This is a genomic window from Lentzea terrae, from assembly GCF_003265345.1.
Lineage (GTDB): Bacteria > Actinomycetota > Actinomycetes > Mycobacteriales > Pseudonocardiaceae > Lentzea > Lentzea terrae.
Genome location: NZ_QFWW01000030.1, coordinates 54,936 through 285,621 on the forward strand (window position 1 = coordinate 54,936; position 230,686 = coordinate 285,621).

The 230,686-nt window shown below is 67.7% G+C and carries 220 protein-coding genes, 1 tRNA gene, 2 pseudogenes and 2 riboswitches (2 of these 225 only partly in view); of the genes and pseudogenes, 105 read left to right on the top strand and 118 right to left on the bottom strand.

All coding sequences use genetic code 11. The annotated features are described in order from the left end of the window. Together DI276_RS37320 and DI276_RS37325 are read left to right on the top strand one after the other, a co-directional pair. Positions 1–22 carry the end of a hypothetical protein gene (locus DI276_RS37320; RefSeq protein ID WP_112273399.1) on the top strand. It extends 164 nt beyond the left edge of the window, so the window shows 22 of its 186 coding nt (coding positions 165–186); its start codon lies off the left edge, out of view; its stop codon occupies positions 20–22. Continuing rightward, positions 9–935: a YihY/virulence factor BrkB family protein gene (locus DI276_RS37325; RefSeq protein ID WP_112272588.1), complete on the top strand. Its 927-nt coding sequence runs from the start codon at positions 9–11 to the stop codon at positions 933–935. The genes DI276_RS37320 and DI276_RS37325 overlap by 14 nt, the downstream gene beginning before the upstream one ends. Here the strand turns inward: DI276_RS37325 and DI276_RS37330 are convergent. Beyond that, the gene (locus tag DI276_RS37330; protein WP_112272590.1) at positions 906–1,274 is read right to left on the bottom strand and encodes a hypothetical protein; all 369 of its coding nucleotides are present in this window, start codon (positions 1,272–1,274) and stop codon (positions 906–908) included. The two genes, DI276_RS37325 and DI276_RS37330, sit on opposite strands and share 30 nt — an antisense overlap. Before the next feature lie 61 nt (positions 1,275–1,335). On the opposite strand from DI276_RS37330, the gene DI276_RS37335 reads away from it, so the two are divergent. Then, positions 1,336–2,088: a GNAT family N-acetyltransferase gene (locus tag DI276_RS37335; RefSeq protein ID WP_198681157.1), complete on the top strand. Its 753-nt coding sequence runs from the start codon at positions 1,336–1,338 to the stop codon at positions 2,086–2,088. On the opposite strand, the gene DI276_RS37340 is transcribed toward DI276_RS37335, so the two are convergent. The 3 genes from DI276_RS37340 to DI276_RS37345 all read right to left on the bottom strand — a co-directional run bounded on the left by DI276_RS37340 (position 2,071) and on the right by DI276_RS37345 (position 3,902). Then, a complete protein-coding gene (locus tag DI276_RS37340) occupies positions 2,071–2,334 on the bottom strand; it encodes a hypothetical protein (protein ID WP_232837194.1) in 264 nt (87 codons plus the stop codon). The two genes, DI276_RS37335 and DI276_RS37340, sit on opposite strands and share 18 nt — an antisense overlap. Further along, positions 2,331–2,492 (bottom strand): hypothetical protein, encoded by a 162-nt coding sequence (locus DI276_RS50430; RefSeq protein WP_157985179.1) that lies wholly within the window; start codon positions 2,490–2,492, stop codon positions 2,331–2,333. Before DI276_RS50430 ends, DI276_RS37340 begins: the two co-directional genes overlap by 4 nt. Before the next feature lie 78 nt (positions 2,493–2,570). Then, positions 2,571–3,902 (bottom strand): helix-turn-helix domain-containing protein, encoded by a 1,332-nt coding sequence (locus DI276_RS37345; protein WP_157985180.1) that lies wholly within the window; start codon positions 3,900–3,902, stop codon positions 2,571–2,573. A 97-nt stretch (positions 3,903–3,999) separates the two neighbouring features. Here DI276_RS37345 and DI276_RS37350 point away from each other — a divergent pair, with 97 nt between their 5' ends. Further along, positions 4,000–4,755 (top strand): EI24 domain-containing protein, encoded by a 756-nt coding sequence (locus DI276_RS37350; RefSeq protein WP_112273403.1) that lies wholly within the window; start codon positions 4,000–4,002, stop codon positions 4,753–4,755. A 17-nt stretch (positions 4,756–4,772) separates the two neighbouring features. Here DI276_RS37350 and DI276_RS37355 read toward each other — a convergent pair whose 3' ends face one another. Further along, the gene (locus tag DI276_RS37355) at positions 4,773–6,734 is read right to left on the bottom strand and encodes a beta-propeller domain-containing protein (protein WP_112272596.1); all 1,962 of its coding nucleotides are present in this window, start codon (positions 6,732–6,734) and stop codon (positions 4,773–4,775) included. 67 nt (positions 6,735–6,801) lie between these two features. Further along, positions 6,802–7,614, bottom strand: coding sequence for a S1 family peptidase (locus DI276_RS37360; RefSeq protein ID WP_112273405.1), 813 nt, complete (start codon positions 7,612–7,614; stop codon positions 6,802–6,804). A 168-nt stretch (positions 7,615–7,782) separates the two neighbouring features. On the opposite strand from DI276_RS37360, the gene DI276_RS37365 reads away from it, so the two are divergent. From DI276_RS37365 to DI276_RS37375, 3 genes are all read left to right on the top strand, one after another. Then, positions 7,783–8,157 (top strand): FKBP-type peptidyl-prolyl cis-trans isomerase, encoded by a 375-nt coding sequence (locus DI276_RS37365; RefSeq protein ID WP_089950373.1) that lies wholly within the window; start codon positions 7,783–7,785, stop codon positions 8,155–8,157. A 141-nt stretch (positions 8,158–8,298) separates the two neighbouring features. Next, positions 8,299–8,829 (top strand): YbaB/EbfC family nucleoid-associated protein, encoded by a 531-nt coding sequence (locus DI276_RS37370; protein WP_112272598.1) that lies wholly within the window; start codon positions 8,299–8,301, stop codon positions 8,827–8,829. Between the two features lie 37 nt (positions 8,830–8,866). Further along, positions 8,867–9,172 (top strand): type VII secretion target, encoded by a 306-nt coding sequence (locus DI276_RS37375; RefSeq protein ID WP_112272600.1) that lies wholly within the window; start codon positions 8,867–8,869, stop codon positions 9,170–9,172. 121 nt (positions 9,173–9,293) lie between these two features. Here DI276_RS37375 and DI276_RS49585 read toward each other — a convergent pair whose 3' ends face one another. Both DI276_RS49585 and DI276_RS50435 read right to left on the bottom strand, forming a co-directional pair. After that, positions 9,294–9,518, bottom strand: coding sequence for a hypothetical protein (locus DI276_RS49585; RefSeq protein ID WP_119724496.1), 225 nt, complete (start codon positions 9,516–9,518; stop codon positions 9,294–9,296). 78 nt (positions 9,519–9,596) lie between these two features. Beyond that, a complete protein-coding gene (locus tag DI276_RS50435; RefSeq protein ID WP_157985181.1) occupies positions 9,597–10,886 on the bottom strand; it encodes a collagen-like domain-containing protein in 1,290 nt (429 codons plus the stop codon). A gap of 1,453 nt (positions 10,887–12,339) precedes the next feature. Here DI276_RS50435 and DI276_RS49590 point away from each other — a divergent pair. The 4 genes from DI276_RS49590 (at position 12,340) to DI276_RS37395 (ending at position 15,600) form a co-directional block, all read left to right on the top strand. Then, entirely contained in the window at positions 12,340–13,752 is a 1,413-nt protein-coding gene (locus DI276_RS49590) for a YwqJ-related putative deaminase (RefSeq protein ID WP_119724497.1), read from the top strand. Between the two features lie 2 nt (positions 13,753–13,754). Continuing rightward, complete coding sequence (locus DI276_RS37385) at positions 13,755–14,105, top strand: toxin-antitoxin system YwqK family antitoxin (RefSeq protein WP_157985183.1); 351 nt, start codon at positions 13,755–13,757, stop codon at positions 14,103–14,105. 83 nt (positions 14,106–14,188) lie between these two features. Next, a complete protein-coding gene (locus DI276_RS37390; protein WP_157985184.1) occupies positions 14,189–14,524 on the top strand; it encodes a toxin-antitoxin system YwqK family antitoxin in 336 nt (111 codons plus the stop codon). A 173-nt stretch (positions 14,525–14,697) separates the two neighbouring features. Further along, positions 14,698–15,600, top strand: a complete 903-nt coding sequence (locus DI276_RS37395) for a hypothetical protein (protein WP_112272608.1) — start codon at positions 14,698–14,700, stop codon at positions 15,598–15,600. Here DI276_RS37395 and DI276_RS37400 read toward each other — a convergent pair. Continuing rightward, the gene (locus DI276_RS37400) at positions 15,591–16,121 is read right to left on the bottom strand and encodes a hypothetical protein (RefSeq protein ID WP_112272610.1); all 531 of its coding nucleotides are present in this window, start codon (positions 16,119–16,121) and stop codon (positions 15,591–15,593) included. The genes DI276_RS37395 and DI276_RS37400 overlap by 10 nt on opposite strands. Before the next feature lie 53 nt (positions 16,122–16,174). On the opposite strand from DI276_RS37400, the gene DI276_RS37405 reads away from it, so the two are divergent. The 3 genes from DI276_RS37405 to DI276_RS37415 all read left to right on the top strand — a co-directional run bounded on the left by DI276_RS37405 (position 16,175) and on the right by DI276_RS37415 (position 18,108). Further along, positions 16,175–16,744 (top strand): HdeD family acid-resistance protein, encoded by a 570-nt coding sequence (locus DI276_RS37405; RefSeq protein WP_112272612.1) that lies wholly within the window; start codon positions 16,175–16,177, stop codon positions 16,742–16,744. A gap of 94 nt (positions 16,745–16,838) precedes the next feature. Then, a complete protein-coding gene (locus tag DI276_RS37410; RefSeq protein ID WP_112272614.1) occupies positions 16,839–17,423 on the top strand; it encodes a DNA-binding protein in 585 nt (194 codons plus the stop codon). A gap of 28 nt (positions 17,424–17,451) precedes the next feature. After that, complete coding sequence (locus DI276_RS37415) at positions 17,452–18,108, top strand: RES family NAD+ phosphorylase (RefSeq protein WP_093596775.1); 657 nt, start codon at positions 17,452–17,454, stop codon at positions 18,106–18,108. Here the strand turns inward: DI276_RS37415 and DI276_RS37420 are convergent, their stop codons facing one another. Continuing rightward, positions 18,109–20,154, bottom strand: a complete 2,046-nt coding sequence (locus DI276_RS37420; protein WP_112272616.1) for an ATP-binding protein — start codon at positions 20,152–20,154, stop codon at positions 18,109–18,111. A 117-nt stretch (positions 20,155–20,271) separates the two neighbouring features. On the opposite strand from DI276_RS37420, the gene DI276_RS37425 reads away from it, so the two are divergent. Next, the gene (locus tag DI276_RS37425; protein WP_112272618.1) at positions 20,272–21,630 is read left to right on the top strand and encodes an FAD-binding protein; all 1,359 of its coding nucleotides are present in this window, start codon (positions 20,272–20,274) and stop codon (positions 21,628–21,630) included. On the opposite strand, the gene DI276_RS37430 is transcribed toward DI276_RS37425, so the two are convergent. Then, the gene (locus tag DI276_RS37430; protein WP_112272620.1) at positions 21,620–23,482 is read right to left on the bottom strand and encodes a S9 family peptidase; all 1,863 of its coding nucleotides are present in this window, start codon (positions 23,480–23,482) and stop codon (positions 21,620–21,622) included. The two genes, DI276_RS37425 and DI276_RS37430, sit on opposite strands and share 11 nt — an antisense overlap. 89 nt (positions 23,483–23,571) lie before the next feature. Here DI276_RS37430 and DI276_RS37435 point away from each other — a divergent pair, with 89 nt between their 5' ends. Further along, a complete protein-coding gene (locus DI276_RS37435; RefSeq protein WP_112272622.1) occupies positions 23,572–24,774 on the top strand; it encodes a metal-dependent hydrolase family protein in 1,203 nt (400 codons plus the stop codon). On the opposite strand, the gene DI276_RS37440 is transcribed toward DI276_RS37435, so the two are convergent. Continuing rightward, the gene (locus DI276_RS37440) at positions 24,775–25,773 is read right to left on the bottom strand and encodes a TerC family protein (protein ID WP_112272624.1); all 999 of its coding nucleotides are present in this window, start codon (positions 25,771–25,773) and stop codon (positions 24,775–24,777) included. 357 nt (positions 25,774–26,130) lie between these two features. Here DI276_RS37440 and DI276_RS37445 point away from each other — a divergent pair, with 357 nt between their 5' ends. The 3 genes from DI276_RS37445 to DI276_RS37455 all read left to right on the top strand — a co-directional run bounded on the left by DI276_RS37445 (position 26,131) and on the right by DI276_RS37455 (position 30,341). Then, positions 26,131–28,956, top strand: coding sequence for an alpha/beta fold hydrolase (locus tag DI276_RS37445; RefSeq protein ID WP_112272626.1), 2,826 nt, complete (start codon positions 26,131–26,133; stop codon positions 28,954–28,956). After that, positions 28,949–29,158, top strand: a complete 210-nt coding sequence (locus DI276_RS37450) for a hypothetical protein (protein ID WP_157985185.1) — start codon at positions 28,949–28,951, stop codon at positions 29,156–29,158. Before DI276_RS37445 ends, DI276_RS37450 begins: the two co-directional genes overlap by 8 nt. 256 nt (positions 29,159–29,414) lie before the next feature. Continuing rightward, on the top strand, positions 29,415–30,341 hold the full coding sequence (locus DI276_RS37455) for an ABC transporter permease (protein WP_112272630.1): 927 nt from the start codon (positions 29,415–29,417) through the stop codon (positions 30,339–30,341). On the opposite strand, the gene DI276_RS37460 is transcribed toward DI276_RS37455, so the two are convergent. After that, positions 30,338–30,736 carry a VOC family protein gene (locus DI276_RS37460; protein WP_112273407.1) on the bottom strand — a complete coding sequence of 133 codons (399 nt, stop codon included), beginning with the start codon at positions 30,734–30,736 and terminating at the stop codon, positions 30,338–30,340. The two genes, DI276_RS37455 and DI276_RS37460, sit on opposite strands and share 4 nt — an antisense overlap. Positions 30,737–30,792: 56 nt before the next feature. Between DI276_RS37460 and DI276_RS37465 the strand changes: the two genes are divergently transcribed. Continuing rightward, on the top strand, positions 30,793–31,173 hold the full coding sequence (locus DI276_RS37465; RefSeq protein ID WP_112272632.1) for a VOC family protein: 381 nt from the start codon (positions 30,793–30,795) through the stop codon (positions 31,171–31,173). Here DI276_RS37465 and DI276_RS37470 read toward each other — a convergent pair. The 6 genes and pseudogenes from DI276_RS37470 to DI276_RS37490 all read right to left on the bottom strand — a co-directional run bounded on the left by DI276_RS37470 (position 31,170) and on the right by DI276_RS37490 (position 38,725). Next, the gene (locus DI276_RS37470; protein ID WP_112272634.1) at positions 31,170–31,514 is read right to left on the bottom strand and encodes an MmcQ/YjbR family DNA-binding protein; all 345 of its coding nucleotides are present in this window, start codon (positions 31,512–31,514) and stop codon (positions 31,170–31,172) included. The two genes, DI276_RS37465 and DI276_RS37470, sit on opposite strands and share 4 nt — an antisense overlap. Before the next feature lie 7 nt (positions 31,515–31,521). Beyond that, on the bottom strand, positions 31,522–31,953 hold the full coding sequence (locus DI276_RS37475) for a MarR family winged helix-turn-helix transcriptional regulator (protein ID WP_332874736.1): 432 nt from the start codon (positions 31,951–31,953) through the stop codon (positions 31,522–31,524). A 50-nt stretch (positions 31,954–32,003) separates the two neighbouring features. After that, on the bottom strand, positions 32,004–33,752 hold the full coding sequence (locus DI276_RS52685; protein WP_232837195.1) for a molybdopterin-binding protein: 1,749 nt from the start codon (positions 33,750–33,752) through the stop codon (positions 32,004–32,006). Positions 33,753–33,878: 126 nt separating this feature from the next. Beyond that, a pseudogene (locus tag DI276_RS53505) lies at positions 33,879–35,045 on the bottom strand (S8 family serine peptidase); the annotation flags it as partial. A gap of 373 nt (positions 35,046–35,418) precedes the next feature. Next, complete coding sequence (gene uvrB / locus DI276_RS37485) at positions 35,419–37,581, bottom strand: excinuclease ABC subunit UvrB (protein ID WP_198681160.1); 2,163 nt, start codon at positions 37,579–37,581, stop codon at positions 35,419–35,421. 58 nt (positions 37,582–37,639) lie between these two features. Continuing rightward, positions 37,640–38,725: a DUF5685 family protein gene (locus DI276_RS37490; protein WP_112273411.1), complete on the bottom strand. Its 1,086-nt coding sequence runs from the start codon at positions 38,723–38,725 to the stop codon at positions 37,640–37,642. A 50-nt stretch (positions 38,726–38,775) separates the two neighbouring features. On the opposite strand from DI276_RS37490, the gene DI276_RS37495 reads away from it, so the two are divergent. Together DI276_RS37495 and DI276_RS37500 are read left to right on the top strand one after the other, a co-directional pair. After that, positions 38,776–39,285 (top strand): DUF402 domain-containing protein, encoded by a 510-nt coding sequence (locus tag DI276_RS37495; RefSeq protein WP_112273413.1) that lies wholly within the window; start codon positions 38,776–38,778, stop codon positions 39,283–39,285. A gap of 154 nt (positions 39,286–39,439) precedes the next feature. Next, positions 39,440–39,904: a DUF402 domain-containing protein gene (locus tag DI276_RS37500; RefSeq protein WP_232837196.1), complete on the top strand. Its 465-nt coding sequence runs from the start codon at positions 39,440–39,442 to the stop codon at positions 39,902–39,904. Here DI276_RS37500 and coaE read toward each other — a convergent pair. Together coaE and DI276_RS37510 are read right to left on the bottom strand one after the other, a co-directional pair. Continuing rightward, positions 39,880–41,028, bottom strand: coding sequence for a dephospho-CoA kinase (gene coaE / locus DI276_RS37505; RefSeq protein WP_112272643.1), 1,149 nt, complete (start codon positions 41,026–41,028; stop codon positions 39,880–39,882). The genes DI276_RS37500 and coaE overlap by 25 nt on opposite strands. A 5-nt stretch (positions 41,029–41,033) precedes the next feature. Next, complete coding sequence (locus tag DI276_RS37510; RefSeq protein WP_112272645.1) at positions 41,034–42,299, bottom strand: MFS transporter; 1,266 nt, start codon at positions 42,297–42,299, stop codon at positions 41,034–41,036. Between the two features lie 53 nt (positions 42,300–42,352). Between DI276_RS37510 and DI276_RS37515 the strand changes: the two genes are divergently transcribed. Beyond that, positions 42,353–42,748 carry a MerR family transcriptional regulator gene (locus DI276_RS37515; protein ID WP_112272647.1) on the top strand — a complete coding sequence of 132 codons (396 nt, stop codon included), beginning with the start codon at positions 42,353–42,355 and terminating at the stop codon, positions 42,746–42,748. Here DI276_RS37515 and DI276_RS37520 read toward each other — a convergent pair. Beyond that, complete coding sequence (locus DI276_RS37520; RefSeq protein WP_112272649.1) at positions 42,696–43,313, bottom strand: hypothetical protein; 618 nt, start codon at positions 43,311–43,313, stop codon at positions 42,696–42,698. The genes DI276_RS37515 and DI276_RS37520 overlap by 53 nt on opposite strands. Before the next feature lie 263 nt (positions 43,314–43,576). Next, positions 43,577–45,067, bottom strand: a complete 1,491-nt coding sequence (gene rpsA / locus DI276_RS37525; protein ID WP_030466565.1) for a 30S ribosomal protein S1 — start codon at positions 45,065–45,067, stop codon at positions 43,577–43,579. 181 nt (positions 45,068–45,248) lie between these two features. On the opposite strand from rpsA, the gene DI276_RS37530 reads away from it, so the two are divergent. The 5 genes from DI276_RS37530 (at position 45,249) to DI276_RS37550 (ending at position 50,216) form a co-directional block, all read left to right on the top strand. Further along, a complete protein-coding gene (locus DI276_RS37530; protein WP_112272651.1) occupies positions 45,249–46,082 on the top strand; it encodes a class I SAM-dependent methyltransferase in 834 nt (277 codons plus the stop codon). 11 nt (positions 46,083–46,093) lie between these two features. Continuing rightward, on the top strand, positions 46,094–47,014 hold the full coding sequence (locus DI276_RS37535) for a GNAT family N-acetyltransferase (RefSeq protein ID WP_112272653.1): 921 nt from the start codon (positions 46,094–46,096) through the stop codon (positions 47,012–47,014). Between the two features lie 78 nt (positions 47,015–47,092). Beyond that, the gene (locus tag DI276_RS37540) at positions 47,093–47,722 is read left to right on the top strand and encodes an ATP-binding cassette domain-containing protein (protein WP_112272656.1); all 630 of its coding nucleotides are present in this window, start codon (positions 47,093–47,095) and stop codon (positions 47,720–47,722) included. Beyond that, entirely contained in the window at positions 47,719–49,644 is a 1,926-nt protein-coding gene (locus tag DI276_RS37545; protein ID WP_112272658.1) for a YhgE/Pip family protein, read from the top strand. Before DI276_RS37540 ends, DI276_RS37545 begins: the two co-directional genes overlap by 4 nt. After that, positions 49,641–50,216, top strand: coding sequence for a TetR/AcrR family transcriptional regulator (locus tag DI276_RS37550; protein ID WP_198681161.1), 576 nt, complete (start codon positions 49,641–49,643; stop codon positions 50,214–50,216). The genes DI276_RS37545 and DI276_RS37550 overlap by 4 nt, the downstream gene beginning before the upstream one ends. Here DI276_RS37550 and DI276_RS37555 read toward each other — a convergent pair. Further along, entirely contained in the window at positions 50,179–50,766 is a 588-nt protein-coding gene (locus DI276_RS37555; protein WP_112272662.1) for a DUF4328 domain-containing protein, read from the bottom strand. The genes DI276_RS37550 and DI276_RS37555 overlap by 38 nt on opposite strands. A 114-nt stretch (positions 50,767–50,880) precedes the next feature. Here DI276_RS37555 and DI276_RS37560 point away from each other — a divergent pair, with 114 nt between their 5' ends. Further along, entirely contained in the window at positions 50,881–51,327 is a 447-nt protein-coding gene (locus tag DI276_RS37560) for a hypothetical protein (protein ID WP_112272663.1), read from the top strand. A 3-nt stretch (positions 51,328–51,330) separates the two neighbouring features. Here the strand turns inward: DI276_RS37560 and DI276_RS37565 are convergent, their stop codons facing one another. The 10 genes from DI276_RS37565 to DI276_RS37610 all read right to left on the bottom strand — a co-directional run bounded on the left by DI276_RS37565 (position 51,331) and on the right by DI276_RS37610 (position 59,216). Continuing rightward, positions 51,331–51,843, bottom strand: a complete 513-nt coding sequence (locus DI276_RS37565) for a Rossmann-fold NAD(P)-binding domain-containing protein (protein ID WP_232837197.1) — start codon at positions 51,841–51,843, stop codon at positions 51,331–51,333. Continuing rightward, positions 51,840–52,412: a P-loop NTPase family protein gene (locus tag DI276_RS37570; RefSeq protein WP_112272665.1), complete on the bottom strand. Its 573-nt coding sequence runs from the start codon at positions 52,410–52,412 to the stop codon at positions 51,840–51,842. The genes DI276_RS37565 and DI276_RS37570 overlap by 4 nt, the downstream gene beginning before the upstream one ends. A gap of 77 nt (positions 52,413–52,489) precedes the next feature. After that, positions 52,490–52,693, bottom strand: a complete 204-nt coding sequence (locus tag DI276_RS37575; RefSeq protein WP_086665400.1) for a cold-shock protein — start codon at positions 52,691–52,693, stop codon at positions 52,490–52,492. A gap of 180 nt (positions 52,694–52,873) precedes the next feature. Then, positions 52,874–53,407, bottom strand: a complete 534-nt coding sequence (locus DI276_RS37580) for a hypothetical protein (protein ID WP_112272667.1) — start codon at positions 53,405–53,407, stop codon at positions 52,874–52,876. 19 nt (positions 53,408–53,426) lie between these two features. Beyond that, entirely contained in the window at positions 53,427–54,473 is a 1,047-nt protein-coding gene (locus DI276_RS37585; RefSeq protein ID WP_112272669.1) for a Gfo/Idh/MocA family protein, read from the bottom strand. A 5-nt stretch (positions 54,474–54,478) separates the two neighbouring features. Beyond that, positions 54,479–54,949, bottom strand: coding sequence for a hypothetical protein (locus DI276_RS37590; protein WP_112272671.1), 471 nt, complete (start codon positions 54,947–54,949; stop codon positions 54,479–54,481). Next, positions 54,946–55,773 (bottom strand): carbohydrate ABC transporter permease, encoded by an 828-nt coding sequence (locus tag DI276_RS37595; protein WP_198681162.1) that lies wholly within the window; start codon positions 55,771–55,773, stop codon positions 54,946–54,948. The genes DI276_RS37590 and DI276_RS37595 overlap by 4 nt, the downstream gene beginning before the upstream one ends. Further along, positions 55,770–56,669: a carbohydrate ABC transporter permease gene (locus DI276_RS37600; RefSeq protein ID WP_408610619.1), complete on the bottom strand. Its 900-nt coding sequence runs from the start codon at positions 56,667–56,669 to the stop codon at positions 55,770–55,772. Before DI276_RS37600 ends, DI276_RS37595 begins: the two co-directional genes overlap by 4 nt. Positions 56,670–56,671: 2 nt before the next feature. Beyond that, positions 56,672–57,940, bottom strand: coding sequence for an ABC transporter substrate-binding protein (locus DI276_RS37605; RefSeq protein ID WP_157985187.1), 1,269 nt, complete (start codon positions 57,938–57,940; stop codon positions 56,672–56,674). 10 nt (positions 57,941–57,950) lie between these two features. Next, complete coding sequence (locus tag DI276_RS37610; RefSeq protein WP_112272675.1) at positions 57,951–59,216, bottom strand: Gfo/Idh/MocA family oxidoreductase; 1,266 nt, start codon at positions 59,214–59,216, stop codon at positions 57,951–57,953. A 125-nt stretch (positions 59,217–59,341) separates the two neighbouring features. Between DI276_RS37610 and DI276_RS37615 the strand changes: the two genes are divergently transcribed. From DI276_RS37615 to DI276_RS37625, 3 genes are read left to right on the top strand one after another with little or no spacing between them, the layout of a single operon-like run. After that, entirely contained in the window at positions 59,342–60,247 is a 906-nt protein-coding gene (locus tag DI276_RS37615) for a nucleoside hydrolase (RefSeq protein ID WP_112273422.1), read from the top strand. Positions 60,248–60,304: 57 nt separating this feature from the next. After that, positions 60,305–60,748, top strand: coding sequence for a hypothetical protein (locus DI276_RS37620; protein ID WP_112272677.1), 444 nt, complete (start codon positions 60,305–60,307; stop codon positions 60,746–60,748). Between the two features lie 25 nt (positions 60,749–60,773). Then, entirely contained in the window at positions 60,774–61,202 is a 429-nt protein-coding gene (locus DI276_RS37625; protein WP_157985188.1) for a hypothetical protein, read from the top strand. A gap of 63 nt (positions 61,203–61,265) precedes the next feature. On the opposite strand, the gene DI276_RS37630 is transcribed toward DI276_RS37625, so the two are convergent. From DI276_RS37630 to DI276_RS37640, 3 genes are all read right to left on the bottom strand, one after another. Further along, positions 61,266–62,735 (bottom strand): hypothetical protein, encoded by a 1,470-nt coding sequence (locus DI276_RS37630; protein ID WP_157985189.1) that lies wholly within the window; start codon positions 62,733–62,735, stop codon positions 61,266–61,268. Between the two features lie 201 nt (positions 62,736–62,936). Continuing rightward, a complete protein-coding gene (locus tag DI276_RS37635; RefSeq protein ID WP_112272683.1) occupies positions 62,937–63,401 on the bottom strand; it encodes an NlpC/P60 family protein in 465 nt (154 codons plus the stop codon). 24 nt (positions 63,402–63,425) lie between these two features. Then, complete coding sequence (locus DI276_RS37640; RefSeq protein ID WP_157985190.1) at positions 63,426–63,938, bottom strand: GNAT family N-acetyltransferase; 513 nt, start codon at positions 63,936–63,938, stop codon at positions 63,426–63,428. 76 nt (positions 63,939–64,014) lie between these two features. Here DI276_RS37640 and DI276_RS37645 point away from each other — a divergent pair, with 76 nt between their 5' ends. Continuing rightward, a complete protein-coding gene (locus DI276_RS37645; RefSeq protein WP_112272688.1) occupies positions 64,015–64,461 on the top strand; it encodes a winged helix-turn-helix transcriptional regulator in 447 nt (148 codons plus the stop codon). An 86-nt stretch (positions 64,462–64,547) separates the two neighbouring features. Then, entirely contained in the window at positions 64,548–66,008 is a 1,461-nt protein-coding gene (locus DI276_RS37650; RefSeq protein WP_112272690.1) for an alkaline phosphatase family protein, read from the top strand. A 1-nt stretch (position 66,009) separates the two neighbouring features. Here the strand turns inward: DI276_RS37650 and DI276_RS37655 are convergent, their stop codons facing one another. Continuing rightward, on the bottom strand, positions 66,010–68,742 hold the full coding sequence (locus DI276_RS37655) for an ATP-binding protein (RefSeq protein ID WP_198681163.1): 2,733 nt from the start codon (positions 68,740–68,742) through the stop codon (positions 66,010–66,012). Beyond that, a complete protein-coding gene (locus DI276_RS51550; RefSeq protein WP_198681164.1) occupies positions 68,706–68,960 on the bottom strand; it encodes an AfsR/SARP family transcriptional regulator in 255 nt (84 codons plus the stop codon). The genes DI276_RS37655 and DI276_RS51550 overlap by 37 nt, the downstream gene beginning before the upstream one ends. 156 nt (positions 68,961–69,116) lie before the next feature. Here DI276_RS51550 and DI276_RS37660 point away from each other — a divergent pair, with 156 nt between their 5' ends. After that, positions 69,117–70,328, top strand: a complete 1,212-nt coding sequence (locus tag DI276_RS37660) for an aminotransferase class V-fold PLP-dependent enzyme (RefSeq protein WP_157985191.1) — start codon at positions 69,117–69,119, stop codon at positions 70,326–70,328. A gap of 13 nt (positions 70,329–70,341) precedes the next feature. On the opposite strand, the gene DI276_RS37665 is transcribed toward DI276_RS37660, so the two are convergent. From DI276_RS37665 to DI276_RS37685, 5 genes are all read right to left on the bottom strand, one after another. Then, the gene (locus tag DI276_RS37665; protein ID WP_112272696.1) at positions 70,342–71,391 is read right to left on the bottom strand and encodes an Hsp70 family protein; all 1,050 of its coding nucleotides are present in this window, start codon (positions 71,389–71,391) and stop codon (positions 70,342–70,344) included. Between the two features lie 42 nt (positions 71,392–71,433). Next, positions 71,434–72,594: a glycosyltransferase gene (locus DI276_RS37670; protein WP_112272698.1), complete on the bottom strand. Its 1,161-nt coding sequence runs from the start codon at positions 72,592–72,594 to the stop codon at positions 71,434–71,436. Between the two features lie 101 nt (positions 72,595–72,695). Then, on the bottom strand, positions 72,696–74,087 hold the full coding sequence (locus DI276_RS37675; protein ID WP_112272700.1) for a helix-turn-helix domain-containing protein: 1,392 nt from the start codon (positions 74,085–74,087) through the stop codon (positions 72,696–72,698). Further along, complete coding sequence (locus tag DI276_RS37680) at positions 74,084–74,506, bottom strand: hypothetical protein (protein WP_157985192.1); 423 nt, start codon at positions 74,504–74,506, stop codon at positions 74,084–74,086. Before DI276_RS37680 ends, DI276_RS37675 begins: the two co-directional genes overlap by 4 nt. A gap of 83 nt (positions 74,507–74,589) precedes the next feature. Beyond that, the gene (locus DI276_RS37685) at positions 74,590–76,053 is read right to left on the bottom strand and encodes an Hsp70 family protein (protein WP_157985193.1); all 1,464 of its coding nucleotides are present in this window, start codon (positions 76,051–76,053) and stop codon (positions 74,590–74,592) included. Between the two features lie 246 nt (positions 76,054–76,299). On the opposite strand from DI276_RS37685, the gene DI276_RS53155 reads away from it, so the two are divergent. The 6 genes from DI276_RS53155 to DI276_RS37715 all read left to right on the top strand — a co-directional run bounded on the left by DI276_RS53155 (position 76,300) and on the right by DI276_RS37715 (position 82,196). Beyond that, positions 76,300–76,872 (top strand): hypothetical protein, encoded by a 573-nt coding sequence (locus tag DI276_RS53155; RefSeq protein WP_112272706.1) that lies wholly within the window; start codon positions 76,300–76,302, stop codon positions 76,870–76,872. A gap of 66 nt (positions 76,873–76,938) precedes the next feature. Continuing rightward, complete coding sequence (locus DI276_RS50450; protein WP_157985194.1) at positions 76,939–77,505, top strand: IniB N-terminal domain-containing protein; 567 nt, start codon at positions 76,939–76,941, stop codon at positions 77,503–77,505. A gap of 7 nt (positions 77,506–77,512) precedes the next feature. After that, positions 77,513–79,276 carry a dynamin family protein gene (locus DI276_RS52695; RefSeq protein WP_112273424.1) on the top strand — a complete coding sequence of 588 codons (1,764 nt, stop codon included), beginning with the start codon at positions 77,513–77,515 and terminating at the stop codon, positions 79,274–79,276. Further along, on the top strand, positions 79,273–80,694 hold the full coding sequence (locus DI276_RS37705; protein ID WP_112272710.1) for a dynamin family protein: 1,422 nt from the start codon (positions 79,273–79,275) through the stop codon (positions 80,692–80,694). Before DI276_RS52695 ends, DI276_RS37705 begins: the two co-directional genes overlap by 4 nt. 76 nt (positions 80,695–80,770) lie before the next feature. Then, positions 80,771–81,277, top strand: a complete 507-nt coding sequence (locus DI276_RS37710) for an RNA polymerase sigma factor (RefSeq protein ID WP_232837198.1) — start codon at positions 80,771–80,773, stop codon at positions 81,275–81,277. After that, entirely contained in the window at positions 81,264–82,196 is a 933-nt protein-coding gene (locus tag DI276_RS37715) for a toll/interleukin-1 receptor domain-containing protein (protein WP_157985195.1), read from the top strand. Before DI276_RS37710 ends, DI276_RS37715 begins: the two co-directional genes overlap by 14 nt. Before the next feature lie 53 nt (positions 82,197–82,249). Here the strand turns inward: DI276_RS37715 and polA are convergent, their stop codons facing one another. Beyond that, positions 82,250–84,877, bottom strand: a complete 2,628-nt coding sequence (gene polA, locus DI276_RS37720; protein WP_232837232.1) for a DNA polymerase I — start codon at positions 84,875–84,877, stop codon at positions 82,250–82,252. Positions 84,878–85,031: 154 nt separating this feature from the next. Between polA and DI276_RS37725 the strand changes: the two genes are divergently transcribed. After that, positions 85,032–85,391: a PaaI family thioesterase gene (locus DI276_RS37725; RefSeq protein ID WP_112272716.1), complete on the top strand. Its 360-nt coding sequence runs from the start codon at positions 85,032–85,034 to the stop codon at positions 85,389–85,391. Between the two features lie 76 nt (positions 85,392–85,467). Next, positions 85,468–86,628 (top strand): alpha/beta hydrolase, encoded by a 1,161-nt coding sequence (locus tag DI276_RS37730; RefSeq protein WP_112272718.1) that lies wholly within the window; start codon positions 85,468–85,470, stop codon positions 86,626–86,628. 51 nt (positions 86,629–86,679) lie between these two features. Here the strand turns inward: DI276_RS37730 and DI276_RS37735 are convergent, their stop codons facing one another. From DI276_RS37735 to DI276_RS37755, 5 genes are all read right to left on the bottom strand, one after another. Then, positions 86,680–87,396 carry an ABC transporter ATP-binding protein gene (locus DI276_RS37735; protein ID WP_112272720.1) on the bottom strand — a complete coding sequence of 239 codons (717 nt, stop codon included), beginning with the start codon at positions 87,394–87,396 and terminating at the stop codon, positions 86,680–86,682. After that, positions 87,393–88,202, bottom strand: a complete 810-nt coding sequence (locus tag DI276_RS37740; RefSeq protein WP_232837199.1) for an ABC transporter ATP-binding protein — start codon at positions 88,200–88,202, stop codon at positions 87,393–87,395. Before DI276_RS37740 ends, DI276_RS37735 begins: the two co-directional genes overlap by 4 nt. After that, entirely contained in the window at positions 88,199–89,926 is a 1,728-nt protein-coding gene (locus DI276_RS37745; RefSeq protein WP_112272722.1) for a branched-chain amino acid ABC transporter permease, read from the bottom strand. The genes DI276_RS37740 and DI276_RS37745 overlap by 4 nt, the downstream gene beginning before the upstream one ends. Beyond that, on the bottom strand, positions 89,923–90,837 hold the full coding sequence (locus DI276_RS37750; protein WP_112272724.1) for a branched-chain amino acid ABC transporter permease: 915 nt from the start codon (positions 90,835–90,837) through the stop codon (positions 89,923–89,925). Before DI276_RS37750 ends, DI276_RS37745 begins: the two co-directional genes overlap by 4 nt. A gap of 78 nt (positions 90,838–90,915) precedes the next feature. Beyond that, positions 90,916–92,139 (bottom strand): branched-chain amino acid ABC transporter substrate-binding protein, encoded by a 1,224-nt coding sequence (locus DI276_RS37755; protein WP_112272726.1) that lies wholly within the window; start codon positions 92,137–92,139, stop codon positions 90,916–90,918. Positions 92,140–92,514: 375 nt separating this feature from the next. Between DI276_RS37755 and DI276_RS37760 the strand changes: the two genes are divergently transcribed. Further along, a complete protein-coding gene (locus DI276_RS37760) occupies positions 92,515–94,005 on the top strand; it encodes a hypothetical protein (RefSeq protein WP_157985196.1) in 1,491 nt (496 codons plus the stop codon). Here DI276_RS37760 and DI276_RS37765 read toward each other — a convergent pair. The 4 genes from DI276_RS37765 to DI276_RS37780 form a co-directional block, all read right to left on the bottom strand. After that, a complete protein-coding gene (locus DI276_RS37765; RefSeq protein ID WP_112272730.1) occupies positions 93,986–94,597 on the bottom strand; it encodes an ANTAR domain-containing response regulator in 612 nt (203 codons plus the stop codon). The two genes, DI276_RS37760 and DI276_RS37765, sit on opposite strands and share 20 nt — an antisense overlap. Before the next feature lie 42 nt (positions 94,598–94,639). Then, on the bottom strand, positions 94,640–95,458 hold the full coding sequence (locus tag DI276_RS37770) for a hypothetical protein (protein ID WP_112272732.1): 819 nt from the start codon (positions 95,456–95,458) through the stop codon (positions 94,640–94,642). Positions 95,459–95,658: 200 nt separating this feature from the next. After that, a complete protein-coding gene (locus DI276_RS37775; RefSeq protein WP_157985197.1) occupies positions 95,659–96,201 on the bottom strand; it encodes a signal protein in 543 nt (180 codons plus the stop codon). Between the two features lie 59 nt (positions 96,202–96,260). After that, entirely contained in the window at positions 96,261–96,617 is a 357-nt protein-coding gene (locus DI276_RS37780) for a PLDc N-terminal domain-containing protein (RefSeq protein ID WP_112272736.1), read from the bottom strand. 555 nt (positions 96,618–97,172) lie between these two features. Between DI276_RS37780 and DI276_RS37785 the strand changes: the two genes are divergently transcribed. Genes DI276_RS37785 through DI276_RS37795 form a run of 3 tightly spaced genes read left to right on the top strand, consistent with a single transcriptional unit; the run spans position 97,173 to position 100,678 of the window. Next, positions 97,173–98,759 carry a thiamine pyrophosphate-binding protein gene (locus tag DI276_RS37785; protein WP_112272738.1) on the top strand — a complete coding sequence of 529 codons (1,587 nt, stop codon included), beginning with the start codon at positions 97,173–97,175 and terminating at the stop codon, positions 98,757–98,759. Positions 98,760–98,788: 29 nt separating this feature from the next. Then, complete coding sequence (locus DI276_RS37790) at positions 98,789–100,168, top strand: glycosyltransferase family 39 protein (RefSeq protein ID WP_112272740.1); 1,380 nt, start codon at positions 98,789–98,791, stop codon at positions 100,166–100,168. A 24-nt stretch (positions 100,169–100,192) separates the two neighbouring features. Continuing rightward, the gene (locus DI276_RS37795) at positions 100,193–100,678 is read left to right on the top strand and encodes a DinB family protein (protein WP_232837200.1); all 486 of its coding nucleotides are present in this window, start codon (positions 100,193–100,195) and stop codon (positions 100,676–100,678) included. An 8-nt stretch (positions 100,679–100,686) separates the two neighbouring features. On the opposite strand, the gene DI276_RS37800 is transcribed toward DI276_RS37795, so the two are convergent. Continuing rightward, positions 100,687–101,415, bottom strand: coding sequence for a HEAT repeat domain-containing protein (locus tag DI276_RS37800; RefSeq protein WP_157985198.1), 729 nt, complete (start codon positions 101,413–101,415; stop codon positions 100,687–100,689). Positions 101,416–101,422: 7 nt separating this feature from the next. After that, on the bottom strand, positions 101,423–102,340 hold the full coding sequence (locus tag DI276_RS37805; RefSeq protein WP_112272742.1) for a LysR family transcriptional regulator: 918 nt from the start codon (positions 102,338–102,340) through the stop codon (positions 101,423–101,425). Between the two features lie 82 nt (positions 102,341–102,422). On the opposite strand from DI276_RS37805, the gene DI276_RS37810 reads away from it, so the two are divergent. The 6 genes from DI276_RS37810 to DI276_RS37835 are packed head-to-tail and all read left to right on the top strand — an operon-like array spanning position 102,423 to position 109,157. Next, a complete protein-coding gene (locus tag DI276_RS37810; protein ID WP_112272743.1) occupies positions 102,423–103,907 on the top strand; it encodes an aldehyde dehydrogenase family protein in 1,485 nt (494 codons plus the stop codon). Further along, a complete protein-coding gene (locus DI276_RS37815) occupies positions 103,888–105,048 on the top strand; it encodes an NAD(P)/FAD-dependent oxidoreductase (protein ID WP_112272744.1) in 1,161 nt (386 codons plus the stop codon). Before DI276_RS37810 ends, DI276_RS37815 begins: the two co-directional genes overlap by 20 nt. Before the next feature lie 4 nt (positions 105,049–105,052). Beyond that, positions 105,053–106,174, top strand: a complete 1,122-nt coding sequence (locus DI276_RS37820) for a Glu/Leu/Phe/Val family dehydrogenase (RefSeq protein WP_112272745.1) — start codon at positions 105,053–105,055, stop codon at positions 106,172–106,174. Continuing rightward, a complete protein-coding gene (locus tag DI276_RS37825) occupies positions 106,171–107,316 on the top strand; it encodes a CaiB/BaiF CoA transferase family protein (protein ID WP_112272746.1) in 1,146 nt (381 codons plus the stop codon). The genes DI276_RS37820 and DI276_RS37825 overlap by 4 nt, the downstream gene beginning before the upstream one ends. Before the next feature lies 1 nt (position 107,317). Next, a complete protein-coding gene (locus DI276_RS37830) occupies positions 107,318–108,478 on the top strand; it encodes an acyl-CoA dehydrogenase family protein (RefSeq protein WP_112272747.1) in 1,161 nt (386 codons plus the stop codon). A gap of 37 nt (positions 108,479–108,515) precedes the next feature. After that, on the top strand, positions 108,516–109,157 hold the full coding sequence (locus tag DI276_RS37835) for a TetR/AcrR family transcriptional regulator (RefSeq protein ID WP_112272749.1): 642 nt from the start codon (positions 108,516–108,518) through the stop codon (positions 109,155–109,157). Here DI276_RS37835 and DI276_RS37840 read toward each other — a convergent pair. From DI276_RS37840 to DI276_RS37855, 4 genes are read right to left on the bottom strand one after another with little or no spacing between them, the layout of a single operon-like run. After that, positions 109,122–109,814, bottom strand: coding sequence for a peptidylprolyl isomerase (locus DI276_RS37840; protein WP_112272751.1), 693 nt, complete (start codon positions 109,812–109,814; stop codon positions 109,122–109,124). The genes DI276_RS37835 and DI276_RS37840 overlap by 36 nt on opposite strands. 51 nt (positions 109,815–109,865) lie before the next feature. Next, a complete protein-coding gene (locus tag DI276_RS37845; protein WP_112272753.1) occupies positions 109,866–110,195 on the bottom strand; it encodes a hypothetical protein in 330 nt (109 codons plus the stop codon). Between the two features lie 60 nt (positions 110,196–110,255). Beyond that, on the bottom strand, positions 110,256–110,882 hold the full coding sequence (locus tag DI276_RS37850; protein WP_112272755.1) for a response regulator: 627 nt from the start codon (positions 110,880–110,882) through the stop codon (positions 110,256–110,258). After that, positions 110,879–111,952 (bottom strand): sensor histidine kinase, encoded by a 1,074-nt coding sequence (locus DI276_RS37855; protein ID WP_157985199.1) that lies wholly within the window; start codon positions 111,950–111,952, stop codon positions 110,879–110,881. Before DI276_RS37855 ends, DI276_RS37850 begins: the two co-directional genes overlap by 4 nt. Positions 111,953–112,061: 109 nt before the next feature. Between DI276_RS37855 and DI276_RS37860 the strand changes: the two genes are divergently transcribed. From DI276_RS37860 to DI276_RS37880, 5 genes are all read left to right on the top strand, one after another. Continuing rightward, positions 112,062–112,745: an ABC transporter ATP-binding protein gene (locus DI276_RS37860; RefSeq protein WP_232837201.1), complete on the top strand. Its 684-nt coding sequence runs from the start codon at positions 112,062–112,064 to the stop codon at positions 112,743–112,745. Next, positions 112,742–114,517, top strand: coding sequence for an FtsX-like permease family protein (locus DI276_RS37865; protein WP_112272760.1), 1,776 nt, complete (start codon positions 112,742–112,744; stop codon positions 114,515–114,517). Before DI276_RS37860 ends, DI276_RS37865 begins: the two co-directional genes overlap by 4 nt. A 54-nt stretch (positions 114,518–114,571) precedes the next feature. Then, positions 114,572–114,760, top strand: coding sequence for an antitoxin (locus tag DI276_RS37870; protein ID WP_112272762.1), 189 nt, complete (start codon positions 114,572–114,574; stop codon positions 114,758–114,760). 161 nt (positions 114,761–114,921) lie between these two features. Further along, positions 114,922–116,415 carry a galactose-binding domain-containing protein gene (locus DI276_RS37875; protein ID WP_157985200.1) on the top strand — a complete coding sequence of 498 codons (1,494 nt, stop codon included), beginning with the start codon at positions 114,922–114,924 and terminating at the stop codon, positions 116,413–116,415. Positions 116,416–116,490: 75 nt separating this feature from the next. Next, positions 116,491–118,506, top strand: coding sequence for an NACHT domain-containing protein (locus tag DI276_RS37880; protein ID WP_157985201.1), 2,016 nt, complete (start codon positions 116,491–116,493; stop codon positions 118,504–118,506). 879 nt (positions 118,507–119,385) lie between these two features. Here DI276_RS37880 and recQ read toward each other — a convergent pair. Further along, positions 119,386–121,377: a DNA helicase RecQ gene (recQ, locus tag DI276_RS37890; RefSeq protein WP_112273432.1), complete on the bottom strand. Its 1,992-nt coding sequence runs from the start codon at positions 121,375–121,377 to the stop codon at positions 119,386–119,388. A 39-nt stretch (positions 121,378–121,416) separates the two neighbouring features. Then, positions 121,417–123,267, bottom strand: coding sequence for a Xaa-Pro dipeptidyl-peptidase (locus tag DI276_RS37895; RefSeq protein ID WP_112272770.1), 1,851 nt, complete (start codon positions 123,265–123,267; stop codon positions 121,417–121,419). A 101-nt stretch (positions 123,268–123,368) separates the two neighbouring features. Between DI276_RS37895 and DI276_RS37900 the strand changes: the two genes are divergently transcribed. The 4 genes from DI276_RS37900 to DI276_RS37915 all read left to right on the top strand — a co-directional run bounded on the left by DI276_RS37900 (position 123,369) and on the right by DI276_RS37915 (position 130,741). Further along, positions 123,369–124,307, top strand: a complete 939-nt coding sequence (locus tag DI276_RS37900; protein ID WP_112272772.1) for an iron-containing alcohol dehydrogenase — start codon at positions 123,369–123,371, stop codon at positions 124,305–124,307. 102 nt (positions 124,308–124,409) lie between these two features. After that, entirely contained in the window at positions 124,410–125,699 is a 1,290-nt protein-coding gene (locus DI276_RS37905; protein WP_157985202.1) for an alpha/beta hydrolase, read from the top strand. Beyond that, the gene (locus tag DI276_RS37910; protein WP_112272777.1) at positions 125,696–128,140 is read left to right on the top strand and encodes a rhomboid family intramembrane serine protease; all 2,445 of its coding nucleotides are present in this window, start codon (positions 125,696–125,698) and stop codon (positions 128,138–128,140) included. Before DI276_RS37905 ends, DI276_RS37910 begins: the two co-directional genes overlap by 4 nt. 363 nt (positions 128,141–128,503) lie before the next feature. Beyond that, positions 128,504–130,741: an ATP-binding protein gene (locus DI276_RS37915; protein ID WP_112272779.1), complete on the top strand. Its 2,238-nt coding sequence runs from the start codon at positions 128,504–128,506 to the stop codon at positions 130,739–130,741. Positions 130,742–130,935: 194 nt separating this feature from the next. Here the strand turns inward: DI276_RS37915 and DI276_RS37920 are convergent, their stop codons facing one another. The 4 genes from DI276_RS37920 to DI276_RS37935 all read right to left on the bottom strand — a co-directional run bounded on the left by DI276_RS37920 (position 130,936) and on the right by DI276_RS37935 (position 133,095). Next, positions 130,936–131,538, bottom strand: coding sequence for a LysE family translocator (locus tag DI276_RS37920; RefSeq protein WP_112272781.1), 603 nt, complete (start codon positions 131,536–131,538; stop codon positions 130,936–130,938). 41 nt (positions 131,539–131,579) lie between these two features. Further along, positions 131,580–132,071, bottom strand: a complete 492-nt coding sequence (locus DI276_RS37925; protein ID WP_112272783.1) for a GNAT family N-acetyltransferase — start codon at positions 132,069–132,071, stop codon at positions 131,580–131,582. Continuing rightward, a complete protein-coding gene (locus DI276_RS37930; RefSeq protein ID WP_157985203.1) occupies positions 132,071–132,652 on the bottom strand; it encodes a DUF4232 domain-containing protein in 582 nt (193 codons plus the stop codon). Before DI276_RS37930 ends, DI276_RS37925 begins: the two co-directional genes overlap by 1 nt. 62 nt (positions 132,653–132,714) lie before the next feature. Beyond that, the gene (locus DI276_RS37935; RefSeq protein ID WP_332874742.1) at positions 132,715–133,095 is read right to left on the bottom strand and encodes a trypsin-like serine protease; all 381 of its coding nucleotides are present in this window, start codon (positions 133,093–133,095) and stop codon (positions 132,715–132,717) included. Between the two features lie 94 nt (positions 133,096–133,189). Here DI276_RS37935 and DI276_RS37940 point away from each other — a divergent pair, with 94 nt between their 5' ends. Beyond that, a complete protein-coding gene (locus DI276_RS37940; protein WP_112272790.1) occupies positions 133,190–134,062 on the top strand; it encodes a hypothetical protein in 873 nt (290 codons plus the stop codon). Here the strand turns inward: DI276_RS37940 and DI276_RS37945 are convergent. Beyond that, complete coding sequence (locus DI276_RS37945; protein ID WP_112272792.1) at positions 134,046–135,146, bottom strand: acyl-CoA dehydrogenase family protein; 1,101 nt, start codon at positions 135,144–135,146, stop codon at positions 134,046–134,048. The two genes, DI276_RS37940 and DI276_RS37945, sit on opposite strands and share 17 nt — an antisense overlap. Positions 135,147–135,280: 134 nt before the next feature. On the opposite strand from DI276_RS37945, the gene DI276_RS37950 reads away from it, so the two are divergent. Together DI276_RS37950 and DI276_RS37955 are read left to right on the top strand one after the other, a co-directional pair. Beyond that, on the top strand, positions 135,281–135,871 hold the full coding sequence (locus tag DI276_RS37950; protein WP_232837202.1) for a PadR family transcriptional regulator: 591 nt from the start codon (positions 135,281–135,283) through the stop codon (positions 135,869–135,871). Next, entirely contained in the window at positions 135,868–136,992 is a 1,125-nt protein-coding gene (locus DI276_RS37955) for an FAD-dependent oxidoreductase (RefSeq protein ID WP_112272794.1), read from the top strand. The genes DI276_RS37950 and DI276_RS37955 overlap by 4 nt, the downstream gene beginning before the upstream one ends. Here the strand turns inward: DI276_RS37955 and DI276_RS37960 are convergent. Then, positions 136,977–137,645: a response regulator gene (locus DI276_RS37960; protein WP_112273436.1), complete on the bottom strand. Its 669-nt coding sequence runs from the start codon at positions 137,643–137,645 to the stop codon at positions 136,977–136,979. The two genes, DI276_RS37955 and DI276_RS37960, sit on opposite strands and share 16 nt — an antisense overlap. Beyond that, on the bottom strand, positions 137,642–139,201 hold the full coding sequence (locus DI276_RS37965; RefSeq protein ID WP_232837203.1) for an ATP-binding protein: 1,560 nt from the start codon (positions 139,199–139,201) through the stop codon (positions 137,642–137,644). The genes DI276_RS37960 and DI276_RS37965 overlap by 4 nt, the downstream gene beginning before the upstream one ends. A 142-nt stretch (positions 139,202–139,343) precedes the next feature. Here DI276_RS37965 and DI276_RS37970 point away from each other — a divergent pair, with 142 nt between their 5' ends. The 5 genes from DI276_RS37970 to DI276_RS52705 are packed head-to-tail and all read left to right on the top strand — an operon-like array spanning position 139,344 to position 145,298. Further along, on the top strand, positions 139,344–140,321 hold the full coding sequence (locus DI276_RS37970; protein WP_112272798.1) for a Bug family tripartite tricarboxylate transporter substrate binding protein: 978 nt from the start codon (positions 139,344–139,346) through the stop codon (positions 140,319–140,321). After that, positions 140,318–140,809 carry a tripartite tricarboxylate transporter TctB family protein gene (locus tag DI276_RS37975; protein ID WP_112272800.1) on the top strand — a complete coding sequence of 164 codons (492 nt, stop codon included), beginning with the start codon at positions 140,318–140,320 and terminating at the stop codon, positions 140,807–140,809. Before DI276_RS37970 ends, DI276_RS37975 begins: the two co-directional genes overlap by 4 nt. Then, positions 140,802–142,298 (top strand): tripartite tricarboxylate transporter permease, encoded by a 1,497-nt coding sequence (locus DI276_RS37980; protein ID WP_112272802.1) that lies wholly within the window; start codon positions 140,802–140,804, stop codon positions 142,296–142,298. Before DI276_RS37975 ends, DI276_RS37980 begins: the two co-directional genes overlap by 8 nt. 43 nt (positions 142,299–142,341) lie before the next feature. After that, entirely contained in the window at positions 142,342–145,041 is a 2,700-nt protein-coding gene (locus tag DI276_RS52700) for a hypothetical protein (protein WP_112272804.1), read from the top strand. Then, positions 145,038–145,298 (top strand): bacterial transcriptional activator domain-containing protein, encoded by a 261-nt coding sequence (locus tag DI276_RS52705; RefSeq protein WP_232837204.1) that lies wholly within the window; start codon positions 145,038–145,040, stop codon positions 145,296–145,298. Before DI276_RS52700 ends, DI276_RS52705 begins: the two co-directional genes overlap by 4 nt. On the opposite strand, the gene DI276_RS37995 is transcribed toward DI276_RS52705, so the two are convergent. Continuing rightward, positions 145,270–146,016 carry a hypothetical protein gene (locus DI276_RS37995; RefSeq protein ID WP_112272808.1) on the bottom strand — a complete coding sequence of 249 codons (747 nt, stop codon included), beginning with the start codon at positions 146,014–146,016 and terminating at the stop codon, positions 145,270–145,272. The two genes, DI276_RS52705 and DI276_RS37995, sit on opposite strands and share 29 nt — an antisense overlap. A gap of 40 nt (positions 146,017–146,056) precedes the next feature. After that, the gene (locus DI276_RS38000) at positions 146,057–146,860 is read right to left on the bottom strand and encodes a calcium-binding protein (protein ID WP_157985204.1); all 804 of its coding nucleotides are present in this window, start codon (positions 146,858–146,860) and stop codon (positions 146,057–146,059) included. Between the two features lie 147 nt (positions 146,861–147,007). On the opposite strand from DI276_RS38000, the gene DI276_RS38005 reads away from it, so the two are divergent. Then, complete coding sequence (locus DI276_RS38005; protein WP_112272812.1) at positions 147,008–147,358, top strand: helix-turn-helix domain-containing protein; 351 nt, start codon at positions 147,008–147,010, stop codon at positions 147,356–147,358. Here the strand turns inward: DI276_RS38005 and DI276_RS38010 are convergent. From DI276_RS38010 to DI276_RS38040, 7 genes are all read right to left on the bottom strand, one after another. Next, on the bottom strand, positions 147,355–147,942 hold the full coding sequence (locus DI276_RS38010) for a ClpP family protease (RefSeq protein ID WP_112272814.1): 588 nt from the start codon (positions 147,940–147,942) through the stop codon (positions 147,355–147,357). The two genes, DI276_RS38005 and DI276_RS38010, sit on opposite strands and share 4 nt — an antisense overlap. Next, complete coding sequence (locus DI276_RS38015) at positions 147,939–148,553, bottom strand: ClpP family protease (protein WP_112272816.1); 615 nt, start codon at positions 148,551–148,553, stop codon at positions 147,939–147,941. The genes DI276_RS38010 and DI276_RS38015 overlap by 4 nt, the downstream gene beginning before the upstream one ends. A 57-nt stretch (positions 148,554–148,610) precedes the next feature. After that, the gene (locus tag DI276_RS38020; protein WP_112272818.1) at positions 148,611–149,435 is read right to left on the bottom strand and encodes an SMP-30/gluconolactonase/LRE family protein; all 825 of its coding nucleotides are present in this window, start codon (positions 149,433–149,435) and stop codon (positions 148,611–148,613) included. Then, positions 149,432–150,268, bottom strand: a complete 837-nt coding sequence (locus DI276_RS38025; RefSeq protein WP_112272820.1) for a sugar kinase — start codon at positions 150,266–150,268, stop codon at positions 149,432–149,434. The genes DI276_RS38020 and DI276_RS38025 overlap by 4 nt, the downstream gene beginning before the upstream one ends. Next, on the bottom strand, positions 150,265–151,026 hold the full coding sequence (locus DI276_RS38030) for an aldose epimerase family protein (protein WP_198681166.1): 762 nt from the start codon (positions 151,024–151,026) through the stop codon (positions 150,265–150,267). The genes DI276_RS38025 and DI276_RS38030 overlap by 4 nt, the downstream gene beginning before the upstream one ends. Before the next feature lie 76 nt (positions 151,027–151,102). Beyond that, positions 151,103–151,948 (bottom strand): cellulose-binding domain-containing protein, encoded by an 846-nt coding sequence (locus DI276_RS38035; protein WP_112272822.1) that lies wholly within the window; start codon positions 151,946–151,948, stop codon positions 151,103–151,105. A gap of 239 nt (positions 151,949–152,187) precedes the next feature. Further along, positions 152,188–153,450 carry a tetratricopeptide repeat protein gene (locus DI276_RS38040; protein WP_112272825.1) on the bottom strand — a complete coding sequence of 421 codons (1,263 nt, stop codon included), beginning with the start codon at positions 153,448–153,450 and terminating at the stop codon, positions 152,188–152,190. 613 nt (positions 153,451–154,063) lie between these two features. Between DI276_RS38040 and DI276_RS38050 the strand changes: the two genes are divergently transcribed. Beyond that, positions 154,064–154,822 carry a DUF2637 domain-containing protein gene (locus tag DI276_RS38050; protein WP_112272829.1) on the top strand — a complete coding sequence of 253 codons (759 nt, stop codon included), beginning with the start codon at positions 154,064–154,066 and terminating at the stop codon, positions 154,820–154,822. Positions 154,823–154,937: 115 nt separating this feature from the next. Here the strand turns inward: DI276_RS38050 and DI276_RS38055 are convergent, their stop codons facing one another. From DI276_RS38055 to drmD, 6 genes are all read right to left on the bottom strand, one after another. Further along, positions 154,938–155,660: a pentapeptide repeat-containing protein gene (locus DI276_RS38055; protein ID WP_157985205.1), complete on the bottom strand. Its 723-nt coding sequence runs from the start codon at positions 155,658–155,660 to the stop codon at positions 154,938–154,940. A gap of 132 nt (positions 155,661–155,792) precedes the next feature. Next, positions 155,793–156,524 carry a DISARM system phospholipase D-like protein DrmC gene (gene drmC, locus DI276_RS38060; protein WP_232837205.1) on the bottom strand — a complete coding sequence of 244 codons (732 nt, stop codon included), beginning with the start codon at positions 156,522–156,524 and terminating at the stop codon, positions 155,793–155,795. Further along, positions 156,499–158,523: a DrmB family protein gene (drmB, locus tag DI276_RS38065; RefSeq protein WP_232837206.1), complete on the bottom strand. Its 2,025-nt coding sequence runs from the start codon at positions 158,521–158,523 to the stop codon at positions 156,499–156,501. Before drmB ends, drmC begins: the two co-directional genes overlap by 26 nt. Next, positions 158,520–162,200 carry a DISARM system helicase DrmA gene (gene drmA / locus DI276_RS38070; protein ID WP_112272838.1) on the bottom strand — a complete coding sequence of 1,227 codons (3,681 nt, stop codon included), beginning with the start codon at positions 162,198–162,200 and terminating at the stop codon, positions 158,520–158,522. Before drmA ends, drmB begins: the two co-directional genes overlap by 4 nt. Then, the gene (locus tag DI276_RS38075; RefSeq protein WP_112272840.1) at positions 162,197–166,174 is read right to left on the bottom strand and encodes an Eco57I restriction-modification methylase domain-containing protein; all 3,978 of its coding nucleotides are present in this window, start codon (positions 166,172–166,174) and stop codon (positions 162,197–162,199) included. The genes drmA and DI276_RS38075 overlap by 4 nt, the downstream gene beginning before the upstream one ends. Continuing rightward, positions 166,171–169,368: a DISARM system SNF2-like helicase DrmD gene (gene drmD, locus DI276_RS38080; RefSeq protein WP_112273440.1), complete on the bottom strand. Its 3,198-nt coding sequence runs from the start codon at positions 169,366–169,368 to the stop codon at positions 166,171–166,173. Before drmD ends, DI276_RS38075 begins: the two co-directional genes overlap by 4 nt. Before the next feature lie 78 nt (positions 169,369–169,446). Here drmD and DI276_RS38085 point away from each other — a divergent pair, with 78 nt between their 5' ends. Together DI276_RS38085 and DI276_RS38090 are read left to right on the top strand one after the other, a co-directional pair. After that, a complete protein-coding gene (locus DI276_RS38085; protein WP_112272842.1) occupies positions 169,447–170,559 on the top strand; it encodes a helix-turn-helix domain-containing protein in 1,113 nt (370 codons plus the stop codon). Between the two features lie 107 nt (positions 170,560–170,666). Continuing rightward, positions 170,667–171,095, top strand: a complete 429-nt coding sequence (locus DI276_RS38090) for a hypothetical protein (protein ID WP_232837207.1) — start codon at positions 170,667–170,669, stop codon at positions 171,093–171,095. A 50-nt stretch (positions 171,096–171,145) separates the two neighbouring features. Here the strand turns inward: DI276_RS38090 and DI276_RS38095 are convergent, their stop codons facing one another. Together DI276_RS38095 and DI276_RS38100 are read right to left on the bottom strand one after the other, a co-directional pair. After that, positions 171,146–172,159 carry a DUF4268 domain-containing protein gene (locus tag DI276_RS38095; protein WP_157985206.1) on the bottom strand — a complete coding sequence of 338 codons (1,014 nt, stop codon included), beginning with the start codon at positions 172,157–172,159 and terminating at the stop codon, positions 171,146–171,148. A gap of 25 nt (positions 172,160–172,184) precedes the next feature. Continuing rightward, positions 172,185–173,135, bottom strand: a complete 951-nt coding sequence (locus DI276_RS38100) for a PE-PGRS family protein (protein ID WP_112272848.1) — start codon at positions 173,133–173,135, stop codon at positions 172,185–172,187. 381 nt (positions 173,136–173,516) lie between these two features. Between DI276_RS38100 and DI276_RS53510 the strand changes: the two genes are divergently transcribed. Next, positions 173,517–173,690 carry a transposase family protein gene (locus DI276_RS53510; protein WP_408610620.1) on the top strand — a complete coding sequence of 58 codons (174 nt, stop codon included), beginning with the start codon at positions 173,517–173,519 and terminating at the stop codon, positions 173,688–173,690. A 26-nt stretch (positions 173,691–173,716) separates the two neighbouring features. Here the strand turns inward: DI276_RS53510 and DI276_RS38110 are convergent, their stop codons facing one another. Both DI276_RS38110 and DI276_RS38115 read right to left on the bottom strand, forming a co-directional pair. Continuing rightward, positions 173,717–173,899, bottom strand: a complete 183-nt coding sequence (locus DI276_RS38110; protein ID WP_198681167.1) for a DUF397 domain-containing protein — start codon at positions 173,897–173,899, stop codon at positions 173,717–173,719. An 11-nt stretch (positions 173,900–173,910) separates the two neighbouring features. Further along, positions 173,911–174,768 carry a helix-turn-helix domain-containing protein gene (locus tag DI276_RS38115; protein ID WP_112272852.1) on the bottom strand — a complete coding sequence of 286 codons (858 nt, stop codon included), beginning with the start codon at positions 174,766–174,768 and terminating at the stop codon, positions 173,911–173,913. A 214-nt stretch (positions 174,769–174,982) separates the two neighbouring features. Between DI276_RS38115 and DI276_RS38120 the strand changes: the two genes are divergently transcribed. The 18 genes and pseudogenes from DI276_RS38120 to DI276_RS53515 form a co-directional block, all read left to right on the top strand. Further along, positions 174,983–175,297, top strand: a complete 315-nt coding sequence (locus DI276_RS38120; RefSeq protein WP_112272854.1) for a hypothetical protein — start codon at positions 174,983–174,985, stop codon at positions 175,295–175,297. Then, entirely contained in the window at positions 175,294–175,644 is a 351-nt protein-coding gene (locus DI276_RS38125) for a hypothetical protein (RefSeq protein ID WP_112272856.1), read from the top strand. The genes DI276_RS38120 and DI276_RS38125 overlap by 4 nt, the downstream gene beginning before the upstream one ends. A gap of 1,174 nt (positions 175,645–176,818) precedes the next feature. Beyond that, a complete protein-coding gene (locus DI276_RS38135) occupies positions 176,819–177,664 on the top strand; it encodes a helix-turn-helix domain-containing protein (RefSeq protein WP_112272861.1) in 846 nt (281 codons plus the stop codon). 167 nt (positions 177,665–177,831) lie between these two features. Continuing rightward, positions 177,832–178,611: an ESX secretion-associated protein EspG gene (locus DI276_RS38140; RefSeq protein ID WP_269814344.1), complete on the top strand. Its 780-nt coding sequence runs from the start codon at positions 177,832–177,834 to the stop codon at positions 178,609–178,611. Between the two features lie 101 nt (positions 178,612–178,712). Continuing rightward, positions 178,713–179,117: a hypothetical protein gene (locus DI276_RS38145; RefSeq protein ID WP_112272865.1), complete on the top strand. Its 405-nt coding sequence runs from the start codon at positions 178,713–178,715 to the stop codon at positions 179,115–179,117. Further along, on the top strand, positions 179,062–179,673 hold the full coding sequence (locus DI276_RS38150) for a DUF3558 domain-containing protein (protein ID WP_112272867.1): 612 nt from the start codon (positions 179,062–179,064) through the stop codon (positions 179,671–179,673). Before DI276_RS38145 ends, DI276_RS38150 begins: the two co-directional genes overlap by 56 nt. A gap of 27 nt (positions 179,674–179,700) precedes the next feature. Then, entirely contained in the window at positions 179,701–181,152 is a 1,452-nt protein-coding gene (locus DI276_RS38155) for a chorismate mutase family protein (RefSeq protein WP_157985209.1), read from the top strand. Positions 181,153–181,205: 53 nt separating this feature from the next. Beyond that, positions 181,206–181,553, top strand: coding sequence for a hypothetical protein (locus DI276_RS38160; protein ID WP_112272871.1), 348 nt, complete (start codon positions 181,206–181,208; stop codon positions 181,551–181,553). Between the two features lie 53 nt (positions 181,554–181,606). Next, a complete protein-coding gene (locus DI276_RS38165) occupies positions 181,607–182,335 on the top strand; it encodes a hypothetical protein (protein WP_157985210.1) in 729 nt (242 codons plus the stop codon). 4 nt (positions 182,336–182,339) lie between these two features. Next, positions 182,340–183,047, top strand: coding sequence for a hypothetical protein (locus tag DI276_RS38170; protein ID WP_112272875.1), 708 nt, complete (start codon positions 182,340–182,342; stop codon positions 183,045–183,047). A 23-nt stretch (positions 183,048–183,070) separates the two neighbouring features. Then, positions 183,071–183,676, top strand: coding sequence for a hypothetical protein (locus tag DI276_RS38175; RefSeq protein ID WP_157985211.1), 606 nt, complete (start codon positions 183,071–183,073; stop codon positions 183,674–183,676). Next, on the top strand, positions 183,633–183,953 hold the full coding sequence (locus tag DI276_RS50455) for a hypothetical protein (protein WP_157985212.1): 321 nt from the start codon (positions 183,633–183,635) through the stop codon (positions 183,951–183,953). Before DI276_RS38175 ends, DI276_RS50455 begins: the two co-directional genes overlap by 44 nt. A 52-nt stretch (positions 183,954–184,005) precedes the next feature. Next, positions 184,006–184,914, top strand: coding sequence for a DUF6346 domain-containing protein (locus tag DI276_RS38185; RefSeq protein ID WP_112272881.1), 909 nt, complete (start codon positions 184,006–184,008; stop codon positions 184,912–184,914). Between the two features lie 602 nt (positions 184,915–185,516). After that, the gene (locus tag DI276_RS38190; protein WP_112272883.1) at positions 185,517–186,737 is read left to right on the top strand and encodes a hypothetical protein; all 1,221 of its coding nucleotides are present in this window, start codon (positions 185,517–185,519) and stop codon (positions 186,735–186,737) included. Positions 186,738–186,822: 85 nt separating this feature from the next. Beyond that, positions 186,823–188,247: a type IV secretory system conjugative DNA transfer family protein gene (locus tag DI276_RS38195; protein WP_198681170.1), complete on the top strand. Its 1,425-nt coding sequence runs from the start codon at positions 186,823–186,825 to the stop codon at positions 188,245–188,247. Between the two features lie 97 nt (positions 188,248–188,344). Continuing rightward, positions 188,345–189,226 carry a replication-relaxation family protein gene (locus DI276_RS38200; protein WP_157985213.1) on the top strand — a complete coding sequence of 294 codons (882 nt, stop codon included), beginning with the start codon at positions 188,345–188,347 and terminating at the stop codon, positions 189,224–189,226. Positions 189,227–189,581: 355 nt separating this feature from the next. Continuing rightward, positions 189,582–189,869, top strand: a complete 288-nt coding sequence (locus tag DI276_RS50460; protein ID WP_157985214.1) for a hypothetical protein — start codon at positions 189,582–189,584, stop codon at positions 189,867–189,869. Between the two features lie 299 nt (positions 189,870–190,168). Next, a pseudogene (locus tag DI276_RS53515) lies at positions 190,169–190,912 on the top strand (recombinase family protein); the annotation flags it as partial. Here the strand turns inward: DI276_RS53515 and DI276_RS51565 are convergent. From DI276_RS51565 to DI276_RS38220, 3 genes are all read right to left on the bottom strand, one after another. After that, on the bottom strand, positions 190,862–191,329 hold the full coding sequence (locus DI276_RS51565) for a hypothetical protein (RefSeq protein WP_198681171.1): 468 nt from the start codon (positions 191,327–191,329) through the stop codon (positions 190,862–190,864). The pseudogene DI276_RS53515 and the gene DI276_RS51565 overlap by 51 nt on opposite strands. Positions 191,330–191,787: 458 nt before the next feature. Beyond that, positions 191,788–191,861, bottom strand: a tRNA-Leu gene (locus DI276_RS38215). 51 nt (positions 191,862–191,912) lie between these two features. Continuing rightward, positions 191,913–192,194, bottom strand: coding sequence for a metal-sensitive transcriptional regulator (locus DI276_RS38220; RefSeq protein ID WP_030466675.1), 282 nt, complete (start codon positions 192,192–192,194; stop codon positions 191,913–191,915). A gap of 323 nt (positions 192,195–192,517) precedes the next feature. Here DI276_RS38220 and DI276_RS38225 point away from each other — a divergent pair, with 323 nt between their 5' ends. Beyond that, the gene (locus DI276_RS38225) at positions 192,518–192,859 is read left to right on the top strand and encodes a histone-like nucleoid-structuring protein Lsr2 (RefSeq protein WP_053737894.1); all 342 of its coding nucleotides are present in this window, start codon (positions 192,518–192,520) and stop codon (positions 192,857–192,859) included. A 131-nt stretch (positions 192,860–192,990) separates the two neighbouring features. Here the strand turns inward: DI276_RS38225 and pabB are convergent, their stop codons facing one another. The 4 genes from pabB to DI276_RS38245 form a co-directional block, all read right to left on the bottom strand. Further along, positions 192,991–194,976: an aminodeoxychorismate synthase component I gene (gene pabB / locus DI276_RS38230; RefSeq protein ID WP_112272891.1), complete on the bottom strand. Its 1,986-nt coding sequence runs from the start codon at positions 194,974–194,976 to the stop codon at positions 192,991–192,993. Between the two features lie 93 nt (positions 194,977–195,069). Beyond that, positions 195,070–195,897 (bottom strand): hypothetical protein, encoded by an 828-nt coding sequence (locus tag DI276_RS38235; protein WP_112272893.1) that lies wholly within the window; start codon positions 195,895–195,897, stop codon positions 195,070–195,072. Continuing rightward, positions 195,894–196,391: a SigE family RNA polymerase sigma factor gene (locus DI276_RS38240; RefSeq protein WP_112272895.1), complete on the bottom strand. Its 498-nt coding sequence runs from the start codon at positions 196,389–196,391 to the stop codon at positions 195,894–195,896. Before DI276_RS38240 ends, DI276_RS38235 begins: the two co-directional genes overlap by 4 nt. 31 nt (positions 196,392–196,422) lie before the next feature. Beyond that, the gene (locus DI276_RS38245) at positions 196,423–198,126 is read right to left on the bottom strand and encodes a glycoside hydrolase family 97 protein (RefSeq protein ID WP_232837209.1); all 1,704 of its coding nucleotides are present in this window, start codon (positions 198,124–198,126) and stop codon (positions 196,423–196,425) included. 156 nt (positions 198,127–198,282) lie between these two features. Between DI276_RS38245 and DI276_RS38250 the strand changes: the two genes are divergently transcribed. The 4 genes from DI276_RS38250 to DI276_RS38265 all read left to right on the top strand — a co-directional run bounded on the left by DI276_RS38250 (position 198,283) and on the right by DI276_RS38265 (position 202,017). Continuing rightward, positions 198,283–199,467: a metallophosphoesterase gene (locus tag DI276_RS38250; protein ID WP_332874738.1), complete on the top strand. Its 1,185-nt coding sequence runs from the start codon at positions 198,283–198,285 to the stop codon at positions 199,465–199,467. Positions 199,468–199,575: 108 nt separating this feature from the next. Then, positions 199,576–200,742, top strand: coding sequence for a type III PLP-dependent enzyme (locus DI276_RS38255; protein ID WP_112272899.1), 1,167 nt, complete (start codon positions 199,576–199,578; stop codon positions 200,740–200,742). A gap of 34 nt (positions 200,743–200,776) precedes the next feature. Then, entirely contained in the window at positions 200,777–201,172 is a 396-nt protein-coding gene (gene speD, locus DI276_RS38260; protein ID WP_112272901.1) for an adenosylmethionine decarboxylase, read from the top strand. A 29-nt stretch (positions 201,173–201,201) separates the two neighbouring features. Next, on the top strand, positions 201,202–202,017 hold the full coding sequence (locus DI276_RS38265) for a spermidine synthase (RefSeq protein ID WP_112273446.1): 816 nt from the start codon (positions 201,202–201,204) through the stop codon (positions 202,015–202,017). A gap of 52 nt (positions 202,018–202,069) precedes the next feature. Here DI276_RS38265 and DI276_RS38270 read toward each other — a convergent pair whose 3' ends face one another. The 5 genes from DI276_RS38270 to DI276_RS38285 form a co-directional block, all read right to left on the bottom strand. After that, entirely contained in the window at positions 202,070–202,450 is a 381-nt protein-coding gene (locus DI276_RS38270; RefSeq protein WP_198681172.1) for a hypothetical protein, read from the bottom strand. Positions 202,451–202,509: 59 nt separating this feature from the next. Beyond that, a complete protein-coding gene (locus DI276_RS38275) occupies positions 202,510–204,558 on the bottom strand; it encodes a S9 family peptidase (RefSeq protein ID WP_112272902.1) in 2,049 nt (682 codons plus the stop codon). Positions 204,559–204,622: 64 nt separating this feature from the next. Beyond that, positions 204,623–205,003: a hypothetical protein gene (locus DI276_RS50465; RefSeq protein ID WP_157985215.1), complete on the bottom strand. Its 381-nt coding sequence runs from the start codon at positions 205,001–205,003 to the stop codon at positions 204,623–204,625. A gap of 363 nt (positions 205,004–205,366) precedes the next feature. Further along, entirely contained in the window at positions 205,367–206,137 is a 771-nt protein-coding gene (locus DI276_RS38280; RefSeq protein WP_112272903.1) for a DUF1295 domain-containing protein, read from the bottom strand. Beyond that, positions 206,134–207,360 carry an SAM-dependent methyltransferase gene (locus DI276_RS38285; protein ID WP_232837233.1) on the bottom strand — a complete coding sequence of 409 codons (1,227 nt, stop codon included), beginning with the start codon at positions 207,358–207,360 and terminating at the stop codon, positions 206,134–206,136. Before DI276_RS38285 ends, DI276_RS38280 begins: the two co-directional genes overlap by 4 nt. Before the next feature lie 154 nt (positions 207,361–207,514). On the opposite strand from DI276_RS38285, the gene DI276_RS38290 reads away from it, so the two are divergent. After that, on the top strand, positions 207,515–208,198 hold the full coding sequence (locus DI276_RS38290; protein WP_232837210.1) for a COG4315 family predicted lipoprotein: 684 nt from the start codon (positions 207,515–207,517) through the stop codon (positions 208,196–208,198). A gap of 163 nt (positions 208,199–208,361) precedes the next feature. Here DI276_RS38290 and glyA read toward each other — a convergent pair whose 3' ends face one another. From glyA to DI276_RS38330, 8 genes are all read right to left on the bottom strand, one after another. Then, on the bottom strand, positions 208,362–209,627 hold the full coding sequence (gene glyA, locus DI276_RS38295; protein WP_112272906.1) for a serine hydroxymethyltransferase: 1,266 nt from the start codon (positions 209,625–209,627) through the stop codon (positions 208,362–208,364). A 13-nt stretch (positions 209,628–209,640) separates the two neighbouring features. Further along, positions 209,641–210,735: a glycine cleavage system aminomethyltransferase GcvT gene (gene gcvT / locus DI276_RS38300; protein ID WP_112272908.1), complete on the bottom strand. Its 1,095-nt coding sequence runs from the start codon at positions 210,733–210,735 to the stop codon at positions 209,641–209,643. Positions 210,736–210,834: 99 nt separating this feature from the next. After that, positions 210,835–210,919: riboswitch (glycine riboswitch) on the bottom strand. 1 nt (position 210,920) lies between these two features. Continuing rightward, positions 210,921–211,011: riboswitch (glycine riboswitch) on the bottom strand. Positions 211,012–211,056: 45 nt separating this feature from the next. Further along, positions 211,057–211,359, bottom strand: a complete 303-nt coding sequence (locus DI276_RS38305) for a DUF3817 domain-containing protein (RefSeq protein ID WP_112272910.1) — start codon at positions 211,357–211,359, stop codon at positions 211,057–211,059. A gap of 14 nt (positions 211,360–211,373) precedes the next feature. After that, on the bottom strand, positions 211,374–211,757 hold the full coding sequence (locus DI276_RS38310) for a hypothetical protein (protein ID WP_112272912.1): 384 nt from the start codon (positions 211,755–211,757) through the stop codon (positions 211,374–211,376). 55 nt (positions 211,758–211,812) lie between these two features. Then, complete coding sequence (locus tag DI276_RS38315) at positions 211,813–212,304, bottom strand: helix-turn-helix transcriptional regulator (protein WP_112272914.1); 492 nt, start codon at positions 212,302–212,304, stop codon at positions 211,813–211,815. Positions 212,305–212,468: 164 nt separating this feature from the next. Further along, entirely contained in the window at positions 212,469–212,666 is a 198-nt protein-coding gene (locus tag DI276_RS38320; RefSeq protein ID WP_112273452.1) for a hypothetical protein, read from the bottom strand. A 319-nt stretch (positions 212,667–212,985) separates the two neighbouring features. Next, the gene (locus tag DI276_RS38325) at positions 212,986–214,110 is read right to left on the bottom strand and encodes a CaiB/BaiF CoA transferase family protein (RefSeq protein WP_112272916.1); all 1,125 of its coding nucleotides are present in this window, start codon (positions 214,108–214,110) and stop codon (positions 212,986–212,988) included. Then, on the bottom strand, positions 214,107–215,243 hold the full coding sequence (locus DI276_RS38330) for an acyl-CoA dehydrogenase family protein (protein WP_112272918.1): 1,137 nt from the start codon (positions 215,241–215,243) through the stop codon (positions 214,107–214,109). Before DI276_RS38330 ends, DI276_RS38325 begins: the two co-directional genes overlap by 4 nt. Positions 215,244–215,350: 107 nt before the next feature. Here DI276_RS38330 and DI276_RS38335 point away from each other — a divergent pair, with 107 nt between their 5' ends. From DI276_RS38335 to DI276_RS38345, 3 genes are read left to right on the top strand one after another with little or no spacing between them, the layout of a single operon-like run. Beyond that, positions 215,351–215,785: a GNAT family N-acetyltransferase gene (locus tag DI276_RS38335; protein WP_112272920.1), complete on the top strand. Its 435-nt coding sequence runs from the start codon at positions 215,351–215,353 to the stop codon at positions 215,783–215,785. 56 nt (positions 215,786–215,841) lie between these two features. Further along, entirely contained in the window at positions 215,842–217,044 is a 1,203-nt protein-coding gene (locus DI276_RS38340; protein WP_112272922.1) for an acetyl-CoA C-acetyltransferase, read from the top strand. Between the two features lies 1 nt (position 217,045). Further along, positions 217,046–219,073: a 3-hydroxyacyl-CoA dehydrogenase NAD-binding domain-containing protein gene (locus tag DI276_RS38345; protein ID WP_112272925.1), complete on the top strand. Its 2,028-nt coding sequence runs from the start codon at positions 217,046–217,048 to the stop codon at positions 219,071–219,073. Here DI276_RS38345 and DI276_RS38350 read toward each other — a convergent pair. Then, a complete protein-coding gene (locus tag DI276_RS38350) occupies positions 219,070–220,020 on the bottom strand; it encodes an AraC family transcriptional regulator (RefSeq protein WP_112272927.1) in 951 nt (316 codons plus the stop codon). The genes DI276_RS38345 and DI276_RS38350 overlap by 4 nt on opposite strands. Before the next feature lie 214 nt (positions 220,021–220,234). After that, positions 220,235–220,771 carry a DM13 domain-containing protein gene (locus DI276_RS38355; protein WP_112272929.1) on the bottom strand — a complete coding sequence of 179 codons (537 nt, stop codon included), beginning with the start codon at positions 220,769–220,771 and terminating at the stop codon, positions 220,235–220,237. A gap of 60 nt (positions 220,772–220,831) precedes the next feature. Here DI276_RS38355 and DI276_RS38360 point away from each other — a divergent pair, with 60 nt between their 5' ends. Continuing rightward, positions 220,832–221,182, top strand: a complete 351-nt coding sequence (locus tag DI276_RS38360; protein ID WP_112272931.1) for a hypothetical protein — start codon at positions 220,832–220,834, stop codon at positions 221,180–221,182. 122 nt (positions 221,183–221,304) lie between these two features. On the opposite strand, the gene DI276_RS38365 is transcribed toward DI276_RS38360, so the two are convergent. From DI276_RS38365 to DI276_RS38375, 3 genes are all read right to left on the bottom strand, one after another. Then, positions 221,305–221,685, bottom strand: a complete 381-nt coding sequence (locus tag DI276_RS38365) for a hypothetical protein (protein ID WP_112272933.1) — start codon at positions 221,683–221,685, stop codon at positions 221,305–221,307. A gap of 31 nt (positions 221,686–221,716) precedes the next feature. Then, positions 221,717–222,745 (bottom strand): LacI family DNA-binding transcriptional regulator, encoded by a 1,029-nt coding sequence (locus tag DI276_RS38370; protein WP_408610616.1) that lies wholly within the window; start codon positions 222,743–222,745, stop codon positions 221,717–221,719. A gap of 75 nt (positions 222,746–222,820) precedes the next feature. Continuing rightward, entirely contained in the window at positions 222,821–223,843 is a 1,023-nt protein-coding gene (locus DI276_RS38375) for a GNAT family N-acetyltransferase (RefSeq protein WP_112272935.1), read from the bottom strand. 79 nt (positions 223,844–223,922) lie between these two features. Between DI276_RS38375 and DI276_RS38380 the strand changes: the two genes are divergently transcribed. Further along, positions 223,923–225,122: an esterase-like activity of phytase family protein gene (locus DI276_RS38380; RefSeq protein WP_112272937.1), complete on the top strand. Its 1,200-nt coding sequence runs from the start codon at positions 223,923–223,925 to the stop codon at positions 225,120–225,122. A 78-nt stretch (positions 225,123–225,200) separates the two neighbouring features. Here the strand turns inward: DI276_RS38380 and DI276_RS38385 are convergent, their stop codons facing one another. The 4 genes from DI276_RS38385 to DI276_RS38400 are packed head-to-tail and all read right to left on the bottom strand — an operon-like array spanning position 225,201 to position 229,712. Next, a complete protein-coding gene (locus DI276_RS38385) occupies positions 225,201–226,607 on the bottom strand; it encodes a GH1 family beta-glucosidase (RefSeq protein WP_112272939.1) in 1,407 nt (468 codons plus the stop codon). Positions 226,608–226,643: 36 nt separating this feature from the next. Continuing rightward, the gene (locus tag DI276_RS38390; RefSeq protein WP_112272941.1) at positions 226,644–227,468 is read right to left on the bottom strand and encodes a carbohydrate ABC transporter permease; all 825 of its coding nucleotides are present in this window, start codon (positions 227,466–227,468) and stop codon (positions 226,644–226,646) included. 7 nt (positions 227,469–227,475) lie between these two features. Continuing rightward, complete coding sequence (locus tag DI276_RS38395) at positions 227,476–228,453, bottom strand: carbohydrate ABC transporter permease (RefSeq protein WP_408610617.1); 978 nt, start codon at positions 228,451–228,453, stop codon at positions 227,476–227,478. Beyond that, positions 228,450–229,712 (bottom strand): ABC transporter substrate-binding protein, encoded by a 1,263-nt coding sequence (locus DI276_RS38400; RefSeq protein WP_112272943.1) that lies wholly within the window; start codon positions 229,710–229,712, stop codon positions 228,450–228,452. The genes DI276_RS38395 and DI276_RS38400 overlap by 4 nt, the downstream gene beginning before the upstream one ends. A gap of 453 nt (positions 229,713–230,165) precedes the next feature. Here DI276_RS38400 and DI276_RS38405 point away from each other — a divergent pair, with 453 nt between their 5' ends. After that, a complete protein-coding gene (locus tag DI276_RS38405) occupies positions 230,166–230,354 on the top strand; it encodes a hypothetical protein (protein ID WP_112272946.1) in 189 nt (62 codons plus the stop codon). Between the two features lie 131 nt (positions 230,355–230,485). On the opposite strand, the gene DI276_RS38410 is transcribed toward DI276_RS38405, so the two are convergent. Next, a protein-coding gene (locus DI276_RS38410) for an ABC transporter permease (protein WP_112272948.1) crosses the window boundary here: on the bottom strand, positions 230,486–230,686 show its 3' portion. 2,322 nt of this gene lie beyond the right edge of the window; 201 of the gene's 2,523 nt are visible here — the last part of the coding sequence; its start codon lies off the right edge, out of view — the gene reads right to left on this strand; the stop codon is at positions 230,486–230,488.

Below are 230,686 nucleotides of genomic sequence, written 5' to 3' on the forward strand. Positions count from 1 at the left end.
CTGGCGCCGTGCCCGCAGGTAAGACCGTCGACCGTCCCACCAAGCTGCCGAAAGGCGCCTGGTGGGGCGTTCTCAAACGAACAGTCAAAGAGTTCAACGACGACAACCTGACCGACTGGGCGGGAGCACTCACCTACTACGCGGTGCTGTCGCTGTTCCCCGGACTCATCGTGCTGACGTCCGTGCTCGCGCTGATGGGCGAGACGACGACGCAGGAGCTGATGAAGTACGTCGACCAAGTCGCGCCCGGTCAGGCCGGTGACCTGATCAAGTCGTCCGTCGAGGAGCTGCGCAAGGGCCAGGGTGCCGCCGGACTGCTGGGCATCATCGGTCTGCTGACGGCCTTCTGGACCGCGTCGGGCTACCTCGGCGCGTTCATGCGCGCGTGCAACGCCGTGTACGACGTCGAGGAAGGCCGGCCGTTCTGGAAGACGGTGCCGTTGCGGCTCGGGCTGACGCTCGGTTCGGTGGTCCTCGTGTCGCTCACGCTGGGCGCGCTCGTGCTGACCGGCGGCGTCGCGGACACGGTCGGCGACTTCATCGGACTCGGCGACACGGTCGTCACCGTGTGGGACTTCGTGAAGTGGCCGGTCATCCTGCTGCTCGTGTCGCTCGCGTTCGCGGTGCTCTACTGGGCGGCGCCGAACGTGCGGCAGCCGGGTTTCCGCTGGGTCACGCCCGGCAGCCTGCTCGCGATCGTGCTGTGGGCGCTCGCGACCGTCGGCTTCGCGATCTACGTGGCGAACTTCGCCTCCTACAACAAGACCTACGGCTCGCTCGGTGGCGTCATCGTCTTCCTGGTGTGGCTGTGGATCTCGAACATCGCCGTGCTGCTGGGCGCCGAGTTCGACGCGGAGCTGGAACGCGGCAGGCGGATGGCGCAGGGCGAACCGCACGACGAGGCGTCAGCCGAGCCGCGTGATCTCCCCGGGTAGCTCGGCCTCGACCGCGGTCCACACCCCGTCCTGCCCGGCCTCGACGCGTTCGCTCATCCGGCCGCCGGGGACGAGCACCCACAGCTGGTCCTTCGTGGACAGCCACACCACACCGATGGCGTCGCTGCGGTAGCTGGTCGCGTACTCGTAGGACTTGCGGAACAGCTCCCCGCCGTTGCGGTCGGTGATCCGCAGTTCGCTCGCGCTCTCGGCGTGTGCGACGAACTTCCCGCTGGGTGACGTCTTGGGCGTGCCTGGCCGGGCGAAGCGGTCCTCGCTGTCGTCGCCGCAGCCCGTGAGCACGAGGAGGAGGGCGACCAACGCCGCCAAGACCCTCATGGCTGCTCGTTGCGGGAAATGCGGTGCGTCATGCCGCTCAAGGTAGCTAGCGTGATCGTTCGTGTGGGACGTTCTCGAAACCTTTTACGACTCTGTGCCCCGACCGGGATCTCGCGTTGAGGAACACGGCGAGCTGGTGCTGTTCGTCCAGGCGGGCGACGGCTATCCGTACTACGCGCGGCCGCGGTTCCCCGGTGGGCGGCCGACCGTCGCAGACGTGGTGCAGATGCGGGCGCGGCAACGTGAGCTGGGCGTGCCCGAGGCGCTGGAGTGGGTGCACGAAACCACGCCTGACCTCCACGACGCGGCAGTCGCTGCCGGCATGGAGGTGCTCATGGCCCCGCTGATGGTGCTCGACCCCGACCAGCTGCCAGAGCCGCACCCGCACGTGCGCGTGCTCGGCACCAGCCCGGCCGAGGTGTCCGTGGTGGCCCAGCTGGCGTTCTCGACACCGGGCACGGCACCGGGCTCGGTGGGCGTGGCCGAACGGGACGCGGCGCTGCGGGACGCGACACCGACGAGCACCCGGCACCGGCACGCGGTGGCCGACCTGCCAGGCGAGGGCGTGCTGGCGGTAGGCACCGCGCAACGGGCGGGTGACGTCGTCGAGATCGCGGGAATCGGCACGCTGCCGGCGGCACGGCGACGTGGCCTCGGTGGTGCGGTCACTGCGGAGCTCGCGCGGGACGCCCTGTCCCGTGGCGCCGAGCTGGTGTTCCTGTCGGCGGGCAGCCTCGACGTCGCACGGGTCTACGAGCGGGTCGGGTTCAGGCGGGTCGGAACGGCCTGCATCGCCTCACCAGTCGTGGGCTAGTTGGCCGTTTCTCGGCATCGGCACCCGGAAGAGGCAGCCGACGCACGGCATGCCGGAGGGCTGGGCGAGCAGCTCCGCCTCGCCGCGGTGGATGAGCTCGCCGCAGTACGCGGTCAACGCGAGCGGCGTGCGATCGTCGTCGGGCATCGGTACGAGGTGGCACGTGCGTTGTGTCTCGCCTACGACACCCGCACGCTTGCGGACCAGCAACACCGGCATGCGCGCCTCTGTTTCTTGGATGCTCATGCCTTCACCTCGGCGTCGTCCACCACACACACGACGGCGTGTGTGGTCGCGTAGAACTTGAGCCGGTACGGGCCCGAGTTCTGCTCTGCCACTGCCGCGCAGAACTTGTCGGCGCTGACCTCTTCCGATCGCGGCGTTCGTTCGGCTAGGTCGATCACACCTAGATCGTGCGCGGTGTAACAAGAAATCGGGAGGGTTACATACGATTTGCGGGCCGCGTATGCGGAACTCGCATATCAGCGGAGCTGCGTGACCTCTGCCGCGAGTTCGGCGATGGCCGGCGTCTCGTGCCACGGATCGAGCTTGTCCAGCTCGTTCACGATCAGCTGCGAGCCGGTCACCCTGGCCAGGTCCAGCGCCGCGAACCCGAGCTCGACGGCCCGGTCGACGTCACCGTTGGCGGCGTGCGCGTAGGCGAGCTTGGCCGTGTGCACGCCCTGCTCCCACTGGCAGATGGCGCCCCATCTGGGCATGAGGTCCGTGTACGCGTCGATGGCCCGCCGGTGGTCGGCGAGGTCGACCATGCTCGCGGCGCGCTGCATCTGCACGTGCAGATCGGTGAAGCAGTAGCCGATGGAGTACTCGTCGCTCTGCGGCCGTTCCGCGCTCAGCACGAGCGACTGCGCGAGGTCGAACCGCGGCATGCACGCGTCCTGGCCAGCACGAGCAAGACCGCGCGCCTCCTGCCGCACCGCCATCGCGCGCACGATCGGACTCAGCCCTGTCTCGCGCTGAGCGGCCCGCGCCAGGCCGATGACGCGGTCGTCGTCGCCGTCGACCTCGGCGAGCTGGCTCATCCGCACGTAGCAGTACGCGACGACGTCCCGGTCGTCGGCGGCCTGGCCCTGCTCCAGCGCACGGGACGTCCACGCGCCCGCGCCGCGCAGGTCGCCGATCTCCTCGTGCAGCCAGCCGTAGAACTCCGCGTACATCGCGCCCGTGCCGAGCAACCGCCGACGCACGTCACCACGCGCGTTGCGACGCAACACGTCGATGAAGTCGTACATGTTGCGGACGGCGGGCATCAGCGCACCGGTGCCGCGCCAGTTGTGCGCGTCGTTGACGATCCGCCGCAGCACGAGCAGCTGGCTCACGGCGTCGGCGGCCATCGCGCCGTTGCCGCTGGGCGTGCCGAAGACAGCGGAGGCGCACAACGCCATCAACGCCTTGCCCTCCATGCCCACGACCAGGTCCTTCGGCAGCGCCTCCAACCCCGGCAGGCCGGCCAGGCGAACGGCCTCACCCGAGCGCATGGGCACCGTGCGGTCCAGCAAGCCCAACAGGTGGGCGGGAATGCCGAGCAGCCGCTGCAGCGTTCGCAGCACCCGCATGTCGTAGGCGATGTTGCTCCCGGCTTCCAGGCGCGAGATCGCCGACTGGGAGAACCCCGCCAGCGTGCCGAGCTCGTCCTGCCGCAGGCCGTGCGCCTTGCGCGCGATCGCGACCACGGCGCCGGGCGAGTCCGCGGCGACCGCGTCCCGCACTTCCTTCGACTCCCAGATCGCGGGCGGCAGCATCGGCAGCGGCCCGTCCGGGACGACGACGGCGTTCTTAGCTGGGTTGCTCAACCTCAACGCCTCCCGCACTCAGTCCGCCATCATGCCGGTCCCGGCGAAATCACTCCACCTCGTCTCAACTGGGTCCCGCACCGACTATCCTGCGCGCGTGATCAAGGACTTCGGGGCCGGCCTCGCTCTGCTGCTGCGCGGGTTCCAGCTGGTGTTCAGCTCACCCAAGCGCGTGCTCGTCGGGGCGGTGCCCGCGGTCATCACCGCCGCGCTGATGATCACCGGCTGGGTGCTGCTGTTCACGAACATCGAGTCGATCGCCGACTGGCTCACCGGGTTCGCCGACTCGTGGAGCGAGACCCTGCGCGACGTCGTCGAGGTCGCCGTCGGCATCTCGGTGATCGCGGTGGTCCTCGGCCTGAGCGTGCTGCTGTTCACCGCGATCACGATCATGATCGGTGGCCCGTTCTACGAGTACATCGCCGAGGAGGTCGAGGACGAGCTCGGCGGAGTGCCCGGCGCGGAACAGGTCGGCTGGTGGCGCGGGTTCGCGGTGGGGCTGCGCAGCACGCTCCTGCTGGTCGGCACGTCGATCCTGTTCGCGATCCCTCTGTTCGTGTGCGGCTTCATCCCCTTCATCGGGCAGACCGTGGTGCCGGTGCTGGCCGTGTGCATCAACGGGTACCTGCTCGGCATCGAGCTCACCGGCATCCCGTTCACGCGGCGCGGCAAGTCGTTCAAGGAGCGCCGCCGGGTGCTCGCGACGCGCCGGTCGATGGTGCTCGGGTTCGCCGTGCCCGCGTACCTGCTGTGCCTGATCCCGCTGGCCGCGATCATCGTGATCCCGGCGGCGATGGCAGGCGGCACGGTGTTGTCGCACCGCCTGCTCTCCGGAGACCGCACTACTACGTGAGACTTACTGGGTGAGACTCACTGGGTGAACGGCAACCAGGCCTGCTGCGCCAGGCCGTTGCGCGCGTTGATCTGCACGCCGGCCCCGGACACCGACCAGAGCTGGTCGCCGATCACGATCGTCCGCCGGGCCTGGACGTAGTGGTTGTGCTGGCCGAGCGGGGCGACGATCTTGCCGACCTCCTTGAGCTGGTCGCCCTCGACGCGCAGCACCAGCGAGGAGAAGTCGTTCTGGTAGTGCTGCGCCACCGGGATGACCAGCGTGCCGTCCTGCGGCCAGTACAGGAACGCGTGCGGGTCGTACTGGGCCTCGGAGTTCGAGCCCGGCAGGTGGTACTGCGCGAGCCGTTGCGGTGACGCGGGGTTCCGCACGTCGAACAACGACACCTGCGTGCCGGTGGTACGGCCCTGCTCGGTGGCCTCCTGACCGACGCCGATCAGCCTGCCGTCGCCCGCGGGGTGCAGGTAGGCGGAGTAGCCGGTGATCTTCAGCTCGCCCATCACCTTGGGCTGCTTGGGATCGCTCAGGTCCAGCGTGTAGAGCGGGTCGGTCTGCCGGAACGTGACGACGTAGCCCAGCTTGCCGATGAACCGGACGCTGTAGATGCGCTCGCCCTTGCCGAGGCCGCCGATCTGGCCTTCCTTGGTCAGCTGGTTTCCGTTGCGGCGCAACGTCGTGACGAAGCTTTCGGACGGTGGCGGCGCTGGTTGTTCTTGCTGTGGCGCGATGTCGATGGGCATGCGCCAGCAGCAACGGACTTCCGTGCCCGACGTGGTGGCGACGCGGAGGACGCCGTCGTGCTCGGACAGCGAGTACTGGTTCAGCAGCGTGCCGTTGACGTCACCGGACGCGACGTGCTTCGGCGGGCCGGCCTGGCTGATGTCGAACTGGTGGATCGCCGTGGTGATCGGGCGCTGCACCGGTGGCCTGCCGGGAAGTTCGGGCAGCAGGCGGTGGTCGTCGGCGATGTAGAGGTTGCGGTCGGTGCCGTACACGGTGTCGCCGTCGGCCACGATCGAGACCGGCTGGCCGGTGCCGAGCTGCCCGGACAGGTCGAACGTGAGCACGGTCAGCATCGACGTCGCCGAGTGCGAGGAAGGACGGCTGATGTTCGCGCAGTCGACGAGCGTTCCGTTGCTCTTGGCGCCGTTCTGGTCGAGCTCGTAGCGCGGCAGCCACGAGGTGATCGGCTCGCTGTGCAGGATCTCCTTGTTGCGGCGCAAGGATCCTGCTTCGTTGGTCGACTCGTTCGGGTAGACCCACGGCAGGCGCGGCTGCGACCGGACGACGACGCGGGCGGTGCCGCCGATCTGGCGGGCGTCGAGGTAGAGGCCGTCGGTCCGCAGGCTGCCGATCTGCTTGAGCGCCTTGAGGTCCACGAGAATCAGCTCGCTGCCGAACTCGGGGACGAACGACGGCTGGTCGGGCGGCAGCGCGGGTTTCGCCATCGAGCCGGAGTTCTCGACGACCACCAGCGCGCGGTCCCCGGAGACCAGCAGCTGGCTCACGTGCCGCTGACCGAGGTCGACCGTGCCGGTGAAGGACTTGCTCGCGACGTCGATCACGCGCAGCTTGCCGTCGGCGACGGAGACGACACGTTTTCCGTCCGTCTTGACGACATCCGGCTCGTCGACGCCCTGCTCGTGGACGTTCGTCGTCGAGTGTTCCTGATTTTGTGCGGGCGGCGTGGCAGGCATGCTCTTCTGCTGCGCGACGCCACCCGTGTTCGAGTCCGTGGTCATGCCCTCGGCGGCGAAGATCCGCGCGTTGCCCCCAAGGCCGTACGCGCCGACGTACGGAGCCATGGCGTTGCGCAGTTCGGACAGTGCGTTGTCGCACGAGTCGAACGCGACGAGACGCACCGGCCCGTAGTCCACGATCGGTGGTGGCGCGGGGGTTTCGTCCCGCACCGCGGAGCTCACACTCGCTCCGGCGACGGCCAGCACGGCGGCACCGGCCAACAGCTTTCTGCCGTTCATGTCATCAGGACGTAAGCAGGGCCGGGAAGGGTTGCCCGCAGTTGCGACAACCCTTCCCGGGTCGTGCCTAGGAGTTGATCTGCGCCTGGATCTGCGTCGCGTAGGTGGAGACGCGGGCGTAGACGCCGGGGTAACCGGCAGCCGCACAGCCCTCACCCCACGACGTGATGCCGATCAGCTTGCCACCGGCCACGAGCGGGCCACCGGAGTCGCCCTGGCAGGTGTCGGTGCCGCCCTGGGTGTAGCCGGCGCACACCATGTGCGTGGCGTTGAAGTCGCCCGCGTACGCCGACGAGCAGGTCGAGCTGCTGGTCAGCGGCACAGTGGCCTTGAGCAGGTAGCGCGAGGCCGAACCACCGGAGCTCGTCGTGCCCCAGCCGAGGATCGTCGAGCTGGTGCCCGCCGCGTACAGCGCGCTGTCCGCACTGGTCGCGAACTTGAGCGGGGTCTGCGACAGGTTGCGGTCGAGCGTGAGCACCGAGACGTCGTAGCCGCGGGTCACGTCGGTGTAGCTCGGGTGGATCCAGATCTTCGTGACGCGGGCGACGGTGCCGGCGGTGGAGCTCTTGTCGTCGCGGCCGGCCACGACGCGGACGGCGGACGGCGAGTCGCCGACGGTGCAGTGCGCGGCCGTGACGACCTTGTTGGGAGCCACGAGCGTGCCACCGCAGTACTGGGACCCGCTGCTCGTCGCCAGGTAGACGACCCACGGGTAGGTGGACGTGCTCGCGCGCGTTCCACCGACGATCTGAGTGCCGAACTCACCGTCGGGGGTGGGCGTCGGAGCGGCTTCGGCCACGCTGACGCACGCCATTGACAGCGTCGCTGCTGCCAATGCCGCGCCGAGCAGTGACCGGAGGCGGTGCAGGGTTGCCGCCATGATCATCTCCTTCTTCTGTTGTGGATCCCGGTGCAGGGCCGAGATCGTTTACAGATCAACAGAGATTTTCGAGACGGGCCAGGGCTGATCTGCGTAGGCCATTCGGCCGCGTCCACCCGCGCGTGATTGGATCGACGGCGAACAACCCCGTTCCGAGAGGAAGTTGTGATGGCCCCCACGAAGCCTGAGGTCGACCCGCACGACGGCCCGGCGCCCGCCGACCTGCTGATCGAGGACATCACCGTCGGCGACGGCCCGGAGGCCACGGCCGGTCAGTTCGTGTCCGTGCACTACGTCGGTGTCTCGCACTCGACGGGTGAGCAGTTCGACGCGTCCTGGGACCGCGGCGAGGCGTTCCAGTTCCCGCTCGGCGGCGGCCGCGTCATCGCCGGCTGGGACCAAGGCGTCCAGGGCATGAAGGTCGGTGGCCGTCGCAAGCTGGTCATCCCGCCCCACCTGGGCTACGGCGCGCGCGGCGCCGGCGGCGTGATCAAGCCCAACGAGACGCTGATCTTCGTCGTCGACCTGCTGGGTGTGAACTAGATCATCGGCTTCGCGGTGTTCCACTGGTCCGGTCAGTGGAACACCGCTGGTCCGAGCGGTCGATTTGGCAAGTCGGCGGAACGGGATCACGCCCGCCTGCGTCATCCTTGAGTCCGCCGCCGCAGTGGGAGGGAATTTCGGGTGCCCGAGGACATCGCCGGGTCGGAGCAGATGCTCGCGAACTGGAACCAGAACATCCAGGAACGCGCCGCGCGCTACCAGGAGATGGCGACCCGCGTTCAGGGCATGACGATCTCCGAGCGGTCGTCGGACGGTGCCGTCGAGCTGACCATCGGCTCCAACGGCATCCTGCAGAACCTGGTGATCAACGAGTCCGCCGCGGGCCGGCGGATGGCCGAGATCAGCGGCGAGATCATGAAGCTGTTGCAGCGCGCGCAGTCGAAGATTCCCGCGCTGCTGCAGGAGGCGATGGCGGAGACCATCGGCACGCAGGACGAGACGGCCAACGTGTTGTTCAACGAGGCCAAGAAGAACTTCCCGGCGCCGCCGCCGGAGGACGAGCCCCGGTCCCCGTACAGCGGGGTGAACGAGATGAACTTCCGGGTGGAGGACGACGCACCGCCGCCTCCCCCGCGTTCGACGCCGCCTCCCGCGCGTCGCAGGCCTCCGTCGGACGACGACGACTTCGGCGGCGAGTCCGTGCTCTCCTGATCTTTTCCTGTCCGCTGCTCGAACTTGAGGGGGTTCGATGACCGCCGGTGGTTTCAACGTCACCTCGGACGTGCTGGAAGCGCACGCCAAGGCTTTGCAGGCCCTGCACGGGCGGCTGCAGGGAGCAGTGGACGCGGCCAACACCGTGTCGATGCCGACCGACGCGTACGGGATCATCTGCCAGCCGTTCCGCATGCTGCTCGACCCGGTCGAGAACTGGGGCATGGACGCGCTGAAGGGCGTCGCGGAGGCGATGGACGCCACGGCGAAGAAGGTCACCGAGACCGCCAAGCAGTACCAGGCCGTTGAGGACCAGATCGCCCAGACCATGAAGGGCTTCTGATGTCCACGCCGAACCCCCTGGTGGCACAGGCGCCCGCGGAGCCGTCCGGCTTCTTCAACGCCGGCACCGGTGACAACGGGTGGGCCACCGGCTTCCACATCGCCGACTCCGCGGTGGACGCCTATAAGGGCATCTCCGAGGGCAACTGGATCGAGGGCGGGCTCGGCGTCCTAGGCCTGGCCGCCGACGCCGCCTCGATGGCCATCGACCCGTTCGGCACGTTGTTGTCGTCCGCGGCTTCGTTCCTGATGGAACACTGCCAGCCGCTGAAGGAAGCTCTCGACTGGCTGGCGGGCGACCCGCCGGTGATCGAGTCGTACTCGACCACGTGGAAGAACGTCTCCACCGAGCTCGGCAAGATCGCGGGCGACTACCAGGCCGCCGTCGCCCAGACCGCGTCGTGGACCGGTGCCGCCGGCGATGCTTACCGCACTTCGGCGGCCGAGCAGCTGGACGCGTTGTCCGGCGCGGCTTCCACCGCGGGTTCCGTCGGCACCGTCGTCGGTGTCATGGGCATGGTCGTCGGATTCGTGCGCGAGATGGTGCGCGACCTGATCGCCGACCTCGTCGCCAAGCTGATCACGTGGGTGCTCGAAGCCGTCTTCACCCTGGGCTTCGGCACGCCGGTGATCGTCGCGCAGGCCGTGACCGCGATCTCGAAGTGGGCGACGCGGATCGGCGAGCTGATCCAGAAGCTCATCAAGACCATCAAGAAGGTCTCGCCGCTGCTGGGCCGTCTGGTCGAGATCTTCACCAAGATCATGAAGGTCGTCGGCAAGCTGGTCGGCAAGGTGACCGGTCTCGACGTGATCTCCACGAAGTCCATCAAGCCCGGTGGCTTCTTCCAGCGCGGCGGTTCCCCGGACGTCTCGCCTTCTGGCAGCCCCGGCTCGCCTTCTTCGTCCACTCCGGACTCTTCGCCGTCCTCGCCGAACTCTTCGCCGTCTTCGTCCACTCCGGACTCTTCGCCGTCCTCGCCGAACTCTTCGCCGTCTTCGTCCACTCCGGACAGTTCGCCGTCGTCACCGTCGTCACCGTCTTCGCCTTCTTCTCCGTCGTCGCCTTCTTCTCCGTCGTCGACGCCTGACGGCCCTTCGCGGACCCCGGACAGCTCGTCCCCGTCGTCTGCGCCCTCCTCCTCGCGCACCCCGGACAGCTCGTCGACGCCGGACACCCCGTCCCGAGCCCCCGACAGCTCGTCCCCCAACGCCCCGTCCCCGTCACGCACTCCGGACAGTTCCCCGTCGTCCCCCGCAGGCCCCAGCGCCCCGCACACGCCGTCCACTCCGGACGCCCCGTCCCCGGCGCGCAACACGGGCCAGACCGTCTCCTCCTCGGTGGCGCCCCCGATCGACGCCCCGATGCGCGCGGACGCCCCGCACGCACCGTCGCGCACCCCGGACAACTCCCCGTCGTCCACCCCGCCGCAGTCCGCCCCGATGGGCGGCGGCGCCCCGAACGCCGCCGGCAACGCCCCGTCGGCCCCAGCCGCAGGCCGCCCGTCGACCGGCGGCCAGGGCTGGACCGGCACCCCAGGCAGCCCCGGCGCCAGCACCCCACCACCCCCACGCACGCCGGACATGTCGACGTCGGCCTCCCGAGCAGACGCCCCCGCGCGCCCCTCAACGCCGACGGCACCGTCCGCCCCCTCAATGCCTTCGACGCCGTCCACGCCGTCGATGCCTTCGGCACCTTCCGCCCCGTCCGGCGGCATGCCCCACGCCCCGTCCGCACCTTCCAGCGGAATGCCTCACGCCCCGTCCACAGCCACCCCGAACGCCGGCCGCCCAGACGCAGGCGCAACCCCGCCAAGCCGAGCAACAACCCCCTCCACTCCGAACATGCCGCCGGCCGGCGCCCCACACGCCCCGTCAACGGGCGCCCCGCACTCCCCATCCGCAGCCGCCCCAGCCGGCGGCGCCCCGCGCGCCGACACCCCGATGCGCCCGCAGTCGTCCGCCCCAACGGCCCCGCACAACCCGAACTCCCCTTCGGCCCCCTCCGCGCGAGCAGACGCCCCCCAAGCCCCGTCGCGCCCCAACGCACCCCAGCCCAGCCCACACGGCAGCCCCTCCGCACCTCACACCGCCGCTTCAGCCCCAACACGTCCCGACGCACCCCACGGCGGCCCATCGGCGCCATCGCGTCCCGACGCACCGCACAGCGGCCCAGGTGCCCCAACACGTCCCGACGCGCCTCACGGCGGCCCATCGGCGCCATCGCGTCCCGACGCGCCTCACGGCCCAAGCACGCCATCGCGCACCGACGCACCCCACGGCGGCCCTTCAGCCCCATCGCGTCCCGACGCACCGCACAGCGGCCCATCGGCGCCATCGCGTCCCGACGCGCCTCACGGCCCAAGCACGCCATCGCGCACCGATGCGCCGCACAGTGGCCCAAGTGCGCCGTCACGTCCTGACGCACCCCACAGCCCAAACGCACCGTCCCGACCGGACACACCGCACGGCGGCCCCAACGCACCGTCACGTCCCGACGCGCCGCACGCCCCATCCCGCCCGGATGCTCCGCACAGCGGCACCACGGCGCCGTCGTCGCGAACGGACGCACCGCACGCAGGCCCGAACGCCCCGTCGCGCCCAGACGCGCCAAACGCGACCCACAACCCGAACGCCCCGCACGGCGGCCCCAACGCGCCCCACACACCAAACACGCCACACGGCGGCCCGAACGCGCCACACCGCCCCGACACCCCGGCTGGCGGCCCAAGCCGTCCCGACGCGCCCCACCGCCCTGACTCCCCGTCCCGTCCGGACGGCAGCGGCCCCGGCAACCGTCCCGACGGCACCCGCCCAGACGGCTCGCGCCCCGACGGCTCACGCCCGCACAGCCCGGACGCTCCCCGTTCCCGCGGCACCGACACGGCCCAGGCCCCGCACCGCACCCCGGAGGCCACTCGTCCGGACGCCGCGACCCCGCACCGCCCGGACGCTGACGCGCCCCACAAGCCCGACGCGCCGCCCCACAGCCCGGACAAGCCCCACAGCCCGGACAAGCCGCACGACAGCACCCCGGACAAGCCCCACGACGGCGACGCCCCCAACAACCACGACGCTCCGCCCGCGGACCGCCCGAGCCCGGAAGAGGCACACGCCCGCCACGCCGAGAACACCCCGGCCGGCGTCAGCCACCACGGCGGCGACAAGGACATGGGCGACCTCCCCCACAAGGTCCCCAACGACCCGCGCTACTTCACCGCGGACGTCCACGTCACCCCCGACGGCAAGGCCCGCATCGGCGGCCACGACTACACCCCGGCCGAGTACGCCGACATGCTCCGCCGCGCCGGCTACGACGGCAGCAAGCCCGTCCGCCTGATCGGCTGCGACGCCGGCAGCAACGACTTCGCCCAGCAGCTTTCCAAGCACCTCGACGCCCCGGTCCTGGCCCCGACCAAGCCGGCCTGGACGGACGCCAACGGCCGCGTCTTCACCAGCGACCCCGAGATCCGCCCGGACGGCACCCGCCAGCCCAAGATCCCGCCGAACGGCGAGTGGGAGACCCACCACCCGGACGGCTCCAAGTCCAAGGCGAGCGACGACGGCTACGCACCCGACACCCAGCACCACGACGGCACCGACACAGACGGCGCCAAGGACCGCGGCCAGGACGACGCCGACACCACCGATTCGGACAACACCAAGGACCTCGAGGACGGGCATGCCGATGAGTCGCCCAAGGCGCCGTCGGCCAGTGACCAACCGGTCGCGAATCCAAAGCACTTCCCGGATCCGCCGGTGGACCCCGGGCCGGCGCCCGACGCTCGCCACCCGGACTTCGAGCAGGACAAGGCCCGCGGCTCGCTCGTCGACGAGGTGGATCCGCACGACACGTCGCGAGTCACGTTGAAGGACGGGCTCATCCACACCGTCGACGGGAAGCCGGTCAAGGACTACATCCAGGACCTCTCCCGGCAGCGCGCTGAGTACCACGCCGCCAACAAGCTGCCCGGCGACGGACCGTGTTCCGCGGTTGCCATGGACCTCAAGACCGGCAAGATCACCGAGGGCGTCAACGGCGGAACCACCGATCTCATCGACCCGGAGAATTTGCACCCGCTGCTGCGCGAAAACTACAAGGGCATGGGTGACTGGCAGCACCCGATCATGAAGAACGACACCGACATGCAGCAGAAGCCGGTGCTCGGTGAGAACGGCAAGGCGATCAAGGACGCAGACGGCAAGGTCATCACCGAACCGTGGGTCATGCAGGGTCAGGCTCACCACGACGAACCGCTCCGGCACGCCGAGGTCAAGGCGGTCAACGAGTTGCTGTGGGCCCGGCAGCGGGAGTTCGAGGCCGAGTGGAAGGCGCAGCACGGTCCGGATTCCACGCCGCCCCCGCTGAGCCGCGACGCCCTCAAGGAAATGCGCTTCGACCCGCGGTGGACACAGGACATGATGCAGAAGAAGGTGGTCACTGCTCCCATCGGGAGTGACGCCCCGGCCTGCGCCAACTGCAACACAATTCTGCGGGACGTGCCCAGTTACACTGGCCGCATCCAATACTCGCCCTTCGACCACCGGTCCAAGGGAAGTTTCATACCTCCAGCGACGGAATGACAATGCGCATCAACAGCACCGAGTCGTACTTGGACGAGACCGCTCGCGTCCACCACGACGGCGAGCTCTTCGACGGGGAGGTCGAGACCAAGGACGCGGACGGCAACGTCATCGGTCTCATCACTTACTGGCAGGGCATTCCGCACGGCCCTCAGACCCTCTGGTACCCGAATGGCCAGAAGCGCCAGGAAGGTGTGAACAACGCCGGTCTGGCTGTCGGTGAGTGGCAGAAGTGGCACCCCAACGGCCAGCTCGCCGAGTGGCGGACGTTCGACGACCAAGGCCAGCCGCTCGCCCGCAAGCGGTGGGACAAGGACGGCAACCCGACCGAGGACAAGACGTTCACCAGGTGATCGAAACTTGACGGCGCTGAAATGCGGACCCACCCACCTGGTGATCCGCTACTCCAGGAACTGCCGGAGTGATGACCATGCGCGTGAACATCGAGGACACCGAGGACGACTACAACGGTGTCCTCTACGAGGGAGTTCCGTACACCAGAGAAGTAGTGGAGATTGGTCGCGAGGGCAATCTCATCTCCCTCTGCAACTACTATGCCGATGTTCAGGACGGCCCCTATTCCGAGTGGTACGGACCGGATCGCCCCTTCAAGCAAGGCACGATGAGATTCGGCCTCCTCATCGGGGTGAACCGGAAATGGCACCCCAACGGGCAGCTCGCACTCGAAATCGAGTTCGACGACCAGGGCCGTGAGCTCTACCGCAGGGAGTGGGACGACAAACGGGCGCTGACCTACGAGCACGTCATCTGAACACAAGAGCTGAGCGCGCGATCACCCAGGCCGAGCACGCCGACCTGGAACCGCAGCACTCCCCGAGCGATCAAACCTGTGGGAAGGGCCACGAGTGACCGACCGGCCCACACGGGCAACCGCCGCCCGATAAGATCAGCGGGCGGTTTCCGGGGAGAGGGGCGAGGAGCACAATGAGCCAGCCAGCGACACCGCTGAGCGAGCAGGACCAGCAGCAGCTCGTGCGGCAGATCGGCCGCGCCATGCTGCCGGCCGTACCGCAGGGCTGGCAGCGCATCCGTGCCGAGTACCGCGCTGCGGGGCGGCACATCGAGGTCGACCTGGCGTTCGCGGGACCGGACGGCCAGCTCAGGCCGGTGCGTCCGCCGATGGACGTGGTGCAGATGTTCGGCCACCTGCGCGGTGGCATGTACCACCCGGACCGCGGCACGTGGCTGAGCGCGACGTACGAGATCGAGGCGCCGGCGGCGTTCACCGTCGACTTCAACGCCGAGGACGAGCCGCGCTGGCGCAACGCCCCGCCGCCCATCGGCTTCCGCGACGAGCTGCAGACGTTCCCGCGCCCCGACCGGCTCATCCCGGACTGGTGGCGTCAGCGCGTCGGCCTGCCGCCGCTGCCCGCGCCGGAGCCGGAACCCCAGTCGCAGCAGGAGTTCCAGGTTCCGCCGCCGAGCCAGGTGGACCCGCAGCAGCAGCCGCAGTCCGGCGAGTTGCGGACGGCGCGCGTGTACGACGGCAAGAACGACGACGGCCGGATCATCGTCAACCGCCAGCCGATCGACCCGCAGCTGGTCGACAGCCTGCTCACCTACCTCGAGTCGGCGCCGGTCGTGCTGGCGGCGCGCAGCTACGACCTCGACGAGTTCTCGCAGAGCGGCGAACAGGACGTGCCGCTCAACTTCCGCACCGACGGCACCTGGATCTGGGCCGGCGCCGTGCCGCACTACCTGCGCAAGTACGGCCTGCCGCCGGAGCCGGAGCTGGTCGCGCACGCGGTGGCGCGCGGGTTCCAGGTCGCCGAGGTCAGCGACCAGACGCAGGACCGCGCGGTCTCGATCATCACGGGTCAGGGCTGAGCATCGAGTGAACGCAGGTACGCCTCTCCCCGCGGGGAGAGGCGATACCCCACTTCCAGCGACTCCGTGAGCCCTTTCGCCTTGAGCTTGCGGACGTCCGCCTTGAACGGCAGCTTCTCCCGTCCGACGGCCGCAGCCAGATCCGCCGCCCGCACGCCGGGGTTCGCCGCGATCAACCGCAGCAGCGCCACGCCGGCGTCCGAGAGCTCCAGTCCGTCCACATCGGACGACGAGCGCAGCGCAATCCGTGGATCTTCACCCACGAACCGCAAGCGAATGCGGTAAAGCGAGCCGTCACGTCCGTCCACAGAGGACATCAGCTCGCGCACCGACGTGAACCCCGCCGCGAGCGCCTCCGCCCGCGAAGCCCGCGTCACGACGTCCACCGCGTCGATCGCCAGCACGCCCAACGACGTCCGCAGGGTCCCGCCGGCGCGCACGGTGGGCCGTTTCCACCGCCGGAACTGCAGCGTGACCTCACCGGACCGGATCCGTTCCCAGTCAGCCACTCGGATCAGCACCGAACGAGGGTCTCAGGTTGCCGACCCCTCCGACAGCCGAGACGATCCTGACCATGCAACGGTGGTGGCTCTTCACGGTGCGCGGAGTGTTCGCTGTCCTGTTCGGCCTGGCGGCCCTGATCTGGCCCGGCCTCACCCTGGTAGCCCTGATCATCCTGTGGGGCGCCTACACGTTCTTCGACGGCGCGTCGATGCTGTATCTGACCCTCACCCACAAGGAGTGGCCCGCCCGCTGGGCACTGGGCCTGATCGGCGCGCTGGGCCTGGTCACGGGCTTGGTCGCGTTGTTCTGGCCGGGCATCACCGCTACCGCGCTGCTGCTCATCATCGCGGCCTGGGCGCTGGTCACCGGTGTGCTGCAGATCGTCGACGCCATCCGCCTGCGCAAGGTGATGACGAACGAGTGGTTCTACGTCATCACGGGCGCGCTCACGGTGCTGCTCGGCATCATCCTCGTCGTGAACCCGACCGCGGGCGCGCTGGCGTTCGTGATCACCATCGGCGTGTTCGCGATCCTGTGGGGCGTGGTGCTGGTGCTGTTCAGCCTGCGGTTGAAGCAGCTGGAGGGCGGTCTCGCAGTGCCGAATGAGGCCCACGTCACCGCTCCGGACAGGAAATTCTGACGTAGCGTCATTGCGTGAGCGCACAACGTCGAACGTTTAGGGTCAATGCCCGCGCAAGGCGCACAAATGCGCACGCGCGAGATATTCTGTGCGCATGAGTCCCGCGCTGGAGACAGTGCTGGCCAAGGCCGGCCTGCAGGTGAGCCCCGACGAGTTCCTGGCCCTCGTGACCGACGCGGCACGCAGGCTCGCTCCACCGCACCCCGAACCGGCCACCTACTTCACGCCGGACCAGCAGGCGGCCCTGTCCGACGTGGGCCTGGACCTCTCTCCAGCGGGCCCTGGTGACGCCAAGCCCCGCACCCGCACCGTCGTGGCTCACGCCGTGCTGCGCGACTCGGCAGTGACCGTCAACGAGGCCGCGCGCCAACTGCAGGTCGACTCCAGCCGCATCCGCCACCGCCTCGGCGTGGGCAGGCTCGTGGGCTGGAAGGACCGGGGCAGCTGGCGACTACCCGCGTGGCAGTTCGCGGGCACCGGCGTCCTGCCAGGCCTGGAAACGGTGCTGGCGGCGATCCCGTCAGACCAACCAGCGCTGGTGGTGGCCGCGTTCATGACCACCCTCCAGGAGGACCTGCTCGTCGACGGCAAGCCGGCCACCCCGCGCGACTGGCTCCTCGCCGGAGGAGACCCGCGCCGAGTCGCCGACCTGGCCTCAGTGCTCGGCACCCCCGCCTGAGCGCTCCCGCACACCCGACAGGACCCGAATGTCACGGCTTCCGCAGCCGCCTGCCCCTGCCGTGCTGCAAGCGCACCTGCGCCGCACCGAGGACGTGGTGGCGGTGCACCGGGCAACCCGCCTGGTCCGCGTGTTCACGGCCAAGGGCTCCCACCCGCAACGCTGGAACACGTTCCGCTACACGGGCCCGCTCCCCCACGCCCGCTTCGACGCACAACAACCGGCCGACGACGGCTCCCCGGTGCAGGACCACGAGAACGGCGTCCTCTACTTCGGACTGTCCGTGCGCACCTCGATCGCCGAGGTCTTCCAAGCCACCTCGATCGTGGACCGCCGCACCCGCTCACCGTTCCTCGTGGTGCTGCGCCCACGCCGCACGTTGAGGCTGCTCGACCTGGGCGGCCTGTGGCCCACGCGCGTCGGTGCGTCGCAGGAGATCTCGACCGGCCCGAAGATCGTGACGCAGGCTTGGTCGCGGGCGATTCGGGCGGCTTATCCGGAGCTGGACGGCCTTTGGTACCGGTCGTCGATGGATTCCGGTGACCCGGCCATCTGCTTGTGGGACCCGCCTGGCGCGTCGGGGCTGCCCGCGGCGCCCGACGTGTTGCTGCCGCTGGACCATCCTGGGTTGGACCTGCCGTTGGCGCGGGTGTGCGAGGAGCTCAACTACACGCTGCTGGGGTGATCACCAGTGTCCGTAGAACCGCAGCTGCGGATCATTGACGACTGCGCCCTGCAGGTTCGCCAGGATCGCGGCAGCTTGTTCTCTCGCGCGGCAGGCGTCTTCGTGCCGACCCAACTCCTGGCACGCGTCGCTGATGTGGGACAGAGACTCGATCGTCCCCGGTCTGTTGCCGAGCCGCTGGTGCAGCACGAGTGCCTGCTGCGCGCTCTCCAAGGAGCGAGCGAACTCACCGAGGTGGGCGAAGATGTGACTGGCGCTGTTGTGCGCCTCCGCCTCTCCTGACTCGTCGGGAGGTGTCACGCCGCGATACAGCTCCAATGCCTTCGTCGTGGCGGCCAACGCTTCGGCGAAGAAGTGCAGCGCGGCGAGACAGCGCCCCCTCATCACGTACGACGACGCCAGCCACGGATCCTTCTCGTCCGCGGGATGCAGCTCGATGCAGAGCTCCGCGTGCTCCCAGGCGAGCTCGTGCTTCCCCTGCCTCGCGAACAACGTCGACAGCGCTTCCACGCAATGCGCCTGCTGCACGGGGTCGCCCGACTGCTTCGCGAACACCCACGCCTTCAGGAGCACGGACTCGGCCTCGTCCAGCAACGACAACCGGTAGAGCGCTCGTCCGAGTCCTCTGTGGACACGTGCTTGCGCGAGCCGGTCGCCGAGCCTGTCGACCGGGCCCAGCGCAGCCCGGTTCACCGACACGCGATCAAGCCAATGTCCTTGCTTGTCGAGGTAACTGCGCAACGCCAGCGCCAACTGCCAGGCATGCACGTCGAACCCCGCTGACGCCGCGTGGTCGACCAGACTCATCAGCACAACGTGCTCAGCAGCGAACCACTCATACGCTTCAACCGGAGTGAGGAAGCTCAGCGGTACAACCGCAGGATCCAGCGGTGGCAGGTCGATACTGATTCGATGCGTCACCAACGCTCGGTCAGCTGCCGACGCCGTGTGCAGGTAGAAGCCGAGCATCCGGCGCTGCGCGTCATCGTCGGTACCCGCCAGTTCGTGTGCGAACAGCCTCAGCAGGTCGTGAAACCGGAATCGCCCGGGCAGGTACTCCTCCAGCAACGAGGCGCTGATCAGTTCCCGCAGCAGCTTCTTGCACGCCGTCACCTGAAGACCTGCCAGAGCGGCGGCCGCGTGGATGCCGACGTCCGGCCCAGGATGCAGTCCGAGCAACCGGAACAACCTGGCCGCAGGTTCGCTCAACGCCCGCAGTGACCACGAGAAGACCGCGCGAACGCTGAGCTCGTCGTCGCCCAGGTCGAGGGCCTCGAGCCGGTCCGCACGCAGCTCGGCGATCAACTCGGAAATGGGGATGTGAGGCTGCAACGCCACGCGCGCCGCAACGATGGCCAGCGCGAGCGGCAGCCCGGCGCACAATTCGGCCACCTCGGCGAGCGCGGCAGGATCCACGGCACCGAGCCTTGACCGCAGCAACGCCGTTGCATCCGCTACCGAGAGGCGATCCAACCGCACCGGCCTGGCGTTGTGCTCCGCCACCAGGCCAGGCAGCTGGTTCCGGCTCGTGACCAGCACGAAGCTGGACATGGTGCCCGGCAGCAGAGGGCGCACCTGGTCCGCGTTGTTCACGTTGTCCAGCACGACCAGCAGACGGCGCTTCGCGATCTTGCTGCGGAACAACGCGGCCTGCGCGTCCAGACTCACTGGGATGGCATCCCTCGGAACACCGAGACCACCGAGGAATTCGTACACGGCTTCGGCGGCCGATCTCGGTTCGTGTTCCGGCTCGAACCCACGCATGTTCGCGTACAACTGGCCGTGCGGGAACTGGTCGGCCACGCGATGCGCCCAGTGCAGCGCCAACGCGGTCTTGCCAACCCCTGCGGTGCCGTTGAGCGCGGAGATCACGACGGTGCCCGAGCCGGCGAGGGACTCCAGTTCGGCCAACTCGTCGTGCCGGCCGCAGAAGTTGCCGACAGCGGCAGGCAGCTGACGTGGCACGATCGTGTCCGGCGGCAGCGGCGGGGGCCAGGTGCCGCAGGTTTGGGCGTGCACGCCCGCGCGGAACTCGGTGTTCTCCACCGGAACACCTTCACGTCCTGTGCGGCGGCACAACAGCGGCCGAACGGGTCAGGCCTCCGGTCCACCCGGGACTGACGACCCTGGTACGCCGATCGGCCGCCCGCCTAGCCTGAACGGGTGCGCTTCGCGATCGCCGGGGGCGGTGCAGCCGGGCTGGCTGTCGGCCTGGCAGTGGCACGCGCCGGCCACCAAGCAGTCGTGGTCGAACGCGACCCGGTGACAGCCCAGGACAGCCCAGAAGGCGCCTTCGACGTGGCCCGGAGAGGCATCCCGCACTTCCAGCAGCCCCACACCTTCCTGCCGCGCGGCCGCCAGGTCCTGCGCAGCCTCGCGCCGGACGTCGTCGACACGTTGCTCGACGTCGGCGCCGAGGAGCAGGACATAGCCGCGAAGCTGTCGGGCGAACGGCAACCTGGCGACGAGGATCTGGTCTACCTCTGGGTGCGGCGGCCGGTGATCGAATGGGCACTACGCCGCGCCGCAGCGGCCGAGCCCGGCGTCGAGCTGCTCGCAGGCAGGCACGTCACCGGTCTGATGCCCGGCCACGGCGGGCTGCTCCTCGACAACGAGGAGGCGATAGCCGCCGACGTCGTCGTGGACGCGCTGGGAAGGTACCGCTGCCCACCGAACTGGCCGCGCGCCAAAGCCGAACCGAGCGAGTGCGGCGCGATCTACTACTGCCGCTACTTCGCGCTCGCCGACGGCGCCGAGCACCTCACCGGGCCGTGGTTGCTCAACCCGCGCGGCGACCTCGGGTACATGGGGTTCAACACCTTCCGCGGAGACAACCGCACCTTCGCGGTGATCCTGCTGGTGCCCAGCGCGGACCACGAGCTGCGGGCGCTGAAGGACAACCAGGCGTGGATGGCGGCGGCCAGAGCCATCACGCCGCTGAACCAGATGACCTCACCGGACCACGCCCGGCCCATCACCGACGTGATGCCCATGGGCGGCCTGGCCAACATCGACCGCACCAAAGGCGTGCCGGGGCTTGTGCCCGTCGGCGATGCGTTGTGCCACACCGATCCTGCGTTCGCCTACGGGCTGTCGTTCGCGCTGGTGCACGCGCAGGCGCTCGCGAACGCCAGCGCTAGGCACACCACGCCGGAGGACCTCACCGAGGCCTACCTCGCCGATGTTGGTCCGGAGGCCCGCGAGCGCCACGCCGCAGCCGTGAAGACCGACGCGGCACGCACGGAAGCTTGGAGCGGCACGCCGGTCGACGTCAGCCGCCGCGACGGCTGCTATCCCCTGTTCGCCTTCGGGACGGCGCTGGCCGCGGCGCCGCACGACGACCTCGTGCTGCGCCGGACCGTTCGGCGCATCGGGCTGCTCGACCGGACCGAGGTCTTCGACGACGACAGCGACCTGCACGACCGCATCGAACGGATCTGGGCAGGGCTCAGCCGCACACGCTCGGGACCTCCGCGCGGGGATCTCCTCGAAGCAATTGCTCCGGAGCTGGTCAGGCCTTGAGGTAGCGGCCCCACCACTCCAGCACCGCGTCGAAGCGCTGCTTGCGGTGCCGCGGCTGGCCGGTGCGGGTCAGCTCGTGGCCCTCGCCCGGGAAGATCAGCATCTCCGCTTCGACGCCACGCCGTTTCAACGCAACGAACATGCGCTGGGCCTGCTCAAGCGGGCAACGCCAGTCCTGCTCGGAGTGCACGACGGCGAACGGCAGGTTGATCTTCTCCACGTAGGTCAGCGGTGACATCGCGCGCTGGGCTTCGGGATCGGTGCCGCAGTAGGCGTCAGCGAAGAAGTAGCCGATGTCCGAGGAGCCCGAGAACGAGTCCCACGCGTTGACGGCGCGCTCGCTCCAGGCGGCGCGGAAACGCTCGCCGTGGTGCGCGGACAGCCACGACGTCATGAAGCCGCCGTAGGAGCCACCCATCACGCCGACGCGCTCGGAGTCGCACTCAGGACGAGCAAGCGCAACGTCCAAAACGGACAGCACGTCGTCGACGTCGACCGTGCCGAACTTGCCGATGACCGCCTGACCATGGGCCTGGCCATAACCCGCAGAGCCGCGCGGGTTCGGCAGCACGACGGCGTAACCAGCCGACGCGTAAACCTGGGCCTCGTCGAAGAAACCCCAGCTGTGGTACATGAACGGCCCGCCGTGCACGGCCAGGACCACGGGATGCGGACCGTCACCCTCGGGCAACACCAACCAGCCGTGCACCGGGTAGCCGTCGGACGCGGAGCCGTTGAGCTCAACCACCTGGCGCGTCGGCACCGACGAAAAGTCCGTGCGCACACCGGTCTCGACGAAGAGAACCTGACCAGGACTGTCCGGAGTGGACACGACAGCCACGATCGAGGACCCGTCCGCGGCGAACGACTTGACCGCGACAGAACCACCGAGGAGCACCTCGCCAGGCCCACCGTCGAACGGAATCCGCTGCAGCTCCAACGCGCCACGGTTGCGCACGACGAGCAGCACACCGTCCGCATCCGCCACCGGCTGACCGGAAAGCCGTTCCACGTCAACGGTTTCCACATCGGTGAGCCGAACGGCGGCAGAACCGTCGAGCGGCGACCGCCACAGACCGTGGTTGCGCGCCACCGCGTCGATCCCGGTGAAGTCGGTGCCCAGCCAGTACAGGAAGGACCCGGCCACGAACGGCATCGAAACCTCGCCGGCACCGCGCACGAGCAGCGAAACTTCGCCACCGGCAGCAGGAACCGTGTAGAGCGAGGAGTGCAGGGTCTCGACCGCGCCGAGGTCGCGCGGCGCCACGAACACCAGCGTCGAGTCGTTGAGCCACGCCGGGTCGGAGACGTCGAACGACCCGTCGGTCACCTCGGAGACCGAGCCGGACAGGTCCACGACGTGCAGCCGCGGCCGGCGGTCGGCGAGGAAGCCGACGTCGTCGACGCGGTAGTCCAGGCGCGTGATGCGGCGCGGCGCCTCGGCCTCGGGACCGTCGTCGGTCGTGCCGTAGCGGCCGGCCTCCGGCACGCGGGCCACGAACGCGATCCGCGACGAGTCCGGCGACCACACCGGGGCACCGGCGCCGAGCGGCAGGTCGGTCAGCCGGCGCGGCTCGCCGCCGTCCACCGGGGCGACGTAGAGCTGCGGCTTGGACTTCTTGCCGGAAACCCGCAAGAACGCGACCGAACGACCATCCGGGGAAATGCGCTGCGCATTGTCACGATCACCGTGTGTCCACGGTGTTGTGGTGCCGTCCGGGAAGACCCGGTGCAGACCACCCCGGTAGGTGTTCGAGTCGAGATCGGGCGTGGCGATGCTGACCAGCACCAGGTCCCCGGACACGGCGACGGTTCCGGGCGTGGTGAGCAGCGGCAGGTCTTCGGGGCGCACGAGCAGGACGTTAACAGAGCTTGTTAGCAACGCTCAGAGTTGTTTGTTGACGGATCACAGAAATTGACTCACCGCTTAGATTTCCGCTTATGACGCGCATCGTGTTCTCTGGGGGCAGGGTCTTCACCGGCTCGACGACCGAGCCCGGCGACGTGGTGGTCGAGGGCGACCGCATCGTCGACGTGGGCATCGGACTCGACGGCGACGTCGTGGTCGACGCGACCGGCCACACGGTCCTGCCAGGGCTGTTCGACTGCCACGTGCACTTCATGTTCAGCGGCGCCGACCTGGTGCGGTCGCTGAACACGCCGTTCTCGCTGCCGTTCTACGAGGCGATCGGCAACATGAAAGCCACGCTCGAGTGCGGCATCACGACGGTCCGTGACGCGCTCGGCGCCGACCTCGGCGTCGCGGAGGCCGTGCGACGCGGCCTGGTGCAGGGGCCGCGCATGCAGATCGCGGTCAACATGGTCTCGCAGACCGGCGGCCACAACGACGACTGGATGCAGTGCGGCGCGCACATCTCGCCGCCGCTGCACCCCGGCCTGCCGAACACCGTCGCCGACGGTCCCGAGGAGCTGCGCAAGGTCATCCGCACGCTCGTCCGCCACGGCGCCGACATCATCAAGATCGCGTCCAGCGGCGGCGTGATGTCACCGCGCAGCAATCCTCGGCACGCGCACTTCCGCGACGAGGAGATCGCGATGATCGTGCAGGAGGCGAACGCGGCGGGCATCGCGGTCATGTCGCACGCGATGAGCGGCGACGGCATCCTCACCGCGGTGCGCAACGGTGTCCGGTCCATCGAGCACGGCGTGTTCCTCACCGACGAGGGCGTCGAGGAGATGCTCAAGAACGGCACTTGGCTCGTCCCGACGCTGATGGCACCGCGGATGGTGCTCGACCAGGCCGCGGCGGGCGTGGCGATCTCGGACGTGATCCTCGAGAAGGCGAAATCCGTTGTCTCGCAGCACTTCCAGGCGTTCCAGAGGGCGTACCAGGCGGGCGTGAAGATCGCGATGGGCACCGACTCCGGCGTCGGGCCGCACGGCGACAACCTCAACGAGCTCACGCTGATGGTCGAGTACGGCATGACGCCAGCCGAGGCGATCTACGCGACCACCACGTCGGCCGCCGAGCTGATGCGGCTCGGAAACGAGCTCGGCGAGCTCGCCACTGGCAAGCTCGCCGATCTCGTGCTCGTGGAGGGTGACGCCGAGCAGCACGTGAAGGCCGGAACGCTGAAGCAGGCCATCCGCGCCGTCTACCAGAACGGCGTCTCCGTGATGTAGCTAGTGGTTGGCGCCCACGTGCTTCGCGGAGTCCGGGTCGCGCCGCACCTTGAGGAGGCTGGCGATCGTCGTGATCGCCAGCACGCCGACGATCACCGACAGCGAGACCTCGATGCCGATGGTCGGCACGTGGAACGGCTCGCCGCCGTTGAGGAACCACAGGCTGTTCGTGTGCAGCGCTTCCAGGATCAGCTTCACGCCGATGAAGCCGAGGATCACCGAGAGGCCGATCGAGAGGTAGACCAGCTTCGCCAGCAGGCCACCGAGCAGGAAGTACAGCTGGCGCAGACCCATCAGCGCGAACGCGTTGGCCGTGAACACCAGGAACGGCTCCTTGGTGAGGCCGAAGATCGCGGGGATCGAGTCGAGCGCGAAGAGCAGGTCGGTGGAGCCGATCGCGACCATCACGATGAACATCGGGGTCACGAAGCGCCTGCCGTCGATCTTGATGAACGACTTGGAGCCGTGGAAGTCGGGCGTCACCGGGAAAACCTTGCGCACCATGCGCAGCATCAGGTTCTCCTTGTACTCCTCTTCCTCGTCGTGGTTCTCCCGCGCCAGCTGCCAGCCGGTGTAGATGAGGAACGCGCCGAAGATGAAGAACACCCAGCTGAACTGCGCGATGAGGGCCGCGCCGAGCGCGATGAAGATGCCGCGCATGACGAGGGCGAGCAGGATGCCGATCAGCAGCACCTTGTGCTGGTGGATCGCGGGCACCTTGAACGTCGTCATGATGATCAAGAAGATGAAGAGGTTGTCGACGCTCAGCGAGTACTCGGTGATGTACCCGGCGAAGAACTCCGTGGCGTACTGACCACCGGAGAAGTACCAGATGCCGAGCCCGAAGAGGGCGGCCATCGCCACGTAGAAGGTCACCCAGCGGGCGGCTTCACCGATCGTCACCTCATGGGGTTTTCGATCGACGATGACGAGGTCGACGGCGAGCAGAACGAGCAGACCTACGATCGTCGCGATCCACATCCATGCGGGGACGTTCACAACCCAACCTCCGGGATAATCAGCGCACGCCAAATGACCCGGAGGTCTCCTCCGCCGTTGAGATGATCTCTCGAACGACCGACGGCACCGGAAGCTCCACGCCGAGCTCCGTATTGACGACACCGCCGCTTAGGGAGTACTCCCCTCCATCCTGCGTGAATATTGTGCTCTACGAAGGGCGGTTAGCGCCACACAGGGTGAGCAGACCCACGCAACCTGGTGCAACGGGAATACGGAGCGTGTCGTTCGGGTTGTAACAGTCGCTACCTGAAGCTCGGCTGAAGATCGACTCTTGCTGAGACCAGGACCGCGATCCTGACAGGTCACTCTCAGCAAAACTCGCATATCGTTTTCACTGTGTCCCGCCTCTCCCGCCTTCGCGGCAGGTGGACGATCCCGGCATTGATCGTTGTCCTCGCCCTTGTCGCAGGTGGCGTGTACTTCACTCGATCCGGGGACGACCCCGTGGCCGTTCCCTTCAAAGAAGCGAACATCGACGCACCTGAGCGCCCCGACAGCACTCAGACGGTGACGATCGAGACGCGTCTTTACCTCCCCCAGCAGACGCCCGCGCCCGCGATCATGCTCGCGCACGGTTTCGGCGGCAGCCTCCGCAGCGTGCACACCCAGGCCGAGGAGTTCGCCCGGCGCGGCTTCGTGGTCCTGACGTGGTCCGCCCGCGGTTTCGGCCGCAGCACCGGCCAGATCGCGCTGAACTCGCTCGACCGCGAGGTCCGCGACGCCCAGAAGCTGCTCGACTTCCTCGGCACCCGCAACGAGGTGCAGAAGGACACCGGCGGCGACCCCCGCGTCGGCGTGACGGGCGCGTCGTACGGCGGCGCTCTCTCGTTGCTGCTCGCCGGCGTCGACAAGCGCGTCGACACCGTCGTCCCCGTCATCACCTACAACGACCTCGCGCAGTCGCTGCTGCCGAACTCCGCGCTGGCGACCCCGCGCGCGGACGCCACGCCGGCCGCCACCGCGTTCGGCGAGGACGGCGTCTTCAAGCGTTCGTGGGCGGGCATCTTCTTCTCGGCGGGCATGACGTCGATCGACCTGTCGTCGCCCACGGGCGAGGCGCCGGAGATGGGCCAGACCGAGTCTCAGCAACCCGCTCAGCAGCCGGGTGGCAACTCCGGGGCTGCGGGCCAGCCGCCGACGCCTTCGTTGGGCGCGTGCGGCCGCTTCACCCCCGAGGTGTGCGCCGCCTACACGGAGGTCGCCACGACGGGCCGCGCGTCGCAGCAAACGCTTGAGCTGCTGCGCAAGTCGTCCCCGGTCGCGGTGACCAACCAGATCAAGCAGCCGACGATGCTGGTGCAGGGCGAGCAGGACACGCTGTTCGGTCTCGACCAGTCGGACGCGACCGCGCGGCAGATCACCGAGGCCGGCGGCAAGGTGAAGATGGTCTGGTACGCGGGCGGCCACGACGGCGGCAACCCCGGCACGTCGTTGCGCGGCGAGATCGCCGACTGGATGGCGTTCCACCTGCAGGGCAAGGGAACCGACCCCGGCACCGGCTTCGAGTACACCGTGCAGGGCGCGTTCCGCTCGTCCGGCACCCCTTCGCTGCGCACGGTCGTCGCGCCCTCGTACCCCGGACTTTCCGGGTCGTCCGTTGAGCGCAAGACGGTGAAGCTGAGCGGACGCGAGCAGGTCGCGGTGAACCCGGCGGGCGGCAACCCGGCGGCGATCAGCAATCTGCCGGGCCTCGGTTCCGCTTTGTCGCGCTCGTCGGCGATCTCGTCGCGGCTGTCGATCGACCTGCCGGGCCAGGCCGCTGTCTTCACGTCGGACGCGCTGGACTCGCAGCTGCTGCTGACCGGTTCTTCCACCGTCCGCCTGCGGGTTGCCCGTGGTGACCAGTCGTCCGGCGAGGCGATCCTGTTCGCGAAGCTCTACGACGTTTCCGGGGACGGCACGCGGGTGCTGCCGGGCTCGGCGGTCGCACCGTTCCGCGTGGCGCTGCCGCCGGACGGTTCCGCTGCCGAGGTGACCGTGACGCTGCCTCCGGCCGTTCGTCCCGTCGAGAGCGAGCACAAGCTGGCTCTGGTCGTCTCGACGACGGACCAGGCGTTCGCGAACGCCGAACAGCCCGCCGCGTACCGGATCTCGCTGGCGTCCGACTCTCTGTCGGTGCCCGTCGTGCCCGGCCGCAACGTGACGACCGGCTTCCCGGTGTCCGCGCTGTGGGGCATCGTGATCGCGCTGCTGGTGCTCATCGGCGCCGGTGTCATCGCGATGTTCCGCCGCCGCCTGGCGCACGACTCGGATCCTTCTTTGGCGGACGTGCCGCTGGTGATCTCCGGTCTGACCAAGTCGTACCCCGGCGGCCTGACCGCGGTGAAGGACCTGTCGTTCCGCGTGGAGCACGGCCAGGTGCTCGGTTTGCTGGGCCCCAACGGCGCCGGCAAGACCACGACGCTGCGCATGGTGATGGGCCTGATCCACCCGTCCGACGGCCACATCAGGGTCTTCGGCCACAAGGTGACGCCCGGCGCGCCCGTGCTGTCGCGCATCGGCTCGTTCGTCGAGGGTTCCGGCTTCCTGCCGCACCTCTCCGGCGCGGCGAACCTGCGCCTGTACTGGGCGGCCACCGGTCGTCCGCTGGAGGAAGCCCACGTCGAGGAGGCCCTGGAGATCGCAGGCCTGGGCGACGCGGTGCACCGCCGCGTCCGCACGTACAGCCAGGGCATGCGGCAGCGCCTCGCGATCGCCCAGGCGATGCTCGGCCTCCCGGACCTGCTGATCCTGGACGAACCGACCAACGGCCTCGACCCGCCCCAGATCCACCAGATGCGCGAGGTCCTGCGCCGCTACGCAGCGGCCGGCCGCACGGTGCTGGTGTCGTCGCACCTGCTGGCCGAGGTGGAGCAGACCTGTTCGCACGTGGTCGTGATGCACAAGGGCCAGCTCGTCGCCGCGGGCGAGGTGGCCGACATCGCGGCGGGAGGCGGCGAGGCGACGTTCCGCGTCGACTCCCCCTCGAAGGCAGCCGATGTCCTGCGGAACCTCGAAGGCGTGCACGACGTGCACGAGGACGAGGACGCCGTGCACGCGTCGATGAACGGCGTCCCGCGCGCCGCAGCGCTGTCCGCTCTCGTGGCGGCCGGTGTGGCGGTGGACCAGGCGGGCCCGCGACGCAGGTTGGAAGACGCGTTCTTGGAGCTGGTCGGTGAATGACTTCCTGATGGCAGCGGCGTCCGCAACGGCGGACGCCCAGGCCGAGGCAGAGGTCCCCTCGTCGAGCGAGCGCACATCGCTCGTCGGCGAAGGGGGTCCCCTTGACTCAATTATCCCAGCCAGCACCGACATTTTCGGCGGGAAGCTCACCGCCAACCCGAACCGCACGAAGGCACCCACCCGGCAGGAGGTGAACCGGTGAACGCAGGAAACGCGCGGTGCACCGGTGACGCCGTGAACGCAGAGCAGGCTCTCGCAGGCGTCCCCTCTCCGAGTGAGCACACGCCACCCACCGGGCAAGGGGGACCCCAGGATTCATTCTCCCAGCCGGCACCGACAGTTTCGGCCGGGCAGCGTCGCGAACGGACCGTTCACGCCAGCGCTTCGCTCACGGCGAAAACCGTCCTCACCGCCAACCCGAACCGCACCAAGGCACCCACCCGGCAGGAGGTGAACCGGTGAACGAGCACGACGTCCACACCGACCCCGGCGCGATCACCGAGCTCACCGACGCCGCCGCCCACCAGCACACCGAGGTGGCCCCGGACGGGTCGGCCGTCGGCTACAAGGCGCGCAGAACGCTGCGAATCAGCGTCGAGCTGCAACGCCAGATCCGCCGCAGGAGGACCCAGCTCGTGCTGGGCTTCCTGGTGCTGCTGCCGTTCATCCTCGCCCTGAGCTTCGAGATCGGTCAGTCCGACCCGAACCGGCGCAGCGGCGGCTTCGTCGACCTGGCCACGGCGTCCGGCATCAACTTCGTGGTGCTCACGCTGTTCGTGAGCGGCAGCTTCCTGCTGCCGATGATCGTGGCGCTGTTCTTCGGCGACACGATCGCGTCCGAAGCGTCGTGGTCGAGCCTGAAGTACCTGCTGGCCGCGCCGATCCCGCGACACCGCCTGCTGCGCCAGAAAGCCATCAGCAGCGGCATCCTCAGCTTCTTCGCCCTGGCGCTGCTGCCGGCGGTGGCGCTGGCGGTGGGCGTCGTCTGGTACGGCGCGGGCGAGGTCGTGAGCCCGACCGGCGAGGCGGCGCCGTTCGCCGACGGCGTGCTCGGCGTCGCGCTCGCGGTCTGCTACATCGCGATCAACCTGTTCTGGGTCGCGGGGCTGGCGCTGTTCCTGTCCGTGTCCACCGACGCGCCGCTCGGTGCGGTCGGCGGCACGGTGCTCGTCTCGATCCTGTCGCAGATCCTCGACCAGATCGAGCCGCTCGGGGACCTGCGCAACTACCTGCCGACGCACTACGCGATGTCGTGGGCCGATCTGCTCTCGACCGATGTGGACTGGTCGGAGATGACCCGCGGCACGTTCTCCGCGCTCGTCTACGGCGGCATCTTCACGTTGCTCGCGGCGCGCCGGTTCAAGACGAAGGACGTCACCAGCTAGGCCTGGATGCAGAACTCGTTGCCTTCAGGGTCGAGCATGACGACCCAGTGGCCCATCGGCCCCTGGTCGAACTCCTGGACCTTGGTCGCACCACGGGCAACGAGCCGATCAACGGCCTCGAGACCCGCGTTCACGTCGAGGTGGACGCGGTTCTTGGCCGTCTTGCCCTCCGGCACGCGCTGGAAGAAGAACCGCGGGCCCTTGCCGTCTGGATCGATGATCGCCGAGTAGTCGTTCCACCTGTCCGGCGGAATGTTGTTCGCCTTGGCGAACGCCTCCCACGAGTCGAAGCCGGGAGGCGGCGGCTGCACCACGTAACCGAGCGCCTCCGCCCAGAACTCAGCCAGCTTGCCGGGGTCCGCCGCGTCGAACGAAACCTGGATTTCGGTAGCCATGTGGCCACCGTAGAAGCCAATGCGGACAACCACTGTCCGGAGTAGCGTGCCGTCTCATGTCACGTCCTGTGCACTTCGAGATCCACGCCGCAGATCCCGATCGCGCGCGGCGCTTCTACTCCTCCGTCTTCGGCTGGAAGATCGAGCAGTGGGGCGACGCGCCCTACTGGGTCATCACCACCGGCGACGACGACCAGCCCGGCGTCAACGGCGGACTGCTGCCCCGCCAGGGTCCCGACCCCGCGCCCGACGCACCCGTCCACGGCTTCGTCATGACGATCAGCGTCGTCGACATCGACGCCACCATCGCGGCCATCGACGTCAACGGCGGCACGGTGGCGCTGCCCAAGGACAAGATGCCCGGCGTCGGCCTGCTCGCCTACTACAAGGACACCGAAGGCAACATCTTCGGCATCCTGCAGCCAGAAGAAGGCTAAGGGCGCTTCTTCTTCGGCAACCGCGCGACGACGGCCTCGTAGGAACTGTCCACCAGCTCCAGCAGGTCGTCGTCGGGCACCGATCCCTTGAGCGCGATGGTGTTCCAGCCGTAGCGCCCCACGTAGCCGCTCACCGTGATGTCGTAGGGGAAGCGCTCCCGCCACGGCGCGGCGGCCTCGGCGTCCGCCCCGCACTTGAGCCCCACGGTGTGCTCGTCGAGGCCGATGAACGCGAACGCCTTGCCTCCCACCTTGCACACCAGCTCGGCGTCGCCCCACGGATACGTCTCCTCCGCGCCCGGCTTCCCCGCGCAGTAGGCGATCAGATCGTCCAGTGTCACAACAGGATTATCGCGCGCCGAAGACCGCGACGAAACGTGTGAGCAACTCCGCGAACACCACGCGCTCCTCATCACTCCAGTCGGCCATGGCCGTCGCGCACGCCGCCTGCCGCGCCCGGTGCAGCTCGGCCGACGTCGCACGTCCCCGCGGCGTGCGGACGAGCAGCACGCGCCGCCCGTCCGCCTTGTCCGCAACCCGCGACACCAGCCCGGCATCGACCGCGCTCGTGACGAGTTTGCTGGCCCGCGGCTGATCCACGTGCAACGCCGACGCCACACTGGACACCGTCGCCTGCGTGCCGGTCCGCTCGGCTGTCTCCACGACGTCGAGCACGTCGAACGCCGGTACGGCCAGTTCGGCAAGTGCTCGGCGTGACTGACTGCGCCGCATCGCGATCAGCGCCTGCTCCACCGCGGCGAGGTGGGAGTCCACATCCACCGGGCGATCATGTCCGTTCTGCGCCCTGACGAAAGGTGTCAGCCGACATCTCACCCCAGAGGGCGATTTACGCCGTAGGCGCGCATGGTCATCTGCTCCACGGAGTTACCCGCCGCATCCACCGCCTTCACTTTGAGCGACACGAACTCGACCCCGTCCGGATGCCTGACGAGCGCCTTCCACCGCGCCTTCGCCCCCACCACCGGCACGCTCCGCCAGGTCGCCCCGTCGTCCACCGACGCCTGCACCGCCACGCTCCGCACCGCCGCCGCACCGGCCGACCCGGCTTGCGGCGTGACGCTGATGTCCAACGGGAACACCGCACACCCCGCCGGCGCGCGGTTGAGGTCGTCGAACGGCCCGCTGATCCGCAACGTCGGCACCGGCAGGTAGACCTGCGCGTCCGTCTTGGCGGAACCGAACGTGAAGCGGGTAGCCACCTTGGGCGCGAACGGCGTCCACTTGGGGCTGCGCTGCGCCTCCACGTCCAGCACGTACCGCGTCGGCGCCTCCGGCAGGTCCCGGAAGTTCGCCCACACCCCCTGGTTGTCCGCGAGCACCTTACCGTCCACAGTGGACAACTTCGTCCGCGCCGTGACGTACGGCCCACCGAACACGAGCTCGTCCGACGCGTTCGGCTCACCTGGTGCGAACGGCCAATGCTGCACGTACCCGCCGTTGTTCGGATACCGCACCAGCCCGTGGAAGCCGCGCAGGTTCAGATCGGTGGTCACCACAACGCTGTTCCACGACCGCTCAGCACGCTCCCCAGCCACGAACACCGGCCGCCCAGCACTGATGTGCCCGTCGAACCCGAGACCGGGCTGCGACTGCGGCCGCTGAAAGAAGTCCATGACCCACTTGACGTCCGGCCGCCCGGTGAAATGCTCGACCCGCCGCTGCGGAATCGGCAGGTCGAACACGACCCCGAACGTGACGCTCTGCCCCTTCACGTAAAACGGCGTGGACGACCGCGACCCGATCGCCGGCGCCCCCTGCGCCCGATACCGCACCTTCTCCTCGTAAAGCTCCCGATCCCGAACCCTCGGCGTCAGCACAACCGGAATCCCACCCGCGTGCGGCGACGCCACGAAGTACTCGTGCCCGCCCTCACCCCAGATCTGGAACGTCCCGAAGTTGAAGTACCCGGCATCAGCCTCGACCGGCACCGCGAACACCCGATCCTGCGACCGCGTGGACACCCCGGTCTGCACCCGGCCGCCGCCGGCCTGATAAACCGCGTCCACCCCGAGATACTTGCGCGCGACCTGCCGATCAAGCCGCACCCCGACCTCTTTCCCTTGCCGCGCATCAACAGTCACGGCAGTGGCCCGATCCAAACTGATCTTCCCGGTACTCGCCCACGTGTACTCGCGATCCCCGCGCACCAACACGTCGACGGAGTAGCTGCCCTTGACCAACCGCAGCTTCGTCACCCCGTCAACCGGCCGCTCAAAGTCCACGCTGTCCCCGCTGCCGAGCTCCAACGCACTGACCTCGGCATCGGCCGGCCTCCCGTCCCGCCCGACGACAGTCACCGCCAACTCGTACATCTCCGGCTCAGCCGTGAACCCGACCGCAACGACGCTGTCCCCCACCACAACCCGCGCCCCGCCGGACCCGACCGCAACCTTCGCCGGATCCAACGCAACCGCAACCTCAGCACTCCCATTACCAGGAACCGTGATCCGCGAGTCCCCCACCGCGACCGCCGCATGATCCACACTCACCGGCACCGTGACGTCTTCCGCCGAAACGTTCCGGTAGATCACCTTCTTGGTGATCGGCGGCAACTGCACGTGCGGAAATCTCAACACCCCAAAACTCAAGCTGGACACAGCAGGCACAACAACGTTCGCCACCGCCTTGGCCACATCCAGCCGCCCGCTCCCCTCCTCGTACACACCCCGCCCAACCGACCGAGCCGCCCCAGTGAGCGCAGCCTTCAACTCCTTGCCAGACCACTCGGGATGCGCCTGCTTGACCAACGCCGCCGCCCCAGCAACGTGCGGCGCAGGAGCCACCAGATCAGGCTTGACGGCAAAATCCCCAACCCGAGGCCCCCGACTGGAAACCCGGCTCAGCCGATCAGCCTTGCTGACACTCCCCGCAGCCAACGCCGCCCCAGCCGCAGCCGGACTGCCAACCGACCCAATCTCCCCCTCATTGCCCGCCGCAACAACGAACAACGTCCCGTGCTGCTCGGAAAGACGATCAACGGCAAGAGACAGGGGATCCGTGCCGTCACTCGCCAAACCGCCAAGACTGAGGTTGACCACCCCAGCCCGCGGCGCAGCCCACTCCATAGCCGCCAAGACCGCCGACTCGTCACAGGTGTCCTCCTCACACACCTTCCCGACGAGCAACCGCGCATCCTTGGCAACACCCCCAAACTCCCCATCACCAACAACAGTCGCCGCAACATGCGTCCCGTGCCCGAACGTGTCCTTCACCCCACTACCGGTGAAGTCCTTGGCCTCCAACACCTTCCCGCGCAAATCCGGATGCTCGGGGTCGTACCCGCCATCCAGCACGGCCACCACGACCCCACGCCCGCCAAGCCCTAACTCCCACGCCTTCGGCGCCCCAACCTGCGCAAAACTCTCCGCATCCAACAACCGGAGCCGCCCGTCGAGCCACACCTTCCCGATCCCGGGATCGCTCTTGATGCCCTCCCACTCACCCCCGAGCGCACTCTTGGCGGGCGCTTGAGCGGTGCGATCAACGATCAACGGCAACGTGTCCCGGCTGCCGTCGTCCCTCCCTTGCTCAATGAGCCCGGTGACGTCGAACAACCGCTTGTCGACCTTGCCGTTGCGAACCAACGGCACCGCATCCTCCGGCACCACGAGAACATGCCCCTTGGCCGTACGCCGCTGATGAAACAGCACACCGTCACGCCCAGGTCCAGGCATGATCGTGACCTGATCCCCTTGCACAGCAACACGATCCCCGGACACGAGCGTGACGACCTTGGGAGCTGCCAGACGCGGGCCGCGGGACGGCAGTCGCTCAGCACCCGCCTCCAAGGGAACCAGCACAGTCCCGGCGAACGCGACAACCACAGCACCTATCGCCACCCCGCGCAGCATGAAGCCTCCCGCCCGCAACCGATCCGGCAGCGCAGCGGCGAGTGCGCGAGATCGACAGTGGCCGGGAAACCGTTTGCCGTCAAGCGCCACCCGGCCTACAGCCGAGGATGGAGCGAAGGCGGGGGTGGAAGCGAAGGCGAAGACGAGCTGCTTGAACGCTTGAAACGCGGTGCGGGCGGACCGCACCACCCACGCAACAGGAACATGCCCAAGCAACTGGGGAACGCTACGAAACCGGAACCCCAAGCACGCAAGGCGACCCCGCACGGACAACAACCCGCCAGCCGCCAACGAAACAGGGGGACGACCTACGCAACCGGCGCGCAGGACGCCGAAGGCGACCCAACAAGGAGCCACAACAGCGACTCAAACCTCACTTAACCCCAGCCGCATCCATCCCCCGCAACTCCTTCTTCAAATCCTGAATCTCATCCCGCAACCGAGCCGCCAACTCGAACTGCAGATCCCGAGCCGCGTTCATCATCTGATCAGTCAACGACTGCACCAGATCAGCAAGCTCCGACCGAGCCATCCCGGCCCGCTCATGCGAAGCCACCACCCCAGAAGACCGACCACCCTCGCCGGTAGCCCGCTTCCCCCGAGACTGGTTCCGCCCAGACCCACCAACCGGAACCTCGTCCTCGACCTCGGAGTACACCGCCTCCAGAATGTCGGTGATCTTCTTCCGCAACGGCTGCGGATCAATCCCGCGCGAGGTGTTGTAGGCGACCTGCTTCTCGCGCCGCCGGTTGGTCTCCTCGATCGCGTGCCGCATCGAGTCGGTGATCTTGTCCGCGTACATGTGGACCTCACCGGACACGTTACGAGCCGCACGACCGATCGTCTGCACCAGCGAAGTGCCGGACCGCAGGAACCCTTCCTTGTCCGCGTCGAGGATCGCCACCAGCGACACCTCGGGCAGGTCGAGGCCCTCCCGCAGCAGGTTGATGCCGATCAGCACGTCGAACTCACCGAGCCGCAACTGCCGCAGCAGCTCGACTCGCCGCAACGTGTCGACCTCGGAGTGCAGGTACCGGACGCGGATCCCCAGCTCCAGCAGGTAGTCCGTGAGGTCCTCGGCCATCTTCTTGGTCAGCGTGGTGACCAGGACGCGCTCGTCCCGCTCCGCCCGCTCCCGGATCGAGTGCACCAGATCGTCGATCTGCCCCTCGGTCGGCTTCACGACGACCTCGGGGTCGACCAGGCCGGTAGGCCGAATCACCTGCTCGACGAACTCACCGCCGGACTGCCCGAGCTCGTACGGGCCTGGCGTCGCCGACAGGTACACGACCTGGCCGATCCGGTCGGCGAACTCCTCCCAGGTCAGCGGGCGGTTGTCGAGCGCGGAGGGGAGGCGGAAGCCGTGTTCGACGAGGTTGCGCTTGCGGGAGGCGTCGCCCTCGTACATGCCGCCGATCTGCGGCACCGTCACGTGCGACTCGTCGATGACCATCAGGAAGTCGTCGGGGAAGTAGTCGAGCAGCGTGGCCGGCGCGGTGCCGGCGCCGCGGCCGTCGATGTGGCGGGAGTAGTTCTCGATGCCGTTGCAGAAGCCGACCTGGCGCATCATCTCGATGTCGTAGGACGTGCGCATGCGCAGGCGCTGGGCTTCGAGCAGCTTGCCCTGCCGTTCCATCTGGGCGAGCGTCGTCTCCAGCTCGGCCTCGATGTCGCGGATGGCGCGCTCCATGCGCTCCGGGCCCGCCACGTAGTGGGTGGCGGGGAAGATCCGGAGGTCGGAGACCTCGCGGACGACGTCGCCCGTCAGCGGGTGCAGGTAGTAGAGCTTGTCGATCTCGTCGCCGAAGAACTCGACGCGGACCGCGAGCTCCTCGTAGGACGGGATGATCTCCACCGTGTCGCCGCGCACCCGGAACGAGCCGCGGGTGAACGACATGTCGTTGCGGTTGTACTGGACGTCGACCAGCAGGCGCAGGAACGCGTCGCGGTCGACCTCCACGCCCGTCTCCAGCCGGATCGAGCGGTCGAGGTACGACTGGGGCGTGCCCAGGCCGTAGATGCACGACACCGAGGCGACCACGATCACGTCGCGGCGGGTCAGCAGCGACATGGTGGCCGAGTGGCGGAGGCGCTCCACGTCCTCGTTGATCGAGGAGTCCTTCTCGATGTACGTGTCCGTCTGCGGGATGTACGCCTCTGGCTGGTAGTAGTCGTAGTAGCTGACGAAGTACTCCACCGCGTTGTGCGGGAAGAGCTCCTTCAGCTCGTTCGCCAGCTGGGCGGCCAGGGTCTTGTTCGGCGCCATGACCAGCGTGGGGCGCTGCAGCCGTTCGACCAGCCAGGCCGTGGTCGCCGACTTGCCGGTACCCGTGGCGCCGAGCAGCACCACGTCGCGCTCGCCGGTGCGGACGCGGCGTTCCAGCTCGTCGATGGCCGCGGGCTGGTCGCCGGCCGGCTGGTACTCGCTGACCACGCGGAACTGCCCGTCGGTGCGGACGATGTCGCCGACGGGACGGTGCTCGGAGTGCGCCTTGACGGTGCTCTCCTCTGGCGGGAGCTCGGTTGCGAAAGCCACGGGAAGCACGTTACGCCGGGGGTCTGACAATTTCAGATCGGCGCTGGTCAGAGGCCCCTCAGTCGCACGGGCAGCAGTTGCAGTCGCAGCACTCGCAGCCGTCGCAGTCGAGCGGGTTCTCCCTGCGCTTGTCGCTCCACGGACCGGGGAACGGGTCGCGGCAGCAGAACTGGCAGGTCCCGCACATGTAGAGGAACGCCCCGCTGCCGGCGAAGCACCCGCGCGGCCGGGGCACCGGGTTCAACCGCGGGAACGCCCACAACCCGCTACCCGGATTCGACCGCGAGGGCTTCTCCGGAGCGCGCCGCTTGCCGAACACGCGAGTGATCGACTCCTCCAGCTCGTGCACCAGCAGCTTGTGCACCAGCCGCGCGTCGGTGAACTCGACCTCGTCCAGCGCCAGCCGGATGCCCGTCACCGCGTCCAGACACAGCCGATGCGCCTCAGCGACCGAAGTCCCGGTGGCCAGCAACGGGTTCCACGCGCCGGCCGCGCGGTCGGACTCCAGGTCCTCCGCGGCGTCGATCAGGTGGGCAACCCGCCCGAACAGCCGCCCAACCTCGCGCAACGGCTCGACGTTGCCGGGCTTCCCGGCCAGCACCGCCGTCTGCGCCACCGCGAACCCGGTCGCGGTCTCCGTCGGCTCGGTCACCACCAGCACCGAGCTGCCCACACCGGCAGCCGCCTCGACGAGTGGCTGCCGCCGCACCGAGTCGACCATCACGGACGCGTCGAACCCCAGGTCGGACGCCGTGTCGAACCCCTTGGCAGCCCAGCGCTGCGCCACCGCGCGCCCAGCCCAGCCGACCTTGCCGGCCAGTCCGTCGCCGTCGTCCACGTGGTCGTGGATCTTCAACGACGCCAGCACCAGCGACACCGACGCCGCCAGCCGCGCGCCCGCCCCGATCGCCACGTCCGCGGACTTCAGCCCGCGCAACGCGCACGGCCCAGCGGACCTCCGCGACAGGCCGCTCTGCGCCTCGACCATCGCCGAGATCATCAGCCCGTCGTAGTTGGTGACGAGCCGCGAGACATGACCGTGCTCGTCGCGCAACGACAGACACATCCCGCACAGGTGCGCAAGCCACGCGGACCGCAGCTCAGCGCCCATTCGATTGCGGCAGGGGCGGATGATCCCGAACATGCGGCGCATCCTAAGTGGCCGTCTCAGGTTTCGATGGCAGTATCGGCCACGTGGCACACATCCATCCGCCGAAGATCGAGTACTTCGACCTGGACGCCAAGAGCAACACCGATCCCAAGGGGCAGTTGAGGAGCGTCGACGAGTACCGGCTCACCCCGACCGGCCTCTACATGTTCCGGCCGCTGGCGGGGCATCCGAAGATCAGCCACTTCGAGAGCTGGTTCCTGCCCAAGCTCAACATCCGGGTCACGCGGCAGTCCTGGCACCCCGGCCACGTGATCGACTTCGACTTCTACGTGGACGTCGTGGAGATCAACGCGATCGGCAGCGTCTGGAAAACAACGGACCTGTACCTCGACCTGATCGTCCGAACGGGTCACAGCGTCACCGTGCTGGACACGGACGAGTTGATCACCGCAGTTCAGCACAAGTTGATCACGCCTGAACGGGCGCAATGGGCGTTGGAAACCACCTACTCAGCGGTGTCCGGAATTTCAGCGCACGGTCACGATGTGGTCAGGTGGCTCACCTCTTCGGGTTGTCCCACCACCTGGCGTTGACACACCGGTTGATACACAGAGTGTGGTCGTCATCTGACCGTGACGTAACAAATCGACCCGGCGGGTAACTGGGCGCACTTATTTGACTACCCTCGGCGGCGTGGGAGCGGTCACTACACCTCAGCTGGTAGACGTCGTCGACACCATTTCGGGAGTGCGAACCTATTCGTCCGGTGGCTCGCGAACCCTCAGTTCGTGCGACGTCGAACGGTGGGGCCTCCGGATCGAACATCCCACCCCCGAAGACCCCTTCTCCGACGCCGAGGTCACCTGGCTGCTGCCCGAACTGGGCCTGCGCCTCACGACCTACCGCGCCCGCTCCCGGCACGCCCGCAGCGGCCCGAGCGTGCTCTCCGCCGTCCGGGTCGAGCGCGACCACCGCCACTGGCAGACCACGGACCTGTTGCTGGGCCTGGCAGTTCCCGGCGGCACCACGGCCCGCATCGTCCGCAGCGAGGAGTTCGCCGCCGCCGTCGCGGGCCGCGTCCTGCGCCCCGGCGACGCCGACCAGGCCCTGCGCACGGTCCACCGCACCCTCGAAGAGCTCAGCAACGTCAACCACAACCTCACGAGCTGGCTGACGTGGCACGGCATCTACGACGCCTGGCCGCCCTTGTAGGCCTGGACGCGCTTCACAGCCGTCTCCATCCAGGGATCCTTTGCCGCACCGTAGGCAAAGGCCGTGGAATCAGCAGCAAATCGTTGTGACAGCTGCAACTTGAGGTCCGCGTACTCCTCCAGCGCCTGCGCGTCGTGCCGCAGCCAGTCGCGGAAGTCGATCGCCCACCGCCAACCGGCCCCACCCTCGACCCGCACGTGCAGGTTGACCCGCCGCCCCGGATCCGCCCCGGCGTGCAACCGCTTGCTCCAGTCGCCCTCGCCGCGCGCCGTGTCCTCGTACTGCCCCAAATACGGAAAACCAGCCTGCCCCAACGCATCCCGCAGCGCGTCAGCCGTCTCCACGTCCTCGACCCCGAGCTGGAAGTCCAGCACGTCCTTGGCCGCAAGCCCAGGAACCGCAGTCGACCCGATGTGCTCGACATGCCGCCCACCAGCCGCCACGCTGATCCGCCGCGCCACCCGCCGAGCCTGAGCAGGCCACCGCTCGTCATACGGCACCACGATCGGCGCCCCCGACGCGTACGACTGCGTCCGAACGTTCTTCTCGAACCCCACCAGCCGATCCCACAACCCGGTGACGTCCGGAACCTCCCCCGAATTGTCCAGCCACACATCAGCAACAGCACGCCGCTGCTCATCCGTGGCCTGCGCGGCAATCCGCTGCCTCGCGTCGTTCTCGTCCATCCCCCGACTGCCGACCAGCCTGCGCAGCCGCGTCTCAGCATCCGCGTACACCACGATCACCAGGTGATACGCCGCCGCCAAATCCCGCTCCACCAGCAACGGAATGTCGTGCACCACGATCGCGTCCTCGGGAGCCTCAGCCATCCGCTGCCCGGTCAACGCCCCGATGCGCGGATGCGTGATCCCGTTGAGCGTCTGCCGAGCCTCCTCGGAAGCAAACGCCTTGGCCGCCAACGCCGCCCGGTTCAAGGTCCCGTCATCGTTCAGAACGTCCGCCCCGAACGCCTTGACGACCTCCTTGAGCCCATCACTGCCAGGCTCCAACACCTCACGAGCAAGCTTGTCCGCGTCGACGACAACAGCGCCGCGCTCCTCGAGCAGCCGCGCGATCGTCGACTTGCCGGACCCGATTCCGCCGGTCAACCCCACCCTGAGCATGTCGGTCAGGTTAGCCGGGCCAACGGCACCAACAGCACCGACACCACCGCCGCCACCACCGCGACCGTGCCAAAACTCGTGGCCGCCCCCATCGTCCCGATCACCGCGACCCCAAGCGCCAGCCCGAACTCCATACCCGTCTCCGACACCGCCGCCGCCGAACCCGCCTTCTCCACCGGCGCCGCACCAACGATGAGGTCCGTGCTCAACGCCATCACCGGCCCCTGCCCGAGATAAACCACCGCAAGACCGAGCACAGTCGCGTACGGCATGATCACGAACCCCACACCAGCCACCACCAACGCCGCCGCCACCGTCCGCCCAGCACCGAACCGGGCAGCCAGCCGCGGAGCCAGCACCGAAGTGACGATCATCGCCACAGCCGCGGGCAACAACAGCAACCCGGCCCGCAACGGCGAAAAGTGCTGCTGCAACTGCTGCGTGACCAACAGGTACATCCCCGCCGTGACCGCAGCGTCCCCCACCAGCACCACAACCGCACGCACGAACCGCCCCCGGAACAGCGCTGTCTCGATCAACGGCTGCGCAATCCTCCGTTGCCGCCACACGAACAACGCCCCGAACCCAAGCCCCACCACGGCCGGCACGACGTCGAAGTGCTTGATGCCGTACACCGTCAGCACCGTCGCCACCAACACCAGCGCGACGCTCAGCAGGTCCACCCGCTGCACCGGCCCTCGGTGTTCCGGCAGCACGAACGGCCCCGTGACCAGCACCAACATCATGACGGGCACCGCGACGAGAAACGCCGACCCCCACCACCACGTCTCCAACAGGGCGCCCCCGACCACCGGACCGAGCGCAACACCACCGGAAATGGCCGCCGCCCAGATCCCGATCGCCGTACCGCGCCGAGCCTGGAACATCGTGCTGATCAACGCCAACGTGGACGGCATCAACGTCGCCCCGGCGACACCGAGCAACGCCCGTGCCGCAATCAACGCCTCAGCGGTAGGCGCATAAGCGGCCAACACAGACCCGCCCGCGAACGCCGCCGCCCCGATGAACAACAGCCTGCGCCGCCCGATCCGATCGCCGAGCACCCCCATCGGTATGAGCAGCGCGGCGATCACGAACCCGTAGCTGTCGAGAATCCAGAGCAGCTCCGGCCCGCTCGGCTGCAAGCTCTTCGCGAGGTGCGGGGACGCGAGGAAGAGGATCGTGACGTCCATGGCGAGCAGCGCCGTGGGCAGCGTGAGAACCGCCAGCCCCAACCAGGACCGAATGCTTTCCCTTGATCGAGTTTCCATGATCCCGACGCTAAAGTCTCACATGGGTGTGAGAGTCAAGGGGGGAAACTCGCGTGCGAATCGGAGAGCTGGCGCGGCGCACCGGAGTGAGCCAACGGCTGCTGCGCTACTACGAAGAACAGGGCCTGCTGACACCACAACGCCAGCCCAGCGGCTACCGCGTCTACGCCGACTCCGACGTGCTGCGCGTGGCCCACGTCCGCACTCTGCTGGCGGCCGGTCTGTCCACGAACACCATCGCCGACGTGCTGCCGTGCATGGGCGTGGAAGGCGAACGCCTGATCGCCTCGATCTGCCCGGAACTGGTGGACGAACTGCTCGTGGAACGCGCCCGCATCGCCGAGTCCATCCGCGTACTGCAAGAGGCCCAGTCCGCCCTGGACGCGATCATCACCGCTACACCGGCGGCGTCATCGACTGCTGCGCCAGCACCGGCAGGATCGCGGTGAGCCGCTCCTTCGGGATGAAGTTGTGCCGGTTGCGCACCACGAACGTCGACTTCCCGAGCGACCCGATCAACAGCTGCTCGTCCTTGCCCTCGATCAACGTCCCCTTCTGCTTCCCGACGTCAACCTCGGTGATCTTCGCCCCGTCCTGCCGCTCAGCCTCGACGCTCTCGGTGACGCGCGTCCGAGCCGTGAGGTCGTCCGTGTAGGTCGACAGCCCGATGACGATCTTCGCGTCCGGCAGGTTCTTCTTCTCGGGAATCCCGTAGTAACAATCGATCTTGCCGGTCCGCCCGATCCCAGGCTCCTTGATGCCGATGATGATCCGCGGCTCGCCGGGCAACGCCTGCCCGAGCGTCGCGTTCATGACATCCACCGACACCACGAGCTCGCAGTCGTCCGGCAACGGCCGATCAACCATGGCCGGCACCTTGGACGCCGTGGTAGGCGGAGTGATCTTCGGAATCTGCGGCGGCGGCGCCTGGGTTTGCGGTGCCGCAGACTGGCAGGCCGCGCAGACCATCAGCGCCACAGCGCCAAGCACCACGAAGAACTTGTTCCCACGCATAGGTTTGCCAACCTACACAACGCCCAAAGCCCTCCACCACGGAGTGAACGGTGACGACGCGAAGGCGAAGCCAAGCCGATGCGAAGGCGAAGCCGAGGCGCTTGAAAGCTTGAGACGCGGTTCGGATGGGTCCTCGTCACGAGCCGCACCACCTACCCTCGAACCGGAAACCCCTACAACTCAACCTACTCAGAGGGTCCGACAAAAAAGTCGAAGGCCCCCGCGCCAAAGCACGGGGGCCTTCGAAGATCTAGCTGGCTAACTCACATACCGCCAGACAGCTTCTCCCGCAGAGCAGCAAGCTGCTCGTCGGAAGCCAGCGTGCCACCGGACTGAGCCGGCGCGCCAACGGAAGCCGACGGAGCGTCCCCACCCGAGGTGTAGTTGCCCGCACCCTCGGCCGAAGCCTCTTCCTCAGCCTCAGCGGCCTTGCGGATCTGCTTCATGTGGGCCTCGTAACGAGTGTGCGCCTCGGCGTACTGGCGCTCCCACTCCTCACGCTGCTTGTCGAAGCCGTCCTGCCACTCCTGGGTCTCCGGGTCGAAGCCCTCGGGGTAGATGTAGTTGCCCTGGTCGTCGTACTCGGCGGCCATGCCGTACTGGGTCGGGTCGAACTCGGTGTCGACCGTGAAGCCCTCGTTGGCCTGCTTGAGCGACAGCGAGATCCGACGACGGTCGAGGTCGATGTCGATGACCTTGACCATGACGTCGTCGCCGACCTGGACGACCTGCTCCGGGATCTCCACGTGGCGCTCGGCCAGCTCGGAGATGTGGACCAGGCCCTCGATGCCCTCGTCCACGCGGACGAACGCACCGAACGGAACCAGCTTCGTGACCTTGCCCGGCACGATCTGGCCGATCGCGTGGGTGCGGGCGAACTGGCGCCACGGGTCTTCCTGCGTGGCCTTCAGCGAGAGCGACACGCGCTCGCGCTCCATGTCGACGTCGAGGACCTCGACGGTGACTTCCTGGCCGACCTCGACAACCTCGGACGGGTGGTCGATGTGCTTCCAGGACAGCTCCGAGACGTGGACGAGACCGTCGACGCCACCCAGGTCCACGAAGGCACCGAAGTTGACGATCGAGGACACGACGCCCTTGCGGACCTGGCCCTTCTGCAGCTGGTTGAGGAACTCGCTGCGGACCTCGGACTGGGTCTGCTCGAGCCACGCGCGGCGGGACAGGACCACGTTGTTGCGGTTCTTGTCCAGCTCGATGATCTTCGCCTCGAGCTCACGGCCGACGTACGGCTGGAGGTCGCGGACGCGACGCATCTCGACGAGCGAGGCGGGGAGGAAGCCGCGGAGGCCGATGTCGAGGATGAGACCACCCTTGACGACCTCGATGACGGTGCCCTTGACGGGCTCGTCCTTCTCCTTGAGGGCCTCGATGGTGCCCCAGGCGCGCTCGTACTGGGCGCGCTTCTTGGAGAGGATCAGGCGGCCTTCCTTGTCCTCCTTCTGGAGAACAAGTGCCTCGACCTCGTCACCGACGGAGACAACCTCGGCGGGATCGACGTCGTGCTTGATCGACAGTTCGCGCGAGGGGATGACGCCCTCGGTCTTGTAGCCGATGTCGAGCAGGACCTCGTCCCGGTCGACCTTGACGATCGTGCCCTCAACGATGTCGCCATCGTTGAAGTACTTGATCGTCTTGTCGATAGCAGCGAGGAAGTCCTCCTCCGTCCCGATGTCGTTGATCGCGACCTGCTTGGGCGCAGCGGCAACGGGGGCGGTGGTGGTGTCGGTGGACATTAGGTAGGTGGCTCCGGTACGGATTGGCATTGAATGAGTGGTAGTGGTGCGCGCGCAGCATCGCAGCGACCTGGAATCCCCGACCGTTCTGGATCATGGGCAGCACTAACCCACTACGCGGGCGTTATCGTACGCGGCCGCGAGAGGTGTGAGCAAACCAGCCCCCATGTGAAGGAGCAGTGTGTCCAACCAGCACGCGAGCGCGGAGCAAGCGCTCGGCACGGCCGGCATCGTCAAGCGCGGAGCGGACGCCGCCGAGTCACGTGCGGCGAACCGCATCTGGTGGGACGCGGACGCGGACGACTACCACGACACGCACGGCGACTTCCTGGGCGCGGCCGACTTCGTCTGGTGCCCCGAGGGCCTGCGTGAGGAAGAGGTCCGCTTCCTCGGCAACACAGCAGGTCAGAGCGTCCTGGAGGTCGGCTCCGGCAGCGCCCCGTGCGCCCGCTGGCTCAAGGCCAACGGCGCCAACGTCACCGCGTTCGACATCTCCGCGGGCATGCTCCGCCACGCGCGTGAGAACAACGCCAAGACCGGCATCGACGTGCCCCTCGTGCAGGCCAGCGCTGATCAGCTGCCCTTCAGGGACGCGAGCTTCGACGCCGCCTGCTCGGCGTTCGGCGCCGTGCCGTTCGTGGCGGACGTTCAGGAGGTCTTCAGCGAGGTCGCCCGCGTGCTCAAGCCCGGATCACCGTGGGTCTTCGCGGTCAACCACCCGATGCGCTGGATCTTCCCGGACGACCCGGGCCCGCTCGGCCTCACCGTGACGCAGTCGTACTTCGACCGCACCCCCTATGTAGAGGTCGACGGCGAGGGCCACGCCACCTACGTCGAGCACCACCGCACGCTCGGCGACTACATCCGCGCACTCACCACCACGGGTTTCGTCCTCGAAGACCTGGTCGAGCCGGAGTGGCCGCAGGGGCACACGCGCGTCTGGGGGCAGTGGAGCCCGCTGCGGGGCAAGCTCTTCCCCGGCACCGCGATCTTCCGGACGCGCCTGACGTCGTAATCTCAACGCTCATGACCTCGGCACGCGGACTCGTGGCGGCCCAGTCAGCACGGTTCGCGTCACTGGACCCGTTGCTCCCGTCCGCCGTCGAACCGCCGACGGACGGCCACGTCATCACGGCAGCGCTCGCGGACGGCACGCGCGTCGCCGGGGTCATCAGCCACCAGTCCTTCGAACCCCACTCGATCACGCGGCTCTGGTCCGCGGCCGAGGTGTGGGAGCTGTTGCCGCTGGTCGGCACCACGCAGGGCATGGACGCGCTGCTCACGCGGTGGCGCCGGCACCTCGACGCGCAGGAGATCGGCGAGGACACCGCGTGCGTCGTGCACTGGCCGAGCCGCGACACGAAGGCCGCGCGCGCGTTCCTCGACCACGGCCTGGTGCCGCTGTCCGTGCTCGGGGTCAGGCTGCGCACGCCCGCGCCACGCGTCCCGCGCACGCTCACCATCCGCCGCGCCACCCCGCACGACCTGGAGACCGTGCTGGAGCTGTCGCTCGCGGAGCTTGAGTACTCGTCGTTCGTCGGCTCCACGATCGTGCGGCCGGAGGCACGCGCCCTGAAGAGCCGGGCCCTCGCCGAACGCCTCACCAACGCGAGCCCGATCTGGCTGGCCGAGCGCGACGGCATCGCGGTGGCGCTGGCCGAGTGCGCGATCGTGTCGTCCGAACCGGGTACCAGCGCGGCCATGCGCCTGCCCCGCGGCCGCTGGGGTTATGTGAACTGCCTCTCGGTGCTGCCCGGCGCCCGCGGCACCGGCATCGGCCAGCAGCTCGTCGCCCACGCCCACCAGGAGCTGCACCGCATGGGGGCGGTCGGCACGTATCTCTACTACAACCCGCCGAACCCGCTGAGCAGCGTCTTCTGGCCACGTCAGGGCTACCGGCCGCTGTGGACCGTCTGGGAAGTACGCCCCGCCTCCGCCCTTAGGTGACCTATGTCCGAGTTGCCACGGGGCCACGTCTGCGGGAGAATTTGTACTGACCGGTCAGTTTAAACGGAAGGTAAAGACGTGGAAATCCACGCAAGTCGCGCAGGCGTCAACGGGGGACATGGTCCCCTGCTCCGCCCGACTTCGCTGACCGTGAAACCCGGCGAGCTGACCCTGGTCGCGGGCGACCCCGGCACCGGCCACACCGCGCTCGGCCTGCTGCTCTCCGGCCGCATCAAGCCCTCGACGGGCACGGTGTCGCCGGACGCGAAGACGCTGCGCAAGCAGGTCGTGCTGATCGACGCCCCCGACGTGAACGAGCCGGAGGACGCGCTGACCCTGGCCGCCGTCGTCGGCGAAGAGCTCGCGATGAACGGCATGCGCTCGAGCAAGAAGGCGGTGCACGACTGGTTGGTCGAGCACGCCGCCGACGAGCACGCGGCCAAGCGCTTCGAACACGTGCCGGCGCAGACGCGGTGCGCGGTGCTGCTCGAGCTCGCCTCGGAGCGTCCCGGCGTCACGGCGCTCGTCCTCGACTGCCCCGACCGCTACCACCCCAACCCGCGCGAGTGGTTCGCCTTGGCGCACAACTACGTGACCCCCGAACGGTCCGTGGTCGCCCTGTGCTCGAACTCCTCCGCTCACATCCTCGACATCCCGCACGCGCGCCTTGGTGAGGACAACAACACCAAGATGGAGATCACCGCATGAGCGCCCTTCGCATGGCCTTCAACGAAATTCGCCGGGTCACGTCCGGCACCCTGCCCCGGCTCGCGGTGGTCGCGCTGGCCCTGGTGCCGCTGCTCTACGCGTCGCTGTACCTGTACGCCAACAAGGACCCGTACGCGAACCTCAACCAGGTCCCGGCCGCGCTGGTCGTCAAGGACAAGGGCGCCAAGGACCTCAACGCCGGCAAGCAGGTCGCGGACGAGCTGCTCAACGGCAAGAAGTTCAACTGGCACGTGGTGGACAACCCCGCCGACGCCGACGACGGCGTGCGCAAGGGCACGTACATCTTCGCGTTGACGCTGCCGGAGGACTTCTCCGAGGCGCTCACGTCCGCGGAGCAGAACAAGCCGCGGCAGGGCGTGCTCACGCTGACCACCAACGACGCCAACAACTACCTGGGCAGCACGATCGCGAACCAGGTCGTCGCCGAGGTGCGCCGCGCCGTCACGGCGAAGGTCTCCAGCCAGGCCGCGGACAAGCTGCTGCTCGGCTTCTCCACGATCCGCCAGGAGACGACCAAGGCCGTCGACGGCGCCACGCAGCTCGCGACCGGCAACGCAGAGCTGCGTGACAAGCTCAAGGAGCTCGACACCGGCGCCCAGCAGCTCTACCCCGGCTCGGTGACGGCCGCGAACGGCGCCGCGCAGTTGCGGGACGGCACGCACCAGATGCGTTCGCAGGCCTCCGTACTGCCCGACAGCACGCGTCAGCTCGCGAACGGCGCACGCCAGGTCGCGGACGGCAACGAGACCGCCGCGCGGCAGGCCGAGGAGTACGCGAAGAAGGCGCAGGCGTTGGTCGGCGTGCTCGACCAGGCCAACGGTGACATTGCGAACCGCTTGCGCGCCTTGGGCTTCTCCGATGCCCAGGTGCAGAACGTGATGTCCACGATCGGCCAGGTCCGCAAGCCGGTCGACGACGCCAACGGCAAGGTCCAGAGCGCGTCGGGCGATCTGCGCAAGCTCGCGAACGGCGCGGACCAGGTGGCCGACGGCGCCGAGCAGCTCGCGTCGAAGATGCCCGGCCTCTACGACGGCATCGTGAAGGTCGACGACGGCCTCACCTCTCTCGCGGACGGCAACGCGAAGATCCGCGACGGCCTGCAGAAGGTCTCCGCGGGCACGCCGCAGTTCGTCGACGGCTCCACCAAGCTCGCGGACGGCGCGGCTCAGCTGCGCGACGGCCTGTCCGGCGGCGTCAACAAGATCCCGAACGCGGACGACCCGACCCGTGCGGCCATCGCTGCCGCGATCGGTGACCCGGTGGCGGTGAAGGGCCTGTCCCAGACGAAGGCCGCCACTTACGGCGCCGGTCTGGCTCCGTTCTTCTTGGGCCTGGCGACGTGGATCGGCGCGTTCGTGCTCTTCCTGCTGCTGCGCCCGCTGTCACGCCGTGCGTTGGCCGCTGGGCAGTCCGCGTTGCGTGTCGCGTTGGGCGGTTGGCTGCCGGGTGCGTTGCTCGGCATCGTGCAGGTGCTCGTGATGTTCTCGGTGGTGCGGTTCGTGGTCGACATCGAGCCGTCGAACCCCTTCGGCACGTTCGCGTTCCTCGCGCTGATGTCACTGACGTTCGTGGCGATCCTGCACGCGCTGAACGCCACGTTCGGCGCCGTCGGCAAGTTCCTTGGCCTGATCCTGCTGATCCTGCAGCTGGTCAGCGCTGGCGGCACGTTCCCGTGGCAGACGATCCCGGCGCCGCTGTACCCGCTGCACTACGGCCTGCCGATGGGCTACGCGGTCGACGGCCTGCGTCATCTGATGTACGGCGGCGACCTCGGCGCCGTCGGCCATGACGCTTTGATCCTTCTCGCCTGGCTGGTCGGGGCCCTAGCCTTGTCATCCGTGGCGGCTTACAGGCAGCGGGTGTGGACAGCGTCGAGGCTGAAGCCGGAGCTGGTGCTGTGAGCGCGCGCACCACCGCGACCAAGCAGAAGCTCTTCGACGCGGCGTTGAAGCTGGTCGGCGAACGGGGCGCCGCCTCGGTGACGGTCGACGAGATCGCCGCGGAGGCAGGCGTCGCCAAGGGCACGATCTACTACAACTTCGCCTCGAAGGACGCCCTGGTAGAAGCCCTGCTCAGGCACGGAGTGGAGATCCTCGCGGGCCGGCTGCGGTCCGCCGAGAGCGCCGACGACTCGCTGGAGGCGCTGGTCGACGAGATGCTCGGCTTCTGGGCCGAGTACCCGGCGTTCGGCCAGCTCCTGGTCTCCGAGCTGTGGCGCACGCCGGGCCAGTGGCACGGCACTCTCTCGCTGCTGCGCGACGACATCGTGTCGATCGTGCGCGGTCAGATGAAGCGCCTGTCCGACGCGGGCCGCCTGCCGGAGGGTGTCGAGGTCGGCACCGCGTCGGCGGCGTTGTTCGGCACGCTGCTCGTGATCGCTCTGGACTGGCAGGTCTTTCAGCCGGAGCGAACGCGGGCGCAGGTGCGCGACTCGGTCATGCTGCTGGTGCGGGGAATGCGTTCTGGTCGGTGACCTGCATCGCGTTCAGCCGACGGATCACCTGGGCGCCGAGCACCGCGGCCGCGACGGACAGCAGTGCCGAGATCGTGGCGAACACCGCGAGCGCGACTCCGTACTGCGCAGACAGCGTCAGGGAGAAGTTCGAGGCGAGGAAGCAGATCCACCACAGCAGGACCAGGCCGCTCGGCTCGCGATGTTGCAGGCCGAGCGTGGGCTGCGAACGGTCGGACGCGCGCCAGATGTCCTGCATCACCGCGTAGGGGATGTAGAGGTTCACGACCGGGATCAGCCAGCCGATGACCACCCACACGTTCCTGAAGCGGTGCTGCTGGGGCGTGATGGCCTCGGCGTTGCGCCGCGCCCGGTTCATCCACAGCATGAAGAGGATTGCCGCGACGACGTACGCGACCAGCCAGATCCCCGACAGCACGTCGGCCACCACGGCGCCGAGCGGCGTGTACTGGTCGGCCTCGGCCGTGAGCCACAGGAACACCGCGACGAGGACCTTGGTCGCCGCCACGACGCCGATTGCGATCGTCGCTGCCAGCCCGGCTCGGTGCATCGTTCCCCCAGGTAGTCGCGCTCCCGACAGCGGCGTGGAGCGTAACCGATTACTGCCCGATCGAGCGATGCGTTTGGTCGTGCGGGGCTAAATGGCCGCCGGTACGAACAAGAGATGCCGAAACTGCTGAGTCTCGCCGCCGCACTGCTCGTGTCCGCCGCCCTCACGACGACGCCGGCGGTGGCCGCCGAGCCCGTGACGGCCACCGCCGACTTCCAGGAAGCCCTGTTCTCCCCAGTCGACGGTGTCCTCGACTTCGAGGAGACAGCCGACGGCATCAAGGTCACCGGCAAGTTCCAGAAGGGGTTCGCCGCCACCGACCCGGACGACTACCAGGTGCAGGTGCTCGACAACGCGACGGTGATCGTGGACTTCAGCAAGGACTTCCAGAAGGTCGCCGAGATCGCACCACCGGCGGTCGAGGAGTTCGAGTTCACCACGAAGACCAAGCAGAAGATCGCCGACATCCGCAACGAGGACGTTGTGGTGAAGCAGCTCGTGGACGTGGCAGCGGGCATCAAGGTGCAGGCCGAGATCGGCCGCGCGAAGGTCGTCAAGTAGCGGTCAGCGGGCGTCTTCGTAGTGCAGCGAGGGCGCCCGCCCTTCCAACGCCCGTTCGACGGCGTCCAGTACGGCACGGCTCGTGCGTTTCGCGGCGTCGTGGGCGAAGTGACCGAGCAGCACCTGCTGCGTCGGATGAGACAGCACCGGGTCCGGCACCGGCGCGTGCGTGTGCACCTCCACCACGGGCGCGTTCTCGGCCAGCAGACGTTCCACAGCCCGCAGAACACCCTCGCGATAGCTGTCGTGCACCCACGCGACCAGCAGGTTCACCGGCCGTCCGGCGAGCTCGTACTCGACCTCCGACGCGAGCTCAGCCGGCTTGGCCCAGTCGGCGCGCACCCACGTCGGCCGATGACCTCGCGAGATCGAGGCCCGCGCCGCCCGGCCAGGACCCGAGTCGGCCATCAGGGGCTGGGTCCGCGACGGCAGCAGCACCTGCCACCCGCGTTCCACCAGCCGTTGCGCGCAACCGGCCAGCATGCCGGTCCCGCCGAGCACCAGAGCCGTTCTCACCGAGCACGCTCCTCCCCGACCGAGGCCAGCGGCCCGGCCAGCCACCGCTCCACCTGCCCCTGCCCGCACAACCGCACGACCACGATCTCGTCGACCAGGGCGAGCACCCTGTCCCGGTTGCGCCGGTAGGTCTTCCAGCCCCACCTCAGTATGTGCTCGGAGTCCGTGAACACCGACCACAGCGACGATTCCTGGTTACCGTTCCACAACTCCACCCTGCCCGCGCGACGTCTGACCGTGCGCCTGACCAGCCGGCCCATCACGGTCGCGAACGGATGATCGAGCCACACCACGGTGTCCGCGCGCTTGAGCAGCACCGGCCGGGCGTCGTGGTACTGGAACTCGGTGACCCAGGCCGGCTCGTCGGCGAACGCGAGGACGTCGGCCAGGAACTCGGGTCTCGGCGTCCACTGTGGACCCCAGTAGAGGCTGTCCAGCTCCACTCGCCGCAGGTCGAGCGACGAGGAGATGCGCCGGCAGAGCGTCGACTTGCCGGATCCGGTGTTGCCTGCGACGAGGATGCGCCGGGGCACGTGCGGCAGCGGATCAGCTGGTCCGAGCAACGGCATCGAGCCAGGCTAGCGAAAGCACAAGACGAAAACAGGGCCCCCGGAACACCGGAGGCCCTGCCTTCAATCAAGCCGCGTCAGAGAGCGGTGACGTTCGTCGCCTGCGGGCCCTTCTGGCCCTGCGTGACGTCGAACGAGACCTTCTGGTTCTCCTCGAGGCTGCGGTAGCCGCCACCGTTGAGGGCCGAGTAGTGGACGAAGACGTCAGCGCCGCCGTCCTCGGGGGCGATGAAGCCGAAGCCCTTTTCGGCGTTGAACCACTTGACGGTGCCGTTAGCCATGTACTGCTCCTTCAATACTGAAGAGCAAGCCGCACTTTACGGCTGCTCCGTGGTTGGTCGTGAGCCGACCGCCCCAACCGTGAAGAAGGAGAAGCGCTCGCAACTGAAGTTCGGCGAGCGTGAAATGACACGAACACAAAACCGCAACCGTCAGACAGTCTACCCCATGTCGGCTGACAGCTACCGGCGCTTCCGCTGAGGCACCGCGAACCGCTCCTGCATGTGCGTGATCCGCCAGATCAGGAAGCACGCGAGCCCGGCCGCACCGAGCGCGCACAACGTGGAAAGCGTGGAAAACACCACGTAGACAGGTGTGTCGAGCATCAACGACTCGAACACGTCACACAGCACCATCGCGAGGAACGCGTACTGCCACGGCTTGATCAACGGGCTGGCCACGCGCTGGTCGAACGGCACCTCGCGTTGTCCCGGATCGCTCGCCCGCCACACCTGCGACACCGTCCGCACGCCGTGCAGGGCGATCGCCTCGGCGTTGTGGGTGGCGCTGCGGAACCACAGGAACGACGCGACCGCCGCGGGCACCATCAGCACGATGGCGAGGAAGCTCCACGAGGACGAGCCGCCCTGCCAGTCGGTGATCGTGCCCCAGACGGACGCGACGGCGACCAGCGCGATGAGGCCCTGGCTGACGTAGCCGGTCAGCCGGACGTCCCTCAGGTCGATGTAGGTGTCCAACGCAAACTCCCGGTGCACGAGCGGACCCGGCGGGAGACTACCGCCCGAAACCGCAGCCCAGCTCGGTGAAGGTCGCGATCTTCTCCGCAGCGCGCACGACCACCTCGTCGATGCCGTCCAGCACGACCCGCTCGCCGTCGCGGCGGGCGGGCACCAGCGACACGTCCGCCTTGCTGCAGGCCTCGACCACGGACGTGAACGCGCGCGCAGCTGCCAGTGGCGCCACGAGCGGCTCGCCGGTCTGCCGGTGCCGGATGAGGTTCTCCAGCAGGTCCACCGGCGGGGAGACGGCCATCCGGTGGTCGTTCACCGTCAGCCGGTCGTCGTCGTACCACCACACGGCCTGCCCCAACGACCCGTGCACCAGCACCACGGGTGGCAACGATGTCGACGCACAGAGCGTCGTCGCGACCACCACCGGAGGCGCGCCATCGGCCGTGACGCGCACACAGGCCGTGTCGTCGGCGGTGATCGTGTCGCGGCACCGGAACAGCTCCAGCTCGACGCCGAGATCCGTGCGCTCCTCGACGTCGGCGAGCAACAACACGTTCTGCAGGGCGTGCGCGAACGGGTTCACCAAGGTCCCGTCCTCGCCCTGCCGCCCCGCCCACGCAGCACGCGAGTAGTAGGAGTCCGAGCGCACCCAACGCCCGGCAGCCCCTATGCCCGAGATGTCGCCCAGCGCACCGGACCCGATCAACGAGCAGAGCCGCCGGTACGAGCCGGTCCCCTGCGACTGGAACCCGACCTGGCACACCAGCCCGCGGGCGGCACCAGCCGCCGAGATCTCGTCGAAGTCCGCCACGGACAACACCGCCGGCTTCTCCACCAGCACGTCGCAGCCCAGGGCGAACGCGCTCAACACGAGATCGCGGTGCGTCGACGGCGGTGACGAGATCACCACGATCTCCGGGTGCAGCTCGGCGGCCAGCGACGGCAGATCCGGGTAGGACGGCACCGGCACGTCGACGTCGGCGACGTCCACGACTCCCACGAAGGTCGCTGTCCCGTCGTGGCCGAGCCGGAGCAGGTTCTCCACGTGCCGCGCTCCGTGCCCACGCGCCCCGACCAGCGCAACACGCATCGTCCTCACCCTTCTCGGGTGGACTCCGCAGCCAGCGCCAGGGGTCCGGCGATCACCAGCGCCAGCGGAGGCAGGGCCCACACCAGCACACCGGCGACCACCAACGCGGCCATCAGCATCGGACTAGGTGCCGCGAATTTCAATGCGCCGCGCCAGCCAAGACGCGCTTGATCAAGAAGAAGTGCCCCGAATGCCGCCGAAGCGAGCAGAACGCCGCCACGAACGAACCACGGCGCAGGCAACACGGTGAGCACCAGCAGCACGTCCACCACCAGCACCACCCACAGCACCGCGAACACCACCCCCGGCGCCCACTGCACCCGCAACCGCGACCAGAACCGCCCGGCCGGAAGACCGCCCCGCAGGACGGCACAGCCCGTCCCGAACGCCGAGTAGGCCGTCACCAGTGGGAGCGAGGCCACGAACACGAACAACCCCACCAGGAGGGCATCCGCCAGCGACTCCAGCCGGTTCATCCCTTCAGCCCCGTCGTGGCCACGCCGGCGACCAGGAACCGCTGGAACGCCAGGAAGAACAGCCCGATCGGCACCAGCGACAGCACCGACATCGCGAACATCGGCCCGTACGACGAGGACGACGTCTGGTCGATGAACAGCCGCAACCCCATCGGGATCGTGTAGTTCTCGGTCGACGACAGGTAGATCAGCTGCGAGAAGAAGTCGTTCCAGGTCCAGATGAACGTGAAGATCGCGGTCGTCACCATCGCGGGCTGCGACAGCGGCAGCACGACATACCGGAAGTTGCGGATCGGCCCGCACCCGTCGATCTTCGCCGCCTCGTCCAGCTCGTAGGGGATCCCGCGCATGAACTGGACCATCAGGAACACGAAGAACGCGTCGGTCGCCAGCAGCTTCGGCAGGATCAGCGGCACGAACGTGTCGATCATCTCCAGCTGCTGGAACACCACGTATTGCGGGATCAACGTGACGTGCGCGGGCAGCATGATCGTGACCAGCGCGAACGCGAACAGCGGGCCGGAGAGCCGGAACCGCAGCCGGGCGAACGCGTAGGCCGCCAGCGAGCACGACACGACGTTGCCGACCACCGCACCCGAAGCCACGATCGTGGAGTTGCCGAGGAACGTCCAGAACGACTCGCCGCCCGCACCTTCCAGTGCGCCGGCGTACCCATCGGTGGTCACACGCCCCGGAAACAGCGAGCGCAGGTTCGACACCAGGTCCTCGACCGGGGTCAAGGACGCCGAGATCAACCACACGATCGGGTACAGCACCAACGCCAGTCCGGCCAGGCACAGCACGAAAACCGCGACGCGCTTCACCGTTCGTCTCCGTAGAACACCCAGTACCGCGAGGTCCGGAAGAGCACCGCTGTGATCAACGCGATCGCCACCAGCAGCACCCACGCCATCGCCGACGCGTAGCCCATGCGGAACTCCGTGAACCCGCGCTCGTACAGGTAGAGCGTGTAGAACAGGGTCGAGTCGGCCGGTCCGCCGCGGCCACCGCTCACCACGAACGCCTGGGTGAACGCCTGGAACGCGTGGATCGTCTCCAGCACGAGGTTGAAGAACAGCACCGGCGACAGCATCGGCAGCGTGATCGACCACAGTCGCCGCCACCAGCCCGCGCCGTCCACCGCGGCCGCGTCGAACAGGTCGCGCGGGATCTGCTGCAGGCCGGCCAGGAAGATCACCATCGGCGCACCGAACTGCCACGCCGACAACAGCACGATGGTGATCAGCGCGTAGTCCGGCGTGTCGACCCAGGTGTCGAAGATCGCCCGCCAGGCCAGCGCCAGCCCGACCGACGCGCCGAGCAACGACGGCGCGTAGAAGGCCGAGCGGAAGAATGCCTGTCCCTTGCCGCGCAACGAGTTCAGCAGCAACGCGACGGCCAGCGCCAGCACCAGCTTCAACGGCACCGACCACACGACGTACTTCAGCGTGACGACGACCGAGTCCAGGTAGCGCGGATCGTCGCCGAAGAGCTTCGCGTAGTTGTCGAGGCCGACCCACTGCGGCGAGTTGAAGAGGTCGTAGTCGGTGAACGACAGGTACAGCGACACGACCATCGGCGCGACGGTGAGCCCGATCGCGCCGAGCAGCCACGGCCCGAGGAACAGGTACGCGACGCCCTGCGAGTTCTTCGGCCGCCGAGGGGGCGCGCCCTCGGCGACCGACCGCACCGGTGCGGGAGACACCCGCTCGGCGAGCACCACTACTTCAGCGCTTCTTCCGCGTCGCGCCAGAACTCGTCCAACGCCTGGTCGATCGTCTTCTTGCCGAACACGACCTCTTCGTGCTTGCGCTGCATCAACTTGTAGATCGTGCCGTCACCCTTCGGCGGCGCCGCCGGTGCGTCGCCGAGCTTGGCGTCGACCGACTTCTGGTACTCGAAGATCACTTTGTTGGCGCCGCTGAGGTTCTGCGCCACGGCCTCGCGGATCTTGAGGTTCGCCGGCAGGCCGCGGTTCGCGCCGAGGATCTTGCCCGCATCCGGGTCGTTCAGCAGGAAGTCGATCAACTTGACCGCCGCGTCCTTGTTCTTGGTGCGGGCGGACGCGCTGATCAGCTGCGACGGCTTGCGGTACGAGCCGAGGGTTTCCTTGCTGTCGCTGGGGTACGGGCCCAGCTTGAGCTCGTTCGGCCGCACGGTGTTGTAGCCGCCGTAGAGGCTGTCGTAGGTGTGCTCGGACGCGGACAGCTTCTTGCCCATCGGCGTCTGCTCGGCACCGGCGTTCAGCGTCGTCACCAGCTCCGGCGGCGTGGTGGCGTTGCCGTCGCGGAAGTCCTTGGAGAGCTGCCAGAACGCCTTCAGGTCGTCCTTCGCGTAACCGAGCTCGCCGTCGTCGGCGTAGAGCTTCTTGCCGCGCTGCCGCAGCCACGTCTCGAAGACGTCCTCGGTACCGCCGAAGTCGGTCGCGCCGGCGATCTTGCCGCCGGTGCTCGCCTGGATCTTCGCCGAGCGTTCTTTGTAGTCGGCCCAGCTCCAGCCGATCGCAGGTGCCTCGGCTCCGGCCGCCTCGAACAGCTTCGGGTCGTAGACGATCGCGGTGGCGTTCTGCGCCAACGGCATCGCGACCTGTTTGCCGTTCAGCTTGCCGCTGCCGATGAAGCCGGCGTTCCAGTCGGTCGTGCGGATCTCCTTGCCCACGTACGGGGTGAGGTCCAGCAGCACGTTGCGGCCCGCGTACTCGTTGAGGTAGCGGTAGTCCATCTGGATCACGTCCGGCGCGTTGCCGCCCGCGATCTCGGTGGAGAGCTTCTCGAAGTAGTTCTGGAAGTTCTGGAACGACGTCGCGACCTTGATGTTCGAGTTGCGGCTCTCGAACAGCTTCACCGCCTCGTTGGTCACCTTGGCGCGGTCGTCGTTGCCCCACCAGATGAAGCGGATCTCGGCCTGGCCGTTGCTCGCTGATCCGCCGCCACAACCAGCCGCCGCCAGCACTGTGCACAACAGCAAGCCCACAACCTTGTGCGCTTTCACAGGTCTCCTCTCATCGGAGATCGATGATGTCGACGACGCGGACCGGTTCTCCGGTCTCGAAGCTGCGGTTGGCGGCGAAACCAGTCAGCAGCGAGAGGGTGCCGTCGTAGTGCGTTGCCTTGCGTCCCAACGGGTCTTCCTGTCCGGGCGGTCCGTACAGCGCGTCGACCATGCGCTGGTCGGCGCCGCCGTGACCATCCCGGTCGTACTCCAGCGGGATCTCTTCCCGTTCCTCGAACAGCCGTTGCACGGAGAGCTTCGCCCACCCGTCCTCAGGGTTGGCGTTCACACCGTGCACGGTCGGCTGCTGGCTCGACACCCAGGAGTTCTCGACGACCTCCAGTTCGAGTCGCCCCTTGCTGCCGTTGACCATCAGCCGATAGCCCTCCCACGGCGAGTAGGCCGTGAGGTGGTACGTCAGGTTCGCGCCGCTGGCGTAACGCACGAGCACCGACATGTCGTCCTCAATGGACACACCGGGCTCGAACGGGTTCTGGTCGCGGCGGTAGCCGTCCTCGTGCTGCGCGTCGAGGTAGAGCTTCTTGAGCCAGGCGTTCTGCTCCAGCTTCAAGGCGAACCGGTCGTCGTCGGTGTAACCGTGACGCTTGCCGTTTTCCGCGCCGTAGAAGAACAACCGGCCGTGCGCGTACACGGTTTCCGGAGTCGACCCGACCCACCAGTTGAGCAGGTCGAAGTGGTGCGTCGCCTTGTGCACCATGAGGCCGCCGGAGTTGGCCTTGTCGCGGTGCCAGCGGCGGAAGTAGTCGGCGCCGTGCCGGGTGTCGAGCAGCCATTCGAAGTGCACGGACCCGATCTCGCCGACCGCACCGTCCGCGAGCAGTTCGCGGACCTTCTCGTGGATCGGGTTGTAGCGGTAGTTGAACGTGACGGTGACGTTGCCGTCGTTGCGGTGCACCGCGTCGAGGATCTTGCCAGCCGACGGCACGTCCGTCGTCATCGGCTTCTCGGTCACGACATCGCGGCCGGCGTCCAGCGCCTCGACGACGTACAGGTCGTGGAACCGGTCGACGGTGGTCACGACGACGACGTCGACCTGCTGCTCCTCGAGCATCTTCAGGTAGTCGCCCGCGTCGTACGTGGGGACCGGCTCGACCCCCAGCTCAACGAGCCGGTCGTTGTGGACGTCCATCCGGGTGCGGTTCACGTCGGCGAACGCGACGAGCTGACAGGTGGCCGCGTGCTCGACCGCGATGGCGTGGATGTGCCGCTCCGCCCGTGAGCCCGTGCCGACCACGGCGTAGCGCCTGCGAGCCATCGCAAACCTCCCCGGTAAACGGTTTCCACACGCTAGCCGCACCGGCCCTGACCTCGTCAAGGTTCTACGAAAACCTTTTCGCTTGTTTCATGGACATGAACCGTCCCGGTCCGTATGAAGACGTCATGCCAACCCCTGTGGTGCTCGACTGCGACCCCGGCCACGACGACGCGATCGCGATCCTGCTCGCCGCCGGCTCACCCGAGATCGACCTGCGCGCGATCACCACCGTCGCCGCCAACCAGACCCTCGACAAGGTCACGCTGAACGCGCAGCGGATCTGTTCGGCCGCCGGAATTTCGGTGCCGATCGCGCGCGGCTGCGCCCGGCCGTTGGTGCGGCCGCTGTACGTCGCGGAGGACATCCACGGTGAGTCCGGAATGGACGGACCGGCGTTCGGCTCGGTTTCCGTTGGCGTGGTTGAGGAGCACGCGATCGACGTGATGCACGCGAACATGCCGGCCACAGTGGTCGCGACCGGGGCGTTGACGAACGTGGCCGCGTACCTGACCCGCTACGGAACCGGAGCGGTGCGCGAGATCGTGTTGATGGGCGGCTCGACCGAGCGCGGCAACACCACGCCGTACGCGGAGTTCAACATGTACGTCGATCCGGAGGCCGCGCAGATCGTCTTCGACAGCGGCGTGCCGGTCACCATGATCGGGCTGAACGTGACGCACCAGGCGCTGGTGACGCCGGAAGTCGTGGCGCGGTTGAACGACACCGGACCGCTGGGGCGGATCTGCGGCGACCTGATGACGTTCTTCGCGGCGACCTACCGCGAGGTGTTCGGGTTCGCGGCACCGCCGTTGCACGACCCGGTGGCGGTGGCGCGGGTGATCGACCCGACGCTGGTGACGTGCGTCGAGGCGTTCGTGGGCGTCGAAACCACCGGCACGTTCACCCGCGGTGCGACCGTGGTCGACCTGCACGGCAGGCTGGGCCGGAAACCGAACGCGCAGGTGGCCGTGGGACTCGACGTGGACCGGTTCTTCGACCTGGTGATCGACGCTGTGGCCCGACTCACGTAACGGCGTTGACCCCTGCGCGATGATAGGTCCGAGTGCATCACACCTGGGGGAAAGACCATGACTGATCCTGTTCAGCCTGCGCAGACGCAGTTCGAGGCGTACACGCCTGCCTTCGAGCAGCAGCCCGCCACGCCCACGCCCACGCCGGCTCCGGCTCCGGCTCCGAAGAAGACCGGCGTCGTGGTGCTCGCGGTCATCGCCGTGCTGCTGCTCGGCGCGGCGGGCACGTTCGGCGCGCTCTACTTCGGCGCGAAGGGCGACGCGTCCAACCTGTCCAAGCAGGTCGAGGAGAAGAACCGCGAGATCGCGACCCTGACCAAGGACGTCAAGGCCGGCAAGGACGAGGCGGCCAAGGCCGTCGACGCGCAGAAGAAGGCCGAGACGGACGCCGCGTCCGCGCAGAAGTGCCGTACCGCGGCGAAGTCGCTGATGGAGGCCGCCCTCGCGCAGGACGACACCAAGGGCGAGAAGGCCATGACGGAGATCTTCACCACCTGCTGACCCGAGAATCTCCGGGAGAAGAACCATGAGTGAGCCCGAACGGGCGTCACTGGCAGAGGTGTTCGCGCCGCCGGCCCAGCAGCAACCAGCGGCGGCTCCGGCCGCCCCGGTGCGGTCCAAGAAGACCGCTGTCGTGGTGCTGGCCGTCATCGCCGCGCTGCTGTTCTGCGCGACCGGCGTGTCCGTCACGTTCTTCTTGATCGTTCGGAAGAACGCCGTCGAGATGGTGAAGGTGATCGAGCAGCAGGACCGCGAGATCACCGACCTGTGGGAGAAGGCAGAGGCCAGCGAGGAAGCGGCGGCCAAGGCCCGCAACGAGCGCGAGACCACCAGGTTCGAGATCGCCAGGGCGGACAAGTGCCGACTCGCCGCGAAGGCGTACAAAGAGGCCTCGTTCACCGACGACCAGGCGAAGCTCCAGGCGACGTGGAACGAGATCTACCTCAACTGCTGAGCCAGGACATGCGAGAAGGGCCGCGACTGAAGATCAGTCGCGGCCCTTCTCGCGTTCGTCAGGTCAGCTGATCGCGCGGTCGCTCAGCAGCGCCCACTGGCTCCAGCCCGCCTTCTCCTTGTAGAAGCGGCGAAGCAGCTTGCCGTCGTCGGTCCGCGCGAAGACCTCGACCGTCTTGGTCTGCGCGTGGTACATCGCGGTCGGCGCCTCGGCGACCTTCGTGGTGCCGAGCTTGGCCCAGGTGGTGAAGCCGTTGGCGGTGGCGCGGGCGTGCTCCACGATGCCGCCCTCGCCGAGCTGCACGACGTCGATCGAGCCGGTCGTCGTGTTGAACACCGCCGACGGCGCGCCGGTGCCCTTGCCGCCCAGCGACTTCCAGACGCCCGCCGCGTACTGCTCGACGCTGCCGGACGCGGTGCGCACGAAGACCTGGTCGACGGCGACGCTCGGGTCGCTCACGATCTTCGTCTCGCCCTGGTCCTGCCACTTCTCGCCGTCCCACTTGACGAGCTTGTCGTCGGCGGAACGCGCGTAGAGGTGCTGGTCGGCGACAGCCGGGTTGCCCTGGATCCTGGCATCGCCCACCGGCGCCCACTTGTCCGTGAAGCGCAGCAGCGCGCCGTCCGCGCCACGAGCGAGGACCTCGACGGCCTTGGTCTTGTCGTTCCAGAACAGGACCGGCTCGCCCGCGACGGCCGTGTCGCCCAGCGCGACCCACTTGCCGTCGACGCGGCGGTAGATCTTGTCGTCGGAACCGCGCGCGAACACCTCGACGATCTTCGTCTGCGGGTTCATCAGCGCGACCGGGTCACCGGCGAAGAGCTCGGGCCCGAGCTGCTGCCAGCCGTTCCAACGGCTCGTCTTGTGGAAGTTCGTGATGATCGTGCCGTCCGCGGCGCGCGCGTAGATCTCCAGCTGCTGCTGCCCGGTGTTGGAGATCTGCGGGCCGGCGTTGACGACGGGCTTGTCCGTCACCGGGGTGTCGCTGGTGGTGCCGTCGCCGCCGGCCTCGACGAGGCCGTTGTAGCGCAGCGGCACGTACCGCTTGGCCGTGCTGGCGCTCCAGACGCGCTGGACCGGGCGGGAGCCGTCCGGACCGGCCTGCTCGCGCACGATCGGCCGGGTCTTGGCCGCGTCTGCCCAGCCGATGAACAGCGCGACGTGGTTCTCGCGGTCGTTGAGCGCGTCGCCGGGACGGAGGTCGTCCCAGTCGATGCGGTGCGCGACCTGCTCGAGGATGTGGGTCGTGTAGGAGATGCGCAGGCCCCAGGCCATCGAGATGAAGCCGGAGCAGTCGGTGCGGTAGGCGCCGTACTTGTTGCCGAAGCAGTCGCTCTGGCTGTACGGCACGCGGGCGCTGATCCACGTGCGCGACCGCGCCAGGACCTCCGACCGCGTGATCTTTGAGTTGGCCTCGTACGTCCCGCAGACCACCCCGCCCTCGGCAGCAGCGACCGCGACGTCTGGCATCGCCAGCGTCGAGCCGAACGTGATGGCCGCTGCGGCGACCGCCAACATCCCCCACGACTTCATGCGGGCCACCGTAGCAAGACGATGTGAGATTTTGGTCCAGTCGAACGTCCCTAGTTCCGACTCACTGCCCACTTGGGTGACGATCTTGAACTACCTGCTGCGGAGCGGTTACCGGAGGCAGAAGACTCGCCGGACGGTCAACGGTGAACGGCCGGCCGAACCCGCGGGCAGCGAACTCCGCCCGTGCGGGCGACTGCTCGTTCACGGTTCCCGAACGTTGACGTAGCGGCGCGGCGCGTACAGCTGGGCGCCGGCCTCGTACGGATAGGTGACGGAGCGCAGGCGGGTGCGGTGGCCGCCCGCCTGTTCGTACGCCCAGTACCGGTCGGCTTCCTCCGCCCACGCCGCGAAGATCACGACGTGCCTGGTCAGGTTGGTGCCCTCCGCGCGGATGATCACATCGCCGGCCTTGAGCTCCTCCGGCGAGATCAGGCTGCTCACGAGGACCAGGCCCCGCGTGTCCAGCCCGCCGTGCCGGCCCTCGGGTCTACCCGGCAGGCCCCACGCCATCGACACGAAGCCCGAGCAGTCGGCGCGGTAGATGCCGTGCTCGTTCTGGTGGAACTTCGTCTGGCTGTACGGAACCGAGTCGCGCAGCCAGGAACAGGCGCGCTCCACGATCTCGGAGCGGCTGATCAGGCGGCCGGCGGCACGTGCGATGGTCACGCGCCCATGGTCGGCGCACGACCTCTAAATCCCCTGCAAGCTGTCTATAAGGTCGGCGTCCGTGATCTCCGCGGTCACCCAGGCGAGCGGGTAGCTCAGCTGGATCGTGTCGATTTCCCTGGTCAGCCGCACGCCGGGGAGCACCTTGCGGACCAGCGCGAGCATGGCCTCGTTGTCCGGCAGCACGTCGCCGTGCAGTTCGGCGACGCCCATCCTGGCCGCGACCGAGGTCAGCTCCTCCAGCAACCGCCGGCCGACTCCGCGTCGTTGCCACAGGTCGACGACGGCGACCGCGATCTCCGCGGCGCACTCGTTGGTCTTGATCATCCGGGCGATGCCGACCGGGTCGCCGCCGATCCGGGCGCACACGGCCGCGTGCCGCTCGCCGTCCACGTCGACCAGCACCCGCCGGGCGGACGCGGTCAGACGCGGCGTCGGGGAGTGAAAGCGCAGGTAGCGGCTTCGTGCGGACAGTCCTTCGAACACGGCGTCGACAGCTTCCGGCGCGGTGTCGCGGTCGAGCTCGGTGACGCGCATGAGGATCAGCCCCCTGGGTTCGGAATCCGAACTGTAGCTGAGTTCGAAAAACGAACGCAAGGGATATCCTTGGTTCATGTCGTACGCGAGTTTCGCCAGCATGCCCTGCACCCTGAGCCGTCCCGCAGCGCTGCTGGGCGAGCGCTGGACGCTGCTGCTGCTCCGCCAGATCTTCCTGGGGACCCGCCGCTTCGAGGACTTCCAGACGACGATGGAGATCTCCCGCAGCGTGCTGACCGACCGCCTCAACGTGCTGCTACAGGAGGGCGTGCTCAAGCGCGTGCCTTATCAGGACGATGGCCGCACACGGTACGAGTACCGCCTCACCCAGAAGGGCAAGGACCTCTACCCGGTGCTGATGGCGCTGCGCACGTGGGGCGAGAAGTGGATGGCTCCCGAAGAAGAGGAGTCGTTCCACCTGCACCACCGCGACTGCGGCGGCGGCGTGCGGGCGAAGGTCGAGTGCACCGACTGCGGAGCCGAGCTGACCGCGCGGGACGTGCAGGTGACGGCGCGTTCGTAAACTTGTACTGACAACTGCCGAAGCCTGGGTGAACTCGAGATCCAGGCAGTTGCTGAAGCCGATTGCAGAACGCAAGTGTGCTTGTCATGACAAGAGCTGCTCTTGCGTTCCTGCTGCCCCTGCTGCTGATCACCCCGGCCGCCGTCGCGGAACCCGCGAAGACGCCGAAGGTGCTCGTCATCGGACTCGACGGCGCCCGCTACGACAAGCTGCTGTCGGCTGACACGCCCAACATCCACGCGCTGCTCGACCGCGGCTACGGCGCCCGCAGCGCGTTGTACGGGTCGGGCATGGCCCAGACCTCCAGCGGCCCCGGTTGGTCGACCGTGCTGACCGGCGTGTGGCCGGACAAGCACAAGGTGAAGGACAACTCCTTCGCCGGCAACGCGCTGGCGTCCCACCCGAGCTGGCTGGAGCGGGCCAACACCGCGAACCCGGCCCTGTCGACGTACGCGGCGGTGGACTGGAAGCCGATCGGCGACCAGATCCTCCGCAATGGCCAGGACCGCAAGTACGTGCTGGACGGCGACACGGCCGGCTACACCGGCAGCGACGAGAAGATCACCGTCGACGCCGAGCAGCACCTGCGCACCAACGCGGCGGACGCGTCGTTCGTGTACCTCGGCCAGATCGACATCGCGGGCCACGACCACGGCGCGGACTCCTCTCAGTACGCCGCGGCCATGCGCACCAACGACGCGCAGATCGGCCGACTGATCAGCGCCATCGAGTCGCGGCCGTCGTACGCGGCGGAGGACTGGCTGATCATGCTCACCACCGACCACGGCCACACGGCGGCGGGCGGCCACGGCGGTGACTCGCCGGAGGAGCGGATGACGTTCGCGATCTCCACGGGCTCGGCACGTCCCGCGGTGGCACCGAAGCTGGTCGACGTGGCGGCAACCGCGTTGAAACACCTCAACGTTTCGGCTTCGTCGGACGGCTACGCGCTCGGCACCGCGCCGCTCGACGCGTTCGACTCGGTGACGTTGCAGCCGCGCCAGGACGAAACCGGTGTGCCTGCTTCGGTTCTCGGCTGGACGCACCGAGGTCCGGCGGGCTGGACGGTGACCACGGCGTCGTCGATGCCGCAGGGTGTGGCGGAGTGGCAGGGCTGGTCGTTCACGACCGACGACTTCTGGACCCGCACCGCGCCTTCACAACAGCGTGAGGTGAACGTGCGTGCGCGTGGTGTCTTCGCGGTCGCCGACCCCGACGAGTGGGACGACAAGGGTTCGCCGTCGTCGCGCGGCAAGTTCGACTCGACGATGACCTCGCCCGCCTACGACGTCACGGGCAAGTCGAGCGTCCGCCTCGAGTACGGCTCGCACTACCGGCAGGAGGACGCGCAGACCGGCACGGTCAGCGTGTCGTTCGACGGCGGCCCGGCGCAGATCGTCAAGACCCACAACGTGGACGGCCTCGCTCAGCAGATCTCGCTGACCGTGACCGTCCCGTCGGGTGCCCGAACCGTCACAGCGTCGTGGCGGCTCTTCGACGCCGGCAACAACTGGTACTGGGCCGTGGACGCCCCGCGCCTGTCGTGAGCTAAAGGGTTGAGCGCCACGCGGTGGCGCTCAACCCTTCCAGTTCGCCGGCCTCACGTGCGCCGAGCTGGGTGAACAACTCCTTGGCCCGCAACCACATCTCGTCGTCGCCAGTCGCGGCGGCGAGATCGCGCATCGTCCGTGCCCGCCAGATCGGCAGCCCCAGCTCGGTCCACTGACCGAGTGCGTCCTCGAGCAGTGCCGACGCTTCGTCGTCCCGGCCCTGAGCCAGCGCGGCCTCACCGAGCGTCCGGGTCATCAACGCGACGCCGAACCGGTCGCGCTGGCGCGTGCAGACCTCCAGGCACTCGGCCAAAAGGTCGTCCACGCTGTCGAGTTCGCCCGCCCGCAGCAACGCCTTCGCCAACGACTGGGCCGCGTACGTGGCACCGAGCTCGTCGCCGGCCTCGCGCAGGACCTGCTCGGCTTCCCGACTCAGCGCAACGGCTTCGGGGAACGCACCCGCGGCGCGGTGGCACAAGCTCAAGCCGCGCAACGCCAGCGCCGCACCGCGCTGGTCGTCCTGCGCCTGGTAGAGCTCGACGCACCGCTCGAACGCCCGCGTCGCCTCCGCCAGGCCGCCGTGGTCGCGGTGGATCGCGCCGACGCCGTAGCTGGCCGCCGCGACCACTCCCTTGTCCCCCAACGCGATCGCCTGGTCGAGCAGCTCGCGGGCGCGTTCGAACTCGGCCAGGTCGCGGTACACCGTGCCCATGCCGACGCACGCGACGGCGAGCGTCTCCGGTTCGTCGATCTCGGCCGCGATCTCCGCCGCCTGCTGGAAGCTCGTCAGCGCGGCCGCGAAGTCGTCCTGCTCGTAGCGCAACTGCCCGATCCCGGCCAGCAGCACGGCCTCGGCCCGGCGGTTGCCGCGTTCGCGGGCCGACCGCAGCGCCACCTCGTGCGTGCGCTGCCAGTTGCCGAACTCGTTGCGTGCTGCGAAAGGCGACGACAGCAGTGACGTGATCACGGTGGTGGTGAGTTCGTCGACGCCGAGGGCATGCGCCCGTTCGACCGCACGCACGACCGCGTCTGTCTCCGCGTGCAGCCAGCCGGTCGGATCTTCCTCGACGTCCTCTTCCAGCCGCGGGTCCAGCTCGATCTCGGTGTGCAACTGCGGCCGCAGCCCCAAAGTCACGCGCGGCAGCTTCTGCACGCCGGTCTCGACGAGGGCGAGCCAGGTCTTCAGCAGGCGCGTCACGGCCTCCGTCGCGGGTTCCTGCGCGGCCTGCTCGACGCCGAAGAGCTGCACCAGGTCGTGGAACCGGTAGCGCACGCGGCCGATCTGGTCGACCCCGGCGACGTCCACCAGCCGCAGGTCGACGAGGTGCTCGACGACGTCTTCCGCGTCGTACGGCGAGATGTCCAGCAACGGTGCCGCGACCCAGGCGCCGAAGTTCGGCAGGTCGAGCAACGACAGCAGGTGGAAAGCCTTGCGGTGCTGTGCGTCCAGCTCCGAGTAGTTGAGCTTCAGCGACGACCGGATGGCGAGGTCGCCCGTCTCCAGCTCGTCCAGCCGTCTTCGCTCGTCCGACAACCGCTTGGCGAGCGTCTTCAACGGCCAGTGCGGCCGTGCCAGCAGCTTCGCGCCCGCCGCCCGCAACGCCAGCGGCACACCGCCGCACAGCTCCGCGATCCGGCGCGCCGACTCGGGTTCCGCGCCGATCCGCTCGGCACCGACGATCCGGCCGAGCATCTCCTCGCTGACCGAGGAGTCGAAGAACCCCAGCTCGATCGGCTCGGCGCCCTCCAGCCCGGTGAGCCTGCTGCGACTGGTGATGATCACGAAGCAGTTCGCGTTGCCCGGCAGCAGCTGCCGGACCTGGGCCTCGCTGCGGGCGTTGTCGAGCACGATCACCAGCCGCCGGTCGGACACCGTGCGCCGGTACAGCTCGACCCGTTCGTCCGGTGCGGTGGGCTGGTCCTGGCCGGGGATGCCGAGCAGGCCGAGGAACCGCCCGAGCACCTCCTGCGGTTCCAGATCCCGGCCCGCGCCGCGCAGATCCGCGAACAGCTGCCCGTCCGGATACGACTTGCGCAGCAGATGCGCGGCGTGCACCGCCAGCGCGGACTTGCCCGCCCCGCCGAACCCGGACACGACCACGGTGGGCGTCGCGGTGCTGTCCTGGCCTGCAGTGTCTTCAGTGAGGCCGAGAACCTGCTTCAACGCCTCCTCGCGGCCGGTGAAGTCGCTGATGTCGGGCGGCAGGTGGTGCGGGACGACCTGCTGCGCCGGCACGGCCGGTGCCGACACCACCACCGTCTTCGGCACGTCGATCTCGAGCGTGCCGTTGAGGATCGCCGTCTGCAGGTCCCGCAGCTTCTCGCCCGGCTCGATGCCGAGCTCGTCGAGCAGGTACTCGCGCGCCTCGCGGTAGACGTTGAGCGCGTCCGCCTGCCGTCCGGCGCGGTGGAACGCCCGCATCAGCAGTTCACGCGTCTCCTCACGCGCCGGGTGCTCGTTGGCCAGCGCCGACAACCGCGCGATCGCGTCCTCGACCCGGCTCTGCGCCAGCTCGCACCGGCCGAGCCCCTCCTCGGCGCTGAGCCTCGACTCCGCCAGCGTCAGCGCGTGCCCGCGGGCGAACGCCGACTCCACCCCGTGCAACGCCGGACCGCGCCACAACGCGAGCCCGTGCTGGTAGTGCGTGATCGCGGTGGCCGGGTCGTCCGCCCGTTCCGCCTGCCGCGCCGTGGTCAGGTGCCGGTTGAACTGCTCGACGTCGCTGTCCACGTCCAGCAGGTACCCAGGTACCCAGGTGCCCTCGTGACCAGCGACTTCCCGACGGCACGGCGTAACGACGACACGTAGGTGTGCACCAGCGCGCCCGCTGTCTGCGGCGGCGCCTCGTCCCAGATCAGGTCGATCAACCGCTCCACCGGCACGACCTGACGCGGTTGCAGCAACAGGGCCGCCAGCAACGTTCTCGGCTTCGGTCCGCCGAGGCTCACCTGTCTGTCCCCGACCCAAACCTCGATCGGTCCAAGCACGAGCGCTCGCACGCTCACCCCCATCCCCCAGTGCACCTTTCGGTGCGCTGAAGAGCATGCCTCATTCTCGCTCGTTACGACACGTTTCAGCGGGAGTTCCGTGGTTCCATGAAGGGCATGGATCGTCGAGACTTCCTCGTGGGGACCGGACTTCTCGCCGTCACGCCGACGGCCGCGTCGGCCGCGCAGGGCACGGACTGGGGCGCCGTGCGCCGCGAGTTCCGGCTGGACCCGACGTTGATCAACCTGGGGCTGTTCTACCTGGCGTCGAACCCGCGCGAGGTGCGGTCCGCGGTCGAGACGTTCAAGCGCAAACTCGACGCCAACTCGCACGACCTGATGCCGGACCAGGCGCAGGAGGTGGCCGTCGCGCTGGGGCAGTACGTCGGCGGCGCACCCGACGACATCGCGTTCGTGCCCAACACCACCATCGGACTGTCGATCGTCTACGGCGGCCTTCGGTTGCGCCGAGACCAGGAGCTGCTGCTCACCGACCAGGACCACGCGTGGCACCGGCAGGCAGCGCAACTGGCCGCTGACCGGGTCGGCGCGAAGGTCAGGATCGGCACGCTGTACGCGAACTCGGCGTCGGTGACCGAGGACGAGGTCGCGTCGCGGTTGCGCAACTCGATCACGCCGCAGACCCGTGCCGTTGGCATCACGTGGGTGCAGTCGAGCACGGGCGTTCGAATGCCGGTGCGGGCGTGCGCGCAGGTTGTCGCCGAGGCCAACAAGGGCCGTTCTCCGGAAGACCGCTGTCTCCTCGTCGTCGACGGTGTCCACGGACTGGCCGCGGTCGACGACGACGCGGCGCGGCTGGGCGCGGACGTTTTCGTTGCAGGAACGCACAAGTGGCTGTTCGGGCCGCGCGGCACCGGCATGGTGTGGGTCAACCCCCAGGTGAGCAACCAGATCGTGCCGCTGCTGCCGAGCCTGAGCGACCGCAGCGAGACGGCGTTGCTCGGCCCCGGCGGCTTCCACGCGTTCGAGCAGTACTACGCCGTCCGCGCGGCCGTCGAGTTCCACCAACGCCTGGGCCGCAGCCGGGTGGCGGCCCGCATCACCGAGCTGGCAACGAGGTTCAAGGACGGGCTGGCCGAGATCCCCGGCGTCGTCATCCACACGCCGCGCGACCCGCGGATGTCCGCGGGCATGGTGTGCTTCGACGTGCCGGGACAGCCTGGCCCCGAAGTCGTCGGGCGGCTCAAGGAGAAGCGCATCCAGATCACCACGGCGGCCTACCGCATCCCGTACGCGCGAATCGGCACGGCCATCCTCAACACCCCGGCGGAGATCGACCGGACGCTGAAGGAGATCCGTTCACTCTAGATTTCGGGCAGCTCTAGAACCTCGGCAGCACAGCGGTTCCCGGTGGCGCCAGCTCCACGCTGGTCGTCTCCATCATGACCTCCGGCCGGTCCATGGCCTCGTGCGCGGCCCACCCGCCGCCGAGCACGAGCGCCAGCAGCCCGGCCGCGATGAACGGCGTGGTCGGAACGTGCCGCCTGGTCCTGGTTTCCTCGCGCGGCTGCGGCAACCAGACCACCGGTTCCGCGGCGGGTTCGGGTTCCAGCTGCCTGGCTTCGAGATACGCGCCAGTCGCAGTCACACCGTCCGGCGCCCGCAGCACCGGGATCTGCAGCCGTGCCGAGATCTCCTTGGCCACCAGTGGAATCCGGGCCGATCCGCCGACGAGCAGGATGACGTCGGGCGCGCACAGCCCGGCTGTGCTCACCACGCGTTCCAGGGCGGCGACCGCCAGCTCGACGGACGGCCGGATGATCGCCTCGAACTCCAGCCTGCTGAGCCTGACCTCGCGCACCTCGTCGTCGGTGAGCACCGGAATCCGGACCTCGGGGTAGCTGCCGAGCAGCTCCTTCGCCTCGATGCAGCTCTGCACGAGCTCAGGGCTGTGCGTCCCGATCTTCGCGACGACGTGCTCCACGACCAGGTCGTCGAGGTCGAACCCGCCGATCTCGACCCGCTCCGGTCGCCCAACGAGCAGGAACACCCCTTGTTTGCACAGCAGCGTGATGTCGGCGGCGGTGGCGCCGAAGTCGAACACCGCGACCGCGCTGTGCTCCGGCATCTGCGCGTTGTCGTCGAACGCGATCGCGGCGGCGTGCGGCGCCGGCACGAACAACACGTCCGCGCGCCCTTCGTCGATGAGGTCCTGTCGCACCTGTTCGAGGTGTTCGTGCGGCCAGGTCAACGGGTGCGTCATGGCGACCCGGCTGGGCGGCTCACCGCGCCTGGCCGCCAGGTCGTCGAGGACCCGCGTGATCTCCCTGGCCTCGGTGCACGTTCTTCGCTGGTTGCAGGTGGTGACACCGCGGTCGGTGGCGACCGTGGTGCCTGCGGCTCCGAGATCGAGCCCAACCTGATACGGCATAGCGGGTCTCCCTCATGCGCGGACACCCACAACACGTACGTCTCAGTTGGCCCGGTTCAACCGTTCCGCAGCCACCCGCGCACCGTCCGTGCGGACCTGGGCACCGACCTCCGCGGCCTGCTCGGCCAGTTCGAGCGCTTCGCCGAGCACTTCGGTGGTCACGGCGGGAGCCGAACGGCCGATGTCGAGCCGTTCGACCTGGCTGCCCCAGTAGTACTGGTCGTACATGTGGGGCAGCACGATCTGCGGTTTGCCGGCCGCCGCTGCCGTGGTCGTGGTGCCTGCGCCGCCGTGGTGCACGATCGCGGCGACCCGGCGGAACAACGCCTGCTGGTTCACCTCGCCGATCGCGATGCAGTCCGGTGCGTCGTCGGCGAGCTGCAGGTCGGCCCAGCCTTGTTGCAGCACAACGCGTTTGCCGAGCTTGCGGGCCGACTCGATCGCCTCGTGCGCGGCGTCCTGCGTGCCGTACATGCTGCCCAGCCCGAAGTAGACAGGTGGTTCGCCGTCGTTCAGAAACGCTTCGAGGTCCGCACCTAGAGGGCGTTGGTCGTCGGTCAGCCAGGCGCCGGTCGTGACGAGTTCGCCGGGGCCTGGCCACGGGCCGAGCAACGGGTCCGCGGCGAGCCACGGAGCGTCGCCGAAGATGTGGTCGCGGACGTCGTCGATCGGACCGAGCCCCAGCTTGGCGCGTTCGGCGTTGATGACGTCCGCGGCCAGCCCGAAGAGAGGGCGTTGCCGGTCCCACAGCGCGAGGTTTTCCTCGGGTGTTCCGTTCACCGGAACCTGACCGAACATCGCGGGCGGTGCGTGAAACGGCGACGGTAGTGTGTTCGCGCAAAAACTCGCGTACACGTAATGCGCGCCGATGCTTTCCGCCACCGAACGAGTGGCGTGTTGCAATGCACCGCCGGCTACCAGGACATCCGCTTCCTGTGCTGCCGCGCCGATCACCCGGAACTGCTCCCGCACCGACTCCTCGGCGAGACGTCGCAGCTCAGCGGGGTCAGCGGCGATGGCCGTGCGGTTGCGCAGGCGCGGACCGACCGGCGTGAAGTCGATTCCGCTGCCGGTCACGAGCTCTTCGAAATCCGGCGGAGCAACGACTTTCACGTCGTTGCCCAACTCCTGCAGCTGCACGGCCAGCGCGGTGATCGGCTGCGCCTCTCCCCGGGAACCGATCGTGGACACCAGAAACCGCATTGTGGATCCCCCTTTGCTTCGAGGCCACGAATTGTGCGGGAACCCCGGGGTCTTGCGGCAAGTCCCCCGGTCGGTTATACGTTCCAATGGGGCCAAGAACGTCAGCCCGCGAGCCGCGACCTCAGAGACGCGATCAGCTCGGCCCGGCTGGACACCGCGAGCTTCTGCCGGATCCGCGCCACGTGCTGCTCCACCGTCTTCGGCGAGATGTAGAGCCGTGCGCCGATCTCCTTCTGGGTCAAGCCGTCCAACAGCAGCTCGCCAACGGAGCGCTCGCGCTTGGACAGCCCGTCCGCCGGTTCCTCGGTGGCAAACCTCGCCCGCAACGCCCGCCCGGTGCTCAGCAGTTCGCGTGCCTCGGCGGGATCACTGAGGCGAGCTGCGGCCGCACCGCACAACGCCATGGCCTCCCACGCGTCGTCCAGCCCGGCTGCCACAGCCGCCACCTCGCGGCCGTCCACGGTGCCGCGCACCACGGAGGCCCACGCGTGCGCGGCCGCACCACGTTCCGTGCCCTGCAACGCAGCCGCAGCCTGCGTGGCCGCCTCGGCATCCCCGGCACCAACGGCGCGGTGCAGCTTCCACCAGTGGTTGGCCTGCAACGCCCACTCCGGCACGCCGGCCTTGGCGATGGCACAGGTCATCGCTTCCACGACGGTCTCGCCGTCGAACCGCGACACCGCCGCCGCGCCAACGGAAAGCTCGCCCCAGGCGTCGAGCAGCAGGACCTCGGCGTCCGCGCCGGCGACGACCGGTGCGACGCGACGCCACGTGGCGCGCAACGCGTCCGCGTCACCGGCACGGCGCGCGAGGCCGATCGTCACGGCCGCCGCGAGCACGGCGTCCCGGCGCAGCACCGGCGCGTCACCGGCGGACGCGATCGCGGCCCGTGCGTCGGCCAGCCGTCCCGCCCGCAGATGCAGCCAGGCGGTGAGCAGGCGGCGGCGCGCCGTCGGTGGACGATCTTCGTGCGCGGCCAGGACTTCCTGCGCAGTCCGGTCGTCGCCACCGGCGATCAGCACGGTCACGGCGAGGTCGTCCCACTGCTCGGCGGCCAGGCCGTCGACCGGCACCGTCGCGACCGCCAGTCCCGCGAGCCTGCGGGCGGCGCGGTCGAACCCGCCGCGCACCGCCTCGATCGCGGCGCCGACACCGTCGAGGAACACGGTGAGCCCGCGCGGTGCCGCTCCAGACAGCTGCTCGCGCGCCCCGGCCAGGTCCCGGTCGGCGGCTTCGACGTCGCCACCCAGACAAGCAGCCAGCGCCGCTCGTCCCTGCGCGGCAACGGCAGGCGCGCCCGTCAGCACGGTGGCGATCACCCGCCACCTCGCCGCTGCGTCGAGCAGCGAACCATCGGCTGCCGCGGCTGCGGCAGCTACTCCCGCGGCGAGGCAGTCCTCGTCCGCCCCCGCAGAGAGGATCCGGTCCGCGGCCTCGATCGCGGCGGCCGTGTCCCCGGCTCTCCACGCCTGTTCGACATCAGGTGCCTTCATCTCTTCTCTCCCCCTCCGAACCACACCCGTGCCGCGGGCAGGAACGACGCGATCACCGCGAGCACGGCGACTCCGCTCGCCACCACCAGGCCCACGAGGAACGTCGACCGCAGTCCCCCAACCGCGATCACCGCGTGCACCAGCACGACAACGGCCAACAACACCAACACGATTCGCGCCCACCGCTTCCCCCGGTTCAGCGCGATCACAAAACCCAGTTCCAGCAACGCCAGCAGCCCTGCGGTACCGAGCAGCAGCGCCAGCACGCCGACGGCAACCCGTTCTCGCGTACCCGCGTCCTCGGCCGGAAACCCTTGCGCCACCTCGGCGGTGAGGTCGGCGAGGAGTTCCTGCGCCTCGGTCAACGCCAGCGCGGAACTGACCAGCTGCACCACCGCGGCGATGAGCCACAACCACACAGCCGTCTTGACGACCTGCGGCTTGATCCGTTCGACGGGCTGAAAGCGTTGGAGGCGCGGTCTGTGAGGTGAGGCAGGTCTGGTCACGGGGCACCGGCTTTCGTCGTGCCGCTCGTGGTGGTGGTCGTCGAGCTCGGCGGCGGAGTGGACTTTGGAGTGGTGGTGGTCGTCGAAGGACGCGTGGTCGTGGTGGTGGGCTTGGGTTTCGGCGGCTGCGTGGTCGTCCGCGGCGGCGGTGCCGGAGCCGTCTGCTGGTTGGGCACGTACTCGACCGTGGTCTCTTCGGACTGCTCCGTCGTGGTCGTCACTGTCGTCGTAATGGTGGTCGTCGTCTTCGCGCCGGCCTTGTTGGTCAACACGTTGTTGGCGAGCAACCCACCTGCGACAGCCACCGCGAGTGCACCGGCCGCCACCAGCGGGGTCAGCTTCATCCGCTTGGGCTTCACCGACTTCGGCGCTTCCGGGAGTGGCGGACGGGTCCACGTCGCGGTGGCGACGGCGGCGGGCTCCGGTTCGCGACCACGTGCCTCCAGTGCGGCACCGATGGCGGCCATGCCGTTCGGCGCGGGCGACACTGCCCGGCCGAGCTGCGCGGAAACCTCTTGTGTCACCAATGGAATCCGCGACGAACCACCGATCAGCAGCACAGCGGCGAGTTCGTGCGGCGGCGTTCCGGCGGCTCGCAACGCGCGGTCCAACGTGGCCACGGTCTCCTCGACGGCCGGCCGGATCATCGACTCGAGCTCGGTCCGCCCCAGTCGCACCTCCCGCGTCGAAATCCCGGGCAGTGCAACGGGAATCAGCACCTCGGTGTCGGCGGACAGCTTCTCCTTGGCGGCGGTACAAGCACGCCGCAGCTCGGCAACCGCCGTCAGCACCGCGGGATCCATCGGGTCCAACGCGTCCCAACCCGGTTGCAGCGCCGCGACGACGTGCTGGAACACGACCTCGTCGAAGTCGAGTCCGCCGACCTCCAGCTCCTCCGGCGGCCCGGCCAGCACGAACCGGTCGGCCGCGAGCTTGCGGACCACGGCGGCGTCGAAAGTCTTGCCACCAAGGTCATAAACGGCGACGGCCGCACCATCGTCCAGGCGCGCAAGGGCGTCGTGGGCCCGGACCGCGGCCACCGGTTCCGGCACGAACGACACGTCCGCCAGCCCGGCTGCGGACAGCGCGGCCCGCAACGACTCCAGCCGGTAGTGGCCCCACCCCGCCGGGTAGGTCATGGCCACCCGCGCGGGCTTTCCGTCAGGCAAAGAACTGAGCAATCGCAACAAAAACCGAGCGGTGACCACTTCCGCCGTCAACGCGGTGTCACCGATCCGCAACGGAGTGGGGTCGCCGATGCGGTTCTTGAACTGCCGCGCGACCCGGCCGGGGTCGGTCAGCGCGCGGCGTTCCGCGTCCTCGCCGACGAGGAACGTCCCGTCCGGACTCTGGAAAACCACAGACGGCGCAAGCACTTCAAGCCTCGCGGCCTGTTCCTGTCTCCAGGTCGACACGGTGGTGAAGGTCGATCCCAGATCCAGCCCAACCTGGTACGACATCGGACACTCCCCTTGGGCCATTCAGCAGCGGACGTACCTACACGTGCGTCTCAGTTGGCTGGTTCACCGCAGTTGACGAAACAGGGGGCAATCCCTTATCGGTGCCATCAGTCCTCCCTCGATCCCTGTGTTCGTGCCGGCGACGAACAGGGTTCGATCCCGATGGCAGGGGCCGCTGCGAAACCTAGCTTTGTTGGTGTCAGCCGGTCGGAACCGCCGCCGGCGACCAACACCAAGGAGCAGGACATGAGCAACCCCATCGACCTCAACGCGTTCCTCGCCGACCTGACCGCCGACCTCGACCTGGACAGCACGAACGCCGCCGAGCAGCAGCTGCAGACGGCTCAGGTCAACCCGCAGGCCGCGGAGCAGGCCGCCGAGCAGGCCCAGGACACCACCACGGTCACGAACACCGAGGGTGGCGGCGGAGGCGACGGCGGTACGGCCGTCGGGGGCGACAGCGGCAGCGCCGACGGGGGCAACGGCCTCGGTGTCGGCGGCGCCGGCGGCGACATCGACCAGGACGGTCTGGTCAACGTCAACTTCGGCTCCACCTCCGGCGGCAACGGCATCGGCTTCGGCGGCAACGGCGGCGTGACCGGTGACGGTGGCGACGCCGACGCGTCCGGCGGCAACGGCGGCGCGGCGCAGTCCAACGTCGACGTGGACGCCGACCAGGACCTGGACCAGGACGTCGCGCAGGTCTCGGACCAGGACGCCGACCTCACCGCCGTGTCGGACCAGGCCAACGACTTCGACATCGACCTCGACACCGAGATCGACAACATCGTCGAGGACCTGGACCTGCCCGCCCTCTGATCCCGGATCGGCCCCACTCGCGCGAGGGGTGGGTGGGGCTGATCCGTTCCACGTTAGGAGCCGGACATGCTGTCCTCTCTGATCGACTTCCTGATGAACCTGCTGAAGGACGACGACGCGAAGAAGGCGTTCGACGAGAACCCCGACTCCGAGCTCAAGAAGGCAGGTCTGAACGGCGTCACCGGACAGGACGTCCGGGACGCGCGGCTGATCATGGCCGATTCCGGCGGGGTGCGCGCCCGCGGCGAGGAGAGATCGTCCTCGCACGACGACGACCCGGTCCGGGAGATCCACCACACCACGCGCGAGTACGTGGTGGAGAAGCCGGTGACCAACATCGAGCAGAACATCAGCATCGACGACCGGGACGTCACGATCATCGACGACTCGTTCAACTCCGACGACGACATCGAGGTCAACTCCGTCGCCATCCAGGACAACGACACCAACGTCGTGCAGGTGAAGGACTCCTTCAACTCCCCTGTCGTGGAGGACGTCGCACTGGAGCCGGAGCCCTTGGAGGAGGACCCGGAGATCGTGCTGGACGACCCGGTCGAGCTGCCGGAGCCCGAGCCGCTGCCGGTGGACATCGAGCCGGAGCCCGTTCCCGAACCCGACCCAGTGATTGCGTGACCTCACCATGACGACCACACCGATCGAGGCCGTCGACCGCGCGCTCGCCGCCATCGCGCGCTACAGCCGGCCGGACCTGGAGGCGCGACTGCGCCAGGCAAGGGCACGACTTCAGGACGACCGCGTGCGGCTGCTGGTCGTCGGTGAGTTCAAGCAGGGCAAGAGCATGCTGGTCAACGGCCTGCTCGGGGCGCCGGTGTGCCCGGTGTTCGACGACATCGCGACGGCGGTCCCGACCGTCGTCCGGTACGCCGAACAGCCCGTCGTCACCCTCGTGCGCGGTGACTCGCGCATCGAGGTGCCGGTGGACCAGCTGCCCGTGTACGCGTCGGAGTCGGGCAACCCCGGCAACGCGGAACGGCTGGACCACATCGAGGTGGGCATCCCGCGCCCGATCCTCGGCGAGGGGCTGGAGCTCGTCGACACCCCCGGTGTCGGTGGGCTCGGCTCCGTCCACGGCGCGGCGACGATGTCCGCGCTGCCGACGGCCGACGCGGTGCTCCTGGTGTCCGACGCGTCGCAGGAGTACACGGCGCCGGAGCTGGAGTTCCTCCGCAACGCCGTGGCCGTGTGCCCGAACGTGGCGTGCGTCGTGACGAAGACCGACCTGTACCCGGACTGGCGGTTCATCGCCGCGCAGAACCAGGCCCACCTCGAATCGGTCGGTCTGACGCCGTCGTTCTTCACCGTGTCGTCGACGCTGCGCTGGCACGCGCTGCAGACGGGCGACCAGGACGTGAACCGCGAGTCCGGCTATCCGCCGCTGGTCACGTACATCCGCAAGAAGGTGCTGGGCGAGGCCGACGCACTGGCCCGCCGCTCCACCGCACACGACGTGCACGCCGTGATCGACCAGATCACCTCGTCCTTGCGGGCGGAGTCGTCGGTCCAGTCGGACCCGGCGTCCGCGCAGGCGTTGATCGACAAGCTGTCCGCGGCCGAGCAACGTGCCGCCGGCCTGAAGGAACGTTCCGCACGCTGGCAGCAGACGCTGTCCGACGGCGTCGCGGACCTCAACGCCGACGTCGACTACGACCTGCGCGACCGCATGCGCGAGATCGTCCGCGAGGCCGAGGAGTCCATCATGGACGGTGACCCGACGAAGATCTGGGACCAGTTCACGAAATGGGTCCAGGACACCGCCGCGTCGGCCGTTTCGGCGAACTCTGTCTGGGCGACCCAGCGCGCCCGCTGGCTGGCCCGCCGCGTGGCCGAGCACTTCGACTCCGAACGCGAGCAGACTTTGCCGTCACTGCAGACTTCCTCCGGCGACCCGCTGCGTTCGGTGCGGGCGCTGGAGGTCCGTTCCGACGAGAAGTTCGGTGTGGGCGGCCGGTTCCTGAGCGGTCTGCGCGGCGGCTACTCGGGTCTGCTGATGTTCGGGCTGCTCGGTTCCGCGATCGGGCTGTCGTTGATCAACCCGATCTCGATCGGTGCCGCGGTGCTGCTGGGCGGCAAAACCATTGGCGACGAACGCAAACGCATCGTCCAACGCCGCCAGAACGACGCGAAGGCCGCGCTGCGCCGCTACATCGACGACGTGACGTTCCACGCGGGCAAGGAGTCCCGCGACATGCTCCGCGCGATGCAACGCGACCTGCGCGACCACTTCACCGCGCTGGCCGAACAGCTCAAGCGCTCGTTGCAGGAGTCGATCCAGTCGGCCCAGAAGTCCGTGAAGGCCTCGTCGGAGGACCGTTCGGCCCGGCTGAAGGAGATCGCTGCGGAACTGGCAGCACTGGAGAAGGTCCGCGCGGAGGTGACGCCGTGATCATCGACGAGGTTCGCCGCGTGCTGTTGCTCGCCGTCGACGCCTACCGGGACCAGCCGCGCACTGCGGCGTTCCTCCGCGGCCAGCTCGACCGCCTGCAGTCACCGCTGCGCGTCGCGATCGCCGGCCGCGTGAAGGCGGGGAAGTCCACCCTGCTGAACGCACTGGTCGGCGACTCGCTGGCCCCCACCGACGCCGGCGAGTGCACGCGGGTCGTCACCTGGTACCAGGACGGGCCCGCACCGCGCGTCGTGCTGCATCCCGTCGCCGGCAGCCCGGTCTCGCTGCCGGTGGTGCGCCGCGACGGTGCCCTGTCGATGGACCTGGGCAGCGCCGCCGTCTCCCGGCTGGTCGTGTCCTGGCCGTCGCAGAGCCTGCGGCACACCACGTTGATCGACACGCCGGGCATCGCCTCCCTGACGGCCGAGAACTCGGCGCAGGCCCTGCGGTTCCTGACCCCGGACGACGAGACCCCGACCGAGGCCGACGCCGTCGTCTACCTGATGAAGCACCTGCACTCGGCCGACGCGTCGTTCCTGGAGTCGTTCCGCGACCAGGGCGTCGCCCGCGCGGCCGCCATCAACACCGTCGCCGTGATCTCCCGCGCCGACGAGATCGCCGGCGGCCGGGTGGACGCGATGATCTCCGCCCGCGCCATCGCGGCCCGCTACCGCTCCGCGCCGGAACTGCACGGTCTGGCGCAGAACGTGGTCCCGGTGGCCGGCCTGGTCGCCATGGCTGGCCGGACGCTGACCCAGGCCGAGTTCACCGCCCTGTCGGCACTGGCCGCTCTGGAGCGGGAGTCGCTGGAGTCCTCGTTGCTCTCGGCGGACCGCTTCACCGCCGGTTCCGAGGAACGCGCTGCGCTGCTGCGCCGGTTCGGCGTCTTCGGGATCCGGTTGTCGGTGACGCTGATCCGCCAGGGCGTCCGCTCGCAGGCGGCGCTGGCCGACGAACTGGTGGCGCGCAGCGGCCTGCGAGACCTGCAGCGCGTGCTGCACACGCAGTTCAGCGAGCGCCGCGACCTGCTGAAGGCCCGATCCGCGCTGCTGGCCCTCGACCGCGTAGTGCGCGCGTCCGGCGGCGGCCGCCTGGCCGGTGAGGTGGAGCGGATCTTCGCGGGCACCCACGAGTTCGCCGAACTGCGCCTGCTGTCGGCGTTGCGGTCCGGCGTCGTGTCCCTGCCGGGGGCGATGGTGCCAGAGGCCGAACGGCTGCTGGGCGACTCCGGGATCGCCCCGGCAGTGCGGCTGGGCCTGGCGCCGGACGCACTGGCCGGTGAGGTGCGGCAGAGCGCGTTCGCGGCTCTGCGGCGCTGGCAGGCGCACGCGGAGAACCCGATGCTGGGCCGGAAGTCGGCCGATGCCTGCCGCGTGCTGGTGCGGACGTGCGAAGGGCTGCTGGCCCGTTCGCGCTGAGCCTTTGCACGCTATAACGGTGCCGACGCCCTGTTGAGCATGACGACGACAGGACGCGAGGCCGAGGGGAACCGTGGTGCCGACGGACTTCGACGAGTTCTTCCGGCTGGACTTCGCCCGGCTGGTCGCCTTCCTGCGCAAGGCGGGGTTCGGGCGGCTGGAAGCGGAGGACGCGGCGGCCGAAGCCATGGCGTGCGCGTACCAGAGCTGGGCGACGCTCACCCGCCCACGCGGCTGGGTCCGCAAAGCCGCTTACCGCTCGGCCGTCAACACGGCCATGCGCAACCGCGAGCGCATCGAACGGGCCATCGCCGGTGGCTGGAGTGACGCCGGAAGCCGCGACGACTCCGGGCAATGCGCCATCATCGAGGAGAAGCACGAGGTCCTCCGCCGGCTCGCGCGACTGCCCGAACGGCAACGCCTCGTGATGGCCTACCACCTCGACGGCTTCGACCACGCCGAGATCGCGGAGCTGCTGGACATGTCGGCACCGAACGTGCGCTCGACCTTGCGACATGCCAGAGAACGGCTCAAACGCGAATACTTCGAGGAGAGAGGAGGTGGCACCGATGAACCGCAGTGAGGACGAGGAGTTCGACACCTGGCTGGAGCAGGCCGACGCCGACCTCACCGCCTCGGTCGAAGCGGATCTCGACGCCGAGGCCGCGCTGACGCGCATCAAGCAGCGCACCGCCGCCCGCCCGCGGATCTTCGTCTCCTCCGCTTCAGTTGACCGAAGGGCTGCCGAACTGCTCCGTCAGCACCTGAGTGAGACCGGATCCGACGCATTCCTGGACGAAGTGCCGGCCACACCTGAGGAAGCCGTCGCCCAAACGCTAACTGAGTCCGACTACTACGTGCTCTTGTGGTCTGAAGCGTTCGCCAGCAGCCCGTGGATGAAAGCCGAGTTCACGGCCGCGTTGGCGCGCACATTCTCGAAGCGCGGATCGTTTCTGTTCATCGTGAGGCTGGATGACTCGCCCTTGCCACCGTTGCTGGCAGAGCGGCGATGCCTCGACGTGGTGAGGCTCGGCTGGCAGGAGGTCGCGGCACAGCTCGCCAGGGCTTGGCATCGCGACCGGGCCGTCGGTCTTCCAGTGCGCCCCGCGCCACATCCAAACCCGCAGGATGTGAGCTCGTCGAGCCTCTACGTGCGCAGCCGAGATCTCGGCGTTGCCTTCGTGGTCTCGGTGCCGGCCCAGGCGACCGGCAGTGAGCTCATGGAAGTCGTGCGCACCGGCCTCGCACTCCCTGACGTGCTCAGCGCACTCGATGACGCGATCTCGATGCGTTTCGAGTACCGGCTCACCTACCAGGGCGAACCGATACCGGCGCTCGCCCCGCTGCACCTCCCTGACGGTGCGACGATCGACCTGGAAATGGCGGTGGAGTCGACCGGACCACGCGGGCCGTATTCCCAGCGCGAGTTCCGGGACGAGTCCCCGTCGGACGAGCGTCTCTCGCTGGCTGCGCTCTTCAGCCACCTGACGCCCAAGCGCTGAAAGGCAACACCGACCCCGGCGGCGGCACACTGCCGCCGGGGCACCTGTTGCGGTTAGTGGGCGGCGTCGTCCCAGGAGCGGCCCACGCCCACCGAGACCTCCAGCGGCACCTGCAGCGGGTAGGCGTTGCCCATCTGGTCGCGGACCAGGGCCTCCACCGCCTCGCGCTCGCCCTCGGCGATCTCCAGGACCAGTTCGTCGTGGACCTGCAGGAGCATCCGCGAGCGCAGGCCGGACGACTCCAGCGCCCGGTAGACGCCGAGCATCGCGACCTTGATGATGTCGGCGGCGCTGCCCTGGATCGGCGCGTTGAGGGCCATGCGTTCGGCCATCTCGCGGCGCTGGCGGTTGTCGGAGGTGAGGTCCGGCAGGTAGCGGCGGCGGCCGAGCACGGTCTCGGTGTAGCCGTCCTTGCCTGCCTTCTTCACTACCTCATTGAGGTAGTCGCGGACGCCGCCGAAGCGGGCGAAGTAGGCCTCCATCTGCTCGCGGGCCTCTTCGGTCGGGATGCGCAGCTGCTGCGAGAGACCGAAGACGGACAGGCCGTACGCGAGGCCGTAGGACATGGCCTTGATGCGGCGGCGCATCTCGCCCGTCACCTCGGAGGTGGGGATCGAGAACGCCTGCGACGCCACGTAGGTGTGCAGGTCCTCGCCGCTGTTGAACGCCGCGATCAGGCCCTCGTCGCCGGACAGCGTGGCCATGATGCGCATCTCGATCTGGCTGTAGTCCGCGGTCATCAGCTCCGCGTAGCCGTCGCCGACGACGAAGGCCTGGCGGATGCGGCGGCCCTCGTCGGTGCGGATCGGGATGTTCTGCAGGTTCGGGTCGGTCGACGAGAGCCGGCCGGTGGCGGCGATGGTCTGGTGGAACGTCGTGTGGATGCGGCCGTCGTCCGCGACCGACTTGAGCAGGCCGTCCACAGTGGACTTCAGCCGCGTGACGTCGCGGTGCGCGAGCAGGTGCTGCAGGAACGGGTGCTCGGTCTGCTCGAACAGGTTCTGCAACGCGTCGGCGTCGGTGGTGTAGCCGGTCTTGGTCTTCTTCGTCTTCGGCATCTTCAGCTCGTCGAAGAGCACCGTCTGCAGCTGCTTCGGGCTGCCGAGGTTGATCTCCTTGCCGATGACCGCGTACGCCTCCTGTGCCGCGTCCTTCACCCCGGCCGCGAAGTGCGCCTCCAGCGACGACAGGTGCTCGACGTCGATCGCGATGCCGACCGCCTCGACGTCGTCCAGGACGTTCATCAGCGGCAGCTCGAGGTTCGCCAGCAGGTCGGCGCCGCCGATCGTGACGAGCTCGGTGTCCAGGCGGTCGGCGAGCTCTGCGACGGCCCGCGCGCGCAGGATCGTGCTGGTGGCGACCTTCTGCGCCTCCTCGGACTCGTCCGACAGCAACGACAGCTGGCCGTCGCCCGACTCCTCCGCACGCAGCTCGCGCTTCAGGTAGCGCAGCGCCAGGTCGTCGAGCGCGAACGAACGCTGGCCAGGACGCACCAGGTACGCGGCCAGCGCCGTGTCCGACGTGAGGCCGCGCAGCTTCCACCCGCGAGCGCGCACCTGGCGCAACGGCAGCTTCAGGTCGTGGCCCGCCTTGGCCACGCTCTCGTCGGCCAGCCACGCGGCGAGCGCGTTCTCGTCGGCCTCGTTCAGCTCGGCGACGGCGACGTAGCCGCCCTCACCGGTGGCCGTGCACAGCGCGACGCCCTCGATGTCGTTGCCGGTGATGCGCAGCGCGACACCGACGCGGGACTTGCGGGCGTGCTGGTCGAGCCACTTGGCGACCGTGCCCGCCGGAATCGCGCCACCGGAGACCTCGAAGCCCTCCTCGGCCTCGGGTTCGGCGGTCGTCAGCGTCTGGAAGAGCCGGTCGCGCAGCACGCGGAACTCGAGCTCGTCGAACAGCCGGTGGACGGCGTCGCGGTCCCACTGCGTCACCTCGAGGCCCTCGATCTGGTACGGCAGCTCGAGGTCCTTCACCAGCTCGGTGAGCTGGCGGTTCATGATGATGTTCGCCAGGTTGCCGCGCAGCGCCTCGCCGACCTTGCCCGGCACCTCGTCGATGTGGTCGACCAGCTCGTTCAGCCCGCCGAACTGGTTGAGCAGCTTGATGATCGTCTTCGGGCCCACGCCGGGCGTGTTCGGCAGGTTGTCCGACGAATCGCCGCGCACCGCCGCGTAGTCCGCGTACTGGTCCGGCCGCACACCGTGCTTCTCCTCGACGTACGCCGGGGTGAACCGGCCCATCTCGGACACGCCCTTGACCGGGTACAGCACCGTCACCTTGTCGTTGACCAGCTGGAACGCGTCGCGGTCGCCGGTGACGATCTCGACCTCGTAGCCCTGCTCGACCGCCTGGGTGGTCAGCGTGGCGATGATGTCGTCGGCCTCGTAGCCCTCCTTCTCCATCTTGCAGATCTGGAGTGCGTCGAGGACTTCGCCGATCAGCGACACCTGGCTGCGGAACTCGTCCGGCGTCTTGGAGCGACCGGCCTTGTACTCCGGGTACTGCTCGGACCGGAAGGTCTTGCGCGACACGTCGAACGCCACCGCGACGTGCGTGGGCTGCTCGTCCCGCAGGATGTTGATCAACATGGACGTGAACCCGTACACGGCGTTCGTGACCTGGCCCGTCTTCGTCACGAAGTTCTCGGCGGGCAGGGCGTAGAACGCTCGGTAGGCCATCGAGTGACCGTCGATGAGCAGGAGCCGCTTCACGTCTGAGTTAGTCACGAGTCCGAGTCTAGGGTGGGGGTCTGACAGTTTCGCTTGAGCCCTGGGAGCCTGTGTGACCGCCGACCTGCCCGTGGAGTACGCCGACGAACAACTGCACGTCCGCATGGGCATCGAAATCACCCAATGGGATGTCCAGGAGATGGTCGGCACCATGCCGGTCAAGGGCAACCGCCAGCCGTACGGCCTGCTGCACGGCGGCGCGAACGCCGTGCTCGCCGAAATGCTGGGGTCGCTCGGGTCCTCGATGCACGCGTCCCAGTTCGGCTCCATCGCGGTGGGTCTCGAGCTGTCCTGCACCCATCACCGAGCGGCGCGCGACGGCCTGGTCACCGGCGTGGCCCGCCCCATCCACCTCGGCCGCAGCACCACGACGTACGAGATCGTCGTGACGGACGAGGAGGGCAAGCGCACCTGCACCGCCCGCCTCACGTGCCTGCTGCGCCCGAAGCCGCCGGGCGCCTGAGCACTGGGGTGAACCACACCTCAGCTGTGTGGTTCACCCCAGTGTCAAACCAAGATCACCTCGACATCGTCGAGGCATGACCTTCTCGACTCGACTGACGGCAGCCGTCCTGTGCGCCGTCGTGGCCACGGCTTCGGTCCCGGCCGCGGCGCACTCGAACCGCGGCGAACTCCTCGACGTCGTCCCGGTGTCCACCATGGACGCCAACCAGGTCGCCAAGTATCTGGGGGACTACAGCCTGGACGCCTCGCGCGTCCGGTTCGGCGTGGACGCTCGACGAATCGTCTACCGCACCATCGACCCGCAAGGCAGGACGACCACGGCCAGCGCCCTGGTCGTCTTACCGCGCAACAACACCAGGTCGCCACGCCAGGTCGCCTGGCTGCACGGCACCACCGGCTACCGGGGCTCGGTCGCCTCGGTGGCGGACGGCAACGACCGCGCCGCGGCCCTGTTGTTCGCCTCCGCCGGCTACCTCACCACCGCACCGGACTACCTGGGCCTGGGCACCGGCCCGGGCCACCACCCGTACGTGGACGCCCCGTCCACCGTTACGGCCTCAGTGGACGCCTTACGCGCGACCAGGCAGTTGGCCGGCCGCTCAGGCCTGCGCCCCGATCCGCGCGTCATGATCACCGGCCACTCGCAGGGCGGCCACGCGACCATGGCCATGGGCAAGGCCCTGCAGCACGACCGCCGGTTCGAGGTCGGCGCGCTCGCCCCGATCGGCGGCCCCTTCAAGCCGAGTCTGCTCGTCAGCAAGGCGCTGAACGACGAAATCTCCAACGGCGTGGCGTACATGGCGTACTGGACGGTGGCCTGGAACCGCCTCTTCCACCTCTACGACGACCCGGCCGAGGTCTTCAAGGACCCGTCGGTGGCAGCCCTGTTCGACGGCGACCACCGCAACGAGGACATCTTCCGGCACCTGCCCGCCACGATGCGCGAGCTGCTGACCGACACCTACTTCGAACGCCTGCGCAACCCCACCGGAGTCCTCCGCGCCAAGCTGCGTGAGGCGGACGGCTACTGCGACTGGCGGCCGCGGGTTCCGGTGCAGATCTACTCGTCGGCAGGCGACAAGGACACACTCCTGGAAACGTCCGCCTACTGCGACCAACGCCTGAAGCAGCACCGCGCCACGTCCACGCTCATCGACCTCGGCCCCGACGTCAACCACGGCAAGGCGGCCAAGCTCGCCCTGCCGCGGATCCTGGCCGACTTCGACCGCAGGTAAACGAAAGCGGGGCGGAGGACAATCCCTCCGCCCCGCTCCCACAACCGAAACCTAGTGCGACTCACCCAGGTACGCGTCCCGCACCCGCTGGTCGGCCAGCAATGCATGACCGGTGTCGGACAGCGTGGTACGACCGAGGTCGATCACGTACCCGTAGTCCGACAGGGCGAGAGCGGCCAGAGCGTTCTGCTCCACCAGCAAGATGGTGGTGCCCAACGACTGCAGCTCCTTGATGGTGTCGAAGATGCGCTGCGTCATGATCGGCGAGAGACCCATCGAGGGCTCGTCGAGCATCAGCAACCGCGGCTTGGACATCATCGCGCGCCCGATGGCCAGCATCTGCTGCTCACCACCGGAGAAGAGCCCGGCCTTGTTGTGCCGCCGCTCCCCCAGCACGGGGAAGAGGTCGTACACGCGCTGCATGTCGGCCGCGACGCCGTCGTCCTTGCGGACGTACGCGCCGAGGTGCAGGTTCTCCTCCACGGTCATCCGCGGGAAGAGCCGCCGGCCCTCGGGGCAGTGGGCGATGCCCTCGCCGAGGATCGCGTGCGCCGGGTCGCTGTGGATCGGCTTGCCCTGGAACAGGATCTCGCCGGCCGTCGGCCGCAGCAGACCCGAGATCGTGCGCAGGGTCGTGGTCTTGCCCGCACCGTTCGCGCCGATCAACGACACGATGTGGCCGGCCTCGACGGTGAACGAGATGTCGCGGACGGCCTCGATCGCCCCGTAGGAGACCGAGAGGTTGCGGACTTCGAGCAGCGCGGTCATGCCTGCTCCCCCTTCGCTGCCTCGATGTCGTGCTGAACTTCCTCCGGCGGCTTGCCGAGGTAGGCCTCGACCACCCGCGGGTCCGCCCGCACGGTTTCGGGGCTGCCTTCGACGAGCAGCTCGCCCTGCACGAGCACGGAAACCGAGTCGCACAGCCCGAAGATGAACTTGATGTCGTGCTCGATGACGACGACGGACACGCCCGTGTCGCGGATGCGGAAGATCAGCTGCTGCGTCGCTTCCGTCTCCTGCGGGTTCATACCCGCCGTGGGCTCGTCCAGCAGCAGCACCGCCGGGTCCGTCGCCAACGCGCGCGCGATCTCGAGACGGCGCTGGTCGCCGTACGGGAGGTTGCGCGAGAGCTCGTCGTCGACGTTGCGCAGGCCGACGAACGAGAGCAGCTCCCGCGACCGATCGCGCGCCGCCTTCTCACCGCGGTGATAGGCGGGGCCGTGGAACAGCGAGGCCAGCGGGCCCTGCTTCATCCGGACGTGGCGGCCCACCATGACGTTCTCCAGCACGGTCATGCTGGGGAACAGGCGGATGTTCTGGAACGTGCGGGCAACGCCCGCGTCCGTCACCTGGGCCGGGTCGCCGGGCAGGACGTTGCCCTTGAGCAGCACCTGACCCGTCGTCGGCGTGTACAGACCCGTCAGGCAGTTGAAGAACGTGGTCTTCCCCGCGCCGTTCGGGCCGATCAGGCCGACGATCTTGCCTTCATCGAGCGTCAGCGTGACGCTCTTCAACGCCTTGAGGCCACCGAAGACCATCGAGACGTCGCGCGCTTCCAAAACCGGCGTGCTCACGCCTTCGCCTCCTTCGGCACCCCGTGCACCTCGTCAACAGGCGCACCACCAATGTCCTCATCGGCGAGCTCTGCTCGTCGGTGCCGGTCCGGGATCAGGCCCTGCGGGCGGAACCGCATGATCAGGATCAGCGCGAGGCCGAAGATCATGAGGCGGTAGTCCTCGAAGTCGCGCAGCTTCTCAGGCAGCACGAACAGCAGTGCCGCACCGAGCACGGCACCGGGGATCGAGCCCATGCCGCCGAGGATGACCGCCGCGAGCAGCGTGACCGACTCGAGGAACTTGAACGACTCGTAGGACACCGTGCCGTTCTTGTGCGCGAACACCGCGCCCGCGACGCCCGCGAGCATGGCACCGATGAGGAACGCGAGGATCTTCATCTTGCCGGTGCGGATGCCCATCGCGCGGGCGGCGTCCTCGTCCTCGCGGATCGCGATCCAAGCGCGGCCGATGCGGCTGAACTTGAGGTTCGCGAACACCGCCATCGTCGCCGCGACGAGCAGCACGATGAGGATGTAGTAGAGGACACCGGCCGGCAGCTTCACCGCGCCGAACGAGACCGACCTGTTGAACTCGGCGCCGAACAGCGACAGCGGCGGGATGCCGGGAATCGCGTTGGAGCCGTTGGTGATACCGCCGATGTTGTTCTGCGCGGAGCGGGTGAAGATCTCACCGAACGCCAGCGTCACGATGGCCAGGTAGTCACCGCGGACCCGCAGCGTCGGCGAACCGACGATCGCGCCGAAGATGCCGGCCACGACCGCCGCGATCACCGCGGCCACCGGGAACGGCAGGGTGACGCCGAAGTGCGCCGTGGCGGCACCGGAGAAGTTCGCCGCCACCAGGGCGCCGATGCCCATGAACGCCACGTACCCGAGGTCGAGCAGACCCGCGAGGCCGACGACGATGTTCAGGCCGATCGCGGTGGCGGCGTAGATGCCGATGTTCGCCGCGACCGTCATCCAGTACTCGTTGCCCGCGTCGGTGAACGGCAGCAGCAGCGCGCACGCCGCCAGCACGATCACGCTGAACACGCGGTGCTGCTCGGACAGGGCCGAGAGCCAGCGGATGAACCCGACACCGCTCAGCGCGCCGAGCACACCGGCGGCGAACCCGAGGAACGACAGGAAGATCGCTCCCGCGTAGGGGTTCGAGGCGCCGACGCCACCGGTGGTCAGCATCGCGGCGACGGCGTAGAGCACCGCCGCGAACGACAACAGCAGCACCAGGTACGCGACCGGCGTGGAGACCTTGACCTTCCACTCGCCCACCGGCTCGATGCCGATGCCGTAGCCCGCCAGGATCGCCAGCACACCGGCCACGAGACCGACGATGCTGCCGAACGCCACAGCGCCGTCGAGGGCCGTGATGGCGCCGAGGCCACCGCCCTTGACCGTGATGTACGCGGCGTTGACGAACGAAACGAGGGTGAGGCCCCAGCCGAGCGCACGGACGACCCGGCCCTTGGACGGGATCGGCGCGAACGCCGCGACCAGGATGAGGACGCCGAGCAGCAACACGTGCCAGCGGAAGCCGGTGAGCGCGAACGGCGCGTCGAAGAACTGCAGCGTCGACTTGTCCGGCCAGTTGCCGTCGTTGAGGCTGAACGTGACCCACGGCAGCAGGGCCGCGACGATCGCGAGCACGCCACCGACGGCCGCCAACGGCTTGCTGAAGGGTGCGAGTGCGGATCGCTTGCCAGAAGAAGTGTCCACCGTGCTCATGCGCGCACCCTTTCCGGCTCACCGAACAGACCCTGCGGGCGGAAGACGAGCACGAGGATCAGCACGACGAAGATCCACACGTAGTCGTACTGGGTGCCGCCCGGCATGTACTGACCGGCCAGGGTCTTGATCAGACCGATGATGAACGCGCCGATGACCGCACCGCGGATGCTGCCGACGCCGCCCAGGACGGCCGCCGTGAAGGCGAAGATGCCGTTCTGGAAGCCCATGTCGATGTTGATGTTGCTCAGGTACCCGCCGAACATGACGCCCGCGACACCGGCGAGCACGGCGCCGAAGATGAACGTCAGCACGATCACGCGGTCGGGGTTGACACCCATCAGCTTCGCGGTGTCGGGGTCCTGCGCGGTGGCGCGCATCGCCCGGCCCATCCTCGACTTGTTGATGTAGGCCTGCAGGATGATCGAGAGGCCCACCGACAGCGCGACGAGCAGCACACCGGTCCACGCGATGTTGACCGAGCCGAACGACAGGCCGCCCTCCGGGAAGACCTTCGGGTAGGGCAGGTTCGACGTGGCGTCGGGGTACCACACGCGCACGGCTTCCTGCAGGAAGACGGACACGCCGAGCGCTGTGATCAGCGGGGCCAGCCGGGGCGCGTTGCGCAGCGGCCGGTAGGCGAACCGTTCCATGATCACGGCGACGACGACCGCCACCACGATGCCGCCGACGAACATGAGCGGCAGAGCCACGGCAGGCGACTTCTTGAGGTCGTCAGGAAGAAGCGTGAACGTGGCGAGGCCTCCGTACGAGGCCACCATGAAGACCTCGCCGTGGGCGAAGTTGATCAGCTGGATGATGCCGTACACCATGGTGTACCCGAGTGCGATCAGGGCGATCAACGCACCCTGGATCACCCCGTTGGCCAGCTGTTGAAGCAGGACTGACACGACTACCTCCGTAGACGGCGGGGGCGAGCAAACAACGCCCGCCCCCGCCGTGACTTCATTCAGTGACTAGGTAGTCGATCAGCCGGTGAACTCGCCGGTCTGAACGTCCTTCCACTTGCCAGAGGTGACCGAGTAGACGGTCAGCACCTTGTTCGTGCTGTCGCCGTACTGGTCGAACTTGATCTCACCGGTGGCGCCGGAGCCGCTGTAGGAGCCGACGTTGGTCAGCATGGCGTCACGCTTCGACTCGTCCCAGGCACCGCCGTCGACGGTCTTGGCCAGGGCACCGATGATCGCGTTCGTGGAGTCGTAGGAGAACGCACCGTAGGCGGCGTAGTCCTCCTTGCCGAACTTCTTCTTGTACGCGTCGACGAACGCCTTGGCCGTGGCCAGGGACTCGGTCGGCGCACCGACGGAGGTGGCGAGGTCGCCTTCCTTACCGCCGAGCTCGATGAACTTCGGGTCGAAGATGCCGTCGCCGCCCATCAGCGGAACGTTCAGACCCGCGCTCGCCATCTGCTTCGACAGCGGGCCGGCGGCCGGGTACTCACCGCCGTAGTAGACGGCTTCCGGGGCGAGACCCTTGACCTTGGCGATGACGCCGGAGAAGTCGGTGTCCTTCTCGCCGACCGTCTCCTGGCCGACGATCTGGCCGCCCTTCTTGGTGACCTGCTTCGTCAGCTCGGCCGCGAGGCCCGCGCCGTAGGTCTTGCCGTCGGTGATGATGGCGATCTTCTTCTTGCCGGCCTTCTCGACGAGGTAGTTGGCCGCGTACGGGCCCTGCAGGTCGTCGGTGGCACAGACGCGGAAGTAGTTGTCGAACTGGCGCTTCGGGGCGGTCAGGAAGTCGTTGCCCCTGGTCAGCGTCGGGTTCGTGTTGGCTGGCGACACCTGGGGGATCTTCTTGTCCCGCAGGATCGGCTGCACCGTCTGGGCGACCGACGAGTTCAGCGTGCCGACGACGCCGACGACGTTCGGGTCGGTCGACAGCTTGGTGGCCGCCTGGGCGCCCTTGGCGGGGTTGGCCTCGTCGTCCTGAGCCGAAACGGTCAGCTTGTAGCCCTTGACCGTGCACTTCTGGTTCGCCTCGTCCACGGCAAGCTCGGCGGACTGCTTGATGCCGATGCCGAGAGCGGACAGGTTGCCGGACAGCGGGGCGACTACACCGACGGTCAAGGTGCCCTTCGACGTGTCGCAGCTGCCCCCCGCAGTGCCGCCTTCTTCCTTGTTCGAGCCACAGGCTGCGACGACAAGCAGCGTGGCGCCGACAATCGCAGCGGACTTCACAGAGTGCTTACGCACGTGATGTCCCTCCTCTATCCCTGCTCCCGGCGACGCGAGTTCTCCGCGCACCGCTCCACGACCCTCTCCTGAGGGATGGCCGGAACCTAGGCGATGACTGTGACCGCAGTCATCAAAGCCAATGGGCTCGTGACCATAACGCAACGCGGCGTTATGTTTGGCTTAAGCAACGTCACATACCGTAACTTGCGTTCACTCTTTGGACGGCTGCCATAACGTGGTCGTATGACTCCGCGTCGCCGGTTGATCGCCGCAGTCAGCGCCGCCGCTGTCCTCGTCGCGGCGGTCCTGATCTTGCGCCAGACCGATGATCCCGGCGATAACCCCAGCTCAGAGCCCATTCGACTGACGCGCTACGCGGCGGATTTTGTCAAGTTGCCGTCTCAACACGCCGCACCCGATCCGCCGTCCTCCGTTTGGAGCAGCGACGGCAGGATCCAGTGGACGCCCGTGCCCGGCGCGGCCGGGTACGAGGTTTTCGGCAGGCTCGTCGCGTCGCCGGAGATCGCTGGAAAAGGCCGGGCCGACGTGCGGGCCGTGGACGCGTTCGGCCAGCGCTCGATTCCCGTCCGGGCGGAAGAACGCCCTGGTGACGACACGTGGCGGAGGGCCTTCCTCGGCTCGGTGGACGACTTCGAGGACACGTTCCTGGAGCGCCGCTACCACTTCAGCGGCCGCCGCGGCTGCGTGAACCCGAGTTCTGGGTCCGGGGGCCGGTTGGTGATCGACATGCCGTGCGGGAACGACACGGCGGTGTTGCGCGCACGGTCGCTGTTGCAGCTGACCGAGGCCGATGAGCTGGGTCGGGTGGCCGTGGTGACGGACGCAGCCGGGCCGCGCGGGAAGCTGGTGCTCGACCTCGTTCCCGGGACTCCGGACAGCGTCGGACCCATACCTCCCGCTGATGCGATTCGCGTCGTCGTGGACGACTCGGTTGCGCCAGGCACACGCGGTGCGGGCGTTCTGCATCGATTCGAAGTAGTGCTGACACGGTCCGGTGTGCGCGTTCTGCAAGACGGCACGCAGATCGCCGCGTCGTCCGTCGTGCCGCAGTGGCGTGAGGCGAGTGTGCTGATCGGCATGACGCCACAGCCGGCCTATCCGGGCCGCGTGGTGATCGACACGGTGGGCCTGACCGGCTCCGTTCGCCAGTCCGTGCCCGAGGTGACCGAGACACCGGTCATCGCGGGAACTTTGCGCGTGCTGGAGCCCGACGAGGAGGCGCCGGGCATTGGCGTGGCGCGCGCACCGTTGCGTGGGGCCCCTTCGGCGCGACTACGGGCAACGATCCGACTCGGCGACGGCGGTGACGTGAACGGACTGGTCGCGCAGCTCGGGTCCGAGCGCGTGCCGCTGCGGCCGGTGGTGAGCAACTGGTCCGGGGCAGAGGACAGCGAGCTGACGGTCCAGGGCGACGTGCCCGCGTCGTTGCTCGGACAGGCAGGACCGGACGCCCTGACGCCGTTCGTGCTGCGCATGCCGGGCGCGTCGCAGGCCCAGGTGCTGGAGAGCTACCTGGAGGTGCCGGGCGAGTCGCCGGAGAAGCTGGAGATCGCCCCGGACGAGCCCGCGCCCGTTTTGCCCGTCCTGACGGCTGAGTTCACCGCTGTGACCCCGAACGAGGCGACGCTGGTGGTCACACTCGATGCCGCTGCGGCGCGATCAGTGGCGCCGATAGCGGGCTTTGAGGTGTACGTGGACAGCGGACGGGTGGCAACGCTGCCGATGCCCGGCGGGATCGGTGGCCGGCACGAGCTGCAGCTCTCGCTGAAGGGCAGCCACAACGTCGAAGTCCGCCTGCGCCCCGAGAACCCCGAGGCGCAGACGGACTCCGCGTGGGTCGAGCTCAGCCGAAGTTCTCGATGACGGCCTCGGCGACGGCCTTCATCGTGGTGCGGCGATCCATGGCGGTGCGCTGCACCCACCGGAACGCCTCGGGCTCGCTCAGACCCTGCTTGGTCATGAGGATGCCCTTGGCCCGCTCCACGATCTTGCGCGTCTCCAGGCGCTCGGTGAGCCCGGCGACCTCCTGTTCGAGGGCCGCGAGCTCGTTGAACCGGCTGATGGCCAGCTCGATCGCGGGCACCAGGTCCCGCTTCGCGAACGGCTTGACCAGGTACGCCATCGCACCGGCGTCGCGGGCGCGTTCGACCAGGTCGCGCTGGCTGAACGCGGTGAGGATCACGACCGGCGCGATCCGGTTGCCCGCGATGTGCTGCGCCGCCTCGATCCCGTCGACCTTGGGCATCTTGACGTCCAGGATCACCAGGTCGGGGTTGAGCTCGGTCGCGAGCTTGATGGCCTCTTCACCATCAGCGGCCTCACCCGCCACGTCGTAGCCCTCTTCGCGCAGCATCTCGACGAGGTCGAGACGGATCAGCGCCTCGTCCTCGGCGACGAGGACGCGCGGGGCCTTGCGCGTGGCTTCGGCTTGGGCCTCGGCAGCCTGCTGGGTCACCGGGGTCCTCCTGACGATTGTTCCTGCGGGCGAAAGCGCAGTCTACCGGCGGGCAGACCCCTGATCAGGCTCGGCGGCCGTGACGGCAGACACGAACTCCTCAGGCCACGGATACGTGCGCATGGCCTCGTCGACGTCCTCGGTGGGCGCTTCGGTGCGGCGGAGCGTGATCTCCCGGCTCGTCCCGCACTCCGGGTGGGCGAGCCTCTCCCCGATCTCGTCCTCGGCAGGACCACCGGCCCACTCGACGAACCACGCGGTTCCCATCGGAAGTGCTCGCAGCCAGCTCGCGTCATGCCACAGGTGTACCCGGCGCAGTAGAGCGCTCCCAGTGGCCGCTTCTGCCGTTTCCTCGTCGCTGCCGCCGCCGTCGGCGTACTCGACGCCGCGGAACTCGTGCATCCAGCGCACGTACCGCATGCCGAGGTCCCAGGCGTGCTCGTCGACGCCGACGAGCACCACTCCCGCGTCCCCCGTGGTCAGTTCGGCCGAACGCCGGTACTGCTGGTGCCGCAGGCCTGCGACGCCCATGCCGTAGCCGGCTTCGGTGCGTGGCAGCAGCTCGAACAGCAACGGGCCGAGCGCGCGGTCGTTCAGGTGGAGCTTGAGGGCCTCCCCCGGCTCCACCGTCTTGAACGCGTGCGCAGGCCTGATGATGCTCGCCGGCGGCATCAGCTGGAGCATGCTGGCCGCGGTGCAACCCGCGAGCAGCACCTTGGCTTCCAGTTGCCGCTGGGCCGCGGTGGTGGCGTCGGGCAACAGCTCCCCGGCGCGCACGGCCGGCACCGCCTGGGAGAGGTTCTCGCCGGTGTAGGTGCGCCGCAGATCGGCCAGCTGGTCCGTGTTGGACAGACGTGCCATGACAGCAGTCCTCGTTTCCGCCGCCCGGCTCGGCACGACAAGGACGCATGTGTCACGCGTCTACGTGGTCGGTTCGCTTCGGCGAGCAGGAGTTCCTGAACACTGCGGCGGAGTGTGCCGCTCGTTGCCGGGGAGCGGCTCCAGCCTCACGTCTGCTCGGACGCCACCAACCACGTTACCGGACCGCTGCACCCGGTTTTTCAGTCGGCGCCCACGATGAGCTTGTACTTGACGTCGACCTCCTTGCCGCCGGCCGAGCCGCGGATCTGCAGCTCGTGCTCGCCGGACGCGGGCGCGTTGATCCACGCGTACAGGCCGCAGCCGACCGAGTTGACCCGGCCGACCTGGGCGCCGAACGGGTTGCCCGCCCGCGCCTCGTAGGTGAACGGCGTGGCGGAGACCCTCGTCAACGCCTGCGTGGAGCCGTCCATCAGCACCTCGCCCTGGGCGTTCTTCATGAACCGCTCGCACTCGGCGACGTCGCTCGCGAGGTTCACGACGGGCGCGAGCAACGGCTTGTCGGCCGGCACCCGGCACTGCCGTTCCACGGGACCGTTGCCGAGCGAGCCGGCGAGGAGCCAGACCTCGACGGGCTGGTCGCGCATGCAGAACCGGCCGGAGGTGTCCGACACCGGGTTGCTGCCGGCGGGCTGGGAGGCCCACGTCCACCAGCGCGCCTGGAACTCGCTCGGTGTCAGCTTGTCCGATGTGGACGTTTGGGGAGCCGGGGGTTGCGTCGCCATCTGCGCGTTGCCTCCGCATCCGGCTAGCAGCAGAACACCTAAGAACAGCAGGACTTTCCTCACTGATTCTCGCGTCCCTTGCGTCGTTGTTCCTCCGCGCGCTCACGGCAGCGCCGCAGGAACTCCTCGTCGTCGTCAGCACTGGTGGCCGCGAACCGCCCCGGCCGGTTGTACTCGGGAAAAGCAGAAGCATCGCGCTCGTACGCACCGAGGCGCGCGCGTCCGGTCCCCACCACCGGACGGCCCGCCACGAGCCACGCGATCGAGCCCACCAACGGGAACAGCAAGACCAGAAGAAGCCACAACATCTTCGGCAGATGACGAACTGAGCCTTCGTCGGTCGTGATCACATCCACGACGGCGAAGATCGTCAGACACAACATCACCACTCCGAACAGGCCACCGAAGTACAGCATCTCCTACCCCCAGGTCGTGCGGTCGCGCACATCGTGACACAAGGGGCCACGCCCTGAACATGGTTGGCCCTTCAATCACCAGCCCAATTCGCACAGTCATGAAGTTCACGGAAACAAGAGCGGCAACCTCGTCTTAACAGGCGCATTTCCTTCCGCCATTTCCGCACCGGCACGACCTGCGACGACGTCACGGCTGGTAGCAGTCATACCTGAGGTGGAATTCGACTGGCCACGCGGGTCGGGCAAGCATCGGTGACCGGTTCGCGCGCTCAGCTGAACAGATCTGCCGCCATGGGCCGACCCGAGCAACCAATTCACCCCAGAGGGTGAAAAGACGCGGTGGCTCGGGTCGAATTCCGGGTGCGCCGCGACACCGGCCCGGGATTCGGCTTGCTCGATTCCGTACGCGGCCTGATCGAACCGCGGACACTTTCCGCGAGTCGATCCCGCCGCGAGTACCGGAACGTTCACACGAGCCGTGCCGCTGGTGAGGCTGAGCACCAGACCTGCTGCACGACCGTTGCCGCCGTCGTAAGCGAGCCTTAGCGTCGAACCATGCCCAGGGGAGCCGAGAGTCTGCTGGAAGTGCTGGCCGCGCACGACGTCGAGGTCGTGTTCGGCCTGCCCGGCGTGCACAACCTCACGATCTGGGAGGCACTCGAGAAGCACAAGAGCATCCGCATGATCGGCGTGCGGCACGAGCAGACGGCGGTCTACGCGGCCGATGGCTACGCACGCGCGACGGGCAAACTCGGTGTGGCGGTCGTGACCACCGGGCCTGGCGCGGCGAACACGCTCGGCGCCACGGGCGAGGCGGGGGCATCGGGCAGTCCGGTGCTCGTGATCGCGACGGACATCCCGTCGACGCTCCGGCAGCCTGGCGTGTACCGGGGCGTGCTGCACGAGACGCGCGATCAGAAGGCGATGTTCGGGCCGGTCACCAAGGCGTCGTTCGACGTACCGGCCGCGCACGAGCTGGCTGCGTACACCGACAAGGCGGTCCAGGCGGCGACCCAAAGCCCGCACGGCCCGGTTTACCTCGGTGTACCAACGGATTTCCTCTCCGCCGACGCACCGAACCACGCGCCGACGAAGGTTGCCCAGGCCCACGCCGTCCCGGACCTCACTGAGGCCGAGAAGCTCATCGCCCAGGCTGCGCGGCCGTTGATCTGGGCGGGCGGCGGCGCGGCGCGGTCGGGCGCGGGTGCCGCGGTGGGGGCGTTGGCGCGCAAGCTCAAAGCGCCGATCGTCACCACGTACGGGGCGCGGGGGCTGACGGACAGCCAGTACGTCGTACGGGGACCGGTGCACGCACCGCCGGTCGGGAAGTTGTGGGACGAGGCCGATCTGGTGATCGCCATCGGCACGGACTTCGACGGCATGATGACGCAGAACTGGTTGCAGCCCAAGCCACCTCGACTGCTCGCGATCAACATCGACAAGGCCGAGGCCAACAAGAACTACGCCGCGGACGTCACGATCGAAGGCGACGCCGCGGTGGTCACCGAGGCGCTCGCGGCTCGAGTGGCCGACAAGGAAGCTGCCGTCGACGTCGAAGCGGTCAACGCGGAAGTCCAGGCGTTGGTCGAGGCAGACTCCCCCGAAGCCGCGAAGTTGTTGCAGGCGCTGGCAGGTGAGCAGGCCACGATCGTCGCGGACATGTGCATCCCCGGCTACTGGATCGGCGGCTTCCACCACGTCACCAAGCCGCGCGGACTGGCGTACCCGGTGGGGTGGGGCACGCTCGGGTTCGGCTTCCCGGCGGCGATCGGGGCGGCGGTCGACGGCCGGACCATCGCGGTGGTGGGCGACGGCGGGTTCCTGTTCGCGTGCGGCGACCTCGCGACGTTGCGGCAGGAGAACCTGCCGCTGACGATCGTGCTCGTCGACGACGGCGGGTACGGCATGCTGCGGTACGACCAGCAGATCGCCGGCCACGCCATCAGCGGCGTGGACCTGACGAGGCCCGACTTCGCGAAGCTCGCGGAGAGCTTCGGGATTCCCTCGGTCACGCTCGACGGGTTCGACGGGCTGCCGGAGGCGTTGGCCAACTCCAACGGGCCCAACATGATCGTCGTCAACGCGGGTCTGAAGCCGCCGGTCAACACTTCACCCCGCTGGTATCGCAAAACGACCACTTGATCAAAGGTCTGCTCGGTACCGTCCGGCCCATGAGACGTGGGCTGGGGATCGTGCTCGCTGTGCAGGCAGTGGTGCTGACCGCGTTGTCAGGACAGTACGGGTTTCACCGCGACGAGCTCTACTTCATCGCGGCGGGCAAGCGGCCCGACTGGGGCTACGTGGACCAGCCGCCGATCACGCCGCTCCTCGCCCGCCTCGGCACCGAGCTGTTCGGTGCGACGCCGGTCGGCCTCCGGGTGATCGCCACGCTCCTCGCGCTCGCCATCACGGTCGTGGTCGCGTTGATCGCGAAGGAGCTCGGCGGCGGCGCGGTCTTCGCGGCCGCCGCGTCGGCCACGTCGACGTTCGTGCTCGCGGTGAGCCACATGCTGTCGACGGCCACCGTCGACCTGCTGATCTGGGTGCTCATCGGGTACTTCGCGGTCAAGCTGCTGAAGACGCGAGACGGCCGCTGGTGGCTCGCACTCGGCGCGACCGCGGGGGTCGGGCTCGCCAACAAGTGGCTGGTGCTCCTGCTCCTCGCCGCGCTGGCGGTCGCGTTGCTCATCACCGGGCCGCGCGACGTCTTCCGCACCTGGTGGCTGCCGGCCGGAGTGGCGGTGTGCGCGGTGATCGCCGCGCCGATCGTGATCTGGCAGGCGCTGCACGGCTTCCCGTTGCTCACGGTCGCGCGCGGCATCAGCGAGGACGACGGCGCCGAGAACCGCATCATGTTCATCCCCATGCAGATCCTGATGCTGTCGCCGTTCCTGGTACCGGTGTGGGTGGTCGGCTTCCGGAACCTCTGGCGCGACAGGACGTTCCGCTCGCTCGCGCTCGCCTACCCGGTGCTGTGCGTGCTTTGTCTCGCAGCAGGCGGCAAGCCGTACTACGCGGTACCGCTGCTCCTCGTGCTGGTGGCCGCGGGCGCCCGCCAGAGCCAGGAATGGTTGTTGCGCCGCAAGGCCCTCGGCGGCGTGCTCGTGGCGTTGAGCGTCGCGCCCACCCTCGTCGGCTCACTGCCGATCCTGCCGGCGAGCGCCCTGGCGCCGGTCATCGCCATCAACCCCGAACAGGGTGAGCAGGTCGGCTGGCCCGAGTTCGCGGGCACCGTCCAGAAGGCGTGGCAGGCGAACGGCCGCCCCATCGTCATCACCCGCAACTACGGCCAGGCCGGCGCGATCGAGGCCTACACGAACATTCCCGTGTACTCCGGTCACATGTCCTTCTACGACTGGGGACCGCCCCAGACGTTGGACAAGAAGGTGTTGCTCGTCGGATTCAGCAGGTTGCCGTTCGACGGGTGCAGGCGCGTGGCCGAGCACCGCAACGTCATCGAGAACGAAGAAGACGGCACGGAGCTGTGGACGTGCACGGCCCCAGCGGGAACATGGGAACAAATCTGGCCGACACTCCGCCACTACTACTGACCACTTAGGACACTGGAGCACTCGGTGACCCGAACCTGGCCCACCAACCTCGCCACGGACGAAGGCGTGCTCGCCTGGGAGTTCCTGGACTTCCTGCGCAAGACCGCCGTAATGAAGGTCGACGGGCTGACCCGCGACCAGGCCGCAGCCGCCCCCATCCCGACGTCGCCGAAGCTCACCGCACTCGGCGTGCTCAAGCACCTGATCGCAGTGGAGCGCTACTGGCTGGGCATCGCGGGCGCGGGCCTGGACCTGCCGTCGCTGTGGGAGGGCAACCCCGACCCGTCGTGGAATCTCACCGACGACGACACACCTGAGTCGCTCATCCAGACGTACCGCGAGGAATGGTCAAACGCCGAGGAGCTCAAGAAGCTCGACCCCGACGCGACGGCGGCCGACGGCGAACGCACCGTGCGGTGGATCCTGGCCCACGTCGCGCAGGAAACCGCGCGCCACGTCGGCCACCTCGATCTGCTCCGCGAACTGGCAGACGGGCAGACCGGCGAGTAGCCGAACGCTCAGTCCTCGCCCGGCCAGAGCGGGACCAGCGGTGCGACCACGCCGTCGAGGGCGTTGTCGACGATCGCACCCGCCAACGGCATGAGGGTTGCCCGCGACCAGAGGAGGCGCTCGCGCAGTGCCGGCAGTGCCAACGAGGCGGCCGCCTGCTCGATGACCTCCTGCCGGTCGTGGTGCAGGCACCTGACCAACGCCTCGGCCGCCGAGCCGACCTGGACGCCGGACTTCGCAAGGCGCCTGATCGCTGCGGCCGCTTCGGTCCGGACCCACCACTTCGCGTCACGCAGGCGGCCGATGATCGGCGGAAGAGCGGCCGAGTCGGCGGTGTCGCCCAGAGCCATGACCGCTATCTGGCGGCGAGTGGCGAGCCAGTGGGTGGCGTCCGGCGTGATGCGCTCGACCGGGTTGGCGTTGCGCAGCCTGGTGATGCCGTAGAGCCAGACCCACGGGCTGCGGTAGACCTCGTGGCCGAGCCAGCGGCGGATCGGGCCGTCGGTCGCCTCGTAGAAATGGCGGAGCGCGTACCGCGGGTCGCGGTACGGATCGCGTTCGGCCAGCACCCGGCAGAGCAGCGGACGTGCCGGGCCCGCGTCATCGAGGCTGTCCAGGATGATTTCCTCGACCAGCGGTTCGTTGCTGTCGATCAGAATTCTGATGTGCGCACGCAGATCCGGCGAACCCCAGTCCCGGATCCCAGCCAGCGCCCCATCGCTGCTGAGTTCCCCCATTTCTCCATCATGGCTGATATATGTAGCCGCCCACAGCGTTTTGGCAAACTTCATGGAGAGCGTTTACCGCGTCACGCAGCAGCGGGTTGGTATTCGCGGTGCGGTGGACGACGTGCACGTGCCTGCGCAAAGGCTTGTGACGCAACGGCATTGCGTGCGTGCCCGGTAGCGCTTTGTACCCGAGCGCGGGCACCAGCGCGACGCCGACACCGGCCGCGACCAGGGACTGCACGACCTCGTAGTCGTTGCTTCTGAAAGCAATTTTCGGCGCGAACCCAGACGCCGCGCACAGTCGCGTCAGGCAGGTGGCACCGGATGTGCCGTCGCGTGACGCGATCCAGCGTTCGTCTTTGAGATCTTCGAGTTTGACGTTGCTTTTCGCGGCCGGGTGCTCAGCCGGCACCATGATCAGGAGCGACTCGTCCAGCAACGGCAGCACCGTCAATTCTTCCGGCCAGCTCTGCGGCACGAGGTCGTACGCGTAGACCAGCGCCAGGTCGAGCTCGCCGGTCAGCACCAGCGGCAGCACGTCCTCCGGTTCGGCCTCGTCCAGGCGGATCTCGGCGTCGGGCAGGTCCGCCGACAGCTTCGCCAGCGCCCTGGGCACGACCCGCGAGCTCGCCGTCGGGAACGTGCCGATGCGCAGGCGGCCGCGCAGGCCCTGCACCATCGCCTTCACCTCGTGCTCGAAGCCGTCGAACGCGGCGAGCAGCTCGCCACCGCGATCGGCGATCAGCAGCGCCGCGCTGGCCGGCCTGATCGAGTGCGCCTCACGTTCGAACAGCGACACGCCGACCGCCCGTTCGAAGGCCGAGATCTGCTGCGACACGGCCGACGACGTGTAGCCGAGCCGACGAGCCGCCTCGGCGAAGGAACCCGTCTTCACGACCTCGACGAGCGTGCGGAGATGCACCGGGTTGAGCACCAGGACAGCTTATGCTCGACGTCGCGAGGTTTCATTCTGCAACCCCTGGCGGAACCACCGGGTAACTACCAGGGTGGGATGCATGGCCTATGTCTCCACGAACCCGTCGAACACCTCCGACGTGGTCACCGAGATCGAGCTCGGGACCAGCCGCACCTTCGTCGACGCAGCACGGCGGGCGAAGGCGGCACAGCGCGCGTGGGCCCGCGTGCCAGCGCCCGTCCGAGGACAGGTCATCGGCAACATCGGCAGGCTCGTCGAGGCCAACTTCGAGCCGCTCGCCCAGCTGGTGACCCGCGAGATCGGCAAGCCGATCGCGGAGGCACGCGGCGAGGTGCAGGAGATCGTGGACACCTGCAACTTCTTCGTCGGCGAGGGCAGGCGCCTCTACGGGCACACCGTGCCGTCGGAGATGGCGGACAAGCAGCTCTTCACCTTCCGCAACCCGGTCGGCGTCGCGGCCATCATCACCGCCGGCAACTTCCCGGTCGCCGTGCCGTCCTGGTACATCATCCCGGCGCTGCTGTGCGGCAACTCCGTCGTGTGGAAGCCCGCCGAGTACTCCGCCGCGTCCGCCCAGGCCTTCTACGACGTGTTCCAGGCCGCCGGCATTCCGGGCGGCGTGTTCGAGATCGTCTTCGCCGAGGGGTCGGAGACGTTCAACGGACTGGAACAGGCGCTGCAGGAGGGCCTGGTCGACAAGGTCGGCTTCACCGGGTCCAGCGAGGTCGGCGTGCGGATCGGCGAACTGTGCGGGCGCCACCTCCAGACGCCGTGCCTGGAGCTGGGCGGCAAGAACCCGATGGTCGTCACCGAGGACGCGGACCTCGACCTGGCCGTGCAGGGTGCCTTGTTCGCCGGCTTCGGTTCGGCCGGCCAGCGGTGCACCTCGCTCGGCACGGCGATCGTGCACGAGTCGGTGTACGACGAGTTCCTGTCCCGGTTCGTCGCCGCCGTCGCCGCCGCCACCGTGGGCGACCCGACCGGCGATGTCCTGTACGGACCGTTGCTCGACGAGAAGTTCGCGCTGGCGTACGAGAAGTACCTCGGCTGGGTCGGCGAGCACCACACGGTGCACGGCCCGACCGGCCGCATCACGGATTCCAGCCCGCGCAACGGTTTCACTGGTGCGAACGGCTTCTTCTACCACCCCGCAATCGTTTCCGGTGTGCGTGCCGACGACGAGCTGTTCCTCCAGGAGACGTTCGGCCCGATCGTCGGCGTCATGAAGTACTCGGACCTGGACGAGGCGATCGAGCTGGGCAACAAGCCGGGCTACGGCCTGTCGTGCTCGATCTACACCACGGACCCGAACAAGGCCTTCCGGTTCCGCGCCGGCATCTCCGCCGGCATGGTGAGCGTCAACAACTCGACGTCCGGGGCCGAAGCGCACCTGCCGTTCGGCGGAAACGGCAAGAGCGGCAACGGCTCCCGGCAGTCGGGCGTGTGGGTGCTCGATCAGTTCACCCGCTGGCAGTCCATGAACTGGGACTACTCGGGGAAGCTGCAGAAGGCGCAGATGGACACGCTCGAGATCGGGGCGAACCTTGACTTCCGCCTCGCCTGAGCTACCAAATCAGGCCGAGGTCGTCATCATCGGCGGCGGGGTCATCGGCACGTCCATCGCCTTTCACCTCGCCGAGGTAGGCGTCCGGGATGTTGTGGTCGTCGAGAAGGACGAGCTGGGTTCCGGCTCCACCTGCAAAGCGGCGGGTGGAGTGCGCGCCCAGTTCTCCGACGAGCTGAACATCAGGCTCGGTGCCCGATCACTCGAAGCGTTCCAGCGCTTTCCGCAGCGTCCCGGGCAGGAGATCGATCTCCACCAGGTCGGCTACCTGTTCCTCCTCTCTTCTCGGGAACACGTCACGGCGTTCGAGCGCAACGTCGACCTCCAGAACTCCCTCGGAGTGCGCAGTCGAATGCTGACTGTCGAGGAAGCGCAACGGATGTCGCCGTTGATCGAAACGGACGGCCTGCTCGCGGCGACCTACTCGCCGGACGACGGACACTGCACTCCGGAGTCCGTGGTCCTCGGTTATGCCACCGCGGCCCGCCGGTTCGGTGTCCGTTTCCACACCAGAACCACCGTGAGATCGATCGTAGGGACGGGGTCTGACACTTTTCGCGTGCAGACCGACCGCGGCGAGGTTTCGACGCCGAATCTGGTCTGCGCGGCGGGAGCCTGGTCAAGATCGATCGGCGAGATGGTGGGCGTTGACCTGCCGGTTTCTCCCCTGCGGCGGCAGATCATGTTCACCGAACCCATGCCCGAGCTACACGATCGGGTGACCCCCTTCACCATCGACTTCGGCAGCACCTTCTACTTCCACCGCGAAGGCCCCGGGCTGCTGTTCGGCATGTCCGATCCGGACGAGACGCCGGGCTTCAAGCTCGGCATGTCCGACGCGTGGCTGCCCAGGCTGACCGCCGCGATCGAACGGCGGGCGCCGCGACTGCTGGACGTGGGCGTGCGCAACGGGTGGGCCGGGCTTTACGAGGTCACGCCCGACCACAACGCGCTGATCGGCTCGGTGGGCCGGTTCTTCTACGCCACCGGGTTCTCCGGGCACGGGTTCCTGCAGGGCCCCGCGGTCGGGGAGGTCGTGCGCGACCTCGTGCTGGATCGCGAGCCCTTCGTCGACGTGTCCAGTTTGGACGCCTCCCGGTTCGCCGCCGACCAGGCGCGGCCCGAACTCAACTGCGTGTGAGGGAATGATGGACGTTCTCCAGCTCATGGACGAGTGGGGACCTGAGAAGGTCGTCTGCGTGTCCGACCGGCGCACCGGCATGAAGGGTGTGCTCGTCATCGACAACACCGCGCGCGGCATGGGCAAGGGCGGCACGCGGATGAGCCCCGGCGTGACCGTCGCGGAGATCGCCCGGCTCGCGCGCGTGATGACCTGGAAGTGGGCGGGCGTCGACCTGTTCTTCGGCGGGGCGAAGGCGGGGATCGTGTTCGATCCGTCGTCCCCTGACAAGGAAGCGGCGCTGCGTGCGTTCGCGCGCAAGCTCTCCAACGAGGTGCCGCGGGAGTACGTGCTCGGTCTCGACATGGGCCTCACCGAACGGGACGCCGCGATCGTCCAGGACGAACTGTCGGACCGCGGCGCTATGATGGGCGCACCGGCTCAACTCGGCGGTCTTCCGTACGACGAGCTGGGCGTCACCGGGTTTGGCGTGGCCGAGGTGGCGGACGAACTGATCTCGTTGCGCGGCAAGCGCGTCGCGATTCAAGGGTTCGGTGCGGTTGGTGCCGCGGCAGCCCGACGCTTCACCGAACTGGGTGCAGTCGTCGTCGCGGTGTCGTCGGTGCACGGCGCGTTGGTGGATCCCAACGGCCTGGATGTGGCCCGGCTGCTGGACTTGCGGGCGTCGTCCGGTGATCTGGCGGTCAAGGAGTACGGCCCGGTGCAGGCACTGGGTGCCGAACTCCGGGCATCGTGCGACGTGCTGGTGCCGGCCGCGTTGCAAGACGTGATCGACGCGGATCTCGCGGGCGAGCTCGCCGCCACCCTGGTGGTCGAGGGCGCGAACCTGCCGACTTCCGTTGCGGCGCAAGAGGTGCTGGCCGCACGCGGGATCACGGTCGTGCCGGACTTCATCGCGAACGCCGGTGGCGTCGTAGCAGCGGCCTTCGGGATGGACGCGCGGTACTCGCCGTTCCCGGTGAACCCGGCGACGGTGCTGGACGCGGTGTCGCAGAAGCTGAGGGCGAACGCGTCGCACATCGTCGCAGCAGCCCGAGATCGTGGCACCACAACACACGTGGCTGCGCGCGAACTGGCGCAGGAACGCGTGCTGGCCGCGATGAAGCTGCGGGGGCGGGTCGCATGAGCTCGCCCGACGGCGCCACGAACGACGCGGCAGCCGAGAGCAGCGCCGAAACACCAGCCCGGTCGCTCGACGGCGTCGTGATCGCGGACTTCAGCCGGGTGCTGGCCGCCCCGTACGCGACGATGATGCTGGGCGACCTCGGCGCCGAGGTCATCAAAGTCGAACAGCCGGGCCGTGGCGACGAGACCCGCACCTGGGGCCCGCCGCACTTCGAGGGCGAGGCGACGTACTTCCTGTCCGTCAACCGGAACAAGACGTCCGTGCAGATCGACCTGTCGACCGAGGCAGGCCGGGAGCAGGCGCGCGAGCTGATCGCGCGCGCGGACGTGGTGGTCGAGAACTTCAAGCCGGGCACCATGAAGAAGTTCGGGCTGGACTACGAGTCGGTGGGGCGTGCCGACCTCGTCTACTGCTCGATCTCGGGGTTCGGTTCGGGCAAGGGCGCGGACCTGCCCGGCTACGACCTGCTCGCGCAGGCCGTGGGTGGGCTGATGAGCGTGACCGGGCCCGGTCCGGACGCGCCGGTGAAGACCGGTGTGGCGCTGGTCGACGTGCTGACCGGGTTGCACGCCTGCGTCGGCATCCTGGCGGCGTTGCGGCACCGGGAGGCGACCGGGCAGGGGCAGCTCGTCGAGCTGGACCTGTTGTCGGTGTTGTTGTCCAGCATGGTGAACCAGAGCGCGGGCTTCACGCTGGCGGGCTCGGTGCCGGAGCCGATGGGCAACCGGCATCCGTCGATCGCGCCGTACGAGGTGTTCCCGACGGCTGACCAGTCGATCGTGCTCGCGGTGGGCAACGACCGGCAGTTCCGGCGGCTGTGCTCGGTGCTCGACGTGCCGGAGCTGGCCACGGACGAGCGGTTCGTGACGAACTCGGCGAGGGTCGAGCACGTCGACGAGCTGTTCGAGCTTCTCCAGGCGCGGCTGCGGACGCGTCCGGCGCAGCACTGGTTCGAGACCCTGACACCGCTCGGTGTGCCGTGCGGTCCGGTGAACGACATCGCGCACGCGTTCGCGTTGGCCGAGTCGCTGGACCTCAACCCCACCGCGACGATCGGTGACATGACGCTCGTCGCGAACCCCATCCGCCTGTCGCGCACGCCGGTCACCTACCGGCTGCGCCCGCCGAAGCTGGAGCAGTGAAGTGCAGGACCCGTTGCAGTTGCTGGACATCCCGTCGTTGCTGAGCGACGAGGAGCGCGACATCCAGGCCACCGTCGCGGCGTACCTGTCCGATCACGTGCGGCCGCACATCGCGAACTGGTTCGAGGAGGGCGTCCTGCCGCGCGAGCTGGCGCGGGAGCTCGGCAAGCTCGGGGTGCTCGGCATGCACCTCGAGGGGTACGGGTGTGCCGGCACGTCGGCGTTGGCGTACGGGCTCGCGTGCCTGGAGCTGGAGGCCGTCGACAGCGGGATTCGCAGCTTCGTGTCGGTGCAGGGCTCGCTGTCGATGTACTCGATCTGGAAGTACGGGTCGGAGGAGCAGAAGCAGGAGTGGCTGCCGCGGCTGGCCGCCGGTGAGGCGATCGGTTGCTTCGGGCTGACCGAGCCGGACTTCGGCTCGAACCCGTCGGGCATGCGCACGCGAGCCGTCCGGGACGGTGCGGACTGGGTGCTGAACGGCACCAAGATGTGGATCACCAACGGCGGCCTGGCCGACGTGGCGACCGTGTGGGCGCAGACCGAGGAGGGAATTCGAGGATTCCTCGTTCCACGCGGGACGCCCGGATTTTCGACGCAGGACATCAAGCACAAGCTGTCGATGCGAGCATCCGTCACCTCCGAACTGGTTCTGGAGGACGTGCGACTGCCGGAAAGCGCGCGACTGCCCCTCGCGACTTCCCTGCGCGCTCCCCTTTCGTGCCTGAACGAGGCGCGTTTCGGGATCGTGTTCGGAGCCGTCGGCGCGGCGCGGGATTCGTTGCAGGCGGCGCTGGAGTACTCGGGCACGCGCATCCAGTTCGACAAGCCGATCGCCGCGTTCCAGTTGACGCAGCGGAAGCTGGCGAGCATGTCCGTGCAGGTCAGCAACGCGATGCTGCTGGCGTTGCACCTCGCGAAGCTCAAGGAGGCCGGCACGTTGCGGCCCGAGCAGATCAGCATGGGCAAATACAACAACGTGGAGTCGGCCATCGCGATCGCACGGGAAAGCCGGACGATCCTCGGTGCGAACGGAATCTCGCTGGAGTACTCGCCCTTGCGGCACGCCAACAATCTGGAATCGGTCCTCACCTATGAAGGCACTTCGGACATCCATCTGCTATCCATCGGCCACGCGTTGACCGGAATCACCGCATTCCGCTGATCGTTCGCCTTATCCTGCACTCGCCGTCGAACGCGGGTTGGAGGATGCCCTGCCGGAAGAGACAAGCAGCCGCAGTGACGCGCGCCGCAACCGCAAACGACTGCTGGACGCGGCCACGCACGTGCTGCGTGCTGAACCAGCAACGGCGACGATGCACTCGATCGCACGTAGGGCCGCGCTCTCGCAAGCAACGGCGTACCGCCACTTCCCGTCCGTGGAAGCGCTCATCGAGGCCTACCACGAGGACGTCATAGCGTCGTTGGCCGCGCACGGTGAACGATCGCGCAAGGGCGGCAAGGAGTTGTTCGAGCAACAGGTCGCGCGCTGGGTGAAGATGCAGAACGTGCACGGTCCGGTGATCGTGCGGTTCTGGTCTCAGCGCGGCTTCCTGGAGCGCATGCAGTCGGCTGACGCGGTGACAACGTTGTCTTGCCAGGCCTGGGACCGATCCCTGCGCGAGGTGCTGATCGATCTGGCACTGCCGGACGCGTTGCTGTCCGTCGCACAGTTCCTGTGCCACGCGTTGTTGGACCCGAGAGAGATCATCGACCTGAAGAAAGCCGCCGGACTGCCTGACGAGCAGGTGGTCCGGCGGCTCTCGGATGCGTTCTACGGGGCGTTGCGCGGGTGGGCCTTGTCAGGCTCAGACCCCGAGGGGAAGCACCCACTTCAGCTCTGACTTGATGTTCGGGCGGCCGTCCAGCGGGTTCTCCCCCGCGATGCCGCCGGCCGCGATCTTGTCCAGGGTCTTCAGGCCCTCGGGCTGGATCTGGCCGAACACGGTGTAGTTCGGGCGCAGGATGCTGTCGCTCTGCACCAGGAAGAACTGCGAGCCGTTCGTGTCCGGGCCGGCGTTGGCCATCGCCAGCGTGCCGCGCGGGTAGATGCGACGCAGGCCCGTCGGGTCGTTCGGCGCCGGCTTCAGGTCGGTCGGCAGCTCGTCCTCGTACTTGTAGCCGGGGCCGCCCTCGCCGGTGTTCGACGGGTCGCCGCACTGCAGCACCTTCAGCGTCGGGTACGCGGTGAGGCGGTGGCACTCGGTCTTGTTGTAGAAGCCTCGAAGTGCCAGGTGGATGAAGCTGTGCGCGGTGCACGGCGCCTTGGTGCGGTCGAGCAGGAGCGGGAGGTCGCCCTGGTTCGTCTTGACCTTCACCATGACCTTGCCCTTGGTGAACCACGGGTCGTGCGGAACGGACACCGGACGAGCGGGAGGTTCGTCCGGTGTCACGGTGTAACCGCAGTCAGGGCGTGCCTGTGGTTGCGCGGACGCGGTTCCGGTCGTGATGAACCCAACGGCCAGTGCCGCCACTGCCAGACCAGCTGCGATTCGCCTCATGCGCGTTTCCTAGTGGAGCTGACAGTAACCCGGCAAGGTTTAACGGATCACTTAGTTGTCCGTGTCCTCGGTGATCTCGTACTCGCAGGTGGCTTCCTTGCCTGAACTCGAGATCTCCTTCTCCTTCTCGACGCGGAGCTTGCAGGTGACCTGGTTGTCCGACTTGACCTTCAGGGTGATCTTGCCGAGCGCGTTGGCGAGCATGCCGCGGTTCTTCAGCGGCAGGTCCACGGTTTCGGCCTCCGACGTACCACCGGGCACGTTGAGCGTCATCTCGGCCTTGCCGGTGCCCTCGATGTCGAAGAACGCCTCGTAGGTGTAGCTCTTGGGGGCGCACGCCGTGAGCGCCAGCACGGGAACCAGCAGGAGGAGTTTGTTCATGGCTCGAATTCTGGTGGTGGGCTCACGCCGGAACTTCTGGCTGCGGACTGGTTGTGGGTCCTACTTTTGGCCGACCAGGCGGGACTCCCACGCCCAGGCGGCGATCTCCACCCGGTTACGAGCGTCCAATTTGGTCTGAACGCTCGCCAGATGCGTCTTCACGGTGCCGATGGAGATGAACAGCTCCTGCGCTATCTCCGCGTTCGTCTTGCCGATGGCCGCCAGTTTCACGACGTCGAGCTCGCGCGCGGAGAGGTTGTGCGGCCGTTGGGGTGTCGGCGCGTTCATGTGTTGCAACAACCTGACGGTGATGGACGGACTGATGAGCGCATCACCTGTCACGGCCGCGCGAACCGCTTCGATGAGTAGGTTCGGGCCGGCGTCCTTCAACAAGAAGCCGCACGCGCCATTCTTCAGCGCTGTGTGTACGTACTCGTCGTGGTCGAACGTCGTGCACACAACTACGTGGACGTCGTTCGCGATCTGTTTGAGCGCTTCGAGTCCGTCCATGCGGGGCATGCGGATGTCCATCAACGCGACGTCCGGCTTGGTGCGGCGTGCCTCGGTGACGGCCTCCACGCCGTCCTGCGCCTCCGCCACGACCTCGATGTCGGGCTCGGCGCCCAGAATCATGCCGAACCCCGTGCGCACCATCGCCTGGTCGTCCGCGACGAGAACCCTGATCACGCGGTCGCCTTTCCGGTCGGGAGTGCGGCGTCGACGACCCAGCCGCCGTCAATGCCTGGCCCCGCCTTGATCCTGCCACCGAGCGACTGCACGCGTTCGGTGAGTCCGATGAGTCCGAAGCCGTTGCCCTGCCTCGCGCGCTTGCCGTCGTTGACGATCCGGACGGTGACCCAGTCCGGTGAGGTCTGGATCTGCACGTCCACTTTGGTCGCTTCCTGGGCGTGTTTCCTGATGTTGGTCAACGACTCCATGACCACGCGGTGGACGGAACTGGCGACCTCCAGCGGCATGTCCCCGGTGTCGCCGTGGATTTCGAGAGTCGCTCGCGGTTCGGCCTCGACGAGCGGCTCGATGTCGACGATGCCCGCGACCGGCGCCACCGGGGCGTCGTCGCGGAGCATGCCGACCATGCGGCGCATCGCGGTCATGGCCTCGCCACCGGCCTCCTCGATGCGTTCGAGGGCCTGCTTCGCCTGTGCCGGGTTGCGTTCGACGATCCGGCTCGCACCCTGCGCCAGCACCACCATGCCGGTGATGTGGTGGCCCACGAAGTCGTGCAGGTCCCTCGCGAACTCGGCCTTCTGCTCGGCTTTGACGGCCGCGACCTGCTTCTCACGGGCGTTGCCCAGCAGGCGGAGGTAGCCGACCAGCGCCAGCACGCCGGTGGCGACGACGAGCAGGCCCATCGCCAGGGTCAGCTCGGTGGGACCGAGCGGGTACCGCACTGGCTGGGTGACCAGCGCGATCAGAATCCAACCGAGCAGCGGCGCGTCCCGCCACGACTTCGCGCGCTGGGCGGTGACCGCCAGCACGCCGGTGAGCGCCAGTCCCTCGGCCAGCCCGAACTCCTTCTCCAGCGGGTTGACCAGTGTGAACGTCAGGCACGCGGTGGCGGCCACCGCGGCCACCACCCGGTTGGGACGCAGCCAGGCCAGCGCGGGCAGCAGGACGCACGCCAACGCGGCCCAGCCGGTCCACGGGTACAGGCCGGGTGAGCGGAACAGGCCGTAGTACCAGTCCACGAACGCGGCGGCGACCAGGGCGGCGATCGCGCCGTACCTCCAGAGCATGGCCATGACCTTATGCACTCGCGAGGGCCGCGCAGATCGGCCGAAAGACAGAGGCGGGCCGTGCCGGAGAGGGAGGTTCGTGCTCGTCATCTGCCGTTTTCTGGTTCTCGTGAACAACTTCGCTTCCGCTGCGGTCGACCTCGTGAAGGTGTACGGCTCCGGCGACACCGCGGTTCGAGCACTCGACGGGGTGACCGTCGGGTTCCGGCCGGCCGCCTTCAGCGCGATCATGGGGCCGTCCGGCTCCGGCAAGTCGACTTTGATGCACTGCCTGGCGGGACTCGACACCGCCACGTCCGGGTCTGCGCTGCTGGGCGGAAAGGACCTGACCCGCCTCTCGGACAACTCGCTGACCCGCGTGCGGCGGGATCGGATCGGGTTCGTGTTCCAGGCGTTCAACCTGCTGCCGACGCTGACGGCCGAGCAGAACGTCCTGCTGCCGTTGAACCTCGGCGGGCGGCGGCCAGACCGCGGCTGGTACCGGCAACTGGTCGAGGTGCTGGGGTTGTCGTCCCGGCTCGCGCACCGGCCGTCGGAATTGTCCGGCGGGCAGCAGCAGCGCGTGGCGTTGGCACGTGCCCTGGTCACGCGGCCGGACGTCATCTTCGCCGACGAACCCACCGGAAACCTGGATTCGAGGGCGTCAGTGGACGTCCTGAACCTGTTGCGGCAGGCGGTGCGGGAGTTCGGGCAGACGATCGTGATGGTCACGCACGACGACAGGGCCGCGTCCTACGCCGACCACGTCGTGCGGATGGCCGACGGACGCGTGGTGCAGGCGGTCGCGGCATGAGGAAGTTCCTGCCCGTGCTGTCGATCATGATCGCGGCGTTCTTCGCCTACTCGACGGTGCTCGCCAAGGACATCACCGAGCGTTCGCTCGCGGTCAAGGCCGCTCAGCTGGTCGAGGTGTTCGTGCTGCTCGGTGCGTTCGTGACGGTCGCGATGATCGTGGCGGCGTTGGTGTCGACCTCGACGTTCCGCATCGTGTTCGCGCAACGGATGCGGGAGCTGGCTTTGCTGCGAGCCGTTGGTGCTTCCCGTGCTCGCCTGGCCCGTGGACTTGTCGTCGAGGGAGCGATGACCGGGCTGCTGGCCTCGATCGCCGGGGTCGCGCTCGCGGTGGGGGCCGGGCAGCTCGTGCCGTTGTTCGGACTCGTGGCACCGGGATTCCCGCTGACACCCGCGCTGGTGGTGGTCTTCGGGTCGTTCGTGCTGACGACGCTGGCCGTGCTGGCGCCTGCGTGGTCCGCGGCCAAGGTGTCACCGTTGGAGGCCCTGCGGACGTCAGCCGTCCAGGACACCAAGAGCCGCATCGGCGGTGTGCGCTGGGTGCTCGGCATCCTGCTGGCTTCGGGGGCAGGCGTGCTGTTGGTCAACGTCGCCGCCGAGGGGCTCACAACCAAGCAGCGGCCCGCCGGGATGACCGAGGACCTGTTGCTGCGCACCACGATCAGCGGCACGTTGGCTTTCGGCGCGCTGATCACCCTTGGTCCCGCGTTGATCTCACCGGTGCTCCGGCTGATCAGCATTCCGTTGCGGCGCAGCACCATCGGGACGCTGGCGGTGAGCGGAGTGGGTGGGGCACCGCGGCGGGCAGCATCGGTCACGGCGATCGTGGCGCTCGGTGTCAGCCTCATCATCGCCACCCTGACCGGCGCGAACACGTTGCGGGGACTGAGCAAGGCCGAGATGGCGAGCGCCTACCCGGCCGATCTGGAGATCACCGGGCCGGTCGACGTGCGGGCGCTGCAGGCCGCCGGGCTCACCGAGGTGCTGTCCTACCGGCGCACCGAGATCACCGTCAACGGACGGCTCACCATGCAGGCCACCGACCTGGACATGAACAAGCTCCGCGACCTCACCGACTTCAAGGTCGACACCGGCGCTTTCCGCCACATGGGGCCACACAAGGTCATCCTGTCGACCTACACCGCGAGCAGGCTCGGCGTGGCGGCGGGCATGGAGGTCGACGTCAACGGTGTGCGGATGACGGTGGCGGCCACGGTGTTCGGCGGTGTTCCGCTTGGCAGCGCGCTGTTGCACCGGTCCGATGTGGAGGGTGACCCGATCGGCGCGCTCGCCAACGGTGCAAAGGAACGCGTGCCCACCGGGTTCGAGGTCGAGTCGCTCACGGACCGCCGGCTCGCTCAGGAGAACTGGTTCACCACATTGGTGGCAATCGCGATCGGACTGCTGTTCCTGACCGTGTTGATCTCCGTGGTGGGGGTAGCATCGACCACGGCGTTGTCGGTGCTCGAACGGACTCGAGAGTCCGGGTTGCTGCGCGCGATCGGCTTGACCCGCAAGGAACTGGGGCGCCTCATCACGACCGAGGCCGGCCTGTACGGGATCGTCGGCGCGTTGCTCGGGCTCGCCATCGGGATTCCCTACGCGTGGCTTGCGATCATCTCGCTCGGCATCGAGTGGCCGTTGCAGGTGCCGGTTTTCTCGGTCGGCGTGGTCGTGCTCGCTCTGGCCGCACTCACAGCAGGTGCGGGGCTGCTGCCTGCCCGTCGTGCGGCGCGCGTGAGTCCGGTGGCGGCGCTTCACTCGATCCAGTGAGGTGTGCCGGGTACCAGACCGGGTACCCGAACTGCATCGGGAGGTGATGCAGTCGTGGGCTTCGATGAACTCAAGAACAAGGCGAAGGACCTGGTGGGCGAGCACGGCGACAAGGTCGACCAGGGTGTCGAGCGCGCGGGGCAGTTCGCCGACGACAAGACCGGCGGCAAGCACAGCGAGCACATCGACAAGGGCGAGGACAAGCTCAAGGAAGGCCTCCGGAATTTCGGCTCCCAGCAGTGATCGCACGGAACCGGTACCGGAGAAAGTGATGCCTCCTCACCGTTGACAGGCCTGCCACCATCATCCGTGGGAGCGCTCTCACGCGCTCGTTCGGAGGGTTGGCAATGAGGCTCACTCGACAACGAACATCCATCGCCTTGGCAGCGGCCAGCGTGCTCACGGTGAGCGCGCTGGTCGCTGTCGCTCAGCAGACCAACGCCGCGCTTCCACCTCCCCCTGCCGGGTGGACGCAGGTGTTCGGCGACGACTTCACCGGGCCGGCGAACTCGTTGCCCAACACCGGAAACTGGCGGTTCTCCCTCGGCCACGGCTATCCGGGCGGACCGGCCAACTGGGGCACCGGCGAGATCGCCGCGCACACGAACAACCCAGCCAACGTCTCACTGGACGGCGGCGGGAACCTGCGCATCACGCCGCGTCGTGACGGCGCGGGCAACTGGACGTCCGCACGCATCGAGACCAACGCGCAGAACTTCAAGGCGCCCAACGGCGGCATCATGCGGATGGAGGCGCGGATCCAGATGCCGAACGTCTCCGGTGCCGCCGCGTTGGGGTACTGGCCGGCGTTCTGGGCGTTGGGGTCGCCGTATCGCGGGAACTGGTGGAACTGGCCCGGTGTCGGCGAGTTCGACATCATGGAGAACGTCAACGGCGTCAACCGCGTGTGGGGCGTGCTGCACTGCGGTGTCTCGCCGGGCGGGCCGTGCAACGAGAAGAACGGCATCGCGAACAGCCGGTCGTGTCCCGGTGTCTCGTGCCAGGGCGGCTTCCACACGTACCGGTTCGAGTGGGACGCCTCGACGGCACCGCAGCAGCTGCGCTGGTACGTGGACGGCGAGCTGTTCCACCAGGTCAACCAGAACCAGCTGCCCGCGGACACGTGGAACCAGATGACCGGGCACGCCGGGTACTTCATCATCCTGAACGTCGCGATCGGCGGCGAATTTCCCGACAACTACTCCGGCACGCGGACACCGGGTCCGGGCATCGTGCCGGGCATTCCGATGGTCATCGACTACGTCGGCGTGTGGACGCGGGGCACAGGCGGCGGACCGACGACGACCACCACTCCCCCGCCGACGTGCGGACCGCTGCTGTCGCAGAACCGGCCGACATCGGCGTCCAGTGTGGAGAGCGGGAACCAGGCGGCGGCGTTCGCGGTCGACGGCTCGACGTCGACGCGCTGGTCGTCGGCCCACAGCGAACCGCACTGGTGGCAGGTCGACCTCGGGTCGTCGCGTGCCCTGTCCCGCGTGCGGATCAACTGGGAGGCCGCGTACGGCCGGGCGTACTCGATCCAGCTGTCGGACAACGGCAGCACGTGGCGGGAGGCCTATTCCACGTTCACCGGCTCAGGTGGTGTGGAGGACATCGGAGTATCCGGTACCGCGCGCTACGTGCGGTTCAACGGCACCCAGCGGGCAACCGTCTACGGGTTCTCGTTCTGGGAGTTCCAAGTGTTCGGGGCCTGCGGAACCACCACAACGACGGAACCTCCCGGCGGCGGCGCATACCCAGCGTGGGCGTCTGGGACCAGTTATGCGGTTGGTTCGCGTGTGAGTTACGCCGGATTGGACTATCAGTGTCTGCAGGCGCACACGTCGATCGCCAGTTGGGAACCGCCGAACGCGGCATCTCTCTGGCAGCGCGTCTGAATCACTTCCGCGATCCCGGCGGCCCGGTTACCGTCGTTCGCCGGGATCGCGGAGGTGAAGGTGGATCCGAGCGGGGTGACAAGAGCTGCACGGCTGACCGCATTAGCCGCGTTGTGCCTGGTCACCGTCGTTTTACTGCTTCCGGCGGCCATCAGCGTGAGCACCGGCGGCGCTGTGCCGGCGTTCTTCGGCGAGTTCGGCCGGTGGTTGTGGCCGGCCGTCGGCGTGATGGTGCTCGTCGCGATCGGTCTCGCGCTCTGGGAACGCGTGCGCGGTCACGAGACGAGCAACCGCACCGCCGCCCTCGGCCGGGTCGAGTCGCGCGTGAAGGCGTTGCTGGCGTCCTCGTTGGCCGCACAGACGCAGATCAAACTGGGCGTGCTGCGGCAGCCGAAGCTGTCCGTGCGCGTCGAGGGTGAGGAAGTCTCGTCTTCGGACCTGGAAGCTGTCTACGACCGTCTCGGCCACACCATGGTCCTCGTCGGACCGGTCGGCAGCGGACGGTCGACGTTGTTGCGCGCACTCTGCCTGGTGTTGGTCGAACGTGCACGCAACGACCCGGAAGCGCCGATTCCGGTTGTCGTGGACTTGGCGACGTGGCGTGCATACGGCACGCGCAAGCCGACCGAGTTCACCGCCTGGCTGCTGCGCGAGATGAACCGCCGCTACGGCATCAGCCGCTCAGCGGGCACGATCTGGCTGCGCCGCGAGCGGGTGGCCGTGCTCATCGACGGCCTGGATGAGGTGCCGCGCGTCGACCGTGCGCACTGCGAGTCCGAGCTCGCGCCGTTCGCGTCGGTGGTGTGCTCGACCGCACCGATCGAGAACCTGCCCACGGTGCACGTCGAACCGCTGACACGCGGGCAGGTGCTGGAGTACATCGCTTCGGTCAGCCCACGTCTCGACAGCTTGGAATCGGCGCTGACGCCGGACATCTGGGAGCAGCTCGACTCGCCGCTGGCGTTGAACCTGTTAGCGCTGACCCATCTTGATCGTCAGGTCGACACGATCGGCACCGACTTCGTCGGCTCGTTCGTCGTGGAACGGCTGTCCGCCCAACGCGCTGCGGGCCCGACCATCCGCGCGTTGAAGTTCCTCGCGCGGTTGGACCGCCCGGACCTCGGCGCACCCGTGCACATGCCGCACCGCCGTGCGTGGCTTCCGCTGCTGCCGACGCGACCGTTGTGGTTGTTGTTCGTGCGCGCGGTGCCTGCCGCATATGCCGGTGGTGTGTGTGCCGTGGCGTTTCTGACGGGACTGCAACTCGGTTTGTGGCCGGCGTTGGTGTTCGCGGTCGCGGCTTCTTCGTTGCTCGTGCTCGTGAACAGACTGCCGCGCGTCTTCCACCCGCCCGGCCGCGCGCACGGAATTCTGACCGCCGCCCTGGGATTCCTGGCCGGTGTGTTCGCCGGACTGCTGGTCGGCCTCGCCGGATTGTGGCTCGGTGGCATTGGTACGCCTTGGCCCTACGCCGTGGCCTACGTCTTCGTTGTAGTGGCGTCGTTCTTCTTGGCGCTGGGCTTCGTGCCGGGCGACGCGTCCATTCCGTGGTCGGTGCTGATCGCCGCCGCGCCGGGCGTGTCGATGATCTGGACCGGCCCGTACGTCGTGTTGGCCGGTATGGGGATCGGCTTCTCGGCGGGTGTTGCGGGCGGGGTGTTCGCTGCCGCCGTGGGACGCGTGTGGCGCACGGTGCGCCCGGGACAACAGCAACGCATGCACTGGGGGCGGCCGTGGTGGGTACAGCCGGCGATCCCTGTGCTCGGATTGGTCGGTGTGCTGGGTGGCCTGGGAGCGATGGGATCTTGGGGCACCGCACTGGGCGTGGCGCTCGGGTTGATGGTGACGCCAACCGCCGCCCGTGACTACGTCTGGCCGTTCGACGCGCTCGCCGAGGTGGCCGCGGAAGGACTGACGCGCCCACTGTCGTTGGGCGAGTTGTCGTTCCGGCGCAAGGCTTTGCTGCACCTGGCCCAAGATCGCCTGCTGCTCACCCGCGTCGACGGCGAGTACCGGTTCGCGCACGTGGCCCTGCGTGACCACCTGGCGTGCTGTGACCCGACCGCGCTGGTTCGCGCCACGCGTCGTTGAACCTTCCCTCTCTGCGGGCCGTACGGCCTGACAGAAAGGTCGGGTGTTGCGCATGCGCTGGACGAGGGGCTGGATCGCGGCCACCGGGGTGTTCTCGGTCGTCGCTGCCGTCGGGGGTACGGCCTTCGCCCTTGCGGGATCAGAAACTCCTGCTTCCCAGTCGGGGGTCGCGGGTAAAGAGGTGTGCGGAGGGCAGCCGCTGAGTTTCGTCGACTCCGCCGGCCCCGCCGCGGTGCTGTCGGATCAGTTGCCGGTCGGGACTTCTTTGCGGGTCACCAACCTCGCCAACGGGCGTGCCGTGACGCTCGCGGTTGGCGGGGTTTCTCGTGGATGCGCTGCGGTGAACAGTTCGGCGTTCGATTTGCTGCGCTCGCCGGATTCGGGGCGAGGCGCCGAGGAAAGCGTTCTCCGGCGGGTTCGGGTGGAGATCGTGGGGAATGCTCCTGCGCCGGTTCGGACTTCTACTCGGTCTTCCACGTCTCGGGTTCGGGCTTCCGGGGTCGTGGGGCAGGTCGTTTGCGACGGGGCGACGGTGGGGTTGTCCGCGGTCGGTGGGGCCCCAGGGGCGTTCTCGTCTTCGTTGCCGGTGGGGACTTCGGTTCGGGTCACCAATTTGGACAACGGGAAGCAGGCTACGTTTCGGATTGTCGGGGTTGGGTCTGGGTGTGTGGTGTTGAACAGTGCTGCTTTTGAGTTGGTCGGGGAGGCTGGGAAGAACTTGGTGAAGCGGGCTCAGATTGAGAAGGTGACCTGAGCCCAGCCGCGAAGCGTGCGTGGGCACGTCGGGCTGGTCGGCTTGCCTCATTACCGGTTTACCACGTTGGCATTGCCACGGGTGGCCTCGGCTTCGTCGTCGGCTGCGCCTGCGAACTGACAGGTCTACCAGTCCATTGGCTCGTCTGGTTCTTCTGGGGTTGGCCACTCGTCGTCGTCGGCGGTGCTGGAGCCCCAGGCTGCGCCGCCCTGGCTGGTGGTTTTGGGCTTCGGCTTGGGTTTCGGGGTGTCTGGGGTCGGTGAGGCAGGCGTTGTGGCAGGGGCGCCTGCCACTACCTCGAGGATTTGGTCGCCGTACTTGGTCAGCTTGGCTTGGCCTACGCCGCTCACCGCGCCCAGGGCCGACAGGGAGGTCGGGCGGGAGGCTGCGATGGCTTTGAGCGTGGCGTCGTGGAAGATCACGTAGGCCGGGACGCTTTGTTCGCGGGCTTGCTGGGCTCGCCATTCGCGCAGGGTTTCGAAGAGCGGGGTGGCGTCGGCTGGGAGGTCTACGGCGGCGGCCTTTGCCTTGGTGGTGCCGGTGGAGGCCGTGCGGGTCGTTGAGCGGACTGGGGTCGGGTCCTTGCGGAGGTGGACCTCTCGCTTGCGGGACAGGACCTCGGTGCTCTGCTCGGTCAGGACCAGCGTTGAGTACTCGCCTTCCACGGCCAGGAGGCCTTGGGCCAGCAGTTGGCGGACTACGCCTCGCCATTCGCTTTCGTTCAGGTCTTCGCCGATGCCGAAGGTGCTGAGCTGGTCGTGGTCGAACTGGATGATCTTGGCGGTCTTGCGGCCCAGGAGGATGTCGATGGCTTGGCCCGCGCCGAACTTCTGGCCTCGTTCGTTGCGCAGGCGCCAGACGGTGGAGAGGACTTTCTGGGCTGCGACTGTGCCGTCCCACGATTCTGGTGGGGTGAGGCAGGTGTCGCAGTTGTTGCAGGGGACGCCGGACTCGCCGAAGTAGTCGAGCAGCATGGTGCGGCGGCACTTGATGGTCTCGCAGAGGGCGAGCATCGCGTCGAGGTGGGCCTGCGAGCGGCGGCGGAAGGCCAGGTCGCCTTCTGATGAGTCGATCATCTTGCGCTGCTGGACCACGTCGTTCAGGCCGTAGGCGAGCCAGGCGGTGGACGGGAGGCCGTCGCGGCCTGCCCGGCCCGTCTCCTGGTAGTAGCCCTCGACTGATTTCGGGAGGTCGAGGTGGGCCACGAAGCGGACGTCCGGCTTGTCGATGCCCATGCCGAACGCGATGGTGGCGACCATGATCAGGCCGTCCTCGCGGAGGAAGCGGGCCTGGTTGCGCTGGCGGGTCTGGGCGTCGAGGCCCGCGTGGTACGGGAGGGCCGCGATGCCGTTGGCCACCAGGAACTCCGCGGTCTTCTCGACGGAGGCGCGGGAGAGGCAGTAGACGATGCCGGCGTCGCCGTCGTGCTCGGTGCGGAGCAGGTCGAGGAGCTGCTTCTTCGGTTCCTTCTTCGCGACGATGCGGTACTGGATGTTCGGGCGGTCGAAGCTCGAGACGAACTGGCGGCCCTCGGCGAGGTCGAGGCGCGTGAGGATTTCCTTGCGGGTGGCCTCGGTCGCCGTGGCGGTGAGCGCGATGCGCGGGACCTTGGGCCACCGCTCGTGCAGGTGGGTCAGTGACAGGTAGTCGGGGCGGAAGTCGTGGCCCCACTGGGAGACGCAGTGCGCCTCGTCGATCGCGAACAGCGCGATTTCGCCCTGGTCGAGCAGGCGCAGGGTGGCTTCGGACGTCAGGCGTTCCGGGGCCAGGTAGAGCAGGTCGAGCTGGCCGTTGACGAACTCGGCCTCGACCATGCGGCGTTCGTCCCAGGACAGGGAGGAGTTCAGGAAGCCCGCGCGCACGCCGAGGGCGCGCAGGGCGTCGACCTGGTCCTGCATCAGGGCGATGAGCGGCGAGATCACCACGCCGGTGCCCGGCCGGACCAGGGCCGGGACCTGGTAGCACAACGACTTGCCGCCGCCCGTCGGCATGAGCACGAGCGCGTCGCCGCCCGCGATCACGTGCTCGACGATGTCGGCCTGGTCGCCGCGGAACTCGGGGTACCCGAAGACGCGCTGCAGGACCTGCAGCGCGTCCCCGTGGTCTGTTGAACCCATGGCGCCGATGCTAGCGAGCAGCACCGACAGTCCTGCCCGCTAGCCCAACTCGCTCTTCGTACCAGCGGAAACGGTCGTGGCGACCAGCTGGTCGGACGATGCCGACGGCACCGAGCCGCGCAGCGGGACGCGCACGGAGGTGTCCGCCAGGTCGACGGTCAGGCGGGGCAGCTGGCTCGGGCGCACGATCGCGCTCGAGTCGGTTCCGCCGATCAGCAGGCCCAGCCGGTGACCGGCCGGGATGACGTGGTCCGTTGTGGACAGTCGGAACGTCATGCGGTACTTGGTTCCCGGCGTGATCGTGCGCGGAGTGGAGAGCGACGCGTAGTTCGCGAGGTCTGCCCATCCGCGCGCGATGATCTGCGCGTCGACGTTGCCCGCCGTTGTTTCCGTGTTGCGATAACAGGCGTCATCGCCCGTGCGGTTCTCGCCCCAGCACGACTCCGTGCCCAGGGTGCGGATGCCTTCACCGGTCCGCACCCGAGCCGGGCCGTAGTCGACGAGGTAGGCCGTCAGGTGCGCGGTCGGGGTCGACGACGACACGCCCACCGTGATCGACGACGTGCCCGCCACGCGCAGGTCAGACGTCAGCGGTGCCGACGAGTAGACCACCCGGCCGGTGTTCGAGCCGGAGAGCCAGCTGGCCGGCGTGGCGCTGCCGTTGTCGGTGAACGCGGCCGTGCCGGTGCCGGGCGTCGTGCCGAAGCCCGAAGAAGATGGACGTAGCACGGTGCTGACGGTGCCTGCAGGCGGCCACGTCTGGTCGTCCGACCACTGGTCCGGCGCGCGCTCTGCGGACACCTGGGGCTCGTTCTCGATGCCGTTCGGCACGTTCAGCAGCCAGCGGTCGAACCACCGGTGCAGCGTTGCCACCCACTCACCACGCCGGAAGTCGAACGGGTCGACGTGCGCGGTCTGCGAGAACCAGAGCTTCTTCGGCACCGTTGGGGGCAGTGCGTCCCAGAACTGGCCGTACTGCAGCGTCTTGACGTTCAGGTCGTTCTGCCCGTGGATCGCGAAGACCGACGCCTTCACGCGCGAGGCGTTGCGCACGAAGTCACGCGCTTGCCACATCGCCGTGTAGTCGCCATTGGCAGGAGAACCGTTCGTCATCTGCGTGCGCACGGGGCCGCACCGCGAGCTCGCGTTGGAGTTCTCGAAACGAGAGCCAAGGCTGGTCGGCGTGCCGAAGCCGGTGAACGAGACGCCGTCCGAGCGGAACCAGTCGTACCAGGAGCTGATGGCCGCGATCGGCACGATGGTCTTGAGCCCGTCGATCCCGGTCGCCGCCACGCCGTTCGCGATCGAGCCGTCCCACGACTTGCCGATCATGCCGACGGCGCCGGTAGACCAGGTGGCGGATGTCCTCGTCGAACCGGTCAGGGTCGTGTAGCCGGTGCGACGGCCGTTCAGCCAGTCGATCACGGCGGTGCCGGAGGCGATCTCCGACTGGCCGCCGACGTCGACGCAGCCGCGCGACCGGTTCGTGCCGAGGAAGTCGACCAGCACGACGGCGTAGCCGCGCGGCACGAAGTAGTTGTCGTAGAAGAGCGGGAACTTCACCGGCACGCCGGCGGAGTCGTAGGTCTTGACCTCGCTCTCGTTCCCGCGGCCCGTGCTCTGGTAGTACGGGCTGGCCTCCATGATCACGGGCACGCGCCCGGTCGTGGACGGCCTGATGATGTCCGCGGTCACCCGGTCGGGGGTGCCGTCACGATCCGCGTCGAGGCCGGTGTCGACGTAGACGGTCTCGCGGACCGCGTCGGCCATCGAGTGGATCGGCGCGGACACGCCGCCGGACAGGGAGAACGCCGGTGTCGCCGCTGTGGCAGGGATTGGCGTCAGGGTCAGGGCCCCTGCTAACGCCACTACAACACGAACACGCTTCATGAAGGTTCACGCTAAGGAGTGATGATGTCACCCGTCAGAGCCGAAAGGCTTGATCCTCAGCGGTTGCGCCAACTACTGCGGGTGGCGAATATTCGACCTCCGTGAGCTTCACCTTCGAACCGCCGCGCACCCGTGTCGTCTTCGGGCGCGGCACCGTTGCCTCCGTACGAGCCGAGGCCGAGCGTCTTGGCGTAACGCAGGTGCTGCTGATCGCCCGACACGGCGGCGACAAGGTGGCGGCCGAACTCGGTCCACTGCTCGCGGCGAGGTTCACCGGCGCGACGATGCACACCCCCGTTGAGGTCACAGAGCGCGCGCTCGCGTTGTTGCACGAGCACGGCGCGAACGGCGTGGTGTCGGTCGGCGGCGGGTCGAGCACAGGGCTGTCGAAGGCGCTCTCGGTGCGTGCGGGCGTACCGCAGATCATCATCCCGACGACCTACGCGGGTTCCGAGGTCACGCCGGTGCTCGGCGAGACGGCGTCCGGGCTGAAGAAGACGCGGCGCGACCCGGCGGTCCAGCCCGACACGGTGATCTACGACGTCGACCTCACGCTGGACCTGCCGTTGGACGTCACGGTGACGAGCGCGCTCAACGCTCTCGCGCACGCCGTCACCGCGAGAGGCAACGAGAACCCGCTGATCGACGCCATCGCAACGAAGGCGATTGACGGCATTTTGCACGCTTTGAGCGGAAATCCATCCACTGTGGATGCACGAACGGAGCTGCTGCACTCGGCCTGGCTCGCGGGAACGTGCCTCGCCAGTGTCCCCATGGGACTGCACCACAAGCTGGCGCACGTTCTGGGCGGTTCGTTCGGTTTGCCGCACGCCGCCACACACACGGCGCTGCTCCCCCACACGGCACCTGCCGACCTGGCCGAACAGATCCACGACACGGCCACCCGGTTCGGTGCGGCGACCTCACTGCGGGAACTGGGAATGGCGGAGTCCGATTTGTACCGTGCTGCGGAGATTGCCGAACACCCCGACGCACTGCGAGTGCTGACGAACGCATGGCGCGACGCACCGCCCGGCTGATGGGTTGTCATTCTTAAGGCTGATGTTCACAGCTCTGAAACAAGACCAATCTCCGATGTGAACCTGAAGATCTGCTGATGAACTTGAGCCATGCTCAGCCCCTTGGATCTGTCCCTGGTAAACGGGCCGATCCCCATCGCTGCGACCGTTGCTGCCGCTGTCGCGTTGACCTACCTGGCGATCAGGAAGACCCGGACCTGGTGGACCAGGGTGCTGCCGATCGTGGTGCTGGCGTGCGCGGTGGTCGCGTTCGGGTTGAGCTTCGTGGTCGACCACGTGTGGAAACCCTGGCCAGAACCGTTGCCGGTGATCCTCACGGTCTGGGTCGGGGCTGTCCTGACCGCGCTGGCACTGGCGGCCGTGCGGCTTCGCTCAGGGCGATGGTACGGCCGTGTGTTCGGCGTGTTGTTGGCGCTGGGCGTCGCGACGAGCGCGATGGTCGCCACGAACGCGCACTTCGGCCAGTACCCGAACATGCGCGCGGTGCTGGACGTCTTCAGGAACGACCGGGTCGAGCTGAACGAGGCCGCGCCTCCTCCGTCCGGTGTGCTGGAGGTGCCGGCGGGCAAGAAGCTCGCTGACGTCTGGAAGCGGCCGGCTGAGCTGCCGGACAAGGGCACGGTCTCCGAGGCGACGATCCCCGGCACCTTCGCCGCACGTCCGGCGTGGATCTACCTGCCGCCGGCCTACGCCACGACGCCGCGGCCGAAACTGCCGGTCATCGTGCTGATGGCCGGGCAGCCCGGCAGCCCGCGCGACTGGTTCGACGGCGGCCGGATCGTCGACAACATGGACGCGTTCGCGCGTGAGCACGACGGGCTCGCGCCGATCATCGTCGTGGTCGACCAGCTCGGCTCGACGACCGCCAACCCGCTGTGCCTCGACTCCGCGCTGGGCAAGTCCGAGACGTACCTGGCCCACGACGTACCGGCGTGGATCAAACAACGACTGACCGTCGACGAGCGTCGCGAGGCGTGGACCGTCGCGGGCTTCTCGCACGGCGGCACGTGCTCGGTGCAGCTCGCCGTGCGCGCGCCGGACGTGTACGGGAACTTCATCGCCCTCGCTCCCCAGCACGAGCCCACTCTCGGCTCGCGGCAGGAGACCGTGCGGGCGGCATTCGGCGGCGACGAGGCCGCGTTCGTGCGGGTCAACCCGATGGACATCATTGCGCGCCAACGCTTCCAGCAGACCTCTGGCGTCGTCGTCGCGTCGCGCTACGACGGCCTGTACCGCGACGCGGGCGCCAATCTGTTCGAGGCCTGTCGCAAGGCTGGAATGGACGTGCTGTGGAAAGAACTGCCGTACAACCACGACTGGAACCTGGCGCGGGAGGGCTTCTACGGGTCGTTGCCGTGGCTGCTCGCAGGGCGCACAGGGCTGCTCAGGTGATCACTCGGCTGTTTCGCACCGCGCCGCTGACGTGCACCTTTCTGATCGTCTTCTGGACGGTCGGAGCGTTGACCGGTGCGGTCGCCGACGACGCACTGCTCGCGCACGTCGGGTTCGGCTCCCACAGTCCGCTGTGGACCGTGTTCACCTCGGCGCTGTGGTCGATGGACCTGTTGGGCTACGTGGCGACCACGGTGCTGTTGCTGGTCATCGGCCCGTTGGCGGAGCGGTCGTTCGGAGCGCTGCGCACCGCGGCGATCTTCCTGTCGTCGCACGTCGTCGGCTCGTTCCTCGGTCTCGGAGTCGTCCTGGTCGGCCGGGACTTGCACTGGTCGTGGCTCGACTCACTGGTGGGCGACGTCGCCGCCGGGCCGTCGATCGGCGGGGTGGGGCTCGCGCTCGCGCTGACGTTCCGGATGCCGCCGCTCTGGAGGCGCCGGGTCCGGCTGCTGATGATCTTGTCGGTGCTGGTCCTTACGCTGTACTCAGGTTGGCTCGAAGATCTGCTCCGACTGTCCGGTGGCGTGTCCGGGCTCCTGATCGGAGCGTTGTTCCTGAAGAGCGGGGCGGTGCACAAACCGCGCACGTTCCAGGAGACGAGGGTGCTGGTGGCGCTGCTGCTCGCGGCGTCGGCGCTCGGTCCGGTGGTGGCGATGATGTCGCCGTACCCCAACGGGCCGCTCGTGTGGTTCGCGGACGTCGTCGCGGTCGCGCAGCCGTCGCAGGAGTACTTCGACGAGGTGTGCGGCTCGGACGCGGTCGAGCTGTGCCGGACGATGCTGATCCAGCTGTCGTACGGCCGGTTCCCCGCGCTCGTGATGTCCCTGCTGCCGGCGTTGCTGCTGCTCGTGCTGGCGGAAGGGCTGCGGCGCGGCCGGCGGTTCGCGTGGTGGTCGGCGCTCGTGTGCAACGTGGCCTACGCCTCGTTCATCGGGTGGTACGTCGTGGAAGCCGCTCGGTTCCCGGACGTCGGTGCGGGCGAGATGGCGTTCTCGTTCAGCATCCCGATGCTGGCGCCGGTCGCGATCACCGTCGTGCTGTTGTTGACGCGCAACCACTTCGCGGTGCGCCTGCCTCGGCACGCCGTCAGGAAGTTCTGGCGGTTCACGGTCGGCAGCGTCGGGCTGCTGTCGGCGCTGTACGTCGTCGGCGGGTACCTGGTCCGCGACCAGTTCACGCCGGTGCCGGGGTTCGCGCAGTTGCTCGCGGATCTGCCGACGCGGTTCCTGCCGCCCGGCTACCTCGACCTGGTGCCGCTGCAGTACTCCGCCAAGGGGTTCGTCGGGACGCTGCTGTACGAGTACACGGGCGTGGTGTTCTGGCTGATCGTGTTGGTGGGTCTGCTGATGGCGTCGTGGCGCGCGTGGCCGTCGCCGTGCGAGCAGGAAGCGGCGCGCGCTCGCGACCTGATGCGCCGCTACGGCGGTTCGTCGTTGTCGTACATGACGACGTGGCGCGGCAACCAGTACTGGTTCACGCCCGACGGCGAGAACGCCATCGCGTACCGGGTGGTGGCGACGATCGCGCTGACGGTCGGCGACCCGATCGGTCCGGCGCGCGTCGAGGCCGTGCGCGGGTTCGCGGAGTTCTGCGCCCGCAACGGGTGGACGCCGTGCCTGTACAGCGTGGGAATGGAGACGAGGGAGGCGGTAGAGGGTCTCGGGTGGTCCGCGGTGCAGGTCGCCGAGGACACCGTGATCGAACTGAACGAGCTGAGCTTCACCGGCAAGAAGTGGCAGGACGTGCGCACGGCCCTGAACAAGGCCGCCAAGGAAGGCATCACGGCCGAGTGGTGCACCTACGCCGACGCGCCGTACGCGATCACCGACCAGATCCGCTCGATCTCGACGGAGTGGGTGGCCGACAAGGGCCTGCCGGAGATGGGCTTCACGCTGGGCGGCCTGGAAGAGCTGACCGGCGAGGGTGTCCGCTGTCTGCTGGCGGTCGACGGCGACCGCACGGTGCACGGCATCACGAGCTGGCTCCCCGTGTACTCCGACGGCGAGGTCGTCGGGTGGACGCTCGACTTCATGCGCCGCCGCACGCACGGCTTCCGCGGCTCGATGGAGTTCCTGATCGCTTCGGCGGCCCTGGAGCTCAAGACCGAGGGCGCGCGGTTCCTGAGCCTGTCCGGCGCACCACTGGCCCGCCTGGACCGCGGCGAGCGGCCCAGGGCGCTGCAGCGCGTCCTCGACTTCACCGGTCAGGTGCTGGAGCCGGTGTACGGGTTCCGCTCGCTGTTCGCGTTCAAGGCGAAGTTCCAGCCGTCGTACCGGCCGATGTTCATGGCCTACCCGGACTCGGCGGCACTGCCGCGCATCGCGAACGCGGTGAGTCGCGCGTACCTGCCGCACCTCAACGCGCGCCAGGGACTTCGGCTCGCGACCAAGATGATCATCCGGACTCGTGAGCGCGTGACCACGCAGGACCGAACGGGCTGACGGCGCCGGCCTCGCTCATGGGTCACGTGTTGCCTCGCGCCCTGATGGCTGGAGCACGGGGCGTGACGACACACGGTTGAACCGGCTGCCGGCACCGGCCTTCGCTCAGCGGTTCGCCGTTCAGACGGGGTGGACAACTCGCGCCCTGGCGCCCCACTCCGCTAGGGCTGAGGAGTGAGCACGTGACCATGCACGGCCGAACCAGCTGACGGCTCCAGCCAGCGTCGTGGACCATGGCCCGATTCGCGTGCGTCTGGCTGGAGCGTGAGCGCGTGACCACACACGGTCGATCCCGCTAGTCCAAAAGGGTGGAGAGGCGATGCTCATCGTCACCTCCGCCCGTCACTGAGCGAAGATGCGCCGATGACCGTGCGGGGCAATCTGCCTGCCCAGACCACGACGTTCATCGGCCGCCGGGCCGTGCTCGCCGAAACCGAGGCACTCCTCGGCAAAGCCCGGCTGGTCACGCTGCTCGGTGCCGGCGGGGTCGGCAAGACGCGCATCGCCGTGGAGACCGGGCGTGCGATGGCGCGGGCGGCGGTGTTCCAGCACGGGGTGTGGGTGGTGCCGCTCGCGGATCTCAAGGACCCTGCGTTGCTGGCGCGCACGGTCGCGGCCGAGTTGCGGATCGTCGACAACTCGCCGGACGCGGGGCTTGGGCGGCTCGTGGAGTCGTTGCACGACAAGCATTTGATGCTGGTGCTCGACAACTGCGAGCATCTGCTGGAGCCGGTGCGGCGCCTGGTGCACCATCTCTTGCGGGACTGTGAGGGGCTGACGATCCTCACGACGTCGCGGGAGCAGCTCGGGGTGTACGGCGAGCATCTGCTGCGGGTGCCGCCGCTCACGGAGGACGCCGCGCAGTTGTTCCTCGAACGGGCCGAGGCGGTGGGCGCGACGCTCACCGAGGTCGACCTGCCGGAGGTCGCGGCGCTGTGCCGGGCGTTGGACGGGCTGCCGCTCGCGATCGAACTGGCGGCCGCGCGGCTTGCGGAGATGTCGCTGACCGACGTGCTCGAGCAGCTCGACCGGCGGTTCGACCTGCTGGTCGGGGACACGCACGGGCCAGCGCATCACGTCACGCTGGAGCGGGCGTTCGAGTGGTCGGCGCGGCTGTGCACGGACGAGGAGCGGCAGCTGTGGGCGGCGCTGTCGGTGTTCCCGGCCGACTTCGATCGTGCTGCGGCCGAGGCGGTGGCGGGCGGCGACGTGCTGGAGCCGTTGTCGGCGTTGGTGCGCAAGTCGATCGTGGTGGCGACGACCAGTCCGGTCACGCGGCGGACGCGCTACCGGTTGCTGGACACGGTGTCGCAGTTCGGCGTAAGGCTGTTGAACGATGCTGACGAGCTGTTGCGGCGGCATGTGTTGCACTACAGCGACTTTGTGGACGAAGCGGCGCGCTCGTGGTTCTCACCGGACGAGGCGCTGTGGATGGCGCGGCTGCGGGAGGAGTGGCCGAACATCCGGGCCGCGGTCGGGTACGCGTTGGGGACTCCCGATCTGGCTGAGGCCGGGACCGTCATGGCGATGAACGTGCAGCGGAGCCGTTTCACGTCGTTCGCGGGCATGCTCGGCCAGGCGCGGGACCTGCTCGCGGTGGCGCGCAAGGTGATCACCGCGCCGCCGTTGCGGACGTCGTTGCTGGCGCACTGCGCTTACCTCGCGCAGACGCAGGGCGACATGGCGGCGGCGATTCCGTTGATGAACGAGGCGCGTGCGTTGCCGCGGACGCCGATGACCGACATGCATCTGGTGTTCGTCGAGGCGACGCACCTCTTCTACGTGGAGGGCTCGCCGGACTGTGTGCCGTTGTACGCGCACGTCGTGGAGCTGTGCAGAGAGTTCGCGCCGCCGGGCGACACGTACATCACCGAGCTGATGCACGCGATGGCGGTGTGTTTCCTGATGGACGCCGAGGCCGCCGACAAGGCCACGACCGAGCTGATCAGGCTCGCGGAGAGCAACGGGGTGGACTGGTCGCACGCTTGGGGGCTGTGGCACCAGGCGCTCTACGAACTGTTGCACGGTGATCCGGCGCAGGTGCATCCGTTGGCGGTGGAGGCGTTGCGGATCCAGCTGACGCTCGGCGACACGTGGGGTCCCGCGTACAGCCTGTGGTTGCTCGCCTGCACGTGCGCGGAGCTCGGCGCGCACGATCGCGCAGCCAGGTTGCTCGGTGCGCTGCGGTCGCAGGAACGGATCTCGCGGATCTCGTTCGCGAGCATGAGGCCGTTCCACAAGATGCTGGAACGCGCGGACCGGAACGTCCGCCGCGCGCTCGGCGACGACTACCAGGTGATCATGACGCTGGGCGCGGACCTGCGGCAGGAGCAGGCCATGGAGTTCGCGCTCGAGCCGGTGCCGGACTCCGAGCGCCGACCGGTCAAGCCCACGCTGCCCGGCGGGCTGACCAGGCAGGAGTTCACGATCGCCGGACTGGTGGCGGACGGGCTCACGTCGAAGCAGATCGGGGCGAGGCTCTTCATCTCACCACGCACGGCGGACCGGCACGTGGTCAACATCCGCGCGAAGCTCGGGCTGCCGAACCGGGTGGCGTTGGCGGCGTGGCACCGATCGGCCACTGACACGGGCACCCGGTGAGCTGAGCCAACGCCCCGCGATCACTTCCCCCCGGATGATCACGGTCATCACCGTGGCCGACCCATCCCACCGGGAGTGCCCGTCCGACGCTGAGCTCGACGCCGGACCATCAATCTCACCCGCACCCCGATTCGGGCGCATCGGCAAATTTGCGCATTCCGATCGGCGGTAGCGAGGTTCACCCGTGTGGACCATCAGTCTGCAGCTGTTTTGACGCCGAACGCGATGAGGGCGGAGGCGGACAGGCGGTCCAGCAGAGTTCGTTGGCGCAGCAGGAAAGCACGGGCCCGACCGGCAGCGGTGATGAGGATCGGGAACCACAGCAGGCCGATTCCCAAGTGGATCGCGACGAGCGCCGCGCCCCACGCCGGTTGGCCCACCGGGAGGAACTGCGGGAGCAGCGAGATGTAGAAGACGCCCGGCTTGGGGTTGAGCAGGTTGGTGAGGAGTCCGACCCGGACGGCCGCGCGCGCGGACGCGACAGGAGCGGGCTCGTCCAGCTGCACGGGACGGCGAGACTGCCAGAGAGCCTTGACGCCCAGGTAGATCAGGTAGGCGGCACCGAGCCAGCGGACGATGTTGTAGGCCAGTTCGGACGCTTGCAGCAGCGCGGTGAGGCCGACCAGGCCCGCGGTCGCCCACACGAGACAGCCGAGCGTGCTGCCGACCACGACGCCCATGGCGGCCCGGCGGCCCACCAGCAGGGCCGTGCGCAGCACCAGCAGGGTCTCCAGGCCCGGAGTGATCACGGTGAGCAGGGCGACGAGCGTGAAGCTGAGCAGTGCGGCGGTCGACATGCCGTCATCAGAACACAGAAACGCCTGGTCAACGGAAGAATTTACGCGCCGGACACGAGTCCTACCGGCTTGGTGTAGCGGTGCGCGGGCACCGGAATGGGACCGTCCGGATGCGGCGCCTGGTGGTCGAACAGGCCCTCGTCGGTCCAGCCCTGGCGTTCGTAGAACCGCCGCGCCCGCACGTTGCCGGCAACGACGGCGAGCCATGCCACGGAGTGCCCCTGAGCCGCCACGACCTGTTCCGCGGCGGACAGAAGTGCTGACGCGACACCGGATCCGCGGTGGTCGGCCGAGACGTAGACCTGCTCGACCTCGGCGCCGGCGACCATCACGAACCCGGCGACCTCGCCGTCCACAGTGGCGACCGTGGTGTGTTCGACGTGCTCCAACGCGCGTGGCTCGAAGGTCTCGCGCGGCCGGGCGTCGATGAGCTGCTGCGGCACGTTGCCCAGGTGCGCGTCGCACCAGCCGGGGTACCAGATCCCGGCGACCGCGGGAGCGTCCGCAGGGGTCGCGCGCCGCAGCTCGACCATCAGAGGTGCCAGGCCTGCACGCCGAGACGGCCGGTGCTGCCGAGGTCGATGTAGTGGTCCTTGCCCGCCGCGGCGCCCGGCAGTGGCTGGTAGATGCCGTTCGGCACGGCAGCAACGTCGACGTGGATGCCGATCTGCGGCGGCTCGACCGACGTGTTGGTGTTCTTCCACATGAACGCGCTCCTCGCACTCTCCCCCGGCTGCACCACGATCGGCTGCGGCGGGTTGTCGAACCCCTCGACCGAGGAGATGCCACCAGAGCCGTTGAGGATCTGGACGTCCAACTGCTGCCAGTTCTCGTCGAGCAGCTTCACCTGTGGATATCCGTTGAGCTCCAGCGGTTGCGTGCCGCAGTTGACCAGCTCGACGGCCATCACGCGCAGTCCCATCGCCGCGTTGGTGGAGCCTGCCCGGAACCGCAGCCCCGTGTCGCACGACGGCTCGCCGGACGTCGGCGTGCTCAGGGAGATCGGCCGCGCGGCTCCCGGTTCCGGCAACGACGGCGCCTCTGGGCGCGCTGCACACCCGACCAGGCCGGCGAGCGCAGCCAGCAACACGAGAATCCTGCCCCCAGTTCTCATGCGATCGATCATGCCACAGCACGAAGAGCGCGCTGGCGGCCTCGCGCGAGGCCGCCACGCGACTAGCCCGTGTGGGACGCGATCCAGGCCCGGTGGGCGGGCACGTCGGAGAAGACCTGCGGAGCGTCCGCGCACCAGCATCCGCCGATCTGCCCGATCACCGTGCCCACGGCCGCCCAGCCGGTGCCGGTCCTGGTGACGGCAGGGCCGCCGGAGTCGCCGTAGCAGACACCGCGCCAGCCGTCGGGGTTGTGCGTGCACAGCGTGGCCGCGTTGGTGTGACAGCCGGGTGCGTTGTCCGCGAGCACACGGGAGTCCAGTTCCTGCAACACCATCGGTGCGGGCTGGTGCGTGACCGGGCGCCGAGGTGGGACAGAAGAACACGAGCGCCAGCAGAGCGGCGTGGATCGTGTTGCGCATCGAGGATCTCCTCGCGGGTGCAGGGATCTTCGAGTGTTCGGAGCAACCGGAGATGCCCGCTATCGCCGTAATTTCGGATCGCTCGGCGCTCGCCGCGGCGGTAGGTTCGGATGTGCGATGACCGGACCGTTCCACCTCGTGTTGCGCGACGCGATCCGTGAGCGCGGGCTTCCGCTGGAACGCCTGCGGTCGCGTCTCGCCGAGCGCGGGATCGACGTCGGGCTCGCGAGCCTGAGCGACTGGCAGCACGGACGGGCGTGGCCGCGCCGGCCGAAGTCGTTGCGCGCCATCGCCGCGCTGGAGGAGATCCTCGATCTGCCGCAGCGGACGTTGACGAACCTGCTGCGCTCGCACCAGCCGCCACCGTTCCGGCCGCGGCAGGGCGTGGACGAGTACAGCGGGCCGATGGCCGAGCTCCTCGACGCACTGCCCGGCGCACGGGCGTGGCGGATGGAAGTGCTGACGTCCGAACAGGTTGTGCACGTCGGGCCGGATCGCAGCCCGTCACGGATCGCCGGCCGTTCGGTGGCGCGGGCTCGCCGCGACGGCGTGGACCGGACGGTGGTGCGGTACTACGGCGCGGCGGGGTGCGAGATCGACCGGGTCGAGGTCGTGCCGGGACGCAACTGCGCGCTCGGCACGGTGCTGCGGCAAGGTCACGTGCTCGCCGCGGAACTCCTTTTCGGGCAACGGCTTGAGGCCGGTGAGACGTGGGTGTGGGAGGCCGAGATACGCGATCCGGCTTCCTCGCGCACGGACTGCGCCCACGCCTTCCGCCGGCCGGAGGGCACCTGTCTGCTGGAGGTGCGGTTCCACCCGGACGCGCTGCCGGACCGCGTGTACGAGTACTTCCGCGCCGATCTGTTCGTCGAGCAGCACGTGCTCACGGAGCTGCCGTTGACCGTGCACAACTCAGTGCACGTCACGACGACCGGCATGACCTCCGGCGTGATCGGCATCAACTGGGATTGGCCTAGAGGAACGGGGTGATGTTCGGTTCGACGCCCAGCAACGCGCGGCCGCACGCCTCCATGTTCCACGACGGGTTGATCATCGCGTGCCGCAACGCGGTCTGCATGTCGCGCAGCAACACGTTGAGCGGACTGGACTCCGCGACCGCCGACGCGCCGTGTGCGGCGACCAGCATGTCCAGCGCCTCACCACACTGCCGCACCGCGTGCACGGCGTGCAGACGATGCCGGGCACGGGCCGCGTAGTCGAGGACGTTGCCGGACAACGCTTCAACGCACGAGCGGACCAGCAGCCGGGCCACGTCGATCTTGGCGGACGCCTCCGCGACGGCGATCTGGAACGCCGGGGAGTCGCTCTGCCGCTGGTACGTGGTGAACGAGACCGGGCGCTTGCTCGCGTGCGCCACGACGTGGTCCAGCGCGGCCGAGGCCATCCCCAGGTAGGGACCGATCATGTAGGTGAGCACGGTCTGTACCACCGCCGAGCCCGTGATCGCGTCCGCCAGCCGCAGCACCCGATGGTCCGGCACGTGCACGTCCTGACCCACCACCAGGTTGCTGCCGGTGCCGCGCATGCCGACGGTGTGCCAGGTGTCCTTGACCCGCAGCTCGCCGAACGGGATCGCGGCCACGCCGACGTCCCCTTCCGCGATCGGGAAACCGAACATCCCCCACGCCGCGTGCAGGCAGCCGGAAGCCGGGAACCACTCGCCGGAGAGCCGCCAGCCGCCGTCCACGCGCTCGGCTGTCGCATGTGGAGTGAGGACGACGCAGACGTGCGTGTCCGGGCCGTCGGCGTAGATCTCCTGCTGCGCCTCGACGGGCAGCTGGGCGACCACCAGATCGGACGCGCCCAGGATCATCACGACCCAGCTCGCCGACGGATCACCGCCGGCCAGCTCAGCCAGAGCGTCCACAGAGGACTGCAACCCCAGTTCCAGGCCGCCCAGCGACTCGGGCACGAACATGCGGAACATCCCGGCATCCCGCATCGCCGCCATCGCTTCCTCGGTCAGCCGGCGGTCCCGGTCGCCAGCCGCCTGGTCGCGTGCCAGCACGGGCCTCAACGCGGCCGCTGCCTGGACGAACGTCGATTCGCGCATGGACCCCGACGCTACAAGCGGGCACTCCCCGCGGCGCGCTGCTCGACGCCACAGGTCCGGAGAGCAGAACAACGCTATAGTTGACATCAACTAATCAGAGCTGGATAGTCGACATCAACCAAGGAGGTCGGAACGTGCGGCGCAAGGTCTCGAACCCGTTGGCACTGGCCGTGCTGGCACATCTCGTGATGGGCCCGCAGCACCCCTACGAGCTGGGCAAACAACTCAAGGAGACGGGCAAGGACCGCAACATCAAGTTCAACCGCGGCTCGCTCTACATGGTCGTCGAGCAGCTGCGGAAGGCCGGGTTCGTCGCCGAGCAGGAGACCGTCAAGGACACCCAGCGGCCCGAACGCACGGTCTACGCGCTGACCGACGAGGGGCGCACCGAGCTCTACGACTGGATGCGCGAGCTCGTCCGCGACCCGGTGCACGAGTACCCGCAGTTCGGGGTGGCGCTGTCGTTGATCTCGGTGCTGGACCCGGTGGAGGCCGCGGAGTTGCTCAAAGCCCGCGCCGACGCGTTGACGAGGGACCTCGACGACACGCGCGCCATGGTCGGCAAAGCGACCGACGACGGCGTCGAGTGGATCTTCCTCGTCGAGGAGGAGTACCGGATGTCGTTGCTGGAGGCCGAACTGCGGCTGGTCGAGAAGCTCGCGGGGGAACTGGCGAAAGACGAGTACCAGCGTTCGTGGCGGGAATTCTTCGGGAGGGAACGATGAAGGCGTTAGTCATCGGGGGCGGCATCGCGGGACCGGTCACCGCACTCGCCCTGCAAAAGGCCGGTATCGAGTCGGTCGTCTTCGAGGCCTACGACACAACTGCGGACGGCGTGGGCGGCATGCTCTCCGTGGCGCCCAACGGACTGGCGGCGCTGAAGATCGTCGGGCTCGAGCCGGACTTCGGCGAACCCTTGCGCCACATGGTGATGGCCGACGCCCAGGGCCGCACGCTGGGCCGCATCACGGGAGACATGAGCCGGGTCGTGCCGCGGGCCGAGCTCTACCAGCGGTTGCGCGAGCTGACCGCGGCACAGCGGATCAAGGTGGAGTACGGCAAGCGGCTCGTCGACGTGCGACACGAAAACGGGGTCACCGCAACGTTCTCCGACGGCAGCACGGAAGAGGGCGACGTGCTGGTCGGCGCCGACGGCATCCGTTCGCGGGTGCGCACGATCATCGATCCCCACGCGCCACAACCGGAGTACGTCGGCCTGCTCGGTTTCGGGTCGTACGCCGAGAACAGCGGCGTGCACGCCGATCCGGAGACGATGTACTTCGTGTTCGGCAGCTCGTTCCTCGGCTACTGGGAACAACCGGACGGCAGAATCGCGTGGTTCAACAACCTCGCCGTCGATCAGCCGGAAGAGGTGTCGTCGTCCGCGATCTGGCTGGAACGCCTGCGCGAGGCCTACGGCGACGACATGCCCGCGAAGCAACTCCTGGCGCACAGCCACGAGGTGATCGGCGCGGGACCGCTGGAGATCATGCCGAGCGTGCCGCACTGGTACCGCGACCGCATGGTCCTGGTCGGCGACTCCGCCCACGCCCCCAGCGCCAGCTCCGGCCAGGGCGCCTCACTGGCGGCCGAGTCCGCGGTGCAGCTCGCCCGCTGCCTGCGCGACATCCGAGACATCCCCACGGCTTTCGCCACCTACGAACGCCTCCGCCGGCCACGGGTCGAACGGATCGCGGCACGTGCGACGAAGACCAACAGCGACAAGCGGGGCATGGGCCCGATCACTCGGCTGCTGATGCCGCTCGTGATGAAGACCTTCGGAGCGCGGGCGTTCACGAAGGACCAGAACTACCGCATCGACTGGGACGCTCAGGTCAGCCGGTAGCCGTGCGCGGGCCGGTTCGCCATGCCGTACCGCGGTTGCACCTCGGCCATCCCGATGGTCACCAGGTGCTCCAGGTACCGCCGCGCACTGACCCGCGACAGCCCGGCCCGGTCGCCGACCTCCTGCGCCGACAGATCGGCCTCGCTGGCCTTCAACGCATCCGTCACCAACCGCAGCGTGACGGCCGAAAGTCCCTTCGGCAGCACCACCCGCGGCCGGTGGTGCATCAGCTGGTCGACCTGGTCCTGGTCCAGCACCTGGCCGAGCCGCTGCACCTCGGTGCGCTGGGCGAGGTACTCCCGCATCCGGTCGACGAACGCCGTGCGCGTGAACGGCTTCACCAAGTAGTTGTCCACGCCACGGGACATCGCCTGCCGCACGGTCTCCCGTTCGCGCGCGGCCGTGACGGCGATGACGTCCACCGGCGGTCCGTTGCGTGCGCGCAACCGGGCCAGCACCTCCAGCCCGGACATGTCCGGCAGGTGGATGTCCAGCAGCACGAGGTCCGGCCGCAAGGCCTCGACGGCGCGCAACGCCTCACCGCCGCGGTGCGCCTCGCCGACCACCTCGAACCCCGGCATCGCCTCCAGGAAGCCGCGGTGGATCGCGGCCACGGCGAAGTCGTCGTCCACGACCAGGGTCCGCACGCTCATCGGTTCCCCGTCTCCGGCAGCCACGCGTCGAACGACGCGCCGCCCAGCTCCGAGTCGGTGATCGCCACGCGCCCGTTGCGGCGCGTGACCACCCTCGACACCAATGCGAGTCCTATCCCCCGGTCGGCGCCCTTGGAACTGACGCCCAGGTCGAAGATACGACCACGTTGCGACTCAGCCACCCCCGGACCGTCGTCGTCCACGACCATCCGCACTCCTTGCACCGACGAACGAACCAGCACGCGCACAGTGCCACCCGTCTCCACGGCGTCCACCGCGTTGTCCACCAGGTTGCCCAGCACGGTCAACGCGTCGTCGCCCGCCCGGATGTCCACCGCGCTGCCGGGATCCAGCCGCAGCTCGACGCCGCGTTCGTGCGCGGTCGACGACTTGGCCAGCAGCAACGCCGCCAGCGCTGGGTCGGCGTTGGCTCCGTCGATGATGTCCGCGGTGATCGACCCGGCTCCACCGACCCGCTCAATGTAGGCGACGGCGTCGGCACGCCGGTCCAGGTCCAGCAAGCCACCGATGACGTGGAGGTGGTTGGAGAACTCGTGGGCCTGCGCGCGTAGCACCTCCGTCACGGTGCGTTGGCCGTCGAGCTCCCGCAACGCGTCGTGCAACTCCGTGCGGTCGCGCAAGGTGAGCACGACGCCGACAGCCCGGTCGTGCGTCTTGGCGGTCATCCGGTTCGCGACCAGCACCCGTTCTCCGGCCAGCACCAGGCGGTCCGCGAGATCGTTCTCGGCCCGCGCGAGGTCGAGCAAACCCTCGTCGAGGACCTGCGCCGCGGGCAGGCCGGTCGGGTTGTCGGTGCGCCCGAGCAACCGCAACGCCTCGTCGTTGACCAACGCGAGCCGTTGCCGATCGTCAATGGCCACAACGCCTTCGCGGATGCCGTGCAGCATCGCGTCCCTGGTTTCCAGCAACTGCGCGATCTCGGCGGGTTCGAGCCGGAACGTGCGGCGCCGCACCAGTTGCGTGACCAGCGCGGCGCCGAGCACGCCCACCAACGCCGCGGCCGCGAGCCAGCCGATCAGCTCCGGCAGGTCCTCGGCGAGGTCGGCGGAGAGCTGGCTCTCCAGGATGCCGACGGACGCCATGCCGATGATGTGCCCGTCGGCCGCGCGCACGGGAACCTTGGCGCGCAACGACCTGCCGAGCGTGCCGGTCTCGGTGCCGACGAACACCTCGCCGGACAACGCGGCACTCGGGTCGGTGGAGACGCGTTCGCCTATCCGGCGAGGATCGGGGTGGGCGTACCGGACGCCGTTGCGATCCGTGACGACCACGTACGTCACCTGGGACGCCTTGCGGATCAGTTCCGCCAGCGGCTGGATCGTCGCGGCCGGGTCCGGCGCGTCGAAGGCCTGCACGACCGTGGGCAACCGGGCCACGCTCTCCGCCACGGACAGCATCCGGTCCTTGTAGGCCTCGCGGATGCGGTCGCTCTGCAGCTTGGCCGCGAGCAGCCCGGCGGCACAGGTCGTCATCAGCACGATGACCACCTGCAACACCAGCAGCGAGACGCCCAGCGAGACGGACCGGCGGAACATGAGTGGCATTCTCACCCAAAGCATGTGAACTGCGTCACGAACAAAACGACCAATACGTTCCTTACGACCTATGCCCCGTTTCGTGACCTGCGGCTACCTACTGTCCCCGCCCAACGTTCGCAACGAGGCGAGGAGTGCTCGAATGGGTACGAGCTGGAGACGTGCGGCAGCGGTCGTGGCCGCCGGACTGGTGCTCGCGGGATGTGGTCAGGGCGCGAAGAACGCGGGTGGCGGCAACGACACCGTGGCCAAGCTCGAGATCATGGCCCCCGCCGACCCCGGCGGCGGCTGGGACCAGACGGCGCGGTCCATGCAGTCGGCCGTGTCCGGAGCGAAGCTCGCCGGATCCGTGCAGGTCACCAACGTCGGCGGTGCCGGAGGCACGGTCGGCCTGCAGAAGCTCTCGAACGAGCGCTCCGAGTCGTTCCTGATGATCACCGGCCTGGTCATGGTCGGCGCGGTGGAGACGAACAAGGCGAAGACCCGCCTGGAGGACACCACGCCCATCGCCAGGCTCACGGCGGAGGACGAGGTCGTCGTGGTGCCGGCGGACTCGCCGCACAAGACGATCGACGACCTGCTGAAGGCCGTGGACGAGAAGGGCAAGGGCGTGTCGATCACCGGCGGTTCGGCCGGCGGCACCGACCACATCCTCGCGGGGATGCTGCTCAAGGCGAAGAACATCGACGCGGCCAAGCTGAACTACGTGCCCTACTCCGGCGGCGGCGAGTCGCTGGCGGCGTTGCTGGGCAAGAAGGTCGACGCGGGCATCTCGGGTGTCGGCGAGTACCGGGAGCAGATCAAGGCCGGCAAGCTGCGCGCACTGGCCACGTCCGGGCCGAACGCGCACGCGGACCTGAACGCACCGACCCTCAAGGAACTGGGCGTCGAACTGATCAACTGGCGTGGTGTGGTGGCGCCCGGCGGGATCTCCGCGGCGGCCAAGGACCGGCTCACCAAGCTCGTCACCGACATGCACGCGAGCCAGCAGTGGAAGGACGAGCTCACCAAGAAGGGCTGGTCCGACACCTTCCTCACCGGCTCGGAGTTCTCCACGTTCCTGTCCAAGGAGATCGGTCGCGTGAAGCCGGCGCTGCAGGACATCGGGCTCATCAAGTGATTGCCGAGAAGGTCGAGGAGTACGTGTTCGGCGGTCTGGTCGCGGCGATCGGGGTCTTCACCCTGGTCGACGCGACCACGATCGCCGCGCGCGACGACAACGCGGTCGGACCGCGTGCTTTCCCTTATGCCGTAGGGGCTCTGCTCCTCGTCACGGGTGTGCTGACGATCATCGCCACCGTCCGCGGCAAGCTCGGCGAGGCGGAGGAGGGTGAGGACGTCGACGCCGGCGTCCGCACCGACTGGATCACCGTGGCCAAGCTCGTCGCGGTGCTGATCGCCCACCTGGTGCTGATCGACCTGGTCGGCTGGCCGGTCGCGGCGGCGGTGCTGTTCTTCGGCGCGGCCTGGACGCTCGGCGCGGTGTGGTGGCGCGCGTTGCCGATCGCGGTGGTGCTGGCGTTGATCGTGCAGGTGGTGTTCGCGTACGGGCTGGGCCTGTCGCTGCCCGCCGGGATCTTCGAAGGGGTGCCGTTCCTCGATGGGTGACCTCACCGCACTGCTGGAGGGTTTCGCGACCGCCGCGCAACCCGTGTACCTGCTGTACGCGCTGCTCGGCGTCACGCTCGGCACCGCTGTCGGCGTGCTGCCCGGCATCGGGCCGGCGATGACGGTGGCGTTGCTGCTGCCGTTGACCTACACGCTCGACCCGACCGCGGCGCTGATCATCTTCGCGGGCATCTACTACGGCGGTATGTACGGCGGGTCGACGACGTCGATCCTGCTGAACACCCCCGGCGAGTCGGCCTCCATCGTGACCGCCTTGGAGGGCAACCGAATGGCCAGGGCCGGCCGTGGCGCGGCGGCACTCGCCACGGCGGCGATCGGCTCGTTCGTGGCAGGCACGATCGCGACCGTGCTGCTGACGTTGCTGGCACCGTCCATCGCGGACATCGCGGTGACGCTCGGGCCGGCGGATTACGTGGCGCTGATGGTGGTGGCGTTCACGACCGTGGCCGCACTGCTCGGGTCTTCACCGGTGCGCGGCCTGGCGTCGTTGGGCCTCGGGCTCTTCATCGGCCTGGTCGGCACCGACACGCTGACCGGGCAGCAGCGGTTCACCTTGGGCGTGCCGACGCTGTCCGACGGCATCGACGTGGTCGTGGTGGCGGTCGGCGTGTTCGCGGTGGGCGAGGCGCTGTACGTGGCGGCACGGCTGCGGCACGGGCCGATCGAGGTGATCCCGGTCGGCGGCAAGTGGATGACCCGGGAGTTCTGGTCGCGGTCCTGGAAACCGTGGCTGCGCGGCACCTTCATCGGGTTCCCGATCGGCACCGTGCCCGCTGGTGGCGCGGACGTGTCGACGTTCCTGTCGTACGCGGCCGAGAAGAAGCTGTCGAAGCGGCCGGAGGAGTTCGGCAAGGGCGCGATCGAGGGCGTGGCGGGCCCGGAGGCAGCCAACAACGCGGCAGCGGCGGGCGTTCTCGTGCCGTTGCTGACGCTGGGCCTGCCGACGACTGCGACGGCGGCGGTGATCGTGGCGGCGTTCCAGAGCTACGGCATCCAGCCGGGACCGTTGCTGTTCACCAACAACTCGGCGATGGTCTGGGCGCTGATCGCGTCGCTGTACATCGGCAACGTGATGCTGCTCGTGCTGAACCTGCCGCTGGTGAAGATCTGGGTGAAGGTGCTGCAGATCCCACGGCCGTACCTGTACGCCGGGATCCTGCTGTTCGCGGCGCTGGGCACCTACGCGGTGAACTTCGTGGTGGACGACCTGGTCGTGCTGCTGGTGATCGGTGTGGCCGGGTTCTTCATGCGGCGCCACGGTTATCCGGTCGCCCCGCTGGTCGTGGGCATGATCCTCGGGCCGATGGCGGAAGAGCAGTTGCGCCGCACGTTGCAGATCAGCGAGGGCTCGCTCACCGCGCTGGTCGCGAGTCCGTTCGCGGCGGTCGCGTACAGCGTGCTCGTCGTGATCCTGGTGGTGGCGACGGTGCTGCGGTTGCGGCGCAAGAAGGTGGCTGCCTCGGTGTAACGCTTGGTGCCGAACGACGATCTTGAGGCGTGGGAGGACAACGGTGATCCGGCGGCCCCGGCTCGAGGGGCTGCTCTGCACGACGAGGCTCACGACTCTCGTCGCACCTGCCGGTTACGGCAAAACGACGCTGCTGACGCAAGCGCACACCGACCGTCCGGTGGTGTGGCACACCTGCCAGGAAGGCCATCGGCTGTTGCAGCCGATGGCCTCTGCGTTGGCGGCCGGCTGGACCAGCGTTCCGGCGGTGTCCGGTGAAGACGAGTCCGGGCGGGCACAGGCGATGGCCGGACTGCTGGCCGACGCCTGGCCAGAGGACGTGCTGATCGTCCTGGACGACATTCATGTGCTGAGACGAGAAGATTCGGCCGTTCAGCTGCTGGAGGCGCTCTGCCTGCAGCTGCCGCCGACCGCCCGACTGGTCTTCTCCGGACGGACGCTGCCGCCGTTCTCGTTGCGGCGCTTGAAGGTCGACGGCGAGCTGACCGAGATCACCGCTGCCCAACTGGCGTTCACCGCGGAGGAGACCACCGTGGTCGCTGGGCACGACGTGCACGACGTCACCGGCGGGTGGCCGATCGCGGTACGGCTGGTCGCGGAGACGGGCACCGTCGAGGAGCTCGCCGACCTGGTGGACGAAGTCGTTGGCAGAGAACCGGAACAGACGCGCTCACTGCTGCGGGCCGCTGCGGCGTTCGATCGATTCACGACGGATCTTCTGGTGGAGCTGGGACATTCCGGCGCTCCGGTGATCCTGCCGGACCTCGCTCGGCGCGGGTTGTTCGTGGAACACGTCCGGGCGGAACCGGGGTGGTTCACGCTCGTGCCGTTGGCGCGGGAGTACCTGGAGCCCGCTAGCGGCGTGCATCGGACGGCGGCGAGGTGGTTCGGGGAGCGTGGCGAGTACGTGCGTGCGGTGGATTCCCTTGCCGAGCTGGAGGATTGGCCTGGCGTCACCGCGTTGCTCGACGACGTGTTGCGAACCGGTGGCGCGGACGCGGTGCTGGGGGCCACGGGTCTGGTGCCGGAAGACCAGCGCACGGCCGAGGTGTGGCAGCTCGAAGGTGTGGCGCACCAACTGCGCGGCGAGTGGCGGCAGGCGGCGGACCGGTTCACGAAGGCCACCGAGAACGGGCTGACCGCCGAACTGGCCTGGCGGATGGCGTGGATCCAGCACCTGCGCGGCGGACCGCGGGACGCGTTGAAGATCTGCGAGGAGTGCGCGGACAGCTCGGATCCGATGCTGCTCAGCACTGCGGCGAGCGCGCACTGGGCGTTGGGTGACCTCGAAGCGGCGGAGGCGAAGGCGACACAGGCGCTGGAGACCGCGACCACCGACGGCGCGATCGGCACCGCGCACACCGTCCTCGCGATGGTCGCTGCGGCACAAGGAAAGCGCGACGAGCTGACCGAGCACTACGACATCGCGCTGGACCACGCGCAGAAGGCCGGTGACGTGCTCGGCGTGATCCGCATCCGGTCGAACCGGGCGTCACATCACGTCGAGGCGGGTGAGCACCGGGCGGCGTTGCGGGAGATCGACGAGATGCTGCCGCTCGCGGACGTCACGGGGTTCGCGACGTACCGTGCGATCGGGCTGCACAACCGCGGTGAGGCGTTGCTCGGGCTCGGCCGGTTGGACGAGGCCGCAGCGGATTTTCACGCGGCGCAGAAGGTGTTCGACCAGGCGGGGAGTTGGCTCGCAGCGGCACCGTTGGTGTACCTGGGCGAGGTCCACCGGCTGCGGGGCGACCGGGCGTTGGCGGCGTTCGCGCTGCAGGAGGCGCTGCGGCTGGCGTCCGCCAAGAACACCGTGCCGCACATGCTGCTGGCGCACGTCGGACTGGCCGAGCTGTTCTCCGACGACGACCCGGAACTGGCTCGTGAGCACGCCCGCAAAGCGTTGGAGCTGGGCGAAAGCGTGGCGGCACTGCTCGTGTTGGCGTGGCTCGACGAGGCCAAGGACCTGTGCCAGGAGGCGGCGGAGATCGCGACACGGCGCGGTGACCGGGCCGGGTTCGCACGTTCGTTGCAGGTGCGGGGGCAGTTGGAACGCGACTCCGTGCTGCTCGACCAGGCGCTGACGTTGTGGCGCGAGATCGGCAACCCGCTCGGCGAGGTGCGGGTGCGCACGGCTCAGGCCGCGCTGGTCGGTGGTGCCGCTGGTGAGCAACTCGCCGGTGCGGCACGGCAGCAGGCCGCGGATCTCGGTGCGCGCGTGCTCGCCGAAGCCGCGGCGGTGGTGGCCGAGACCTGCCGCAAAGCGAGCCGGCCGGAGCTGTTCATCCAGACGCTGGGCGGGTTCCGGGTGTTGCGCGACGGCGAACCGCTGCCGCCCGCCGTGTGGCAGTCGCGCAAGGCCCGTGACCTCGTGAAGATCCTCATCGCCCGGCGCGGGCGGCCTATCACCCGTGAGGCGCTGGGAAACCTGCTGTGGCCGGACGAGGAACCGGAGAAGGTGGCGAACCGCCTGGCCGTCGCGTTGTCCACCGCTCGCAGCGTTCTTCGCGCGGGCACGGGAATCGTGGCCGAGGGTGACGCGATCCGGCTCGACCCGGACGTCCTGCCCGTCGACGTGGTCGCATTTCTCGCCGATGCACGGGCCGGACTTGCTGCCGCACAACGGAACTCGTCCGAGGCGCAGTCGCTGCTGGCGGCCGCCGAGTCCGCGTACCACGGCGACTTCCTGGAGGAGGACCCGTACGAGGACTGGCCGGGCGACTTCGCGAGGAAGCCCGGTTGATCTACCTGCAGGTCGTGCAGGTGCTCGCCGCACGGGCCGAGTCCGGTGGGGAGTACGCGCTGGCCAGCAGGTACTGCCTGCGCGTACTGGAACGCGACCCGTACGACGAGCCCGCGCACCTGATGCTGGTGCGCGTCCTCGCCGCCGGAGGGAGTCACGGCGAGGCGAGGAGGTGTTACCAGACCTACGTCACGCGGATGCGCGAGATCGAGGTCGACCCGCGCCCATTTACTGCGAGCACACGACGTAGGGCGTGATCGACCAGCGAATGGCCTGGCCGTCCGGCGCCTCGCCGGAGACGACCGCGACGGGCCCGACCGGCAGGACGCCGTCGATGACCGCGCCGCCGACCGCACCGCCGGCGCTGACCGCCTGCTCGTCTTCCTGACAGGCAACGGACTTCGAGGCGGTCTTGGTCAGCACGACCGAGGAGGTTCCGCCGCGCAGCACCAGCCCCGGCCTGCTGCCACAGATCGCGTGGGCGGTGACGGTGGCGGCGTCGGGCGCCTCGACCAGCGCACCCTTGAGGTTGGTCTTCGGCGCGATCCTGGTCAGGTGCACGCCGTCGGTCTCGCCCGCGACGCCGAGCGCCTTCTGGTTGCCGGGGCAGGCCGCCTCGGCGTTCTTCGTGCTGCTCATGGACACCAGCGTGAACTCGCCGGGCACGCAGTTCGCCCTGACCTTCACCGTCCACGGCTGCGCGGTCCCCGCCCCGTGCTCGACCGCGGTGACCTCCACGCTGCTGAGGTCCGCGCTCGGGCGCACCCGCGTGACCGCCGTCCGCTGACCGGTCACCGAACCCCCGGTGCCGACGACCTTCGTGCCGCTCGGGCAGCTGACCGAGACGGTCTTGTTCACCGACGAGGCCGCGCTGGTGTTCTGCACCTGCACGACCTCGTCGGTGGCCGCGTTCGCCACGGCCGGGCCCGTCAAGCTCAGCACGAACAGCGCCGTGCTCATCACCTTCGCGTTCATGGTCCGAAGGATGCCGAGCCCGCTTAAAGCGGTCTTAAGGTCAGGGACAGCTGACCAGAACGTCGCCGTCCGCGGCGTCGAGGCAGGTGTCCACGCCAAGGCCTCCGTTGAGCGTGTCGTTGCCGGCGAGACCCCAGATGAGGTCGTTGGCGCCGAGCGCGAGGATGTTGTTGACCGCCGCGCTGCCGACCAGGTGGTCGACGAAGTTGGTGCCGGTCAGGTTCTCGACGTCGCTCGCGACGTAGTCCTTCAACGCCAGCGTGTCGTAGCCGTCGTCGGTGCCGGAGCCGATGGTCACCGAGACACCCGAGTTCGGGTGCAGGGCGCTGCCGCTGTTGTAGTCGGCGCGGTCCGTGCCGGCACCGCCGTACACGGACACGCCACCGCGCTTCGGCCGCAACGTGTCGGTGCCGTCGCCACCGCTGATCGTGCCCTTCGCGCGCGTCTCGATGACGTCGTTGCCCGCCTCGCCGTACACGTACGCCGGCATCGCGTCGGCGTTGGTGTTGTCGTACGTGACGTTGATGCGGTCGTTGAGGTCGCCCGCGTTGACCCGGACGGAGGTGATCAGCTTCGTGGTGCCGGACTCGTAGTTGCACCGCACGATGTCGCCGCTCAGCGAACAGCCGGCGCCGACGGCGAGCAGGTCACCGGAGTCGGTGACGGTGAGCCGGTGGCTCGCCGACTCCATGCCGATCACGATGTTGTTCGTCTTGCCGGGCTCGGCCTCGATGACCAGCTGGTGGTTCAGCACGTACACGGTCGTGTGGGGTGCGGCGTGCGCGACGGCGGGCATGGCGACCGCGGCGAGGGCGGCGGCACCGAGACCGATGAGCATTCTCATGCTGTTTCTCCCCTTGGTGGTGTGTTGCGTTGCGGGGAAGAGCCTGCTCAGCGGTCTTTCGGCCACCTTTGGGTGGTTTTAGGGCTGTCTTTCTGCTGACAGCAGAACCGTGGTTTGCGGTGGTCGCCGTGCTGTCACCATGAGGAAATGGCGGAGATCCTGGACTTCAAGCGCGCTGTCGAACCGTTGTGGCGTGAGGCCCTGGGCCGCAAGCTGCGCGAGACCAGGGAGGCGCGCGGCGACCGCCTGGTCGACGTGGCCGAACGGGCGGGCATCTCGGTGCAGTACCTGTCCGAGATCGAGCGCGGCCGCAAGGAACCGTCCAGCGAGATGATCGCCGCCGTCACCGGTGCGCTGGAGATCGACCTGGCCGACCTGCTGATCGGTGTCGCCGGCCAGGTCCGTCACGTCCAGCAGGTTCAGCACTTCCACACCTCGCGTCCCTCCGGACGGCCGTCCGGCCCGGTGGCGATGGGCGTGCTGGTGGCTGTCGCCTAACGCTGCTCGAGCACCTGGTCCGCCAGCCCGTACTCGACGGCGCCCACAGCGTCGAACACGCGGTCCCGATCGGTGTCGTGACGCAGTTCGGTCACGCTCCGGCCGGTGTGCCGCGACAGGATGTCCTCCAGCTGCGTGCGCACCCGCACCACCTCGTCCGCCGCGAGGATCAGGTCGGGGATCGCACCACGCCCCTGCGCCGCGGGCTGGTGCAGCACGACCCTGCTGTGCGGCAACACGGCCCTGCGCCCTTCCGCCCCCGCCGCAAGCAACACCGCGCCCGCCGCAACCGCTTGCCCCACGCACGTGGTCGCCACCGGCGCCTTGATGTAGCGCATGGTGTCGTAGAGCGCGAGCATCGCCGACGGATCCCCGCCCTCGCAGTTGATGTAGAGGTTGATCTCCAAGTCCGGGTTGTCGGACTCGAGGTGCAACAACTGGGCGATCAACGCGTTGGCGACCCCGGAGTCGATCCCGGTGCCGAGGTAGACGATCCGCGAGCTGAGCAGGTGCGAGTAGACGTCCATGATCCGCTCGCCGCGCGCGTCCCGCGTGATGACGTTGGGAATGGTGTAAGTGCTCATGCGACGGCCCCCGAGTGCAGTCCCAGCTTGTGCGTGCGAACGGGCACCACCTGTGCGAGGTCGCTCACGACGTGGTCGATGAACCCGTACTCGAGCGCCTGTCCGGTGGTGAACCACCTGTCGTGCAACGAGTCGGTGAAGATCCGGTCGAACGGCTGCCCGGTGTCCTCGGCGATCAGCCCGAGCACGGTGTCCCTGGTGTGCCGCAGGTCGTCCGCCTGCACCTCGACCTCGACAGCCGAGCCACCGATGCCCGCACTCCCCTGGTGCATCAGAATCCGCGCGTGCGGCAACGCGAACCGCTTCCCCTTGGTACCGGCGGAAAGCAGGAACTGCCCGGCACTGCACGCGAGCCCCAGCGCCAACGTCGCGACCTCACACGGCACCAACCGCATCACGTCCCGGATAGCCAGCATCGCGGGCACCGAACCGCCCGGCGAGTGGATCCACAACGCGATGTCCTGCCGCGGATCCTCAGCCGCCAACGACAGCATCTGCGTCGCGAGCACCGTCCCGTTGTCGTCGTCGAGCGCGCCGTCGAGGATCAACACCCGCTGACCGAAGAACCGTTCCCTCAGCCCGGGGCTGAAGAGCCTCTCGTTGTTCGTCATGCCAACGACGATGCCGGTCCGCTTTGAGGGTTCGCCGCTTTCTCTGCTGTGGGCAGATCAGCTGTGAGCAGGCACGTATGCGTTCGCCGGACGGCCGGGGATGTTCACGTCGACGGCGAACAGCGCGCCGTCGTGCAGCGTTGGGCGGCGCAGGCCGCAGGTAGCGGTGGTGATGAACAGGCGGCTCAGGTCCGGGCCGCCCAGGCAGACACTCGTGGGTTGCCGCGCCGGGAGGTGGATCTCCTGGTCCAGCTTGCCGTCCGGGCGGTAGCGGCGCACGACCGAGGAGCCCCAGAACGCGATCCACACGTTGCCTGTCACGTCGGTGGTCATGCCGTCCGGGGTCTGGCGCGGGAGGTGCAGGAAGGTGCGGCGGCCGCTCAGGTCGCCGTCGGCGTTGACGTCGAAGCGGTGCACGAGGCCGCGGGCGCTGTCGGCCAGGTACATCAGCTTGCCGTCGTGGGAGAAGGCCGGGCCGTTCGGGATCGTCAGTCCTTTGAGGACAGGAGCTGGTGCGCCGAGGCGGTGCAGGGAACCTCTGCCGGGTTCGGTGTCGTAGGCCATGGTGGTGAACCAGAAGCGGCCGGCGGGGTCGGCCGCGGCGTCGTTCACTCGCAGTCCGGCGCCTGCGAAGGATTCGAGGGTTGGGCCGTCGAGGAGTCCGGCGCCGGTTCCCTTGGCCGCCATCAGCCCGTTGCTGGTCGGTGCGACGGCGCCGACCGGGACGTCGAGCTTGGCGATCTCCTGGAACGGGGCGGGAACCGTGCCCGGCGTTTCCAGCACGCGGCCCGCCAGGAGGTCGACCACGACCAGCCGGTCGTTGATCCAGCGCGCGCCTTCGCCCAGTTCGAGCTGCTCGAAGTTCCACTGCGTCAACGTCATCGGACGGTGCTCCCTGGTTGGAGGTCCAGCAGGTCGAGGTCGGTGCGGGTGGGCAGGCCCTGCCAGTCGCCTGGGGTCGCCACGGCGAACGCGGCTACGGCGGTGCCGCGGTGCAGGCGTTCTGCCGGACTCAGGTGGTCGAGCAGGCCGGAGAGGTAGCCGGCCACGAACGCGTCGCCCGCGCCTGTGGTGTCGACGGCCGTGACGGGGTGGGCCGGTGCTCTCCACTCGCCTTCCGAGGTACGTGCGGTCGCGCCGGCCGCGCCGTGTTTGATCACCACTTCGGGGACGTTGTGGTCATCGCCGGCGATCGGCAGCTCGTCGTCGGACGCGATCAGCACGTCGACGTGTGTCAGAAGTGGACGGATCGCCTTGGCTGCTTCCGCTGCCGACCACAGCTTGGCGCGGAAGTTGACGTCGAAGGTCACCGTGCAGGTGATGCCGGTGACGTGCACGATCCGGGGCACGCTCACGTCGAACGCGCGTCGCACGTCCTTTGCGGACAGTTGGGAACCGGCGGAACCGCTGCGGTAGTGGAGAACTCGGGTGATGTCGGCGGTGCGCGGCTCGAAGAGGATCAGGCCGGTCTTGGCCGGAGTGGTACGGGTGCTGATGTCCACCTGTTCGGCGAGCAACGTGCGGCGGACCAGCGAGCCGATCTCGTCTTCGCCCGTGACGCCGACCCATCGTGTCGCGTGACCGAGCCGCGCGAGGCCGATGGCCACGTTGGACTCCGCGCCCGCGATGGTGAGTTCCGCGGTGCCGCCGAGGCGCAACGAGCCCGCGGCGCGGAAGGCGCCCATGGTCTCGCCCAGGGTCAGCACGTCGGTCATGCGGGCCCTTCCTCGAAAGCGGTGAGGGTCAGGCGCCATCGCACGGTTCCGGACGCGGGCACGACAGCCACGGGACGAGTGCGGTCGGCGCGGTCGAAAGTGCGGCCCAGCATGGGTTCGACGCCGACGCTGCGGTACGGGTCGCCTTCCGGCCAGCCGCGGAGGTTGCGCCACAACGCGATGGAGACGGGCTGGTCGGCGCACTCGACGTGCAGGTCGAGTTGATGATCTCCATCCACCACGCGGATCTGGTCGCGCTCCAGCACCGCACCGACGGCCGTGCCGTCGTCCGGGCCGAGTTGCGCCAGTCCGGCCGGCCACTCGCAGAGCACCGGCGCCGGGTCGGTGATCAGCACCGGGGTTCCGGCAGGGGCCACGAGATGTGCCGCCGGACTGAGGTCGAGGAGCGCGTGCGCGGCCCAGACGAACCGGTAGCCGGGCTCGGCGGTCAGTTCGTAGTCCGCGATGACCGCGCCGTCCTTCGACTCGATGCGACGGCTCAGCACGAACTCGAGGCAGAACACACCGGTCTCGTCCCACGGCCGGCTCCACGCGTCGCCGTGATCGGGGACGCCGCGCACGGTCGGGACGCACTCCTCCAGGCCGCCCGCGTCGACGAACGGCGCGCCCGGCGTGACGCTCGAGCGGGCCGGGTCGGGACGGTGCCACAGCCACTCGCGACGAGCTGTGCGGAGCGACGTCCAGCGGCCGCCGAGGGCGTTGTCGACCTCGGCGTACAGCGGCACGGTGACCTGCACGGTTCGTCCCTGGCATGATCGAGTGCGTGGTTAATTAGTAATTTATCTTGCCACGTTCGACCGCAGAGGCAACACCTCAGCCCGTCTTGCAGGCCGTCCCGTTGAGCGCGAACGACGCCGGGGCGGTGTTCCGGTCACGCATGGACCCGAGGAAACCGACCGAGACCTCGCCCTGGGGCGCGATCGTCGCTGTGTAGTGGACGTTGGCGGCACTGACGGCCGCGCCACGCTGCGACGGCGACGCGTTCCACATCTGCTGGACGGTCTGACCGTCATTGAAGGACCAGCGCAACGTCCAGCCGTTGATCGCCGCACCGCTGGTGTTCTTGATCGTGATGCCACCCTGGAAACCGCCCGGCCACTGCCCGCTGATCCGGTAGGTGACCGTGCACGGCGGCGGCGCAGGAGGCCGAGTCGTCGTCACCACTGGAGCCGGCGGCGGCAGCGGAGGTGGTGGCGGAGGCGTTGTCGTTGTTGGCGTCGGCTGCTGAACCCGCCTGGGCGACGTCGACGACGGAGGAGTCTGCGTCGATGTGGCATCCATGCCGTTGCAGGGCAATCCCCACAGGCCGCGATCTTCGCGCGCAGCGGTGGCTTCAGCCTCAGCGATCTCACCGGCAGCACCTTGTGCCCGCAGCACACCTTCGCGCACGGCGAGAAGTGCGTAGTCGGTGCCATCTTCCAGCCAGAGGTTCACCTCACCAGGAGTGACCGAGGTGACGCGAACCGGCCGGACCAGCAACGTCTTCGTCGCGAACGCGATCGCCGCAGCCGCCCAGCAGGTCGCCGGCTCCGCGAGCAACGAGATCCGCACACGCTGCCCGTCGTCGAGCTCGACCGTGCGGCCGTCGACGACCTCACGGACGAACCGCGGCACGTTCTCCCGCGCGTCGGTGATCAGCGTCGGCGGCCGCGACGACACGCGAGTGACCGGCGGTGGCGCTGGACTCTCCGACGTGCACGCACACGTCAGGAGAACCATGAGAAATAACAAGGACTTCCGCAGCACCAGGGACTCCCGCGCGGTCGTTGAATCTTTGACGACCGTATCGTGGCGCAGGCCCGACTGAATCCGCCGTTCGGAGTTGATCAACTGCGCGAAAGGGAGGCCCTAGTGGTTTAGACCAAAGTTCGTTGTGTGCGAAGCGATGTGGACTGTCCTCACACGACAGCCGCACCGCGACCTATGTAGAACTTCATGTCGGCGAAGTCCAGGGTGACGTTGAAGGGTTTGAAGAAGCTGTGGGAGAACTCGCCCAGCACGTCGAACCCGAGCCCGTCGTGTCCCGGCCGATCTCCCGCGACGCTGTAGGCGCCGTGCGCGGTGGCGCTGCCGAGGCGGACCTCCTTCGGGTAGCAGGGGTAGACGTTGATCGCCTGACCTCCGGCCGCGGTCTCCTCCGGACGGTCGTGGTCGACGCGGATCTTCAGCTCCCTGGCCGTCCCCTCGAACATGCCCGCAGCGTTGTTGCCGGTTCCGCCGATGTGCAGTGCCACCACCCGCGGTCCGGAGTCGGCGAAGCTGCCCCTGCTGAACGTCAGGTGCTCATGCGCCAGCCACAACGGCAACGGCTCCGCGCCTTCCCGCGCCCGCCTGGACGCCTCGGGGCTCTTGCGGCGCAGAACCAGCTTCCGGCCGGCGTAGTCGACCGTCGTCAGGAAGTGGGAGAAGATCGACGTGCCGAAGATGCCGTCCGAGTCGCCGGCAGACTCCCCGTCCGACCAGTTCACGGGAATGTTGCGCAGCTCGACGTCACCCAGCCGCAGCGAGTCCAGCACCCCGTAGTGGAACCAGAAGACCTTGCCGACGTACTCGATCTTCTCGCTGGCCACGGCCCGCAGGCCCGCCTCCGCAGCCGTCTTCGCCGACACGTTCAGCGGCCCGACGCGCGTGTAGAAGGAGAGCCGCTTCGCCGGTCCCCCGTTGAGCGACCCCTCCACCTGCGGAATCGGGTCCATCTGCAGCCAAGGCAACCGCGCGACGTCACCGCGTATCTCATATGGCTCACCGCGAAACGCTTCGTACCACTTCGCCTCGGATTCCGAGCCGGCCACTCGCCAATGCGGTGCGGCGCGGCCGAACTGGTCCTGCCTGGTGTAGCAGTCGGCCAGCATCCGGTGGATCTCCTTGTCACCGGGCGCCAGTTCGACCGCCTTGCCGAGGTACTTCTCCGCCTCGGCGAACCTGTTGCTCAACAGCCCCACATACCCGCGCCGGCTAGCGGCGTGCACGTTCTTGGGGTCGCGCTTCAACATTTCCTCGTACGCGCGACCGGCCAGCTCGAACTTCCCGGCCTTGAACAACGCGTCCGCGTCACCGCCGGCCTGCGCCTTCGCGGCCCCGCCCAGCAGTGGCGTCGCGGCGGCCATCACCGCCGCGGCACGCAGCACCGAACGCCGGCCCCAGTTTCCATCCCCAGTCATGGCGCCAGTCAAGGGCGCGCGCTGTTGCCGCCACGTATCCGGATTTCCATACGCCGGCGATATGACGTCCACAGTGGACGCCGCAGAAAACACGAAGGACGAGGTGCGAACCGCACCTCGTCCTTCGTCCGTGCCCCCGGTCCACCTCGGACAACATCTACACGCACCGTCGGGGGTCCGGGGGCGGAGCCCGCCGGACGGGGTCTGGGGGTTGTACCCCCAGAAAACACTCGGGCGGCCTCCGGTTCGCGCTTTCCGCGAACAGAGACCGCCCGGTCGAACGATGCCCCCGGTACGCCTCGTACAACGTCTACACACTCCCGCACCCGCCGTGAACTGCAGGTTTCCGCCACCGTGGAGGTCCCACGTGGCCGCCGCCGTCGCGCTGGCGGTGAAGCGTGATGAATCCGAACGAGATCATCTACGGCCTGACTGACCTGCAAGCTGACGGCTTGGCCTGTCCGGTTTGCGCAGCAAACTTCATGCAGGTCCATGTTGCCTCGGTGCCTGTTGGTCGCTCGGTGACCGGCTCCCAGGTCCACGCCTGCGTCAACGGGTGCGCCGTGTCAGCTGCGGCAGCCGTCGCGGCTCGGCGTCGAGCCGGCGGTGCGCGATGACCGCCGTCGTCCGGCGCGATCGCTCGCTGTGGGTCCAGTGCGCGTGCACGGCTCTTGTCGCGCTCGGCGCGGCGTACGCCTCGTACCGACATGGGCGCGAGTTCGCGCTCCGGTTCGGCGCGGACGAAACCACCGCGGCGATCTGGCCACTGATCGTGGACGGCTTGTTGACCACAGCGACGGTCGAACTGTGGAAAACCGGTCACGGCGGCGGACGCTGGAAGGCTTGGCTGGCGTTTGCGTTCGGTATCGTGCTCTCGCTGTGCGCCAACGTGGCCGCGGCCCCGGAGTTGAGCGTGTTCGCCGTGGCGGTCGCGGCATGTCCGCCACTTGCGCTGCTGCTGGCAGTCGAGCTGCTCAATCACGCCCTGAAGCGTCGTCGCGCCGAAACCACGAATCAGACTGGAATCGGGAACGATGAGAACGGCTACGAGACCGCCAGCGTGGTGCGACTCGCTACAGCCTCGGGCGGTTCTCGTCCGCCAGGAGAGCCGACCGCCGAGCAACGGATGTGGGCCTACTTCCGTGCGCAAGCCGCGCACGGTCGATTGCCGACCGGCGCAGAATTGGACCGTGCTGCAGGAACCAACAACTACGGCCGCAGGGTGCTGCGCATGTGGCACGAGAAGGGCCTTGTAGCCTCCTCGACCGCTCTCAACCACTCGCACCGTCGCAAGCCCAGAGCTGCCAACGAGATCGGCCGCCCAGAGGGCGATGCCGGTCACGACCACACCGGCGATCAGAATCAGGTTTGACAAGGCGCCAACCACGCGCTTATTGACCTGGCGAGCGACGAAGTCCGACGTGTCGGTCCTCAATGCCCGCTGATCGGCGAGCGCTACACCTGGAGACCAACCACACCCTGCTCACCTAAGAGAAATGCATCCCTACCGTGTCCATAGTGCCATCGCAGCTAAGACCATCACTCTTGAACGGACCTGTGAAAAAAGCTTCACGAAACGTAGCGGCTGCGACGAACCGGACACCATCAAAAGACGCACCGCGATTGAAATAGCAAAGTGTGAAATCGGCGGGGACGGCGAAGGTAGCCCCGTCGAACCGCGGGCTCTCCGAGAAGTAGGTGTGACTAAACTTCGCGAAGCTGCCGATGAAGCGCGCGCCACTGAAGTCCACGTCGTTGATCCATCGCCCCGACGTATCGAAGTCCGTAAGAGTTACGCCACTAAGGTCAACTGACACGTCCGGCCAGTACTGCTCATCCCTGTCATCCCACCCTCCGCGACGTGTGCGCATGTCGTAAAAGACGTCTCGCAGGTCCCTGCGAGGCTGGGACATGTGCTTCAGGATGACGCGTTGCGCAGTTTCCAACACTCCCAGGTCGCCGCCGGAGGGTGCATGATCGCTGGCGGCGCGCAGGCAGCCGCACAGTACGTGCATGACGGCCTGCCGGTAGCCCGGATACTCCTGACCGAGGTTTTCCAGCAGTCGCATACCAGCAATCCGGACTAAGGGGTGGCCGCTCGACAACTGCTCGACTGCGGCAGTGAAGACCTCCGCGATCGAGGCATTCCGCCAGTCATGGATATGAACCCCGCCGTAGATTGCGCCGGCCTGAAGGCTGGCGCCAAACACGGACCCAGCGATCTCGTTGTGCGCCCACGGCTCTGCCCCATCCACCATCCGACGCCCCCACCTGACTCTTATCGACCGAGTGACGCTCGTTGAAATTCACCGATCGACTCAACATAACTGATAACTTCGCAATCATGTGAAGAAAACTCGCTCATAGAGCAGAGGCTCGGCGTCTCGGAGCTCACGTTCTACGGCTTCGGTGAGGTTACGATCATCGATGAGCACGCCGAACTCAACATTGCCGTGTTCCGCGCTCCACGAGTAGTTCGCGCTGGTCACCAGCAGGAACCGGTGGTCGATCGCAAGGAACTTGGCATGGTTGCGTACGTCGGCACCGTCGAACTGCTTGGTGTTCATCACGACGGCTGGCCGAAGGTGTGTGGCCACCTCCAATGCGGTCGGTGCGCCCTGTCTCGCAGCTGCTGCGTCGAGGTAAACCCGCAACGACAGTCCTGGCCGCACGGCTGCCCGCCGCAGGGCTGGCCACAGTCCCGAGGACCGCTGAAAATTGAAAGTAGAGCAAGTGATGGAGTACCGGGCGCCGTCGACCAGATGCGACACGGAAGCCGTGAGCGGCCCGCTACGCGCGAGGTGTCCTGGCATCGTCCACAAAGGAATCGCTGAGGTAAGAGTTGACCGTGCGCCTTCGATAGCCCGCAGAACGGCGATGCGGGAGGACTGAGAGCCATCCGCCAGCAATGCCCGAACCGCTGCACGATCTCCTGCGGCAACGGCCTTCAGCGCGCTGGTGAGGGTGTCGCCGTCAGCTAGCCGGTCTGCAACGAGCCCTGCCTCCGTGCCGGTCAGCCGCTGTCCCAGTTCTCGCGCCGCGTCGGGGTTAATCGACGCGACCAAAGAACCCAAGACCACTCCCAGGGAGATCGACAAGGAAACGCCGGTCGAGAAACCGATTGGCCCGCTCACACGAGGTCTCCGATGCCATGACACAACAGTGACAGGCAGCGCCGTGCAGGAAATCCTCCGGATCCTGCGGGGTCCGCATGGCACAGATCGGGTCTGAGGAACATCGGTTGGCTCGATACAGCGCACCTGACACAACGCGTTCCAGCCGATCGGGTTCGCTCAACTGCACCAATCCGCCCAGCGTGCCGTCACTGTCGGAGGCGGTCGTGCAGATAAGCAGCCCAGCCGCCGCTTCGCGTGTGTCGGACGCCGGCCAGGCGTAGAGTCGCTCACTCAGGCTTGCTGCGGAGTAGCCGCACTCCATGGCCAGTTCCCGGATCAGAACGTGCGCAAAGGTGTGGATCAGCCAGTAACGCGGCGGCCGAAGCCGCGTGTCCGGATCTACGATTGTCGCGGTCTCTGAGAAGCGACGATAGAAGTTGCGGCGATGTGCTTCCCGATGGTCCCGCCAGATGCTGGTCGCTTCGACCCGCGACTCCCATGCCGCCACGGCAGCCTCGTCGAGTTGGAGGTAGACGCCCTCGCCGCGGTCCTCTGTGGCCACAGTCCACGCCGGCCGTGGCGCTCTGGTCAGCGGGGCCAGACGTTGGGGCAGATCGCCGACACGATCCATGTCGTCGATGCGGGTAAATCCGACCAACGCGTTGACCTTGCGCAACCGTTCGACCGCCAGCACCCTGGTGATCTCCGGCCGTAGGCCAGGCCCGCGTTCCCTGATGGAGAGGGTCAGTCCGCTCACGGGATCTTCGTCCCGCGGACCTCGAGGATCCTTCAGAAGGTGTTGCCATTCAGGAACGAGCAGGTCCACCGGATCCCATTGCTTGGCCCACGCGTCCAGTTCCTCCGCTGACTCGGGAGGAGCCATGGCGGTGGCAACGGCCTGGACAAGCTTGTCATCCGGCACCTCGGCAACATCTACCTTGCCGTCGAGCACGTCCCGCAGGGTATCGAGGTCGTCTGCGTACTTGGCCAGCTTCTCGCCGAGTGCCACGCGGATTCGCGCTGCGAGATCCCCAGTTTCCTCCTGCGGCGACTCGGGCATCACAATGATCGACTGTGTCGCCGGAAACCACAGGTTCGAGGCGCCCACCAGGATGAGTCGCGCCTCGTTGGCACAGCCATTCGGCTCGAAGGCGTCGAGATGAGGATGACGACCCCGGCAGTGCGGAAGCTTGCTCTTGCCTGCTTCGCCCTGAGCCTCGTTCATGGGGCGCCGCGCGCCGCAGGACCCGCATCCGATAATCGCCGATGCGCCTTTACCTGCCATGCGATCGGCCATCTTCAGTGCAGGGAACTCTGCCTGTGGGCAGGGCTTCCAGTGATGCACCCACTCATCGTAGGGGAACTCGTCGAGGTGGCCGTCGACGCAAGCCAGCAGGTACCTGGCGGGGACCGCGGTGCGACGAGTCGGCTTCCGAGTCCGGTTGCCTGTGCGACCGGTGCACTTCGGGTGTTCAAAGCAGGCCAGGTCGGGGCGGAACGGGTGAGTGTTGGTGTAGGCAAACTGCGAAACCGTCCCCAGCATGTCGCATCCCGTGCAGCGGAGCCACTGCGGGAACACACGTGCGGGCACGCCCAGGTCATTGCCCTCTGTGGACATGCTGATCTTCTTCGGCTGCCATGGATGGAGGCTCAACTGCACGTCGCGGGAGCGCAGCAGCTTAGCAACGACCTCACGCAGCCGGGGCGCCCGAACCGGTCGGATTCCGTTGCGGCGGCGCCAGATCCGATCCCAATCATCGAGGCCGGTCGGCATGATTGTGAATTGCGGCAGGTCCATGATCGCGCCGGGACCGTACGTGTAGAGCAGAGACGAAGGTCGGCCCGAACCGACCTTCGCGCGGTTGTGCTTGGTCGCCTTCTCAGCCTCGCGGTCTACGTCGCCCAGCGGGTCGACGGCGGTCGCGGCGTCGTAGACGAACCGGGTGTCGGCGGTCACGGGTTCTCCTGGGGCGGTTCCCATCGCGGTGCTCCTGGCGGCGCGATGTAGACGAGGTTCTCCTTGATAGGGCTCACGAGCAGGTTGATCTCTGGCTGAACCTCCCGCATCGAGTTGGCCACCACGAACGGTGGGGCGTCCCTCGATCCCGCACGCGACTTGGCGTTCTCCGCGCTCATCATCAGCGCGTCATGCCGCGTTTCATCGGTGACCTTCTCGTAGACCAGAGACTTCCGATGGTCAGCCAGAAACTTGCGGCGCTTCTCCCAGTGATCAAGCCGATTAACCAATTGGTCTCGCGCCCGGCGTGCAGCATCCTCGTTCGATGCACGCAGCACCCGGCTCACCAGGGTGTCGATGATGTCGACGACGAAGTCACGCTGTCCGTCGATGCCTCCCGCATTGCTCTCTGGGGAAAGTCCTTGCACCTGCGCCGCATGCAGCACACGTGCGGCACTGACCAGCACGCCGTCCAGGCCGCGGTCGAGCGATGTTGCGGAGAACGGCGTGACCGACAGCGCCTCGACCTGTGCGTAGAAAGTCTCGTGGTAGTGCCGGAACTGCTCAAAATGCGCCAAGTCACGAGGCCGTGCCCAGTTGCCCAGCGACACGACCAGGCCAGGACGTGTGCCGTCGCGGCCTACGCGCGAGGAGGCCTGGATGTACTCGGCGGTGTTCTTCGGCTGGCCGACCACGAGCATCAGTCCAAGCCGGGTGACATCTACTCCTACCTGGAGCATCGACGTGGCCAACACCGCATCAAAGGGATGGACCTCGCGTGAAGGCACCGTTTTCTTGGCTTCACGTAGCGCCCGCAGTTCACGCTTGCCCGCCGTGGAATCGAAGACCGGGTCGAAGCTCACGGCCATCTGGTCCAGCGTCGCAGTGATGTCAGCGCTGGCCACCCGCGAGGTGAGCTCGGCAACGTGAAGGGAGCCGAAATCAGTGCCAGTCCTGCTAGGAAGCAGCGACCACGGTCGCCGCTTGGCGAGCGCGGTCTGGATGTCGTCGCCCATGTACCGGGCCATACCCGCCAGCTCACGAGTGGCACTGAAGTACGCCACCAACGACAGGTACGGGTCGGCTGCCTCTCCAGATCGGTCGAGCAGCAGTTGCCCGGCCGCCATCAGCACCTCCGCCACCCGAATCTCGGCGGTGGTCAAGCGGACACCGGTGGTCGACAGGCCGATGTATCGCCGGCCCGGGAACTCCTCGGAGATCGGTTCTTCCTTGGAGAAGAACGTCCGGCCCGCGTCGAGCACCTGTGGCGGGAAGATCGTGACGTCCCGTCCGTACAGCGCTTTGACCTGATCCGCGGCGTTGCGTGCCGTCGCCGTCGACGCGACAAGCAACGGACGAACCGGTCGATCGTCAGACGTTCGCCACGTAGTCAGCACGTCTACGGCGACCTCGAACAGTCCTACGGTCGTCCCGAGTGCACCTGTGATCAGGTGCAGCTCGTCCTGGATGACCAGATCCGGCGGCCGCAGGCGGTTCGCCGGACGCACCGCAGCGGCAGGTAGGCCGTCCTTGGCCGGGTGTTTGTTGCCGTCCTTGATGTCGCAGTGCTTGTAGTCGGGGTGAACGAACCCATGCCGGTCACACCGCCGCGACACGTATCCAAACAGGGATGCCGCCTCGCCCTCACGCGCAAGCCGCGCGAACTTGTCAACCGTCGCGATGAGGAACGCGGGCGCAAGCCGGTAGATCTCCTCGTCCACTGTCAACACCGGCAGACCATCAGCCGACGCTCCACCAGCAGCAAACGGGCACTCTGCCAACTCGTCTCCGCAGTACACGTGCACTCGGCGGTTCTCTGGCTTGGCCTTCACCTCGCCTGGCCCGATCCGATGCCCGCACCAAGGGCAACGTTGGATCTGCAACACGGTCAGCCGGTAGCCACCTCCGCTGGCGTTCGCCCGGGTCAACTGAGCTTCAGCCTCGTCGAAGCGCTTCGGGCTCACGTCTGTTCCGACCCAAAGTCCAATACGGAACGGCTCGGACCCCCAGGTGGCCTGGTCATTCAGCCGCGCCAGCTCAGCGGCACATACCAATGCGGTCGCGCGCTGGAACTGCTGGGCCGTGAGCAACCGCAACGTGTATCGCATCATCACGGCGATACCGGAACTTCCGTCGAGCGGCCCGTCCGGTGTGGACACGACACCCTGGCGTCGCCGGATGGCGAACGCGTACGCGGCGAGCCCAAGGTACGCCTCGGTCTTGCCACCGCCGGTGGGAAAGAACAGAAGTTGAGCCTTCGGATCCCTACCGGACCGTCGTTCCGTTGCAGGGTTGGTCAACATCGGGAGTTGCATGAGCACGAAGGCAAGCTGAAACGTGCGCCAAGAGTGCGCCTTCGGTCCCTCTGCGAGAACCGCTGTTCGCGCCTGCTCGATACTCTCGCTTGGGTTCTTGGCCCGGCGCTGTGCCACCTGCGACTGGATGCGCTGGTCAGCCATCACCTGGTTCATGAACTGGAAGCACCGCAACGCCTCGTCGTCGGACAGGAGGTGTTCGATGCCGTCCGCGAGCTGCTTTTGCACCTTCTGTGCTTCGCGGACGAGCTCGACGCCGTCCTCGCGCAGATGCTCAGGCAGAGCTTCAGCCTCGGCGAGTTGGCCGTCGAGCCAGGTGCGATACCCAACGACGATTGGCTCCAGTCCGGCCCTCAAGTCATCGCGGCTCGCCTTCTGAAGCACCCGCATGTCGAGCAGAGCCTCGCGAATCTCCTCCGCGGTGGTCTGCGGGGTCTGCACTGTTGGCAGCCAGGTCGTCCACACGGCGCTGGCCCGGCGAGCCTGCTCTGATGCTTTCCAGTCGACCGAACAGGTGCGACCGATCGCGAACTCCAGCCGGTCGCGGTACTGGAGCTTCAACCGTCGCAGCTCGTCGTCCCGCTCCTCGCGGGTGTCGGTCAGTCGATCTGCAACCGGCAGGAAGACCTCTTGACCACCCGCTTGGACAAGCAGCTTGGTTTGGTAAAGCCAGGCAGTCACCGGGATCTTGCGCGGCGCCACGCGGTCGTTGCATAGCGCCACCTCAATCAGCCGCTTCCCGCCTTCGACATCGTCGTAGCAGTCGATACGCAGCACTACGGTGTCCTTGAGGTGGATCATCGTAGTGTGCGCAGGATCAAGCTTGGCGACAGTGATCGTTTTGGTGATCTCGATGGGAATGCGCTTGTACCGGCGGACCGCGCTCCCGCCGTCCTCGCGCTTCTCCTTGACAGGTTCATATCGTCCCCACGATGCGACCACCGTGAACTCAGCCAGATCTCCTGGAATCTGGCAACGCAACCCCATCGACGCCGGGATCATCAGACCTCGCTTCTGCGGGTCATCCTCGACGTTGTCCTCGTCAGCGCCGGCGCCGCTTTCGTCCACGGCAGTAACCGGCACACCGCGGCCTTCCTCGGCGTCGAGCGCGTCACCCACGTCCGTCGCGGCATCGCTTTCGTCGGCGTCCGAGGGGTCCTGTCGGCCGGACGCGAGCCGCACCGGCGCAATCCGCCCAACCAGGTAAGCCACGTCAGGCACACCGTCGAGGATTTCCTCCGGGCCGTTCGCGGGGCCGAGAAGTTCCCGTTCGAGGATGTCGACCAGGTTCTCCCGCACAGTGAGCGAGCGCCCATCAGGCTCGTGCTCCAGGCGGTAGTGCAGGTCCGATGGGGCGTTCACTCGTCATCCCCCTCATCCTCGGCCGGCGGCGGCGCCTCACCCTGGACTGCGGCCCGGCGGTGGTTCTCCTCCAGCAGCAGATCCAGAATCTCCACTCGTGCCGCCGGGCTGACCGTCCACCGGGTCATCTGCCGATAGGTGTAGAAACCGTGGTCGAGCGGAACGTCTCCCCAGCCGTAGGCTTCTATGACGGCTTGATCGAGCTCGACATGGATCTCCCGCATCCGAGCCACGTCCACGTCGGAGCCGGTGATGTCCGGATCATTGACCAGGTTGTAAAGCTTGGTCAGCCCCAACTGTCGCCGCAGCATGATCTCGCGCCGCTCAGTGTCCAGTACTCGCCCGATCTCCGTCAGCGGCTCAACCAGTCCTGGACGTGGATAGGTCTCAAATACATCGGATGGAGTGTAGCGCGGATCGTTCCGCATACCAGACCCATACTTGATTGCCCACATCTGATGCAAGCTTGAAGACAACACTGCCTGATCCGCAAATGAATCCGTCGCAAATACAGCAGTTGCCTCGCTCGGGACCAGCCACTTATGCACTCTTGCAGGCATGACAGCCCTGCTGTGGCGAGTAATTACAAGCATTTCATCAAGTTTGGCAATTGCCTTCCGCATTGCCGGGCGCGGCCTAAGGAACAGCCACCACGGGATTTCCCCCAGGGATTTCTCTTTCTTTTCTCGATCACTCCTGACTTGCTCGTATAGCCTTCCGTAAGGAAGACTATACTTCCGAGCCTCATCCTCGGTTCGACCGTCAAAGTCGATGACCCAGCGAGAAGGAGAGGTGTCAGGACGAGAATTCAAGTCGTCACCATTTAGATACGGAAATAGCACTTCACTATTCTTGTTATCAACTTTGATCCAAGAAGCAGCTTCCGCGGACTCAAGCACGAATCCCTTACCAAGAACAATGCAGCCCTGAAATGCAATCTCGGCGTTCTCAACAAGCCGAACTGGATTTCCTTCGACGCGGCCGGCGGCTTCCAGCAGCGTCGATATCCGCTGCACCTCGACGTCATCGACCACGCGCGGCAGATCATCTGGTATAGCTCGACGACTGCCCCACACGGCAGCATATTCAAGATTAACACTAGCAGAGGGCCACGATTTACTTTGTATCGCCCGAACGATTGTGAAGCCATCTGCGGTCATCCGGTCAAGCCCAACCTCGCGAGTGGCTCCCTGCGCGAGACTATTCGTGGCGATCAGACCTAGATTCCCAGTCGAGTTCAGCAACGACATGGCTCGCAGGAAGAAGTAGCCGACCAGGTCTGCGCTACCCTTGGTTCCTGCAGCGAGAGTATTGACGAACCAATTGCGAAGATTGACCCCCATCGATCCCGTGAGCTTCTGACCCCCCAGAAATGGAGGGTTGCCGATCACGGCATCGAATCCTCCGCGCTCCATCACGTCCGGCATCATGAGGATCCAGTGCAACGGCCGCCAACGGTCATAGTCGGTTCGCACTGTCGGAGTCAGGCCGGCCTCAAGAATTCCCTCAAGCATCGAGCGGTCGGCCTGCTCGTACGCCAGACTGACTGCATAACTGAGGTTGGCGTACTCGGTGTTTAGCTTCTTGCCCGGCTTGCCTCCGTGCCGAAGTCCAGCCGCTATCACTGCATCACCGATGTTAGTCAGTTCAGCGATCAGTTGGCGATACTCCCGCCACTGGCGTCGCTTGGTGGTCGCGGAACGCTGTGGATCAGCATCATTGACCTCGTTGGCGAGCTGGCGGCGCAATGTCACAGCCCGACGCAAGGTGCTATCCACATCAAGTTGGAACAGCCGATCCTGCTGCACAGCGTCGGGGTCAATGTGCTGGTATTTGAGCTGTCTGGTATCAGTGAGTCCGAGCAGAGAGTTGCCGTGCAGGATCTTGTCGTCCACGAAGGAGAACGGCAGCTTCTGGTCCAGTGAAACCAGCCAGAGCGACAACTTGCACATCTCCACGGCCATGTCATTGATGTCGGCTCCGTAAAGGCACGTCGCCACCACGGTGCGAATCGCGTGGGTCATCTGCTCGTGTGGCGTACCGATCGCTTCGCCCTGGCGCTGCCACGCCTCCACCAGCCGCTCTGCCAAGTAGCGGGCAGCCGCTACAAGGAACGCACCTGAGCCGCAGGCAATGTCCGCGACCTTGAGGTCGAGAATCCGCTCCGAGGAGACAGGTACCCAACCGCCGACCTGCTGGTGCGGACCAGGGTCGAAGACGAGTGGCTCCAGTGCGTGACGAACCACTTCCTCGGCCAACGACCGGGGCGTGTAGTGCGCGCCGGCTGTCGCTCGCGACGGTGTCTCGACCACCAGCACTCCACCGGGTTCCACGACCAAAGGACGGTTGCGGAGGTCACGGCGGATGATCCCGGCGAACGGCCGCAGTCGGTCACGCAGCTCGGCGTCCGAGGTCACGGCGCGAAGTGCGCGTTCGGCGTCCTCAACCTTCTCATTCTCCCGGATGGCCTTCGCCAACGTCGTCCTCGATGGCGGGGTGGCAGCGGGCTGGTTCTCCTTGATCCACGCCAGGATCGCGTCTGCAAGCGTGGCGTCGCCTCGCTTGGCCACCGCCAGCGACTCAAGCACCGCAAGAGGAATCTCTGGCTCCTCGCCCTCCTTGCCGATGAGCCCGATCACCACCTCGTCGACCTCGGCGCACGAGTAGCCAAGGAGGCCCTCATAGATGTAGCCGATCTGCTCAACGTCGATGTCCCGGAACGAGATCCGCCGTGCGGGCTGCCCCTTGAGCTTGGCGAACTGAACCGCGCGCAGTACCTCCAGCATCACGCGGTCGGACACGGTGATCGCCAATGTTCCCGCTGGCCCGCGCGCGGTGAGGAACGGGAATCGACCGGAGTCGAACAGCGAGCCACCGTAGGACGGAAGCCGGATGTCCTCAAAGGACGCTCCGTGGTATAGCGCCTGGGAGGTCGCAAGCAGGCGGTGCCACGTCAGATGAGTGCCGTCGAGCGCTTCGCTGCCTTCTTCGCGAGCACGGGCGTCAAGCGCGTCCAGTTCCTCGCTGATTCCGTACCCGAGGGTGAACAGGTTGCCTTGAGGCAACAGATTGCGTTCCTCTGCGAAGAGCAGGAACACGACACGCATCATCACCGTCACCGCGGCCTCGTACACCTCTGCCCGTTTGGCGGGCAAAGGGTCGAAACCGTCTGCTCCCAGCGCGGCCTCTGATAGCGCCTGCACAAGCAGTTCGACTGCCCGCCGGACCTGGGTGCCCAGTGCCTCAGTGATCTCCTCCGCAGCGGCGACCGACTCGCCAAAGAGCGCGGTTAGCCGGTCATCCAGCTTGCCACCGATCAAATAGCGTCGCTGGAGCAGTTCGATGAACGCGTCACGGGTGTGTGGCTCGTCGATCCACGTCTGCGCGTCCACGACCCCAGACGCGGCCACGGTCTCCTTGCGAGCGCTAACGATCGCCCACCACCGGCCGTCTGTGACGAGACCGATCGGGACGGCGTTGACACGGAGCAGCTCCTCGATGCGGTCGACTGGCGTGTTCGCCCACCCGTCGTTGAGTGGGTCACGCAGGGAATCGACCGGATCGACCACCAGGACCAGCGCGCCAGTCGCGTCTCCGTGCACAAGCGCGCCTGTCGCGCACACGGTGACGGCGTGATCAGGGGATCGCACCTCGTCAGCCGAGATGGCAGTGGTGTAGGAATCGCGCCACCCGAGCACGTCCCGTAGAACGACATCGACCCAGACGTCGCGTTCCTGACGGTAGAAGTCGAGCGCGGCAGCGTCGTCCCGCCGCTTGTCCCAGTTCTCCCAAGCCTTCTCGAACGCGAGCTTGGCATCTTTCAATGCCGCAACCGCGTCCTTGCCAGGTCGTGGCATGCCTTGCGGCCAGACGCGCTTAAGTGCCGGCACTGCCAGAAACGGCCCGTCAGTGTCGACGAGTTCGAGCCACCGGCGATGCAGGTCGGCTCCGGTGGGTGCGGACTTGCGGTTCATGCCCGCACCTTCCCAGTCTCGGCGTCAGACGGAGTCAACGCGAACACGACAGCTGCAGCCGACACATGCGGACGGATGTCGCGGTAACGCTCACCGATCGCAGCAATCTCGCGTTGTTCCTCGTCATCAACGCTCGCCAGTCGGTCCTCCATCGCCCTGAGGTCCCTGCGGCGCTGTGCCTGCTGGTCGTCGGTGAACAGCTTCTCCTCCTCGGCGCGGATCTCCCGCGACAACCGATCGCGGGAGTCACGCAGGTTGATCCGGAACGCGCCGAAGATCTCGCGCACCCTGGCGATGTCGGAGTCACGCCGCTTCTGGAGCGCTTCGGTGACTTTCTCCTGGCGGGACTCGGCCTTGCGTGCCATAGCAGTCAGCAGGCGGGTTCGCAGGCGGGAACCATCCGCGTTCCATAGATCGGACAGCGCTGCACGGACGTCATCTCCTGCGAGAGACAGACTCTCTGCATCGAGGGTCTCGTCGAGCACGTCCTCCACTTTCGCCTCGGACATCGTGTTGCCGTGCACCCTGATGCCGGTAAGGAAGACCTCCTCGTGCAGACGTAGGCCACCACGGCCGACCAGGACCAACCGCGATACAGCAGCCACGCACGACTGCGGCAAGCCCTCGGCGACAACGGCGGTTACCCGATTAACCGGCGAATCCACGCCGAACAAGGCGCTGCGCAATACGCGGGTGGCGCGCTGCATAAGCGCGTGCCCGAGGTGAATGTGCACGAGGTCATGCCGCCCCTGCGCGGCCTTGTCGTCGAAGGTGATCGGTCGCGGCTTGCCGGGCTCGAGCCGGGTGTCGAGGCCGCGTAGCGTCGGCTGCCACGCCGATCCCAGTCCTGGCACGGTGAACACGGGCACGTCGGTGTCCTGAGCGAAAGAGACGTCTTCCACCAGCGGAGGCTGGGCGGTCAACCCCAGCGCGGTGTCCACCACTCTGCGGGCATTGGCCGGCGTCAGGTGCATCTCAACCTTGCGCTCGTCGTACGTGCGAGACAACTCAGTAAGCCTGCGGTTGAGCTCGAGGCCTCCAGCGAGCACGCGAGTGATGACCGCGTTGCCGTCATCCGGCGCAGTGGGTTTCGCTTTGCGGCCACCTGCCGCAGGGTCGAAATGATTGCGCACCTCGAAGTCGACCACCTGGTTGACCGAGCCGAGATCTGCAGCGACCGTCCCGATCTTGTCCGCGATGCGTTCAACCAGGAACCGCAGGTCTCGAGCGTACTGGGAGTCGTCGGACTCGGGCACGAACCGGTAGATCTCCGGCGTGTGTTGCTGGCCGTACCGGTCGATCCGGCCGATCCGCTGTTCCAGTCGGGACGGGTTGAACGGGATGTCGAAATTGACCAAACGGTGGCAGTGGTCCTGCAGATCGATGCCCTCGCCCGCCGAGTCTGTCGCGACGAGCACGCGCACCGGCTGCTTGGCGGGATCCTCGGTGAACTGCGCTCTAATCAGCTCTCGTTCCTCGGTCGGGGTCGAGCCTTGGATCGTGGCCAGCACGTCTCGATACCCGCGCTGCGTCAGCACATCGGTGATCCACTCGAGCGTGGCGGCGTATTCTGTGAACACAACGACCCGCTCATTGGTCCACGCCTTGCCATCCGGACGGCAGATCGCGTCCAGGAACCTGATCAACGCGTTCAGCCGCGAATCCGGCCGATGCTCGTAACGAGACCCCCACTCGATCAGAGACTCGATCTCACGGCCCGTGGCAGTCACCAGCGGGTCGGAGCCCTTGCTCTGCCGCAGCGCGGTGAACTCAGGGTGCTCGGCCTCGCCCTCTTCCTCGTCGGACTGGCCGCTGCCCAGCACCTCGGCGTAATACTGTTCCTCGTCATCGAGATCCAGTTGGCGACCAGTGCTCGCGGCGTGCTCGTACAACTCCAACGTGCGGGCGAAAGACCACGGGCTGGACAGAAAACGCTTCTTCAGCAGCATCGCCACCAGGCCGCCGGAACGCCCCTTGCCGTTGGCGCGTGCGCTGTCGCTGAGAATTCGATCCAGCAGAGCGAACTGGCGCTGTTCGTCCTCGCTGGGAGCGAACAGGATCGGCTTGAGCTCTCGTTTGCGGAAGTCCTTCTCCGGCAGATCAGTCTTCAGCCGCCGCACGGCGACTTCCCGCAATGCCTGTTCGTCAAGGTTTGCGCCACGGCTGAAGCGCCGTCCGTCGATCATTTCCAGCAGAGCCGTGAACGACTCCGAGTAACCGTTGTGCGGGGTTGCACTGAGGAACAGCCGGTGCTCGCACTTCTCCGCCAGCGCCTTCGTGGCGGTCGTGCGCTGGCTGTCCACGGCGTAACCACGCCGACCAGGCGCGGCGGTCGGGCTCGCCGGCGCGACGTGGTGGGCCTCGTCGACCACGAGGACGTCAAAGGCGAAGCGCCGAGCCGAGGCCGTGTCTGCGACGTCGGCGAACACGTCACGCAGCAACCTTTGGGCGCGCAGTGTCGGCAACCACGACATGCTGACGATCACTCTGGGAAACAGTCGGAACGGGTTCGCGGCTAGCCCGTGGCTACGCCGTACCGTCGCCATCAGCTCGCTGTCGACGATGACGAAGTCCAGACCGAACTTCTCCCGCATCTCGTCCTGCCACTTCAGCCTCAAGCTCGGCGGGCAGACGATCACCACGGAGCGGGCGCGGTGCCGCAGCAGTAGCTCCTGAACCACCAGACCGGCCTCGATGGTCTTGCCCAGACCGACGTCATCAGCCAACAGCAGGTTCGTCCGCGAGGACTGCAGGGCTCGACGAAGCGGCTCAAGCTGATAAGCCTCCACGTTCGCGCCACTGCGGAAAGGGGCCTGGTACGAGTTCGCGTCGGCCGACGTCACCGCACCCCAGCGCACGGCATCGACGAAAGCCGCCAGCGTGTTGGGGTCGTCGAACGCGTCCGGATCGATCCTCTCGGGGAGGCCTTGATCGGGGGCAACGGTGTGGCCGACTTCCAGCTCCCACACGACCGTGAGCTCCTGACCCAGCCGGTCCTCCTCGAGCGACTGAAGGCTCACCACGTGTGTGAGGCCGGCGGCGCCCTCGTCAGCGGGACTACGAGGCAACCCTTGCTGCCGAACTGCAGCCACTGCCCATGTCGATCCGCGGACGTTGACGACCTGACCAGGTTCCGGAACTGGCGGCATCATCGGCGCTCCAGCGTCATCACGCTGCTCGCGCTCGGCTGCCATCGTCACGTGCGTATCCCCTCGTCGCTTAAGACAGCTCATCTAACTCCCGGCTTGCGAAAATCGCAAGCCGGGAGTTAGATGAGCCAAGTGTCCAGTGTTCCCGAGCGCGTACTGCGCCTGATTGAGGCGTCCGGGCTGACTCGCCGCGACTTCGGACAACGAATCGGCCTCGACGAGTCGAAGATGTCCAAGTCGCTGAGCGGCGCCCGCCGGTTCTCCTCTGTCGATCTTGCCCGTGTCGCCGAGCTGTGTCATGTCACGGTCGATTGGCTCATCACCGGCGAGGAGCCGCCTCTCGCCATCGCCGCCAGGACCACAGGCGGCAAGGCGGGCGCCGCGCTCGACGCGGCTAAGCGATATACCGCGCTGCGCAACGACATCGCGTTCCTCGGCTATCACCAACCGTGGCAGCCGAACACCTACGATCCCAGCAAAGGTGGATACGCCGAGCAGGGCCGAGGCTTGGCACGGGACGCTTTCGCACGTGTCACCCAGGCGGGTCGATCGATCGAACGCGAGAATCTGATCTCCCTCGTCGAAGACGTCTTCGGCGTCGACGTAGCCGTCGTCGAACTCGGCACCGGATTCGACGGACTGGCGGTTTCCTCTGACGAGGTCAAGCTGGTCGTGCTGGCCGCTTCGCACGTTCCCGCGCGGCAACGATTCACCCTCGCACACGAACTCGGCCACCTTCTGGCTGGCGACGACCAAGACATCCATCTCGACCGGGACGTCTTCGACAAAGCTCAGGCAAAGGACCCCAGCGAGATGCGCGCCAACGCGTTCGCGTCCGCGTTCCTCATGCCCGAGAACCTCCTCCGCACCGCTGTCCCATCGAGAGGGCTCACCGACCAAGCGTTTGCGGCATTGGCCTGCGGCCTGATGGTCACCCCGTCTGCACTGGCCTATCGCTTGCTCCACCTACGACTGATCGACGCAGGAACCTGCGACCGTTACAAGGTGATCACCAGCGCCAAGGCAGCGGCCATGGCGGGCCGTGGCGAGGAGTTCGCGCGACAAGTCACAGAAGCCGGCACGCCACGCCCGCCTGGACTGCTCGTCCGTGACACCTACGCGGCCTACGAGTCCGGTGCGGCGACGCTCCGCCCCTACGCGAACCTGCTCGGCGTCGACGTCGACGAACTCCGGCACGCACTTGAGCCCGAACACGAAACCCCTGATGCCCAATGACCGAGTTCCTGTTCCCGGACAACACGGTCTTGTGCAACTTCGCCGCCGTGGACCGACTCGACCTGCTCAAGTCGGTGCTGGACGGGCGCGGCAGGTGGACCAAGGCCGTGGAGTACGAGGCCACCAAATCCGCCCGCGTCCTCCCCTCGCTCGTCACGCTCACAAACGACGGCTGGCTAGGTGAGCCGATCGAGATCGACAAGGAATCCGAGATTCAACAGGTCAACGCCATACGTCGTGCCGTTTTTGGTGGCACCGACGACGAACCGTCGAAACACCTCGGCGAAGCCGAGACCTGCTTCGTGATCCTGAAGTGGCGCGACTTCACTGGTTCGTGGTGGATCTCCGACGACCGGGAGGCTCTGCGTTACGCGCGCCTGCAGGGCATCACCACACGTGAAACGATCGACCTGGTCAACGCTGCGGTGGTCGCCAGCGACCTCAGCGCGCAGGAAGGCTTCCGCCTCATGCAGCAGATGGCCGACGCGGGACGACACCTTCGACTCCCTGGCTCGGCTGCGGAACTCTTGTACTGATCACCCAGGCAAGTCAGCTGGTTGGCTCAAGTTGCGGCTGGTCGCGTCAACTACGTGGCGGAGAGTGGCGATTCATCCACAGCCGTGGCGCCGATCTGTTGCGACCGAATCTCTTTGGCAAGTGTCCGCAGCTGTGTATCGAGTTTCCCATGCAGTTTGGCGACCTGATCCACCGTCCAGAGAGCCACTTGCTCAACTTCGTCTGGATTGTGCAGATCAAAGTTCTCGCGGTAGATAGCAAGCCGACTAGCACGCCGCTCATTCAGGCGCTCCCAGCTTAATTTCAGCCCCAGATCCTGTTCGAGTTCCGCGCGATTGCCATGAAAGTGGTCGAACAGAGCTTTGGTCAGTTCTTTGTCACCCATATCGAGGTAGACCTCGATGCGGTATCCAGAACGACTGAACGATAAGGAGTAATAACCAAAAGGACCAGAAGCGAAGCTCACCCAGTTTGCTGGCTGTACCCGCGGAGTCTTGATCGTGGAGTATTTCGTGGCCAAGAGCACGAACACGCGCTCGAAAAACACCATGCGCACCTCGGCGAGGGCGGTGGCGGGCACGGAGCCGGCCTGCTTCACGGCTTTGCTCCAGTCGTTGGGCTGCACCACCACGTTGAAGACGGGGGCTGGTGAGGACTCACCGATCCGAACCGCTTCGATCTCGATACCGAAGAAACCTACGCCAGGAGGCGTGCTGTTGTTGAGCCACTCCAGAGCACTGCGATGGTCGTCCCGCAATCGAGTAGCTACCCAGATCACTGATGAAGCACCGAGACCGCTGGCATAAACGACGAGCTGACCAAGATGACTGTGGTCGCTTGGTTCAAGCTGGTTTTCGATGACGACCGGCCGACCTTGCTCATCCTCTGCGTGGATGTCGAGCCGGAACTCACCGATGGGCACCTCGGTGGCGACCACGGTCAGCTGCATACCGAGCTCGTCACCGAGAACGTCGATGTGCTTGGCCAGCCAGGGCGTGAAGGCCACTGCCTCATGGCTCCAGATGTCGCGGATGTTGGCCACCCGGCGCAGTCGGCCGAGTCCCAGATCGTCAACCTCGCTCACCACAGGAGATCTACCACAGAGAGGGCTACATAAGGGCCGCGACGGCAGGTAGAACCTCGGCGAGGTCACGCAGGTGGACGTGCGCGGCGTGCTGGGCGACAAAGGTGGCCAACGGAAGGTCGTTGCTGTACAGAGCCTCGTAGCGAGTACGTTGGTGACGCGATGATCGCGACAGCAGGCTGCCCAGAGGGCTGCTGCTGGTTCGCAGGAAACGTATGGGCTCAGTCCCGGCCAGCCACAGCTCAGGCCGACGCCCCGACTCGTCCATCGCCAGGTCGACGAGATCGGCAGTGACAGCGCGCTTGCGCATCATGTCGCCGCCGGACCACAGGGCGACCTTGAACTCTGCGATGCGGCGGTTGGTCTCCAGGTCGAATGGGCGGGACCGGTCGTTGCCTGCTCCCAGCGATGGTCGATTGGTGATGACCTCGCCCTCTTCGAGGATTGCAGGCAAAGCCAGTGCGATCACCGTCGCGTGGACGACGTCGTTGACTCGCCCGACATCTCGACGTACAACCAGCGCCGCATTCAAAAGTTCTTCCGTCAAGCCAACGTCGGTGGTGAACTTCGCCGCCGATCCGCTGTCTGCCTCCAGCAGCGCGTGTTCAAGTGTGTTGATGCTCATCGTGAACGGAGCGGCCCGTAGGAACGCTACGAGGGTGGCGAAGGCTGCACTGGCCTCCTCGACGGTGGGCTGCGGCCGTCGGTGATCGGCCGCAGGCCGCAGATCTGAGGCCGACTGGGTTCTCGCGCTGGATAGGAATCCAAGCCTCGCGAACTGATTCAGGGCAACCTGGGATGTGAAGGTCGCACGGCCGATACCGAGCACCGCCTCCAGGGCTTGTTTCACCGGGAAGCGCACGCCGTTGACCTCGACCCAGTGAGTCTGAATCGGCTCAGGCGTCCGACCACGTAGCCGATTGATCACCGCCGCTTGGTCTAACTCGAAGTCGTCGCCGTTGATGACAAACCGCACAGGCCTACTCCGTTCCGGACAACAACTACGGCCGCCGAGTGCTTCAGCGGTGACAAGAATTCGGCGACCCCACCGCCGGAACGGCAACGGCCTCCACACCGGGATCAGTCAGCTGCATCGGCGGACGCGTCGTTCGCTGCCGCCTGAAACCTGCACAGCGTCAAAACACGCCCCCACGGCATCACCCTGCAGTCCTCACCGACCCTACGGCCGGCTCGCCTGGATCTCCGACGGACTACCCGGCTCCGTCTACGACCTCACTGCCCGCACCCACAACATCCTGCACGCCTGCCACACCGCCGGACTCCAGCTCGTCGCCGACCGCGGCTACATCGGCGCCGCCGACGACGTCCACCTGCCTTACCGCCGCTACAAAGACGAATTCACCCCAGGCAGCCCGCCGCCAACCGCGCCCACTCCGCCAACCACTGCCTCGTCGAACGCGGCATCGCCACCCTAAAGAACTGGCGCGTCCTCACCCGAGTCCGCGTCAGCCCCCACAGAGTCACCCACTACGCCCGCGCCATCCTCACCCTCGAACTCAAGATGCGATGACGAGGTTAAAAGGTCAGTACTTGTCGCTACAGCGGGCAGCTTGCCCCGCCCTTGAGGTCGTCAAGGAAGCTGCGGAATGCCGCGCGTTGGAACCGCAGCGGTTCCGCGTCCGGATTCTTCGAGTCGCGGACACCGATGTCGTTGATACTGACGGCAAGTTCCACACACTCGTTGGCGCCTCCTCCCGAGTAGCTGCTCTTGCGCCACATGGAGTTGCTGCTCATTGTCTGCCGAGCGCCCCTATCTGTCGGCCAATGCGCGCTGCCGTCTCGGTGGGCGACAACGCAACGAGGCTCACGTCGTCGAACATGGTGGTGAAGCGGACTACGTCAGCTTCATTGTCCACCCACGCGCCTCCGGCCGGATATTCCAGGTAGACGCCCGACGGATCGGCCGGACTCGGGAAGCTGATGATCGTGCACGGCCCAGACATGCTGCCGTAGGCACCAGCAGCCTTGGGGATGATCTGCAAGGTCACGTTCGCTCGTGCACCCACTGTCAGCAGATGGTGAAGCTGCTGCTCCATCACGTCTGGACCGCCGACCTCGCGCTCGATGACAGCTTCGTCGATCAGCGCGTGAAGCTGCAGTTCGCCGTTCTCCAGACGTTTCTGCCGGTTGAGGCGTGAGGTGACGAAGCTGTCGAGCCGTGCGTCCTGTTTGTAGAACCGGTGAGCGGCGGTATGGATGGCACGGGCGTAGGGCTCCACCTGGATCAGGCCAGGCACGACCAGCGACTGAACGGTGCGCACCTTGTCGGCTTCGAGTTCCGCTCGGATGAACGTGCGGAACGCCTTCGTCGAACCCGCAGGCAGGCGCACCCGCGGAGGCTCGTCGCTCGCGTCTTCCCACAGTCGGGCTGCGACGTCGCGGTCTTGGTCGCTGGCGCCGTAGAACGTGCACAGAGCGGCGACGCTCGCCCAGTTCGGCAGCACATGTCCCGACTCGTACCGGCTGATGGTGCTGTCGGAGGTCTTGAGCTCCTTCGCTGCGTGCAGCAGTGACTTGCCGGCTGCATCGCGGAGGTTCGCGAGGTGCTGGCCGAGGCGCTTCTTGGCTCGAGTTGGTGCGGCTGCCATGCAGTGAGCCTAGCGCGCATAAAACTCGTGCAGTTGCACGACTTAGACCCGATTGGGCTATGTCTATCGTGCGACTGCACGCTATACCTTGCATATGCCGGCGGGGCTGCTGGCCCCTTGCACGGGCCGGCCGTCACGTGGTGGTGAAGCGCCCCTGCAGCCCCGTCGGCCCAAGCAGAAGTGCCCCAGGCTCAGCGGAAGGGGTGTCGGGGTGATGGACGTGGTATTCGACGAGCTGCATCGCAAGGTGACGAGCTACCTGGCGACCGTGAAGAACGTGGCCGCAGACGGCGGTGACGAGGCCGCACTGGTCATCGCTCGCAGTGAGTTGCCGTTGATCGTCGACGCCTTCGACGCGCTGTTCGGCGGGCATGCGCCGGACGAGAACGGTTTTTGCCGACAGTGCCGCCGAGCGGGTCGGTGGTGGCGACGGCGGCGGGTGCCGTGCCGAGTGTTCCTGCAGGCCCAGATCGCCCTGTTCCATCCCGCCGGCCACGGCCGTCATGCCTTGTCGAGGACCGAGCTGTGAACGCCTGCGCTCTCGGCGTGATCACGCAGCTGCAGCGCTTGCGGCATCTGCACCAAGAGCGGGGCTGGTCCTTCGACGCTGTCCGCTCACTGGACCCGCCACATGAACTGGTGGAGCTGATCTATTCGTTCTGCCACAGCGAGTGGCTCGACGTGCTGCGGGTCAAGTCGGACACGGACGCCCAGGCCGGGCGTTTCCTCGTTGAGTCGGTGGTCGACGGCCGTCGCCCTCAGGCGTGCTGGCTGGTTACGGGAACGCACTGCGACGTGCTGGACGGCCTGGACGAGCTGCCGCCACCGACGTCGCGACTGGCTCCCCATCTTCTCCTACCTGCAATCGTGAGGTGACCAATGTCCTTCGCCCACAACGCAACTCGTCTTGGCATCGGCACGCGAGAGGGTCCACAGACGGAGTACGAGGCCGCCGCTCAGTCCTATCAGGACGAGCACGGCTGGGCCGTTGGCGTATACCGCTCTGGTGTGTGGCTGATGTCCGGCCGCGGGGTGGATGCGCTGGACATGCCCAGGGCACTCGGCGAGAGGGTGCGCGTGGCTCTCGCCGACTCCGTGCCACTGTTCGAGTCGCCCGATGACCACGGCGTTCGCTGGGTCTTTCTCGTCGCACCGAACACGGGTGCGGCTCGGCCGGAACTCGCTGAACTTGGCGTCGACCACGTCCGCGCCGGGCGCTGCGTCGATCTTCCGCCGAGTCGGTTCGGGCAGCACCGGTTGCGATGGCTCGCAGGACCAGCAGGCGTGTCGGTTCCGGATTTCGCAACGGTGGCGAATGCAGCTCTCAGCGCGGGGTGACCAAACCCGTTGCACAACACAGGATTGACGACGACGAGCACGAGAGAACCGAGTGACGATGACCGAGGTTCGAGCACTGCAGGCTGGCCGCATTGTCGCGCCGTATGTGACCGCGCGGTCTGCTGAGCAGGACCTGCGGTGTGACTTGGTGGTGCGTCCAGATGGCCGCGGTGTCGGTTATGCCCGTGAGCTTCTGGGTGATCGGGATGAACAGGGTGTCTTGTGGGCGCGAGTGGCGGAGCGCCCCCTGGAGGGAAGGCCGGAGTTCGCCAGGGTGCATCCGGCTCGGCAGCGACGGGCGATGCGGGAGTTGCTGTGCCAGGTGTGTGCTGCGCCGGCGGATCGAACATCGAGGGGTGTCCTGTGGTTGATGCGGGACTTCCGCGAGGACTGGCCAGGTTGGCCTGAAGGTGCGGCTTCGGTGGACCCGCCGGTCTGTGCTCGGTGCGTGGGGACGTCAATGCGACTGTGCCCGGCGCTTCGGCGCGGCGCTGTGGCTGTTCGTGTTCGGGAGTTCGCGGTCGTGGGTGTCTGGGGCACGCTCTACCGGCCAGGTATGTTCGCGCCCGTTGCGGTCAATGCCGATCGTCTTACCTACGGTGATCCGCTGACTCATTGGATGGTCGCAGCGGCACTGGTTCGCGAGCTACGCGGATCCAGCTTCGTGCCGCTCGAGGAGTTGGGTGACGCGGCGGACATGGGATGACCCAAGATGCCGAAGGACTTCCGGGCTACGACGCTCGAACGCGCCATCGGGCGGCAGCTGGCCGGGTGGCGCAACGAGCGGCAGCTCAGCCTCACCGAGGCGGGGCAACGGGTGGGTTTCAGCGGCGCCAAGTTGTCCATGATGGAGAACGCGGTGCAGCCGTCCGCGGTACTCGACATCATGGCGCTGGGATACGTCTACAAGGTGCCGGCCCCGGAATGGCAGTCCGTCGTCCAGCTGTCGCAGCACGCGGAACAGGCACGTACCCCTTTTCTCGATGGCAGTGCGGCGTTGTTCGACCCGGCGGCCGACCTCGCCAATCTGGTGTTCGAAGCGACTGTGCTGCGCACGTTCACCACTGATTTTGTTCCGACGCTCCTCCAGCTCCCGGATTACGCGCACTTTGCGGTGCGAGTCGATGATCCGTACCGTGCGGCGCTGCAGGCAGCGGTCAGGGACTCGTGGTCAAGCCGACTCTGCGACAAGGATCCGCTCAACGTCCAAGCCGTGTTCCCTGAGTCCGTGCTCCGACCAGTTGTCGGCGGACCGCGAGTGATGAAGGCACAGTTGCTGCACCTGATGGAGATGAGCGAGCTGGAGTCCGTCTCCCTGAAGATCGTTCCACGCGGCAACGGCGCCTATCCGGCGATGGGCGTGCCGTTCACGCTGCTCAGCTTCCCCCACCGCCAGCACAACGACGTGGCGTACTTCGAGACGTTCATCAAGGGCGAGTACGTCGAGGACCTGGACCTGATCGAGCAGTGTGCGCAGCGATTCGAGAAGCTGCATCGCACGGCGTTGCCCGAGGGCGAGTCGCTCGAGCTCATCGCCGAGGCGATAGCCGAACTGTGACGAGCGCTCGTGTTCGTTCTGGTCTGGCGGGTGACGCTGCGCCAACCGGGTGAGATCTTCGACTGAGTCGGAGTGGTAACGCTCTGTTGATAGATGTTCGACTGGCAGTATGTCGCGCGGTCACGCACCGTGGGGAGCGGTGCGGACAGCGAGAGGTGGGTTTCAGGGTGTCGGGGGAGATCGTCTGTTCGTTCGCGGCGCTGGATGTGCTCGGCGAGGCGTTGCAGATCAATTTGCGGCGGTTCCCGTTCGCCATTCCGCATCACGGCACCACGCGTGAGGACCGGGTCCGGCTGATCGAGGCCGTGCACCGGGACCTGATTGACCGCGGGCTGGTCCGTGACGGCGAGTTCGCGCCGGAGTTGGTGCAGGCGTTGCATGTGTTCGCCCGCGGGCACTTTGCGATCGCCTTGGTCGGTACCGCCGGTGACACGCAGCCTGTGGCACTCGCGGTCACCGACGACCGGACGTGCGTCGTCGCGGAGCAGCAGGACAACGCGATCGCCTTCCGGTCCTGCCAGCCAGACGCGGCTGTGTCTCGCCTGGTTCGACTGCTGCCTCCGATGCGCCAGGGCCCCGGAGTGTCCGTCACGGTGGCCGACGCCTCGATACCAGCAGGTCGGAGGCGAGTGGAGGAGGACTTCTCCGAACAGACCTTCAGATCTCCGGTGAAGGCGGCCGCGCCGTCGCCAGTCGGGCAGCGAGCAGCTGCCGAGGAGATCCTGCGCCGCCCACGGCTGGGTGCCGGCTACTTGCAGGTCTCGGCGCATGGCCGGAACGGGCAGGAGATCGAACTGGGGACGATCAACTATCTGGACACCGACGTCGGTAGGTACGCGGTGATCCCCGCCACCGGCCAGGACGGACGTCTGACGGCCACGTACACCCCCGCTGATCAGGCGGCCCTCGAGCGTCACGTCGCCAGGATCGTCAATTCGAACCGGTAACCCAGAGGAACCGGCGACGTACACAATGCGTCGGATCCTCCGGACAGAGCTGCGACTACTTGTTACCGTAAGACGACGCAGCGTTAGGGAGGGGACTGGTCATGCCGGAGGCGTTCTTCGCCGGTATGCAGGGGATTAGCGACTCGGCGGCCAGCTTTTCGGCCTCGGTCGCGGCGGGTGTCGGTGTAAACGAATCCGGCGGCGAAGCTCTGATCAAGGCCATCGACCGAATGCTGAAGGGTGTGGACAAGGCTCTCCGAAAGTCGGAAGTCCTCAGCCAGGAGCCGCCGCTGGGCACCACTCCGGCCGCGCAGGTGTACAAGCCGTTCCTGGCCAGCATCGCGGCCGACCCGGCACAGGGCTTCGTTCCCGCCGCGAAGAAGCTTCAGGCGGACTTGGAGCGGATGCGCTCCGACGTCGAGCGGGCGATGGCCACCTACCAGGCGACCGATGAGAACGCCAAGCAAGGCATCAAGAGGGCCGGTGGCCCCACCTACTCCGCTTGATCAACCAGGGAAGCAACTCGTGAACTCTCGGATCGTCCTCACCACTCTGGCTGTTGCCACTCTGGTCGCTCTCACCGCCTGTACAGGCTCAACCCCTGGTGATCCCAAGCCCACCTCTGACACCAACAGTCCGACTACTACGAGCTCGTCGACTTCGACCAAGACAAGCGGATCGTTGGCGGATACCGCCCCCTGCAGCCTGCTCACCAAGAGCGAAGCTGAGCAAGTGGTAGGGCCGCTTGACGAGGAACCCGCTCCGGAGAACATCGGCTCGTCGAGAGGATGCGAGTTCTCTCCGAAACGGGGCAGTTTCTCAGTGGGAATCCGCACGAATGTCGGGCTGGCCGGTGTGCAGGCGAACGGCGGCGAGATCAAAGACATCAAGGTTGGTAGCCACCAGGCCAAACAACTGCTCGGCGCGACGGGGAGCTGTGGCGTCTATCTGGGCGTCGACTCCTCGTCACGGGTCGACGTCGTCCTGAACGCAGGTGCCTCAACCGATCCGTGCCCGTTGGCATTGAAGATCGCTGAGCTGGTCGAGCCGAAGTTGCCGTAGCGGCTGTTGCTGAAAGGGGTGCGGGGGATGAACGAGGGAGCGCCAGGAAGACCGTCCGATGTGTACTCGCGCTACGGCGTGCAGCGGCACTCGGAAGTACAGACCGGTCAGCAAGTCCAAGATCGGGTCACCACCGAGATCCACGAACGCTACGGCCCGTTCATGGGAGTGGTCGTCGGCCTGGTGCAGGCGCCAGGCCGGGTGGACGACATGCTGGACGCGCAGGCCGCACAGCTCAAAGGTCAGGTGCTGACCCGATCCGCTCCCGCACAGCCGGACGCGCACTACATCGGCATTCCGCACCAGCAGTTGCACGACTCGGTCAGCAACGGGGGCGATCCCGGCGCAATCGGCGAGATCAGCGACATCTGGACCCAGATCGGAAACGAACTGGCGACCTTCAACGACGACGTCGCCGCCGCGATCGGGAACAGCGAGACGAACTGGACAGGTAAAGCCGGTGACGGTGCGCGGCAGGCGTTGGCCAACATGGGCAACCGGGCCGCAGAGACCGGCACCGCCGCGCAGCTGGCGGGAACGCTGTTCACGCAACAAGCGCGGGCACTGAGCGACGCGAAGAACAACATGCCGCCACCACCTGCGCAGCCGTACAACGCGGCGGCGTCGCGAGAGCGGTTGATGTCGATCACCGATCCGATCCAGTTCCTCCAGCAGGCGGCGGCGGACAAGGCCGCGTTCCAGCAACAGCAGGCCGATCACGAGCAGGCCGCGCGAGCGGTGGAGACCTACGACCGCACGGTGGCGCAGACAGCCGCGGCCCAACCCGCGTTCGCACCCGAGCCACCTGCCCCGCCGAAGGAACCAAGCGATCCCGGCAGGCCGCCGATCGCGCCGAACCCCGGCTTCACCGGTCAGGGCAACACGCCGCCCCCACGAATCGGCAACGACACCACCAACACGTCGTGGACGGCGCCGCAGACGACGGGCAACAACACCACGAACCCCAGCGGTCTCAACAACAACCTCGGCGGCAATGGCCTTCCCCTGGGCAATCAGGGCGGTAACAACCAGCTGGGCGGTAACACCAATCTCAACCTCGGTGGACCGCTGGCCGGCCCGAACTCCGGATCCAGGAGCACCCAGGGCGGTCCTGGCGGCCGAGCCGGCGGCGGGCCGGCTGGACGCGGTGGCAGCAGCGGCACGGGTGGCGGACGGCTTCCTGGCGGCAGTGCTGCCCTCGGCAATCCCAATACAGCCAAGGGTTTCGGCCCTGGCGGGTCCGCGGGCGTCATGCCGGGCGGCGAGAGTGTGGCAGGACGTGGTGGCACGGCCGCTGGTGGTGCTGCCGGGCGCGGTGGCGCTGGTGGCGGCGCGATGGGCGGCATCGGAGCGGGTGCCGCCAAGGGGCAGGGTGATGAGGACATCGAGCGGACGTCCCCGTCCTATCTGCTCGAGCCAGATCCGGACGAGATCTTCGGTAACGACACGCTCGTGGCTCCTCCGGTACTCGGCGAATGACGGCGACGTCCTGAAGAGTGTGCCGAGTGGTTCAAGCTGGACAAGGAGGGCTGATGACCGGCTATCAGGTGGTGACCTCGGCGGTGCGCAAGGAAGCCGCCAAGTGGGATGAGTTCGCCTCCGAAATGGGATCTGTGCGTAGCGGGCTGGCCGGACTTACGCTGTCTCCACTGGCGTTCTTCGCTGCGGACGCGGTCACGTTCGCGGTTTTTCCGCTAAACCTGCCGACTCCTCCTGAAGAGCTGCAGAGTTTGTACGAGGACATGCGGTCCTACATGGAGAAACTCGCCGCCGAGGCGGAGAAAGAGTTCAGAGAGATCGGCGGAACCTTGATCAAGATAGCGGAGACGTACGAACACAACGAAGAGCTTGTCGAGCTTGACCTGGATCAGGTCTACTAGATTCAGGGGAACCTGGAAATATGAGCAACCCTGAAGCGTCTCACTATCCAGCGTTGATCCAGGCACTGAACGATGCGTTCCGCCTGGCAGCTGAGGCGGTGAACCTTCTCATCGACAACTTCAACAAGGGTGTCCACAACATCAACACCAACCCGCTCATCTACCTGGCACCAGACTTTTTCGGCGGGCTGGATCGTGCGCTCAACGAGCTGCGTGACTATGTCGACAAGTTCGCCAGGGTGATGCTGGGCTTCCTGGAGCACCACGCTCCGGTCATCGCGTTGATCCAGACGAGTTTCGACTGGCTCACCGTGATGCAGAAACCCGTCTCGGACATCGCTGCCCGCGCGGGAGACCAGAGCGAGAACAAGTACTTCGGCCAGTGGACCGGCCCGGCCGCCACCTACTACAACTCGCAGGTGCTCGCCCGGCAGCAGAAGGCTCTCGACCAGTTCGCGCCGAAAGCTGAGGCCATCAGCAAGTGGCTGATCCAGGTCGCCCAGACGAACATCAAGCTGCTCAACACCTACGCGGACAGGATCGGCAACTTTGTCGCCAAAGCGGTGTCCGCGTTGATCTCCGCAGGCACGATCATCGGTGCGTTGGAAGCGATCGGTGACGCCGCCGAGATCTGCGGTGATCTGGTCGCTTCGGCTGTGACTGTGTTCGGCGACAGCGTGGAGTACTACACCAACACGGTCGCCTTCATGCGCGACATGGTCAGCACGCGCACCAACAATCCAGCCTTCCCCAAGGGAGCCTGGCCGCAGGCGGTGACCTGACAACATGCTGGAAGAACACCTGCGCAACCTGAAACTGGCCGAGCTGCACCTGCCGCCCATCGCCGCAACCAGGACGTCACCACCCCCGGAGCTCCCGGCGGCGCCCGCGGACCAGTACAAGGCGAGCGATCCTTCACGGTCGTTGTGGGTGGTCGTTGACCCGGACGCCAAGGTGCTGCGGTTCGACGTGAGCAGCAGCTGGCAGACGCGGCTGCCTGCCGCCGAGTTCGGCCAGGCGCTGATGACGACCTACCTCGACGCTGTGCGGATCGCCGCCACCGTCGAACGGCAGGCACGGAGCGAGCGCCGTGCCGAACCCGAACCGGTCAGCTTTCAGAGCTGGTCCGGCATGCCTGATCTGGAGACGTGGCTGGCTCAGGTCAAGGTAGAACAGGCCGCCATCGGCCGGCAGCTGCGCGAAGCCAGGGAGAACGCCGACAAGGTGTCACTCCAGGTGACAACACTACGCAGTCCGTATGGTCTCGTGACACTGCAGATCCGCAACAGGGCGTTGGTCGGACTGACGGCGGACGCCGCAGCGGTCTCTCGGGCGAACGTCGGGCAGCTCCAACAAGATTTGTGGGAGGTGTTCAGCGATGCCGGGCTCACCTCGGATCGAGGTATGACACCGGCGAGCCCGTCCAAGCGTCGCCCTCGTGCAGAGGAAGCCGATCCGGAAGAGGACGTGTGGAAGGGTCTGGGGGCGCAGTGAATCGAGCCACTGGGATCGTGGGCGTGGCAGTGCTCGCGTTGAGTGCGGCGGCGTGTACCGGTGGCGACGCGGTGAGCGGCAGGCCGCAGGGCATGTCCAGCATGTCGCCGACCTCGGCGACATCGCCTGCGCCCGTTCGCGCCAAGTACACGGCACTGCCAACCTGCCGGCAGGTGACGCAGAGGGTGACGGGTCTACCGCCGTTCCGGTCCGGCAACGAGGATCCCTCGGTGTCCGACATTCTCACCGGATGTGAGTTCCAGCGCATCCCGGACTGGCCGCGGGTGAACCTGCAGGTGTCGGCGTGGCAAGACGGGAAGAGCGACATCTCGGGGCCTGCCGGTCCAGGTAGAGGAGCGCTCAAGGCTCGTGAAGTGTACGACGTGACGTCCAAGCCTGGCGCCGATCCGGCCGACGACGGTGCGGCTGAGGACGTGAAGGTGGGCGAGAAGGCGAAGTGGCTGACGCCGAAGGACAAGGACAGCTGCATGCTGATGATCCTCGACGTCAACGCCGTGCTGATTCTCGAGAACAAACCTGCGGACAAGCCCGCGCCGAGGTCGCAGGAGTGCAGGGGGCCACTGCGTGAACTCGCGAAGTCGTTCTACGACGCGGTCCAGACGCCGTAAACGCCGCGCGCTCTCCAAGAGCAGCGATGACTTCGTCAACGTCCTCAAGAAGGGCATCGACGCGGACATCCGGCGCAACATGGCGGATTTCTCCGTCACCGACATGGCGAAGGACGCCCTGGGCGAGGCCAGGAAGGTCGCGGTCGAAGGGATGAAGAGCGCGCCCGCGGACTTCCTGCCCCAGCTGGGAGTCGAGGCAACCAAGGAGTCCACCAAGTTCAAGGACTGGGCGGACAAGCCAAGAACGGCTGCGGCTGGCGAACGTGGCGCGACCTGAGGGCAGAGGAAGAGGAGAAGCAGGAAGAGAAGCGCAAGGAAGCCAACGGCGGATGAAAGCCGCCCGCATCCTGCACCGGATCTTCGCCTTCCTGGTCATCCCCGTTCTCGGCTACCTGCTCGGCGCGACGATCTTCAACCACTTCTGGAACAAGGTCGAGACCGAAGACCTGAGCGACGCCAGCCACATCATCGTCGCCACGTCGTGCGACCGGCACGGTCCAGTCACCCTGCGCGGCTTCGGCTACGTCTACGAGTGTCGCGCCACGGTCACGAACAAGGTCAACGGCAACGTCGTAACAGCAACTACGCGAGGCTTCCTCAACCCCGAACTCATCGGCAAGCAGGTCGCTGGTACCGGGTTCAGGCGCGGCGATTTGCATCCGGAACGCCCGTACGCGGGATGGGGCGTGATCCTGCTCCTGCCGTTCGGGGTTCTTTGGTTCTACCTGTACATCGCGGTCGCCTGGCGGCTGCTGCCCGAGCGGCGGAAGTCTCGACGCAAGCCGGTGCGCTATCAACGTCCTGACAGCCCAGCGGAACCCGATCGCACGGTTCGTGTCTTTGGCGGGCAACGGCGGGTGTGGTTGTTCTTCGTCTTCCTGCTCGGGTGCGTCAGCACCTTCGTGTACAGCTCGTCGGCGTTTCAGGACGACGCCCTCGCCACCGGTGCGGCGATCGCGTCCTGGGCGGCGGTCGCACTCGTGGTCGCCAGCGTTTTCTGGCGCGCAGTGCGGGGACCGATGATCACGATCTCCCCCGAACGTCTGGAGTGGCGCGGCGCGGCGCTCAGCTGGGCTGAGATTCAGGACGTTCGGCTGACGCGTCGCCGCGTGCTGATCATCCAACCTCGGAACGGCAATGCCGTGCGGATTGGTGGGTTCGGCACCGAGCAGGCGACCCGCATTCACGTGGCCATGGGGCACTTCAGCCAGGCGACGTACGCCCGCGAGAGCTCGTGAGATCACCAAGCTAGATATTCACCCGAATGGGTTATTGAACACTACTCCGATTCCGAGCTACCTTGGAAGGTCTTAGCTCGGATCGCTTGGAGTGCAGGTTCCGCCGAGAGGATTTTAACGCGCACAGCAAGTGATCACAAGGTAGGCGTCACCGCTGGACCGGCCGGGCGGCCCCCGCTGTAGGGGCGCTTGGAGTCGAGTGTCCCGGTGACGCGGAGCGCCACGGTAGGCGCAGGGTCGCGGCACCAGCCCCAGTTGGGTCTGGTGCCAGACGCGGTAGAGGAGTTCATGTCCCGGCCTTCTGGAGCCGGCCCTCCTCGAGGACCGTGGAGACCCTGCCGGATCTGGCCGCGCTCCTGATCTCTCGCCTTCGTCCGCCGACATCTCGCCGCTGCGACACGCCCGCGCCATCCACACGTGCGGGGCTGTCTGCATCGCGGCGCACCGCCGCACGGACGGCTGTCCCAGTGAACACGACGCATCCCCGTGCACGTGGAGGTCGAGACGTCATGTCATCACGCAATCTTCCCATTACTGATCATCACGCCCTGCCAACCTGGTCCGCGTCCACATCGGACAAATGCACGGCCGCGGACTCTCCGGTGGCGTCGTTCCTGTGCGATCCGCCGAGCCTGTGGGCGTGGCTGTCGTACGCCGCAAGCTTGGCCTGGCGCATTGTCCAAGTCTGGTGGCCGCTGTTCGTGGTGGTGGCCGTGGCGGTGTTGACGGTGGGCGCGCTGCTCGCCGTGGTGGTGCGGCGTGCCCGTACACAAGCGGCCGAGAGGGCATCGTGGGTGGGCATCACCCCGCCCGCGGTGATGCCTGCCGACGGTGCGCGCGGGCTGTGGAGGGCGCTGGCGGGTCTGTTGTCGCGCACTCGCCGAGGGTTGGCGCCGCGGCACCTGGCCGTGGAGTTCGTCGCCGATGCCACTGGGATGCGCGTGGGTGTGTGGGTGCCTCCGGCATTGTCAGCGTCGTCGGTAGCCGAGGTGATCGGGCGGTGCTGGCCCGGTGCCCGCGCGACCGTCACCGACACTCCGCCCGAACTGCTCGGCACCGGCGCAGGGCAGGTGACGGCAGCGCACGTGCTGCCGCGCGGTGGCCCGTGGGCACCGTTGCTGGATCCCTTCCGCACCACGCGGCGACAGGTCGCCGACGTAGACGGTCTACACAGCGTGCTCGCCGCACTTGCCGACCGCGGCGAGGCGGAATCCGCGTGTGTGCAGCTGATCGTGTCCACAGCCCGCACAGGCTGCCGACGTGGTGACCGGGGTCGGCCTTGGTGGGCACGGATCGCGCTCGGCTTGCTCAAAGCGCCGTTCCTGATCTTCCTCGGGGTTGCGGACGCGCTGCTCACCAAAGGCTCGGCGAACAGCCACGAAGCGTCCGCGGACACCAGCACGCCTGAGGATCCGGCGGTCGCCGCGTACCGCAAAGCGATAGCGGCCAAGCAAGCACACGGTCCGCATCTGCAGGCGACTCTCCGCTTGGCGGTGAGCTCGCCGGTGTCACGACGGTTGCGGCGGCGCGGGGTGAACGAGCTCGTCAACGGCTACGACCTGGCCGCGCCCGCAGCCATCCTGGCCACTCGTCCAGCTCACCGCGCGGAGCGGCAACTGGTGCAGAGGCTGCCTGGACGCCGCCGAGACCGGTTCCTGGTCACTCTCGACGAGGCCGCCGCACTGTGGCACCTGCCCGAGCAGCCGGCGCAGTACGGCATCGCAGATGCCACCGCCCGCATCCGGCGGCCCCGCCGAGACTTGCCCCGTTTCAACCCCCGCCGCCCCCGGCAGGACGAAGGAGGCCACGATGCCGCAGCCTGACCACTCCGCGCCTGCAGGTCGACACCGGTCGACGCGCCTGCGGCTCGTTCCCGCGAATCATCCGGACCGACAGACGCCGAAACCGTTGGGCGTCGCCAATGACGGGCCGCCGCAAGGGATCGCGTTGCGGGTGGAGGATGCCCGCCACCACGTCCACGTCCAGGGCGTGACCGGTGTGGGCAAGTCGACCTGGCTGGCCAACCACGTGCTCGCCGAAGCGGATGCCGGGCGCGGCGTCGTGTTGCTGGATTGCCAGGGGGATCTGGCCCGCCACGTGCTCGACCGGCTCCCTGCGTCGGCAGGGGACCGACTGGTGATTCTCGACCCCGCCGAGACCGAGGCACCTCCGGCGTGGAACGTGCTCGCCCCGCTCGACCAGTCCGGCGAGACACCGGGACGAGACACCGAGACCTCTCTGCGGGACCGCGAGACGGTGCGGCGAGACGGCGAGACCGGGCGAGAGTGGGCCGCCGAGAACGTGGTCGGTGTGTTCCGCCGCCTGTACTCCGCTTGGTGGGGACCGCGGATGGACGACGTGCTCCGCGCCGCCTGTCTGACCCTGGTGCGGAGACCAGGATCGACCTTGGCCGAGGTGATCCCGGTACTGACGCGGCCGGAGTTCCGCCGCGCCATCCTCACGAAGTACGGGGAGCCGGAGGGGCTGGACGGGTTCTGGGAAGGCTACGGCGCCCTGTCCGCGGGGCAGCGCAACCAACTCGCCGGGCCGGTGCTGTCGCGGCTGCGGTCAGTGTTGTCCCGAAGATTCGCCCGCGACTTGCTCGGCACCGCGGCCTCCACGATCAACCTCACCGAGATCCTCGACGGTGGCATCCTCATCGCCCGGCTGCCCAAGGGCGAGATCGGCGAGCATGCTTCCCAGTTGGTCGGGTCGCTGCTGCTGTCCGGGCTGTGGTCCGCGGCCACGCGCCGTGCCGCCCTGGCGCCGGACGACCGCAGGGACGCCACCGTCGTGGTGGACGAGTGCCACAACTTCCTGCACATGCCGATCGGTGTGGACGACGCGCTGGCCGAGGCTCGCGGCTACCGGCTCTCGCTCGTGCTGGCGCATCAGCATCTCGCGCAGCTGCCGGCGGATGTGCGGGAGGCGGTGGATGCCAACGCTCGCAACAAAATCCTGTTCACCGTCTCACCGAACGACGCGACCAAACTCGCGCGGCACGTGGCACCCTATTTCGACGAACGTGACTTGGCCCGGCGTCCCGCGTTCGAGGTCCTGGCTCGCACCGTCCACCACGGACACGACGTGCCACCCTTCACGCTCACCACTCAACCGCTGCCGCCTCCTGTTCCTGGCCGTGCTGAACAACTCCGGGTCACAGCACGCAAACGGACCGGCCTGACCGCCGAGCAGCGCGCCCGCGCCGCTCGCCGTCGACACGTTGGAGCAGCGCCCCGTGTCGATCGGCTGGTGCCAGGTCAATCAGTGGGCCACTCAGCAGGCCAACCACCGGCCAGCCAACGAGCCACCTATGACTGGCCCACTGACTGACCGCCCCAGCACCGACCTTTCCGCAGTACACGGCAGAACTGGAGGAAGAGTGCACGTCTCCCGACATTCAAGGATCTATCCACATACACCACCAAGGGTGGAGGTTGGCCCGGCAAGCCGGGCCGATGTACTCAAGCAGTCGCGTGGGCTGACCGCTCGCGACGCCGAGGTGATTTCCTATCTTGCGCGGCATCGGGTGCTCACCGCGCTGCAGCTTGCCCGGCTGGTGTTCGGCTCCTACTCCCATGCCCGCTCCCGGCTCGCCGTGCTGCACGAGCGCGGCGTGCTCGCCCGGTTCCGCCGCGACATCTGGCCCGGCTCCCAGCAATGGCGCTACACCCTCGGTCCCGTCGGCGCTGTCGTCCATGCCGCTGCAGCCGGAGCCGCACTGCCACGCCCTGCCACGGTCATCGAGAACGTACTTCGGCTCGCACATTCCGCCCACACCGAACATCGGCTCGGCGTCAACGACTTCTTCGCCACGCTGGCGGGACATTCGCGACGCGAACCTGGGTGTGTGCTTGACGAGTGGTGGCCGGAAAACGAAATTGGCGAGACCTGCGCCGGAATCGTCCGCCCCGACGCCTACGGCAAGTACAGCGACCACGACCACACTCTCTCGTTCTTCTACGAACACGACACCGGGACCGAGACCATCGAGACCCTGGTGGAGAAAGTCGGCAAGTACGCCGAGCTGGCCGACGCCGGCATCCGCAAGCCTGTCCTGTTCCAGCTCTCGAACACCAGCCGCGAACGCAACTTCCATGTTGCCCTCGCACATCGCTGGCCGCACAAGGCACCCGTACCCGTGGCGACTCTTCCTGCCGACCAGCTCACCACGCCCGGCTTCCACATCGCGCCCACCTCACCGTCCATCGTGGACGCGGTTTGGCTGGCGGTCGGCCACACCCGTCGCCGCGCGCTCGCCGACCTCGCGCCACGAACCACGCGGCTGACAACTCATCTGGACGCAGCATGACCTGACCCACCTGAAGTTCCTTGCCCACGAACGTGTTCCGGACTCGCGTCGAACGCCCATCCGTCTCGTCACCAGCGAGACCGCAAGCGGGACAGCGAGACTACGACGAGACAGCCCATCTCGGTCATCTCGCCCAGGTCTCGCTGCTTGTCTCGCTTCACCAAGGGCAACAACGTCCGGAGCGCGACCACACAGCCGGTGATCGCCGGCCCCGACGAGTGCCGAAGTGCAGTCGGGGAGTCGAGGCCCACCAGTTGGTTCGTCCTGTTCGACGCCACAACCTGGCCTGCCGAACAACCGCCCGCGACATCACGTGCACCAGGAGCGTGCTCACGGGCATCTGGAGGTGCCGACGATGGCCCCCCAACCGCACGACGACGCAATTGTTGTTCCACTGCCTCGAAAAGCATCCGATGGTGACATCGAGATCCCGCCCCATGCCATCCCTGAACAGGTGGTTTGGCGGTATGATGGGACAGGAAAGCGCACGAAGAACTGGACTTTCTCCGGTCACGTGCGCTACGTGAGTGGCACCGAAGGCGATCGTTTGCGCGGCGAGCTGAATGCCGTGATCCACGACCTTCTCGACTGGGCTATGACCCAGGAACGCGCTGAACAGCCCGACGAGCGGGAGGCTGCATGAACACGCCGAACAACCCCGAAATAGACCCGCCCGCACCGGCACTGGCCGCACGGTTCCCCGCCGCGCTCACTGTCGTGCCGTCCGGGCCGTCAGGGTTGTCGGACTACGCGGTCTCGCCACTCGGCATGCCGACAGCCTTGCTGCGCAACGAAGTCCGAGTAGCCTTCCTCGCTCGAACGTCCACGGACGACCAGCAAGATCCGCGCCAGTCCATGTTGCGGCAGCTCGGAAACTGCAAGGCGGCCATCCCTGAGTCGTGGGTGATCGTCACGCACTTCTACGACGTCGAGTCAGGCCGCATGGAACTCGACCAACGTGGTCGTGGTGAGAACTACGAGCGCTACGACATCCCGATCGCTCGTGACGGCGGCGTCGCCGATCTGCTCGACGAAGCCACGCATCCAGGCCGCCGATTCGATGTCGTGATCTGCGAGAGCGTCGCGCGAGTCGCCCGCCGCACCTTCGAGGGTCTCTCGATCGAACGGGAGTTGGAACGAGTCGAGGTCCCGCTGTTCGCCTCCAACGAACCGATCACACTGACCGGGAGTCGAGCGCAGCGAATTCTGCAGCGGCGGATCAACCAGTCGGTGGCTGAATACGAGGTCCTCAACACCCTCGAACAGTCCTGGGGCGGACTGTGCACGCACGTGCGCGAAGGCTGGAACATCGGCAAACCGCCGTACGGCTACAAGGCCAAGATCTACCGCCACCCCAACCCCACCAAGGCCGTCAAGGGTCAGACCAAGACACGGCTCGAGCCCGACGGCCTGCAGGGCGAGACTGTCACGCAGATGGCCGCGTGGCGCTATCACGAAGGTCTCGGCTATGACACCATCGCCGACCGTCTGAATGCCGACCCCGCCAAGTACCCGCCACCCGTGCCGCCCGGCAAGGTCCGGGCACGTGGGGCCTGGGGCAAGACCAGCGTCTACGAGATCCTGCGCAATCCCAAGTACACCGGCTACCAGGTGTTCAACCGCCGCGCCTCCCGCTCACGACGCGGCAAGATCAACGATCCGGTCAAGTGGGTCTGGTCCACCGAGCCCGCGCACGAACCGCTGATTCCGAAGTGGATGTTCGACGAGCTCAACGCGCGGCGGCAAATCAAGCGGGGCTCGCGCGACGGCAACGAGCTGAACAGCCACCCCGAGACCACCCGTACGTACGTGTTTCGCGGCATGGTGTTCGACTCCTGCGGGCGCCGGATGTTCGGCAGCCAACGCGGCGAGCGCGCCTACTACCTGTGCTGGCCACGCAACAACAACCGCGGCCGCCCCGACAACTACCCCAACCACGCCAAGACGGTCTACATCCGCGAGAGCAAGCTGCTCGACGCGATTGCCGCGTTCTACGCCGACAGGGTCTTCGGCCCACACCGCCGAGCGATCCTCGCCGCCGAACTCGCCACGGTCGACGACCGGCAGACCCAGGAACGACAGGCCCAGCGAGAGCGACTGCAACGCAGCATTGCCGATATCGCTCGCCGCCAGGACACCATCCTGCGGCAGGCACAGAGCGGCGATCCCGATGACCCGTTCAGCCGAGGACTGCGCCAGAGCTACAACGACCTCGAAACCGAGAAACAGGCCTCCCTGGCCGCCGTCACGGAACTCGACGCCATCGACGATGCCGAGCCCGCCAAGCCCAGCGAAGAGGACGTCAACCTGATCGACGCGCTCCCACGGCTACGAATCGACCTGGCCAAGGCACCCGAGAAGTTGCTGCGGAAGCTGTTCGACACCACCCAGCTGACCATCCGGCTACATCCGGACAGCAACTACGTGACTCTGACCATCAAACTGCCGGCCGACCGGCTCACCGCCATCGCCGGAGCTGCGGAAAGGATCGACGAAATGTCCCAAGACGCACAGAAACCCGAGACCAGCGCGGTCACGGGCTCCTGTGTGGACGTTGTACGTGCCCCCGGTGCGACTCGAACGCACACTGGACGGATTTTGAGTCCGCTGCCTCTGCCGATTGGGCTACGGGGGCCTAACGGGGTGAACTCTAGCGGATCAGTCCACCGGGTTAACGACCGACCCTCTAGGACTTCACCAAGCGTCCGATCGCCGCCGACGCCTCGGCCAGCTTCTCCTCCGCCACCGGGCCGCCTTCGGCCGCCGCCTGCGCCACACAATGCTTCAGGTGCTCGTCGAGCAACCCCAGCGAGACCGCCTGCAGGGCCTTCGTGGCCGCGGAGATCTGGGTGAGGACGTCGATGCAGTATTCGTCGTTCTCGACCATGCGCTGGAGGCCGCGGATCTGTCCCTCGATGCGGCGCAGTCGCTTGAGGTATGCGTCCTTGTCCGCGGTGTACCCGTGCATCGGCTCCTGACCTTCCCTACCCCTGGCGGGTATGTCGAGGATACCTGCACCGGATGGGGGTGCGTTATGTGCAACGCTGCTCCGTCAGCGGGAATGGGGAAGCGTCCGGCAAGCCCAGCAACGGGCCGAAGTGAGACGACTAGCAGGTCATTTTGGACCCATAACACCCGTGCGGTTTACCGGGTAAATGCCCCGACCGGGCGGTTGGGTCACATTTTAGCGGCGAAAGGTTCGCCGTTTTTCGCCGTGTGGACTATGGTGTTGTCGAAGCACGTGGTTACGTCGAGGATCCGCGTGCTATGTGAGTACCCAACGGAGGAACAGTGGCACAGCAGACCGTCGTCCAACTCATCGACGACCTCGACGGCGGAGAAGCCGACGAGACCGTGACCTTCGCACTTGACGGTGTCGAGTACGCCATCGACCTGTCGAAGGGAAATGCGGAGCGGCTTCGCGAGTCGCTGGCGGACTTCGTCGCCAAGGCTCGTCGTGCGGGTGGCCGCAAGCAGCGCAAGGGCACCGGCAAGTCCACGGTGAAGGCCACCGACAAGGCCGAGGCGCAGCGCATTCGTGACTGGGCTCGCGCGCAGGGGCACCAGATCTCGGACCGCGGTCGCATTCCGCAGAACCTGGTTGTGCAGTTCCAGGAAGCACACGCCTCCTGACCTGCGCGAACACGCGAGGTTTCCACACGTCGGCCGGGGCGCCGGCCGACGTGTTAACCAAGTTGACCGAGTTCAACCCCATCAGGATCAAACACAGTCCGGTTCGTTCACACCATCCCCGGAACGTGGGATCAACGACCCGGAAAGTGCGCTCCGAACAGGCGTAACACCGCAGTAGCCTTGACCGCTGTCTCCTCGAATTCCTCGTCGGGGTCCGACAGCGAGATGACAGCCCCGCCGACGCCGAAACTGACCTGGTCGCCGTTCGTCACGAGCGTTCGGATGACGATGCTGAAGTCGGCGGCGCCGTTGAGCGAGAAGTAACCGAGCGCTCCCGAGTACACCCCACGTGGACCGGCTTCCAAGCCATCAAGGATCTGCATGGTCCGGATCTTCGGTGCACCGGTCATCGAACCACCGGGAAACGCGGCTCGAACACATCGGACGGCAGAACTGTCCGGTCGAAGACGTGCCCGCACGGTGCTCACCAATTGGTGTACGGTCGCGTAGGTCTCGACGTCGAACAACCGCGTCACCTCGACCGAACCCACTTCCGCGCACGTGCCGAGATCGTTGCGGACGAGGTCCACGATCATCAGGTTCTCGGCCCGGTCCTTGACCGAACGGGCCAACGTTGTGCGCAACATCTCGTCGTCCGCCGCATCAACACCTCTGGGGCGTGTCCCCTTGATCGGCGATGACTCGACGACACCATGTCGGTCAACCCGGATAAATCGTTCGGGTGACGTGCTGAGCACGGACAGTTCACCGAAACGCAGCAACGCACCGAACGGAACGGGATTTGCGGCGCGAAGCAGCCGATAAGTGTCCCACGGGTCGAGCGTTGCCCGCCACGACATCATGTTCGTCAGGCAGGCCTCGTACGTCTCCCCCGCCGTGATCTCTTCCTGGCACGCGCTGATCAGCTTCAGGTAGTGCGCGCGCGGATGCCGCAACGTCACGGCGGACACGGCTGGGTGCGCCGGTTCCTCCAACGGCCGCAGATCCGACAGAACGGCCGAAACCTCATCGAACCAGGCGTCATCCGTCAGCGACATCAAATAGACGCACTCATCAACGTGATCGATGACCACGGCACGATCAGCGAACACGAACGAGGCGTCAGGTTGTTCCGCGCGATGGGCGAAGTCGCCGCCGCACTCCGCCTTCAGCTCGTAGCCGAGGTATCCGACCCACCCAAGTGCGAAGTCGAACGGCACGTCAGGCTGCTCCACGCCCCACGCCGCGATGTCCTCGTCCAGCCACGAGAAGAAGGACGGACAGGGCAGGCGCACGCCATCGACCGTGAGCGTCTGATCCGGCACGGAGTACTGCGCAACGCGCGCGAGCGGCCCCGAAGCGTCCCCCATGAACGAGAACCGGCCGCCGGCCCCGCTGTCCAGCCAGAACGACGTCCCAGCAGCCCCGTGGAGCGCCGCGAACGTTTCTTCGGCATCGATGGCCGGGTCGAGGCGCCGGACGTGCACAGGGCGCTTCTGAGGCGCTGGACGAACCAGTACCGGCTCCGGCACGGCAGCGGAACGAGTGGGCGTCAGCGCGCCGAAGTTCGCGAGCATCTCGCGGCCGAAGTCGGTGCAGATCGACTCCGGGTGGAACTGCACACCCCACGCGGGCCGGTCGAGAGCGCGCACGCCCATCAGCACGGAGTCGTCGCTCCACGCGATGGCCTCCAAAGAAGAAGGCAGATCCGTGACGGCCAACGAGTGATAGCGCACGACGTCCAACGGCGACGGCAGCCCAGCGAACACGTCGACGCCCGTGTGTGTCACCGGCGAGACGATCCCGTGGCGTGGCACGGGCGCAGGGCCCACCACAGCGCCGTAGGACTGGCACAGGCCCTGATGCCCCAGACAAACGCCCAGCAACGGAATCTCGGCGTGGTCGATCACCGCTCGGCAGATGCCGAAGTCGGCGGGATTGCCGGGCCGGCCGGGCCCCGGCGAGATCACCACGTTGTCGAACGACCGCAGTGAGGCAAGCCGGAATCGCGGGTCGTCGTTGTGGACGACCACGGGCTCGGCTCCGTTCACCTCAGCGAGGTGCTGGAAGAGGTTGAACGTGAACGAGTCGTAGTTGTCGATGAGGAGAGTGCGCATTGCAAGACGGCACTCTACCTGCCAAAACACCCGAAAAGAGCAACGAGAGAGGGCGGCCACAAACGTGACCGCCCTCCTAAATAACTCACCGACTCAGCCGCCGACGCGGAACCTCGGATCCGTCGCCAGCTCGGCCAGCTGCTGCTCGGTGAACACCGGCACGTCCAGCTCCGGCTGTCCACTGCCCCCGTACTTGTCGTCCTGCGCCACGAACACGATCTGCCCGTCGTTGGCCCGGTACGCGGCCCACTTGTCGAACGAGTCGCGATCGCTCGTGTTGCGCTGCACGACGCCGACCCGGAGGCCCTTGACGTCGACCACCTGGCATTCCCCGCCCATGCCCCAGAACGTCTTGGCGACAGCGCACGGCTCCGTGGGCATCCTGGGGTTGGGCGTGGAGACCTCGACGAGCAGCCAGCCCACCTTGCCGTCCTTGCGCACAGGTGTCTGCGCCATGTACTCCCAGACCTCGGGCACCGCGCCCTTGTCGGACGCCACCTGTCCCTGAGTGCGCTGCATGTCGCTGCCGGAGTCCGGGTACTTGAGCTGCGGGGCGTCGTACCCCGGCGGCACCACGCCTTTCAGCTCTTCCAGCAGCTTGTTCGCCCGGTCCGCCTGAGGCCCGTTCGTGGCGGTGCGGTCGGTCTGGCCGAGCGGCCACTCCGAGCCCCACTCCGTCTGCGGCAGCAGCTTCCCCGCGCCCATCATGATGTCCCTGCCCAGCCCTGGGTTCATCGCGAACGCCGACCCGACACCGAGCCCCACGACGAGCACCGCGACCGCGGCGGCCACCAGCGAGGCCCTGCGCCTCGACCTGGCACTGTGCGCGGCGTCGAGGGCCCGGCCGGGGTCCATCGACGGTGGCGGGCTGCTCGCCACCAGCACGCGCTCGAAAGCGTTCCTGAGGTCCTGTTCGTTCATCGAACCCTCTCCTGACCAACGAGCAGACCGCGCAGCGTCTGCAGCCCCCGCGCGGCCTGGCTCTTCACCGTTCCCTCCGAACACTTGAGGATCTCCGCCGTCTGTTCGATCGACAGGTCCTCCCAGTACCGCAGGACGAGGCACGCGCGTTGCTTGGGAGGCACCTTCGCCAGCGCCTCCAGCAGCACCATGCGCTCCTCGGGGAAGGCTCCCGGTGGAGCGGGTGAGTCGGTGAGCTCGTCGCTCACCGCCTCGAACCGGAACCACCCGCGCCGCCGCTCGGACAGGTACGTCCGCACCAGGGTCTGCCTGGTGTAGGCGTCCATGGCCTCGTGCCGTTCAATGCGCCGCCACGCGAGATAGATCTTCGTGAAAGCGGTTTGCACGAGGTCTTCCGCTCGGTGCCAGTCACCGCACAGCAGATATGCCGTGCCGCGCATGGCGTCGGAACGGGCCGCGAAGTACTCCTGGAACGCGGCGTCCCGCTCACTCATCCGATCCTCCCCACCTGCGGTACCGGACTAATCACGCCACCTGAGGCCTGGCGGGTTGCATGAACCTGACGGTGAATCCGCCGTCTTTCGCCACCGGCAGGGACAGCGTGGCACCGGCTGTGACGGTCCGCGTGCCGAACGTGAGCTTGCGGTCGGATCCGTCCGAGTAGATCTCCGCGGTCCACGTGCCGCTGCCCAGGAAGGACAGCGGGACGTCGAGCGTCCTCGCGTTGCCGGCCACGTTGGCGCCGACGTACCACTCGGCACCGTTCCTGCGCGCGATGACGGCGAGCGCGCCCGGATCGCCTGCCAGCAGCTTCGTCTCGTCCCAGACCGACGGCACGGTCTTGAGCAGCCGTTCCGCGATCGGGTACTTCGGGTAGTTCGAGACCCTGTCCGCGAAGTGCTGCAGGCCCGACTCGTAGATCACCGACAGCGCGAGCTCGGCGGCGTCGCTGTTCGTCCGCACGCCGCTGAACGTGACCGGGGTGAAGTCCATCGAGCCGGCGAGGTTCCTGGTGAACGGCAGGGTCAGGTAGTGCGAGACCGGGTACGGCTGCCGGCCGGGCCGTGGTTTGACGCCCTCTGCGCCGCGCACGCCCTCGTAGCTCATGACGTGCGGCCAGGTGCGTTCAGTGCCGCGCGGGACGGTCGAGCCGTGGAAGTTGACCATCAGCCGGTGCTTGGCCGTCGCGGCGAGGATCGCGTCGTACCAGCGCATCCTGGCCTGCGAGTCGGAGTTCATGAAGTCGATCTTCAGGCCGGTCGCGCCCCACCGCTGCCACTGGGGCAGCTTCGAGTCGCGCTCGGACGCGGTGTCGAGGTCGCTGTAGTGCACCCACAGCTGCACGCCCACGTTGCGTTGGGCGCCGTACCGGATGAGCTCCTGGACCTGGCCGGAGCCCCAGTTCTTCCACCCGGAGTCGACCAAGATGTGCTCCCAGCCCTGTTTCGCCGCGTAGTCGACGTACTTCTTCTGCAGCGCGAGGTCGCCCGTTCCGTCGCCCCACCACGACCACGCGGAGATGCCCGGCCTGATCCACGAGGTGTCGCCGGCCTTGTTGGGACTGGCCAGGTCCGTGGTGAGGTCGGACTCCACGACCGTGGCGAGGTCGCCGACGATCAGCGTGCGCCACGGCGTCGTGCCGTTGCTCTGGGTCTGGGCGTCCGGCAGCGTGAGCTGGAACCTGTTGTTCTTCAACGTGATTCGGCTCGCGCCGTAGTCGCCGGTGAGATCGGACTCGGTGAGCAGCAGCCACGTTCCATCCACTTGGAACAACGACGGGTAGCCGTACGCGACCTGCGGTGCCTGCGCGACCGTGGTGTGGGTGTGGATGCTCTCGTAGTCCTGCCTGCCGTTGTCCCACGGCAGCAGCACGGCTTTCGCGCTCGCCGGCACGGCGAAGTCGGTGGCCTCGCCGGTGACCGTCGCGGACTTCCCGAGCGCGTAGCGGTACCCGAGTCCGTCGGCCGAGACGCGGAGGACGACGTCCAACCGTTCGGTGCCTTTCGTGAAACGGAGCGTGGTCTCGTTCGCGTCCACCTGGTGCTGACGGCGGCGTCCGGACGCGGTGGCGTACTGCTCCCGCACGGTCCGATCACTGCGGCTGACGAACTGCAGACCGGTGCTGAGGTCGGCGTTCGTCGTGCGCAGGCCGAGTGCCGACGGGTTCAAGAAGGTTTTCTCAGCTTTGGCCGCCGAAATCGACAGCGCGCCGTTATCTGCCAAGGTCACGGTGGCACTGACGTCGGTGTGCGCGACCTTCCACGATTGCGCAGCGTGTGCGGGAGGTGTCAACACGAACACCAGCAGTGACGCCGCGAGTAATGCGGACCTCATGTGGGTCCCTCCAACGATCACGCCCGCGGCAGCGAAAAGCATACTGATGTCGTGATTTTCCTGTTGCTCCTCGGAGTCCCGGTCGCGCTGGGCCATCTGTACCTGTGGCGCCGGCTGGTCGTGGACACGACGCGCCCCCGCACGCTCGGGCGCCGCATCGGCACGTTGGCCATCATCGGGGCGTTCGTGCTGCTGATGAGCGCGCTGGTCGTCACGCGACGGGTGCCGCCGGAGTTCGGGAAGTTCTTCGCCTGGCCGGGGTTCGTGTGGCTCGCGGTGCTGTTCTACCTGGCCATCGCACTGGGAATCGCCGAAATTCCGCGCCGGATTCTGCTGAAGCGAGCAACCCTCACGCCCGCGTCCGTCGGCGTCGGCCCTGACCCGGTCGAGCCGGTCGAGGTCGTGCCGGACCCGTCGCGGCGGCTGTTCATCTCGCGCTCGGTCGCGATCGGCTCCGGCATCGCGGCGGGCAGTGTGGTCGGGTACGGCATGACGCAGGCGCTGGGCGCTCCGCAGGTGCTGCAGGTCCCCGTGACGCTGGACAAGCTCCAGAAGTCCATGTCGGGCTTCCGGATCGCGGTCGTGAGCGACATCCACCTCGGGCCGCTGCTCGGGCGTTCGCACACCGAGCGGATCGTGCGGATGATCAACGAGCAGGAGGCCGACCTCGTCGCGATCGTCGGTGACCTCGTGGACGGCACGGTCGCCGAGCTGGGCGAGGCCGCGGCGCCGTTGCGAGACCTGGTGTCCAAGCACGGCAGCTTCTTCGTGACGGGCAACCACGAGTACTTCTCAGGTCACGAGCCGTGGCTGCGCGAACTGGACAAGCTGGGCGTGAACCCGTTGCGCAACGAGGGTTTGACCGTTGCGGGTGGCCTCGAGCTCGTGGGCGTGAACGACGTGATCGGCGAGTCCTACGGCGACGGACCGGACTTTGAGCGCGCTCTCACCGGCCGTGACCGGAACAACCCGATTGTCCTGTTGGCGCACCAGCCCGTGCAGGTCAGTGCCGCGTCTTCACGCGGCGTCGACCTCCAGTTGTCCGGCCATACACACGGCGGTCAGATGGTGCCGTTCAACTTCGTCGTGCCGTTGCAGCAACCCAGCGTCGCGGGGCTGTCGAAGGTGGACGACACGTGGCTCTACGTCAGTCGTGGCGCGGGTTTCTGGGGTCCGCCGGTGCGCGTGGGCGCCCCTCCGGACATCACGATGATCGAGCTTCGTTCTGCTGGCTAAATCACACTCGCGCCGACTGGATTGCGCGATTGCGGTGTGGAGGCCGTAGAGTGGACGGCCGTGCCCGCGTACGGACCGCGAGGCGGATGAAGGGGGAACCCTGGGGAAATGACCGAGAGCTTCGCCGTCGATCGGCGCAACGAGGCAGAGGCTCGTATTCGGCGTTTCCTGGACCAGGAGCACCCGTCGACACCGTGTCTGGTGATCGACCTCGAGACGATCCGTACGCGCTACCAGGCAATTCACGCGGCGCTGCCGTCCGTCGACATCTTCTACGCGGTCAAGTCGAACCCCGAGTCCGACGTGGTCGGCACGCTGGTCGCCGAGGGCTCGCAGTTCGACGTGGCGTCGCCCGCGGAGATCGACCTGTGCCTGGCGCGCGGCGCCGCACCGTCGTCGATCTCCTACAGCAACCCCATCAAGAAGGCCGCTGACATCGCGTACGCCCACTCGCGCGGGGTGCGGCTGTTCGTGTCGGACAGCGAGCAGGACGTGCGGTTCGTGGCCGAGCACGCGCCCGGTTCGTCCGTGCTGGTCCGAATCCTGGTGCACAGCAAGGGTTCCACGTACCCGTTCGGCAACAAGTTCGGTTGCGATCCCGAGATGGCGACGGATCTCTTGCGGCTGGCGCACGAGTTGGGGCTCGTTCCTCTTGGCGTGGCGTTCCACGCCGGTTCGCAGCAGCTCTCGGTCTCCGGCTGGGACTCCGGCATCGCCGACGCCGCTTTGATCGCGGCAAAATTGCGTGCGGAAGGCATCGAGACCACCACCGTGAACTTGGGCGGTGGCCTCCCGGCGGTGTATCAAGAAGACACGCCGTCGCTCGAGTCCTTCGCCGCTGCCATCGAGGCTTCGATCGCACGACACTTCGGTGCCGTGCGGCCGCGGGTGATGATCGAGCCCGGCCGGGCGATCTCCGCAGCCGCCGGGATGATCCGCTCGTCCGTCGTGCTGGTGTCGCGGAAGTCCTATTCGGACGAACGCCGCTGGGTGTACCTCGACATCGGCCGCTACCAGGGCCTCGCCGAGACCGAGGGCGAGGCGATCGCGTACGAGTTGCGAACCTCGCGCGATGGTGGTGCTGTGGGACCAGTGGTGATCGCGGGCCCGACGTGCGACGCGGACGACGTGATCTACCAGCACACGCGTTACGACCTGCCGCTGGAGCTCGCGGCCGGCGACCACGTGGACATCCTCTGTGCGGGCGCCTACACCTCCTCATATTCGTCCGTGTGCTTCAACGGTTTCCCGCCGTTGGCCACGTACTGCATCTAAGTCTGTTGGCAATTCACATAGTTTGGAGTGATTGATGTCCGAAGCGCCCTGTCAGACCGAGGAAACCGTCGGTTTGTTCGCGGGACAGCACGTACTTGCAGAGCTCTCGGGTGTGAGTGCCGATCTGCTCGACGACGAGCAGTTCCTGCGACACGCCCTTGGTGAGGTTCTCACGCAGGCCGACGCAACGGTGCTGGAGGTGATCTCCAAGAAGTTCGATCCTCAAGGAGTCACCGTGCTGGCTCTGCTGTCGGAGTCCCATGCGTCGATCCACACGTATCCCGAAGTGGGGTCGGTGTTCGTCGACGTGTTCACCTGCGGTACTCGTGCGAAACCCGCGCTTGCCGTCCAGCTACTCGCTGACGCCCTGGGCGCCGCTCATGTGAGCACGGACGTCGTCACTCGTGGCATCAAGGAGCACGCCGCGTGAACACCATCAACGAGCCGCTCGCCGAGGGCATGACCCGGCACTGGCGAGTGGACGAGGTGTTGGTCGATACCAAGACCGACTTCCAGCACCTGGTGATCGCCCGCACGGCCCAGGGCGTGTCGCTGTTCTGCGACAACGACCGCCAGTCGACGGAGTTCAGCCAGCTGACCTACCACGAGGCCTTGATGGTGCCGGCGTTGCTGCTGGCCGATTCCGTCGAGCGCGTGCTGGTCATCGGCTCCTCCGAGGGCGTCGTGTGCCAGATGGCCGTGCAGCACGGCGCGTCGGTCGTCGACCACATCGACATCGACGAGCAGGCCGTTCGGCTGTGCGCCGAGCACCTGCCGTACGGGTACACCCTGGACGAGCTGGCTGCCGCCGAGCGCGGTGACGGCCCGATCCGCGTGCAGTTCATCGACGGGTTCGAGTACATCCGCACGACGTCCGAGAAGTACGACATCGTGCTGGTGGACCTGCCCGACGAGCGCGAGGAGGAGGCGCAGCACAACCGCTTGTACGGCGCCGACTTCCTGCGCATGTGCAAGGCGCTGCTGCGCCCGGGCGGCGTCGTCGTCAACCAGTCCGGCTGCCAGACGATGTGGCGCAACACCACGCTGATCCGCTCGTGGCAGCGGTTCAACGAGGTGTTCGACACCGTCGCCTACTACGGCTCCGACGAGCACGAGTGGGCGTACCTGTTCGGGCGTGCCGACGTGGTCGAGGACCCGACCGCGCTGATGGTCTCGCGGTTGGCAACCGCTGGATACCAGCCGGAGTCGATCGACGACCTGGCGTTGCTCGGGAACAGCATTCCGCCGTACCGGGTGCGGCAGTCGCTGGCCTGAGTTCTGCTGTTGCGAGGGGCGCTTCCCGTTGGTTCGGGAGGCGCCCCTTTCGCTATTTCTCGAGCGCTACCGCTGCGCAGATCGTGGCTGCGAGCCAGATGACCGGGCCGACCAGGCCGCCGACCAGGTCCACGTGGCCAGGCAACACGTGGTAGACGACGAACGCCACGTCGACGACACCGAGCACGACCGTGTTGAGCCAGAAGCCGACCGGGCTGTTCACGCGGTTGAGGGTCAGCGCCACGAAGATCGCTTGAGCGCCCAGGACCGTCACCGCGACGAAGTACAGCAGGCTTTCTGCGGCCAGTTCGTTCGTCGGTGCGCCGTCGGACAGGTCGCTCACGACCATCGACGCACCGAGGCCCATGTGCAGCAGACCCCAGAGCACGTACAGCGCGACGGAGGCCGTGCGCGCGTTGATGTTCCTCCCCATGGCGGTGAAGCGTGCCGTGGGGAGGAACTGCGGACACTGGGGCTGGCCCTACCCCGGCCTCAGCTCAGCGCCTGCCTGAGGAAGTCGACCTGAAGCAGCAGCAGGTTCTCAGCGACCTGTTCCTGCGGGGTCATGTGCGTGACGCCGGAGAGCGGCAGCACGGTGTGAGGGCGGCCCGCGGCGAGCAACGCGTTGGAGAGGCGCAGGGTGTGCGCGGCCACCACGTTGTCGTCGGCCAGGCCGTGGATGATCATCAGCGGGCGGGAGAGCTTGTCCGCGTCGGCGATGAGGGAGTTCGCGTCGTAGACCTCCGGCTTGTCGTCGGGGTGGCCCAGGTAGCGCTCGGTGTAGTGGGTGTCGTAGAGGCGCCAGTCGGTGACCGGGGCGCCGGCGATGCCCGCGTGGAAGACGTCCGGGCGGCGCAGGACGGCGAGCGCTGCCAGGTAGCCGCCGTAGGACCAGCCACGGATGCCCACGCGGGTCAGGTCGAGGTCCGGCTCGATGGCCGCGGCGGCCTGGAGGGCGTCCACCTGGTCTTCGAGGGTGGCGCCGGCGAAGTCGTAGGCGATGGCGCGTTCCCAGGCGAGGCCTCGGCCGGGGGTGCCGCGGCCGTCGGCGACGATCACCGCGAAGCCCTGGTCCGCGAGCCACTGGGAGGCCAGGAAGGCGTTCTGGGACTTTGTGACGCGCTGGGCGTGAGGGCCGCCGTACGGGTCCATCAGGACCGGGAGCTTGGTGCCCGGCTGGTGGTCCGACGGGAGCAGGAGGGCTGCTTTGATGCCGCGTTCGCCCAGCGACAGCATTCGTGGCGCCGCCTTGAGGACCGGGGTGTCGGCCCAGGACTCGATCTCGTGGTCGTGGACGGTCACCTTGGTGCCGAACCGGTCCAAAGTGGCCGATGCGAGCACAACCGTTTCGCCGCCCCGAATCGCGGTGTGGACGCCGTCCTCGGTGGACAGCTTTTCGGTCTTGGCGCCCACCTCGTAGACGTGCGTCTGGGTCGGGTCGTCGGCCGAGGCGGCGATCAGGATCGAGTCGTCGGCGATGTCGAGGACGCGGCGCACCTGCAGACCGGCGGTCACGACGTCGTCGCCGATCTGGAGGGCGTACTCGTCGCCGTTGCCGACGATGCGCACGAGGCGGCCGTCCGGGGTCCAGGCGGGGGCGCCACCCGTGACCTCGATCCACGTCGGGTCGGTCTCGGTGACGAGCTCGGAGACGGCGCCGGTCTCCGGGGCCAGCGAGTAGATCTTGCGGGTGCGCTGGTCGCGGGTCTGCGTGGTGATCAGCGGGGCGCCACCGGACGACCAGTGCACGTCGTTGAGGTAGTCGAACTCGAGCAGCACGGGGACGAAGGTGCCGTCCAGCGACACGACGTGCAGCGAAACGTTTGCGTTGGCGGTGCCGGCGGCCGGGTAGGCGATCTCGGCGGCGGCCGTGGCGGGGTTCGCCGGGTCGGCGATGTACCAGCGCTGGACCGGGGCGTTGTTCACGCGCGCGGCGATGAGGCGAGTGCCGTTCGGCTCCCACCAGTAACCGCGGTAGCGCGACATCTCCTCGGCCGCGATGAACTCGGCCAGGCCGAACGTCACGTCCTCGCCGTCGGGCACGGCGACCGCGTAGTCGTCGCCCGATTCGAGTTCGACGACCCTGAGCGTCCCGCGCGTGACGTACGCCACACGCGCGCCCGTCGGGTCGACGCGCGGGTCGATGACGCCGCCATCGGTCGGCAGCTCGCGGACCGCGCCGTTGACGAGGTCGGCCACGAACAGCCGGCCCGACAACGCGAACGACGCGACCGTCGCGTCCTTCGACAACGCGTACCCGACGATGCCCGCGCCGGACTCCCGCGTGCGCTCGCGGCGGGCCTTCTCCTCGGCCGGCAGGTCCTCCGGGTCGGTCAGCAGCTGTGCCGGATCGGCCAGCAACCGTTCGACGCCGGTGGCCGTGTTCAGCTCCCAGAGCCCGTTCGCACGGCTGGTGGCCGTGACCGGACGCAGGAAGAAGACACGTGCCCCGTCTGACGACACCGCGAAGGTCCTGGGTGCGCCTACGGTGAACCGCTGGGTGCGCGCCTGTTGGCGCGGGAAGGAGATGTCGTTGCCCACCCGCCCACACTAACCCGCGCACGTGTGCGGCACGGGTGCCGTGACGTGCGCTACCTGGCGCGATTCAGACCTGGTGGGGGTTGCGGGGACGGTGGTGGGCGCGGGCTCGCTCGGTGCCGCGCAGACTGGATGGACGCTTGCCGGACGCGGTGCTGGGACTGTGCCGGGAGCGGGCTCGCCTGGCGCCGCACAGACCGGAAGACGCGATGCGCGGCCGGTGCCGGGAGCGGGCCTGCCCGGCGCCGCACAGACCGGAAGACGCGATGCGCGGCCGGAGCCGGAAGCGAGCTTGCCCGGCGCCGCACAGACCGGAAGACGCGATGCGCGGCCGGAGCCGGAAGCGAGCTTCCCTGGCGCGGGGCGGACCGCGTGGACGGTGCCGGAACCGCCGCTGGACCAGCGCGACGAGCAGGTCCGTCAAGCGCCGTGCAGACCGGACGGACACTGCGCACACCGCCAAGACTCCGCCGGAAACAGGCGTGCCCGACACAGCGCAGACCGGAAGACACGATGCGCGGCCGGAGCCGGAAGCGAGCCCTCCCTGGTGCAGTGCACACCAGGCAGACGGTGCCGGAACCCGCCGCTCGACCAGCACGACGAGCAGGTTCGCCAAGCGCCGTACAGACCGGACGAACATTGCGCGCACACCGCCAAGACTCCGCCGGAAGCAGGCGTGCCCGACGCAGCGCAGACCGGATCGACGCTGCCGCAAGCGGTGCCGGGCCGGTGCGGCGAGCACGCCGCCGGAACTCGGCGGTGCGCCCGAACGCGCCCGGCGAGTGCGCAACTCCCGCCTGGGCGAGGGCAGCTAGCGAGCGGCCCTGCGTGGAGGCAGGGGAACGAAGCCGCTCGTCCGCCGCACGTACTCGGCGTACGCGGGGCGGCGCGACACGATGTCCTTCTCCAGCAACGGTTTGCCGGTGCCCTTGGCCAGCAGCCACGTCATGATCACCGGGCCGATGATCGTGAGCGCGGCCGGCCACGAGTGCAGCGCGAACAGGTAGAGGCCCCACCACACGACGGCGTCGCCGAAGTAGTTCGGATGCCTTGTGTAGCGCCAGAGTCCGCCGTCCATCACGGCGCCCTTGTTCGCCGGGTCCGCTCGGAACCGGGAGAGCTGCCAGTCACCAATGGCCTCGAAGGCGAAGCCGACCATCCACACGCCAGTGCCCACCCAATCTAGCACTCCGAACGGGGCCGAAAGATGCGCGGCCGCCTGCACCGGCAGCGACACGATCCACATCAGCACGGCCTGGATCAGGTACACGCGGTACATCCGCAGGCGGGGATTTCCCTTGGCACGCCTCAAGATGTCCTGGTATCGGGGATCTTCGGGCTTGCCGGAGTTGCGCACGAAGATGTGCACGCCCAGGCGTACGCCCCACACCACCGTCAGCAGGGCGACCAGCCCCTGGCGAGTTGGTTCGCCCTCCGCGAACAGCAGCCCGACAACCGCGATCACGGCGAAGCCAGGGCCCCAGGCCGAGTCGATCAGGTCGTAGCGGCGGCGGGAGTCTGCGTACAAGAACAGGGCGCTGAGCAGGACCAGGACAACCAGGAAACTGATCAGGAAGCTCATCGGGCCACCAGCTCACGGCGCACGCGCGGCATACCGCTCCGGCCGGCCGGGCTTCGGCGCACCGCGAGGATCTGGTCCACGCCCATCCGTCCTTCCTCGAACGTCAGCGCGCCGCCCGCCAGGTACAGCCGCCACACTCGAGCCTGTCCCTCGCCGACCAGCGCTACGACCTCGTCCCACCGGTCTTCCAGTGTCTGGGCCCACGCCCGCACGGTCCAGACGTAGTGCTCGCGCAAGGCGTGCACGTCGCGGATCTCGAAGCCGGCACTCTCGAGGAACCCTGTTGTGGAGCTGACAGGTCGCATGTGCATGTCCGGCGCGACGTACGACTCGATGAACGCGCCGCCGCCGGGTGCGGTGCGGCCGCGCGACATCTGTTGCAGCAGCAGGCGTCCCTCGGGCTTCAGCAACCGGTACAACGTCGAGGCGTACGTCGGGTAGTTGCGTTCACCTACGTGCTCGCCCATCTCCACACTCGAGATCGCGTCGAACGGTTCACCCGAAACGTCACGGTAGTCCTGCAGCCGCACCTCGACGCGGTCCTGCAGGCCTTCCGAAGAGACCCGGTCGAGGATGTGCGCGCGTTGCTGGGCTGAGATCGTGACGCCGACCGCGTGCACGCCGTACGAGCGAGCGGCGTGGATGATCATCGAGCCCCAGCCGCAGCCGACGTCCAGGAGCCGCATACCCGGTTGCAGGTCGAGCTTGCGGCAGATGAGGTCCAGCTTGTTGTGCTGCGCCTGCGCGAGCGAGTCCGATGAGGACGCGAAGTAGGCGCACGAGTAGGCCATGCTCGGGTCGAGCACGAGCTGGTAGAAGGCGTTGCTCAGGTCGTAGTGGTGCGAAATGGCATCGCGGTCGCGGGCCTTGGTGTGCAGGGCGCCGCGCAGCCGTGCTTCCTCACGAGGCGCGGACGGGTTGGGGCCCAACACTTTCAACCCCAATGCAAGTTTTGCGACCTCCAGCAAACGAGGGCGCCTGGTGACACCGCGTCGCACGAGACCCCAGATCTGCGCGAGACCCAGAGCGAGATCACCCTCGACATCGAGCTCCCCGCTCACGTATGCGCGCGCGAGACCGAGCTCGTTCGGGCTCCAGACGAGCCGGCGCAGCGCGTCGCGGGACCGGATCACGAGGACGGTGCCGTCCTGCGGACCCGCCACGCTCCCGTCCCACGCCCGAATTCCGATCGGCAATCTCGAACCCAGCACCCGTTCGGCCATTCCTGCCAGCTGACCAGCGACGACCACCCTGCACCTCCTGCACGACCTGGCTCCGCCAGACGTTCGGGACGGCAAGAGGTTCGGTTCGTTTCTGAACCGAGACGCAACCACGGCCGTATGGCCTCGATAGAGCGAACGGACGGACAAGGAGGACATGAGTGTGATCCGACGTAACCGCATTGCCATCGGGCTCGCAGCGGGGCTGGCAGTTGTGCTGGGTCTGGGTGTCTGGAGCGCAACGGGTAGCGGCACCAACTCGAAGCCGGTGGCACAGACCGAAACTGACCTGGGCGTCCTCGGTGACTACGGCGACGTGGGAGCGCCCCCGGTACTCCAGGAGCCCGCTCAGGCGCCCGAAGCCCCTGTGCAGCAGCAGGCACCGGAAACCCAAGCGCCTGCCGCACAGCCCCCGGCGGCGCAGCCACCCGCTGCTGCCCCGGTGAGCAACCTGAAGCTGGTCGGCAAGGCGGTCGACAAGATGGGCATGGTGGTCCAGGACGGTGACGGCCGGACCCTGTACCGCTTCGACAAGGACACCCCGAAGCCGGAAGGCAAGTCCAACTGCAACGGCCAGTGCGCCCAAACGTGGCCGCCGTTCCTGTCGGACCAGATTCCGCAGCTCGAGGGCGTCGACTCGAAGCTCGTCTCGCTGATCACCCGTGCGGACGGCAAGAAGCAGGTCGCGATCGACGGCTGGGCTCTGTACACGTACTCGAAGGACCCGGCACCGGGCAAGTGGGCCGGCCAGGGCGTTGGTGGCACCTGGTTCGTGATCCAGCCCGACGGCAAGCGCAACGTGGAATGCCTGCCCCCTGGCGTCACGGCACCGGCGGCGTAACCCCCAAAGCATCCCGTTAGGACGGTCCAACTGAGACACACAACACCCTGAACGGACAGACCCCGGCCCTGGGGAAGGGGCCGGGGTTCCCGTCGTTTCGCTCTCGCTCAGAAAACCGAAGGGGCGCCACCGGAATTCCGGTGGCGCCCCTTCGGTTTGCGGCTCAGAGCGTCGAGTACAGCGGGTGCTTGGCCGCCAGCACCTCGACGCGGGCGCGCAGCTCGTCGAGCGCCGCACCCGGCTTCAGCGCCTCCGCGATCACGTCGGCGACCTCGGCGAAGTCCACCTCGCCGAACCCGCGCGTGGCCAGCGCCGGCGTGCCGATGCGCAGACCGGAGGTGACCATCGGCGGACGCGGGTCGTTCGGGACGGCGTTGCGGTTGACCGTGATGCCGATCTGGTGCAGCACGTCCTCCGCCTGCTTGCCGTCGAGCTCGGAGTTCACGAGGTCGACCAGGACCAGGTGGACGTCCGTGCCGCCGGTCAGCACCTTCACACCCGCGGCCGCGACGTCCGGCTGGGACAGGCGATCAGCGAGGATCTTCGACCCCTCCAGCGTGCGGCGCTGGCGGTCGGCGAACTCCGGCGAGGCGGCGTGCTTGAACGCCACGGCCTTGGCGGCGATCACGTGCTCCAGCGGACCACCCTGCTGGCCGGGGAAGACCGCCGAGTTGATCTTCTTGGCGATGTCCGCCTCGTTCGACAGGATCACGCCACCACGGGGACCGCCGAGGGTCTTGTGCGTCGTGGTCGTCGTGACGTGCGCGTGCGGGACGGGCGACGGGTGCAGGCCCGCGGCCACGAGGCCGGCGAAGTGGGCCATGTCGACCATCAGGTAGGCCTCGACCGAGTCCGCGATGCGGCGGAACTCGGCGAAGTCCAGCTGACGCGGGTAGGCGGACCAGCCGGCCACGATCAGCTTCGGGCGGAACTCCTGCGCCAGGCGCTCGACCTCAGCCATGTCGACGCGGCCGTCGGAGTCGGAGACGTGGTACGGCACGACGTTGTAGAGCTTGCCGGAGAAGTTGATGCGCATGCCGTGGGTCAGGTGACCGCCGTGCGCGAGGTCCAGGCCGAGGATCGTGTCGCCTGGCTGGAGCAGCGCGAACATGGCAGCGGCGTTGGCCTGCGCGCCCGAGTGCGGCTGGACGTTGGCGAAACCGGCGCCGAACAACGACTTGATGCGCTCGATGGCGAGGCGCTCCACGACGTCGACGTGCTCGCAGCCGCCGTAGTAGCGGCGGCCGGGGTAGCCCTCCGCGTACTTGTTGGTCAGCACCGAACCCTGTGCCTGCAGCACCGACACCGGCGTGAAGTTCTCCGAGGCGATCATCTCGAGGGTGCCCTGCTGGCGCGCCAGCTCGGCGGCAACGGCCTCGGCGACCTCGGGGTCGTACTCCGCGAGGGAGGCGTTGAACTGCTCGGACATCTGGAAGATCTCCCTACTTGGCGCGCTTGTAGAACGGAAGTGCGACGACCTCGACCGGCTGCTTCTTGCCGCGGACGTCCACCAGCAGTTGGGTGCCGGGCTCGGCACTCGCCTTCGACACGTAGGCCATCGCGACCGAGTAGCCGAGCGTCGGGGACAGGGCGCCCGAGGTGACCTCGCCGACGACCTCGTCACCGTTCAGCACCGCGTAACCGTGCCGCGGGGCGCGACGCTCGGGGGTCTTCAGGCCGACCAGGACCGAGTCCACACCGGACTCGGCGACCTTGGACAGCGCGTCGCGGCCCACGAAGTCGCCCGGCTTGTCGAGCTTCACGACACGGCCCAGGTTGGCGTGGTACGGCGTCAGCGACGTGGTCAACTCGTTGCCGTACAACGGCATGCCGGCTTCGAGGCGCAACGTGTCGCGGCAACCGAGCCCGCACGGCTTCAGCTCGTGCGCCGCACCGGCCTCCAGCAACGCCGCCCACACGGCGGAGGCGTCGGCGGGCGCGACGAACAGCTCGAAGCCCTCCTCACCCGTGTAGCCCGTGCGCGCGAGCAGTGCGTCGACACCGGCGACCTTGGACGGGTAGGAGGCGTAGTACTTGACCGTCGAGAGGTCCGTGTCGGTCAGACCCGAGAGGATCTCCACCGACTTCGGCCCCTGGATCGCGATCAACGCGTAGTCGGTCGACTTGTCCGTGACGACGGTGTCGAACCCGGCCGCGCGCTCGACGAGGGCCTCCGCGACCACGAGAGCGTTCGAGGCGTTCGCGACGACCATGAACTCCTCGTCGCCCAACCGGTACACGATCAGGTCATCGACGACGCCGCCGTCGGCCTGGGTGATCATCGTGTAGCGCGCCTTGCCGACTGCCAGCGCCGAGATGTGGCCGACCAGCGCGAAGTCGAGCGCCTCGCCGGCCTGCGGTCCGGTCAGCACGATCTCACCCATGTGCGTGAGGTCGAACAGGCCGGCGGTGGTGCGCACCGCGTGGTGCTCGGCGAGCTCGCTCGAGTAGCGCAGCGGCATCCGCCAGCCCGCGAAGTCGGTGAACATCGCGCCGAGCTGCTCGTGCTCGGCGTTCAGAGGCGTGAGGCGGGACATCAGAACGCTCCTCCAGGGTGCGCCGAAGAGCCGGACCAGGCCGGCTGAGGCAACAGAAGAATGACACGGTCCATCGGAGACTCCTCTTCCAGAGCAGCCTCCCCCTCTGTCATGAGCCTGAGAGCTTCGCCACCGGAGTGGCTTGCACCGTGGGCGAGGCGGAACCGCCTGCTTTCCAGAGTTGCCTTCGTCGTGCGGTATCTGTGCCTGAGAGATTCCGGGGAGGAGTTGCTCCTTCGGCGCCCCTGCGAGAGGGGTCTCTTCCGCGCGACATCGACGGCCGTGTTCAGTTGATAGCCCCAGACGCTAGCAGGCCGAACGTCACAGCGGCACGCCCTGCGCGGTCTTCTCGACCACCTTGCGCTCGGCCCAGAACGACAGGAACGGGATCGTCCCGGCGAGCAGCACGAGGGCGGTGCCCTTGATCGACCAGCGCAGCTTGAGCGCCAGGTCGACGGAAATCACCAGGTAGATGGCGTACAGGAAGCCGTGGACCGGTCCGACGACCTTCATCATCCCGCCCATGTCCGCGGCGTACTTGAGCACCATCGCCACGACCAGCAGGAGCAGGAAGACACCGACCACGTAAGCCATGACCCTGAACCGGGTCAACGCACCCTTCATCTGCCCGCCTTCGCTCAACGACCGTCCCGCGCGTTGAGGTCCGCGAGCATGCGGTTGTAGGCCGCGAGCTCCGCGTCTTCCGGATCGTCGAAGTGCTCGACGGGCGCGGGTTTGACGGCGTCAACCGTAGTCACCGGCTTCTGCTCGGGCGCAACCGGCTCCGGTGCGGAGAGAGCCTCGTCACGACGCTGGCGCGCCAAGCGGCGGAAGCGCCACACCATGAAGAGCGGGAAGAGGCCGAAAAGCGGCCACTGGAGCACGTAACCGAGGTTCTGGAACGTGCCGCTGGCGGACTCGAAGCGCTGCCACTGCCACCACGCGAGCCCGCAACACACCACGAGGGCGATCAGGCACAGAAACCCGATCAGGATCCGCTGGGGTGTAAGGAGGCCGCGCACGGCCTCCAGACTACTTGGGTACGGGGCTGCCGCCTCCGACAGCCCGTTCCACCTACTACGCCACGCCGTCCCGGCGCTGCCTCTGCAGACGTGCGACGCACCAGGCTGCGGCAGAACCGCGGCGAAGGTGCTGGAGAACCGTCATCGGTCCCAGGCGCCTCCCGAGATCGGCAGGAGTCAGGCCCGCCGCGCGGTAGTCGAGCGCGCGCTGGTCCAACGGGCTGATGCCCGCGTCCCACCACTGCTCGGCCTCGGCGACATCGCCAACCAGCTGCCAGTAGCTCGCTGCGGCAGCGAGCAACGCCTCGGGTGCCTCCGGCGCCCGCTTGCGCATCGCGGCCACGTAGGCCGGATCCGCCGAGTCGACCTTGACCAAGCCACGCGACCCACCCTTGCCTCCCCGCTGCACGGGGATGCCTGGCGCCGAGGGGGGAGCCTCCGCGAGCCACGCGTTCTTGATCCGGTTCACCTCCTGCATCTCTGCGTCATCAGACCGTTCAGCCGCCCACTGCTGCAACAGCTCGTGGACCCCGGAGTCCTCGACCATCCATGCCTCCTCGTCGGTCGGGGATCGGCCATTGCAGCGGAAGGTATTCGGTAGGTCTGACAATCGCCAGACCCTGAATCCCCAGAACACCCGTTACCAGTGCGTGATTGGCCTCATTCCACCCATCCGGCTCAACCTGGACAGCCGAGGATCACCCAGCGTCACTAGGCGACGGGGGTCGCCGTGCCGAAGAGGCTCCTGATGAAGGTGATGATCGACTCCGCGCCCTCACGCAGCCAGCCGAGCACCGTCTGGACCGCACCAGCGGACTCCTCGGGCCGGGTGATCAGGAGGAACAGCACCAGCGCGACAGCCGCCAGCACTAGCACCTTCTTGAGGTTCACAGGTACCTCTCCGTCCATGTCGCTCACAGGTGAGGCGGCGGACCGCCCGTGTCACCCGACATGGTCCCTCATTCACCCTTGCGATGAACAACGACCACGCCCTACCGGTTCCAGGATCCACCAGCGACGCACGCCTACGCGACGGGGAATGTCACCCGAATGGCGGCTAAAGAGGTCTCTGTCCAGCGCCGATGTCCTGGGCACGAGGTGAACACGGACTCCCTCGCATCCCACAGCTTGGACCAGACACTGTTGCACCGGGCCTCACCCGGATGCCGACCCGCCGGCATCACGCTCTGTCACCCCGTCGTGTCCTTATTAATGCGCACGCGAGCATTCATCCAATAACTCCTGACCGCCGCAGTTCCATAATTTCGGCGTCCGCCACACCCATGTCGGCAAGCACTTCCCCGGTGTGCGCCCCGGTCGAAACCGCAGGCGTCGGAACGGACGTCGGAGTCCGGTCGAAGCGAGGAGCCGGTGCCGGGTGCAGCGCCCCGGAGACGTCCACGAACGTCGCCCGCGCCGCGTTGTACGGATGCCGGGAAGCCTCGCCGGGGGTCAGCACCGGCGCCAGGCATGCGTCCGTGTCCCGCGCGAGGTCGGCCCACTCGTCCCGGGGCCGGGTCTTCACCGCCGCCGCGATGCGTTCGCGCAGCTCAGGCCAGTTCGCCGGGTCGTTGCGCGACGGCGCGTCCTCCAGGCTCAGCACGCGCACCAGGTCGGCGTAGAACTTCTCCTCCAGCGCGCCGACGGCCACGTACTTCCCATCCGCTGCCTCGTAGACGTCGTAGAACGGCAGGCCGCTGTCCAGCATGTTCTCGCCGCGCCCGCCCTGCCACATCCCCGCGTTCCGCATCCCGTGCAGGAACGTCGTCAGCAACGCGGCGCCGTCGACCATCGAGGCATCCACAACCTGGCCACGTCCCGAGCGCTCGCGTTCGTACAGCGCCGCGAGCACGCCGACGGCCAGCAGCATCCCTCCACCGCCGAAGTCGCCGACGAGGTTCAACGGGACGACCGGCGGTCCACCGGCACGTCCGACGGGGTCCAGGGCGCCGGCGATGGCGATGTAATTGATGTCGTGGCCGGCCCGGTCGGCCAGCGGCCCGTCCTGGCCCCAGCCGGTCATGCGTCCATATACAAGGCGCGGGTTGCGGGCGAGACACTGCGCGGGACCGATGCCGAGCCGCTCGGTGACACCCGGCCGGAAGCCCTCCACCAGCACGTCCGAGCGTTCGACCAGCCGCAACACCAGCTCGGCGCCCTCGGGCTTGCGGGTGTCGATCGCGACCGAGCGCCGGTTGCGGCCCAGGAAGTCGCCGGGGACCGTCGAGCGGCTCCCCGGCTTGTGCACCTGGATCACGTCGGCGCCGAGGTCCGCGAGCACCATGCAGCCGAACGGCGCGGGCGCGAGACCGGCGAGCTCGACGACGCGAAGTCCTGCCAGCGGGCCCGTCACAGGGACCTCGCGATGATTTCTTTCATGATCTCGTTCGTACCACCGAAGATCCGCTGCACGCGGGCGTCGGACCAGGCACGTGCGATCGGGTACTCGTTCATGTAGCCGTAGCCGCCGAAGAGCTGCACGCACTCGTCGACGACCTTGCCCAGCCGGTCGCTGGCCCACCACTTCGCCATCGCCGCGGTCGGCACGTCGAGCTCACCGCGCAGGTGCTTCTCGATGCACTCGTCGATGAACGCCCTGGTCACGGCTGCTTCGGTGGCGCACTCGGCGAGTTTGAACCTGGTGTTCTGGAACTTCATCAGCTCCTTGCCGAACGCCGTGCGCTCCTTCACGTACTTCAGCGTCACGTCGACGGCGGCCTCGATGCCCGCGATGCAGCAGACGCCGATGATCAGCCGTTCCTGCGGCAGCTGCTGCATGAGCTGGATGAACCCGAGGCCTTCCTGGTCGCCGAGGAGGTTCCCGAAGGGCACCCGGACGTCGTCGAAGAACAGCTCCGCGGTGTCCTGGCCCTTCATGCCGACCTTGTCGAGCACGCGGCCGCGCCGGATGTCGTTCTCCACCACGATCAACGAGATGCCCTGGGCGCCCTGGGCGGGGTCGGTCTTGGCCACGACGATCACGAGGTCGGCGTGCAGGCCGTTCGTGATGAACGTCTTCGAGCCGTTGATGACGTACTCGTCGCCGTCCTTGACGGCCTTCGTGCGGATGCCTTGGAGGTCGGAGCCCGCGCCGGGTTCGGTCATGGCGATCGCGCCGACGTACTCGCCGGACGCGAGCTTGGGCAGCCAGCGCCGCTTCTGCTCCTCGGAGCCGTAGGAGTTGAGGTAGTGGGCGACGATCCCGCTGTGGACGCTGTTGCCCCACGCGCTGTCACCGGCACGTGCCTGTTCCTCGAGCAGCACGGCCTCGTGTGCGAACGTGCCGCCGCCGCCCCCGTACTCCTCGGGGATGCTCAGGCACAGCAGCCCCACGTCGCCGGCCTTGCGCCACAGGTCGCGGTCGACCTGCTTCTGCTCGGCGAAGCGCTCCTGGTGCGGCGCGACCTCCTTCTCCATGAACGTGCGGGCGAGCTGGCGCAACTGGTCCAGGTCGCTGTCCATCCACCGCGATCGACGCTCTGCCATGCGTTCCACGAAACCACCGGGCGGTGGTCCACGCCATGACCGGCGCGCCAGGCCGTCACCCGAAAAACTGAGCGAAAAAATCACCTCGGTCGGCCAGACTGCTCGGCATGCAGATCCACCAGGTCACGCCGGACGAGTGGCGGCTCTGGCGCGACATCCGCCTGGAAGCGCTGGCCAACGACCCCGCGGAGTTCGGATCGACGCTCACGCGCGAGCAGGAGTACACCGAGGACGACTGGCGCGAACGCATCGTCGGAGGCCTGAACCTCGTCGCGCTCGACCCCGATGCTGTCGGTCTGGTCGGCGCCACCTCCAAGCCCGGCGACCTCTACCTCTACTCGATGTGGGTGCGGAGCTCTCACCGCGGCCAAGGGGTCGGGGAAGCGCTGGTCAGGGCCGTGCTGGCGTGGGCGGCCCAGGAGGGCTGGGAGCGCGTGCGGCTGCGGGTGTGGAAGGACAACCTGCCTGCGCGCAAGCTCTACCTGAGGCTGGGCTTCGTCGATGCGAAGGAGCCCGAGCACATGGAGTACCTGGTGAGCTAATCGGTCACCCTTCGCGGTCATGGCCAGTTCTGCTGAGCAGGCTTAGCGTGGGTGACATGAGCGAAGCCTTGATCTTCGACGCGGTGCGCACGCCGCGCGGCAAGGGGAAGCGCGGGTCGCTGCACAGCGTCAAGCCCGTCGCGCTGGCCGCCGGTGTGCTGCGCGCGCTGTCCGAACGCAACTCCCTCGACACCTCCGCGGTGGACGACGTCGTGTTCGGCGTGGTGTCACCGCTCGGCGAGCAGGGTGGCGACATCGCCCGCGCCGCCGTCCTGGCCGCCGGCTGGGACCAGCGGCCGGCGGGTGTGCAGCTCAACCGCTTCTGCGCGTCCGGTCTGGAGTCGGTGAACCTCGCCGCCGCGAAGGTCGCCTCCGGGTTCGAGGACCTGGTGGTCGCGGGTGGCGTCGAGTCGATGTCGCGCGTGCCGATGGGGTCCGACGGCGGCGCGTGGGCGATCGACCCCGGGACGAACTTCGACCTGTCGTTCGTGCCGCAGGGCGTGTCCGCCGACCTGATCGCGACGATGGAAGGCTTCTCGCGCACGGACGTCGACGCGTGGGCCGCCCGCTCGCACGCGCTGGCGTTCGAGGCGCAGAAGAACGGGTTCTTCGAGCGTTCCGTCGTGCCGGTGGTCGACCAGAACGGCACCGTGGTGCTGAAGGAGGACGAGACGATCCGGCCCGAGTCCACTGTGGAGTCGCTGGGCCGGTTGAAGCCGAGCTTCCAGTTCCACGGCGACCTCGGTTACGACACCGTGGCGATCGACCGCTACCCCACCGTCGAGCGCATCGACCACGTGCACACGCCGGGCAACTCGTCGCAGATCGTCGACGGTGCCGCGGCGATGCTGATCGGCTCCGCCACAGCGGGCAAGGCTCTGGGACTCACGCCGCGGGCCCGCATCGTTTCCGTCGCGGTGGTCGGCACCGAGCCGACGATCATGCTGACCGGACCGGCGCCGTCCGCGCGCAAGGCGTTGGACAAGGCCGGGCTCTCGGTCGAGGACATCGACCTGTTCGAGGTCAACGAGGCGTTCTCGTCCGTGGTGCTGAAGTTCCTGCGGGACATGGGCATCCCGGAGGACAAGGTCAACGTCAACGGCGGCGCGATCGCGCTGGGCCACCCGCTGGGCGCGACCGGCTGCATGATCCTCGGGACGCTGCTGGACGAGCTGGAGCGCCGGGACCTGCGCCGCGGCCTCGCCACGTTGTGCGTGGGCGGCGGCATGGGCATCGCGACGATCATCGAGAGGGTCTGAGATGCCTTTCCACTACGAGAAGGACGCGGACGGCATCGTCACCCTGACGATGGACATGTCCGGCTCCGCCAACGTGATGAACACCGAGTACGGCGAGCTGATGGGCGACGCCGTCACGAAGCTCGAAGGTGACGAGATCACCGGTGTGATCATCACGTCGGCCAAGAAGACGTTCTTCGCCGGTGGCGACCTGAACGTGCTGATCGCGATCACACCCGAGAACGCCGCTCAGGCGCTGGAAGGCGTCGAGGAGCTCAAGTCCCAGTTGCGGCGCTTGGAGAAGCTCGGCAAGCCCGTGGTCGCGGCGATCAACGGATCCGCGCTGGGCGGCGGGTTCGAGATCGCGTTGGCGTCGCACCGGCGGATCGTGCTGAACGACGACAGCATCCGGATCGGCCTGCCCGAGGCCACTCTGGGTCTGCTGCCCGGCGGCGGTGGCGTGACGCGCATGGTGCGGCTGCTGGGTGTGCAGAAGGCGTTGCCGTTGCTCATGGAAGGCAAGCAGCTCCGGCCAGAACGGGCGCTGCAGGCCGGAATCGTGCACCAGGTCGTCGAAACGCGCGATGAGCTGATCTCCGAGGCACGTGCGTGGATCCTGGCGAACCCGGCACCGGTGCAGCCGTGGGACGTGCCGGGCGCCGGCGTGCCGGACCTGAAGTTCGGTGACCCCAACAGCTACGGGCTCCTCGGTGCGGCGCCCGCCGTGCTGCGCAAGAAGTCGCACGGTGCCTACCCTGCGCCGGAGAAGATCATGGCGGCGGCGGTCGAGGGTGCCTACGTCGACTTCGACACGGCGCTGAAGATCGAGGGCCGCTACTTCGTGGAACTGGCCTCCGGTCAGGTTTCCAAGAACATGATCACCGCGTTCTGGTTCAACCTCAACGAGGTCAACGGCCGCGGGTCCTCGTCGGGCAAGCGCGTGACGAAGCTGGGCGTGCTGGGCGCGGGCATGATGGGCGCTGGAATCGCCGAGGTGTCAGCGAAAGCCGGCATCGAGGTGGTCCTGAAGGACGTCACCCTCGAGGCGGCCCAGAAGGGCGCTGGAGGCGTGGAAGGCATCACTCCCACCGACTCCGACGACGACCTCGCGGGCTGCGACCTGATCATCGAGGCGGTGTTCGAGAACCGCGAGCTGAAGAACAAGGTGCTGGCGGCCGCGGAATCTGCGGCGCTGCCGGATGCGGTGATCGCGTCGAACACCTCGACGCTGCCGATCACCGGTCTCGCCACCGCCGTCCCGGACGCCGAGCGGTTCATCGGCCTGCACTTCTTCTCGCCCGTGCCGAAGATGCGGCTCGTGGAGATCATCCGCGGCGAGCAGACGTCTCAGGAGACCCTGCAACGGGCACTGGACTACGTGCGGCAGATCGGCAAGACGCCCATCGTGGTCAACGACTCGCGCGGCTTCTACACCTCGCGGACGTTCGGCACGTACGTGGTCGAGGCGATCACGATGCTGTCCGAGGGCGTGGCGCCGGCGTTGATCGAGAACGTGGCGCGCAAGGCCGGCATGGCCGTTGGCCCGTTGGCCGTCTCGGACGAGGTGACGCTGTCGCTGCAGCTGAAGATCCACGACCAGACGCTCGCCGACGACCCGTCGCTCGTGTCGGACAGCCCGGCCTACGACCTGATCCGCGAGATGGTGTCGTTGGGGCGCAGCGGAAAGTCGACCGGCGCGGGCTTCTACGAGTATCCGGAGGGCGGCAAGAAGTTCCTGTGGCCCGAGCTGACCACGCGGTACGTCAAGGCCGACGCGGGCGTGTCCGAGCAGGACGTGCGGGACCGGCTGCTGTTCGTGCAGGCGCTGGAAACCGTGCGGTGCCTGGACGAGGGCGTGCTGACCTCGGTCGCCGACGCGAACATCGGCTCGATCTTCGGGTTCGGGTTCGCGCCGTGGAGCGGTGGCACGTTGCAGTTCATCAACTCCTACGGCGTGCAGGCGTTCGTGGAGCGGGCCGACTACCTCGCGGACACCTACGGGGAGCGGTTCCGGCCGCCGGCCTCGCTGCGGGAGCGCGACAAGTTCTAGGCGCGGTAGGAGCCGGGCGACGACCCGGTCCACCGCTTGAAAGCCCGGTGGAAGGCGCTCGCCTCGGAGAACCCGAGGCGCAGCGCCAACTCCTCCACCGACTCCCCGCCCCGCACCAGCGAGGCCACCGCCTGGTCGCGCAGCAACTGTTCGCGCACCTCGCGGAACGACGTCCCCTCGGCGGCCAGCCGGCGGCGCAACGTCGGCGCCGACACCCCCAGCTGCGCCGCCACGGCCTCCAGCCCGGTCATCCCGCGCCCGAGCAGCCGCCGCACGTGGCCTGCCGTGTCGGCGCCGTGGTCGCGGCGCGACAACAGCTCGGCCGGCGAGTGCCGCAGGAACCTGCGCAGGCCCGCCTCGTCCTGCACCACCGGCATGCGCAGGAACTTCTGGTCGAACGAGATCGTGGTGGCGGGCGCGTCGAACGTCAGCGGGCAGCCGAAGATCAGGTGGTACTCGGCGGCGTGGGGCGGTTCGGGATAGGCGAACTCGGCGCCCTGCAGCGGAATGCGGCGGCCGATGAGCCACGACGAGAAGCGGTGCCAGAGCACCAGCAGCGACTCCGTCAGGAAATGGTCCGGGTCGCCGGGGACGTGCAGCGAGAAGCGGCCGTCCTGCAAAGAGAGGTCCAGCGGCTGGTCGAACAACGCGTAAAACGCCAAGCCGCGGCGAAGCGCCGATTCGAGGTCCGGGCAATGGACCGTCAGCAGGCACATCATCGCGAACGTGCCGCGTTTCGACGGGCGCGGGCCGAAACCCATGAACTCGTCGTCGAGGACTTCCCAGAGCGTCTGGATGAACTTCGTGTACTGCGCCGGCGTGACGCGGGCGCGGTCGTCGGCGAGCAGGCTGGGCGGAATGCCCGCTCCTGCCAGCACCTCGGACGGCGACGGGCACGCGCGCAGGGCCGCGCGCACGTAGTGGATCGCCACGGTCCTGGTGTGCACGAACCACAGTAAAACGCCACCGGCGGTGTCGCGGCTCCGGGGAGAGGGAGCCGCGACACCGCCGGAGAGGGCCCATCCAGTGAGCCGTGCTCCTCACCAACGGGGCTTCCGCACGCCCACCGGCAAGGGACGACGTTGTGTCCTTGTCGTTAACGTTATGTGGTCTAGACCAGGAATGTCAATAGCGTGAAGAGAGCAAGTCCCGGTGGATGTTTCAGGCTTGTTCCAACGGTGCTACAGCAAAGCCCGCGGAGAAGCGCTTGCACCAGATCACGACACTCCGAATGGTCGACACGTCCAGGCCGGCGGGAATTTCGTACACCTGGTCGCCACGATTTCCCTTCAACTTGCCAAGGCTGGTGAATCCCTGACCAAAGGTCTTCTCGGACGAGCTGGACGGGTGCGGCGAGAGGTAAACGTAGAGGTCAGGACCGTCACTGGTGTCCAACGCGGCAAACTGCACAGAATGCGCGCCGCCAGGCAGTTTGATGAGGCTGGCCTTACCGGTGGTCGCGTGCTCAAGTGAGCGCCACTCACCTTGCGCGACCTCTCGCGGCGTTTCCGCAACGGGCGCCGCCGTCTCCGAAGTCGCCGGAGTAGACGTCGGAGAAGACGTCGAGGTGGGCACGAGCAGCGCCTCGTGCGTTTCGCGCACCGTGAGCAGTCGCCACGGCTGGAACAGGTACAGCCCGACCCCGAGCGCGGCGACCAGCACCACTGCGATGGGGATCAGAAATCGACGTTGCCGCATGCGAAAATACTGACCCCGCCTGGGCCAAAAAGAGCTTACGGAGTTGTTAGGGTCCTTGCCGTGGCGACGCAGGCGAGGATCGGCCAGGCCGTGCTCGGTGTCCTGATGGTCGGCTGCGCCCTGACGGGCCTCTTCCCCAGACCCGTACCGCTCCTCTTCGCCATCGCCGCCGTGGGCACGGCCAACGCCGCGTTCCCGCTCATGCGCACGTTCGGGTCCGCCCTGCTGGGCGGCGTGGCCGCCTCCTCCATCGCCCTGTCCTCGGTCCCGTTCGTCACCTGCTCCTCGCAACGGTTCACCGAGGTGTTCACCTGCACGGGTGACGCTCCGACGTGGCATCTGACCGGAACCGTGCTGGTGGCAGGCCTTTCCGGGGCCAGTCTGGTGCTCGCCCGGATAACGGATCAGTGACGGCGATCACTCAACCGGGGCCGTCAAGGCGCCGATAAGGCATGCAGGTGAGCGTTCTCCTGCGACCGGCCTACCCGGTACTGTGCCAGGAGCGTGATCGCCCGACCTCAAACCGTGAGCATTCAGAGGAGGACTGCTGTGCGCGCACTGTGGGCCGCAGGTGGTTCCGCTGTGCTCGGGTCCGCGCTGCTGGGGGTGCTCGTGGGCATCGCGTTCCACGGCGCGGCCGACGAAGATCCGCTGCGCCGGGCACCGGCGTCCAGCTGGATCAACTCCACCCCGGGATCCACCTCGAGCTCACCGGCGAGCTCCACCCCCGAGAGCAGCGCCCCGTCGAGCTCGAGCTCGGCACCGAGCACCCAGGTCCCCGTGAAGAAGACCACCACGCCACCGCCGGCCGCGACGAATCCGGCCCCGCCGCCCCCGCCGGCGGCCACCACCACGTCGCCGACGCAGACCTCAGGCTGGCCGTGCAGCCCGCTGAACCCGTTGCCGCCGCCCACCTGCAAGAACCTGGAGGGCGGCCAGTAGCCGTCAGGCGGACTCGCGCCGGACCAGCACCGTGGGCAGCATCTGCTTCTTGGTCTTGACCGTCTCGTCCCGCAGCAGCTTCATCAGGTGCTCGACCATGTGCTTGACCTGCTCGTCCGAGTCCTGCCGCACCGAGGTGAGCGGCGGCGAGGTGTGCTCGGCGATGGCCACGTGATCGTCGAACCCGACCACCGCGACGTCCTCCGGCACCCGTCGCCCGGCCTCCTGCAACGTCTCCAGAGCGCCGGCGGCCATCAGGTCGGAAGCCACGAACACGGCGTCCAGCGCCGGCACCTTCGCCAGCAACGCCGACATGGCCTTCCGCCCGCCCTCACGGGTGAAGCCACCGTCCTCGGTGAGCCGGGCAACGCCCTTGTCGTCCAACCCGAGCGCGGACTTGAACCCGTTCAACCGATCGATGGCCGACAGCTCGTCCAACGGCCCGGAGACGTGCACGATCTTCTTGCGCCCGAGCGACTTCAGGTGCTCGGTGGCGAGCACGGCCCCACCCTCGTTGTCGTTGTCGACGAGGTGCATCCCCCGCAACGACCCCCAGGGCTTGCCGGCGTAGACCACCGGCAGCGGCAGCTTCTTCACGATCGAGACGAGCTCGTCGTTGCGGTGCGGCGCGAACACCAACGCACCGTCGACGTGGCCGCCCGCGAGGAACCGGTGCGCACGCGCCTGGTCGTCCGGCGAGTGCACCAGCATCAAAACCATCTGCACGTCGACGTCGGCCAGCGCACGAGCCCCGGCCCGGATCAGCCGCGCGAAGTGCGGGTCGTCGAAGATCTTGGGCTCCGGCTCGGAGAACACCACGGCCACGGCGCCGGTGCGCCTGGTGACCAACGCCCGCGCAGCGCGGTTCGGCTGGTAGCCCAACGCCAGCACGGCGGCGTTGACGGCCTCCAGTGCCTCCGGGCTGACCCGCGGCGACGCGTTCAGCACTCGTGACGCCGTGGCGCGGGAGACCCCAGCCCTCGCGGCCACGTCCTCCAGCGTCGGACGCGCGTGGTTGGACACGAGCACCACCACTCCTCGATGAAAACCTTTGAGTCGCCGGTCAGCTTAGCTGCAAGCGATCTCCGAGGAGGGTTTCCGCGCTGTTCATCGTGTTTTTTCAGCAACCACCGTCGCAACTGGCGTCTTCAGGGCGCGCCCGCGCGGCGCAATCGAAACCCGGAGCAGGCCGTCCTCCCGGCGTGTCGTGGCGTCGAGGCCCGCGCGAGCCGCTGTCCGCACGAGAGCACTTTCCGACGGCAGGCACCAGGCCACCAGCTCGGAGTACCCGGCGGCGCGGGCGTCGGAGGCGAGTGCGCCGAGCAGTGCCGTGCCCACGCCCCGGCGCTGCCACGAGTCCTCCACCAGCAGCGAGATCTCGGCGCAGTTCGGAGTGCCGGTGTGGATCAGCTGGCCCAGCGCCACCACCTGGTCCGCGCACTGGGCGAGGATCGTGGTGCCGCGCGGCGGGTTGAGCAGCCGGTGCAGCCAGCGGCGCGGCACCGTGCGCATGCCGGAGTGGTACCGGTTGAACAGCGTCCTCATCGAACAACGGGTGTGCAGGCCGGCGACGGCGTCCTCATCGGACCCGAGCCCAGGGCGCAGCACCAGTGCCACACCGTCGTCGCTGAGCAATCCTCGTATCGCGGGCGCCGGTGCGTCCACGAGATCGAGCAACGCCTGCGCGCGCGTGAGCTCCACTTCGGTGAACCCTGCCCAGCCGCGCCTGGCCACCACGTCTCCCAGCTGGACTTGGCCCTCGCCGGCTTCGCCGTAGGTCACCGAGTCCGCGGCCAGCACCTGACGGACCGCCTCCGCGGTCTGGTCCGGGTCGACCAACGCCATCTTGGCGGCCCGCAGCACGGCCGTCGGCTGGTCCACGAGGTCCCGCAGGTCGGCGCTGGTGATCCGGACGCGCCTGGCGCCCTCGCTGCGCACGGTCTCGACGAGGTCGGCGGGCAGCACGCCCTCGCCGGCCCGCACGACGATCTCGTCGAGCACCCCACCGGGAACGGGCATCACGTGCAGCGCGAGCACGTTGCAGTCGGCCGCGGCCAGCCGGACGGTGACGCGGGCGAGCGCACCGGGGCTGTCGCTGAGTTCGAAGCGCATGCGCCAGGTCGTCGTCATGGCTTCCAGAGTTGCCCGGAGTTGTTGCCGTGACGCGAACCATGCGTAAAACGATCCAGAACACCTTAGGGTTCGCGGCATGAGGAGAACTCTGGCCGCAGGCCTCACCCTGCTCACCGTCACCGCGCTGGCCACGCCCACCGCCGCCGCTCCAGAAGCGGCGAATCAGAAGGGGCCCAAGCAAGCCACGCTGACCAACTTCGCCTCACTCCCTGCCCTCACCTTCGTCCCCGGCAGCGAGCCCAGCGGGGCCGCGCTCGGCACCACGCCGATCAACGGCGTCCCGGTGCCGTTCGCCGACCAGCCCGTGCAGGGCTTCAGCGGCGTGCTGCGCAACAGCGACGGCACCTTCGACGTCCTGTCCGACAACGGGTACGGCACCAAGGCCAACAGCGCCGACTTCAACCTGCGCATCCACCGCATCGCGCCGGACTTCAAGACCGGCGCCGTGGACGTGCTGGGCGGCATCACGCTGACCGACCCCAACGGCCACATCAAGGCCCCGCTCGTCCGCGCCGACCGCGTGATCACCGGCCAGGACATCGACGTCGAGTCGTTCACCCGCGGCTCGGACGGCACCTACTGGATGGGCGACGAGTTCGGCCCGTACCTGCTGCACTTCGACCGCGCCGGACGTCTCCTCGCCGCACCGGTCCCGCTGCCGGGCGTGCGTGCGCCCGAGAACCCCGAGGGCAATCCGAACCTCGGCGGCAGCAAGGGCTTCGAGGGCATCACCCTCTCGCCGGACGGCAAGACGCTCAACGCGCTGCTGGAGGGCACGGTCGCCGGTGACGAGCCGGGTACCCTGCGGCTCAACGAGTTCAGCCTCGCGGCCAACGCCTACACCGGCAAGAAGTGGCTCTACCAGCTGGAGGACCCGGCTTTCGCCATCGGTGACGCGATCGCGGTCGACAACAACCGCCTGCTGATCATCGAGCGGGACAGCGGCCAGGGCGCGGCCGCGAAGCACAAGAAGGTCTACCTCGCGGACAAGCGGGACAGGGACAAGAACGGCAAGCTCGACAAGACGCTCGTCGCCGACCTGATGAACCTCGCCAACCCCGAGCACGTCGGCGGCCAGGCGGACCCGTTCACGTTCCCGTTCGTCACGATCGAGGACGTCACGATCCTCGACGACCGCACGATCGCCGTGCTCAACGACAACAACTTCCCGTCGTCGTCGGGCCGCACCCCGGGCAAGCCGGACAACAACGAGTTCATCACCATCAGGCTCGCGGACAACCTGCACGCCGACCCACGGGTCCTGCGCAGGCGATAGCCGAGAGAGCGCTCTCACCTGCGGCACAGCAGTATCCGCAGGTGAGAGCGCCAAGGCCCCCTCGGCCAGTTCGATCGGCTAAACGGTGTAACCGTGCGCGGGAAGCCCGTTCTGCCCGATGATCCGGGACAACGTGACCGCGCTTTCCTTGACCGTGCGCTGTTGCGTCTCGAAGTCGACGTGCACGATCCCGAACCGCTGCGAGTACCCGGCCGCCCACTCGAAGTTGTCGAGCAACGACCAGGCCAGGTAGCCGCGGACGTCCGCGCCCTCGGCGATCGCCCGGTGCACCGCGCGCACGTGGTCCACCAGGTAGCGAGTCCGCTCGACGTCCACGACCCTGCCCATCGGGTCCACGACGTCCGGGAACGCCGAGCCGTTCTCGGTGACCACCAGCGGCACCCCGCCGGCGTCACGAGAGAGCCTGACCAGCAGTTCGGTGAACGCGTCGGCGTTCTGCTCCCAGCCGAACCCGGTCAGCTCGCCCTGCGGGGGCAGCAGCGCGGCGCCGCGCAGACCCGCATGAGGCCCGGCCGGCACGTGGTCCGGATCGGCCGCAGTCACGCGCGTCGGGCTGTAGTAGTTCACGCCGATCCAGTCGATCGGGGTCGCGATGGTCTCCATGTCACCGTCGCGCACCACGTTCGTCCAGTCGCCCAGCCAGGCCGTGTCCTGCAGGACGTCGAGCGGGTACCCGCGGCCGCAGACCGGGTCGAGCAGGATGCGGTTCTGCAGGCCGTCGACCTTGCGGACGGCCTCGGCGTCATCGCCGTAGACGGTGCTGAAGTTGAGCACGATCGACAGCCGGTGCGACTCCGGTGCCTGCGCCCGCAACGCCTGGGTGGCGAGGCCGTGCGCGAGCAGCAGGTGGTGCGCCGCCTCCAGGGACGCCACCGCGTCGGTGATGCCCGGCGCGTGGATTCCGTTGCCGTAGCCCAGGAACGCGGACACCCAGGGCTCGTTCAGCGTCGTCCACGCCTGCACCCGGTCGCCGAGCCGATCGTGCACGAGGGCGGCATAATCGGCGAAGCGGTAGGCCGTGTCGCGGTTGCGCCAGCCGCCGAAGTCCTCCAGGACCTGTGGCAGGTCCCAGTGGTACAGCGTGACCAGCGGCTGGATGTCCTTCGCCAGCAACGAGTCCACCAGCCGGTCGTAGAACGCGAGGCCGCGCTCCTCCGCCGGACCGCTGCCGCTCGGCTGGATCCGGGGCCACGCCACGGAGAACCGGTACGCGGCCAGCCCCAGCGAGGTCATCAGGTCCACATCGGACTCGTACCGCTGGTAGTGGTCGCAGGCCGGGTCACCCGTGTCACCCGCCAGCACCTTGCCGGGCGTCGCCGCGAAAGTGTCCCAGATCGAGGCGCCACGACCATCCACTGTGGTCGAACCCTCGATCTGGAACGCCGCGGTCGCTGCTCCCCACAGGAAGTCCGGCGGGAAGGTCAGCACCTCCCGCCCGACCTCGACGTCCGAGTCGGTCGTCATACAGTCACATCCTTGTTGCTTGATCCCTGCTGTGTTTCATCCTTTTAGGGCGCCCTGCATGATTCCGCCGACGATCTGGCGCGACAGCAGGACGAAGATCGCGATCACCGGCAGCACCGCGAGCGAGGCACCGGCGAGCATCAACGAGTAGTCGGTGTAGTACCCGCTGGCCAGCGTCGACAGCGCCACCTGCACCGTCGGGCTGTCGTTGGGGTCGAGCACGATCAACGGCCAGAAGAAGTCGTTCCAGGCCGTCATGAACGTGAACATGCCCAGCACCGCGGCTTGTGGCCGCACCGCCGGGAAACCGACGTGCCAGAACGTCCGCAGCACCGAGCACCCGTCCACGCGGGCGGCCTCGATCAGCTCGTGCGGCACGGTTTCCTCGCACGCCTGGCGCATCCAGAACACCGCGAACGACCCGATCAGCGCCGGCACGATGACGGCCTGCAGCGTGCCGTACCAGTCGAGGTCCGACATCAGCATGTACAGCGGGATCACGCCGAGCTGCGTCGGCACCATCGCGGTGCCCAGGACGAGCAGGAACAGCGAGTCGCGGCCCTTGAACCGCAGCCGCGCGAACGCGAACCCGGCCAGCGTGCCCAGCACGACGTTCGAGATCGCCACGGTCGCCGCCACGATGAACGAGTTCTGCATGGCGAGCCAGAAGTCGACGGTGTCGAAGACGCGGGTGATGTTCTCGACCAGGTTGCCACCGGGGACCAGCGGCGGCAGCTTCTCGCCGAGGACCGAGTTGTCCTTCGACGCCACGACGAACGAGTAGTACAGCGGGAACACCGACGCCGCGAGGACGGCGACCAGGAACCCGTAGAGCAGCGGGCCTGCCTTGGCACTCTTCATCGACCGATCACCCCTTGCCCGCGATGCGCCGCGTCAGCGAGAAGTTGATGATCGCGACCAGCAGGACGACCAGGAACAGCATCCACGCGATGGTGGCGGCGTACCCGGCGTCGAACAGCCGGAAACCCTTCTCGTACATGTAGAGCACCAGTGTCTGGAACTGCCGGTCGGAGCCGCCGGTGGAGTTGTTGGCGGCGAACCCGGGATCGAACAGCGCGGGCTCGGCGAACAGCTGCAGACCGCCGATCGTGGACGTCACCACGGTGAAGAGGATCGTCGGGCGGATCGACGGCACCGTGATCGACCAGAACATCCGCCAGCGCGACGCACCGTCCAAAGTGGCCGACTCGTACATGTCCTTCGGCACCGACTGCATCGCCGCCAGGTACAGCAGCGCGTTGTACCCGGTCCAGCGCCACATGACCATTGTCGACACCGCGAGGTGCGAGGCCCACGTCTCGGCGCGCCAGTCGATCGGATCGATGCCCACGAGCCCCAGCAGGAAGTTCACGATGCCGAAGTCGCGGCCGAAGAACTGCGCGAACACCAGCGCCACCGCGGCGACCGAGATGACGTTGGGCAGCAGCACACCCGCGCGCCAGAACGCACGCCCGCGCAGCCCCCGGTCGAGCAAGGCTGCCAGACCGAGCGCGGCCAGCAGCTGCGGCACGGTCGACAGGACGAACAGGCTGAGCGTGTTGAACAGCGCGTTCCAGAAGTTGGCGTCACCGAACAGCTCGGCGTAGTTGGCGAGACCGACGAATCCCTGGTTGCCGTCGATCAGCTGCCAGTCGTGCAGCGACACCCACGCCGTGTGCACCAGCGGGTAGAGCCCGAAGATCCCGAACACCACGAAGAACGGCGCGATGACCAGGTACGGCGTGTACTTGGCGTCCCAGCGGTTCAGCCTGAGGCGCTTCGGTTCCGGAGAAGAAGGAACCGAAGCGACCGGAGCCGCCTCGGCCTTCGTGCGCGTCACCGTCACTTGGCGGCGTCCGTCGCTTCCTTCAGCGCCTGCGTCCACGCGTCAGCCGCGGACTGCTTGCCCTGCTCGACCCGCGTGAGCGCGGTGCCGAACACCGGTCCGACCTTCGAGTCCTTGGTGCCGCGGTAGGTCGGCTTCAGCGACTCGGCGGACGACGCGAAGATCTTGCCCACCGGTGCTTTGTTGAAGTAGTCGTTGACGAACGTCTGCACCTCGGCGTCCCCGTACACCTTCGGCTGGCTGGGCAGGTTGCCGGTCTCCTTGAAGATCCGCTTCTGCTGCTCGGGCGCCGTGAGCCACTTGGCCAGCTCGTAGGCCTCCTTGGGGTGCTTGCTCTGCTTCGGGATCGCGAGGAACGAGCCGCCCCAGTTGCCGCCGCCGCCCGGCGCGGTGGTCACGTCCCACTTCCCGGCCGCCGCGTCGCCGGCACCCGCCTTGATCAGCGCGAGCGACCAGGCCGGGCACGTGGTGGTGGCGAACGAACCCTGCTTCAGCGCGACGTTCCAGTCCTGGCTGAACGGTTCGAGGGCACCGGTCTGCTTCTTGGTGCCGAGCGCGGCCGCCATGTCGAACGCCGCCTTCACCTTGGCGTTCTTCTCCGCGATGTACGAGTCGTCCTTCGCGAAGTAGCCCTCCTCGGTCTGGTCGAGGATGGCCTTGTAGACGTTGCGACCGGTGTCGACGAACTTCACGTTCGGCGTCTTGGCCGTGAACTGGTCGGCGACCTTCGCGTAGTCCTCCCACGTCGGCCACAGCTTCGCGACCGCCTCGCGGTCCGTCGCCAGGCCGGCCGCCTCGAACAGGTCCCGCCGGTAGCAGATGCCCAGGCTGCCCATGTCCGTGCCCAGCCCCAGCACGAACTCACCGCCGTCGGTGGTGCCCTGGTTCCACTTCCAGTCGACCCACTGCGACTTGAGGTCCTTGGCGCCGTGCTCGGCGAGGTTCACGAACTTGTCCTTGGAGGCGCGGAACTGGCTCACCACGCCCTCTTCCAGGGCGACGATGTCCGCCGCGCCACGCCCACCCGCGAGCTGCGTCGCGAGCTGCGTGTTGTGCTGCTCCATCTTGACCTTGCGCTGCTCGATCTTGATGTTCGAGTGCGAGGCCATGTACTCCTCGATGAGCTTGTCGTACCCGAAGTCGGAGAACAGGCCCAGCGACAGCTCGATCTTGCCGTCAGCCCCGGAACTCCCGCCGCAGCCTGCGGCCAGAACCATCACGAGGGTCGCAGCGACGCTGCCGACCAGCCTTCTGCTCATCCGTCCTCCTCGACGGGCGGCGCCGTTGGCGCAGCTGACTGTTGTGAGAGCGCTCTCACACTCAACCGGAGAGGCGCGGGTGTCAAGCGGTCGACATCGTTCCGTAACTTTGTCGGGGCAGGCAACAAAAACCTGTACCGGAACTGGGTGAGCGTCTCGGGCCGGGCGGTCAGAGGCCCTCGGAGACGACGAAGAGGGACGACCGGGCCCTCGCTCCGGTCGTCCCTCACCCCAGGTAAAGGGGGTTGCGGGCGGAAAATGACGCGCGCTCTCGAACTTTTCTCGCGAACTTTGGGTTGAGGTCTCGCTACGGCGGGTAACGGCGCTGAACCCGCAGGTAGTCCGTCCGTACGAGAAAGCCAGAACAAAGTACGTCCATTCTGTCGGTTGTGCGTGACCTCGGCATACCGTGCGATCGCCGAACCACTCGAAGGTCATCCGCGGGAGGCAGCCATGTGGTCGAGCATCGCGACCTTCGGACCGCTGGCACTCGGCTTCCTGGCCTTCCGCTCGCTGACCACCAGCCGGGTCCTGTCCCTGCTCATCGCCCTGCGCGGCACCCGCCCAGAGGAACGCCCGCAGATCATCCACGCCCTCAACGCCGCCCCGGAGCCGCGTCGCCGCCCGCGCAAAGCGGCCTGAAACGCAGCGGAGGCCCGGTGCCCCGACAGCACCGGACCTCCACCGATCCCCCGGCCGTGCGGCCCCTGTTTCCGCACCACCGACTCCCGCCTGGTTCGGTCCCCGACAACCGGAGCCAGGCGGGGCGTTCCCTACGCCTCGGCCATCCCCGCGACCACGGAGTTCCGAGCCGCACGACGGGCGGGCAGCGCGGCGGCCACCACGGCCGCCACCACCGCGAGCCCGAGCATGATGCCGATCTGCCCGAACGGGATGGAGAAGCTGATCTGGAACTCCGAGTTGGAGATCGCCTGGACCAGCAGCCATCCGAACCCGGCACCGAGCAGGACGCC

Coding starts and splice junctions, on each gene's coding strand:
- DI276_RS37330 (WP_112272590.1), bottom strand. CDS start 1,274: ATGAGGGTCTTGGCGGCGTTGGTCGCCCTCCTCCTCGTGCTCACGGGC.
- DI276_RS37340 (WP_232837194.1), bottom strand. CDS start 2,334: ATGAGCATCCAAGAAACAGAGGCGCGCATGCCGGTGTTGCTGGTCCGC.
- DI276_RS37355 (WP_112272596.1), bottom strand. CDS start 6,734: ATGAACGGCAGAAAGCTGTTGGCCGGTGCCGCCGTGCTGGCCGTCGCC.
- DI276_RS37360 (WP_112273405.1), bottom strand. CDS start 7,614: ATGGCGGCAACCCTGCACCGCCTCCGGTCACTGCTCGGCGCGGCATTG.
- DI276_RS37365 (WP_089950373.1), top strand. CDS start 7,783: ATGGCCCCCACGAAGCCTGAGGTCGACCCGCACGACGGCCCGGCGCCC.
- DI276_RS37375 (WP_112272600.1), top strand. CDS start 8,867: ATGACCGCCGGTGGTTTCAACGTCACCTCGGACGTGCTGGAAGCGCAC.
- DI276_RS50435 (WP_157985181.1), bottom strand. CDS start 10,886: ATGCCGCCGGACGGGGCGGAAGGTGCCGAAGGCATCGACGGCGTGGAC.
- DI276_RS49590 (WP_119724497.1), top strand. CDS start 12,340: ATGGGCGACCTCCCCCACAAGGTCCCCAACGACCCGCGCTACTTCACC.
- DI276_RS37385 (WP_157985183.1), top strand. CDS start 13,755: ATGCGCATCAACAGCACCGAGTCGTACTTGGACGAGACCGCTCGCGTC.
- DI276_RS37395 (WP_112272608.1), top strand. CDS start 14,698: ATGAGCCAGCCAGCGACACCGCTGAGCGAGCAGGACCAGCAGCAGCTC.
- DI276_RS37405 (WP_112272612.1), top strand. CDS start 16,175: ATGCAACGGTGGTGGCTCTTCACGGTGCGCGGAGTGTTCGCTGTCCTG.
- DI276_RS37410 (WP_112272614.1), top strand. CDS start 16,839: ATGAGTCCCGCGCTGGAGACAGTGCTGGCCAAGGCCGGCCTGCAGGTG.
- DI276_RS37415 (WP_093596775.1), top strand. CDS start 17,452: ATGTCACGGCTTCCGCAGCCGCCTGCCCCTGCCGTGCTGCAAGCGCAC.
- DI276_RS37435 (WP_112272622.1), top strand. CDS start 23,572: ATGACGCGCATCGTGTTCTCTGGGGGCAGGGTCTTCACCGGCTCGACG.
- DI276_RS37460 (WP_112273407.1), bottom strand. CDS start 30,736: ATGGCTACCGAAATCCAGGTTTCGTTCGACGCGGCGGACCCCGGCAAG.
- DI276_RS37465 (WP_112272632.1), top strand. CDS start 30,793: ATGTCACGTCCTGTGCACTTCGAGATCCACGCCGCAGATCCCGATCGC.
- DI276_RS37490 (WP_112273411.1), bottom strand. CDS start 38,725: ATGTTCGGGATCATCCGCCCCTGCCGCAATCGAATGGGCGCTGAGCTG.
- coaE (WP_112272643.1), bottom strand. CDS start 41,028: ATGCTCAGGGTGGGGTTGACCGGCGGAATCGGGTCCGGCAAGTCGACG.
- DI276_RS37510 (WP_112272645.1), bottom strand. CDS start 42,299: ATGGAAACTCGATCAAGGGAAAGCATTCGGTCCTGGTTGGGGCTGGCG.
- DI276_RS37520 (WP_112272649.1), bottom strand. CDS start 43,313: ATGCGTGGGAACAAGTTCTTCGTGGTGCTTGGCGCTGTGGCGCTGATG.
- rpsA (WP_030466565.1), bottom strand. CDS start 45,067: ATGTCCACCGACACCACCACCGCCCCCGTTGCCGCTGCGCCCAAGCAG.
- DI276_RS37535 (WP_112272653.1), top strand. CDS start 46,094: ATGACCTCGGCACGCGGACTCGTGGCGGCCCAGTCAGCACGGTTCGCG.
- DI276_RS37545 (WP_112272658.1), top strand. CDS start 47,719: ATGAGCGCCCTTCGCATGGCCTTCAACGAAATTCGCCGGGTCACGTCC.
- DI276_RS37555 (WP_112272662.1), bottom strand. CDS start 50,766: ATGCACCGAGCCGGGCTGGCAGCGACGATCGCAATCGGCGTCGTGGCG.
- DI276_RS37560 (WP_112272663.1), top strand. CDS start 50,881: ATGCCGAAACTGCTGAGTCTCGCCGCCGCACTGCTCGTGTCCGCCGCC.
- DI276_RS37570 (WP_112272665.1), bottom strand. CDS start 52,412: ATGCCGTTGCTCGGACCAGCTGATCCGCTGCCGCACGTGCCCCGGCGC.
- DI276_RS37575 (WP_086665400.1), bottom strand. CDS start 52,693: ATGGCTAACGGCACCGTCAAGTGGTTCAACGCCGAAAAGGGCTTCGGC.
- DI276_RS37585 (WP_112272669.1), bottom strand. CDS start 54,473: ATGCGTGTTGCGCTGGTCGGGGCGCGTGGGCACGGAGCGCGGCACGTG.
- DI276_RS37590 (WP_112272671.1), bottom strand. CDS start 54,949: ATGAACCGGCTGGAGTCGCTGGCGGATGCCCTCCTGGTGGGGTTGTTC.
- DI276_RS37610 (WP_112272675.1), bottom strand. CDS start 59,216: ATGGCTCGCAGGCGCTACGCCGTGGTCGGCACGGGCTCACGGGCGGAG.
- DI276_RS37615 (WP_112273422.1), top strand. CDS start 59,342: ATGCCAACCCCTGTGGTGCTCGACTGCGACCCCGGCCACGACGACGCG.
- DI276_RS37620 (WP_112272677.1), top strand. CDS start 60,305: ATGACTGATCCTGTTCAGCCTGCGCAGACGCAGTTCGAGGCGTACACG.
- DI276_RS37625 (WP_157985188.1), top strand. CDS start 60,774: ATGAGTGAGCCCGAACGGGCGTCACTGGCAGAGGTGTTCGCGCCGCCG.
- DI276_RS37630 (WP_157985189.1), bottom strand. CDS start 62,735: ATGAAGTCGTGGGGGATGTTGGCGGTCGCCGCAGCGGCCATCACGTTC.
- DI276_RS37640 (WP_157985190.1), bottom strand. CDS start 63,938: ATGCGCGTCACCGAGCTCGACCGCGACACCGCGCCGGAAGCTGTCGAC.
- DI276_RS37645 (WP_112272688.1), top strand. CDS start 64,015: ATGTCGTACGCGAGTTTCGCCAGCATGCCCTGCACCCTGAGCCGTCCC.
- DI276_RS37650 (WP_112272690.1), top strand. CDS start 64,548: ATGACAAGAGCTGCTCTTGCGTTCCTGCTGCCCCTGCTGCTGATCACC.
- DI276_RS37660 (WP_157985191.1), top strand. CDS start 69,117: ATGGATCGTCGAGACTTCCTCGTGGGGACCGGACTTCTCGCCGTCACG.
- DI276_RS37665 (WP_112272696.1), bottom strand. CDS start 71,391: ATGCCGTATCAGGTTGGGCTCGATCTCGGAGCCGCAGGCACCACGGTC.
- DI276_RS37670 (WP_112272698.1), bottom strand. CDS start 72,594: ATGCGGTTTCTGGTGTCCACGATCGGTTCCCGGGGAGAGGCGCAGCCG.
- DI276_RS37675 (WP_112272700.1), bottom strand. CDS start 74,087: ATGAAGGCACCTGATGTCGAACAGGCGTGGAGAGCCGGGGACACGGCC.
- DI276_RS37685 (WP_157985193.1), bottom strand. CDS start 76,053: ATGTCGTACCAGGTTGGGCTGGATCTGGGATCGACCTTCACCACCGTG.
- DI276_RS53155 (WP_112272706.1), top strand. CDS start 76,300: ATGAGCAACCCCATCGACCTCAACGCGTTCCTCGCCGACCTGACCGCC.
- DI276_RS50450 (WP_157985194.1), top strand. CDS start 76,939: ATGCTGTCCTCTCTGATCGACTTCCTGATGAACCTGCTGAAGGACGAC.
- DI276_RS52695 (WP_112273424.1), top strand. CDS start 77,513: ATGACGACCACACCGATCGAGGCCGTCGACCGCGCGCTCGCCGCCATC.
- DI276_RS37715 (WP_157985195.1), top strand. CDS start 81,264: ATGAACCGCAGTGAGGACGAGGAGTTCGACACCTGGCTGGAGCAGGCC.
- polA (WP_232837232.1), bottom strand. CDS start 84,877: ATGGCCTACCGAGCGTTCTACGCCCTGCCCGCCGAGAACTTCGTGACG.
- DI276_RS37725 (WP_112272716.1), top strand. CDS start 85,032: ATGGGCATCGAAATCACCCAATGGGATGTCCAGGAGATGGTCGGCACC.
- DI276_RS37730 (WP_112272718.1), top strand. CDS start 85,468: ATGACCTTCTCGACTCGACTGACGGCAGCCGTCCTGTGCGCCGTCGTG.
- DI276_RS37735 (WP_112272720.1), bottom strand. CDS start 87,396: ATGACCGCGCTGCTCGAAGTCCGCAACCTCTCGGTCTCCTACGGGGCG.
- DI276_RS37745 (WP_112272722.1), bottom strand. CDS start 89,926: ATGAGCACGGTGGACACTTCTTCTGGCAAGCGATCCGCACTCGCACCC.
- DI276_RS37770 (WP_112272732.1), bottom strand. CDS start 95,458: ATGGCACGTCTGTCCAACACGGACCAGCTGGCCGATCTGCGGCGCACC.
- DI276_RS37775 (WP_157985197.1), bottom strand. CDS start 96,201: ATGGCGACGCAACCCCCGGCTCCCCAAACGTCCACATCGGACAAGCTG.
- DI276_RS37780 (WP_112272736.1), bottom strand. CDS start 96,617: ATGCTGTACTTCGGTGGCCTGTTCGGAGTGGTGATGTTGTGTCTGACG.
- DI276_RS37785 (WP_112272738.1), top strand. CDS start 97,173: ATGCCCAGGGGAGCCGAGAGTCTGCTGGAAGTGCTGGCCGCGCACGAC.
- DI276_RS37790 (WP_112272740.1), top strand. CDS start 98,789: ATGAGACGTGGGCTGGGGATCGTGCTCGCTGTGCAGGCAGTGGTGCTG.
- DI276_RS37800 (WP_157985198.1), bottom strand. CDS start 101,415: ATGGGGGAACTCAGCAGCGATGGGGCGCTGGCTGGGATCCGGGACTGG.
- DI276_RS37810 (WP_112272743.1), top strand. CDS start 102,423: ATGGCCTATGTCTCCACGAACCCGTCGAACACCTCCGACGTGGTCACC.
- DI276_RS37820 (WP_112272745.1), top strand. CDS start 105,053: ATGATGGACGTTCTCCAGCTCATGGACGAGTGGGGACCTGAGAAGGTC.
- DI276_RS37825 (WP_112272746.1), top strand. CDS start 106,171: ATGAGCTCGCCCGACGGCGCCACGAACGACGCGGCAGCCGAGAGCAGC.
- DI276_RS37840 (WP_112272751.1), bottom strand. CDS start 109,814: ATGAGGCGAATCGCAGCTGGTCTGGCAGTGGCGGCACTGGCCGTTGGG.
- DI276_RS37845 (WP_112272753.1), bottom strand. CDS start 110,195: ATGAACAAACTCCTCCTGCTGGTTCCCGTGCTGGCGCTCACGGCGTGC.
- DI276_RS37855 (WP_157985199.1), bottom strand. CDS start 111,952: ATGCTCTGGAGGTACGGCGCGATCGCCGCCCTGGTCGCCGCCGCGTTC.
- DI276_RS37865 (WP_112272760.1), top strand. CDS start 112,742: ATGAGGAAGTTCCTGCCCGTGCTGTCGATCATGATCGCGGCGTTCTTC.
- recQ (WP_112273432.1), bottom strand. CDS start 121,377: ATGGGTTCAACAGACCACGGGGACGCGCTGCAGGTCCTGCAGCGCGTC.
- DI276_RS37895 (WP_112272770.1), bottom strand. CDS start 123,267: ATGAAGCGTGTTCGTGTTGTAGTGGCGTTAGCAGGGGCCCTGACCCTG.
- DI276_RS37915 (WP_112272779.1), top strand. CDS start 128,504: ATGACCGTGCGGGGCAATCTGCCTGCCCAGACCACGACGTTCATCGGC.
- DI276_RS37920 (WP_112272781.1), bottom strand. CDS start 131,538: ATGTCGACCGCCGCACTGCTCAGCTTCACGCTCGTCGCCCTGCTCACC.
- DI276_RS37925 (WP_112272783.1), bottom strand. CDS start 132,071: ATGGTCGAGCTGCGGCGCGCGACCCCTGCGGACGCTCCCGCGGTCGCC.
- DI276_RS37930 (WP_157985203.1), bottom strand. CDS start 132,652: ATGAGAACTGGGGGCAGGATTCTCGTGTTGCTGGCTGCGCTCGCCGGC.
- DI276_RS37940 (WP_112272790.1), top strand. CDS start 133,190: ATGACCGGACCGTTCCACCTCGTGTTGCGCGACGCGATCCGTGAGCGC.
- DI276_RS37945 (WP_112272792.1), bottom strand. CDS start 135,146: ATGCGCGAATCGACGTTCGTCCAGGCAGCGGCCGCGTTGAGGCCCGTG.
- DI276_RS37955 (WP_112272794.1), top strand. CDS start 135,868: ATGAAGGCGTTAGTCATCGGGGGCGGCATCGCGGGACCGGTCACCGCA.
- DI276_RS37960 (WP_112273436.1), bottom strand. CDS start 137,645: ATGAGCGTGCGGACCCTGGTCGTGGACGACGACTTCGCCGTGGCCGCG.
- DI276_RS37965 (WP_232837203.1), bottom strand. CDS start 139,201: ATGTTCCGCCGGTCCGTCTCGCTGGGCGTCTCGCTGCTGGTGTTGCAG.
- DI276_RS37970 (WP_112272798.1), top strand. CDS start 139,344: ATGGGTACGAGCTGGAGACGTGCGGCAGCGGTCGTGGCCGCCGGACTG.
- DI276_RS37980 (WP_112272802.1), top strand. CDS start 140,802: ATGGGTGACCTCACCGCACTGCTGGAGGGTTTCGCGACCGCCGCGCAA.
- DI276_RS37995 (WP_112272808.1), bottom strand. CDS start 146,016: ATGAACGCGAAGGTGATGAGCACGGCGCTGTTCGTGCTGAGCTTGACG.
- DI276_RS38000 (WP_157985204.1), bottom strand. CDS start 146,860: ATGAGAATGCTCATCGGTCTCGGTGCCGCCGCCCTCGCCGCGGTCGCC.
- DI276_RS38005 (WP_112272812.1), top strand. CDS start 147,008: ATGGCGGAGATCCTGGACTTCAAGCGCGCTGTCGAACCGTTGTGGCGT.
- DI276_RS38010 (WP_112272814.1), bottom strand. CDS start 147,942: ATGAGCACTTACACCATTCCCAACGTCATCACGCGGGACGCGCGCGGC.
- DI276_RS38015 (WP_112272816.1), bottom strand. CDS start 148,553: ATGACGAACAACGAGAGGCTCTTCAGCCCCGGGCTGAGGGAACGGTTC.
- DI276_RS38020 (WP_112272818.1), bottom strand. CDS start 149,435: ATGACGTTGACGCAGTGGAACTTCGAGCAGCTCGAACTGGGCGAAGGC.
- DI276_RS38025 (WP_112272820.1), bottom strand. CDS start 150,268: ATGACCGACGTGCTGACCCTGGGCGAGACCATGGGCGCCTTCCGCGCC.
- DI276_RS38040 (WP_112272825.1), bottom strand. CDS start 153,450: ATGACTGGGGATGGAAACTGGGGCCGGCGTTCGGTGCTGCGTGCCGCG.
- DI276_RS38050 (WP_112272829.1), top strand. CDS start 154,064: ATGACCGCCGTCGTCCGGCGCGATCGCTCGCTGTGGGTCCAGTGCGCG.
- DI276_RS38075 (WP_112272840.1), bottom strand. CDS start 166,174: ATGAACCGCAAGTCCGCACCCACCGGAGCCGACCTGCATCGCCGGTGG.
- drmD (WP_112273440.1), bottom strand. CDS start 169,368: ATGGCAGCCGAGCGCGAGCAGCGTGATGACGCTGGAGCGCCGATGATG.
- DI276_RS38085 (WP_112272842.1), top strand. CDS start 169,447: ATGAGCCAAGTGTCCAGTGTTCCCGAGCGCGTACTGCGCCTGATTGAG.
- DI276_RS38110 (WP_198681167.1), bottom strand. CDS start 173,899: ATGTGGCGCAAGAGCAGCTACTCGGGAGGAGGCGCCAACGAGTGTGTG.
- DI276_RS38115 (WP_112272852.1), bottom strand. CDS start 174,768: ATGGCAGCCGCACCAACTCGAGCCAAGAAGCGCCTCGGCCAGCACCTC.
- DI276_RS38120 (WP_112272854.1), top strand. CDS start 174,983: ATGGACGTGGTATTCGACGAGCTGCATCGCAAGGTGACGAGCTACCTG.
- DI276_RS38135 (WP_112272861.1), top strand. CDS start 176,819: ATGCCGAAGGACTTCCGGGCTACGACGCTCGAACGCGCCATCGGGCGG.
- DI276_RS38145 (WP_112272865.1), top strand. CDS start 178,713: ATGCCGGAGGCGTTCTTCGCCGGTATGCAGGGGATTAGCGACTCGGCG.
- DI276_RS38150 (WP_112272867.1), top strand. CDS start 179,062: ATGAGAACGCCAAGCAAGGCATCAAGAGGGCCGGTGGCCCCACCTACT.
- DI276_RS38155 (WP_157985209.1), top strand. CDS start 179,701: ATGAACGAGGGAGCGCCAGGAAGACCGTCCGATGTGTACTCGCGCTAC.
- DI276_RS38160 (WP_112272871.1), top strand. CDS start 181,206: ATGACCGGCTATCAGGTGGTGACCTCGGCGGTGCGCAAGGAAGCCGCC.
- DI276_RS38170 (WP_112272875.1), top strand. CDS start 182,340: ATGCTGGAAGAACACCTGCGCAACCTGAAACTGGCCGAGCTGCACCTG.
- DI276_RS38185 (WP_112272881.1), top strand. CDS start 184,006: ATGAAAGCCGCCCGCATCCTGCACCGGATCTTCGCCTTCCTGGTCATC.
- DI276_RS50460 (WP_157985214.1), top strand. CDS start 189,582: ATGGCCCCCCAACCGCACGACGACGCAATTGTTGTTCCACTGCCTCGA.
- DI276_RS38220 (WP_030466675.1), bottom strand. CDS start 192,194: ATGCACGGGTACACCGCGGACAAGGACGCATACCTCAAGCGACTGCGC.
- pabB (WP_112272891.1), bottom strand. CDS start 194,976: ATGCGCACTCTCCTCATCGACAACTACGACTCGTTCACGTTCAACCTC.
- DI276_RS38235 (WP_112272893.1), bottom strand. CDS start 195,897: ATGAACGAACAGGACCTCAGGAACGCTTTCGAGCGCGTGCTGGTGGCG.
- DI276_RS38240 (WP_112272895.1), bottom strand. CDS start 196,391: ATGAGTGAGCGGGACGCCGCGTTCCAGGAGTACTTCGCGGCCCGTTCC.
- DI276_RS38255 (WP_112272899.1), top strand. CDS start 199,576: ATGACCGAGAGCTTCGCCGTCGATCGGCGCAACGAGGCAGAGGCTCGT.
- speD (WP_112272901.1), top strand. CDS start 200,777: ATGTCCGAAGCGCCCTGTCAGACCGAGGAAACCGTCGGTTTGTTCGCG.
- DI276_RS38265 (WP_112273446.1), top strand. CDS start 201,202: ATGACCCGGCACTGGCGAGTGGACGAGGTGTTGGTCGATACCAAGACC.
- DI276_RS38270 (WP_198681172.1), bottom strand. CDS start 202,450: ATGGGGAGGAACATCAACGCGCGCACGGCCTCCGTCGCGCTGTACGTG.
- DI276_RS38280 (WP_112272903.1), bottom strand. CDS start 206,137: ATGAGCTTCCTGATCAGTTTCCTGGTTGTCCTGGTCCTGCTCAGCGCC.
- DI276_RS38285 (WP_232837233.1), bottom strand. CDS start 207,360: ATGGCCGAACGGGTGCTGGGTTCGAGATTGCCGATCGGAATTCGGGCG.
- DI276_RS38290 (WP_232837210.1), top strand. CDS start 207,515: ATGAGTGTGATCCGACGTAACCGCATTGCCATCGGGCTCGCAGCGGGG.
- glyA (WP_112272906.1), bottom strand. CDS start 209,627: ATGTCCGAGCAGTTCAACGCCTCCCTCGCGGAGTACGACCCCGAGGTC.
- gcvT (WP_112272908.1), bottom strand. CDS start 210,735: ATGTCCCGCCTCACGCCTCTGAACGCCGAGCACGAGCAGCTCGGCGCG.
- DI276_RS38305 (WP_112272910.1), bottom strand. CDS start 211,359: ATGAAGGGTGCGTTGACCCGGTTCAGGGTCATGGCTTACGTGGTCGGT.
- DI276_RS38315 (WP_112272914.1), bottom strand. CDS start 212,304: ATGGTCGAGGACTCCGGGGTCCACGAGCTGTTGCAGCAGTGGGCGGCT.
- DI276_RS38320 (WP_112273452.1), bottom strand. CDS start 212,666: ATGGACGGAGAGGTACCTGTGAACCTCAAGAAGGTGCTAGTGCTGGCG.
- DI276_RS38330 (WP_112272918.1), bottom strand. CDS start 215,243: ATGGCAGAGCGTCGATCGCGGTGGATGGACAGCGACCTGGACCAGTTG.
- DI276_RS38335 (WP_112272920.1), top strand. CDS start 215,351: ATGCAGATCCACCAGGTCACGCCGGACGAGTGGCGGCTCTGGCGCGAC.
- DI276_RS38340 (WP_112272922.1), top strand. CDS start 215,842: ATGAGCGAAGCCTTGATCTTCGACGCGGTGCGCACGCCGCGCGGCAAG.
- DI276_RS38345 (WP_112272925.1), top strand. CDS start 217,046: ATGCCTTTCCACTACGAGAAGGACGCGGACGGCATCGTCACCCTGACG.
- DI276_RS38355 (WP_112272929.1), bottom strand. CDS start 220,771: ATGCGGCAACGTCGATTTCTGATCCCCATCGCAGTGGTGCTGGTCGCC.
- DI276_RS38375 (WP_112272935.1), bottom strand. CDS start 223,843: ATGACGACGACCTGGCGCATGCGCTTCGAACTCAGCGACAGCCCCGGT.
- DI276_RS38380 (WP_112272937.1), top strand. CDS start 223,923: ATGAGGAGAACTCTGGCCGCAGGCCTCACCCTGCTCACCGTCACCGCG.
- DI276_RS38385 (WP_112272939.1), bottom strand. CDS start 226,607: ATGACGACCGACTCGGACGTCGAGGTCGGGCGGGAGGTGCTGACCTTC.
- DI276_RS38390 (WP_112272941.1), bottom strand. CDS start 227,468: ATGAAGAGTGCCAAGGCAGGCCCGCTGCTCTACGGGTTCCTGGTCGCC.
- DI276_RS38400 (WP_112272943.1), bottom strand. CDS start 229,712: ATGAGCAGAAGGCTGGTCGGCAGCGTCGCTGCGACCCTCGTGATGGTT.
- DI276_RS38405 (WP_112272946.1), top strand. CDS start 230,166: ATGTGGTCGAGCATCGCGACCTTCGGACCGCTGGCACTCGGCTTCCTG.